Origin of the sequence: Pseudomonas sp. NFPP12 (assembly GCF_900103205.1) — a bacterium.
GTDB classification, from domain to species: domain Bacteria; phylum Pseudomonadota; class Gammaproteobacteria; order Pseudomonadales; family Pseudomonadaceae; genus Aquipseudomonas; species Aquipseudomonas protegens.
In genome coordinates this window covers 563,655-794,340 of sequence record NZ_FMWW01000001.1, presented here as the reverse complement: position 1 = coordinate 794,340, position 230,686 = coordinate 563,655, and the positions used below count along the sequence as shown (strand labels likewise).

Annotated in this window: 186 protein-coding genes and 1 pseudogene (1 of these 187 running past the window's edge); 86 read left to right on the top strand and 101 right to left on the bottom strand. The window is 65.0% G+C overall.

Annotated features, from left to right (window positions below):
- Window positions 1–536, bottom strand: partial view of a phosphogluconate dehydrogenase (NAD(+)-dependent, decarboxylating) gene (gene gnd, locus BLS75_RS03435; protein WP_072450264.1) — the 5' portion only. Its footprint begins 445 nt before the window's first position; 536 of the gene's 981 nt are visible here — the first part of the coding sequence; it begins with the start codon at window positions 534–536; its stop codon lies beyond the left edge, outside the window.
- Window positions 537–945: 409 nt separating this feature from the next.
- Between gnd and BLS75_RS32325 the strand changes: the two genes are divergently transcribed.
- From BLS75_RS32325 to BLS75_RS03415, 5 genes are all read left to right on the top strand, one after another.
- Window positions 946–1,122: a DUF6026 family protein gene (locus BLS75_RS32325; protein ID WP_015635709.1), complete on the top strand. Its 177-nt coding sequence runs from the start codon at window positions 946–948 to the stop codon at window positions 1,120–1,122.
- Window positions 1,123–1,382: 260 nt separating this feature from the next.
- Window positions 1,383–3,125 (top strand): phosphoethanolamine transferase CptA, encoded by a 1,743-nt coding sequence (locus BLS75_RS03430; protein WP_072450263.1) that lies wholly within the window; start codon window positions 1,383–1,385, stop codon window positions 3,123–3,125.
- A gap of 292 nt (window positions 3,126–3,417) precedes the next feature.
- Window positions 3,418–3,642 carry a hypothetical protein gene (locus BLS75_RS03425; RefSeq protein WP_015635710.1) on the top strand — a complete coding sequence of 75 codons (225 nt, stop codon included), beginning with the start codon at window positions 3,418–3,420 and terminating at the stop codon, window positions 3,640–3,642.
- Window positions 3,643–3,961: 319 nt separating this feature from the next.
- Complete coding sequence (locus BLS75_RS03420) at window positions 3,962–4,636, top strand: heavy metal response regulator transcription factor (RefSeq protein WP_011061434.1); 675 nt, start codon at window positions 3,962–3,964, stop codon at window positions 4,634–4,636.
- The gene (locus BLS75_RS03415; protein ID WP_072450262.1) at window positions 4,633–6,054 is read left to right on the top strand and encodes a heavy metal sensor histidine kinase; all 1,422 of its coding nucleotides are present in this window, start codon (window positions 4,633–4,635) and stop codon (window positions 6,052–6,054) included. Before BLS75_RS03420 ends, BLS75_RS03415 begins: the two co-directional genes overlap by 4 nt.
- Here BLS75_RS03415 and chrA read toward each other — a convergent pair.
- From chrA to BLS75_RS03375, 8 genes and pseudogenes are all read right to left on the bottom strand, one after another.
- Complete coding sequence (gene chrA / locus BLS75_RS03410; protein WP_072450261.1) at window positions 6,051–7,238, bottom strand: chromate efflux transporter; 1,188 nt, start codon at window positions 7,236–7,238, stop codon at window positions 6,051–6,053. The genes BLS75_RS03415 and chrA overlap by 4 nt on opposite strands.
- Window positions 7,238–7,729: a GNAT family N-acetyltransferase gene (locus tag BLS75_RS03405; RefSeq protein ID WP_011061437.1), complete on the bottom strand. Its 492-nt coding sequence runs from the start codon at window positions 7,727–7,729 to the stop codon at window positions 7,238–7,240. The genes chrA and BLS75_RS03405 overlap by 1 nt, the downstream gene beginning before the upstream one ends.
- A gap of 158 nt (window positions 7,730–7,887) precedes the next feature.
- Entirely contained in the window at window positions 7,888–9,015 is a 1,128-nt protein-coding gene (zapE, locus tag BLS75_RS03400) for a cell division protein ZapE (RefSeq protein ID WP_072441752.1), read from the bottom strand.
- Window positions 9,016–9,191: 176 nt separating this feature from the next.
- Window positions 9,192–9,521, bottom strand: coding sequence for a nuclear transport factor 2 family protein (locus BLS75_RS03395; protein ID WP_053151784.1), 330 nt, complete (start codon window positions 9,519–9,521; stop codon window positions 9,192–9,194).
- Between the two features lie 52 nt (window positions 9,522–9,573).
- The gene (locus tag BLS75_RS03390) at window positions 9,574–10,290 is read right to left on the bottom strand and encodes a helix-turn-helix transcriptional regulator (protein WP_015635716.1); all 717 of its coding nucleotides are present in this window, start codon (window positions 10,288–10,290) and stop codon (window positions 9,574–9,576) included.
- A 250-nt stretch (window positions 10,291–10,540) separates the two neighbouring features.
- On the bottom strand, window positions 10,541–13,018 hold the full coding sequence (locus BLS75_RS03385) for a TonB-dependent receptor (protein WP_072450260.1): 2,478 nt from the start codon (window positions 13,016–13,018) through the stop codon (window positions 10,541–10,543).
- Between the two features lie 122 nt (window positions 13,019–13,140).
- On the bottom strand, window positions 13,141–14,100 hold the full coding sequence (locus BLS75_RS03380; protein WP_041118335.1) for a FecR family protein: 960 nt from the start codon (window positions 14,098–14,100) through the stop codon (window positions 13,141–13,143).
- Between the two features lie 7 nt (window positions 14,101–14,107).
- Window positions 14,108–14,605 (bottom strand): annotated as a pseudogene (locus tag BLS75_RS03375) (RNA polymerase sigma factor); the annotation flags it as partial.
- A gap of 258 nt (window positions 14,606–14,863) precedes the next feature.
- On the opposite strand from BLS75_RS03375, the gene BLS75_RS03370 reads away from it, so the two are divergent.
- Together BLS75_RS03370 and BLS75_RS03365 are read left to right on the top strand one after the other, a co-directional pair.
- The gene (locus BLS75_RS03370) at window positions 14,864–16,303 is read left to right on the top strand and encodes a nucleobase:cation symporter-2 family protein (protein ID WP_011061444.1); all 1,440 of its coding nucleotides are present in this window, start codon (window positions 14,864–14,866) and stop codon (window positions 16,301–16,303) included.
- Window positions 16,304–16,470: 167 nt separating this feature from the next.
- Window positions 16,471–16,932 carry an LEA/WHy family protein gene (locus tag BLS75_RS03365; protein ID WP_011061445.1) on the top strand — a complete coding sequence of 154 codons (462 nt, stop codon included), beginning with the start codon at window positions 16,471–16,473 and terminating at the stop codon, window positions 16,930–16,932.
- On the opposite strand, the gene glsB is transcribed toward BLS75_RS03365, so the two are convergent.
- From glsB to BLS75_RS03325, 8 genes are all read right to left on the bottom strand, one after another.
- Window positions 16,933–17,841: a glutaminase B gene (gene glsB / locus BLS75_RS03360; protein WP_011061446.1), complete on the bottom strand. Its 909-nt coding sequence runs from the start codon at window positions 17,839–17,841 to the stop codon at window positions 16,933–16,935.
- A gap of 141 nt (window positions 17,842–17,982) precedes the next feature.
- On the bottom strand, window positions 17,983–19,773 hold the full coding sequence (locus tag BLS75_RS03355) for a dipeptide ABC transporter ATP-binding protein (protein ID WP_072450259.1): 1,791 nt from the start codon (window positions 19,771–19,773) through the stop codon (window positions 17,983–17,985).
- Window positions 19,770–20,615 carry an ABC transporter permease gene (locus BLS75_RS03350; RefSeq protein ID WP_072450258.1) on the bottom strand — a complete coding sequence of 282 codons (846 nt, stop codon included), beginning with the start codon at window positions 20,613–20,615 and terminating at the stop codon, window positions 19,770–19,772. Before BLS75_RS03350 ends, BLS75_RS03355 begins: the two co-directional genes overlap by 4 nt.
- Before the next feature lie 23 nt (window positions 20,616–20,638).
- Window positions 20,639–21,700, bottom strand: coding sequence for an ABC transporter permease (locus tag BLS75_RS03345; RefSeq protein WP_072450257.1), 1,062 nt, complete (start codon window positions 21,698–21,700; stop codon window positions 20,639–20,641).
- Entirely contained in the window at window positions 21,693–23,264 is a 1,572-nt protein-coding gene (locus BLS75_RS03340) for an ABC transporter substrate-binding protein (protein WP_072450256.1), read from the bottom strand. The genes BLS75_RS03345 and BLS75_RS03340 overlap by 8 nt, the downstream gene beginning before the upstream one ends.
- Window positions 23,265–23,274: 10 nt before the next feature.
- A complete protein-coding gene (locus BLS75_RS03335) occupies window positions 23,275–24,474 on the bottom strand; it encodes an LLM class flavin-dependent oxidoreductase (RefSeq protein WP_072441744.1) in 1,200 nt (399 codons plus the stop codon).
- Between the two features lie 187 nt (window positions 24,475–24,661).
- Entirely contained in the window at window positions 24,662–25,393 is a 732-nt protein-coding gene (locus tag BLS75_RS03330; RefSeq protein WP_072450255.1) for a class II aldolase/adducin family protein, read from the bottom strand.
- A 15-nt stretch (window positions 25,394–25,408) separates the two neighbouring features.
- A complete protein-coding gene (locus BLS75_RS03325) occupies window positions 25,409–26,464 on the bottom strand; it encodes an ABC transporter substrate-binding protein (RefSeq protein WP_072450254.1) in 1,056 nt (351 codons plus the stop codon).
- Between the two features lie 572 nt (window positions 26,465–27,036).
- Between BLS75_RS03325 and BLS75_RS03320 the strand changes: the two genes are divergently transcribed.
- The 11 genes from BLS75_RS03320 (at window position 27,037) to BLS75_RS03270 (ending at window position 43,778) form a co-directional block, all read left to right on the top strand.
- The gene (locus BLS75_RS03320) at window positions 27,037–28,284 is read left to right on the top strand and encodes an acyl-CoA dehydrogenase family protein (protein ID WP_072450253.1); all 1,248 of its coding nucleotides are present in this window, start codon (window positions 27,037–27,039) and stop codon (window positions 28,282–28,284) included.
- A gap of 171 nt (window positions 28,285–28,455) precedes the next feature.
- Window positions 28,456–30,237, top strand: coding sequence for an ABC transporter ATP-binding protein (locus BLS75_RS03315; RefSeq protein ID WP_072450252.1), 1,782 nt, complete (start codon window positions 28,456–28,458; stop codon window positions 30,235–30,237).
- Entirely contained in the window at window positions 30,230–32,137 is a 1,908-nt protein-coding gene (locus BLS75_RS03310) for an ABC transporter ATP-binding protein (protein WP_072450251.1), read from the top strand. The genes BLS75_RS03315 and BLS75_RS03310 overlap by 8 nt, the downstream gene beginning before the upstream one ends.
- A gap of 271 nt (window positions 32,138–32,408) precedes the next feature.
- Window positions 32,409–33,566, top strand: a complete 1,158-nt coding sequence (locus BLS75_RS03305; RefSeq protein WP_041118346.1) for an LLM class flavin-dependent oxidoreductase — start codon at window positions 32,409–32,411, stop codon at window positions 33,564–33,566.
- Between the two features lie 19 nt (window positions 33,567–33,585).
- On the top strand, window positions 33,586–34,638 hold the full coding sequence (locus tag BLS75_RS03300; RefSeq protein WP_072450250.1) for an ABC transporter substrate-binding protein: 1,053 nt from the start codon (window positions 33,586–33,588) through the stop codon (window positions 34,636–34,638).
- Window positions 34,639–34,675: 37 nt separating this feature from the next.
- The gene (locus BLS75_RS03295; RefSeq protein ID WP_011061460.1) at window positions 34,676–35,734 is read left to right on the top strand and encodes an ABC transporter substrate-binding protein; all 1,059 of its coding nucleotides are present in this window, start codon (window positions 34,676–34,678) and stop codon (window positions 35,732–35,734) included.
- A gap of 397 nt (window positions 35,735–36,131) precedes the next feature.
- Window positions 36,132–38,402, top strand: a complete 2,271-nt coding sequence (locus BLS75_RS03290) for a TonB-dependent receptor (protein WP_072450563.1) — start codon at window positions 36,132–36,134, stop codon at window positions 38,400–38,402.
- Between the two features lie 190 nt (window positions 38,403–38,592).
- On the top strand, window positions 38,593–41,064 hold the full coding sequence (locus tag BLS75_RS03285) for a TonB-dependent receptor plug domain-containing protein (RefSeq protein ID WP_072450249.1): 2,472 nt from the start codon (window positions 38,593–38,595) through the stop codon (window positions 41,062–41,064).
- Window positions 41,065–41,431: 367 nt separating this feature from the next.
- Window positions 41,432–42,199 carry an ABC transporter permease gene (locus BLS75_RS03280; protein ID WP_019094960.1) on the top strand — a complete coding sequence of 256 codons (768 nt, stop codon included), beginning with the start codon at window positions 41,432–41,434 and terminating at the stop codon, window positions 42,197–42,199.
- A 10-nt stretch (window positions 42,200–42,209) separates the two neighbouring features.
- Window positions 42,210–42,971, top strand: a complete 762-nt coding sequence (locus BLS75_RS03275; RefSeq protein ID WP_015635737.1) for an ABC transporter permease — start codon at window positions 42,210–42,212, stop codon at window positions 42,969–42,971.
- Between the two features lie 9 nt (window positions 42,972–42,980).
- The gene (locus BLS75_RS03270; RefSeq protein WP_011061466.1) at window positions 42,981–43,778 is read left to right on the top strand and encodes an ABC transporter ATP-binding protein; all 798 of its coding nucleotides are present in this window, start codon (window positions 42,981–42,983) and stop codon (window positions 43,776–43,778) included.
- A gap of 185 nt (window positions 43,779–43,963) precedes the next feature.
- On the opposite strand, the gene BLS75_RS03265 is transcribed toward BLS75_RS03270, so the two are convergent.
- Genes BLS75_RS03265 through BLS75_RS03245 form a run of 5 tightly spaced genes read right to left on the bottom strand, consistent with a single transcriptional unit; the run spans window position 43,964 to window position 48,409 of the window.
- Window positions 43,964–44,728 carry an ABC transporter permease gene (locus tag BLS75_RS03265; RefSeq protein WP_011061467.1) on the bottom strand — a complete coding sequence of 255 codons (765 nt, stop codon included), beginning with the start codon at window positions 44,726–44,728 and terminating at the stop codon, window positions 43,964–43,966.
- Window positions 44,728–45,927, bottom strand: coding sequence for an ABC transporter substrate-binding protein (locus BLS75_RS03260; protein WP_072450248.1), 1,200 nt, complete (start codon window positions 45,925–45,927; stop codon window positions 44,728–44,730). Before BLS75_RS03260 ends, BLS75_RS03265 begins: the two co-directional genes overlap by 1 nt.
- Window positions 45,893–46,732: an ABC transporter ATP-binding protein gene (locus BLS75_RS03255; protein ID WP_072450247.1), complete on the bottom strand. Its 840-nt coding sequence runs from the start codon at window positions 46,730–46,732 to the stop codon at window positions 45,893–45,895. Before BLS75_RS03255 ends, BLS75_RS03260 begins: the two co-directional genes overlap by 35 nt.
- Complete coding sequence (locus tag BLS75_RS03250) at window positions 46,729–47,799, bottom strand: acyl-CoA dehydrogenase family protein (RefSeq protein WP_072450246.1); 1,071 nt, start codon at window positions 47,797–47,799, stop codon at window positions 46,729–46,731. The genes BLS75_RS03255 and BLS75_RS03250 overlap by 4 nt, the downstream gene beginning before the upstream one ends.
- Before the next feature lie 49 nt (window positions 47,800–47,848).
- Entirely contained in the window at window positions 47,849–48,409 is a 561-nt protein-coding gene (locus BLS75_RS03245; RefSeq protein ID WP_015635738.1) for a carboxymuconolactone decarboxylase family protein, read from the bottom strand.
- Window positions 48,410–48,513: 104 nt separating this feature from the next.
- On the opposite strand from BLS75_RS03245, the gene BLS75_RS03240 reads away from it, so the two are divergent.
- Window positions 48,514–49,425, top strand: a complete 912-nt coding sequence (locus tag BLS75_RS03240; protein ID WP_053151810.1) for an AraC family transcriptional regulator — start codon at window positions 48,514–48,516, stop codon at window positions 49,423–49,425.
- Window positions 49,426–49,443: 18 nt separating this feature from the next.
- On the opposite strand, the gene BLS75_RS03235 is transcribed toward BLS75_RS03240, so the two are convergent.
- From BLS75_RS03235 to BLS75_RS03215, 5 genes are read right to left on the bottom strand one after another with little or no spacing between them, the layout of a single operon-like run.
- Complete coding sequence (locus tag BLS75_RS03235) at window positions 49,444–50,115, bottom strand: methionine ABC transporter permease (protein WP_015635740.1); 672 nt, start codon at window positions 50,113–50,115, stop codon at window positions 49,444–49,446.
- Window positions 50,112–51,089 (bottom strand): methionine ABC transporter ATP-binding protein, encoded by a 978-nt coding sequence (locus BLS75_RS03230; protein WP_072450245.1) that lies wholly within the window; start codon window positions 51,087–51,089, stop codon window positions 50,112–50,114. Before BLS75_RS03230 ends, BLS75_RS03235 begins: the two co-directional genes overlap by 4 nt.
- The gene (locus tag BLS75_RS03225; RefSeq protein WP_072450244.1) at window positions 51,086–51,895 is read right to left on the bottom strand and encodes a MetQ/NlpA family ABC transporter substrate-binding protein; all 810 of its coding nucleotides are present in this window, start codon (window positions 51,893–51,895) and stop codon (window positions 51,086–51,088) included. Before BLS75_RS03225 ends, BLS75_RS03230 begins: the two co-directional genes overlap by 4 nt.
- A 28-nt stretch (window positions 51,896–51,923) precedes the next feature.
- Window positions 51,924–52,961 carry an isopenicillin N synthase family dioxygenase gene (locus BLS75_RS03220; protein ID WP_072450243.1) on the bottom strand — a complete coding sequence of 346 codons (1,038 nt, stop codon included), beginning with the start codon at window positions 52,959–52,961 and terminating at the stop codon, window positions 51,924–51,926.
- A gap of 41 nt (window positions 52,962–53,002) precedes the next feature.
- Window positions 53,003–53,218 carry a TOBE domain-containing protein gene (locus BLS75_RS03215; RefSeq protein ID WP_011061476.1) on the bottom strand — a complete coding sequence of 72 codons (216 nt, stop codon included), beginning with the start codon at window positions 53,216–53,218 and terminating at the stop codon, window positions 53,003–53,005.
- A gap of 222 nt (window positions 53,219–53,440) precedes the next feature.
- Here BLS75_RS03215 and BLS75_RS03210 point away from each other — a divergent pair, with 222 nt between their 5' ends.
- The 6 genes from BLS75_RS03210 (at window position 53,441) to BLS75_RS03185 (ending at window position 62,927) form a co-directional block, all read left to right on the top strand.
- Window positions 53,441–54,262, top strand: coding sequence for an aldo/keto reductase (locus tag BLS75_RS03210; protein ID WP_011061477.1), 822 nt, complete (start codon window positions 53,441–53,443; stop codon window positions 54,260–54,262).
- 202 nt (window positions 54,263–54,464) lie between these two features.
- Complete coding sequence (locus BLS75_RS03205) at window positions 54,465–57,302, top strand: ATP-binding protein (protein ID WP_072450242.1); 2,838 nt, start codon at window positions 54,465–54,467, stop codon at window positions 57,300–57,302.
- Complete coding sequence (locus tag BLS75_RS03200) at window positions 57,289–58,479, top strand: response regulator cyclic di-GMP phosphodiesterase PvrR (protein WP_072450241.1); 1,191 nt, start codon at window positions 57,289–57,291, stop codon at window positions 58,477–58,479. Before BLS75_RS03205 ends, BLS75_RS03200 begins: the two co-directional genes overlap by 14 nt.
- 106 nt (window positions 58,480–58,585) lie before the next feature.
- The gene (locus tag BLS75_RS03195; RefSeq protein ID WP_072450240.1) at window positions 58,586–61,771 is read left to right on the top strand and encodes a hybrid sensor histidine kinase/response regulator; all 3,186 of its coding nucleotides are present in this window, start codon (window positions 58,586–58,588) and stop codon (window positions 61,769–61,771) included.
- 74 nt (window positions 61,772–61,845) lie between these two features.
- Entirely contained in the window at window positions 61,846–62,493 is a 648-nt protein-coding gene (locus BLS75_RS03190; RefSeq protein WP_072450239.1) for a response regulator, read from the top strand.
- 26 nt (window positions 62,494–62,519) lie between these two features.
- Window positions 62,520–62,927, top strand: coding sequence for a TIGR03067 domain-containing protein (locus tag BLS75_RS03185; protein WP_072450238.1), 408 nt, complete (start codon window positions 62,520–62,522; stop codon window positions 62,925–62,927).
- Between the two features lie 24 nt (window positions 62,928–62,951).
- Here BLS75_RS03185 and BLS75_RS03180 read toward each other — a convergent pair whose 3' ends face one another.
- Window positions 62,952–65,228, bottom strand: coding sequence for an ATP-dependent DNA helicase (locus tag BLS75_RS03180; RefSeq protein ID WP_072450237.1), 2,277 nt, complete (start codon window positions 65,226–65,228; stop codon window positions 62,952–62,954).
- Window positions 65,225–66,871, bottom strand: a complete 1,647-nt coding sequence (locus tag BLS75_RS03175; protein WP_072450562.1) for a VRR-NUC domain-containing protein — start codon at window positions 66,869–66,871, stop codon at window positions 65,225–65,227. Before BLS75_RS03175 ends, BLS75_RS03180 begins: the two co-directional genes overlap by 4 nt.
- Window positions 66,872–67,077: 206 nt before the next feature.
- On the opposite strand from BLS75_RS03175, the gene BLS75_RS03170 reads away from it, so the two are divergent.
- The gene (locus BLS75_RS03170; RefSeq protein WP_072450236.1) at window positions 67,078–67,302 is read left to right on the top strand and encodes a YgdI/YgdR family lipoprotein; all 225 of its coding nucleotides are present in this window, start codon (window positions 67,078–67,080) and stop codon (window positions 67,300–67,302) included.
- Between the two features lie 16 nt (window positions 67,303–67,318).
- On the opposite strand, the gene BLS75_RS03165 is transcribed toward BLS75_RS03170, so the two are convergent.
- The 12 genes from BLS75_RS03165 to BLS75_RS03110 form a co-directional block, all read right to left on the bottom strand.
- On the bottom strand, window positions 67,319–67,699 hold the full coding sequence (locus BLS75_RS03165) for a hypothetical protein (protein WP_041118378.1): 381 nt from the start codon (window positions 67,697–67,699) through the stop codon (window positions 67,319–67,321).
- 163 nt (window positions 67,700–67,862) lie between these two features.
- Window positions 67,863–69,716, bottom strand: coding sequence for a polyurethane esterase A (locus BLS75_RS03160; protein WP_072450235.1), 1,854 nt, complete (start codon window positions 69,714–69,716; stop codon window positions 67,863–67,865).
- 113 nt (window positions 69,717–69,829) lie between these two features.
- Window positions 69,830–72,946, bottom strand: coding sequence for an autotransporter serine protease (locus BLS75_RS03155; RefSeq protein WP_072450234.1), 3,117 nt, complete (start codon window positions 72,944–72,946; stop codon window positions 69,830–69,832).
- 65 nt (window positions 72,947–73,011) lie between these two features.
- Complete coding sequence (locus BLS75_RS03150; RefSeq protein ID WP_072450233.1) at window positions 73,012–75,990, bottom strand: autotransporter serine peptidase EprS; 2,979 nt, start codon at window positions 75,988–75,990, stop codon at window positions 73,012–73,014.
- A gap of 205 nt (window positions 75,991–76,195) precedes the next feature.
- A complete protein-coding gene (locus BLS75_RS03145; protein ID WP_011061489.1) occupies window positions 76,196–77,881 on the bottom strand; it encodes a polyurethane esterase B in 1,686 nt (561 codons plus the stop codon).
- Between the two features lie 49 nt (window positions 77,882–77,930).
- Window positions 77,931–79,292 (bottom strand): TolC family outer membrane protein, encoded by a 1,362-nt coding sequence (locus BLS75_RS03140; RefSeq protein WP_053151831.1) that lies wholly within the window; start codon window positions 79,290–79,292, stop codon window positions 77,931–77,933.
- A 2-nt stretch (window positions 79,293–79,294) separates the two neighbouring features.
- The gene (locus tag BLS75_RS03135; RefSeq protein WP_015635758.1) at window positions 79,295–80,629 is read right to left on the bottom strand and encodes an HlyD family type I secretion periplasmic adaptor subunit; all 1,335 of its coding nucleotides are present in this window, start codon (window positions 80,627–80,629) and stop codon (window positions 79,295–79,297) included.
- Entirely contained in the window at window positions 80,626–82,407 is a 1,782-nt protein-coding gene (locus tag BLS75_RS03130) for a type I secretion system permease/ATPase (protein WP_011061492.1), read from the bottom strand. The genes BLS75_RS03135 and BLS75_RS03130 overlap by 4 nt, the downstream gene beginning before the upstream one ends.
- A 209-nt stretch (window positions 82,408–82,616) precedes the next feature.
- Window positions 82,617–83,003 carry an AprI/Inh family metalloprotease inhibitor gene (locus tag BLS75_RS03125; protein WP_011061493.1) on the bottom strand — a complete coding sequence of 129 codons (387 nt, stop codon included), beginning with the start codon at window positions 83,001–83,003 and terminating at the stop codon, window positions 82,617–82,619.
- Window positions 83,004–83,096: 93 nt separating this feature from the next.
- Window positions 83,097–84,545 carry a serralysin family metalloprotease gene (locus tag BLS75_RS03120; RefSeq protein WP_011061494.1) on the bottom strand — a complete coding sequence of 483 codons (1,449 nt, stop codon included), beginning with the start codon at window positions 84,543–84,545 and terminating at the stop codon, window positions 83,097–83,099.
- Between the two features lie 299 nt (window positions 84,546–84,844).
- Entirely contained in the window at window positions 84,845–85,945 is a 1,101-nt protein-coding gene (locus BLS75_RS03115) for a DmpA family aminopeptidase (protein ID WP_072450232.1), read from the bottom strand.
- Between the two features lie 9 nt (window positions 85,946–85,954).
- The gene (locus BLS75_RS03110) at window positions 85,955–87,319 is read right to left on the bottom strand and encodes an APC family permease (protein ID WP_011061496.1); all 1,365 of its coding nucleotides are present in this window, start codon (window positions 87,317–87,319) and stop codon (window positions 85,955–85,957) included.
- A 204-nt stretch (window positions 87,320–87,523) separates the two neighbouring features.
- On the opposite strand from BLS75_RS03110, the gene BLS75_RS03105 reads away from it, so the two are divergent.
- Window positions 87,524–88,327 carry a helix-turn-helix transcriptional regulator gene (locus tag BLS75_RS03105; protein WP_072450231.1) on the top strand — a complete coding sequence of 268 codons (804 nt, stop codon included), beginning with the start codon at window positions 87,524–87,526 and terminating at the stop codon, window positions 88,325–88,327.
- A gap of 206 nt (window positions 88,328–88,533) precedes the next feature.
- On the opposite strand, the gene feaR is transcribed toward BLS75_RS03105, so the two are convergent.
- The 4 genes from feaR to BLS75_RS03085 form a co-directional block, all read right to left on the bottom strand.
- Window positions 88,534–89,472, bottom strand: coding sequence for a transcriptional regulator FeaR (feaR, locus tag BLS75_RS03100; protein WP_019095317.1), 939 nt, complete (start codon window positions 89,470–89,472; stop codon window positions 88,534–88,536).
- A 149-nt stretch (window positions 89,473–89,621) separates the two neighbouring features.
- Window positions 89,622–90,215 carry a DUF3156 family protein gene (locus BLS75_RS03095; protein ID WP_072450230.1) on the bottom strand — a complete coding sequence of 198 codons (594 nt, stop codon included), beginning with the start codon at window positions 90,213–90,215 and terminating at the stop codon, window positions 89,622–89,624.
- Window positions 90,181–91,701, bottom strand: coding sequence for an APC family permease (locus BLS75_RS03090; RefSeq protein WP_072450229.1), 1,521 nt, complete (start codon window positions 91,699–91,701; stop codon window positions 90,181–90,183). Before BLS75_RS03090 ends, BLS75_RS03095 begins: the two co-directional genes overlap by 35 nt.
- Window positions 91,702–91,952: 251 nt before the next feature.
- Window positions 91,953–93,440, bottom strand: coding sequence for an aldehyde dehydrogenase family protein (locus tag BLS75_RS03085; protein WP_011061501.1), 1,488 nt, complete (start codon window positions 93,438–93,440; stop codon window positions 91,953–91,955).
- A gap of 284 nt (window positions 93,441–93,724) precedes the next feature.
- Between BLS75_RS03085 and BLS75_RS03080 the strand changes: the two genes are divergently transcribed.
- The 5 genes from BLS75_RS03080 to BLS75_RS03060 all read left to right on the top strand — a co-directional run bounded on the left by BLS75_RS03080 (window position 93,725) and on the right by BLS75_RS03060 (window position 99,031).
- Entirely contained in the window at window positions 93,725–95,059 is a 1,335-nt protein-coding gene (locus BLS75_RS03080; protein ID WP_072450228.1) for an aspartate aminotransferase family protein, read from the top strand.
- A gap of 175 nt (window positions 95,060–95,234) precedes the next feature.
- The gene (locus BLS75_RS03075) at window positions 95,235–95,909 is read left to right on the top strand and encodes a helix-turn-helix transcriptional regulator (RefSeq protein ID WP_019095321.1); all 675 of its coding nucleotides are present in this window, start codon (window positions 95,235–95,237) and stop codon (window positions 95,907–95,909) included.
- Window positions 95,910–95,996: 87 nt separating this feature from the next.
- Window positions 95,997–96,812 (top strand): molybdenum cofactor biosynthesis F family protein, encoded by an 816-nt coding sequence (locus BLS75_RS03070; protein WP_072450227.1) that lies wholly within the window; start codon window positions 95,997–95,999, stop codon window positions 96,810–96,812.
- Between the two features lie 78 nt (window positions 96,813–96,890).
- On the top strand, window positions 96,891–98,273 hold the full coding sequence (locus tag BLS75_RS03065; protein WP_072450226.1) for an aspartate aminotransferase family protein: 1,383 nt from the start codon (window positions 96,891–96,893) through the stop codon (window positions 98,271–98,273).
- Window positions 98,270–99,031: an SDR family oxidoreductase gene (locus BLS75_RS03060; protein ID WP_019095324.1), complete on the top strand. Its 762-nt coding sequence runs from the start codon at window positions 98,270–98,272 to the stop codon at window positions 99,029–99,031. The genes BLS75_RS03065 and BLS75_RS03060 overlap by 4 nt, the downstream gene beginning before the upstream one ends.
- 164 nt (window positions 99,032–99,195) lie before the next feature.
- Here the strand turns inward: BLS75_RS03060 and BLS75_RS03055 are convergent, their stop codons facing one another.
- Genes BLS75_RS03055 through BLS75_RS03040 form a run of 4 tightly spaced genes read right to left on the bottom strand, consistent with a single transcriptional unit; the run spans window position 99,196 to window position 103,007 of the window.
- Window positions 99,196–100,287 (bottom strand): polyamine ABC transporter substrate-binding protein, encoded by a 1,092-nt coding sequence (locus tag BLS75_RS03055; RefSeq protein WP_011061508.1) that lies wholly within the window; start codon window positions 100,285–100,287, stop codon window positions 99,196–99,198.
- A 47-nt stretch (window positions 100,288–100,334) separates the two neighbouring features.
- Window positions 100,335–100,676 (bottom strand): cupin domain-containing protein, encoded by a 342-nt coding sequence (locus BLS75_RS03050; protein WP_072450225.1) that lies wholly within the window; start codon window positions 100,674–100,676, stop codon window positions 100,335–100,337.
- Between the two features lie 57 nt (window positions 100,677–100,733).
- Entirely contained in the window at window positions 100,734–102,140 is a 1,407-nt protein-coding gene (locus tag BLS75_RS03045; RefSeq protein WP_072450224.1) for an NAD(P)/FAD-dependent oxidoreductase, read from the bottom strand.
- 51 nt (window positions 102,141–102,191) lie between these two features.
- Window positions 102,192–103,007 (bottom strand): helix-turn-helix domain-containing protein, encoded by an 816-nt coding sequence (locus BLS75_RS03040; RefSeq protein WP_011061511.1) that lies wholly within the window; start codon window positions 103,005–103,007, stop codon window positions 102,192–102,194.
- 277 nt (window positions 103,008–103,284) lie between these two features.
- Here BLS75_RS03040 and BLS75_RS03035 point away from each other — a divergent pair, with 277 nt between their 5' ends.
- Window positions 103,285–103,554, top strand: coding sequence for a DUF1652 domain-containing protein (locus BLS75_RS03035; RefSeq protein WP_011061512.1), 270 nt, complete (start codon window positions 103,285–103,287; stop codon window positions 103,552–103,554).
- 45 nt (window positions 103,555–103,599) lie between these two features.
- Here BLS75_RS03035 and BLS75_RS03030 read toward each other — a convergent pair whose 3' ends face one another.
- Entirely contained in the window at window positions 103,600–106,065 is a 2,466-nt protein-coding gene (locus BLS75_RS03030; RefSeq protein WP_072450223.1) for a UvrD-helicase domain-containing protein, read from the bottom strand.
- Window positions 106,066–106,340: 275 nt separating this feature from the next.
- On the opposite strand from BLS75_RS03030, the gene BLS75_RS03025 reads away from it, so the two are divergent.
- Window positions 106,341–107,036: a pirin family protein gene (locus BLS75_RS03025; RefSeq protein WP_011061514.1), complete on the top strand. Its 696-nt coding sequence runs from the start codon at window positions 106,341–106,343 to the stop codon at window positions 107,034–107,036.
- Between the two features lie 60 nt (window positions 107,037–107,096).
- Here BLS75_RS03025 and pgm read toward each other — a convergent pair whose 3' ends face one another.
- Both pgm and BLS75_RS03015 read right to left on the bottom strand, forming a co-directional pair.
- Window positions 107,097–108,743, bottom strand: coding sequence for a phosphoglucomutase (alpha-D-glucose-1,6-bisphosphate-dependent) (pgm, locus tag BLS75_RS03020; protein WP_072450222.1), 1,647 nt, complete (start codon window positions 108,741–108,743; stop codon window positions 107,097–107,099).
- Window positions 108,744–108,954: 211 nt separating this feature from the next.
- Window positions 108,955–109,977, bottom strand: coding sequence for a zinc-dependent alcohol dehydrogenase family protein (locus tag BLS75_RS03015; protein ID WP_011061516.1), 1,023 nt, complete (start codon window positions 109,975–109,977; stop codon window positions 108,955–108,957).
- Window positions 109,978–110,246: 269 nt separating this feature from the next.
- On the opposite strand from BLS75_RS03015, the gene BLS75_RS03010 reads away from it, so the two are divergent.
- Window positions 110,247–111,161, top strand: coding sequence for a LysR family transcriptional regulator (locus BLS75_RS03010; protein WP_011061517.1), 915 nt, complete (start codon window positions 110,247–110,249; stop codon window positions 111,159–111,161).
- A gap of 166 nt (window positions 111,162–111,327) precedes the next feature.
- On the opposite strand, the gene BLS75_RS03005 is transcribed toward BLS75_RS03010, so the two are convergent.
- Window positions 111,328–112,398 (bottom strand): SDR family oxidoreductase, encoded by a 1,071-nt coding sequence (locus tag BLS75_RS03005; RefSeq protein ID WP_072450221.1) that lies wholly within the window; start codon window positions 112,396–112,398, stop codon window positions 111,328–111,330.
- Window positions 112,399–112,472: 74 nt separating this feature from the next.
- On the opposite strand from BLS75_RS03005, the gene BLS75_RS03000 reads away from it, so the two are divergent.
- The 8 genes from BLS75_RS03000 (at window position 112,473) to BLS75_RS02965 (ending at window position 124,712) form a co-directional block, all read left to right on the top strand.
- Entirely contained in the window at window positions 112,473–112,862 is a 390-nt protein-coding gene (locus tag BLS75_RS03000) for a MerR family transcriptional regulator (protein WP_019095332.1), read from the top strand.
- A gap of 282 nt (window positions 112,863–113,144) precedes the next feature.
- The gene (mexE, locus tag BLS75_RS02995; RefSeq protein ID WP_011061523.1) at window positions 113,145–114,392 is read left to right on the top strand and encodes a multidrug efflux RND transporter periplasmic adaptor subunit MexE; all 1,248 of its coding nucleotides are present in this window, start codon (window positions 113,145–113,147) and stop codon (window positions 114,390–114,392) included.
- A gap of 15 nt (window positions 114,393–114,407) precedes the next feature.
- Window positions 114,408–117,587, top strand: coding sequence for an efflux RND transporter permease subunit (locus BLS75_RS02990; protein WP_011061524.1), 3,180 nt, complete (start codon window positions 114,408–114,410; stop codon window positions 117,585–117,587).
- Entirely contained in the window at window positions 117,584–119,005 is a 1,422-nt protein-coding gene (locus tag BLS75_RS02985; RefSeq protein WP_072450220.1) for an efflux transporter outer membrane subunit, read from the top strand. The genes BLS75_RS02990 and BLS75_RS02985 overlap by 4 nt, the downstream gene beginning before the upstream one ends.
- 310 nt (window positions 119,006–119,315) lie before the next feature.
- Window positions 119,316–120,215: a bestrophin family protein gene (locus BLS75_RS02980; RefSeq protein ID WP_072450219.1), complete on the top strand. Its 900-nt coding sequence runs from the start codon at window positions 119,316–119,318 to the stop codon at window positions 120,213–120,215.
- A gap of 74 nt (window positions 120,216–120,289) precedes the next feature.
- Window positions 120,290–121,345, top strand: a complete 1,056-nt coding sequence (locus BLS75_RS02975) for a tetratricopeptide repeat protein (protein WP_011061527.1) — start codon at window positions 120,290–120,292, stop codon at window positions 121,343–121,345.
- Between the two features lie 197 nt (window positions 121,346–121,542).
- Entirely contained in the window at window positions 121,543–123,045 is a 1,503-nt protein-coding gene (locus BLS75_RS02970) for an ATPase domain-containing protein (protein ID WP_011061528.1), read from the top strand.
- A complete protein-coding gene (locus BLS75_RS02965) occupies window positions 123,042–124,712 on the top strand; it encodes an ATP-binding protein (RefSeq protein ID WP_072450218.1) in 1,671 nt (556 codons plus the stop codon). The genes BLS75_RS02970 and BLS75_RS02965 overlap by 4 nt, the downstream gene beginning before the upstream one ends.
- 10 nt (window positions 124,713–124,722) lie before the next feature.
- Here the strand turns inward: BLS75_RS02965 and BLS75_RS02960 are convergent, their stop codons facing one another.
- The 5 genes from BLS75_RS02960 to BLS75_RS02940 all read right to left on the bottom strand — a co-directional run bounded on the left by BLS75_RS02960 (window position 124,723) and on the right by BLS75_RS02940 (window position 131,286).
- Window positions 124,723–125,100 carry a response regulator gene (locus BLS75_RS02960; protein WP_011061530.1) on the bottom strand — a complete coding sequence of 126 codons (378 nt, stop codon included), beginning with the start codon at window positions 125,098–125,100 and terminating at the stop codon, window positions 124,723–124,725.
- Between the two features lie 100 nt (window positions 125,101–125,200).
- On the bottom strand, window positions 125,201–126,382 hold the full coding sequence (locus BLS75_RS02955) for a hybrid sensor histidine kinase/response regulator (RefSeq protein ID WP_011061531.1): 1,182 nt from the start codon (window positions 126,380–126,382) through the stop codon (window positions 125,201–125,203).
- Entirely contained in the window at window positions 126,372–126,980 is a 609-nt protein-coding gene (locus BLS75_RS02950) for a chemotaxis protein CheB (RefSeq protein WP_011061532.1), read from the bottom strand. Before BLS75_RS02950 ends, BLS75_RS02955 begins: the two co-directional genes overlap by 11 nt.
- Window positions 126,977–127,792 carry a CheR family methyltransferase gene (locus BLS75_RS02945; RefSeq protein WP_011061533.1) on the bottom strand — a complete coding sequence of 272 codons (816 nt, stop codon included), beginning with the start codon at window positions 127,790–127,792 and terminating at the stop codon, window positions 126,977–126,979. The genes BLS75_RS02950 and BLS75_RS02945 overlap by 4 nt, the downstream gene beginning before the upstream one ends.
- Window positions 127,792–131,286 (bottom strand): response regulator, encoded by a 3,495-nt coding sequence (locus BLS75_RS02940; RefSeq protein ID WP_072450561.1) that lies wholly within the window; start codon window positions 131,284–131,286, stop codon window positions 127,792–127,794. The genes BLS75_RS02945 and BLS75_RS02940 overlap by 1 nt, the downstream gene beginning before the upstream one ends.
- A 256-nt stretch (window positions 131,287–131,542) precedes the next feature.
- On the opposite strand from BLS75_RS02940, the gene BLS75_RS02935 reads away from it, so the two are divergent.
- The 8 genes from BLS75_RS02935 to BLS75_RS02900 all read left to right on the top strand — a co-directional run bounded on the left by BLS75_RS02935 (window position 131,543) and on the right by BLS75_RS02900 (window position 140,460).
- Window positions 131,543–131,902, top strand: coding sequence for a response regulator (locus BLS75_RS02935; protein ID WP_011061535.1), 360 nt, complete (start codon window positions 131,543–131,545; stop codon window positions 131,900–131,902).
- Window positions 131,903–131,985: 83 nt separating this feature from the next.
- On the top strand, window positions 131,986–133,284 hold the full coding sequence (locus BLS75_RS02930; protein WP_072450217.1) for a glycosyltransferase: 1,299 nt from the start codon (window positions 131,986–131,988) through the stop codon (window positions 133,282–133,284).
- 243 nt (window positions 133,285–133,527) lie between these two features.
- Complete coding sequence (locus BLS75_RS02925) at window positions 133,528–134,433, top strand: AraC family transcriptional regulator (RefSeq protein WP_072450216.1); 906 nt, start codon at window positions 133,528–133,530, stop codon at window positions 134,431–134,433.
- A gap of 283 nt (window positions 134,434–134,716) precedes the next feature.
- The gene (efeU, locus tag BLS75_RS02920; RefSeq protein WP_072450215.1) at window positions 134,717–135,565 is read left to right on the top strand and encodes an iron uptake transporter permease EfeU; all 849 of its coding nucleotides are present in this window, start codon (window positions 134,717–134,719) and stop codon (window positions 135,563–135,565) included.
- 8 nt (window positions 135,566–135,573) lie between these two features.
- The gene (gene efeO, locus BLS75_RS02915; protein WP_072450214.1) at window positions 135,574–136,773 is read left to right on the top strand and encodes an iron uptake system protein EfeO; all 1,200 of its coding nucleotides are present in this window, start codon (window positions 135,574–135,576) and stop codon (window positions 136,771–136,773) included.
- A 15-nt stretch (window positions 136,774–136,788) separates the two neighbouring features.
- On the top strand, window positions 136,789–138,099 hold the full coding sequence (gene efeB / locus BLS75_RS02910; protein WP_011061540.1) for an iron uptake transporter deferrochelatase/peroxidase subunit: 1,311 nt from the start codon (window positions 136,789–136,791) through the stop codon (window positions 138,097–138,099).
- Window positions 138,100–138,134: 35 nt separating this feature from the next.
- Window positions 138,135–138,959 carry an iron uptake system protein EfeO gene (efeO, locus tag BLS75_RS02905; RefSeq protein WP_011061541.1) on the top strand — a complete coding sequence of 275 codons (825 nt, stop codon included), beginning with the start codon at window positions 138,135–138,137 and terminating at the stop codon, window positions 138,957–138,959.
- A gap of 295 nt (window positions 138,960–139,254) precedes the next feature.
- Window positions 139,255–140,460, top strand: coding sequence for an MFS transporter (locus BLS75_RS02900; protein WP_053151872.1), 1,206 nt, complete (start codon window positions 139,255–139,257; stop codon window positions 140,458–140,460).
- A gap of 212 nt (window positions 140,461–140,672) precedes the next feature.
- On the opposite strand, the gene pssA is transcribed toward BLS75_RS02900, so the two are convergent.
- Window positions 140,673–142,016: a CDP-diacylglycerol--serine O-phosphatidyltransferase gene (gene pssA / locus BLS75_RS02895; RefSeq protein ID WP_072450213.1), complete on the bottom strand. Its 1,344-nt coding sequence runs from the start codon at window positions 142,014–142,016 to the stop codon at window positions 140,673–140,675.
- Window positions 142,017–142,291: 275 nt separating this feature from the next.
- Here pssA and BLS75_RS02890 point away from each other — a divergent pair, with 275 nt between their 5' ends.
- Window positions 142,292–142,855, top strand: coding sequence for a TetR/AcrR family transcriptional regulator (locus BLS75_RS02890; RefSeq protein ID WP_072450212.1), 564 nt, complete (start codon window positions 142,292–142,294; stop codon window positions 142,853–142,855).
- Between the two features lie 58 nt (window positions 142,856–142,913).
- Window positions 142,914–143,393: a nuclear transport factor 2 family protein gene (locus BLS75_RS02885; protein ID WP_011061545.1), complete on the top strand. Its 480-nt coding sequence runs from the start codon at window positions 142,914–142,916 to the stop codon at window positions 143,391–143,393.
- A 207-nt stretch (window positions 143,394–143,600) separates the two neighbouring features.
- On the opposite strand, the gene sfnG is transcribed toward BLS75_RS02885, so the two are convergent.
- Entirely contained in the window at window positions 143,601–144,695 is a 1,095-nt protein-coding gene (sfnG, locus tag BLS75_RS02880; protein WP_011061546.1) for a dimethylsulfone monooxygenase SfnG, read from the bottom strand.
- A 334-nt stretch (window positions 144,696–145,029) separates the two neighbouring features.
- Here sfnG and BLS75_RS02875 point away from each other — a divergent pair, with 334 nt between their 5' ends.
- Complete coding sequence (locus BLS75_RS02875) at window positions 145,030–146,265, top strand: acyl-CoA dehydrogenase family protein (protein ID WP_011061547.1); 1,236 nt, start codon at window positions 145,030–145,032, stop codon at window positions 146,263–146,265.
- 288 nt (window positions 146,266–146,553) lie between these two features.
- Window positions 146,554–147,333 (top strand): TSUP family transporter, encoded by a 780-nt coding sequence (locus tag BLS75_RS02870; RefSeq protein ID WP_011061548.1) that lies wholly within the window; start codon window positions 146,554–146,556, stop codon window positions 147,331–147,333.
- Here BLS75_RS02870 and nudC read toward each other — a convergent pair.
- The 5 genes from nudC to BLS75_RS02845 form a co-directional block, all read right to left on the bottom strand.
- Window positions 147,301–148,131, bottom strand: coding sequence for an NAD(+) diphosphatase (gene nudC / locus BLS75_RS02865; RefSeq protein WP_011061549.1), 831 nt, complete (start codon window positions 148,129–148,131; stop codon window positions 147,301–147,303). The two genes, BLS75_RS02870 and nudC, sit on opposite strands and share 33 nt — an antisense overlap.
- 6 nt (window positions 148,132–148,137) lie before the next feature.
- Window positions 148,138–148,950 (bottom strand): crotonase/enoyl-CoA hydratase family protein, encoded by an 813-nt coding sequence (locus BLS75_RS02860; RefSeq protein ID WP_015635797.1) that lies wholly within the window; start codon window positions 148,948–148,950, stop codon window positions 148,138–148,140.
- 198 nt (window positions 148,951–149,148) lie between these two features.
- Window positions 149,149–149,925, bottom strand: coding sequence for a class I SAM-dependent methyltransferase (locus BLS75_RS02855; RefSeq protein WP_072450211.1), 777 nt, complete (start codon window positions 149,923–149,925; stop codon window positions 149,149–149,151).
- A 271-nt stretch (window positions 149,926–150,196) separates the two neighbouring features.
- Window positions 150,197–151,501 (bottom strand): ATP-binding protein, encoded by a 1,305-nt coding sequence (locus tag BLS75_RS02850; protein WP_011061551.1) that lies wholly within the window; start codon window positions 151,499–151,501, stop codon window positions 150,197–150,199.
- Between the two features lie 4 nt (window positions 151,502–151,505).
- On the bottom strand, window positions 151,506–152,207 hold the full coding sequence (locus BLS75_RS02845) for a response regulator (protein ID WP_011061552.1): 702 nt from the start codon (window positions 152,205–152,207) through the stop codon (window positions 151,506–151,508).
- 202 nt (window positions 152,208–152,409) lie between these two features.
- On the opposite strand from BLS75_RS02845, the gene BLS75_RS02840 reads away from it, so the two are divergent.
- Together BLS75_RS02840 and BLS75_RS02835 are read left to right on the top strand one after the other, a co-directional pair.
- The gene (locus BLS75_RS02840; protein ID WP_011061553.1) at window positions 152,410–153,564 is read left to right on the top strand and encodes an efflux RND transporter periplasmic adaptor subunit; all 1,155 of its coding nucleotides are present in this window, start codon (window positions 152,410–152,412) and stop codon (window positions 153,562–153,564) included.
- A gap of 9 nt (window positions 153,565–153,573) precedes the next feature.
- On the top strand, window positions 153,574–156,672 hold the full coding sequence (locus BLS75_RS02835; protein ID WP_015635799.1) for an efflux RND transporter permease subunit: 3,099 nt from the start codon (window positions 153,574–153,576) through the stop codon (window positions 156,670–156,672).
- A 59-nt stretch (window positions 156,673–156,731) separates the two neighbouring features.
- Here BLS75_RS02835 and BLS75_RS02830 read toward each other — a convergent pair whose 3' ends face one another.
- From BLS75_RS02830 to BLS75_RS02800, 8 genes are all read right to left on the bottom strand, one after another.
- On the bottom strand, window positions 156,732–156,992 hold the full coding sequence (locus tag BLS75_RS02830) for a hypothetical protein (protein WP_041118453.1): 261 nt from the start codon (window positions 156,990–156,992) through the stop codon (window positions 156,732–156,734).
- Complete coding sequence (locus tag BLS75_RS02825; protein ID WP_041118455.1) at window positions 156,989–157,168, bottom strand: hypothetical protein; 180 nt, start codon at window positions 157,166–157,168, stop codon at window positions 156,989–156,991. The genes BLS75_RS02830 and BLS75_RS02825 overlap by 4 nt, the downstream gene beginning before the upstream one ends.
- Before the next feature lie 112 nt (window positions 157,169–157,280).
- Window positions 157,281–157,406 carry a hypothetical protein gene (locus tag BLS75_RS32705; protein WP_015635802.1) on the bottom strand — a complete coding sequence of 42 codons (126 nt, stop codon included), beginning with the start codon at window positions 157,404–157,406 and terminating at the stop codon, window positions 157,281–157,283.
- Between the two features lie 196 nt (window positions 157,407–157,602).
- Window positions 157,603–157,782 (bottom strand): hypothetical protein, encoded by a 180-nt coding sequence (locus BLS75_RS02820; protein WP_015635803.1) that lies wholly within the window; start codon window positions 157,780–157,782, stop codon window positions 157,603–157,605.
- Window positions 157,783–157,937: 155 nt separating this feature from the next.
- The gene (locus BLS75_RS02815) at window positions 157,938–159,116 is read right to left on the bottom strand and encodes a lactonase family protein (protein ID WP_072450210.1); all 1,179 of its coding nucleotides are present in this window, start codon (window positions 159,114–159,116) and stop codon (window positions 157,938–157,940) included.
- Complete coding sequence (locus BLS75_RS02810; RefSeq protein WP_072450209.1) at window positions 159,103–159,396, bottom strand: DUF5629 family protein; 294 nt, start codon at window positions 159,394–159,396, stop codon at window positions 159,103–159,105. The genes BLS75_RS02815 and BLS75_RS02810 overlap by 14 nt, the downstream gene beginning before the upstream one ends.
- A 214-nt stretch (window positions 159,397–159,610) precedes the next feature.
- The gene (locus BLS75_RS02805) at window positions 159,611–161,986 is read right to left on the bottom strand and encodes an efflux RND transporter permease subunit (protein ID WP_011061561.1); all 2,376 of its coding nucleotides are present in this window, start codon (window positions 161,984–161,986) and stop codon (window positions 159,611–159,613) included.
- Between the two features lie 32 nt (window positions 161,987–162,018).
- Window positions 162,019–163,068, bottom strand: coding sequence for a WD40/YVTN/BNR-like repeat-containing protein (locus tag BLS75_RS02800; RefSeq protein ID WP_011061562.1), 1,050 nt, complete (start codon window positions 163,066–163,068; stop codon window positions 162,019–162,021).
- 346 nt (window positions 163,069–163,414) lie between these two features.
- Here BLS75_RS02800 and BLS75_RS02795 point away from each other — a divergent pair, with 346 nt between their 5' ends.
- Complete coding sequence (locus BLS75_RS02795) at window positions 163,415–165,076, top strand: SulP family inorganic anion transporter (RefSeq protein WP_072450208.1); 1,662 nt, start codon at window positions 163,415–163,417, stop codon at window positions 165,074–165,076.
- 150 nt (window positions 165,077–165,226) lie between these two features.
- Here BLS75_RS02795 and pepN read toward each other — a convergent pair whose 3' ends face one another.
- From pepN to BLS75_RS02765, 6 genes are read right to left on the bottom strand one after another with little or no spacing between them, the layout of a single operon-like run.
- On the bottom strand, window positions 165,227–167,884 hold the full coding sequence (gene pepN / locus BLS75_RS02790; RefSeq protein ID WP_072450207.1) for an aminopeptidase N: 2,658 nt from the start codon (window positions 167,882–167,884) through the stop codon (window positions 165,227–165,229).
- Window positions 167,885–167,896: 12 nt separating this feature from the next.
- Window positions 167,897–168,727: a DUF2797 domain-containing protein gene (locus BLS75_RS02785; protein ID WP_041118465.1), complete on the bottom strand. Its 831-nt coding sequence runs from the start codon at window positions 168,725–168,727 to the stop codon at window positions 167,897–167,899.
- Window positions 168,724–168,984: a YeaC family protein gene (locus BLS75_RS02780; RefSeq protein ID WP_011061566.1), complete on the bottom strand. Its 261-nt coding sequence runs from the start codon at window positions 168,982–168,984 to the stop codon at window positions 168,724–168,726. Before BLS75_RS02780 ends, BLS75_RS02785 begins: the two co-directional genes overlap by 4 nt.
- Before the next feature lie 15 nt (window positions 168,985–168,999).
- A complete protein-coding gene (locus BLS75_RS02775; RefSeq protein ID WP_072450206.1) occupies window positions 169,000–169,866 on the bottom strand; it encodes a rhomboid family intramembrane serine protease in 867 nt (288 codons plus the stop codon).
- Window positions 169,863–170,837, bottom strand: a complete 975-nt coding sequence (locus BLS75_RS02770) for a metallophosphoesterase (RefSeq protein ID WP_169891843.1) — start codon at window positions 170,835–170,837, stop codon at window positions 169,863–169,865. The genes BLS75_RS02775 and BLS75_RS02770 overlap by 4 nt, the downstream gene beginning before the upstream one ends.
- A complete protein-coding gene (locus tag BLS75_RS02765; RefSeq protein ID WP_007920913.1) occupies window positions 170,834–171,724 on the bottom strand; it encodes an NAD(+) kinase in 891 nt (296 codons plus the stop codon). The genes BLS75_RS02770 and BLS75_RS02765 overlap by 4 nt, the downstream gene beginning before the upstream one ends.
- Window positions 171,725–171,886: 162 nt before the next feature.
- On the opposite strand from BLS75_RS02765, the gene BLS75_RS02760 reads away from it, so the two are divergent.
- Window positions 171,887–172,840: a DUF1853 family protein gene (locus BLS75_RS02760; RefSeq protein ID WP_015635810.1), complete on the top strand. Its 954-nt coding sequence runs from the start codon at window positions 171,887–171,889 to the stop codon at window positions 172,838–172,840.
- Between the two features lie 87 nt (window positions 172,841–172,927).
- On the opposite strand, the gene BLS75_RS02755 is transcribed toward BLS75_RS02760, so the two are convergent.
- Both BLS75_RS02755 and BLS75_RS02750 read right to left on the bottom strand, forming a co-directional pair.
- A complete protein-coding gene (locus BLS75_RS02755) occupies window positions 172,928–174,214 on the bottom strand; it encodes an arsenic transporter (protein WP_072450205.1) in 1,287 nt (428 codons plus the stop codon).
- 113 nt (window positions 174,215–174,327) lie between these two features.
- Window positions 174,328–174,885, bottom strand: coding sequence for an NADPH-dependent FMN reductase (locus BLS75_RS02750; RefSeq protein ID WP_011061571.1), 558 nt, complete (start codon window positions 174,883–174,885; stop codon window positions 174,328–174,330).
- A gap of 228 nt (window positions 174,886–175,113) precedes the next feature.
- Between BLS75_RS02750 and BLS75_RS02745 the strand changes: the two genes are divergently transcribed.
- Both BLS75_RS02745 and BLS75_RS02740 read left to right on the top strand, forming a co-directional pair.
- On the top strand, window positions 175,114–175,350 hold the full coding sequence (locus BLS75_RS02745; protein WP_011061572.1) for a hypothetical protein: 237 nt from the start codon (window positions 175,114–175,116) through the stop codon (window positions 175,348–175,350).
- 93 nt (window positions 175,351–175,443) lie between these two features.
- Window positions 175,444–176,337, top strand: a complete 894-nt coding sequence (locus tag BLS75_RS02740; RefSeq protein WP_072450204.1) for a LysR family transcriptional regulator — start codon at window positions 175,444–175,446, stop codon at window positions 176,335–176,337.
- On the opposite strand, the gene BLS75_RS02735 is transcribed toward BLS75_RS02740, so the two are convergent.
- The 3 genes from BLS75_RS02735 to dnaQ form a co-directional block, all read right to left on the bottom strand.
- Window positions 176,334–176,921: a GNAT family N-acetyltransferase gene (locus BLS75_RS02735; RefSeq protein ID WP_072450203.1), complete on the bottom strand. Its 588-nt coding sequence runs from the start codon at window positions 176,919–176,921 to the stop codon at window positions 176,334–176,336. The two genes, BLS75_RS02740 and BLS75_RS02735, sit on opposite strands and share 4 nt — an antisense overlap.
- Before the next feature lie 14 nt (window positions 176,922–176,935).
- Complete coding sequence (locus BLS75_RS02730; protein WP_072450202.1) at window positions 176,936–179,191, bottom strand: Orn/Lys/Arg family decarboxylase; 2,256 nt, start codon at window positions 179,189–179,191, stop codon at window positions 176,936–176,938.
- Between the two features lie 303 nt (window positions 179,192–179,494).
- Window positions 179,495–180,244, bottom strand: a complete 750-nt coding sequence (gene dnaQ / locus BLS75_RS02725) for a DNA polymerase III subunit epsilon (protein ID WP_015635815.1) — start codon at window positions 180,242–180,244, stop codon at window positions 179,495–179,497.
- Between the two features lie 196 nt (window positions 180,245–180,440).
- Here dnaQ and BLS75_RS02720 point away from each other — a divergent pair, with 196 nt between their 5' ends.
- From BLS75_RS02720 to BLS75_RS32545, 3 genes are all read left to right on the top strand, one after another.
- Window positions 180,441–180,764, top strand: a complete 324-nt coding sequence (locus tag BLS75_RS02720; protein ID WP_072450201.1) for a DUF2388 domain-containing protein — start codon at window positions 180,441–180,443, stop codon at window positions 180,762–180,764.
- Between the two features lie 146 nt (window positions 180,765–180,910).
- Entirely contained in the window at window positions 180,911–181,342 is a 432-nt protein-coding gene (locus tag BLS75_RS32550; RefSeq protein ID WP_239690635.1) for a glycerophosphodiester phosphodiesterase family protein, read from the top strand.
- 21 nt (window positions 181,343–181,363) lie between these two features.
- Window positions 181,364–181,861, top strand: a complete 498-nt coding sequence (locus BLS75_RS32545) for a PI-PLC domain-containing protein (protein WP_239690634.1) — start codon at window positions 181,364–181,366, stop codon at window positions 181,859–181,861.
- Window positions 181,862–181,877: 16 nt separating this feature from the next.
- On the opposite strand, the gene rnhA is transcribed toward BLS75_RS32545, so the two are convergent.
- Complete coding sequence (rnhA, locus tag BLS75_RS02710; protein WP_019092917.1) at window positions 181,878–182,330, bottom strand: ribonuclease HI; 453 nt, start codon at window positions 182,328–182,330, stop codon at window positions 181,878–181,880.
- A 109-nt stretch (window positions 182,331–182,439) separates the two neighbouring features.
- Complete coding sequence (locus BLS75_RS02705; RefSeq protein ID WP_011061580.1) at window positions 182,440–183,198, bottom strand: methyltransferase domain-containing protein; 759 nt, start codon at window positions 183,196–183,198, stop codon at window positions 182,440–182,442.
- Between the two features lie 65 nt (window positions 183,199–183,263).
- Between BLS75_RS02705 and gloB the strand changes: the two genes are divergently transcribed.
- The 9 genes from gloB (at window position 183,264) to BLS75_RS02660 (ending at window position 194,680) form a co-directional block, all read left to right on the top strand.
- Window positions 183,264–184,031 carry a hydroxyacylglutathione hydrolase gene (gene gloB / locus BLS75_RS02700; protein WP_072450200.1) on the top strand — a complete coding sequence of 256 codons (768 nt, stop codon included), beginning with the start codon at window positions 183,264–183,266 and terminating at the stop codon, window positions 184,029–184,031.
- Between the two features lie 99 nt (window positions 184,032–184,130).
- The gene (locus BLS75_RS02695) at window positions 184,131–185,558 is read left to right on the top strand and encodes a transglycosylase SLT domain-containing protein (RefSeq protein WP_011061582.1); all 1,428 of its coding nucleotides are present in this window, start codon (window positions 184,131–184,133) and stop codon (window positions 185,556–185,558) included.
- 171 nt (window positions 185,559–185,729) lie between these two features.
- Complete coding sequence (locus BLS75_RS02690) at window positions 185,730–187,559, top strand: extracellular solute-binding protein (RefSeq protein ID WP_011061583.1); 1,830 nt, start codon at window positions 185,730–185,732, stop codon at window positions 187,557–187,559.
- Window positions 187,556–189,409 (top strand): extracellular solute-binding protein, encoded by a 1,854-nt coding sequence (locus BLS75_RS02685; RefSeq protein ID WP_011061584.1) that lies wholly within the window; start codon window positions 187,556–187,558, stop codon window positions 189,407–189,409. Before BLS75_RS02690 ends, BLS75_RS02685 begins: the two co-directional genes overlap by 4 nt.
- Window positions 189,410–189,411: 2 nt before the next feature.
- Entirely contained in the window at window positions 189,412–190,485 is a 1,074-nt protein-coding gene (locus tag BLS75_RS02680) for a microcin C ABC transporter permease YejB (RefSeq protein ID WP_011061585.1), read from the top strand.
- Window position 190,486: 1 nt separating this feature from the next.
- On the top strand, window positions 190,487–191,506 hold the full coding sequence (locus BLS75_RS02675) for an ABC transporter permease (protein WP_011061586.1): 1,020 nt from the start codon (window positions 190,487–190,489) through the stop codon (window positions 191,504–191,506).
- 1 nt (window position 191,507) lies between these two features.
- Entirely contained in the window at window positions 191,508–193,118 is a 1,611-nt protein-coding gene (locus BLS75_RS02670) for an ABC transporter ATP-binding protein (RefSeq protein ID WP_011061587.1), read from the top strand.
- A gap of 22 nt (window positions 193,119–193,140) precedes the next feature.
- Window positions 193,141–193,935: an enoyl-ACP reductase FabI gene (gene fabI, locus BLS75_RS02665; protein ID WP_015635823.1), complete on the top strand. Its 795-nt coding sequence runs from the start codon at window positions 193,141–193,143 to the stop codon at window positions 193,933–193,935.
- A 70-nt stretch (window positions 193,936–194,005) separates the two neighbouring features.
- Window positions 194,006–194,680: a hypothetical protein gene (locus tag BLS75_RS02660; protein ID WP_239690633.1), complete on the top strand. Its 675-nt coding sequence runs from the start codon at window positions 194,006–194,008 to the stop codon at window positions 194,678–194,680.
- 263 nt (window positions 194,681–194,943) lie between these two features.
- Here BLS75_RS02660 and BLS75_RS02655 read toward each other — a convergent pair whose 3' ends face one another.
- The 3 genes from BLS75_RS02655 to BLS75_RS02645 form a co-directional block, all read right to left on the bottom strand.
- Window positions 194,944–195,912: a sensor domain-containing diguanylate cyclase gene (locus BLS75_RS02655; protein ID WP_072450199.1), complete on the bottom strand. Its 969-nt coding sequence runs from the start codon at window positions 195,910–195,912 to the stop codon at window positions 194,944–194,946.
- A gap of 98 nt (window positions 195,913–196,010) precedes the next feature.
- Window positions 196,011–197,183, bottom strand: coding sequence for an NnrS family protein (locus BLS75_RS02650; protein ID WP_072450198.1), 1,173 nt, complete (start codon window positions 197,181–197,183; stop codon window positions 196,011–196,013).
- Window positions 197,170–197,427: a transmembrane sensor/regulator PpyR gene (locus tag BLS75_RS02645; RefSeq protein WP_065364180.1), complete on the bottom strand. Its 258-nt coding sequence runs from the start codon at window positions 197,425–197,427 to the stop codon at window positions 197,170–197,172. Before BLS75_RS02645 ends, BLS75_RS02650 begins: the two co-directional genes overlap by 14 nt.
- 335 nt (window positions 197,428–197,762) lie before the next feature.
- On the opposite strand from BLS75_RS02645, the gene BLS75_RS02640 reads away from it, so the two are divergent.
- Window positions 197,763–200,207 carry a hypothetical protein gene (locus tag BLS75_RS02640; RefSeq protein WP_072450197.1) on the top strand — a complete coding sequence of 815 codons (2,445 nt, stop codon included), beginning with the start codon at window positions 197,763–197,765 and terminating at the stop codon, window positions 200,205–200,207.
- A 9-nt stretch (window positions 200,208–200,216) separates the two neighbouring features.
- Here BLS75_RS02640 and BLS75_RS02635 read toward each other — a convergent pair whose 3' ends face one another.
- A complete protein-coding gene (locus BLS75_RS02635) occupies window positions 200,217–202,304 on the bottom strand; it encodes an EAL domain-containing protein (protein WP_011061594.1) in 2,088 nt (695 codons plus the stop codon).
- A 325-nt stretch (window positions 202,305–202,629) separates the two neighbouring features.
- On the opposite strand from BLS75_RS02635, the gene BLS75_RS02630 reads away from it, so the two are divergent.
- From BLS75_RS02630 to BLS75_RS02610, 5 genes are all read left to right on the top strand, one after another.
- Window positions 202,630–203,163 carry a sigma-70 family RNA polymerase sigma factor gene (locus BLS75_RS02630; RefSeq protein WP_072441648.1) on the top strand — a complete coding sequence of 178 codons (534 nt, stop codon included), beginning with the start codon at window positions 202,630–202,632 and terminating at the stop codon, window positions 203,161–203,163.
- 3 nt (window positions 203,164–203,166) lie between these two features.
- Window positions 203,167–204,144, top strand: a complete 978-nt coding sequence (locus tag BLS75_RS02625; protein WP_072450196.1) for a FecR domain-containing protein — start codon at window positions 203,167–203,169, stop codon at window positions 204,142–204,144.
- Window positions 204,145–204,242: 98 nt separating this feature from the next.
- Window positions 204,243–206,717 (top strand): TonB-dependent siderophore receptor, encoded by a 2,475-nt coding sequence (locus BLS75_RS02620; protein WP_072450195.1) that lies wholly within the window; start codon window positions 204,243–204,245, stop codon window positions 206,715–206,717.
- An 85-nt stretch (window positions 206,718–206,802) separates the two neighbouring features.
- Complete coding sequence (locus BLS75_RS02615; RefSeq protein ID WP_072450194.1) at window positions 206,803–207,306, top strand: VOC family protein; 504 nt, start codon at window positions 206,803–206,805, stop codon at window positions 207,304–207,306.
- Between the two features lie 25 nt (window positions 207,307–207,331).
- On the top strand, window positions 207,332–208,210 hold the full coding sequence (locus BLS75_RS02610) for an AraC family transcriptional regulator (protein WP_072450193.1): 879 nt from the start codon (window positions 207,332–207,334) through the stop codon (window positions 208,208–208,210).
- A 13-nt stretch (window positions 208,211–208,223) separates the two neighbouring features.
- Here BLS75_RS02610 and BLS75_RS02605 read toward each other — a convergent pair whose 3' ends face one another.
- Both BLS75_RS02605 and BLS75_RS02600 read right to left on the bottom strand, forming a co-directional pair.
- A complete protein-coding gene (locus BLS75_RS02605) occupies window positions 208,224–208,808 on the bottom strand; it encodes a LysE family translocator (RefSeq protein ID WP_072450192.1) in 585 nt (194 codons plus the stop codon).
- Between the two features lie 143 nt (window positions 208,809–208,951).
- A complete protein-coding gene (locus BLS75_RS02600; protein ID WP_072441637.1) occupies window positions 208,952–210,517 on the bottom strand; it encodes a methyl-accepting chemotaxis protein in 1,566 nt (521 codons plus the stop codon).
- 348 nt (window positions 210,518–210,865) lie between these two features.
- On the opposite strand from BLS75_RS02600, the gene BLS75_RS02595 reads away from it, so the two are divergent.
- Complete coding sequence (locus BLS75_RS02595) at window positions 210,866–211,405, top strand: GNAT family N-acetyltransferase (protein ID WP_072450191.1); 540 nt, start codon at window positions 210,866–210,868, stop codon at window positions 211,403–211,405.
- 343 nt (window positions 211,406–211,748) lie between these two features.
- A complete protein-coding gene (gene dapA / locus BLS75_RS02590) occupies window positions 211,749–212,597 on the top strand; it encodes a 4-hydroxy-tetrahydrodipicolinate synthase (RefSeq protein ID WP_072450190.1) in 849 nt (282 codons plus the stop codon).
- Window positions 212,598–212,711: 114 nt separating this feature from the next.
- On the opposite strand, the gene BLS75_RS02585 is transcribed toward dapA, so the two are convergent.
- From BLS75_RS02585 to BLS75_RS02575, 3 genes are all read right to left on the bottom strand, one after another.
- Complete coding sequence (locus BLS75_RS02585) at window positions 212,712–213,368, bottom strand: ribonuclease T2 family protein (protein WP_072450189.1); 657 nt, start codon at window positions 213,366–213,368, stop codon at window positions 212,712–212,714.
- Between the two features lie 171 nt (window positions 213,369–213,539).
- Window positions 213,540–214,175 carry a LysE family translocator gene (locus tag BLS75_RS02580; RefSeq protein WP_072450188.1) on the bottom strand — a complete coding sequence of 212 codons (636 nt, stop codon included), beginning with the start codon at window positions 214,173–214,175 and terminating at the stop codon, window positions 213,540–213,542.
- A 129-nt stretch (window positions 214,176–214,304) separates the two neighbouring features.
- The gene (locus BLS75_RS02575) at window positions 214,305–215,636 is read right to left on the bottom strand and encodes a response regulator c-di-GMP phosphodiesterase, NosR family (protein WP_072450187.1); all 1,332 of its coding nucleotides are present in this window, start codon (window positions 215,634–215,636) and stop codon (window positions 214,305–214,307) included.
- Between the two features lie 201 nt (window positions 215,637–215,837).
- On the opposite strand from BLS75_RS02575, the gene BLS75_RS02570 reads away from it, so the two are divergent.
- Genes BLS75_RS02570 through BLS75_RS02550 form a run of 5 tightly spaced genes read left to right on the top strand, consistent with a single transcriptional unit; the run spans window position 215,838 to window position 223,425 of the window.
- Window positions 215,838–217,763 carry a GGDEF/EAL domain-containing response regulator gene (locus BLS75_RS02570; protein WP_072450186.1) on the top strand — a complete coding sequence of 642 codons (1,926 nt, stop codon included), beginning with the start codon at window positions 215,838–215,840 and terminating at the stop codon, window positions 217,761–217,763.
- Window positions 217,753–218,748: a cytochrome-c peroxidase gene (locus tag BLS75_RS02565; RefSeq protein ID WP_072450185.1), complete on the top strand. Its 996-nt coding sequence runs from the start codon at window positions 217,753–217,755 to the stop codon at window positions 218,746–218,748. The genes BLS75_RS02570 and BLS75_RS02565 overlap by 11 nt, the downstream gene beginning before the upstream one ends.
- Window positions 218,745–220,550 carry a DAHL domain-containing protein gene (locus tag BLS75_RS02560; RefSeq protein WP_072450184.1) on the top strand — a complete coding sequence of 602 codons (1,806 nt, stop codon included), beginning with the start codon at window positions 218,745–218,747 and terminating at the stop codon, window positions 220,548–220,550. Before BLS75_RS02565 ends, BLS75_RS02560 begins: the two co-directional genes overlap by 4 nt.
- A complete protein-coding gene (locus BLS75_RS02555; RefSeq protein WP_072450183.1) occupies window positions 220,550–221,968 on the top strand; it encodes an ATP-binding protein in 1,419 nt (472 codons plus the stop codon). The genes BLS75_RS02560 and BLS75_RS02555 overlap by 1 nt, the downstream gene beginning before the upstream one ends.
- Window positions 221,969–222,012: 44 nt before the next feature.
- Window positions 222,013–223,425: a DUF2252 domain-containing protein gene (locus BLS75_RS02550; RefSeq protein ID WP_072450182.1), complete on the top strand. Its 1,413-nt coding sequence runs from the start codon at window positions 222,013–222,015 to the stop codon at window positions 223,423–223,425.
- 9 nt (window positions 223,426–223,434) lie between these two features.
- Here BLS75_RS02550 and BLS75_RS02545 read toward each other — a convergent pair whose 3' ends face one another.
- The 6 genes from BLS75_RS02545 to fabV form a co-directional block, all read right to left on the bottom strand.
- On the bottom strand, window positions 223,435–226,002 hold the full coding sequence (locus BLS75_RS02545; protein ID WP_072450181.1) for a bifunctional diguanylate cyclase/phosphodiesterase: 2,568 nt from the start codon (window positions 226,000–226,002) through the stop codon (window positions 223,435–223,437).
- Between the two features lie 192 nt (window positions 226,003–226,194).
- Window positions 226,195–227,148: a GDP-mannose pyrophosphatase NudK gene (gene nudK, locus BLS75_RS02540; protein WP_072450180.1), complete on the bottom strand. Its 954-nt coding sequence runs from the start codon at window positions 227,146–227,148 to the stop codon at window positions 226,195–226,197.
- Window positions 227,145–228,134, bottom strand: coding sequence for an SMI1/KNR4 family protein (locus BLS75_RS02535; RefSeq protein WP_072450179.1), 990 nt, complete (start codon window positions 228,132–228,134; stop codon window positions 227,145–227,147). The genes nudK and BLS75_RS02535 overlap by 4 nt, the downstream gene beginning before the upstream one ends.
- A 67-nt stretch (window positions 228,135–228,201) precedes the next feature.
- On the bottom strand, window positions 228,202–228,513 hold the full coding sequence (locus tag BLS75_RS02530) for an AzlD domain-containing protein (protein ID WP_011061615.1): 312 nt from the start codon (window positions 228,511–228,513) through the stop codon (window positions 228,202–228,204).
- Window positions 228,513–229,211, bottom strand: a complete 699-nt coding sequence (locus BLS75_RS02525) for an AzlC family ABC transporter permease (RefSeq protein WP_072450178.1) — start codon at window positions 229,209–229,211, stop codon at window positions 228,513–228,515. Before BLS75_RS02525 ends, BLS75_RS02530 begins: the two co-directional genes overlap by 1 nt.
- A 243-nt stretch (window positions 229,212–229,454) precedes the next feature.
- On the bottom strand, window positions 229,455–230,651 hold the full coding sequence (gene fabV, locus BLS75_RS02520; protein ID WP_011061617.1) for an enoyl-ACP reductase FabV: 1,197 nt from the start codon (window positions 230,649–230,651) through the stop codon (window positions 229,455–229,457).
- Window positions 230,652–230,686 lie beyond the last annotated feature (35 nt).

The window sequence follows — 230,686 nt, the reverse complement described above, 5'->3', positions numbered from 1 at the left end:
GCGTGGATGTAGCCGCGTTCGGCACGGTCGTCATCGGCGACCCGGTCCTTGGTCCGCGGGATGGTGCCCATGCCCGGCGCCAGGGCGGCGAACAGCGGGTCCAGGCGCAGCACTTCGGCGGCGTCGCCGCCGATCATCATGCAGTAGCCACGCTCCAGGCCCCAGACGCCGCCGGAGGTGCCGACGTCGATGTACTTCAGGCCCTTTTGCGCCAGGTCGCGGGCGCGGCGGATGTCGTCTTTATAGTAGGTGTTGCCACCGTCGATGATCACATCGCCCGGCTCCAGCAACTGGCTGAGGGCGTCGATGGTGTCTTCGGTGGGTGCGCCCGCGGGCAGCATGACCCAGACCGCACGGGGCTTTTCCAGGCCCGCCACCAGGGCCGGCAGGTCGGCGACGCCCTTGGCGCCTTCAGCGGCCAGGGTGCTGACGAAGTCGGTGTTGCGGTCAAAGACTACGGTCTCGTGCCCATTGAGCATCAGGCGCCGTGCAATGTTGCCGCCCATGCGGCCCAGTCCAATAATCCCCAGTTGCATGTGCTGATGCTCCTACTGCAAAAATTCTGATCAAAAAAAGTTATAGCCCAGTGGGCCGGGGCAAAATCCCGAGGGGCGCAACTATACAAGGCAAGAAGCCCCAAGACAGCGCAATCTTCAGGCAGATTCCGAGTTTTTTACCCCCGACGGCGCGAATTACCCATCGACCGGCCCCAGCCAATTCCCCTGACGGGCAGCAGAACAATGAAGATTAGTCCCGTGCCAGCGCCTGAAGTTTCCCTGGCCCTGGGTGGATAACGCTGCAAGTCTGCGCGAAGACACAGCGACCGCGAAAAATAAAAAAGTTCCCTTTGCCCGAAAAAGAAATAAAATTGCCGCCGATAGTGCTTTGCGCAAGGGATGCGGCCAGCGAAGCATAGTTGAGACACGCCATTTGCGAGGTGAAGCAATGGGCACAGTACTACCGGCACGACCAGCACAAACCCTGTACGTCACCATTCGTCGTGACGAATTGCGTCAACTCAAAGACGAACGCGATCAACTGCAACGGGAGCTCGCACAATTGCGCCTGCAGTTGCAAAGCCAGGGTCAACCGGCGCCGCTACACCTCTCCTCCGCGAGCTGAGCCTCGCCCCTGAACGCAGGCCCGACCTGCGTTCAGCCCCGCTGCAGGTCCCAGACCTCGTCGCCCCGCCGCCGCCCGTAGCCACACCAGCGCACCACCACAGCCCCCCGTTGCAGACCACAAAATAGCGACGTTCAGCTGACAAAGTTTTCACACTTGCCTATCGATACTCCCGGCCATTGTGGCCGTCTTGTTACAAGACGGCGCTCATTCGCGACGCCCTTGGCGCGCAATGAATCTGGATCCCTGGGGAGCGCTCAATGGCATTGTTCAAACGCAGTAGTGCATCTGCGAAAGGTTTTGACTGGATGGGGCTGCTCTGGCTGTTCCTGTTCTTCTGGTATTTCTCCGGCATCACCCAACTGCTGATCCAGCTGACCGACACCTCCGGTTTCACCGGTTTCCGCCAGGCGTTCTTCATGAGCGCCATCTGGCTGGCACCGATGCTGCTGTTCCCGGCGCGCACCAAAGTCATGGCCGCCGTGATCGGCGTGGTGCTCTGGGCCTGCTCCATGGCCAGCCTGGGCTACTTCTTCGTCTACCAGCAGGAGTTCTCGCAAAGCGTCATCTTCATCATGTTCGAGTCCAACCCCTCGGAAGCCGGTGAATACCTGACCCAGTACTTTGCCTGGTGGATGCTCCTGGCATTCCTCGCCCACAGCGCATTCGCCTTCTTCCTCTGGACCCGCCTGCGCCCGGTCTACCTGCCTCGGGGGCAGGCCCTGGTGGTGGCGGCGGCGATCCTGGTGGCCATCGTCGGCTACCCGCTGGTCAAGCAGATCTCCCGCGCCGATACCCTGGCCGCCGGCCTGGAGAAATTCGAAACCCGCATCGAGCCCGCCGTGCCCTGGCAGATGGTGATTGCCTATCGCCGCTACCGCGAGCAACTGGACGGCATGCAGGGCATGCTCGCCAGCGCCAGCAAGATCGCGCCCCTGACCAACCTCAAGGACAGCATGGCCAACCAGCCGGCGACCCTGGTACTGGTCATCGGCGAATCCACCAACCGCCAGCGCATGAGCCTGTACGGCTACCCGCGCCAGACCACCCCGGAGCTGGACAAGCTCAAGGACCAACTGGCGATCTTCAACAACGTCATCACCCCGCGCCCCTACACCATCGAGGCGCTGCAGCAGGTACTGACCTTCGCCGACGAAGAAAACCCCGACCTGTACCTCAAGAGCCCGTCCCTGGTCAGCGTGATGAAGCAGGCCGGCTACAAGACCTACTGGATCACCAACCAGCAGACCATGACCAAGCGCAACACCATGCTCACCACCTTCTCCGAACAGGCAGACGAGCAGGTGTACCTGAACAACAACCGCAACCAGAACGCCCGCCAGTACGACGGCGACGTGCTCGAACCGTTCTCCAAGGCCCTGGCCGACAGCGCACCGCGCAAGTTCATCGTGGTCCACCTGCTGGGCACCCACATGAGCTACCAGTACCGCTACCCGCCCAGCTTCGACAAGTTCAATGATCGCCAGGGCGTACCGGCCGGCGTGCGCGACGACCAGTTGCCCACCTACAACAGCTACGACAACGCCGTGCTGTACAACGACTTCGTGGTCTCGAACCTGATCAAGAACTACGCCAAGACCGACCCCAACGGTTTCCTGCTGTACCTCTCGGACCATGGCGAGGACGTCTTCGACTCCGCCGGCCATGACACCCTGGGGCGCAACGAAGCCCGGCCGACGGCGCCGATGTACACCATTCCGTTCATGGCCTGGGCCTCGCCGAAATGGCGGGAAACCCATGACTGGAGCTTTGCCTCGGACCTCAGCCGCCCCTACATGAGCTCCCAGCTGATTCACACCTGGGCGGACCTGGCGGGCCTGAGTTTCGATGAGCTGGACCACAGCCGCAGCCTGGTGAGCGACAGCTTCAAGCCACGCCCGCTGCTGATCGGCGACCCCTACTCGCGCCAGAGCAGGCCCTTGGTCGACTTCAGCCTGATGAAACCCAAGGCCCCGATCGAAGCCACGGTGGTACAAAAGTAAGCCCCCTGCCACGCCCGCAGGATCCGGCTTGCCGGCAAACAGCCCCGAGAACCCTGGCCGGTTCCCGGGGCTTTTTTTTGCACCAGGCAGCGTCCGCAGGCGGCGCCTTCAAGGCGGTGCCCTTCCCGGTCAGCGCGGCCGAGCGCCGGCAGAGACACATGATGTCGAAATTGTAATCAGCACTTCAGGCTGACGTTAACCCTCGCTTAATACACTTCGGTGAAACTTTCGCCCATCACTTCTTGTGCAGGGACGTAACAAGTACCGAACATTCTTAAGTAGGAAAAACAGCATGAAACTTTCAACTTTGGTATTAAGCGGCCTGATTCTGGTAGGTTCCAGCGCGGCCTTTGCCGAAGGTGGCTCGGAGAATATGCAGCGCTTCTATGACAACTTCCGCGTTAGCCAGCAGCAACTTCATGGCGACAAGACCGAAAACACCGCAAAAGCCGAAAAGCAGAAATCCGAGCCCAACTATTCCGCCTCGGATGCCAAGCAACAACAGCCTGGTGCCTGACCCCCTGTTCCAGCGATACCCATTCCCGGCAATCTGCTCCTTTGCCAGAAGTGGATGTTTGGCGCCCTTGCGGGCGCCTTTTTCATAGGGGCTGCCCTCCTTCTCTTGCACCCGCATGACAGGCAGATGACAACCCGGTCATCTGCCGCCCGCAGTGCCCCGGCTCAATTAGTATCGCCGCACCATGCCGCTCGCCACTGATCGGACAGCCTGGTTAATCAGTTGAATTAGCTGGGTTATTTTATTGACCCTATAGCTACTACAGACTTTAACCTGCGCTCGCTCGACAGCCCCCGACAGCTTTGAAGAGGATATTGCAATGCGCATTCTGGTGATTGAGGACGAACCCAAGACGGCCGACTACCTGCATCAGGGCCTGAGTGAAAGTGGCTATGTGGTGGACCGGGCGAACAATGGCGTGGACGGCCTGCACCTGATTCAACAACAGCCCTATGAATTGGTAATCCTGGATATCAACCTGCCCGGCAAAGATGGTTGGCAAGTTCTTGAGCAACTGCAGGGAAACTATCCCGCACGGGTCATGATGTTGACTGCCCGCGGGCGCCTGGAAGACAAGGTCAAGGGCCTGGATATGGGCGCCGATGATTATCTGGTCAAACCGTTTCAATTTCCCGAGTTGCTGGCCCGGGTTCGTACCCTGATGCGTCGTAGTGAAGTCATTGTCCAACCGGAAGTTCTGCAAGTTGCCGACCTGCAACTTGACCCGCGCCGTCATCGGGCTTATCGCGGCAGTCGGCGTATCGACCTGACGACCAAGGAGTTCACCCTGCTGCATGTATTGATGCGCCACAGCGGAGAAGTACTGACCCGTACCCAGATCATTTCCCTGGTCTGGGACATGAACTTCGACTGCGACACCAATGTGGTGGAAGTCTCCATCAGCCGCTTGCGGGGCAAGATCGACGACGCCAGTGACGTCAAGCTGATCCATACCTTGCGCGGTGTCGGTTATGTCCTGGAAGCACGCCCATGACAGCGCGCCCCACCGCGGCCAGCAGCCTGTCCATGCGCCTGGGGCTGACCGTCGCCCTGATGGGCGCGGCACTGGTGGTGCTGCTGGCAACCCTGGCCTACCTGGCGTTGAACCATGAGCTGGACAACCTGGCGCGCAAGGGCCTGGACAGCAAGCTGGAGCAGATCCGGCACAGCCTCACCAGCGACCTCAAGAGCAGTGACCTGGCGGCCCGCCCCCATTCCCTGCTGGACCTGGTGATGGGCCACGACAACCTGCAATTGAGCATCCTCGGCAGCGATCCGCTGGCCGAACCCCTGCTGATTGTCGGCGGCATGGCCCAGGAGTCCCTGCCCGAACCCCTGGGCAATATCGGTGGCGATGGCTATGTCGACTGGCGCGACAGCCGCGGCAACCCCTTGCTCAGCGCCCTGCGGCAGATGAGCCTGCGCAACGGCGAGCAGGTCCAGGTGGTACTGACCCTGGACCGCAGCAACGATCAGGCGCTGCTCAGCGCCTACCTGCGCTCCACGGTGATCGCCCTGCCCCTGTTGCTGCTGCTGATCGGTTTCGGCGCCTGGTGGCTGGTGCAACGGGGCCTGCTGCCGCTGCAGCAGTTCAGCCGGGTCGCGGCGCGGGTCACCACCCAGGACCTGACCCACCGCCTGAAGCTGCAGGGCCTGCCCCGGGAGCTGGCGGAGCTGGGCCAGGGCATCAATGTCATGCTGCAACGCCTGGACGGCGGCGTGCAGCGCCTGTCGCAGTTCTCCGACGACCTAGCCCACGAGTTGCGCTCGCCCATCAGCAACCTGATGGGCAAGGCCCAGGTGACCCTGTCCCGGGAACGCCCGCCAGAGGAGTACAAGGCGGTGCTGGAGGCCAGTATCGAAGAGCTGGAGCGGGTCACGCGGATCGTCGCCGACATGCTGTTCCTGGCCCAGGTCAGCCAGCCGGCGTCCCAGGCCCGGTTCGCCCGGGTCTCGCTGGGGGAAGAAGCGCGCCGGGTCATCGACCTGTTCGCCCTGAGCGCCGAAGAGAAGCAGCTGCAACTGCAGCCCAGTGGCGATGCCTGGGTGCTGGGGGACCGGCTGATGATCCAGCGGGCCATTTCCAACCTGCTGTCCAACGCCATTCGCCACAGCCCGCCGCGGGGGCAGATCAGCCTGCGGGTGGAGCAGAGCATGGAGGCCGTGAGCCTGAGCGTGGGCAACCCCGGCCCGGGCATCGCCGCCAGCCACCTGCCCCATCTGTTCGAGCGCTTCTATCGGGTCGACAGCAGCCGCACCCGGGCCGAAGGCGGCACCGGGCTGGGCCTGGCCATCGTCCGTTCGATCATGAACCTGCACCAGGGGCGCACCGAGGTCAGCAGCATCCCGGAACTCCTGACCGAGTTCCGCCTGGTATTCCCAAGGCTCGACCCGGCGCAGCACGACCTCTAGAGCAGCCAGGCACCGGCCCCGGCCCCCAGCAGCACCAGGGCCCAGGGCGGCACCCGGCCGCTGCGCAACAGCAGCAGCGCCAGCAACACCGCCACCAGTTCCGGCGCGCCGGTCACGCTGCTGGTCCACAGGGGTTGGTACAACGCTGCCGCCAGCAGGCCCACCACCGCGGCATTGACCCCGGCCAGGGCCGCCTGGATGCCCTGGCGGTGGCGCAGCCGCTGCCAGAAGGGCACCACGCCGATCACCAGCAACAGCCCTGGCAGAAAGATCGCCAGCAGGCACACCACCGCCCCACTCCAGCCATCGATGGCCGCGCCGAGAAAGGCCGCGACGCTGAACAGCGGGCCGGGCATCGCCTGGGCGCTGGCGTACCCGGCCAGGAACAGCGGGCTGCTGACCCAGCCGGGCTCCACCACCTGCGCCTGCAACAGCGGCAGCACCACATGGCCGCCGCCGAATACCAGAGCGCCGACCCGGTAGAAACCATCGAACAGGCTCAGCAGGCGCCCCGGCCAGAGCAGCACCAGCCCCGGCAACAGCACCAGCAGCAATAGCGCCAGCCCCAGGCAACACGCCCCCAGGCGGCGACTCGCCCCAGAGGGAGGGCTCTGGACCTGCACCTGGAACACCGGCCTGATCAGCCAGCGGCCCAGCAGCGCCGCCAGCAGCATCACCAGCAACTGCCCGCCCAGGCCCGGCCAGCGCAGCACCAGCGCCGCGGCCAGCACTGCAATGACGATCTGCAAGGCGCCCCGGCACAGGCTGCGGGCCATGCCCCACAAGGCCTGGGCCACCACCGCCACCGCCACCAGTTGCAAGCCCTTGAGCGCCCCGGCCGGGACCCCGCCCCCCAACCCCAGGGCCAGCAGTGCCAGGGCCAGGGCCGAAGGCAAGGTAAAGCCGGCCCAGGCACACAGGGCCCCGGGCAGGCCACGGCGAGACAATCCCAGGGCGATGCCGACCTGACTGCTGGCAGGTCCGGGAAGAAACTGGCACAGCGCGACCAGCTCGGCATAGGCCGCCTCCCCCAGCCAGCGCCGGCGCTGGACGAATTCCTGGCGAAAGTAGCCCAGGTGCGCCAGCGGCCCGCCAAACGAACTCAGGCCCAGGCGCAGAAACACCAGGAAGATCCGCCAGGGTGTTTCTACCGGGACCGGCGCGCAGGGGTTGGGGGCGTGCATTACAAGGCTTTGCTCCAGAACAGCATGCGCCCGTGAGCCGGGTCGAGCATGGCATTGGCGAAACCGCAGGCGCGATAGGCGGCCTGGGCCTGGGCATTGCCCTCCAGCACTTCCAGGGTGACCTTGCAGCAGCCCCGTTGCCGGGCGATGTCCTCGACCTTCTGCAGCAGGCGCTTGCTCAGGCCCTGGCCGCGGTAGCTGTCCAGCACCACCACGTCATGGATATTTACCAGGGGCCGGCAGGCAAAGGTGGAGAAGCCTTCGAAGCAGTTCACCAGGCCCACCGGCTGCCCGCCGGCAAAGGCCAGCACGCTGAACGCCTGGGGCCGCTTGGCCAGCTCCGCCGGCAACTGCTGGAGCCGGTCTGCGTCCAGGGGCTGGCCGCCGCCCATGGGGTCCTCGGCATAGTGGTTGAGCAACACGCCTATGGCTTCGGCATGCACCGGGTTGCTGTAACTGGCTTGCAACACCACGACATCGGCAACGTCCATGTTCATCCTCGATCAACGTATTGAAAGTGAGCGCTCAGGGCTCAGGCAGCCTCGATTGTAGGCTGGGGGATTTGACCAAACGAAGATTTTTAACCCGCGCACTACAGAAAAAATCCTAAGCAGTGGCCGGGATCCACGGCAGCCGGAAGGGTTTCCCTTCAGGCCGCGGGCCCACCGGCAAAACGCTGCAACTGCATTTCCTGCAGGCGGCTGAGGGTGCGGCGGAAAGCGAACTCCAGGTAGCCCTCGGTGTACAGCTGTTCCATGGGCACCCGGGCTTCCAGGTACAGCGGCACCTTGCGGTCGTAGCACTCGTCCACCAGGGCGATGAAACGCCGCACCGCGTCGTCATGTACCGACAGCTGCGGCAACTCACGATCCCCGGCCACCACCCGCTCGGCACCATCCTCGGTGCCCCGGGCAATGCGTGCGGGGCGCTGGCAAGCGCTGAGGTTGGGCACATCGCTCAGGAGAATGGCCTGGAAGCGGTCGCACAGGGCCATGAAGTCCATGGCGGAAAACGGCTGTTCGCACAGTTCGACGAAGCTGCACCAGGCCACCGTCCCGCACGCCTTGACCACCTGCAACGGGCGATAGCCGAGCAACAGCGGCTCGCTGCTCGCCGGCTGCCCGGCACTCAAGCGCTCGAACACCGGCCCCAGGGCGCTCGGCTGCCCCTCGGCGCCAAGCCAGTAGCGTTGCTCGGCGGCGCCCGGGTGCAGGCGGTGATCCTGCTCGCCGTCCACCGCCACCACCTGCATGTGCTGGCGGATGGCGCTGATCGCCGGAACGAAGCGCTCGCGGTTGAAGCCATCGGCATACAGCTGCTCCGGGGGCTGGTTGGAGGTGCAGACCAGCACCACGCCCTGGTCGAACATCACCTGGAACAGGCGCCCGAGGATGATCGCGTCACCGATGTCATTGACGAACAGCTCATCGAAACACAGCACCCGCACCTCTTCGGCCAGCTCCCGGGCCAGGGCCTGCAAGGGGTCGGCAATACCGGTCAGCTGGAACGAACGCTGGTGCACCCAGCCCATGAAGTGATGAAAGTGCTGGCGCCGCGCCGGGACCCGCAGGCTCTGGTAGAACTGGTCCATCAGCCAGGTCTTGCCCCGCCCAACCGCCCCCCACAGATAGACCCCGGGCACCGCCGTGCGCCCTTGATGCAGGGCTTCATGGCATTGCTGCAAGGCCTGCACCGCCCGCGCCTGCGCCGCGTCGGCGACAAAGCCCTGCTGCTCCAGGGCGTACTGGTAGGCGCTCATGGGGGAATCGAATGGCATGGGGCTCGGGCCTCCTGGCAAAGAGCCGCAGTATGCCAGCATGAGCCGCTCCAGGCCGACCTGTAGCCGCTGCCGAGCCTGCGAAGCTGGGAAAAGGACCGCAGGGCCTTGCCTGGCGCTCTCCAGCAAAACCTTGGGCATGCTCAGGTTTTTCGCCGCCTGCGCCAGCGGCTACATCAGCGGGAAATATCCAGGCGTTCGATCCGCCCCTGGGCGTCCAGGCGGAAGGTATGGCGCAGGGCCTGGGGGCTGCCGGGGAAGTCACCGCACACCCGGCTGTCGAGCAGCACTTTGCCAGTGCGCTGCTGGACCCCGAGGATTTCCAGGCGGCACGCGCCTTTGCCCATCCAGCGGGCGATCTGCTGGGGCCCCACGCAGTGCTCGCGTTCATCGAAGACCTGGGCGCGGTCGGCGAAGATCGACGCCACCACTGCGCTGTCGCCGCTGTTGATGGCCGTGACATAAGCGGCGATGGCCGGGGCCAGGGAAGGGACTGTGGCCGACATGACAAAAGCTCCTTGCTGTTGAATGAGCGGGCCATGCTAAAGCCCCCGCGTGTCATTTCCTGTCAGCAGTAAAACGGCCCTGCTCATCGCTGTGCATGCGTTTGCGCCAGGCTCGCAGCCAGTCGCTGCGCCGCCCCGGATACCGCTCGCCCTGTTCCTGGGCGGCGGCAATGCGGTCGGTGCGGAAGGTGCGGTAATCCTCGCGCAATTCACACCAGGCCACGATCACCCGGGCCTCGTTGAGAAAGCCCAGGGCCAGGGGCCAGACCCGGCGCTGGCTGGGGTTCTGGTTGACGTCGGCATAGTCGATCAGCAGCTTGGCCTGAAGGCGGATCGCCTGACGGAACACATTGAGCGACACCGGGTTGTCGGGGAAGCCGTAGCCCGCCGGGCCGGGCAACAGGGTCGGATTGCGCAGTGCGTCCTGGGCCGCGGGGGCCAGCACCGCGGCGATCTTGGCCATGGCATCGGCGGCGGCCTTGCTCAGTTCCTCGTCGCCGCGCTGATCGACGTAGCGCAGGCCCAGCACCACGGCCTCGGTTTCGTCGGCGTTGAGCATCAACGGCGGCAGGAACAGCCCGCTGCGCAGCACGTAGCCTATCCCGGCCTCACCGTAGATCGGCGCGCCCAGGGCGGTCAGCTCGGCGATATCGCGGTACAGGGTGCGCTCGGAAACCTCCAGCTCCGAGGCCAGGGTCGCGGCGGTCACCGGACGGCTTTTGCCCCGCAGCATCTGCAGCAGGGTGAGTAAACGACTGGCTCGCGACACGCAGGTGCACTCCGGAAAAAACACCGGCGCAGATTACCAGAGCCTCCTGACAGTTTCTGTCAGGAGGCTGGGGGTTGGCGGGACATTGCCAGGCATGGTTCTGCCAGGGTCCTGTAGCCGCTGGCGCAGGCGGCGAAGGCACTGCGCCGCAGGGTTCGGCTGGGGGGTGCCAAGCAAGGCCCTGCGGGCCTTTGCGCAGCCTCGGTGGGGCTCGGCAGCGGCTACAGGGGCCGCAAGAGCCCCCGGGGCGTCAGTAGGCCATGGTCCAGGTCAGGGTGTAGGTGCGGCCCCGGCCCTGGTAGTCGTAGAGGTAGTCCGGGCCGTAGGTCGGCGAGTAGAACAGCTTGGCGCGCTGGCCCCAGACGGTGCTGTACTGCTTGTCCAGCAGGTTCTGGATGCCGCCGCTGAAGGTGCCGAACTCGGTGTCGTGGCTGCCCAGCAGGTCGAAGGTGGTGTAGCCGTCGATGGTGTTGGGCGCATCCACGCTGTGGGTGGCGTCGATCTGCTTGACCGCGTCGTCCTTGAGGGTGAAGGCGTGGTTGCCCTGCAGGCGCACGCTGCTGCTGTCGTCCTTCCAGCCGACGAAGGCGGTGAGTTTCGACAGCGAGGCATAACGGGCGTCACGCTTGCTCCAGCCGCCGTTCTTGTTCTCCTCCTCGGAGCGCACGGCATGCAGGGTGCCGCCCAGCTCCCAGCCGTTCTGGAAGTGCCGGGTCAGGGCGCTTTCAAAACCGTAGTCGCGGCTTTTCTGGTCCTTGACGTCGATGGTCAGGGTGGCCTGGTCGGTGGTGATCACCTTGTCCGACCAGATGTAGTACAGCGCCGCCTGGGCATCCCAGTCGCTATCGGAGAAGCGCCAGCCGGTCTCCACCTGGCGGCTCTTGATCCCGGCCAGGGGGTTGTCGTCCACGCTCAGGCCCGGCTTGCCGTAGAACTTGGCCGGGTCCGGCAGATCGAAGCCCTCGCCGTAGTTGACCCACAGCTGGTGGCCGTTCTTGAAGTCGTAGATGGTGCCCAGGTTGTAGAGGTTGACCGCATAGTCGTTGCTGCCGCCGGGTACGTTCTTGAACTGGCCCACGTCCACGTCCATCTGCTGGCGCCGGTAGCCGCCGGATACCGTCAGGTTGTCGGTGGCGTGCCAGTCCAGCTGGGCATAGCCGGACAGGCCGTCGACCCGGTAGCTGGGATAGCGCGGCGCCTTGCTCTGGGTCACCAGGTCGAGGCCGCCGCTGCCCGAGGAGATGCCCTGGTCGAAGGTGCTCTGCTGGGCATTGAAACGCTCGCGGTCCAGGTCCACGCCGTAGGTCAGCTTGAACGCCTCGAACTCCTTGGCGAACAGCGCCTTGAGGCTGGTGACTTCGAAATTCTGCTGGGACGCGGCGAAGTACACACCCTTGGAGCCTGCGGGGCTGCCGCTGTTGTAGTAGGGGAACGGGAAGAAGTTGTTGTCTTCCTTGCGGTACGAGGCCTGCAGGTAGAAATCCTGGCCCAGCACGTCGCTGTGGTGGTAGTTGGCGTTGAGCAGCAGGCGCTTGGTACGCGGTTCCAGGTCGGTGGAATAGCCGCCGCGCAGCTCGGCGTCTTCCAGGTTGGACGGCGCCTTGTACTTGAGGTTGGGGAAGTAGATCCCGGTGCTGCCATGGTTGCCGGAGTCGTAGTACTGGGCCAGCAGGTCCAGGCTCTGCTCTTCGTTGAACTGCAGGGCCAGGCTGCCCATCAAGTCCAGGGTACGGTTGTACTGCAGGTCGGTCTGGGTGTTGTCGATGAAGATCTGCTTGCCGGCACCGTCATAGAACGCCTGGTTCTGCTCCCCCGCCACCGCCAGCCGGCCGCTGATGGCTTCGTTGCCGCCACTCACCGACTGGGCGATGCGGGTCGTCAGGTCGTCACTGTTGTTGAAGCCGCTGCTGGCCCCCAGCTGGGTCTCGAAGCGCGCCGGGCCCGGTTCGCCTTTCTTGGTGACGATATTGATGATGCCGCCGGTGGCGCCGCCGCCGTAGATGGCGCTGGCCCCGGACAGCACTTCGACCCGCTCGACGTTGAACGGCGAGATGCTGTCGAACTGACGGGACAGGCCCCGGGAGCTGTTCTGGCTGACCCCGTCGATCATCACCAGCACGTTGCGCCCGCGCATGTTCTGGCCGTAGTTGGTGCGCCCTTCCGGGGCCAGGTCGAGGCCCGGTACCAACTTGCCGATGGCTTCCTTTAGGCTGACCCCGGTGCTCAACTGCTCGCGCAGCTGGCTCTGCTCCACCACCCACACGGTGCCGGGAATCTCGCTGATGGCGGCGCTGGTGCGTGACGCCACGGTGACCTGGGTCGGCTTGAGGTTGAGGCTGGCGGCCGGCACGCCAGCCCGACGCAGGATCACCGTGTGCCCGTCGCTGAACGACCAGCTCATGCCACTGCCGGCCAGCAGGCTTTGCAGGGCCTGGGCCACCGTGACCTCGCCGTTGAGGGCGGTGGATTGCAGGCCCTCGACATCGCTGGTGGTATACAGCAGGCGCAGGTCGGCCTGATCGGCGAAGCGGGTCAGCGCCTGGTCCAGGGGCTGGGCCGGCAGGTTCAACGAGACCCGGCGCTCCTGGGCGCTGCCGGCCTGGCTGACCGTGGCGGCCTCCTGGGCCTGGGCCAGGACCGGGCTCAAGGCCCCGGCGAACAGGGCCTGGGCCAGTAATGTGCGGCGCATGATGTGGTGACCGCGCCCCAGTGTCGACAGCTTGAACATTGCTTTCACGTGTTCCTTCCCAGCCGGTTGAAATGACGTCAATGAGAATGATTGTCTTCTCAGTCTCACTACGACGATTTCCCCCAGGGGAACTTGCAGTGCCCAGGCAAAAAAAATTCGACTCAGTGCAGGACCGCCAGCCATGGCAGATAGGTGACGTGCAGCGGGTAGCGCTGCTGCAGGGCCTTGAGCGAGCCTTGCGGATCATGCAGGTCGAACACGCCGCTGATGGCCAGGGCCGCCAACTGACCGTCGGAAATCAGGATGCGCCCATGCTGGTAGCGCTCCAGTTCACCTATCACCTCACCCAGCGGGCGGCCGTTGAAGATCAGCTTGCCGCGCTGCCAGGCGGTCAGGCTGGCGGCGTCCACGGTCTGCTGGGCCAGCAGCGGCTGGCCGGGCTGGTATTGCAGGCGCTGGTCGGCCTGGAGCAGCACTGGTGCGTGGTCACCGCTGAACTGCACCTGCCCTTCGCGCACCACCACCGTCAGTTGGTGGCCGTCGCGGCGCACGCTGAAGGCACTGGCAGCGCTTTGCAGTTGCTGGGCCTGGGCCTGGACCACGAAAGGCCGCTGCGGGTCGGCCAGCGGTTCGAACAGTGCTTCGCCGCTGCGCAGGATCACCCGGCGCTCATCCGCCGAGTAGGCTACCGACAGCGCACTGGCGCTGTTGAGGGTGACCCGTGAGCCGTCCGCCAGGGTGATGCTCTGTTGCTGGCCGACCCCGGTGTGGTAGTCCGAGGTCAAGGCCGGCCACTGCTGCCAGCCCAGGCCAGCCCCCAGCGCCAGCAGCAGCGAAGCGGCCAGCGCCGGCCAGAAGCGCCGTGGCCGGCGCACCATGACGGGCGGCGCCTGGTGTTGCCGCGCGGTCTCGGTCTGCCCCAGGTCCCCCCACAGTTGCTGGGCCTCGGCGGCCGCTGCGGCATGGGCCGGGCTGCGCTGGCGCCATTGCTGGAAGGCCATGCGCTGGGCCGGCGTGGCGTTGCCGGAGTGCAGCAGCACCAGCCAGTCGATGGCGGCGTCTTCGAGGCTTTCGGGGTGGTCGGTCATGGCATCGGCGGCAGGCAAGAAGGAATCATTCATGGTGGACTTTCAGCCAGTCGCGACAATGGCGCAGGGCCTGGCCGATGTATTTTGCCACCATGCTTTCGGAAACGCCCAGGCGCAATGCGATCTGTGCCTGGGTCAGGCCTTCCAGGCGATTGAGCAGCAAGGCCTGGCGGGCGTTGTCCGAGAGTTGCGCCAGGGCCTCGTCGAGCACCGCCAGGCGCTCCTTGGCCAGCAGCACGGCTTCCGGTGCCGGGGCCGGGTCCACCGCTTCGGTGTGCTCCTGGCCGTCGCTGAGGTTGGCCGCCAGGCGCTGCTCGCGGCGCAGGGTGTCGATGGCCAGGTTGCCGGCCACACGGAAAATGAAACCGCGGTCGTTGTGCACCTCTACCGTCTGCGGATCGACCTTGAGCAACTTGAGGTAGGTCTCCTGGGCCACGTCCGCCGCCCGTTGGCGATCGCTCATGCGCCGGGTGAGAAACTTCAGCAGGTCGTCGTAATGCTCTTGAAAGCTGCGCAGCAGGCTGGGGGTCGGCAGCATCGGGGGGCGGTCCGCAGATCGGGGAGGCGGATTATTCCATAAAGGCAAATGAGAAACAGTATCTTTCGTATCCTTTCCAACTTGGCTTTTTCCGCCTGTTTGCCCTTCTGGCTGCGGCGCCTTTCTGGCATCCTGCGCCTCCTTTTTTCTGACCGGGTGCGCACGTCTTGTCCATGACATGGCGTTGCGGCCCAAGTCCCGTCCACTTTCCGACGTGTGCCCCCGTAGTTTTCACACGTCACTGGCAGGCCTTTTCCCATGACCGCACCCGACCGCTCCCCTCCCCGCTACAAGTCAGACCTGATCTATGGCCTCAACGACCGTCCGCATTTCAGCGCGGCGATCTTCGCCGCCCTGCAGCATGTGCTGGCCAGTTTCGTCGGCATCATCAGCCCGACCCTGATCTTCGGCGGGGTCCTGGGGCTGGAAAGCGAGCTGCCGTACCTGATCAGCATGGCGCTGTTCGTCTCCGGCCTGGGCACCTTCGTCCAGGCCCGGCGCCTGGGGCCCATCGGTTCCGGCCTGCTGTGCGTGCAAGGCACCAGCTTTTCCTTTATCAGCGTGCTGCTCAGTGCCGGCTTCATGGTCAAGGGCCGGGGTGGCGACACCAACGAAATCCTCTCCACCATCTTCGGCATCTGCTTTGTCGCAGCCTTTATCGAGATGTTCCTCAGCCAGTTCATCGGCAAGTTGCGCAAGCTGATCACCCCGGTGGTGACCGGCACCATCATCACCCTGATGGGCCTGTCGCTGATCAAGGTGGCGGTCACCGACATGGCCGGCGGCTACGGTGCCAGTGACCTGGGCGCGGCGAGCAACCTGGGGCTGGCGGCGCTGGTGCTGCTGACCATCGTGGTACTCAACCGCTTCAACCACCCGATGCTGCGCCTGGGCTCCATCGTCATCGGCCTGACCCTGGGTTTCGTGGTGGCCTGGATGCTCGGCCGGGTGGACATGGCGGCCATGCCCGAGGTGCCCCTGGTGAGCGTGCCGGTGCCGTTCAAGTACGGTTTCTCCTTCGACCTGATCGCCTTCATTCCCCTGGCGGTGATCTTCCTGATTTCCCCCCTGGAAGCAGCCGGCGACCTGACCGCCAATTCGATGATTTCCCAGCAGCCGGTGAAAGGCCCGCTGTACATCAAGCGCATCAAGTCCGGGCTGCTGGCGGACGGTTTCAACTCGGCGGTGGCAGCGGTGTTCAACAGCCTGCCGATGGTCACCTTTGCCCAGAACAACGGGGTCATCCAACTGACCGGCGTCGCCAGCCGCTACGTGGCCTACTTCATTGCCGGGCTGCTGGTGCTGCTGGGCCTGTTCCCGGTGATCGGCGCGGTGCTGCAACTGATGCCCAAGCCGGTGCTGGGCGGCGCCACCCTGATCATGTTCGGTACCGTGGCCGTGGCCGGGATCAAGATCCTCGCCGAGGCCGGGCTGCACCGGCGCAACGTGCTGATCGTGGCCATCTCCCTGGGCATGGGCCTGGGCGTGGCGGCGGTGCCGGAAGTGCTGCGCGAGCTGCCCAAGGCGCTGCACAACATCTTCGAGTCGCCGATTACCGTGGGCGCCTTCTGCGCGATCTTCCTGAACATCTTCCTGCCGGAGGAATTCCTTGAGCTGGAAGAAGACGAGTTCGATCCGGAAGCGGCGACCCTCAAGGTCATGCAAGACCCGGACATGAGCGGCAAAGCGAACTCCTGAGGCTCGCAGGCGTCTATGCTGCGAGCGCTGGTGATGGGCCCTCGGCCGTGGAAGGCTGGCCGGGGGTTTGCCAGGCAAGGCCCTGCTGGCCTTGTCGCAGCCTCGCGGGTCGGCAGCGGCTACAAGGTGCCGGCCAGCCATTCATTTCCATTGCCGACAGGTATTCCATGCGTAGATTGATCGCCTTGACCCTGGTACTGCTCAGCCTGAGCGCTTGTGCGCTGTTGCCCAATCGCGATCCACTGGCGATCAATGTGGTGGGCATCGAGCCACTGCCGAGCCAGGATCTGGAAATGCGTTTCGCGGTGAAACTGCGTCTGCAGAACCCCAACGAAAGCCCCATCGACTACAACGGCGTGGCCCTGGACCTGGAAGTCAACGGCCGCCCCCTGGCCTCCGGGGTCAGCGACCAGCAGGGGCATATCGGCCGCTACTCGGAAGACATCCTGGTGATCCCGGTCAGCGTCTCGGCCTTCTCGGTGCTGCGCCAGACCCTGGGCCTGAGCCAGACCCAGAGCCTGGACAACCTGCCCTACGTGCTGCGCGGCAAGCTTGCCGGCGGGCTGTTCGGCACCCAGCGCTTCATCGATCGCGGGCAGCTCAGCCTGAGCAACCCCGGCGCCTGGTAACTAGAACACCGACCAGCCGATACGCTGGCTGAGCAGTTCCAGGGCCGCCATGCCCACCAGCGAGTTGCCGGCGCTGTTGAGCTCCGGCGACCAGACGCAGACCGTGAACTGCCCCGGCACCACCGCCACAATTCCCCCGCCCACCCCGCTCTTGCCCGGCAGGCCGACCCGATAGGCGAAGTTGCCGGCCTCGTCGTACAGGCCGCTGGTGGCCATGATCGAGTTGACCTGCTGGGTCTGGCGCCGGGTGAGAATCTGCTCCCCGCTGTGCTTGCAGAAGCCGTCGTTGGCCAGGAAACAGAAGGCCCGGGCCAGATCCACGCAGCTCATGCGCAAGGCGCAGTGGCTGAAGTAACTGCGCAGCACCGCCTCCACATCATTGTGAAAGTTGCCGAAGGACTGCATCAGGTAGGCCATGGCCGCGTTGCGGGCGCGGTGCTGGTACTCCGACTCGGCCACCCGACCGTCCACCATCACCTGCAGGTTGCCCGACAGGCGCCGGACAAAGTCGCGCATGGACAAGGCCGGCGCGGCAAAGCGCGACTGGTTGATGTCGCAGATCACCAGGGCCCCGGCATTGATGAAGGGGTTGCGCGGCCGGCCACGCTCGAACTCCAGTTGCACCAGGGAATTGAACGGCTGCCCCGAGGGCTCGTGGCCCAGGCGCTCCCAGATCGCCTCGCCGGAATGACCGATGGCCTGCACCAGGCTGAAGACCTTGGAAATGCTCTGCACCGAGAACGGCGTATCGGCGTCACCGGCGCTGAACACCTGGCCGTCGTTGCCATACACGGCAATGCCCAACTGATTGGCCGGCACATCCGCCAGGGCCGGAATGTAATTGGCCACCTGGCCTTGTCCGATCAGGGGGCGGACTTCATCGAGAATCTGGTTCAACAGGTCTTGCATGTTCTGGCTCATTACCGATACGACTGCGGGGCTATGGCAGCTAGACGCACGCCAGGGCCGGCGCAGCACAGTCCACCGGCAAATGCCCCCCCTGTAGGAGCTGGCTTGCCAGCGAAGGCGGTGCAAGGGTTTCTGAAGATGTCACCCAAGCCGTGGCGAATTCTCCAGCAAGGTCCGGGTGTAGATGTGCTCGGGCCGGTCCAGCACGGCGTCCACTGCGCCCTGCTCCACCACCCGTCCCTGCTTGAGCACCAGCACCCGGTCGGCAATGGCCCGTACCACGCCCAGGTCATGGGTGACGAACAGCAGGGTCAGGCCTTCGTCTTGCAACTGGCGCAGGAGCGCGAGGATCGAGGCCTGTACCGAGACGTCCAGGGCCGAGGTGACTTCATCGCAGATCAGCAGTTTGGGTTCGCACACCAGGGCCCGGGCAATCGCCACCCGCTGTCGTTCGCCCCCGGACAGGCTGTGGGGATAGTGGTCCGCCAGGGCCGGCGACAGCGACACCCGTTGCAGCACCGCATGGACCCGCGCCCTGGCCTCGGCCCCCCGGATGCCGAAAAAGTGCTCCAGGGGTGCGCTCAGGGTCTGGTACAGGGTGTGCCGCGGGTTCAGCGCCCGGTAGGGGTTCTGGAAAATGTACTGGATCTGGTGCCGCAGCCCTTTGCTCCGCTGCCGGGCAGACAGGCTCAGAGGCTGGCCGGCATACCGCACCCGGCCTTCGGCGTGCTCGCCAAGCCCGGCCAGGGCCCGGGCCAGGCTGGTCTTGCCGGAGCCGGACTCGCCCACCAGCGCCAGGCACTCCCCCGCCACCACTTGCAGGCTGACGTCGAACAGCACCTGGCGGTCATAGGCCAGGTTCAGGCCCTGGACCTCCAGCAGCGGCCGTCGTTCGCTGCCGGACACAGCCGCCTGCACCGCCACCACGGGCGCCGGCATGGGCAACGCCTGCCGATAAGGGTCGATACAGGCCACCTGGACATCAGCTGCAAGCCCTTGCAGCAACGGCTCGCCCGCTGTGCATTGGGCACGCTGGCGCGGGCACCGGGGCGCGAAGGCACACCCCGCCGGCCGCTGCCCCGGCGCCGGGGCCTGCCCAGGTATCGCCAGCAGGGGCCGGCGCTGGCCGACATCGGGAATCGCCGCCAGCAGGCCCCGGGTATAGGGGTGGGCCGGCTGGCGAAACAGCGCCTCGCGGGAGGCGCTTTCGACGATCCGCCCGGCGTACATCACCAGCACCCGGTCCACCAGGTCCTTGATCACGGCCAAGTCGTGGGACACATAGATCGCCGCCACACCCAGGCTTTTGCACAGGTGGCGCAAGGTGCCGAGGATGTGCGCCTGGGTGGTCACATCCAGGGCCGTGGTGGGCTCATCGAGCACGATCAGCCGGGGCCGCAGGACAAAGGCCAGGGCCAGCATCACCCGCTGCTGCTGGCCGCCGGACAGCTGATGGGGAAAGCGCCGCAGGAACTCGCGATCCGCCGGCAAGCCCACATCCTTGAGGGTGTCGCGGATCCGCTGCTGCCGCCCTTGGCGGTCCAGGTGCGATGGATGCACCGCCAGGGTTTCCTCCAGCAGGTCGGCAATGCGCAGCGCCGGGTTCAGGGCGGTGGCCGGGTCCTGGGCCACATAGCCGATCAGGCCGCCCCGGGCCCGGCGCAGGTCCTGCGCCGAGAGGTCCAGCAACGACTGCCCGGCCACCTCGACCCGCCCTTCGACAATCCGCGCGCCCCGCCGGGCATGGGCCAGCAGGGCCGTGGCCAGGGTGGTCTTGCCCGAGCCCGACTCCCCCACCAGGCCAAGAATTTCCCCCGCGGCCAGGCTGAAGCCGACCCCGGACAACACCTCCACGCCACCCGCCAGTTCCACCCGCAACCCCTCAACCTGCAGCACCCGGGCCTCTCGGGTCACTTCCACCACGGCGTTCATGGGCCTTTCTCCCCGATCCGCGCCTGACTGCGGCCGATGCCCTCGGCGAGGATGTTGGTGCCGTAGGCGAACACCCCGATCAGCAGCGCCGGGGCCAGCACCGCCCAGGGCTGGACCAGCAGCCCGGCCTGGTTCTCGTTGATCATCAGCCCCCAGTCGGCGGCCGGCGGCGCCACCCCATAGCCGAGGAAACCCAGCCCCGACAGCATGCCCACGCCCCAGGTCAGCATGTTGCCGAAGTGCACCAGCAGCGGCGTGAGGATGTTCGGCAGGATTTCCCCAGAGAGGATCCGCCAGCGCGAATAGCCCATCATCTGCGCCGCCTCGACGAACTCCTGCCCCGCCACCGCCACCGCGCTGCCCCGGGCCAGGCGCACCACCCCGGGGGTGAAGGCGATGGCCACGGTGAGCACGATCAACCAAGGCGCGCGCCCTAGCATCGAAACGATCAGCAGCACCAGGATCAGGTCGGGAAAGGCCAGGGAAACATCCGCCAGCCAACTGATCAACGTGTCCAGCCGGCGCCGCGAAAGGCCGGCCAGCAACCCCAGGGCGCTGCCCACCAGCAGGGCGATGGAGGCCGCCGCCAGGGACATCCACAACACCGACAGGCCCCCGCTGAGCAACCGCGAAAGCACGTCGTGGCCAAGAAAGTCATGGCCGAGCCAGGCGCCGGCAGCGGGCGCGCCGTACACCGGGCCCAGCATGTCGGTGCTGCCATGGGGCGCCAGCCAGGGCCCGAACAGCGCCAGCAGGACCACCAGCAAGGTGATGAATGCACCCTTGCGGGTTTGCGGTTCGCCCAGCCACAGGCGCCAGCGGGAAATGCGTAAGTCGTTCATGGATAGGTTCTCATGCCGCAGGTTCAGGGAGCCTTGGGCGCCGAGCGGCGCCACCAGGGCTGGAGGCCTCGTCGGTTGCGGCGGATCAGGCCGGCCCGCCGCGCCGTACGCAACTTGGGGGTCAGCAGCACCGTGGCCAGGTCTGCCAACAGGTTGATCAGCACCACCCCCAGGGTGATCACCAGCACGATGGCCTGGATCATCGGCAGATCGCGCATCTGGATCGCCGAGTTGAGGGCGGTGCCGATCCCCGGATAGCTGAACACCACTTCCGCCAGCAGGGCCCCGCCGATCAGGGTGCGCAGGGTCAGGGCCAGCCCCTGCACCGCCGGCACCAGGGCATTGGCCAGGGTGTGGCACCAGACGATGCGCCACTCAGGGATGCCCCGCAGCCTCGCGGCGATCACGTAGTCCGATTCCAGGGCCTCGATCATTGCCGCGCGCACCATGCGCGTCAGGTAGGGCAAGGCCGACAGGCTCAAGGCCAGCACCGGCAGTACCAGGAATTGCAGCTGGCGCCACAGTGCCAGCTGGGGGTCGAGGATCGACACCGCCGGCAGCAGGTCCATGTGGGGCATGGAAAACAGCAGCACCAGGCCAATGGCCAGGAGAAAACCCGGGGTAGCCTTGAGGAAGATCAGCAACGACAGGCTCCAGCGGTCCAGGCGGCTGTCACGACGCAGGGCCAGGGTCACCCCCAGCAGCAGCGCCGCGGGCACCACCAGCGCGATGACCCCGGCCAGCAACGCCAGGGTGTAGCCCAGGCGCGCGAAGAGGACGTCGGCCACAGGCGCGCTGGAATCCAGGGACTGCCCCAGATCGCCTTCCAGCGTCTGGCCCAGCCAGTGCAGGTACTGCTCGAGCAGTGGCCGGTCCAGCCCCAGTTGCCGTTGCAGGGTGAGGATGCTTTCCAGGGGCGCGTCGGGGCCAAGGATCACCCGCGCCGGGTCCGAGGGCAGCGCCTGGGTGGCGATGAACACCACCAGGCTGATGACCCAGGCCGTGAGCAGGCCGTAGCCCAGGAGGCCGACGAACCAGGACAGCCAGGCCGGGGTACGGGGCGTGTTGCGGCAGGTGTCAGGCATGGTTCAACCACATTTCGTCAAAGCGCCAGGAGGCGAAGGTCGTCTGTTCCGGCACCAGCCCGCCAACCCGCACCGAGGCCGCGTCCAGCACATCGTTGAAGCCCCAGATCAGCAGCCCGCCGCGCTGGTGCTGGATGGCCTGGGCTTCGTGCACCCATTGCCGGCGCAGTTGCAGATCGGGCTGGGCCAGGGCCTGCTGGTACAGCTGGGTGAATCGCGGGTCGTGAAAGTTGCTGCGGTTGTAGATGGCCTGGGGAGCGTCGTTGTGCAGCGCCGAGGCAAGAAAGCCCCGGGCCGGCGTGGCCCCGGGCGACAGCAGCCACTGTTCGCGCTGGGGGCCGTTGAACACCGAAGCGTCAACCTGGGTCACCTTGACCTCGACCCCGGCCCTCTTCGCCTGCTGGGCGAACACCAGCGCCGCGTTCACCCCCGGGCCCGGGGTGGTGGTCAGCTCCACCCGCAGGTCGCTCTGCCCGGCCTGACGCAACAGCGAACGGGCCTGTTCCAGGTCATGGGGCCGCTGGGCAATGCCGTGGTTGTAGGTGGGGTCGTGGGGCGAATACAGGTCATTGGCGACTCGGCCGAAACCATTGAGCCCACGGTCCACCAGCTCCTGGCGGTCGGCCAGCAGGCGGAACGCCTGGCGCACCCGCACATCCTGGAACGGCGCCTTGGCCAGATTGAGGTTGAAGCCGGTGAAAGAAGTACTCGGCGAGGCGTAGAAGCGCAGCCGCGGATCGGCCTTGAGCAGCGCGCTGTGCTCGGCCTGTACGCCGCTGGCCACGTCGATCTGCCCGGCCCGCAGCGCCGCCGCCCGCGACACCTGGTCCTTGAACTCGATGATCTCCAGTTCGTCGGCGTAGGGCTGGCCGGGCTTGTAGTAGTTCTCGAAACGGCTGTACAGCGAGCGCTGGCCGGGAATGAAGCGCTTGAGCCGGTAGGGGCCGGCGCCCACCGGGTTGGTCTGTGGGTGGTAGTCGGTGGGCACTATGGCACCGAAGCTGATCAGGGTTTCGTCCAGGGGAAAGAAGCTCTGGCCCTGTTTGAAGCGGATTTCGATGGTGCGCTGATCGAGCTTGCGCAGGGCCTGGCGATCGATGGCCCCCACCAGCCCGGCAAAGGGCGAAGCCAGTTGCGGGTCGGTCAGGCGCAGGATGGAAAACAGCATGTCGTCGGCGCCGATGCTCTTGCCGTGGTGGAACTCCAGCCCCGGCTTGATGCGGATGGTCCAGACGCTGGCGTCGGCATTGGGCTCGGCGAACTCCGCCAGGGCCAGCCGGGTGCTGACGTCCGGGTTCCATTCCCAGAACTTGCTGTACAGCGCCCAGCCGCGAATGATCCCGCCGCCCACCGGTTTGTGGGCGTCGAGATTGCCGGACTGGTCGCCATCGATGATCCCCACCCGCAGGCGCCCGCCGCGCACCGGGGTGCCGGGCAGCAACGGCGCGGCACCGGGCGCTGCACCGTTGTCACAGCCGCTGAGCAGGCTGCTGCCCAGCAACAGGCCGCCACCGGCGGCCAGGGAATGGCCGAGGAATACCCGGCGGGAAAATGCCTCGCTCATCGCTCGCTCCTCAGGCCTGCTCGGTGGCCTTGGCCGGTTGCCTGGCCGCCAGCGTCGCGCCCAGGCGCGGCACCTCGAAACCGTGATCCAGCTCCAGCAGCGGGAACAGCAGGTCGGCCACCCGGTGGGCCTCGTCGATCAGCGGAAAGCCCGAAAGGATGAAGGCCGAGGTGCCCTGCTCTTCGTATTCGCGAATGCGCTCGGCCACTTGCCGCGCGCTGCCCACCAGGTAGGTGCCGGCGGCGGGCCCGAGAATGTTGAAGCCGAACAGGCTCGGGCCGAGCCAGACATTGGGGTAGATCTCCAGGTCCCGGGCCTTGGGCAGGCGGCCGGTGCGGATCGCCTCGACATTGCGCTGGATCTGCGGGTCGTCGCTGTGGAAGCTGTCCAGGGTTTCCCCCGGCGGCAACTGGCGTTCGATGGAAGCCCGGGCGGTCTGCAGCGAGGTGCGCTGCAGCAGTTTCTCGGCGTGGGCCCAGGCCTCCTCCTCGGTTTCCCGGACGATGATCTGCAGGCGCGTACCGAAGCTCAGCTCACGGCCGATCTTCGCCGCCTCGGCGGCCACCTTGCGGAATTTCTCGCCGAGTTTCGGCGGCGTGTCGGCAAAGCTCAGGTACACATCCAGCAACTGCACCGAATGGGCCACTCCCGGGCCGGAGGTGCCGGCGCCCCACAGCGGGATGCCGGGGCGTTGCCTCGGCGCGTGCCAGCCGCCCAGGGGATGGCCGGCCGCGGCCGGCGAGCGCGGCGCCAGCTTGACGTAGCGGCCGTCGTAGCCGTCGGTGTCCCCGGCATAGAAGCCCTGGAACGCCCGCCAGTACTCCAGGCTGAAGTCATAGCGCTCATCGTGGGGATAGTGCACCCCCAGGGTGGCCAGCCCGGCGTCACTGCCGTTGACCACGTTGAACAGCAGGCGGCCGTTGGAGAACTGATCGAAGGTCAGCGCCCATTTGGCCAGCACCGCCGGCGACAACTCCCCCGGGTGCTGTGCCACCAAAAAGCGCAAGCGCTGGGTGGCATCGATCAGCGCCGCCGAGACCGCCAGGCTTTCATTGGGGCTCGAACCCAGCAGCGAACCGTAGTAGCCCAGGCGATCGCTGGCCACCGCCAGTTGCTTGAGGTGCTGGAAATCGGTGTTCCAGCGCCCTTCCGGCTCCCAGGGATAGGGGCCGTCGGGGGTGGTGAGGTACCAGAGAATCTTGACTGCCATGTAGCTGTTCCTTGAATGATTGAAGCCAGTGCAGCCATCGCTGCCCCGCCCACCGCCGACCCCCACCGCGTAGGAGCCGGCTTGCCGGCGAAGAGGCCCTCAAGCCTTGTATCGCCCTTGCGGGCGCTTTCGCTGGCAAGCCAGCTCCTACAACAGCTCCGATAGCCGCTGCCCGGGGGGCGGCAGGTCAGCTGCGGCGGTCGATGGCGGGCACCAGGCCCAGTTCCGTGGCGCGCTCGTACAGGCCGCTCATCTTCCATTGCTGGGTCAGTACGCCTGGGCCATAAGGGCGGGAGCCACCCAGGGCGTCGGCCAGCAGTTGCAGTTGCGCGCCCTCTTCCAGCAACAGGATGAATTCCGCCGTGGCCCGCAGGCCCTGCTTGCCCCATACCGTGGAGCCGCCGTTGGCTTCGAGAATCGCCAGGTTGAAGGGGTTCTGGGCAATGCTGTCGAGGATGAAGTCCACCTCGGGCTGGCGCCGGTCGATGTACACCGGCAGCTCCCGGGCCAGCTGGTAGCGCTGCACCGGCACATAGTGGAACGGCAGCGTGCGGTGGGTCTGGGCCCAGGCTCCCAGGTACGGCGAATGCACATGGGACACGGTGGTGATGTCGGCATGCTGCTGGAACAGCTTGGTATAGCGTCCCAGGCCGCCCTTGCCCTGGCCCAGGATCACCTTGCCGGCAAAGTCGGTGACCGTGGCCTGCAACGGTTTGCGGTAGTTCCACGGGCCGCCGTAGTTCACCGACACCAGCAGTTCCTGGCCCGGTACCCGTTCGATGAAGCCCACGGTGCCGTTGGCGGTGATGGTCCGGGTTTCGCGGAACACGGTGAACGCCTGTTCGGCCTCCAGCAGCACCTGATCGATGAAGGCCTGCAGTTCCTGGGTAATGGGTTGTTCGTTGATCAATACGGTCATGGCGATTCTCCGGGTTCAGGCGCGGCGCTGGGCCAGCAGTTCATGGGCGGCGTGCAAGGGACGTGGGTCGACCCAGTCGGCAATGGCGAAATCCCGTTCCAGGAAGCCATGGCGATAGAGGAAGTTTTTCTGGATATCGAGAAACTCCAGGCGCTGCGGCGACAGGTCGGGCGCCAGGGTGGTGTGGAAATCGCCGCGGTAGGCCTCATTCACCCCGGCACTGCCGGCCCGGGTTTCCTCTTCCAGGAAGGCGTTCAGGGCCGGCCGGTTGTGGGCCGCCCAGTCGGCGGCGCGCAGGGTCTGGGCGAGAAAGCGCACCACCAGGTCGAAGTGGTTGTCCAAGAGGCTCTGGTGCACGGTGATCGGCCGTGGCGTGCCGTTGTTGATGCGGTAGCGCGGCTCGGCGACCAGGTCCAGGTCGATGCCCACCACCAGCCCCAGGCGCCGCGCGGCATCGGCGGCGGCAGCCCCCTTGACGTAGACCGCGTCCACCTCGCCGCGCACCAGGTAGTCCAGGCCCGACCACAGGCGCTGCAAACCTTCCTGGGGCGTCGCCGCACGCTCCTGGTCCTGCAGCGCCACTTCCACCAGTTGCACGTCGTCGAAACCCAGGCCCGCCAGGCTCAACGCGCCTTTGTAGCCGTGCAGGCTCATGGCCCGGGCGATGCTGCCCGGGCGGTTTTCGCCCCAGGCCGGCAGCGCCAGGCGCTTGCCCTTGAGGTGCTCGGGGCGGCTGATGCCGGAATCCGGGCGCACCAGCAAGGTTTGCCATTCCTCGATCCAGGTCAGGCCGATCAGCCGGCTGGGGGAACCGGCGGCGCGGGCGGCCAGGGCCGGCACGTTGCCGCCCTCGCGAAACAGCCCCGGCAACTGGTGATCGTAGTGGTGATGGCCCAGTTGCCGGGCTTCCTGCAGGGTCGCGACCGGCAGGCCGTCGGCGGCAAACTCCTCGCTGAGCCAGCCCAGCTTGTAGGCGATCCCGGAAGCCGTGGGCACCGGGCAGCGGGTGAACCAAATCTGCTCCAGTTCAGGCTGGGCAGCGGACGTGGGCAATGTGGCGGCAAGCGTCATGAACGAGTTCCTGTGCAATGGCTGTTGCCAGGGCTATTGCAGCGCCCGTGCCAACCGGGCAAGGCCCCGGATTACGGGGCCGGGGCCGCTGCCCGCGAAACCGGCACCTCGCCGACTGCTGCCCGACCAGCAGCATTGCGCGGCGACTGCTGCCGTCGGAGCAACGGGCCGACGAGCATTGCTGCTGGAGCAGCAGCAGACGTTTTAGAAGCCATTGCGCACCCGCCAGCCAGCCTTGTCGCACAAGGCCTGCAACGGATTTTCAGCACACTGAAAAGGCCCTGGCGCAGAACTTGCTCAAGCCTCCTCAAACCCAGCCCTTTTTCGTAGAAGCTGGCTTGCCAGCGAAGGCGTCGCCAAGACCGGCGCAAGGTTCAAGGGCCCTTTCGCCGGCAAGCCGGCTCCTACGGATCAGGCCGATACACACGCCCCTGTAGGAGCTGGCTTGCCAGCGAAGGCGTTGCCAAGACCGGCGCCAGGCTCAAGGGCCCTTTCGCCGGCAAGCCGGCTCCTACGGATCAGGCCGATACACACGCCCCTGGGGGCAGATTTCTTCAGATAGAGGTACCAGCATGAGTAGCGTTCAAGCCCTTCCTGTCACTCCGGTCCGTGTCCTGGGCAGCGAGGCCGAAGCCATCGCCGTGGCCCGGGAAATCGCCACGGAAATCGCCGCCATCGCCGCCGACAGCCAGGCCAACGGCCAGTTGCCGCGGCGCCAGGCGCAGTTGCTGTCCGACAGCGGCCTGACCGCCATCGGTGTGCCCAAGGCCTTCGGTGGCCTGGGGGCCTCGGTGGCCACCATCGTCGAAACGGTGCGCCTGATCTCGGTGGCCGATGGCGGTGTCGGCCAGTTGCTGCAGATCCACAACGTGATGCTGCGGGGCATCTTCAACGGTTACCCGGATGCCGTGCGCGACCGCCTGGTCAGCGACGTGCTGGCCGGCAAGCGCCTGGGCAATGCCCTGGCGGAGATCGGTGGCAAGAACAAGTTCGCCCTCAAGACCCGTATCGAGCGCCGCGCCGACGGCAAACTGATCCTTAACGGCAGCAAGTTCTACTCCACCGGTTCCTACCTGGCCGAATGGATTTCCCTGACCGCCGCCAGCGAAGAAGGCGGCGCCGGGGTGCTGCTCAACCGCAACGCCCCGGGCCTGACCCTGGTGGACGACTGGCATGCCTTCGGCCAGCAGAATTCGGTCAGCGGCACGGTGCTGTTCGACAACATCGAACTGGACGAAGACTTTGTCTCGCCGCGCAAGGGCCCGATGAAACGCACCGGCCTGACCTTCCCGCAGATCCTCCATGCGGCCATCGACACCGGGATCGCCGCCGGAGCCCTGGGGGCCGCGGTGGACTACCTCAAGCAGCACGCCCGGCCCTGGGTGGAAAGCGGCGTCGACCACGCCAGCGAAGAGCCGCACATCATCAAGCAGATCGGTGAATACGCCGTGGCCCTGCGTGCTGCCGAATCCTTGCTGCGCGATGCCGCGCGGGTGTTCGACGAACACGAGCAGGACCCGGACAACAAGGAACTGCAGGACCAGCTGATCCTGTCCGTGGCCACCGCCCGGGCCCATTCCGACAGCGCCTCGCTGAAGATCTCCAGCGACATCTTCTCGCTGTTGGGGGCCAGTTCCTCCCTGAGCAAATGGAACCTCGACCGCTTCTGGCGCAATGCCCGGGTGCACACCACCCACGACCCGATCCGCTGGCGCCTGCACCACGTGGGCAACTACTACCTCAACGGCGTCGACCCGGGCGAATACACCGCGATCCTCAACGCCAAGGAGCAACAGGGCGCGACCCGCCCCGCACCCTGACGCCGCCGTAGGCGCTGGCTTGCCAGCGAAAGCGCCCTCAAGCCCGGCACAAGGCCTGCGGGCCTCTTCGCCGGCAAGCCGGCGCCTACCCACAACCACGGCATCACGCACACCCTAGGTGCTGGCAAGTCTGCCCCTACGGGGGTGGCCGATTTTTTGAACGAGCCCTGCATGATCGAAAAACACCCTCTTTTGCGCGCGCTGGCGATCTACCGGGAAGTGCCGTGGCGCTTCACCCTGGTGGCGCTGCTCTATGTCGCCGTCAACCTCGGACTGTTCTGGCAGCAGTGGCTGATCGGCCATGCGGTCAACGATGTCAGCAGCGGGCAGGCGGTAAAGCACCTGGCCGACGGCAGCCTGGATGCCAGCTTGGGCTGGTACTGGCTGTGGCTGCTGCTGGCGGTGGCCCTGGGCCGCGGCCTGCTGCAGTACGCCGCCACGGTGTTGTCCCTGGTGCTCAGCCAGGAACTGCTGACCCGCCTGCGCGAGCGCATCCTGCAGCAGGTCCAGGGCCTGCACCTGGGCTACCACTGGCAGCACGGCATGGGTGAAATGATCACCCGCACCACCCGCGATGCAGACAAGGTCCGCGATGCCCTGATCAGCTTCTGGCGCCAGGTGGTGGAAACGCCCCTGGTGGTGCTGGCCACGGTCGGCCTGCTGGCCTGGTACAGCCCCTGGCTGGCGGTGGTGCCGCTGCTGCTCACCGCCTGCGGACTGTGGATCTTCGTGCGCCAGACCGAGCACCTGGTGAGCCTCGACCGCGCAGTGGGCGCTGCCTACGACCGGGTCAACCAGGACCTCAGCGAGGGCATCGGCGGGGTGCGGGTGATCAAGTCCTTCGCCCTGGAGCACAGCCGCATCCAGGGTTTTGCCGCCCAGGTCGGGCTGTTCGCCGAGCATGCGCGCCGGGCCCTGGCCTATTCCAGTTCGCGTATCCCCCTGCCCCAGGCCGTGGTCGCCCTCAGCCACGTGTGGATCCTGGTCTACGGCGCTCATCAGGTGGCGGCCGGGCAGCTGGGGATCGGCGAGCTGGTCAGCGCCCTGCTGATCGTCACCACCCTGGTGTTTCGCATCGAAGGCATCGGCCGGGTGATGCAGACCTTTGCCGACGCCCGCTCCAGTGCCGAGCGCATCTGGCAGTTGCTGGACGAGCCGCTGCACATCCGCAGTGGCAACGCCCGACTGCCCCAGGCGCCCCTGGGGTTGCGCCTGGAGGGGGTCAGCGTCAGCGCCCCCGGCGGTGGCCGGAAGATTCTCGATGACTGCACCCTGAGCCTTGAGCCCGGCGAGGTGGTGGCCCTGGTGGGCGCCACCGGCACCGGCAAGAGCCTGTTGGCCAGCCTCCTGCCGCGCCTCACTGAGGCCGGTACCGGCCGGGTGCTGCTGGGCTCGGAACTCAGCGGCTGGCAGGACGTGCGCGACCTGGACCTGCAACAGCTGCGGCGCCGGGTGCATGTGGTGCCCCAGGAAAGCTTCCTGTTTTCCGACACCCTGGCGGCCAACCTGCGCCTCACGGCCCCCGACGCCAGCCACCGGCAGCTGCGCCAGGGCCTGGCCCTGGCAGCCGCCGAAGACGTACTGGAACGCTTGCCCCAAGGGCTGGACAGCCGCCTCGGCGATCGCGGGGTCACCCTCTCCGGTGGCCAGCGCCAGCGCCTGAGCCTGGCCCGGGCGCTGCTGGGGGAGCCGGACATTCTCTGCCTCGACGACGCCACCAGCGCCCTGGACGCCATCAGCGAACGCCAGGTGCTGGACAACATCCGCCAGTTGCGCCGAGACCAGGGCCGGGCCACCACCTTGCTGGTGATCTCCAGCAAGCTCTCGACCATTCTCCTGGCGGACCGGGTGTTGCTGCTGCAGGACGGGCGAATCCGCGCCAGCGGCCGCCACGCCGAGCTGCTCAAGACCAACGCCCACTACCGCGACCTGCTGGGAGTCGACCATGGCTAATCCAATCGCCGGCAAGGCCCTGAGCGATATCGAAATCGAGGAAATGCTTGCCCGCCAGGCCCTGGACCGCAGCATGCTGTCGCGCCTGCTGCCCCTGCTGCGGCCGATCCGCGGCCCGATCCTGACGGTGATCGGCATCGAGTTGCTGCTGGTGTTCACGGTGTTCCTGCGGCCCTGGTTCGTGCGCGAACTGCTGGACCGCGGGCTGGTCCCGGACCAGGGTCACTGGCTGCTGGACGAGTCCCTGGTGCTGTGGCTGGGCCTGGGGCTGGCGGCCAGCTGGCTGGGGCGCTTCGTCCTGGCCGGGCTGTCGCAGTTCGTCGCCGGCAGCGCGGCGATCCGGGTGCTCAACGACCTGCGGGTCAAGGTCTTCGCCCATATCCAGGCCCTGAGCGTCAGCTACTTCGACCAGACCCGCGCCGGGCGCATCATTTCCCGCGCCGACCGCGACGTCGACAGCCTGGAACCACTGCTGATCCAGGGTCCGCCGGAGCTGCTGGGGGCCGTGCTGCGCTGCGCCCTGGCGGCGCTGATGCTGTGGCGCATCGACCCGCGCTTCTTCCTCAGCCTGGCGGCCACGGTGCCGCTGCTGGCGCTGGCGACCTGGGGCTTCAAGCGCATCTCCCAGCGCAACTGGGCCAGGGTCGCGGAGAACCGCAGCCGCTTCACCGCGCACCTGGTGGAAAGCGTCAGCGGCGCGCGCATGCTCCAGCAATGCGGGCAGCAGGAACCCAACCTGCAGCGCTATCGCGGCCTGCTGGATGACTTCAACCAGGCGCTGATCCGCGGCAGCCTGCGCTCCAGCTGGTTCGCCCCATTCACCGCGCTGCTCAGCACCGCCGGCATGGCCGCGCTGCTGCTGGTGGGCGGCTATGGGCTGGCCGATAACCAGATCAGCGTTGGCCAGATGGCGGAAAGCCTGTTCTACGTGTTTCTGTTTCTGGGCCCGTTGCAGGAGCTCTCTGACCTGTTCGAACGCTACGCCACCGGCTCGGCCTCGGCGCAGCGGATCTTTCTGCTGCTGGACACCCGGCCCCAGGTCCTCGACCCGGCCCAGCCCCAGCGCATGCAGCGGGCCCGGGGCGAGGTCGGTTTCGAACAGGTGCGGTTCGCCTACGACCCCAGGAGCAAAAGCGCGGTGATCCAGAACCTGGACCTGCAGATCAAGGCCGGCGAAGTGCTGGCGATTGTCGGCCCCTCGGGCCATGGCAAAAGTACCCTGGTGCAGTTGCTGACCCGTTTCTACGACGTTCAGGGCGGCGCCGTGACGCTCGACGGCGTGGACATCCGGCACCTGGCCCAGCACGACCTGCGCCGGGCCGTGGGCGTGGTGCTGCAGGACAATGTGCTGTTCAGCGGCAGTATCCTCGACAACCTGCGCCTGGCAGCCCCCGGCGCCGATGATGCAACACTGATTGCCGCGGCCCGGGAGCTGGGGGCCGACGAGGTGCTGGAACGCCTGCCTCACCAGTACCACAGCGAGGTCGGCCCCCTGGGGGGGCACCTGAGCCATGGCCAGCGGCAACTGGTGTGCCTGGTACGGGCCTACCTGGCCAACCCGGCGGTGCTGGTACTGGACGAAGCCACCTCGGCGGTGGACATCCACACCGAGCGGCGCATCCAGCGCGCCCTGCGCCGGCTGTGCCAGGGGCGCACGGCGATCATCATCGCCCACCGCCTGGCGACCATCCGCGACGCCGACCGGATCGCGGTGATCCGCCACGGCCAACTGGTGGAACAGGGACCGCATCAGCAGTTGATCCGGCAGAACGGCGCCTATGCGGCGTTGTACCAGGCCTATCTGCGTAGCGCCGACCAACCCGGCGGCGCAAACCCCGCGGCCCCTTTCGCCGGCAAGCCGGCTCCTGCAAAAGCACCGCCGATATCGCGCCAGCTGTAGGCGCTGGCTTGCCAGCGAAGGCGCCCGCAAGGACAGCACAAGGTTCAAGGGCCTGTTCGCCGGCAAGGAGGCGCTGGGTTGTTGCGCGCTCAGCAGCGGTTGCTGCCGGGGTGCTGCTACAGCAGCACCAGGGCCCTGCGCTAGGCCGGCTGAAGCCCCCGAACCCCCGCCATGGTGGGCTGCGACGGCCATGGCATGGCCGTTGCAATTACTCCCTGACAGGCGTCTTCGCACCCGCGCGGCGCAACGGGTTACTGAATCAGGAGCACCCATGAGCACTGAATTTTTCTGGCGCCTGCCGCTGGGCACCGACGGCCCGCAGTTGAGCACCGACAAGCACAATCGCGGCAACCCCCACCCCCGTGCCGGGCATATCGCCCCCGGGCGCCTGGCCAACGGCGAGCCCGACGGTTTCACCTACATCGACTACATCGCCCAGGTGGCCAAGGCCGCCGAGCTGGCGGGCTTCGAAGGCGCCCTGCTGCCTACCGGCCCCGAGCCCTGGGTGGTGGCCGCGGCCCTGGCCCGGGAAACCCGGCGCATCCGCTTTCTGATCGCCTTCCAGGCCACCTGGACCCTGCCGGCCTACGCCGCCCAACAGGCGGCGATCCTGCAGAACCTCAGCCACGGCCGCCTGGACTGGAACATCATCACCGGCGGCAACCCGGTCAGCCAGCGAGCCAATGGCGATTACCTGGACCACGACCGGCGTTACCAGCGCACCGGCGAGTTCCTCGACATCATCCAGGGCCTGTGGCAGAACGAACGCTTCTCCTATGACGGCGATATCTACCAGCTGGAGAACGGCGCCCTGCCCCCGGGCCTGCAGCAGGAACGCAAGCCGGGGGTGTATTTTTCCGGTTTCTCCGATGCGGCCCTGGACGTGGCGGCGCGGCACGCCGACGTCTACCTCAACTGGGCCGAGCCCATCGACCAGCTCAAGCCCCACATCGAGCGAGTTCGCGAGCTGGCGGACAAACAGGGGCGCACGGTGCGCTTCGGCCTGCGGGTCGATCTGTTCGCCCGGGAAACCGAAGAGCAGGCCTGGGCCGACCTGCGCCGCCAGTTCGACAAGCTCGAAGGCAAGGGCAGCCTGATCGCCAAGAACTTCACCAGCGGCTCGGATTCGGTGGGCGCTGCGCGGCAGACCGCCTACCACCAGAACGTCGACCGCTTCGACGACCTGATCCTCGGCCCCAACCTCTGGGCCGGCTTCGCCAAGGCCAAGCCGGGGCCCACCGTGGGCCTGGTGGGCAGCCACCAGAACGTTGCCGAGCGCCTGGCAGAGTACCGCGATGCCGGTTTCTCCACCTTCATCCTGGCGGGCAACCCGCACCTGGAAGAAGCCCTGCGCATCGGCCAGGAAGTCCTGCCCCTGGTGCAGCAACGCCCCGTCGCCCAGGCGACGCCGCTACAGGCCCGCGCCTGAGCCTATAAGGAGCCCGTTCATGTCCCATCCTCTGGATACCCTCTGGTACACCCGCTGCCCGGTCCCCACGGGCCTGGGCATTGCCGTGCAGAAAGGCTGGCTGCAAGACAGCCTCGGCGCCCTCGGCACCCAGGTGCAGTCGCTGCGCGAGTCCAGCGACCAGGCCGTGCGCGAGTCGCACTTCGATCACAGCCTGCGCAACTCGGTGCGCCACGGCGGCAGCATCCCGGCCCTCTGGGCCCGGGCCCAGGGCCGGGAAACCCGGCTGATCGGCCTGTCCTGGGCCGATGAGGTGCAACTGATCCTGACCCGTGCCGACAGCGGCATCCACCGCATCAAGGACCTCAAGGGCCGACGCTTCGGCCTGCCGGACTGGGCCGGCGCACAGATCGACTTCACCCGCGCCCAGGCCCTGCGCGGCCTGGAAAACGCCCTGGGCCTGGACGGCCTGCAAGTGGGCGACCTGCAACTGGTGAACTACCGCTACGGCGGCACCTTCAGCGACCCCCAGGTGCAGACCCTGGCCGACACCCCGGTCAGCGCCCAGCCCAGCAGCGGACGCAACCTGGAACTGCAGGGCCTGCTGCGAGGCGAAGTCGACGCGATCTTCCTCAAGGGCGCCAGCGCCGCCCGCCATGCCCATGAGTTCGGCCTGCGTACCCTGATCGACACCGGCGCCCACCCCGACCCGCTGATCCGCTGCAACAACGGCACACCGCGCACCCTGACGGTGGACAGTCATCTGCTGGAGCAGCACTTGGACGTCGCCACCGGGATTCTCGGCGCGGTGCTGCGGGCCGAAGACTGGGCCCGCCACCACCCGGAAGACACCCGCCGCTACCTGGCCCGGGAAACCAACAGCAGCGAGTACTGGATCAGCGCCGCCTATGGCGAGGATGCCCACCTGCGCCTGCGCACCTGCCTGGAAGAACAGGCCATCGACGCGCTGCAGGATTTCAGCGCCTTCCTGCGGCGCTGGCGCTTCATCCCGCAGCAGGTGGATGTGCGCCAATGGATCGACCGCCGGCCGCTGGATGCGCTGCTGGCTACCCCTACCGCTCTGGCCGGCTGACCGCGCCAGGTTTCATGGATTCGAACTGAAGACCCTTATGAGCAAATCACTCGATACCCTCTGGTACACCCACAGCCCGGTGCCCACCGGGCTCGGCATAGCGGTACAGTCCGGACGCCTGGCAGAGGCCTTCCTGCCGTTCGGCACCAATATCCAGTCCCTGCGCGAATCCAGCGAACGCGAAGTGCGCGAGGCCCACTACGACCACCACCTGCAGAACTCGGTGCGCCACGGCGGCAACATCCCGGCCATCTGGGCCTACTCCAGCGGCGTGCAGACCCGGGTCCTGGGCTTGTCCTGGAGCGACGAGGTGCAGTTGATCCTGACCACCGCCGAAAGCGGCGTGAAGAGCATCCGCGACCTGAAGAACCGGCGCTTCGGCCTGCCCAAGTGGGCCAACGTGCAGATCGACTTCACCCGGGCCCAGGCCCTGCGCGGCCTGGAGAACGCCCTCAGGTTAGAAGGCCTGGAAGTGGCCGACGTGGAACTGGTGGACTACCCCTACGGCGGCACCTACAGCGACGAGCAGAAGCAGCACCTGTACGGTTCCGAAGTGAGCCTTGGGGTGACCCGCTTCAGCCGGCGCAACAACGAACTGATCGGCCTGCTGCGGGGCGATATCGACGCGATCTTCCTCAAGGGCGCCCACGCCGTGCACCTGGCCAACGAGTTCGGCCTGCAGGTGGTGGTGGACACCGGTTCCCACCCCGACCCGCTGATCCGCTCCAACAACGGCACCCCGCGTACCCTGACCGTGGACACCCACCTGCTGCGCGAGCACTTCGACGCCAGCGTGAAGATCGTCGACACCGTATTGCGCACCGAACAATGGGCCTGGGCCAACCCCGAGGAAACCCGGCGCTTCCTGGCCCGGGAACTGAACACCAGCGAGTACTGGGTGGCGGCCGCCTATGGCGAGGATGCCCACCGACGCCTGCGCACCACCCTGGATGCGCGATCCATCGAGGCCTTGCAGGACTTCACCGATTTCCTGCATCGCTGGCAGTTCATTCCCCGGCGTTTCGACGTGCGCGAGTGGATCGACTTCAGTGTCCTGGAGACGGTCATCGGCTCCACCTCCCGCGTGGCGGTATAACCCCACGAACTGACGGTGGAACCCGTAGGAGCTGGCTCGCCAGCGAAGGCGCCAGCCCAGGCGATGCATGTCTCGCGGGCCTCTTCGCCGGCAAGCCGGCTCCTACGGGCTTGGGGGGCCGGTGCTGGCGCAGCAACAGTCCAGCGGGCAATCGGTGCTGCTCCAGCAGCACCAGCCAAGCAACTTCTGCTGAATCCTGCGCAGGATGTTTTAAACCTCTGGCCCGCAACTTTTCACGCCTGCCAAACCCCTCTCTAAAACACTCAAACGAATTTAAATTAATCCTTGTTTTTCAATGACTTGATCAAACTAACGCTTACCCATAAAACCCACTAAGCCTCTTGGCACGTTCTCTGCTCTAGCCCTCTTAGCGAAACTTTAAATGGGGGAGTTCAACATGCATAAGCTTAATCCGATCACCAAGAGTCTATGGCTGGCACTGGCGCTCACCGGGGGCACATTCAGCCAGGACCTGCTGGCCGCTGAAACCACAGGCACCGACACCACCGGGAACAGCAGCGAACCCGCCCTGAAGACCGTCACCGTCACCGCCCAGCACCGGGAGGAAACCCTGCAAGAGGTTCCGGTGGCGGTGTCCGCCGTACAGGGCACCAGCCTGGTGACCGACGGGGTGCGCAACATGGGCGACATCACCACCTTCATCCCCAACGCCTCGGCCAAGAACCCCGACGGCGACGGCCGCCCACGCTGGTACATCCGCGGCCTGGGCACGGGCGACACCGGGGCGGCCACGGTGTTCCCGGTGGGCATCTACGCCGATGATGTCTACCTCAACGCGCCCATCGCCGGCGGCGGGCCGCTGTTCGACCTGGAGCGCATCGAGATCCTGCGCGGGCCCCAGGGCACCCTGTACGGCAAGAACACCACTGCCGGTGCGGTCAACGTGATTTCCAAGAAGCCGACCTTCGACACCGACGGCTACGGCACCCTGGGCATCGGCAGCAAGAGCGAGCGCATCCTCAATGGCGCCATCGGCGGTGCCCTGGTGGATGACAGGCTGGCGGCGCGGCTTTCGCTGTATTCGGAAGAACGCGACGGCTTCCAGAAGAACCTCACCGACGACCATACCTACGGCGACGTCGACAAGAAGGCCGTGCGCCTGCAGTTCCTGGCCAGGCTCAACCCGGACCTGGACGCCCTGCTGAAGATCCACGCCCGGGAATACAAGGGCGACGGCAGCAACGGCTCGCTGCCGGTGGGCCGTTACTACAACGTCGGCTACCAGCGGCCCGACGGACGCAACATCGCCCTCAACGTCAACGAGGATGCCAAGCTCGATCACGACGGTACGTCCCTGACCCTGAACTGGCACCTGGGGGACTACACCCTGACCTCCATCAGCGCCTACGACTACATTCGCGGGCAGTCCACCAGCGACGCCGACTACACCCCCTACGAAGTCAACGGCGCGGCCATCAGCGACAACCGCTACAACCAGTACTCCCAGGAACTGCGCCTGGCCTCGCCGCAGCAGGAAACCCTGCGCTGGCTGGCGGGGGTGCACTACTTCCATGAGGACCTGGACAGCTCGGCCAAGCGCCTCATCACCCCGGGCCCCACGCCCAACGGCACCGGCTCCAACCAGACCGGCGGCGCCACCGACTTTCGCGACCTCAACTACCAGCACACCACCGACAGCTACGCGCTGTTCGGCAACCTGACCTACGACTTCACCGACAACTTCACCGTGACCGGCGGCCTGCGCTGGACCCAGGAAAAGAAAGACATCGACCTGGACCTGACCCAGCTCACCCGGGCCACGGCCAACGGCCCGCTGATCCCCCTGGGCGCCGCCGGCAGCAATGGCAGCCGCGACGAGAGCAAGACCTGGGAAGCCTGGACCTACGATCTGACCCCGGAATACCGGATCAACGACAACGTCCGGGTGTTCTTGCGCTACGCCCACGGTTTCCGCTCCGGGGGCTTCAATACCGGGCTGTCCACCAGCCTGGCGCAGTTGACCACGGTGGACCCGGAGAAACTCGACGCCTACGAGATCGGCCTCAAGTCGGAATGGTTCAACCACCGCCTGACGGCCAACGCCAACGTCTTCTACTACGACTACTCGGACATCCAGGTGAACCTGCTGACGGTCAACAACGGCGTGCTCACCACGGCCCTGACCAATGGCGCCAAGGGCAAGGTCAAGGGCGCGGAACTGGAGCTCGAAGGCCAGCCCACCGACTATCTGCACCTGCGGGCGGCGATCTCGTTCCTGGATACCGAGTACACCGACTTCAAGAACACCAACCCCAACACCGGCGCGGTCACCGGCGACTACAGCGGCAACAGTTTCGTGCGCTCGCCGCGCAACGTGGTGTCCCTGGGGGCCGACTACACCATTCCCCTGGAGATCGGCGGCAAGCTGGTGGCCGGCGGCGACGTGAGTTTCCGCGACAAGGAGTACTTCCTCGCCGACCGCCAGAGCAGCGCCGACAAGACCCTGAGCCAGCCCCACTACACCCTGGCCAACACCCGCCTGACCTGGTTCAGCCCGGATGAAAAGCTCAGCGTCACCGGCTTCGTCAACAACCTCACCGACCGCCGCTACCAGGTCCATGGCCGGCCCAACGGCACCCTGGGGCAATACGTCATCACCTACGGCGACCCGCGCACCGTGGGCCTGAGCGTCACCAGCCGCTTCTGACGCCCGCGGCAGGCCACCCGAACCCTGATTTCCGGGCCGCCGGTATCGCCCACCACCGCACCCACCCTGTAGGGGCCGGCTTGCCGGCGAAGAGGCCCGCAAGCCTTGCGCCGTCCATGACGACGCCTTCGCTGGCAAGCCAGCGCCTACAGGGGCGGTTGGGGTCATTCATTTCACAAGGAATCCAAAGATGTTCCATCGCAATCCGTTGGCCGGCGCCGTGGCGCTGGTCGTCGGCAGCCTTGCCGTGCCCGCGTTCGCTGCCCAGACCTCAAGCAATGCCCCCGGCGCCAGCGCCGATCACCTGGACACGGTGGTGGTGCTGGGCACCCGGCGCAGTGATGTAACGGCCCTGGAAAGCGCCGCACCGGTGGACGTGCTGTCCGCCCAGCAGTTGCAGCAGACCGGGGCCAGCGACCTGTCCGGCGCCCTCACCGCCCTCTCGCCTTCGTTCAGCTACCCGCAGTCGCCCCAGGGCGCCTTCGCCGGTTCCATCGCCCAGGGCGCATCCCTGCGTGGCCTGGCGTCAGACCAGGTGCTGGTGCTGGTCAACGGCAAGCGCCGCCACACCAGCGCCAACGTCACCCGCCAGAGCCTGGTCAACGGCCGCGGCGCCGCCGCGGTGGACCTGAGCCTGATCCCCCTGAGCGCCATCGAGCGAGTGGAGATCCTGCGCGACGGCGCCGCCGCCCAGTACGGCTCCGACGCCATCGCCGGGGTGATCAATATCGTGCTCAAGGAAAAGGACGACGGCGGCAATCTCGGCTACCGTTTCGGCGGCTACGACAAGGGCGACGGCCTGCAGCGCAAGCTCAGCGGCTGGAAGGGCTTGAGCCTGCCCAACGACGGCTTTTTGACCCTGAGCTTCGATGCCGGCAGCCAGGACCCGGCCAGTGACACCAACCCCGACAACCGGATCTTCTACCCCGGCTCCACCAGCACCAACACCCCCCGGGAACAGAACAACCGCTACCGCACCTGGCGCTGGGGCTCGGGCAATGTCTCGGACCAGTACAACTTCGCCGCCAACAGCGAGTTCGGCCTGGGCGAGGGGCTGACCGCCTACGGTTTTGCCACCTACTCCCACAAGAACACCGACGCCGAAGGCTTCTTCGACCCGCCCACCACCTTGCGCAACAACTACGGCAGCGACGCCCTGCAACGCTACCCCGACGGCCGCCTGCCGATCACCCGTTACTCGCTGGAGGACTATGCCCTGACCGGTGGCCTGCGCTACGAGGACGAACGCCTGGGCAAGTTCGACCTGGCGCTGAACCATGGCGACAACAGCCTGAAATCCGCCGACCGCAACGCCATCAACCCCAGTTGGGGCGAGGCCAGCCCGGCGAAGATCTACACCGGCAAGCGCGAGGCCGACCAGACCAACCTGACCCTGGACTGGGTGCGGGACTTCCCCACCGACCTGCTGTTCAAGCCCCTGACCCTGTCGGCGGGCCTGGCCTGGCGCCAGGAGAACTACGAACTGAGCGCCGGCGAAGCGGCGGGCTGGCAGAACGGGCCGCTGTTCAATACCGTGGACCCGATCACCGGGCGGCGCATTCCCGGCTACTACTCGGGCATTACCCAGGTCGACGCCGCATCCCTTGAGCGCAAGGTCTGGGGCGCCTATATCGACGTCGAAGGCCAGGTCACCGAGAAATTCCAGGCCGGGGTGGCGGTGCGCACCGAGCACTACTCGGATTTTGGCGACACCACCAACGGCAAGCTGTCGCTGCGTTACGACTTCACCCCGCAGCTCGCCGCCCGGGCCACCGCCAGCACCGGCTACCGGGCGCCGTCCCTGGTGCAGAGCGGGTTGTCCTCGTTCAGCGTGCAAGTGGTGGAGCAACCGCCGGGCAGCGGCAACTACGTCGAGGTGCAGCAACGCACCCTGCGCGCCGACAGCCCGGAAGCCAAGCTGCTGGGGGGCAAGGCGCTGAAGCCCGAGGAATCCACCAACTACTCCCTGGGCCTGGTCTGGCGGCCGCTGGCCAACGCCTCGGTGACCCTGGATGCGTACCGGATCAACATCGACAACCGCATCACCCTGTCCGACCAGTTGCCGGCCTCGGTGGTCACGCCGATCTTTGCCGGCACCCCTTACGCCAACATCCAGAGCGCGGCGTTCTACACCAACGTCGCCGACACCCGCACCGATGGCGTCGAGCTGACCGGCAACTACCAACTGGACCTGCAGCAATGGGGGCGCCTGAACCTGTCCAGCGGCTACAGCCAGAACAACACCAGGATCACCGCCCTGCGGGACGTGGGCAACATCGCCGGTTCGCAGATCGTCGGCCGCACCACCCAGGGCCTGATCGAGGACGGCACCCCGAAGAACAAGCTGACCCTGAGCGCCAACTGGCTGTACGACAGCTGGGGCCTGACCCTGGCGCAGCGCCGGTACGGGCAATGGAAGAGCCTCAACGCCAGCAACCCGACCCTGGACCAGACCTTCAGCGCGCAATGGGTCACTGACCTGGACATTTCCTATAGCTTCGACAAGGCGCTGAAGCTGTCGGTGGGCGCCATCAACCTGTTCGATACCCACCCGGACAAGGCATCCGGGGCACAGTTGTATGGCGTGCCGAAATACTCCATCACCAGCCCCGAGGGCGCCCAGGGCGCGTTCTACTACACCAGCCTCAGCTACGACTTCTGAGGCCGGACTGCTGCCGGGGTGTTGCCCTGGCAGCAGTGACTGCTGCCCAGGCATCAGTTTCGCTGGCACGCCAGCGCCCACAACCCACCCACACGCCGCTCCTCCCGTAGGAGCCGGCTTGCCGGCGAACAGGCCCGCAAGCCCTGCATCGCCCCGGCCGACGCCTTCGCTGGCAAGCCAGCTCCTACAGCGGTCAGATACATCCCGCAGGCCTGCCCGCCCCGTAGGAGCCGGCTTGCCGGCGAACAGGCCCGCAAGCCCTGCATCGCCCCGGCCGACGCCTTCGCTGGCAAGCCAGCTCCTACGAGCGCGCGATGGCACAGGTCTTGCGATAGGCATCGGGTACTTCGCCGATATAAGAACCGCCATGGCTCATTCCTTGCGCTGCACGCTCACCTCCCTGACCTGGCTGGTCTCGCCCCTGGCCCTGTTGCTGCTCTGGACCCTGGTGGCCCAGGCCGGGATCTTCCCGCGCAACCTGCTGGTACCGCCGGCCCAGGTGCTGCACACCTTCGAAACCCTGCTGGCCAGCGGCGAGTTGCTGGAGCATTTGCACAACAGCCTGTCGCGCCTGGGCCTGGGCTTTGCCCTGGGGGCCCTTGGCGGCCTGGTGTTCGGGGTGCTGATGGCCTTGTCCAAGACCGTCGAGGCGTACTGCGCGCCGCTGTTCCATACCCTGCGGCAGATCCCCAGCATCGCCCTGATCCCGATGTTCGTGCTGCTGTTGGGCATCGATGAAACCTTCAAGATCGTCATCGTCGCCAAGACTGCGTTCTTCCCCGTGGCCCTGGCCGCCAGCGAGGGGGTCAAGGCCATTCCCCGCAGTTACTTCGAGGTGGCCGACGTCTACCGCCTGCGCTGGCCGACCCTGGTGCGCCAGATCGCCCTGCCCGCCGCGGCGCCACCGATCATCACCGGCCTGCGCATCGGCCTGACCCGCTGCTGGGTGGTGCTGGTGGCCACCGAGCTGCTGGCCGCCGACAGCGGCCTGGGGCAGATGATCGAGATGGCCCGGCAGATGCTGCGCATCGATGTGGTGATGGTGGGGATAGTGGTCACCGGCGTGATCGGCTTTGCCCTGGACTTCTCCTTCCGCCGCCTGGAACAGCGCGTGCTGCGCTGGCAAACCCGCTAGGAGCCCTTGCATGACAACTCTACTGGCCAAGTTTCGCGGTCTGTTGCTGCCCCTGCTGCTGATCGGCGGCTGGGAATACCTGTCCCGCCAGGATGCCGCCGGGGCCTACGCCTTCGTGCCGCTATCCACCATCGCCAGCGCCTTGCTGGAGCTGCTGGGCAACGGCGAGTTGCCGGTCAACCTGCTGGCCAGCCTGGGCCGGGCCAGCGGCGGCCTGCTGCTGGGCACCCTGGCCGGGGTCATGCTGGGAGCCCTGATGGCCCTCTCGACCCTGGCCAACCGCCTGATCGGCCCGCTGTTCCATTCGATCCGCCAGGTGCCGATGCTCGGCTGGATTCCGCTGATTGCCATGTGGTTCGGCAACGGTGAGTTTTCCAAGATGCTGATCGTCAGCCTCGCGGCCTTCTACCCCATGGTGCTCAACACCTACCAGGGCTTTTGCCAGGTGGAACGGCGCTACCGCGAGGTCGGCCAGGTGCTGGTGCTAAACCCGGCGCAGCGGCTGCGGCACATCCTCCTGCCGGCGGCGCTGCCGAGCATTGCCACCGGCCTGTTGCAGGCCCTGGCCTTTGCCTGGGTGACGGCGGTGGGCAGCGAGCTGTTCCTGTCCTCCGGGGCCGGCCTGGGCAACCTGATGATGAACGCCGAAGCCGGCTCACGCATGGAAGTGATAGTGCTCTGCGTGCTGTGCATCGGCCTGTGCGGCTACCTGATGACATTGCTGCTGACCCTTCTGAGCCGCCGCCTGCTGCGCTGGCGCCCTACCCGTTAAGGCCTCCCCATGAATGCGATCGCCCAACACGCCCCGCTCCCCACTCATCTCCACGCCCGGACCGGGGCGTTACAGATCCGCGGCCTGAACAAGAGCTACCGGATCCAGGGCCAGGCCCTGCCGGTACTGCAAGGCATCGACCTGGACGTCCAGCCCGGGGAGTTCGTCAGCATTGTCGGTGCCAGCGGCTGCGGCAAATCCACCCTGCTGCGGCTGATCGTCGGCCTGGAGGGTGACTATCAGGGGCAGATGCTGCTGGACGGCAAGCCAGTGACCGGCACCAGCCTGGAGCGGGGCATCGTGTTCCAGGACCATCGGCTGTTTCCCTGGATGACCCTGGCCCAGAACATCGCCCTGGCACTGAAGAACCACCCCTTGTCCGAAGCCGAGAAACAGCGCCGGGTGGCCGAGCACATCGCCCTGGTCAACCTGCAAGGCTTCGAGCAGGCCTACCCCCATCAGCTCTCCGGCGGCATGGCCCAGCGCGGCGCCATTGCCCGGGCGCTGATCAACCAGCCCAAGGTGCTGTTGCTGGACGAACCCCTGGGGGCGCTGGATGCCCTGACCCGGGTGCGCCTGCAGCACGAACTGCAACGTATCTGGGTGCAGCAGCGCTGCACGGTGATCATGGTCACCCATGACATTGAAGAAGCCCTGTACCTGGGGGACCGGGTAATCGTCATGGACGCGCATCCGGGGCGGATCAAGCATGAGATCCGCGTCGACCTGCCCCATCCCCGGGACCGCTCTTCACCCGTGTTGCAAGGCTACAAAGAGCAGTTGCTGGAGGAACTGGTGGGGCATTGATCGTCCAGGCACCCCGGCGCTGCGCCGGCTCCTACGCAGGTAGCGCCGCGATTACGCCGGGGCCGTAGGAGCTGGCTTGCCAGCGAAGGCGCCCGCTGGAGCGGTGCAAGGCTTGAGGGCCCATTCGCCGGCAAGCCGGCTCCTACGGGGCGCCACCGGTGTCGCGCCGGGCCCACCGGCGGGCCTCAGGCGTGGGACCAGCGGCGATGCAGGCCACGGGCCAGGGCGTCGAGGGCAAAACCCAGCACGCCGATCAGCAGCACCATGGCCATCAGTTCCGAATAGGCCAGGCGGTCCCGGGTGTCGAGGATGAAGTAGCCCAGGCCGGCGCTGACCCCGAGCATTTCGCAGGGCACCAGGACGATCCACAAGATGCCGATGGACAGCCGTACCCCGGTCAGCACATGCCCCAGCACCCCGGGCAGGATCACCTTGCGCAGGGTCTCCCAGCGGGTGGCGCTGAGGCTGCGGCTCAGTTGCAGCCAGCGCGGGTCCAGCTGGCGCACGCCGGCCGCGGTGTTGAGCAGGATCGGCCACAGCGCGGCGAACGCCAGGAGGAAGTAGATCGGCTGGTCCCCTACCCCCATCAGCATCACCACCACCGGCATCCAGGACAGCGGCGAGATCATCCGCAGAAACTGGAACGCCGGGGTGGTGGCTGCCTCCAGGTGCCGGTAGCTGCCCACCAGCAGGCCCAGGGGCACGCCGATCAGCAAGGCCAGGAGCAAACCCACCAGGATCCGCTTGAGGCTCACCAGCACATGCTCGTACAGCTCGCCACGCCCCAGCAGTTCCAGCAGGCTGGCGAAGGTCGCCTCGGGGGAGAAACGCGCAGCCAGGCCGTTGCCATCGCCCAGCAGGTGCACCCCCAGCCACCAGCCCAGCAGCAGGCTCGACAGCCCGGCAAGCCCCAGGAGCCAATGGCTCAGGGAAGAAGGTTGCTTGCCCATCAAAGACCGAACTCCTCGCTGCGCTCGAAGCTGTCCGCCAGGCCGAAGGCCTTCAGCCCGCCCACCGAGGCGATGGCGTTGCGCACAAAGCGATCGTCCACCAGGTCCTTGGCGGTGTGTGCCGGGTCAAGGCCGGCCAGAAAGCCCTTGTCGCCCTCGATCAGGGTGTCCTTGAGGCGCTTGACTAACTCTTCGGTGTAGCTGGGGAACGGATACGGCTGGAAGTCGATGCGCTGCTCGTCCCAGTGGCTGTGCTGGATCGCGCCGCTGGCCAGGTAGGCCTCGCGGTCGGCCGCCTCCGGCGCCAGCACCCGGTTGAGCACCTGGGGCGCATGGGGCGTGTAGCGGTTGGCGCCGTCCTTGGACAGCAGTTGCGCGGCCTCGGCGCGGTGGTCGCGGGTCCACAGCTGGGCCTTGACGATGGCGTTGACCACCTTCTGCGACCATTCGGGACGGTTGTCCAGGTCATGCTCGTGCATGAACACCACGCAGCAGGCGTGGTTGCGCCACACATCCCCGGTAAAGCGCTGCACCCGGCCCACCTTGAGTTCCTCGGCCAGGGCATTGAACGGCTCGGCGACGATGTAGCCGGCAATCCGCTTGCTGGCCAGGGCTGGCGGCATGTCCGAAGGCGGCAGCACCACCAGGTTGACCTCGTTGGCCCCCAGGGCACTGCCGGCGGCCTTGCTCACCGGCACCAGGCCGTTGTCGCGAAACAGTTGCTGCACCACCACGTTATGGATCGAATACCAGAACGGAATCGCCACCGACTGCCCCGCCAGTTGCTTGACCTCGGTAATGCCCGGGGCCACGGTCAGGCCGGAACCGCCGACGTGGTTCCAGGCCACCACCTTGGCCGGCACCCGGCTGCCGTAGCGGGCCCAGACGGTCATCGGCGACAGCAGGTGAATCACGTTGACCTGCCCGGAAATGAACGCCTCGATCACCTGGGCCCAACTGCGCAGCAGCACCGGGCGCTCGGCCTTGATGCCCTCGGCCTCGAACAGGCCGTTGTTGTGGGCCACCAGCAGGGGCGTGGCGTCGGTGATCGGCAGGTAGCCGATGCGCACCGGCGCGTCCGGCTCCTGGGCGGCGCGGGCCTGCAGGCTGTTGAGCAGCGGCAAGGCGCCGCCGGCAGTCAGCAGCGCGCTGAGCTTGAGAAAGTCACGACGGGTATGAGTGAAGTCGTCCAGGCACATGGTCAATCTCCGACGGTGCAGACAAAGGGGAAGTGTGGGGGTTGCGGCTCGCCCGCCGAAGGGTCTTGAGAATCTCGATGCGCAGCGCGCCCAGTTCCTCGATCCGCTCGGCGCGCGGCGCCGGCAGCTCGATGTGCCACTGGCCGAGGGTGCGCGCCGGGCTGTTACCCAGTAGCAGCACCCGATCGGACAGCAGCAGGGCTTCGTCGATGTCGTGGGTGATCAGCAGCGCCGCGGTGCGGTGCTGGCCGATCACCTTGAGCAGCAGTTGCTGCATGTCGGCGCGGGTCACCTCGTCCAGCGCGCCGAAGGGTTCATCCAGCAGCAGCACCTGGGGCTGGCGCGCCAGGCAGCGGGCCAGTGCGGTGCGCTGGGCCATGCCGCCGGACAGTTGGGCCGGATAGCGCTGGCGGGCGTGTTCCAGGCCCACTGCGGCAATCGCCTGGTCGATGCGTTCCTTGCGCTGCTGCGGGCTCAGGTGCGGCTGGCGGGCAAAATCCAGGCCGAAGGCGACGTTGTGCTCCAGGTTCAGCCAGGGCAGCAGGCTGGGGTCCTGGAATGCCACCGCGACCCGCGGATGAGGGCCGTCGAGGGGCTCGCCCAACAGGCTGACCTGCCCGGCGTGGGGCTTCTGCAGGCCGGCCAGGACCCGCAGCAGGCTGGACTTGCCGACCCCGCTGGGGCCGAGAATGGACACCACCTCGCCGGCCTGCAGGTGCAGGTCGAAATCCTCCAGCACCGTGTGCCAGCCTTGCTCCGCGGGGTAGCCGAGGCTGATCGCCTGTGCGTTCAACAGGCCGCTCATGCTGCCGCATTCCGCGCCTGGCGTTGCAGTTCGGCGCGCAGTTGCACCAGGCTCGGGGTGACGATGGGCACGAAGGCCGACTCGCGCCAGCGCCGGGCAAAGCCGCTGCCGAACTCGCTGAGGTAGGCCTTGCCGCCGCTGGCCTGCAGCTCCAGTTGCACGGCGTTGGCGGTGGCTTCCGCCAGGGCGATGCGCACCCGGAACAGCGCCCCGGGCTGGCTCAGGAAGCGCCCGTCGAGCAGGCCGCTCTTGAGTTCGCCGACGGTGTGTTCCAGATGCTGGCGTTGCTCCAGCAAGGGTTCGTGGAGGATCGAACGGGCGCCCTCGACATGCTTTTCCACCTCGCTCAGGGCCCGGCGCGCCAGGCCGATGGCCAGGGCGCATTGCAGGCCGAGAAAGGCCGGGCGCACCGCCGGCAGGAACACTCGGGCATCCTCGTGCAGCAGCCAGTCACGGGCCACCGCCACCTGGTTCAGTTCCAGGGCAGCGGTGTTGCTCGATTGCAGGGCCATCAGCTGCAGGTCATCGGAGCGCTGCAACCCGGGCAAGGCATCGGGGATCGCCAGGATGAACGGCGCGCCGCCCTCCTCGCGCTCGATGGCCGCCGCCACCACGAACCCGCTCTTGCGCAGGTTGGTGACCCAGTGCAAACGACCGTTGAGGCTCCAGCCCTGCTCCTGTTCCCGGGCCCGGACCTGCAAGGCCTCGATCCCCGAGAGAAACTTCATGGCATTGGACAGCCCGGTGGCACCGGCCAGCTCGCCGCTGAGCAACGAGGGCAGCAGGCGCTGGCGCAAACCGGCATTGGGGCTGTGCAGCAGGTATTCGATAAAGGCTCGCTGGCCCCAGCAGACAAAGGCCGCCGCCAGGGAATGGCTGGCCACGCTGGCCATGACTTCCAGAGCATCGGTCAGGTCGCCGCCGCTGCCGCCCTGAGCCGGGTCGATACCGACCCGCAGTACCTCGGCGCCCGCCAGCCGGGCGAGGACCTGCTGCGGGTCGCACTGGCCCTGGTCGAGTGCCTGGGCCTGGGCATCCAGCCATTCACTCAATTGCGCATCGAGCATGTGGTTTTCTCCTTGAAAGGGGGCGCCGCGCAACCGCCGGCGCCCTGGCTCATTGACCTTGCACTGACCAGCGATACTTGGCCAGCTCGGGGTTCAGTTCAGTGCCGGCGAACACGTTGGCGAAGTTGCACAGGGTGGCCAGGCTGATGCCCAGGATCACTTCCAGGGCATTGCCTTCGCTGTATCCTGCCGCCTTGAACTGGGCATAGCCGGCGTCGCTGACCTTGCCCCGGGTGGCGATCACTTCCCGGGCAAATGCCGCCAGGGCTTCCAGCCGGGCTTCGGGCAAGGTGCTCTGCTCGCGCAGGGCGCTGACCACCGGGTCCGCAAGTTTGGCCTTGTTCAGGGCCACCGAGGTATGACCTGCGACACAGAAATCGCAGCCATGGGTGGTGGCGGCCACCAATTGCACCACTTCACGCTCCGCCAGGCTCAACTCGGCCTTGCCGTTGAGGGCGGACACCGTGACGTAGGTTTCCAGGGCCGCCGGGGCATTGGCCAGGATGCCCAGCAGATTGGGGATAAAGCCCGAGTTCTTCAGCGCGTTCTCAAGAAAGGGCCGAGCGGCTTCTGGAGCCGTGTGCAAGGTGTGTAGAGTGACGCGGGACATGGAGTGGACTCCTGCTGTGTAGGTGTGCGTCAAGTCTGTTGGTTATAAGAATTCCGATCCATATTCTAAAGTAGCGATTACTTGCTTCTGAGTGTTTCCCTTAGATGATTTCGTCAAGCCCACTGGTTGATTGGTTATTAGAAGGCCTGGAACTCGATGCCAGCCTGTTTCACGTCGGACGCTACTGCGGAGGCTGGCACGCCAGCACCCAGGGCCTGGCCCGGGCCAGCTTCCACCTGATCGTCCAGGGCCATTGCTGGCTGCATATCGACGGCGCGCCCCAGGCCCTGCGCCTGGATGCCGGGGACGCGGTATTCCTGCTGCAGGACCTGGGCTACCGGCTGTCCAGTGCCCAGCAGGCTGAAGCGGCGCAGCAACTGCCGCGCACGCCCATGGCGCCCCTGGAGCCGGGAGCCCAGGACGGTGTGGGGCTGGTCTGCGGCTTTTTCCATTTCAAGCCCGGGCTGTCCTCGCTGATCATCGACAGCCTGCCGGGCTGGCTCATCCTGCGGGCCGGCGACCCGTCCCTGAGCGCCGCCCGGGCGCTGTTCCAGCTGATTCTCGAAGAATGCCAGCGCACCCCGGCGCCCTCCTCGGCGCTGCTGGAACGCCTGAGCCATCTGCTGTTTTTGTATGTGCTGCGCCAACAGGTCAACGCCAACCAAGACCTCGGCGGCCTGGTGGCCCTGGCCCGCCACCCGGGGTTTGCACCGCTGCTGGAGCAGTTGATCCAGCGCCCCGGAGAAGCCTGGCCCCTGGAAAGCATGGCGGCCCTGACCGGGCTTTCGCGCTCGGCGTTCTTCAAGCGGTTCAATGAACTGGCCGGGCAATCCCCGGGGCAGGTACTGCTGGCCCTGCGCATGCGCCACGCCTGCCAGTTGCTCAAGGCCAACCAGACAGTGGAGCAAGTGGGCGCCGCCGTGGGCTATCAGTCGATCGCCGCCTTCACCCGGGCCTTCACCAAGGCCGTGGGCCTGCAGCCCGGGGCCTATCGCAAGCAGCACGAAGGGCGCTGAAACGCGCCCCGAATGTACTCAGCGGCGATGGGCCAGGGCCCGCACCAGGCGGTCGCCGCAGCTCTGTACCCCCTGTACCAGCAGCACCAGGACCAGCACCGTGGCCACCATGATCTGGTTGTTGAACCGCTGATAGCCGTAGCGGATCGCCAGGTCCCCCAGGCCGCCACCGCCGATGACGCCGGCCATGGAGGAAAAACCGATCAGCATCACCAGGGTCAGGGTCAGCCCCGCCAGCAGGGCCGGCAAGGCTTCCGGCAGCAGCGCCTTGAAGATCACATGGCCGATGTGCCCGCCCATGGCCAGGATCGCCTCGACCCGACCGCGGTCCACTTCATCCAGGGCGTTCTCGACGATCCGCGCAAAAAACGGAAAGGCGCCGATGGTGATGGGCACCACCGCGGCAGTGCTGCCCAGGGTGGTGCCCACCACCAGCCGGGTCAGGGGGATCAGCGCAATCAGCAGCACCACGAAGGGCAGCGAGCGCCCCAGATTGACCAGCCCGCCCAATAGCCGGTTGAGCCTTGGCATGGGGTACAGGCCGCCCTTGCGGCTGATGAACAGCAGCACCCCCAGGGGCAGGCCGATCAACAGGGTGAACAGCGAGGCCAGCAGCACCATGTACAGGGTTTCACCCGTGGCGGTCAGCAGCAGCTGCGCCAGTTCCTGCCAATCGAGGCTGCGGTTCACAGGCGTTCACTCCGAATTCCTCGCTGGGCCAGGGCCGTCAGCAGTTGTTGGAATTTGCCGGCGTCGGCGGGGGCGGCGGCGATGCGCAGGCGCCCTACCCGCCGGCCGCCTACAGCTTCGACACCACCGGCCAGGACCTTGAGCTCCAGCGCCTGCTGGCGGCTCAGTTGCTCCAGCAGCGGCGCCGCGCGCTGGTTGTCGAAAAAGGTCAGTTCGGCCTGGGGCTGGCTGCCGTTGAACGGCAGGTTGTAGCCCGGCAACAGCGCCCGGCCCAGGGCCGACTGCGGGTTGCCCAGCAGTTCGGCCACCGCCCCGCTCTCCATCAGCCGGCCGCCCGCCAGGGACGCGGCGTGGCTGCAAATGGCCTTGACCACTTCCAGCTCGTGGGTGATCAGCACAATGGTCAGCCCCAGCTCGCGGTTGATCTGCGCCAGCAATTGCAGGATCGACGCCGTGGTTTCCGGGTCCAGGGCGCTGGTGGCCTCATCCGACAGCAGGTAACGCGGCCCGGCGGCCAGGGCCCGGGCGATGCCCACCCGCTGCTTCTGGCCACCGGACAGTTGCGAAGGATAGGCCTGGGCCTTGTCGCCAAGACCCACCAGTTCCAGCAGTTCCAGAACCCGCGCACGGCGCTGGCTTTTGCCCAGGCCGGCAATTTCCAGAGGCACCGCGACGTTGTCCTCAACCGTGCGCGAATGCAGCAGGTTGAAGCCCTGGAAGATCATGCCGATGCCCTGGCGCTGCCGGCGCAGCTCGCTCGCGGACAAGGCGCCAAGGTCCTGGCCGTCCATCAGGATGCGCCCGCTGCTGGGCCGCTCCAGCAGGTTCAGGCAGCGCAACAGGGTCGACTTGCCGGCGCCGCTGCGCCCGAGAATGCCGTACACCGCACCATCGGGAACCGTCAGCGAAACCCGATCCAGTGCCGCGGGCTGGCCTTCGCCGTAGACCTTGCAAAGCTGCTGGACCTCGATCATGGCTGGCGGTCCGTGACGGGAATCACCGAGCCCGAGTAGGTGCGGGTAATGAACGCCGCTACTTCCGGCGAGTTGAGGTCCTTGGCCAACTGACGGATGCGCGGGTCATCCTGCAGCTTGGGGGTGGTCACCAGGATGTTGGCGTAGGGATTGTGCTCGGCCTTTTCCAGGCCCAGGGCATCCTTGGCCGGCACCAGCCCGGCCTCCAGGGCGTAGTTGCCATTGATCACCGCCAGGTCCACGTCGTCCAGGGCCCGGGGGATCTGCGGCGATTCGATCTCCAGGATCTTCAGCTGTTTCGGGTTGTCGGCGATGTCCCTGGGGGTCGCCTGATCCCGGGCCGGGTCGGTGAAACCGGGCTTGAGGCGGATCAACTGGTAGCTCTGCAACAGGTACAGCGCGCGGCTGAGGTTGGTGACATTGTTGGGCACCGCGACGCTGGCGCCCTGGGGCAACTGCTCGAAGCGCTGGTGACGCTTGGAATAGATCCCCAGGGGCTCGATGTGCACGCTGGCAGCCACGGCGAAGGGCTGGCCCAGGGCCTGTTCCTGAGACTTGAGGTACGGCAGGTGCTGGAAGTAGTTGGCGTCCACATCGCCGTGGGCCAGCAGTTCGTTGGAGTTCACGCCATTGGGAATCTCGATGATCTTGAGCTGCAATTGCGGGTCGAGTTTTTGTACGTAGGCGAGGATCTCGGCATGGGGCACCGGGTCGGCGGCTACCCGCAACGGCTGCGCCGCAGTGGTCGGCAGGGCCGCCCCCAGGCTGGCCAGCAACGCCAGGGTCCAGACGGTGTTCTTCAGCATGGCAGTGTCCTTGAGCAGCGGATGAAGGTCAGGCACTCAGTGCCTTGGGCACCAGGGCATCGGGGTAGAAACGCCGGGCCACGTCCGGATGCGAACGCAGGCGGCCCTTGAGGTAGTTCCAGCCCACTTCGCGAAACAGCGGGTTGTCGGGGTCGCTGGCCGGGCCCCGGGCTTCGCGCAACAAGGCTTCGGGCAAGGGATACAGCGGCACCCGGGCATCGAGTTGGGCACCGAGGAAAAACGCGATGGACAGCCGCTGGCGATCCGCGGGCGGCGACTGCACCCGGTGCACGGTAGCGCGCAGATAGCCGTGGGTGGCCAGTTCCAGCAGCTCGCCGATGTTCACCACCAGGGTGTTGTCCCGGGGCGGCGCGTCGATCCAGCGGCCCTCCTCCACTTCCACCTGCAGGCCGGCCTGCTGGTCCTGCAGCAGAAAGCTGAGGAACCCGGAATCCTTGTGGGCCCCCACGCCCTGGTTGCTCTGCCCCGGCGCGCGGCCAGGGTAGCGGATCAGCTTGATGTGCTCGTTGGGCCGTTCGCCGTACAGCCCATCGAAGGCCTGTTCCGGCAGTGACAATGCCTGGGCAAAGCCGCGCAACAGGCGCAGGGACATCCCGGTCATTGCCTGCTGCCACTCCAGCAGCACGGGCTTGAACGCCGGCAGTTGCGCCGGCCATTGGTTGGGGCCCTGCAAGCGGGTCCAGGGCGGGCTGTGGGGATCCAGGGGCAAGGCCTGGCGCTCGGCCCCCAGGTCAAACTGTTCCCGCAGGTCCGGCTGGCCCCGAGTGATCTCCGAAGCCGCCTGGTTATAGCCGCGAAAGTGCGGCGAGTGGATCATGCCCACGGCCGCCTTGTCGGCCTCGGGCAAGGCAAAGAACGCCCGCGCCTGGTCCTGCACCCGGCGCAGCAGGCCGCTGTCGACTCCGTGCCCGGTCAGGTAAAAGAAACCCACGTCCCGCGCCGCCTGGCGCAAGCCGTCGAGAAAGATCCGACGCTGCTCCGGGTGGCCCTGCAATTGGCTCAGGTCCAGGACCGGCAGCGCGGTGATATCCAGCGAGTGCGGCATGCTTCACTCCCCTGTGAATGGACGATGTCCGCAGGTGCGGCTCAGAGCTTGGCGATGGAGACTTCGGTGGACTTGACGAAGGCGATCACTTCGCTGCCGACCTTGAGTTCCAGGTCGCGCACCGAGCGGGTGGTGATCACCGAAGTGACAATGCCCGAGGCGGTCTGCACGTCGATTTCCGAAACCACCTGGCCTTCGTGGATCTCCTTGATCACGCCCTTGAACTGGTTGCGTACGTTGATCGCTTGAATGGTCATGCTGAAAAGTCCTTTGCTGGCACCGGGCTCAGGAGTTGAGCGGCTGGGGCTAAACATGCGCCTTTGGCAAAAGCCTTAAAAGGAATAAATAATTAGATAGTTATCTCTTTTAGGAATATAAAAGACCCAGCCTCCCGCCCTCGTGCAGCCTTGACCCTGCCCGCCGGCTTTGCTTCCCTGTGCCCTGCACTGATCACTCTCGACAGATACCAGGAGGTAAGCATGCGCACGTTGATGCTGGCAGACACGCAGGTTCCGGTGATTGGCCAGGGCACTTGGCGGATGGGCGAGGACCGCCACCTGCGGGATCAGGAAGTCGCTGCCCTGCGCACCGGCATCGACCTGGGCCTGACCCTGATCGACACCGCGGAGATGTACGGCGAAGGCGGCGCCGAGGAAGTGGTCGGCCAGGCCATTGCCGGGCGCCGCGACCAGGTGTTCCTGGTGAGCAAGGTCTACCCCCACAACGCCAGTCGCAAAGGCCTGCCCCTGGCCTGCGAGCGCAGCCTGAAACGCCTGGGCAGCGACTTCATCGACCTGTACCTGCTGCACTGGCGCGGCCAGTATCCCTTGGCGGAAACCGTCGACGCCCTGGAGCGCCTGCGCGAAGCCGGCAAGATCCGCCGCTGGGGAGTCTCCAACTTCGATGTGGCCGACCTGGACGAACTCGACTCCCCGGCCTGCGCTACCAACCAGGTGCTGTACAACCTGGAGTCCCGGGGTATCGAGTTCGACCTGCTGCCCGCCTGCCAGCAACGGCGGATGCCGCTCATGGCCTATTGCCCGATCGGCCAGGGTGGCGCTTTGCTGGCCGAACCGGTGCTGCTGCAGGTCGCCCAGCGCCATGGGGTCACCGCGGCCCAGGTGGCACTGGCCTGGCTGCTGCGCCAGGACGGCGTGCTGGTGATTCCCAAGGCGGTGCGCCCGGCACACATCCGTCAGAATGCCCAGGCCGGCCAATTGCAATTGCCCGACGAGGACCTGCAGGCCCTGGATCAGGTGTTTGCTCCGCCACGGCGCAAGCAGCGCCTGGAAATGGTCTAGGCACAACACCGACGCAACGAGCATTTTTCAAACCGCGAAGGCTGCACGATAGCCATTGAAAAATTGAACAGGCGAGGAAAGTTGCGAGGTTCGACGGATAAGGAAGTGCCTGAACACTGTAAGTGCCACAAACCTACTGTGTACCGGGCGATTTAAGAATTGTCTGATCCCTGCTTGGCATGCCCCCAATTACAGTTGGCGCATGAGATTAAAAAGCTACCTGCATCAGATCAATCCCCTATTTTCCAGTCCTGAAGCAGCCCGCCGGCTGCTTCGTGTCGTGGCGCTTATTTTTCTGGTCGGCCTGTTCGGCGCGGTCTACAACTTTCTTCGCTCCAGCCTGCACAACGAACTCTCACAACGGCAAAGCTACATGAGTAGTGCCATTGCCGAGGCCCAGGCATTCTTCACCAGCCGCACGGCCCTGTTGGAAAGCCTGAGCCTGGCGGCGGTCCACGACCCTGGGGAACATATCGGCCCGTCAGGAGCCAGCGGCATGTCCAAAGAACAGATGTACCTGCAGCTGGGTGAGCCGCAAGGCAACCAGTGGGGGATCTGGCTGACCCTGCGCATGCGCAACTACCTGCAAAACAAGCAACTGAACCTGCTCTACATTCCCGGCACCCGCGACCTGCAGGTGCAACGCCTGTTCAGCACCCGGCCGCAAAGCGACGACTTGCCCGGCGGGCTGCTGGACAAGCTGGCCACCCTCAAGCCCGAGCAGATCCCTGCCGGCGAAGAACTGTGGCTGATGGACACCTCCACGGCGGGCGCCCGCCTGTACATCTTCATTCGCCTCGACGAACGCTTCGCCCACTCCGGCTGGCTTGGCCTGGAGATGGATGGCAAGAGCGTCTGCGCCGCCCTCAGCGACCAGAGCGCCGGGGACTTCATGATGTTCAATTCCCAGGGCGGGCTGATTTTCAGCAGCGTGCCCAGCGCCCAGCTGAGTGCCGAAGTGCAGCAGATCCAGGGCGGCAGTTTCTTCGGTTTTCTCGGCGGCCGCTGGTGGCCCGACCATCTGGTGATCCGCAAACAGCTGGGGGACACCGACTGGCAACTGGTGTACTCCTTCGACCTGCAGAACCTGCTCAAGAGCCTCTGGCCGCAGTTGCTGGCGGCGCTGCTCATCAGCCTGACCGGCATGGCTCTGATCGGCCTGCTGACCCACTGGGTCGAAGTGCGCCTGATCGCCCCCGCCCTGCACCGGATCCAGGCCCTGGTCGAAAGCGAGGCCTTCAGCCGCGACGTGATCCAGATCGCTCCGGTGGCACTCTGTGTATTGCGCCGCAGCGATGGCCGGGTGGTGCTGGAAAACACCCTGTCCCAGCAATGGCTGGGCAACGGCAGCGAACGCGACCAGCTGTGTTCCGGGTGGATCGAGCAGGCCTTCGACCCGGCCCGCCCCAACAGCTCGGACTACTTTGAAACCGCCGACGGGCGCCATCTGTACCTCAGCTCCGCCCCCACTCGCTACAACGGTGAGGACGTGCTGTTCTGCGCCTTCAGCGATATCAGCGCTCGCAAGCAGATCGAGGCGGCGCTGGAAGAAGCCAAGCGCCTGGCCGATACCGCCAATGAAGCCAAGACCCTGTTCCTGGCCACCATGAGCCACGAGATCCGCACGCCACTGTATGGCGTGCTCGGCACCCTGGAGCTGCTGTCGCGGACCCAGCTGGACAACCAGCAGAAGGATTACCTGCAAGCCATAGAAGGCTCTTCCGGTACGCTGCTGCAGTTGATCTGCGACGTGCTCGACGTGTCCAAGATCGAAGCCGGGCAACTGGCCCTGGAGCTCAGCGAATTCTCCTCCCTGGATCTGGTGCACGAGATCATCCAGGGCTACGCGGCGGCCGCCCAGGCCAAGGGCCTGCAATTCTATGCCTGTGTCGACCCGCAGTTGCCGGAGATCCTGCTCGGCGATGTCACCCGGATCCGCCAGATCCTCAGTAACCTGCTGAACAACGCGGTCAAGTTCACCGATACCGGGCGCATTGTCCTGCGGGTCCGCACCGAAAGCCGCGATGGCGAGCGCAGCAACATCCTCTGGCAGGTTTCCGACACCGGCCGGGGCATTGCCCAGGACGACCAGACACTGATCTTCGAGCCCTTCTACCAGACCGAAGGCAACACCAACGTGATCGCCGGCACCGGCCTGGGCTTGCCGATCTGCCAGCGCCTGACCCAATTGATGAACGGCAATATCCGCATGGTCAGCGAGCTCGGCCTGGGTAGCAGTTTCACCCTGACTCTGCCGCTGGAGGCCTCGGCCGTGCAGGGCGACACCCCGCCGATCAGCCCATTGCTGCCGGAGATGGTCTATGTGGTGTCCCCGGTGCGTGAACTGGCCGAATCGGTGGCGGGCTGGCTGCGCCGCTGGGGTGCCCGGGCCCAGTTCAGCCTGCCGAGCCCGTCCGACCGGGCCCGAGGCAACGTACTGATCGAACTACACCCCGGCAGCGTGGAGCAGCGCCTGGAACCCGACTGGCAGGGCCCCCTGGTGCTCGCCAGCGGCGATGGCCATAACGAACCGCGGATCGACGGCGGCAGTTGGCAGATCAACACCAACAACCTGCGGGCGATCCATCAGGCCGTCAGCCAGGCCCAGGGGGTCTGGGTGGCCCAGAGCGAGGATCACTCCGATCACCGCGAGCTGAAAAAGCTCAGCCTGCATGTCCTGGTGGCCGAAGACAACGTGATCAACCAGTTGATCCTCAAGGACCAACTGGAAGAACTGGGGTGCAGCGTGGAGCTGGCCTCGAACGGTGAAGAGGCCCTCTGCATCTGGAAGGCCGGTCGTTTCAACGTTGTGCTGACCGATGTGAACATGCCGAAACTCAACGGTTATGAACTGGCCCAGGAGCTTCGGCGTCAAGGCTGTTCGATCCCCATCATCGGGGCAACGGCCAATGCAATGCGCGGAGAAGAAGAGCTCTGTCTTGCAGCCGGGATGAACCACTGCCTGGTGAAGCCCTTTGCATTAAGAGCGTTGTTCAACTATCTGGCGCCCTATGAAAGAGCCTCCCATGAAGTCCTGTAGCATTTTGATCGTCGAAGATCAGCCGTTTCAGTACATGTACCTGCAACACTTGTTCAACGAGCTGGGGCCCTACCAGCTGGAGGTGGCAAGCAGCGGCAAAGAAGCACTGGAACGCCTCAAGCAGCGGCACTTCGACCTGGTACTGACAGACCTGCTGATGCCCGGCATGGATGGCGTGCAGTTCATCCAGAGCCTGGCCACCCATCGCGTGCGCCCAGCCCTGGCCATCATGAGTGCGTCATCCCGGCGCATGCTGATGGGCGCCAGCCTGGTGGCCCGCAACCTGGGGCTGAAGGTCATCGGGTTGATTTCCAAACCCGTGAACCTGGCTGCACTGCGTGCACTCACCGCTCAGTTGCCAGGGCTCGCCAATGACAGCAGCCCCCCACAGATCGGGGTCGAATGCAGCCCAGAGACCCTGCGTGAAGCCCTGCGCAACGGGCAGATCCAGGCCTGGTTCCAACCCAAGAAAGCCTTGAACAACGGTCGCATCGTCGCCGCTGAAGCCCTGGTGCGCTGGATCCACCCACAACATGGCATGCTCCTGCCTTGCGACTTCCTGCCGGCACTCACCGAGGCCCGCCTCGAAGAAGAACTGCTGTGGCTGATCCTGGAGCAGGCCCTTGAGGCCCAGGTGCACTGGCGCGAAGACGGCTATGACATCCCGGTGTCCATCAACCTGCCGACCCACCTGCTCAACAGCCCCGACCTGGCCGATCGCCTGTACGACTTCGTGATCCAGCACAACGGTGTGCCGGCCAGGATCTGCTTCGAACTCATGGAATGTTCGACCCCGGAGCACATCAGCAACTTCTACGCCGGAGCCTGCCGCCTGCGCATCAAGGGCTTCGGCCTGTCCCAGGACGACTTCGGCAAGGGCTACAGCTCCTACATGAACCTGGTGTCGACACCCTTCACCGAATTGAAGATCGACCGGGGACTGGTCCAGGGCTGCCACAACAATGAAGAAATAGCCCAGGCCCTGACCTGCATCATCGCCCTGGGCCGGCAACTGGGCCTGACAGTCGTCGCCGAAGGCGTGGAAAGCGCCCACGAACTGGCTCTGTTGCGCAAGATCGACTGCACGCAGGTGCAGGGCTTCCTGATTTCCCATGCGGTCTCCTCGCAACAGTTTCAGCAACTGCTGGCCCAAGACGGGCCGGCCACGGTGTATTAACCGATGAACCCATTGCCTGCCCGCGCAACAGTCACTCATCGCTGACGGTCCTGCCCCAGAGATAGGAATCTCGGCAGGGCCCTTATATGTGTTTGGAAAATCAGTGATGAAAGAAAGCAGCACCTTGCTGCAGAACCTGGCTCGCAGCTTGCCCCGATTGAACATGGGCATACTGTTGGGCCTGGCGCTGCTGCTGTTCGCCACCCTGTACTGGACCCTCGAGCGTCTGTTCGATGAACAGAACAGCAACGTGCGCTTACATTTCGCCCAACTGATGGAGAACATCCAGGAGCAGGAGCGGTTTCTCAAACGCCTGGTCGCGCGCCATTCGATCGACGCCCTGAGCCTCGACGCCCCTCATCACCTGAACCTGCAAGCCTTCCCGCCCACCGCAGGCCAGCAATCCCCCTTCGCAACGCCCTTCAGCCTGAGCTTGTACCCCCAACAGCCGGCGGCCGGCGAGCTGCCCAGGGTGTTCGCCCTGGGGCTACAGCTGTCGAGCTTCTACAGCGCCTTCTGGTCAGGCTCGCACCATGTCGCTCCGCGAACCTTTGTGTTCAACACCTTCGGCCATTTCGACATCAGCCCCCCCGGGGGAAACACCGCGCCCGACACCAAGGTGGCAGACCAGGTGCTGTACCAGCAGATCGTGAAGAGCGCCGGCTTTGCCGACCACCGGATCCATTGGCAACAGTACAGGCCGCCCGCGTCGGAAGCTCTACCGGCCAGGTTCCTGGCGTACATCAACCTGCATGAGCCGGCTCCACCGCTGGATGTCCAGGGAGGCAACGACTGGAGCGTGGTCGCGTCACTGCTGAGCCTGGATGACCTCGATTACCTCGAGCACACCAGTCACTGGTCGATCTACGACGACTTCACCCTCATCGAACCTTCCGGCACCGCCCTCACCGGCGACCCGGCGCCTGCCGACGTGCTGCGTGAAGGCCTCAACTTCGGCCTACAGGGGATGATCGTCAAGGTGACCAGCCAGACTCCGCAGCTGTGGACCGGGCTCTATGCCATCAGCTACAGGAACTACCTCGACTACGCGCTGTGGGCCATGCTGAGCCTGCTGGCCCTCGGGGTAGGCAGCATCGCCTGCGGCTGGGCCACCAGCCGCTGGTACCGCAACAAGGTGGTGGCCCCGGCACAACGGGCGCAGCAATGCCTCAATGAAAGCGAAGACTTCAACCGTGTGGTCATCGACACCGTTCCCTCGGGGCTATGCGTGGTGAGCAGCGCCAACCTCCAGGTAATCCTGCAGAACCGTCAGGCCGAGCAGTGGCAAGGCACGGCGCAACTGCTGTCTCGGCTGGCACAGGACCGCAGCCTGATCGACGGCGGCGAAACCAGCCTCGACATCGACGGGCGCTACCTGCAGGTAGAGTTCGTCTCGACCCGCTACCAACGCCAGGATGTGCTGGTGTGTACCTTCAACGATGTCACCCGGCATGTGGAAGATGCCCGGGCGCTGGAGCGGGCCAAGCGCTCGGCGGACGCCGCCAATGCCGCCAAGACCCTGTTCCTGGCCACCATGAGCCATGAAATCCGCACCCCGCTGTACGGCGTGCTCGGCACCCTGGAACTGCTCGGCCTGACCCGCCTGGACAGCCGCCAGAGCGACTACCTGCAGACCATCCAGCGCTCCTCCAGCACCCTGTTCCAGTTGATCAGCGATGTGCTCGACGTCTCCAGGATCGAGGCCGGGCAAATGAGCATCGATCCGCGGGAGTTCTGCCCGCTGGACATGCTGGAGGACGTCTTGCACGCTCACGCTGCCTCTGCCCAGCGACGCGGCCTGCTGTTCTATGCCTGCATCGATCCCAACCTGCCGGATCTGCTGCTAGGGGACGCCGCGCGAATCAGCCAGATTATCAACAACCTGCTGAGCAATGCGATCAAGTTCACCGAAAGCGGCCGGGTGGTGTTGCGGGTCCGGTTGCTGGAGTTACGCGACCAGCAAGCCCGTATCGAATGGCAGGTCACCGATACCGGGATCGGCATTTCACCCCAGCAGCAACCCCAGCTGTTCGTCCCCTTCTTCCAGGTACGCGACGCCTCCAACGAAGCCGGGGCCGGCCTCGGGCTGGCGATCTGCGAGCGCCTGTGCCAGATGATGGGTGGGCAGATGCAGGTGACCAGCGAGCCGGGGCTGGGCAGTAGTTTCTCTTTGCGCCTGACGCTGCGCTGCCTGCCAGGAGGGCTGCCGCCATTGCTGCCATGGCCCGAAGGTGCGCCAGTGTATGTCCGGGCTCCGGTGCCGGAGTTGCTGAAAAACACCTGTGACTGGCTCGGCCGCCTGGGAGTCCCGGCCAATCCGGCCCCCCCTGGCTGGAGCGACGAGCCTCAGACTGGCGTGCTCATCGACATGCTGCCCAGGGATGGCCTGGCCTCCTGGCCTGGCCCATGCGTCAGTGCCGTCTCTGGGGGCGGTAGTGGCCGCCTGTCGCAGGCCACCTCCTGGCAGGTCGACGCCCACGATATTCGAGCCATCGCCCAGGCCGCGGTGCTGGCCCACCAGGGCCTGCCCCTGTGCCAGGCACAGACACAGCACAGAGCCGGCCGCGTGGGCCAACTGAACCTGCGTATCCTGGTGGCCAAACATAGCCCGATCAACCAGGCAATCATCAAGGAGCAACTGCAGGCCCTGGGCTGCCAGGTGACCCTGTCGGCCAATGGCAAGCAGGCCCTGGAACACTGGCAGCCACAGCACTTCGACATCGTGATCACCGACGTCAATATGCCACTCATGAACGGCTACGAGTTGGCACGGGAGCTGCGTCGCCGCGACCCGCAACTGCCGATCATCGGTGTCACCGCCAATGCATTGCGCGAGGAAGGCATCCGCTGCCTCGCCGCCGGCATGAACACCTGGATAGTCAAACCCATGAACCTGCAGACCCTGCGGGGGCATCTGTCGAAGTTGTGCCCGACCAGCACCGCGATCGCACCACCCAGCATTCCGCCGGCCGCACCGTCCCGGCCTCCCCCCGACACAGCACAAGGCGACTGGATTCAAGTCACCGAGAAAATGCGCCCGCTGTTTCTCAGTACCATGCACGAGGACCTGCGGCGGCTGGCCGAGGCGCTGGACAGCGGCGCCGGCAAGACTGCCGCCGCCCGCCTGCACAGCATCGCCGGTGCCATGGGGGCGGTGCAGGCAGCCCCACTGGCCAAGGCGTGCGCCGAACTGGAGTGCCGATTGCTGGACAGTGCTCTGACTGCGGATTTGCAAGCCCAGGCCAGGCAACTGATGCAACGCTTGTCCAGACTCCTGTTGCCCCTTGAATAATGGCCCGCTGGGTTTAATGTACCGACGTTCCCTAGCTCCTTTACTAAATTGCCTATTACACGGGTGTGTTTGCCATGGAAAAACTGAAAGTAATCATCGCTGACGATCACCCTATCGTGTTGCTCGGTGTACGTGAGCTGATGGAGCGTGATGAGCGCTTCGAGATCGTCGGCGAAACCCTGTCTTCCCAAGGCCTGATCCAGAAGCTGGAAAGCTGCCAGGTGGATGTGGTCATCACCGACTACAACATGCCCGGGGACTCGCCCTACGGTGATGGCCTGAAGCTGGTGGAATACCTCAAGCGCAACTTCCCGCACGTGCAGATCCTGATCCTGACCATGATTTCCAATCAGTTGATCCTCACCCGCCTGCGGGAGCTGGGTGTGGTCGGCGTGATCCAGAAGAGCCAGTTGCACGAGGAAATCCAGGTCGCCCTCAAGGCCATTGCCCAGAAAGCCGTGTATCGCAGCCTGGAGCCGGCCCCCAATTCGGTGCTGGAATCCAATGTCGCCATCGATGAGCGCATCTCCACCCTGTCGCCCAAGGAATTCGAGATTCTGCGCCTGTTCGTTTCCGGCAAGAGTGTCAGCGAGATCGCCCGCAGCCAGAACCGCAGCGCCAAGACCATCAGCGCGCAGAAGATCTCCGCCATGCGTAAACTGGAGGTGCAGAGCGACCAGGACCTACTGACCTACTGCATTGGCCGCAATATATTCAACTGATTTCCAGCCCAAGGAACTGCCTGAAAATGGATTTGATTTCACCCGAAACCGCCGACCTGCTGGAGCTGCAACGCTTGCAAGGGGCCTGGGAACAGATCGCGATGGAAGACAGCGGCGTGCTCAACCCACCGGACGAACACAGCGCCCCCGGCGCCCTGACCTTTATCGAAGGGCAGGATTTTCGCGTGGTGACCCCGGCCGGTGAACTGCTGCTGGCCGGCACCTTTACCCTCGACAGCAGCACCCATCCCAAGTCGATCACCTGGACTGACTCCATGGGCGCAGACGCCGGCCAGGCGCTGCCGGCCAGCTACCAGCTGAGCGACGATGAGTTCGTATTCATCGCCGCCGATGCCGGCCAACCCCGGCCAAGCCATTTCCGCACGGGCCCGGGCCAGACCCTGCGCCGCTTTGTCCGCGCTCGCCAGGCCTGAACCGGCACACCCCTCCTGCCCGGCCTAGCCGCCAGCCGGCGGCGCGTCCAGGGCCCACCAGCTCGGCAGCAGCTGGCGGACCCTGGGTTCGGCAAAGCGATCATCGATCAGCACCAGCACCCCACGGTCGGACTGGCCACGGATCACCCGCCCTGCCGCCTGCACCACTTTCTGCAGGCCCGGGTACAGGTAGGTGTAGTCATAGCCGGAGCCGAACAGCGCCGCCATGCGCTGCTTCATCTGCTCGTTCAGCGGGTTGAGCTGGGGCAGGCCGAGAGTGGCGACAAAGGCCCCGATGAGTTTCGACCCCGGCAGGTCGATGCCCTCGCCGAAAGCACCGCCGAGTACGGCGAAACCGATACCCTGCCCCTCTGGGCGAAACTGCTGGAGAAAGTCCTGCCGCGAAGCCTCGTCCATGCCTCGGGACTGGCACCAGAGCGCAATGTCCGGGTGCTCGCGCGCCAGTAACCCGGCCACCTGTTGCAGGTAGTCGAAGCTGCTGAAGAACGCCAGGTAGTTGCCCGGACGCGCCGCGAACTGCCGGGCCATCAGCTCGACAATCGGCGCCAGGGAGGCCTGCCGGTGGGCATAGCGGGTAGAAATGCGGCTGACAATCTGCACCTCCAACTGCCCGGCGTCGAACGGCGATTCCACATCCAGCCACACGGTGTTGTCCGGCAGCCCCAGCAGGTCAGCGTAGTAACCTCGGGGATTGAGGGTGGCGGAGAACAGCACCGTGCTGCGAGCCGCCGCCAACCGTGGCCCCAGCAGCGCCGCCGGCACCACATTACGCAGGCTCAGGCGCGACAGGCTGCGCTTGGCGCCCAGGGCGCGCTTGCTGATGTCGAAGATGAACTGCTGCTCATCGAACAGCTCCGCCACCCGGGCAAACTGCAGCAGTTCGAAATACAGGCCCTGCAAACCGCTGTCCAGGCCCCGGGGCTGTTCGTTGAAATAGTCCCCCAGGGCCGCTACGCACAGGGCCAGGGCCTTGAGCAGCGCGGCAGGTAGCTGGGCATAGGCCTGATACTCGGCCACCTGCTCCTTGTGCAAAGCATTCCACTCACGATTGAGCCGCTGCAACGGGCTCTTCAAGGCCTGGGGCGCGCTGCTGCGCACGCTCGCCAATTGCTGCTGGTCCAGGCTCGCGCTGTACATGCCACGCCCGCGCTCCACCAGGTTGTGGGCCTCGTCCACCAGCACCGCCACCTGCCACTGGTTGGCCTGGGCCAGGCCGAAGAGCAAGGCGCTGAAGTCGAAGTAGTAGTTGTAGTCGGCCACCACCAGGTCACTCCAGCGAGCCATTTCCTGGCTCAGGTAGTAGGGGCAGACCTGATGCTCCAGGGCCACCTCGCGCAGCGCCTGACGATCCAGCAATGGCACCTGGCTGGCGGCCTGGCGTGCCGCCGGCAGGCGGTCGTAAAAGCCCTTGGCCAGCGGGCAGGACTCACCGTGACAGGCCTTGTCCAGGTGTTCGCAGGCCTTGTCCCGGGCCACCAGCTCCAGCACCCGCAACGCCAGCCCCGGCACCCCGGAGAACAGCACCCGGGCGGCATCCAGGGCCAGTTGCCGGCCCGGGGTCTTGGCGGTGAGAAACAGCAGTGTGTCCAACTGCTGCGCAGCCATGGCCTTGAGCATGGGAAAGATCGTGCCCAGGGTCTTGCCGATGCCGGTGGGGGCCTGGGCCAGCAGGCAGCGCCCGGTGCTCACCGCCTTGTACACCGACTCGGCGAGCGGGCGCTGGCCGCGACGAAACTCGGCGTGGGGAAAGCGCAGGTCCCGGGTGGCCTGGTCCCGGGTCGCGCGATGGTGCATTTGCTGTTGCGCCCAGTGCAGGAACAGCGCGCACTGGCGATTGAAGAATTCTTCCAGCGCCTCGGCGCTGTGCTCTTGCACCAGCGCGGTTTCGCCTTCGCTGAGCACATCGAAATACACCAGCGAGACACGGATACTCGGCAGTTGCAGGCTCTGGCACAGCAGCCAGCCATAGACCTTGGCCTGGGCCCAGTGCAATTGCCGATGGTTGTCGGGCATGCGCTCAAGGTCGCCACGGTAGGTCTTGATCTCCTCCAGCAGGTTCTGCGCCGGGTCGTAGCCGTCCGCCCTGCCCTTGACCAAGAGCTCGGCGTATTGCCCCTCCAGGGCCACTTCACTCTGGTAGCCGGGGTTGCGTCGCGAAGCCACGGTACGGTGCCCGACAATGCCCTCCAGCGCCGTGGGCGATGGGGTGAAGCGCAGGTCCAGATCGCCGGCCTTGGCGCTGAATTCGCACAGGGCGCGCACCGCGATGCGGTAACTCACGCGCTGGGGTCCTGCCACTGCACGTAGCACACCGCCACCGGCATCCGGTGTTCCTGGCAGAAATCCAGCCAGCGCAGCTGGTTGTCCTGCAAGCGATCCCCCGGGCCCTTGACCTCGATCATCCGGTAGCGCTTCTCCTCGGGCCAGAACTGGATCAGATCCGGCATGCCGGCGCGGTTGGCCTTGATGTCCAGCAGCAGGCGCTGGAACCAGTGCTTCAAGTGCTCGGCGGGCAGGCAGTCAAGGGCCTGATCGAGCAACTCTTCGCTCAGCGCGCCCCAGAACACGAAAGGCGACTGCAACCCCCACTTGGCCACGAAGCGCTGGCGGATGCTCTGCCGGTAACGGCCATCGTCGAGTTCTGCCAGGCAGGCCTGGAACAGTTCGCTGCGCCGCTGATGGAAGTCCTCGCTGAACAGGTCCACCGGCCCGCGCTGGAACGGGTGGAAAAACGCACCGGGCAAGGGGGCAAAGATCGCCGGCCAGCACAGCAGGCCAAACAGCGAATTGACCAGGCTGTTCTCCACGTAGTGCACCGGCGCCTGGGGCTGGTGCAGATGGGCCTGGACATGCAGCTCCACCGCCAGGCCGTCGGCGTCACGCGCCAGGCACAGGTCCAGGCGCTGCACCTCGCGGTTGGCCGCCCGGGGCGCCGGCGGCCCGCCCAGCTTGCGCCGCAGCCGCGGCATGATCCGCAGCAGATGCTGGGCCTCGGCGGCGCTCTCGGGCGCGGCAGCGGCCTGCTCGGCCAGCGCCAGGGCGGCCTGGTATTCGGCGCTGCGCTCCAGCACCCGGATCAATCGCGATCGCGCCCCCGGGTAGGCGCACTCCTGGTAGATCTGCCGGGCCAGCGCCCACTGCGCCAGGCGCTCGCACTGCTGGCCGAGCTGAAACAGCAGCTTGGCCCGGCGTTTTTCCAGCCAGGGGTTGAGGGTCTGGAAGCGGGCAATGTGCGCCAGCACCTCGGGCAATTCGGCACCGGCCTCGAATGCTTCCTGGCACTCATGCAGATAGAGGAAGCCGTCCACGTCTTCGCGGCTGCGCAGGCCACGGGCATCGGCACTGATCTCGACCTTCTCGTAGCTGTAGATGCCCAGGTCCGCGAGGACGAACTCCGACCAGTCCTGATACAGGTTGCCAAAGAACATCAGGCGCAGGCGATCGCACAGCGGCATCAGCGTCAGGCTCAGGAGCCGGTCGGGCAGCGCCGGGCACCACTGGGCGAATGCCTGGGGCGCCAGGCCCTGCTGGGTTAGCTCTTGCAGCCACTGGTCTTTCCTGGCCTTGGCCGCAAGCCCGTTGAAGCACTGCAGGATCTCGGCCTTTTGCAGCAGGCCGAACAGCTCTTCCAGGCAGAGCGGCGCCTGCTCATCGACCCAGCCCAGCGCCAGCAACGGCTCCAGGGCCACGGCGCTGTCGCCGATCTCCGGGTAGCTGAGCTTGCTCAGGCGAAAGTGCCGGCCCTTGCGCATCACCATGCGCACCAGCAGGGCCTGGGAAGGCTCGGCCAGTTGCGCGAAATCAAGGATGAAGCGCTGTTCGTCGGCGCTCAGCACATCGGCATAGCGCAGCTGCAGCCAGTTCAATACCTGGCGGAAGTTGTGCAGGTAATAGAGGGGGTTTTCGAGGGGATTGGAAGTCACTGAACGCAAGCGCCACGGCTGATCGGATACTGGTTATGCATACAGATAACAGCCGGCGACCGGGTCTGGCAAACACTATTGGATAAATGGCACAGCGAAGTTTTTTACAATTCCCTGGCGAACTTTCGTCGTCTTCACTACACCAAGGGCCCATGGCTATAGTGTCCGGCGCCAATGCGCGTACGCATCATTGATGAGAGGTCTGTATGAAAGTGAAGAACCTGGGATTGTTTCTGGCCGCTTGCGGCGCCATGGCCTTGGCCGGTTGCGCCTCGCCCACTGTGGTGACCCTGCAGAACGGCACCCAATACCTGACCCGGGACCAGCCCAAGACCAAGACCGCCGACGGCTTCTATGAATTCCAGGACATTTCCGGCAAGACCATCCGGGTCAAGGCGGACGATGTGGCCACCGTCCGCCAGGAAAACTGATCCGCTGCGGTTGAAGTCAGTGCGACCAGGGAAAGGGCCCCTGCCCTGGCTCGCAGAAAATCCCCAGGGGCTTGCCGCGCCTGGACAATTCGTTACGCACCTGCTGGCAACGCTCGCGCTCCCGGGCCTCGGCGTTGTCGATGCTGATGTTGCCGGTGGTATCCGGCCTCTTGTCGTCCCCCAGACGCACCTGGGCCCAGGGTTGTTCGGGTTGCACATGGAAGCGGCTCGGGGCCGGCTCCTCCTTCACTTCAGGCGCCGGCTGGCCGGCCGGCAACTGGTCCGGGGTCACCCCATAGCGCTTCAAAATCGAGCTGTGAGGCAATTCCTCGGCGGATGCCATGACCACCCACAGGGCCAGCACCACACCGCTCGCATACCTCTTGCTGTTACTCACCGTCAAAACTCTCCTGTCATTGCCGTAGCGTGAATGCCTGCCTGTACTAACGAGCTGATACGTTTCAGCTTTACCGCTATTGGAGTCGCAAATCGACTGGCAGGTCACTTTCCCCGGCAATGAACGGTGCGAGGCCCATTGCAGGCCCCGCGCCGCGCCGGCATCAGGCGAGAACGATGCCGGAACCGTTGAGGTGCTCCAGGCTGACCCCCACCAGGGTCACCGAGTCCTGGCCGAAGGTCAGCACCGTGTCGTTACCACTGCTGCTGGCATGAGCCCGATAGTCCTGGTCCGGCAGCACGCCGCTCACCCCCATGAACACCAGCTTGTCGCCACCCTGGTAGCCGAGGATGCGGTCCTGGCCGAAATGCCCGGTGAACAGAAAGGTATTGTTGCCGCCTCCGGCTTCCATCAGGTCGTTGCCGGCACCGCCAACGAACACGTCGTTGCCCTGGCCGCCGATCAGGTGGTCGTTGCCGTCCAGGCCGAACAGCCAGTCGCCGCCGGCATGGGCCTTGAGCACGTTGTCGCCCGCATCGCCCCTGACCGACGAGGCGTACTGGGTAACCTGCCCGCCGGCCTTGAGGCCCTGGTCGGTGACCTGGTGGATCACATCATCCTTGAACAGGCCCCAGAGAAAGCCCGGCTCCTTGCTCTGGATCGCGCCAATGTCGCGGGTCATGCTGATACCGCCATTGGCGTCGCGCAGGTACAGGGTCCCGGCGCCGTCGCTGGCAAAGCTGTAGTTCTTGACCGACTGCTGCAGGTCCAGGGTGTTGCTGCCCTGGCCGCCGAGGATGATGTTGTAGCCGCCGCTGTCGCGGAACGTATCGTTGCCGGCCCGGCCTTCCAGGTAGTCGTTGCCGCTGCCGCCCTGGATCAGGTCGTTGCCGTCGCTGCCGATGATGAAGGTGCTGCCCTTGTGGGTCTCGGCATTGCGGTTGAGGTCCTGGACCCAGGTACTGGCCCGGGCCGGGTCCGAAAGGTTGGCTACCACGATGGTGGAGTCCTTGCTGGTGAAGTCGTAGAACTTCGACTCCAGCACCCGGGTCAGGCCGTCGCCGTAGCCGGTGGGCAGGTGGGAGAGCCAGGTGGGAATGTTGAGGATCGAGAACGGCAGCACATTCCACAGGGTCGAGGCGTAATGGTCGTTGAAGTTGACGATGTTGTTGGTCGCCGAGTCCTGGTGGGCGTCATGCACCCCGAGGGACGACAGGTTGAAGGTTGAGCCGTCCAGGGCGCGGAACACCGGGTCGTTCTCGTAGCCGATGTTCAGCACCTTGTCGCTGGCGCTCTGGGTCGGCGAGGCGTAGGCGATGTAGTTGGAGTCCTTGTAGAACCCCGACCAGCGTTCGCTGCTCAGGTCCGCCAGGCTGTTGACCCCCAGCCCGCCCAGGCTGTGGCCGCTGACCAGGACATCCTTGCCCGACAGGCCATTGGCCTGGGCGAAGGCGGCGACATCTCCCAGCAACCTGCCGAACGCCTCGCCGGCATAGTTCTTCGCATAGTCCTTGGGGCCCAGGGCCGCCAGCAGGTCGTTGATCACATCACCGATGGTGTCACTGATCACCGATTCCCGTGGCCCGCTAGTGCCGCGAAAGGCAATGCCGATGGATTCCAGGTGGCCCTGGGCATCGTACTTGCCGAGGACTTCCACCTGGGCCGTGCCGTAGCCGGCCTTCTCGCCAAAGAAGGTTCCCCGGCCATCGACCTTGCCGTCGTAGCCCAGTTGCTGGGCGCTGATGGTGGACCAGCCGGCCTGGTGCAGGGCATCCAGCGCGGCCTTCTCGGAGTCGGGGTTCCAGGGAATGCCGGGGATTACCCCCTGGGAATTGCCGCTGCCGATCAGCGCCGTGACCAGGGTCGCCGGCAGGCCCAGGCCGAAGCCGTTGTGCTGGTAGCCCTCGGCAAAGCCGTTGTCGATGTTGTGGTAGGAGTACAGGGTGATCGCCAGCGCATCGGAAAACAGCGCCTTGGAGTCACTTGCAGTGAAGTTCTTGTAGTCAAACACACCCATGGTATTGCCTCTTCTGTTGTTGGAATTGTCAGAGCAAACACATGCCGCCCAAGCCCCATGGCGGGACTCGGGCAACTCGGTGAAGGGCCGGGGGACTGCTGGCTACCCGGCCTTCAGAACTGCCAGTCCAGGGTCAAGCCGACCCCGTGACTCTTGTCCCGGGCCCCCAGCAACCCGTTGTAATCCAGGTTGACCCGAGTCCCTCGGCCCACGGCCATGCCGGCCCGGGCGCCAATGACCGCAGCGTCGCGATCCAGGGACAGGCTCTGCACCTTGAAGCCCTGCCCGCCCTCGACGAACCCCAGGTTCATCGTGGCGTCGGTGGGGCTCAGGTGGTGCTGCCAACCCAGGGTAGCCGACAGCTCCAGGCTTCGGGTCGAGCTCAGTTGCAGGCGTTGGCCAGCGCGCAGGCCCAGGGTCGTGAGCCAGGCCTCGCGGTGGTCAGCCGCGCCCCTCAAGGCCGCGTCGCCGCCCTTCTCCTTGAAGCTGTCGCTGGCCACATTGACATAAGCCAGGTTAGCGAAGGGTTCAAGCGCCAGGGGTTGCAGGTCCAGGCTCCAGGCGGCCTCGGTGAACAGCTGGGCGCTCTGGGCGTCACGCTTGGTCTTGAGCCGCTCGGATTCCCCGGCAAACTGCAACTCGCGCTTGACGTCGATGCGGTGCCAGCTGTAGGAACCGCCCACACTCAGGCGCACGGCATCCAGTTGCTGGCCGACATAGGCCCCCAGGTGGTAGCTGTCGACCTTGGCCGAGGAATGGGTACCGTCGCCCATGTTCAGGGAACTGTCGCTGTAGCCACCGAACAGCCCCAGGCGCCGGCCCTCGCCCACTTCACCATCCACCCCGGCCAGCAAGCCGCCGATGGAGGTGTTGTAGCCGGCCTGGGAATGCCCGCCATCGGCCTTGCCCCAGGCGCCCAGGACCTTGAACCAGGCGCCTTCATCAAGGCTCTGGGTGCCGTTGCCGACAGCCCCGGCGTCCTGGCGCAGGCGCTCGCCCATGGTGTCGCGCAGGTGACGGCCCTGGTTGATCAGGACACTGGCCACCGCCGGGTGGATCTCCCCGGACAATTGCTGGAAGGCCTGCTGGGCACTGGCGGCAGTCGGCGCCAGCAGCAGGCTTTCGAACAGCGGGCTGCCGGCCCCCAGTTGCTCGGCGGCAGCCGCCACCGACACCTGGTTGTCGGTCAGGCCGACACTGGCGAACGAGCGTGCACTGCGCTGTACCGCCAACTGCACACCAGTGGCCGAGTAGTCCAGGCTGCCGGCAAGAAACAGGTAGCTGGGCAACACCGTGCCGAAACGGCCCTGGACCCCGCCCGCCGCATCGAGGATGTCGAACTGGCGCCCCAGCACGCTGCCGCTGCCAGTGCTCGAAGGCTCCAGGACCATGGCCAGGTTGGCCCCGGCAATGGTCACCTGGCCGCTGCTGACGATCCGGTCGCTGGCGGTCGGCGACACCTCCACGGCGTAGGTCGAGCCCGGCTGGAAGGTCACGTCGCCGGCCACGTTCAGGGTGCCGATGGAGTTGCCCGGGGCCACCGTGGCCCCGGCGTTGGCCGTCAGCCCGCCGATCCGGCCATTGCCGCCGAGGGTTGCGCCCTGGTTCACCGTCACCGCCGACGTCAGGCTGCCGTTGACCGCCAGGCGGCCCTGGTTGACCAGGGTCGGGCCGGCGTAGCTGTTGTTGCCGCTGAGCACCAGGGTGCCGATGCCCTCCTTGGTCAGGCCGCCATGGCCGCTGATGTCGTTGCTCCAGATGTCGAAGCCGCAGTTGAACTGGGTACAGCGCCGCTGGGTGGGCTTGCCGGCGTCCAGTAGCGCTCCCACCCCCGGCAGGTTGGCTACCCACTGGGACGAGCCATAGGCGCCATCGATCCGCAGTTCCTGGGGGATATCCTGCTCGGTGACCAGCATGCCCGGGCCGCGAATGCCCTTTTGCAGGTCGATCATGCCCCAGCCATACAGCTCGTCGATGCCCGGGGCGCCCATGTCCCGGGCGGTGGTGCGCAGCACCCCGGCGATCTGCGCCGCATCCATGTAGGGAAAGCGCTCCATCAGTACCGCTGCCGCACCGGCGGCATGGGGCGCGGCCATCGAGGTGCCGTTCTTGTTGGCGTAGCCGACCGTCATGTCTTCCAGGCTGGTGCCACCGATCACGGCGCTGTAGATCCGTGTACCCGGGGCCGAGACACAGAAGCTCGCGGTGTAGCCGCAGCGTGAGGAAAAGGTACTGATGGTGTAAGGCTCGGCGCTGCTGGTGTCCGGGTTCTGCTGCAAGGCCGCCACTGTCAGCCACTGCGGGGCGATTTCCGGGACGAAATAGCCCAGCCCGGCGATGGCGTCCGGGTTGTTCAGGTTGTAGTCGTTGCCGGCGGCGAAGATGGTCAGCACGCCACTGCGGGCCGCATTGATGGCACCGTCATAGGCACCGCCTTGCAAGGTGCCGAGCAAGGGCCGGATCTGGCTGAACTGGGCCTGGGCGTCACTCAGGCCGAAGTGCGGGAACGCCGGATCGCGCCCGCCCTTGGCGAATGCGTCGGTGATGCCGATGCCCCAGCTGTTGTTGATGATCCGCGCGCCACTGGCTACCAGGCCGTCCCAACCGGCCTTGTACACCGCCCCATCGTTGCCCAGGATGATGCCGTCCTCGGGGCCGGGGTCGCCGTTCTCGGCACTGATGATCTGGGCGTCGAAGGCCACCCCGTGCATGGCGCCGCCATCGCGGCTGCCGGCGGCGATACCGCCCACGTGAGTGCCGTGGGAACCGAGCTTGCCGTCCGAGCCCACCGAGGGCGTGCCGTCATAACGGAAGGCGTCTCCAGCCTTTACCGGAATGTAGGGATCGGTGTACTGGCGGATGCCGCTGGTCACCAGGGTGATGACCTTGTCGCTGCCGGCGAACTCGGGGTGCTGGGCATACACCGGCTGGTCGAAGATCCCCAGCTTGATGCCCTGGCCGGTGTAGCCGGCGGCATAGGCACTGTCGGCATGTATCGCCCCCAGGCCCCAGTCGGCCTTGAATTCGGCGCTGCGCCAACTGGCGGCGTCGCCGAGCTTGCCGGTTTCCACATAGGGCGCCGCCTGGGCACCAGTGGCCAGGGCCAGGCAACCGGCCAGGGCGCTGGCCAGCGGGCTGTACGCCCAGGGTAGCTGCCGGCAGCGAGGCCATCCGGAGCGGGGATTGCGAAGATGCGGTTGTCCAGGTTGAAACTGCTTCACTACGACCATCCTTAGTTGTATGGGCAATCGACCGGCGCGACGACGCTCTGCGCCGGGGTATGGCGACCGGCGCTTCAAAAGCGCCAGTCGAGGTTCAGCCCCACGTTGTGGAACTGTTCGGCATTGCCCAGCTGGCCCTGGTAATCCAGGCTCAGGTCCAGCTGGGCGGTGACTCCAAGGCGCGCCTGAAGCCCCAGCAGCGCCGCATCCCGGGACGCGCTTGCGCTGTCCACGGCGAAGCCCGGGCCGCCGCTGGCGAATGCCAGGTGCTGGCTGGAAGTGTCATGCCCCAGGCGGTGCTGCCAGGCCAGGCTGCTGGACAGCTCCAGGGGCTGGCCGCGGCTCAGGCTGAGCCGCTTCAGGCCCCGGGCCCCCAGGCTGCCCAGCAGGGCCTCGGCGCTGTCGTCCCCGGCGCGCAGGGCCGCGGCGTCGCCCTTCTCGTGGAAGGCGTCACGCTGCAGGTGCAGGTAGGCCAGGTTGGCGAAGGGCTCCAACGTCAGGGCCGGTAGCTGCAGCCGATACGCCGCCTCGCTGAACAGCTGGCTGCTGCGACCGTCGATCCGGGCCTTCTGCTTGGCGCTGGCTTCGGCGTATTGCAGGTCGCGGCGCACCTGGGCGCTATGCCAGCTGTGGCTGGCCCCCAGGCTCAGGCGCAGGTCGCCCAGGTCGCGCCCGGCATAGGCGCCCAGGTGGTAGCTGTCGATCTGCGCGCTGGAGTGGCTGGCGCCGCCCATGCGCAGCGTGGTGTCGCTGTAGCCGGCGGCCAGGCCGACCCGCGTGTCCGCGTCCAGGTCGCGGTCCAGCCCCAGCAGCACCCCACCGCCCTTGCTCTGGTAGGAACTGTGGCCCGAGTCGCCGTCAGTGCGCGCCTGCCCACCCAGGCCCTTGATCCAGAAACTCGCCTCGCCCTCCCCGGCATTTGGCCCCGGGCGCTGCAAGCGCTGGCCAAAGGCCTCGCGCAGGTCGCGGCCCTGATTGAGCAGGGTCTGCTCCAGGGCCGGGTAGATCTCCCCGGACAACTGTTGCAACGCCCCTTGAGCCGAAGCCGGCGAGGCCGACAGCAGCAGGCTTTCGTAGACCGGGTCGGCCGTGCCCAACTGCTCCACCGCCGTGGCCACCGCGCGCTGGTTGGGGCTGGCGGCCACGCTGGCAAAGGTCGCGGCGCTGCGCACCAAGCCCAGTTGCACGCCGCTGGCGGAGTAATCGACCACCGCGCCGAGAAACAGGTAGTTGGGTTGCACCAGGGCGAACTGGCCATCGATACCGCCTGCGGCCTGCAAGATGTCGAACTGGCGCCCGACCAGCCCCCGGACCTGCCCGGCGCTGAGCAGGTTGGCGTTGTGTTCCAGGCTCAGGCTGAGCTGGGCGCCCTCCAGATGCGCCCGGCCGCCGGCGACGATACGGTCGCTGGCGGTCGGCGACAGCTCCACGGCGTAGGTCGAACCTGGCTGGAAACTCACATCGCCGGCCACATTCAGAGTGCCGATGGAGTTGCCCGGGGCCACGCGCGCGCCGCGGGTCGCGGTCAGCGCCGCGACCTGCCCGCTGCCACCCAGGCTCGCGCCACTGTTGACCGTGACCGCGGATGCCAGGCTGCCATTGACCACCAGCAGCCCGCCATCGACCGTGGTCGGCCCGCGATAGCTGCTGTCACCGCCGAGCAACAGCCAGCCGGCCCCGGACTTGACCAGGCTGCCCTGGTACAGGCGCTGCGCGGTCGCCGCATCCCGGGCCATGCCGACCGCGTAGTCGGTCAGTTCCTGCTGGCTGGCCTGGGCCCCCGGGCCCTGCTCCCAGCCACGATCCTTGAGGGTCTGTTGCCAGGCCTGGTGCTCGGCGGCATCCTCCACCTGGCGCTGGGCCAGGGCCTGGTCGGAGATGCCGTTGCTCCACACATCGCCCTGCCCGGCCTCCAGGTTGACCTTGAACTCCCCCAGCAACTGCCCGGGCCCGTGCAATGCCCGGCCCAGGTCCGGCACGCCCCAGCCCACCAGGCTGCCAGGGGCCTGGGTCAGCGAGCCATCGAGCTGGCGGGCGGTGGTCAGCAGCACCTGCAGGGCCTGCTGGTTGTCCAGATAGGGGTAGCGCTCCATCACCAGGGCCAGGGCCCCGGTGGCATGGGGCGCGGCCATCGAAGTGCCATTGTAGGTGGCGTAGCCGCCCCCGGGCACAGTGCTGGTGATGGCCGCGCCGGGCGTGGCCAGGCACCAGTACTTGGCGATCCCGCACTGGTTGTATTTCTGCTGGTTGTTCTTGTCCAGGCCCGAGACCGCCAGCCAGTGCCCTTCCAGCTCCGGCTGAAAATACGGCAGTGCCGATCGCACGCTGGCATTGGCATAGCCGCTGTTGCCGGCGCTGAAGACGTTGATCACCCCCTGGCGCGAGACCTGCGCCGCCGCGTCGAGCCAGGTGTCCTGGCCGAAGTGCTGGGCATAGGCGGCGTGCAGGCCCTGGAGGGTCTGGTAGCTGACGTCCTTGGGCTGGCTGCCCCAGCTGTTGTTGATGACCCGCACCCCGGCGTCGGCCAGGGCACCGTACACCGCCTGGAAATAGCGCGGGTCGGGGCCCGGGCCGAAGAGCATGCTGTCGTTGCCGTTGGTGTTGCCGACGTAGACCTGGGCATTGAAGGCCACCCCGTGCATGCCGTTGCCGTCGCGGGCGGCGCCCATGGTGCCGGTGACGTGAGTGCCGTGGGTGTCGTTGTTGGCGTTGAGCACCCCGGACACCTGGAACCCGCTACCGTCCTGGTAGTTGCCGCTGGCGATCACCGGGTGAAAGCGCAGGGACGAGGCTTCGGCATGGGCCACATCGAAGCCCGAATCCAGGGCACCGATCTTGACCCCGCTACCGGTAAGGCCGGCGGCGTAGGCCTGGTTCGCCTGCATCCGGTCCAGGCCCCAGTCCTGCAGGTATTCGGCGGAGCGCCAGCTGGCGGCATCACCGGGGCGACCGGTTTCCTGGTAGGCCGCCTGGGCCCCACCCGGCAGGTTCGCGGCAAACGCCAGGAACACCCCGGCCGCCAGCACATTGAGCTGATGAACATTCACATCCATGTTGATGACTTCTCTTGTTGTTCTGGGATCGACTTTCCGTAACCGATCAGCAACCACGGCTTACTTCATGGGACTGGCTCCTTGAGGGTTCGCGCCCCACGCCCAGGGGCACCTGTGCGGCCATGGCGTTTTGCGGGCAAAGCTGTCGCCGCCGCAGCCCTTTTCAGGGGGCTGCGGGGTCTCTAGCACTGGATATCGGTGAGGGTCAGGCGAAGACCAGGCCCGAGCCCGAAAGGCTGTCCATGCCGACCCCCACCAGGGTCACCGAGAACTCGCCGACACTGAGCAGGGTGTCGTTGCCGTTCTGCGACAAATGCTGGCTGTAGTCGTAATGGGCATCGACTCCGGGCACGCCCATGAACACCAGCTTGTCGGTGTTCTGGTAGCCGTGGATCAGGTCGAAGCCGAAGTTACCGCTGAACAGGAAGGTATTGCCCCCGCCACCGCTGGAGTGCATGACGTCGTTGCCGGTGCCGCCGACGAAGGTCACGTTGGCCTTGTCGCTGCTCAGCAGGTCATCGCCGCCATGGCCGAACAGCCAGTCGCCATCGACGCTGGCTACCAGCGCATTGCCGTAGGCATCGCCGTTGAGGGAATGGTTGTAGGCGGTCCACTGGTTGCCGTTCTGCAAGCCGTCGGCGGTGACGCTGTGGCTCACGTCCTTGCCGAACAGTTGCCACCAGCTTCCGGTCTCGTGGCTGACCAGGGCGCCGACGTCTCGGGTCATGCTGATGCCGCCGTAGGCATCACGGATATACAGGGTGCCGTCGCCGTCATTGGCGATGGAAAAGTTCTTCAGCGGCTGCTGCAGTTCCAGCACGTTATGGCCCTGCCCGCCATGGATGATGTTGTAACCGCCGTCATCGCGGAAGCGATCATCGCCGGCCCCGCCATCCAGGTAGTCGTTGCCCTTGCCGCCGTGCAGCAGGTCGTTGCTCTGGGTGCCGATGATGAAGGTGCTACCGGTGTGTTTTTCCGCGTACAGGTTGAGGTCCTTGACCCAGACCTGATCGCGCTTGCCCTCGGACAGATTGGAAATAACCACGGTGGAGTCGCGGCTGGTCAGGTCATAGAAATCCGAGTTGATCAGGCGGTTGAGGCCGCCGGCATAGTCCACCGCGCTGTGGGCCGACCAGGACTGCGGATTGAGGATGCTCTGGGGAATCAACTTGCCGAGGAACGATGAATAGTGATCGGTGAAGCTGACGATGTTGTTGGTCGCCGACTCCTGGGGCTTGTCGTGGGTGCCCAGGGACGAGGCGTTGAAATGAGTGCCGTCCAGGGCGCGGAACACCGGGTCGTTTTCATAACCGATGTTCAGCACCTGCGAGCTGTTGGCGCTCTGGGTCGGCGAGGCGAAGGCCACGTAGCTGGCGTCCTGGTAGAAGCCGCCCCAGTGATCGCTGCTCATGGCCGCCAGGCTGTTGACCCCAAGGCCGCCCAGGCTGTGGCCGGTGACCAGCACATCGCTGCCGCTCAAGCCCTGGGCCGCGGCGAAGGCCGCGACCTTGCCCAACAGGTTGTCGAAGGCCAGGCGGCTGTAGTTGTCGGCAAAGCCGGAAACGAAGGCCGCCTGCAGGTCGTTGATACCGTCCTTGAGGCTGTCGGTGCCGCGAAAGCTGATGCCGATGGACAGCAACTGCCCGCTGGCGTCGTATTTGCCCAGCACCTCGACCTGGGCGTCGCTGACAATCGCCTGCTCGCCGGAAATCGTGCCCTGGGCGCTGACGTTGCCCTGGTAGCCCAGCTGGCTGGCGCTGATGGGGCGCCAGGCGGTGCCCGGCAGCGCCTCGCCGGTGGGTGTGGAGGCGTACAGCGCCAGAGTAATGGCTTCGCTGTAGAGGGCCTTGCCGTCACCGCCAAGGGCGGTCTTGTAATCGAAGATACTCATGCTCATTCCTCTTTTTTATTGTCCCTGAGCCTGCGGTCGGCAAGGCCTCCTAAGGCTGCGCGCGCTGGCCGAAAGCCTCGTCGACCCTGGCCAGATCCTCTTCCCGCAGAGTGCCTGCGTAGTAGTGCAGCTTGGTCCAGGCCATCAAGTAGTCATAGCGCGCCTGGGCCAGGTCGCGGCGGGTGGTGTAGAGCTGCTGTTCGGCGTTCAGTGCATCGAGGTTGACCCGTTCGCCCCCCAGGATGCTCTGCTTGGTCGAGACCACCAGGGCCTCGGCCGAAGTCAGGGCTTTCTGGTAGGCCCGCAACTTGCTCACCCCCGATAGACAGGCACTGAATTGGCGGCGGAGTTCAATCAGGGTTTCCCGGGTCTTGCCGTCCAGTTCGTACTCGGCCTGTTCCATGGAGCGGCTGGCCTGGCGGGTCGAGGCCGAGACCCCGCCCCCGGCATACAGCGGCACGCTGACTTCGATACCGATGGTGTTGGTGTCATAGCGCTGGTTGTAGGTGTTGCCGCTTTCCGATTCGTTCTGGCGCATGGTGGCGTAGGCGCTGAGCTTGGGCAGGTGCCCGGCGCGGTTGCGTTCCACCTCGTAGCGCGCGACCTCGACCCGCTGGCGCTGGGAAGCCAGCACCGGGTTATTGCTCAGGGCCATCTCGTGCCAGGTATCGTAGTTGGCCGGGGTCAGGGAGAAGGACTGGAAGTCTTCCTGCAAGGGGTCCAGATCCCGCACATCGAGGTTCGGCTCGCCGGTCAGGGCCGCCAGCTCGCGCAAGGCCGCGTCCTGCTCGTCCCGGGCTTCGATCTCTTCGGCGGTGGCCAATTCGTAGCGCGACTCGGCTTCGAGGATGTCGGTGCGGGTGCCCTCGCCCTGCTGGAACATGTGCCGGTTCTGCTGGAACTGCTGCTCGAAGGCCTTTTTCTTGGCCAGGGCGATGTCGATCTGGTCCTGGGCGAACAGCGCCTTGGTGTAGTAGCTCAGCACCCGCACCAGCAACTCCTGGCTCTTGCCGCGAAAGTTCTCGTCGGCAAACAGCGCCTGGGCCACGCCCTTGCGGTAATTGGCGTAGGCCTCGTAGTCGATCAGCGGCTGCTGCAGGGTCAGGGACGAACCGTAGCTGTCGTAGTTGCGTTTTTCGGTAATGGTGCCGCGCACCGTATCCAGGTAGCTGACCTTGGAGTTGTTATGGCCCTTGTTGTAGCTGTAGCCGACCTTGGGCAGCAGCCCGGCACGGCCGATGGCGCGGTTTTCAAGGCCGGCGTCGCGTTCCTTGATGGCGCCGAGGAACACCGGGTCGTTGCGCAGGGCCTGTTCGTAGATCTGGAACGGGCCCACCGCCTGGGCCGTCTGGCAGGCCAACAGCGCCAGAGCCGCCGCGAGAATGGAAAGCTTACTCATACGACGCGACATCCTTATTCTTCGGTCAGTGCAGAACCTGCCCGGTCGAGCAGTGGCTTGAACAGGTAGTTGAGCAGGGAACGCTCGCCAGTGCGCACGAACATTTCCGCCGGCATGCCGGGCTTGATCACCAGGCCGTTGAGCTTCTCCATGGCCTGGTCGCTGACACTGCTGCGCAGCACGTAGTAGGGCATGCCGGTTTTCTCGTCGAGCATCTGGTCGGCGGAAATCAGGCTGACTTCGCCCGGCACTCGTGGCGTGCGGCTCTGGTTGAAGGCGGTGAACAGGATGTCCACCGGCAAGTGGGTGCCGACCTTGTCCACCAGGTTCACCGGCAGCCGCCCTTCCACCTCCAGGTGAGTGCCCTGGGGCACGATTTCCAGCAGGGTCTCGCCCTGGCGCACCACCGCGCCCTCGGTGTGCACCCCGAGGTTGACCGCGATGCCGTCGGCGGTGGCGATGATCTCGCTGTGCTGCAGGTCGAAACCGGCAGAGGTCAGTTGCTGCTCCAGGGTCTGGGTCTTGAGCTGGGCTTCGGCCAACTGGCTGCGCACCTCTTTCTGGTACTCCTCGCTGTGCTGTTGCAGCTTGAGCCGGGATTCGAGGATGCCCTGCTCCACTCGCCCGCTTTCCCCGGTGTTCTGCGCCAGTTCCTGCTGCACCTGGGACAGTTGGCGCTGATATTCCAGCAGGCGGTTGCGCGGGATGTAGCCGTTGTCCGCCAAAGGTTGCAGGTTGCTCAGTTGCTGGCGCAGGGATTCGGCCTGGCTACCGAGGTCGGTGCGGGCCCGGCGCATGCCGGCCAGTTGCGCGGTGGCGCCTTCGATATTGGCACGGATGCCCGCCTGCTCCCGGGAGAATGCCTCGCGCCGGCTGCTGAACAACTGGCGCTGGCCCTCCAGCACCAGGGCCAGGCGCGGATCGTCGCTGTCGCTCAGGGGCGCGGGGAAATCCACCTGCTTGAGGTTGTCGCGCTCGCTGCGCCAGCGCGCCAGGCTGGCCATGGCCATGCGGTACTGGGCTTGCAGCGATTGCACGTCCGCCGCCACCTGGGTCTGGTCCAGGCGAAACAGCGGCTGGCCCTGCTTCACGCTTTCGCCCTCGCGCACCAGGATCCGGCTGACCACCCCGCTGCTCATGGACTGCACCGCCTTGCGCTTGCCGGACACCACCACCGTGCCTTGCACCGGAATGCCCTGGTCCAGGGGCGCCAGTGCCGCCCAGACGAAGAAACTGCCCGCCCCCACCAGGGCCAGGATCCAGCCCATGCGGGCGAAAAAGCCCGCGTCACGCTCGACCCGTTCCGGCGCGTAACCCTCTTCGATCATCATGTTGCTGTCCTTGCTCATGCGCCTGAATTCCGTGTCGGAGCCTGGTATTGCCGGCTCATGCTGAGGCCGCCGGGTGCCGCTGCAACGGGCTTGGGCGCCTCCTGGGCCTGGGCTTGCTGGCCGCCGGCCAGGGCCTTGAGCACTTCCTGGCTCGGGCCGAAGGCCTGCAAGCGGCCTTCGTTGAGTACCAGCAGTTTGTCGGCCAGGGCCAGCACCGAGGAACGGTGGGTCACCAGCACCACGCTGGTGCCCCGGGCCTTGAGCTGGGCAATGGCCGCCGCCAGGGCACTTTCGCCTACGGTATCGAGGTTGGAATTGGGTTCGTCCAGCACCACCAGGCTCGGGCTGCCATACAGCGCCCGGGCCAGGGCCACCCGCTGCTTCTGGCCACCGGACAGGCCGCTGCCGTCATCGCCGAGCACGGTGTCGTAGCCCTGGGGCAGGCGCAGGATCAGCTCATGCACCCCGGCCATCTGCGCAGCCTGGACCACCTGCTCCGGGTCGGCCTGGCGAAAGCGTGCGATGTTCTCGGCGATGCTGCCGGTAAACAGCTCGATATCCTGGGGCAGATAGCCGATGTAGGGCCCCAGTTCGTCGCGGTTCCAGCGATGGATATCGGCCCCGTCCAGGCGCACGGTGCCGCCCAGGGTCGGCCATACGCCCACCAGTACCCGGGCCAGGGTCGACTTGCCGGAACCGGAGGCCCCCAGCACGCCAAGCACTTCGCCGGCATTGATGCTGAAGTTCACCTGTTGCAGGGTCGCCATCCGCCGTCCGGGCGGGCCGGCGCTGACCTGCTCGAAGCTCACCTGGCCCTTGGGCGCCGGCAAGGACATCGCCGTATCGCTGGGCGGGAACTCGCGCAGCAGTGCATCCAGGCGGCCGTAGGCCAGCTTGGCCGAACTCCATTGTTTCCACACCGCGATCAACTGGTCGATGGGGCTCAGCACCCGGCCCATGAGGATCGAACCGGCAATCATCATCCCGGCGGTCATGTCGCCCTTGATCACCAGCAAGGCACCCAGGCCCAGCACCAGGGATTGCAGGCACAGACGCAAGGTCTTGCTCAGGGAGCTGATCACCGAGCCGGTATCGCTGGCCTGGTTCTGCAGGCCGAGGAAGCGCGAGTGCACGGCGAACCAGCGTTTGCGCAAGGCGCCAAGCATGCCCATGGCCTGGATGGTTTCGGCGTTGTGCAGGTGGCTGGTGGCCAGCTGGGTGGAACGCTGCGAAAAACCGCTGGCCTCGGCCAGGTCCTTCTTGGTCATGGCTTCGTTGAGGTACGCCAGGGCAATCAGCAACAACGCGCCTACAGTGGCGAACACTCCGAGCCAGACGTTGAAGGCGTAGATCACCAGCAGGTAGATGGGGAACCAGGGTGCATCGAAGAAGGCGAACAGTGCCGGCCCGGTGAGGAACTGGCGAATATGGGTCAAATCCCCCAGGGACTGCCCCGCATGGCCTTCGCCCCGGGACAGGTTGCGCTCGAACGCAGCCTGGTAGACCCGCAGGTTGAAGCGGCGCTCCAACTGGCTGCCGATGCGGATCACGATAAAGCTGCGCAGCACTTCCAGAAGACCGATAAAGACGAAGAAGCCCACCACCATCAACGACAGCATCACCAGGGTGGTTTCATTCTGCGACGACAGTACCCGGTCGTAGACCTGCAACATATAGATGGAAGGCACCAGCATCAGCACGTTAATCAACGCAGTGAAACAACCGACACTGATGAGGATGCCCTTATATTCGCCCAGTGCCTTGAACAGTGGTGCAGGATGATTGTTCTTCACCATTTCTAACATTTTCCCTGAGCTGTTAATCCGCGCCCGCTAGCGTGGAACCAATGTAGCCTACAACTAACAACCCGCACTACTTAGTTGCTGAATCCTGCGGACACGAATAATTCGGACAGCTGTATCCAACAGCAGCCCGAACATGTTCCTGCCGGCCAAGAGAGTGGCGATATAATGGCCGTCGTTTATTAGACGAACACACTCATCGCTTAATTAGCGGCGCGTTGTAACACAATCAGACCGTCGGCTTTCAGGCGGGCTTCGTAGAGGCCCTCTTTCTGGCGACTGAAGAAAATGATTTTCGAGCCTTCGCGGCCGGTAATGGCAATGCCATCGGGCTCCGGGAACCAGCCCACCGCGGCTTCCCCGAGCCATTTCGACAGGCAGTCGGCGCCGTCGCCCAGGGCGGCGTTGTGCAACAGGTCCAGGGTGCAACCTTCAGCGGGTGCGGCTGCCTGTTGCAGCTGCCAATGTCCAACCAGTTCCGAGGGGTCCGCCAAGCGCAGGCTGCTTGCCATGGTGATTGCTCCATAAAAGATCATCAGTGTCGCCAGCAGCCATCGGGCCGCCCGGCAACAGGAAATATGCAGGGTCATAGGGTGCTCCGTTCGCCCGGTAGACTCGCTCAGGCCAGGGCCCAAAGCAAGAACGCAGAGCCGCTCGACTGCGCGGCCCTGTGCTCATTTCACTCAGGCGACGATGTCGCTGACCGCTGCCTGGCCCACGGTGCTGACCAGGAAGTCCGCCACGCCATGCCCGGAGAAGTCCACGGACAAGGTGCTCACGCCCCCGGAGGTGGTGAGGATCGCGTCACCCGCCGCGCCGGTGAAGGCGTTGACGAAGTGCAGGCCGGCGCCCTTGGTGATCCCGGTCAGATCGATCTTGTCCAGGCCGCTGACAAAATCCATGATCTGGTCGGCCGCACCCGGCTTGGAGTCGGTGCTGGCGGCGAACACGAAGGTGTCCGAGCCCGAGCCGCCCCACAGCTGATCTGCACCGCCGGCGCCGTAGATGATGTCGTTGCCGGCACCACCCTTGAGCACGTTGGCGGCGTTGTTGCCGATCAACAGGTCGTTGCCCGAACCGCCGATGGCGTTCTCCACGGTCACGCCCTGAGCGATGGAAACGTTACCCACCATGCCGCCAACGTCGGAGAACGAGGCTTCATTGAGGTTGATCTTCTGGTTCTGGGTGAAACCGGAGAAGTCCAGGGTATCGTTGCCGCCACCGTCCCACACCGAGAACACCAGCTTGTCGGAAGACGAGCTGGCGCTGTAGAAATCACGCCCGGTGTTGGAGTTGAAGCCGTAGGTGGTATCGCCGGCACGGGTGCTGTAGTTGGCACCGTAGAGTTTCTGGATAGCCGCGATATCGTCCATCAGCGGGCCGGACGAATAGGCTTCGACCCCGCCCTTACTGAAGTTCTGGCTGGTATTGCTTTCACTCCAGTAGCTCATGACGCTGTAGCCACGGGTGTCCTGGCCGTAGCTGGCGTCCTTGTAGCTGGGGTTGCCTTCGCCGGCGTTGTAGTCGCCAGGGTGAGCCAGGCCCAGGGTGTGACCGATCTCATGGGTCAGGGTCTGACGGCCATAGTTGTTCAGGTCGGGGTTCTTGTTCTGGGTGTAGCTGCTGTTGATCAGGTACCACGAGGTGCCGTCGTAGCCGGCGCCGGTACCTGGCAGGTAGGCAAATGCCGCCGCGCCATCCTGGCCACCGCTGTAGTTGCCGAAGGTCATGTGGGCGTCGCCACCCGAGGCTTTCTCGGTAAACACGACGTTGGCCACGTCTGCCCAGGACTGCATGGCCAGGACTGCCTGGGCCTTCTGCTGGGCGCTGAACTGGCTGAACCCGGAGATGCCATGCTTGTACATGGTGCTCGAGGAAGCCGAGGTCAGGAAGGTATAGGTCAGATCGATCTTGCCGTTACCGTTCAGGTCCTTGTAGGCAGCGCCGTCACGCAGCAGTTGCGTGGCGGCCTGGTCGACCGAGAACGAAGGTTTGCCATTGACCGTGAGATTGCCGCCACGATCGTATTGGTGGCTGAAGCTATTGATCTGGTTATACGCCGAACTTGCTGCGGCCAAAGGCACCAGTTGTTGTTCGGCAGATGCAATAGCGTTCTCTGTTACTTTCGACATAAACACACTTCCTTGTAATCAATGGAACAGTTTTTGTCAGATAGCGACAATCCCTGGCGAGATCGTCCTATCACTCGCCCTAAGCAGGCGCAAGAAAACTGACACAATTTGAAATCAGGCGTCCACTACTTTTTTGACGTCAAATCTCACTGTTCCAGCGAACTCCAGCAAACAATGACTGTACAGTCGAAAGATTCTTTTCCAACTGATTAACGGCAGTCATTGTCCGACAATCTACAATTTAATTATTAAATATCCATATAAACAGTTATGTCGACCGCGTCGCACTTCTTAGTCCGTTAACTTCTGTTCCAACCAGTTAGTTCCAATGTTTCCAGCAACACTTGCGCAGTCAGGGCCGGCACTTGCACGCCGTCGGCGCTGGTCATGGGCACCCCCGCCAGCAGGGCGTTGATGATGGCTTCCTCCACCGCTTCGGCGGCTGCGCTGAACAAGGGCGAGATGTGATCGTTGTTGAGCATCGCCAGCGGCGTGCTGAAACCCAGGCCCTTGCGCCCGTAGTCCGCCGTCGGCAAGTCCCGGTTTCCCGTGGCAAAGGCCAGGAAGATATCGCCGCTGGAATCCTCGGTGCCTCCGCCGGTGCGGGCGATGCCGATGGATGCGCGCTGGGCCAGGCGCTGGCACTGGTGCGGCAACAGCGGCGCATCGGTGGCCAGTATCACCACGATCGAGCCCATGCCCGGGGTCCCGCGCTCGGCAAACGGCGAAGGGATGTGCCCCAGCCGGCGCCCCACTGGATAGCCATCGACCCGCAGTTCCTCGCGCTTGCCGTGGTTGGCCTGGACCAGGGCGCCGACGGTGTAGCCGCCCTGCTCGGCCGTCAGCCGCCGCGACGCCGTACCGATGCCGCCCTTGAACTCATGGCAGATCATCCCGGTGCCGCCGCCGACCGCGCCCTCGGCCACCGGCCCGGACTCGGCGCAGGCCATCGCTTCGCGCACCTGCTGCACACCCACATGCTGGCCCCAGATGTCATTCAACAGGCCGTCGTAGGTTTCCATTACCACTGGCATGCACCAGTACACCGCCGGGTCTTGCAACGCCTCGCGCTCCAGGGCGATCAAGGCATCGCGCACCACGCCCACACTGTGGGTGTTGGTGATCGCCAGCGGCGTGGTCAGGGTGCCGGCCTCGCGAATCCACTCCAGGCCCGTGGCATCGCCATTGCCGTTGAGCACATGGCAACCGGCAAAGCACGGCTGCTGGCGGGCGTGCCCGGCCCGGGGCTGGACCAGGGTAACCCCAGTGCGCACCTGCTTGCCGTCCACGCTGGCATTCAAGGTGCTGTGGCCGACCCGCACCCCGGGAACATCGGTGATCGCATTGAACGGGCCTGGCGTCCCCAGGCCCAGGCGGATGCCCAATTGACGTGCTCGCATAACCACTCCTTACAGTTTCTGAAACGCCGGGCTGTACCGGCCGTTGGTGCCATAGAGGATCACCGACAGCGCCAGCAGCCCGATGATGACCATGATGTCCCGCAGGGACGCTTCGAGGAACAGATTGACCAGCAGGTAACCCGCGCCGAGCACCGCCAGCAAGGCCGGCAGCGGCCACAGCGGCATGCGGTAGGGATGCTCGCGGTCGCGCAGCAGTACCCGGCTCATCAGCGCGCTGAGGGCGACGATCAGGTACACCAGCATGATCAGCAGCACGCTGAAGGACGTCAGGTCCGCCAGGTTCGAGCTGAAGCTCAGCACCGCCGAGGGAATGGCCAGGAACAGGGTCGCCAGCCAGGGTGAATCCCAGCGCGGGTGAATGCGGGTGAACAGGCGATTGATAGTGGGCGTCCACAGCGCATCGCGGCCACTGCTGAACACCACCCGACCGATCTGGATGACGATGGCGACAATGGCATTGAACACCGAAAGGAAAATCCCGCCGCTGACCACCCGGGCCAGGGTCTCGTTGCCATGGCTGGTGAGCAGGTAACCGATGGGGTCGGGGCTGGCGAGCATCGCGCTCAAGGACGGCGCGCCGATCAGCAGCGCGGTGAGCGGCACCAGTTCGATGATCACCACCAGCACCAGGGACCACAGCACCGCCTTGTGCACCCCGCGGCCCTTGCATTTCATGTCTTCGGCCAGCAGCACCGCCGGGCCGTAGCCGTTGTAGGAAAACAGGCCGATGCCCACCGCGCCGATCACCAGTGCCCAGGGCGCCAGTTGCAAGGCGCCGTGATCGACGATCTGCGGTTGCAGCAGAATGCTCACCGGCTGCGAGGCATTGCCGAAGCCGAGCCAGACGATCACCAGCAAGGCCGCCACTTCCAGCAGCAGGCACGTGCCGGTGATCCAGGCATTGAGCTTGATATTGAGGATGCCCAGCAGGTAACTGCAGACCACGATAACCAGGGCCACGGTCTGGGAATCGAAGTTCGTGCCCAGGGCGTTGTTCAGGTAGGTGGCGGCACCAGTGGCCAGCACCGGCGGAATGAACAGCAGCATCACCAGCACCGTGAGGAAGGTGGCATAACCGGCCATGCCGCCGAACACTCGCTTGGCGTATACATACTCACCGCCGGCGCTGTTGTGGGCGCGGCCCAGCTCGGCGTAGCAAAAGGCGAACATCAGGGCCAGCAACCCGGCCATGACGAAGGCCAGGAACACCCCGCTACCGGCCTGATGGATGGCGAAGGGGGCGATCACGAACACTGAACTGGCGGGGGTCACACCGGACACGGTGATGGCCACCACATCGAACACACTCAAGGTAGGTTTCAGCGCACCGTCGGGCGCAGAGGGAGAGCTCATATCGTTATCCTCGTGTTTATTGTTGGTCTGAGGCAGAAACGAAATTCATCGGGCGGGTGCGTTCTGGGGCGCACTTGCTGGGAGCTACTCTAGGCAGATGCAGACCATCACCCAATTCCCCTATTGGAGTACTCCCCTTGACGACGGCGGTTAAATCGACGAAACCGGGCCACGACATTTCAGCGGATCAACGGAGCAAAAGCTTTGAGTGACCTGTTCAGGGAAGTGGGCCTGCATGCCGGCTTGGGCCGCACCCTCACATTGATCGGCAATCCACGCTTCTGGAAACAGCTGATCCTGCTGCTGCACCAGGCTACGCCGTTTGACAACGCCCTGGCGATCTTCTACCCGCTGGACGGCCCGCCCCGGGCCCTGGAGGAATATGACGCCGAACCCAGCAGCAAGCCGGCGTCCATGCTCACCTACCTCAACGGCCTGTACCTGCTGGACCCCTTCTTCCAGGCCTGTCGCGAAGGCTACCCCAGCGGCCTGTACCGCCTGGAAGAAGTGGCCCCGGACCATTTCCGCCAGAGCGAATACTTTCTCAGCTACTTCCACGACAACGTCCTGGAAGACGAAGTGCAGTTGATTCTGCAACTGCCCGAGGCCGGCACCCTGTCGCTTTCCCTGGGCAGCCAGCGCGTCTTCAGCCACGACGAGATCGGCCTGCTCACCACCTTTTCAGCCTGGGTACTGCCGCTGATGGAGCAGCACTGGCAACACAGCCAGGCCCGCCCCCAAGGCCCCGCGCCCCAGGAAATGGCCAGCCAGATCCGCGACGCCTTGAGCCATTTCGGCAGCGCCGTACTTTCGGAGCGGGAGCTGGAGATAGCCCGCCTGATCCTCCGGGGGTTTTCTTCAAAGGCCATGGCGGAACGGCTGAAGATCTCGCCGGACACCATCAAGGTCCACCGCCGCCACCTCTACGCCAAGCTGGATATCTCCAGCCAGCCGGAGCTGTTCTCGCTGTTTATCCAATCCCTGGGGCACGACCTGGAAAATCCGTGATTGCCGGTCTGCCAACGGCTATCTGCTATCTGCTATCTGCTATCGGTAGGAGCTGGCTTGCCAGCGAAGGCGCCCTCAAGTTCGACGCATGCCTTACGGCCTTCTTCGCCGGCAAGCCGGCTCCTACAGGCGAAGGCGCATTCAAGAGTGACGCATGCCTTGCGGTGCGGCCGCCGGCAACGACGGCGGCCGCAAGGGCCATGCCGTCAGGCGTTCAGGGACCGGGCGCGGAAATCCCGGGGCGATTGTTCGAAATGCTTCTTGAAGGTGCGGCTGAAATGCGCCGAATCGGTGAAGCCCCATTTGAAGGCAATGTCGGTGATGGATTCGTTGCGCAGGTGCGGATTGCTCAGGTCCGCGGCGCTGCGCTTGAGCCGCGAGCGCTGGATGAAGCGGCAAACGCTGTCCCCCTGCTCCTCGAACAGCCGGTACAGCTGGCGCACCGAGATATTCAGCTGGCCGGCCAGTGATACCGGAGTCAGGCCCGGCTCATTGAGGGACTGGCTGATCAATTGCCGCGCCTGATCACGCAGGCATCCGCCATGCAGGCCCTCGTCAAAGCCATCCAGGCTGTTGACGGTCTGGCGCAAGGTCGGACCGAGCAGGGCAATCAGGGCTTCCTGCAAGGCCTGCCCTTCCTGCTGGGCCGCACAACCCTGCAATTCGCCGGCGCAGATCTGCTCCACCAGCAAACGCATCAGGCGCCCGCTGGCGCAATTTTGCGACAGCTTGCCGAACTTGCGCTGCTGGGCCGGCAGGTGGCGATAGACCTCCTCCCGGCACAGATGGAACGAAGCATGCTCGATCAGGCCATGGGGCACGATCTCGCAGGCTCCGGCGGAGTCCAGCAGCGCCATGTCCCCCGGGGCCAGTTCGACACTTTCGCCGCCCTGGCTCAAGCGCGCATGGCCGCTGCGCTGGATGATGAGGAAGCAATGGCGATCGTCCTCATGATCGACCTTGGTGCTCTGGCGGGAGATCAGCCCGGCGTTGGTGCGGATCTGCGCCACCTCCAGCCCGGCGTAATCCTGCATGCCCACTTCACCAATGAACAAGGCGGGATTGCGCGCCGGACGGGCATCGAATCGACCGCAGACGCCCTGCAGGGCGCCCACCCAGGAACTGAAACTATGCGAAGCAAGCACTGTGCACCTCCAGAAGCCGGTTCCAACCGCCTTTGTTGTTATGGCGATATCATTAACATGTTATCTATTTGCCAGGCAAGGCGCCTGACAGCATGGATAGTCTGTTATGGCTTAAGCAGGCTGTATGCCAGCGCTTACGGTTATGTCCCTCAGAAATCTCGCAGTAGCTTGTACAACTCAGTGAAGCTGCCCAGTAGCGCCGCCCGCTGTTCAGCGCTCAAGCGGATATAGCGGCGGAACCCGGGCAGGCGGTTGACCACTTCGCTGGCGCCGAAATGCTCCAGGTGCACCTGCCAGCCCTGGGCATCGCGCCGCAATTCCAGGTGTTTGAAATCCAGGGGCAACAGGTGCTCCAGCAAGCGCTGGTCACTGCACAGGCGCTGTAGCAGCGGCGCCCATTCAGCGTCCTCCCCCGTGAGCAGCCGAGCCGCGACCCCCTGACGGCGGATCGCGCCAGTGTGACGCAGACGGATCCGCGCCTGCCGGGCCGTGTCGCAGGGCACCGGCAGGCGCCACTCACAGGCCACGATGTGCATCAGGAACTGCGCCTGGGCGCGCTCTTGCACCTCGAACCTCAAACCGTTTTGCGGGCAATGAAAACCGCCCTGCACCTGGCTCTGTGGAGTGAAATCGAGCCCCGCCAGATCCCGACGCAACTGCCCCAGGGTCAGCCCCGGGCGATAGCCCGATGGCGCGCGGTTCCACAGTTCAAAGAGGTTTTGCCGCCAGCTTGAAAGATTCATCAGGCACGCTCTCCTGTGGGTTATGGGCGGTATCCGGGTCCAGGCCCAGCGCCTGTTCCAGCACCTCCTCCACCGGCACCGGGCGAAACGGATTGACCTTCTGCACCAGCAGGGTCCAGACCAGCGCATAGATCGCGGTCAGGCCCAGCATGCTGCCGAAAGGCACATAGATGTCCCGCGGATTCATGCCCGGCGGCGTGATGAACCACATCCCCAGCAGGATGCCCACCGAAGACAGGATCTGCGGCAGCGGAAACCACGGCGACTTGTAGGCCCGGGGCAGGTCCGGCCGGCGAATGCGCAGCATCACCACTGACAAGGTGACCAGCAGATAGGCAGTGCTCCAGGCACAGACCGCCGCCAGCACCAGGTGCATGATGCTGTCGGTGCTGCCCCCCAGCCACCAGGCATGCAGGCAGGGAATCAGCACGGCTACGGCAATGCACAGCAACGGCGTCTTGAAGCGCGGGTGCAGGTAAGTGAAGACCTTCGGCAACGCTCCATCCAGAGCCATGCCGTAAAGGATTCGCGGCAAGCCGGCCATCAGCGTGTTGATGGTGGCGGCGCCGGCGAACAGCAGGCCGATGCCCAGCCAGATACGGCCGAAGGGCCCCATGATCTGCTCGGCAAAATGCGGAATGGCCATGGGCGTATCCAGCAGGTGCACGCTGCCATCCTCGCTCAGGGCGATGTTTTCCACCTGGCGCTTCATCGCCGCGCCATAGATGAACATGCACACCGCTACCCCCACCAGTCCCAGGGCCATGGCCCGGGGAATGGTCCGGGCGGCCTTGCGCACATCCGGCGTCAGGGGCGTGACGAATTCACAGCCGACGAACATGAACATGGCCATGCCCACCAGGGACAGGATGGTCGGCAGGTCGGTACCCACCATCGAGGCGCCGAACCAGCCATCGAGCTGCACCGCCGGGGCCTTGAGCACCCCGAGCACGCCAAAGATGATCAGGGTGGTCCACATGCCGAAGGTCAGGATCACCTCGGCACGGCTGAAGGCGGTGATGCCCACGGCGTTCAGCGCACCGAAGAACAGCACCAGCCCCACCCCCACCAGCCAGGCACTGCCGCTCTGCTCCAGCAGGGTGTTGAGGGACTCGAAGTTAACCAGGGCCATGACTCCACTGAGAATGGTCTCCGCGGTGCCGGCGAACACGTGCACGATCAGGTAGGCGGACAAGGTCCCGGTGATGGCGAAAAAACGCCCCAGGCCACAGGCCAGGTAGTCATAGACCGAACCGTTGGTGGGCAGCAGGCAGGCCGCTTCGGCGAAGGTGGTCGATTGCGCCAGCATCATCACCAGGGCGATCACCATCGCCATGGCAAAGGCGCCACCGCCGATACCAAAGCCCGTGGTGGCCGTGAGGATCACCGGGCTGGCCATGATCAAGCCCACGGCACTGGCCAGGGCCGTGGGAAAGCCGACTACACCTTGATCCAGGTGGCGACTGAGTCTGTCGTTGAGCGACATGGTGGTAAACCTCGAAAGCATGGGTTGATGATTGTTGTTCTAGGCATTTCAAGGGCACGCCTGATGGCGGAGTGCTTGGCTGTCTGACGCAGCTGTCTTCATGTTCACACCCTGTAGGAACTGGCTCGCCACGAAGGCGTCGGCAAGATCACCGCCCAATCCAGGGGCCTCTTCGTCGGCCAGCCGGCTCCTACAGTAAACCGGTTGGCCCTGCCCCCGCAGGGGCCGGCTGGCCGGCGAAGGCGTTCGGCTCAATAAGCGATGCAAACCGACTTGTTCTCGGTGTAGGCCTCGATGGCCGCATGGCCCATCTCGCGACCGATGCCCGACTGCTTGTAGCCACCGAAGGGCATCGACGGGTCCAGCATGTTGTGTGTGTTGACCCAGACAGTGCCGGCCTTGATCTGCGGAATCAGCTGCATGACCCGCCCCAGGTCGTTGGACCAGATGCTCGCCCCCAGCCCGTACTGGTTGTCATTGGCCAGGCCCACCACTTCGTCCAGGGTGTCGAACGGCGTGGCCACCACCACCGGACCGAAGATCTCCTCGCGCACCAGTTGCTGGTCGGCGTGCACATCGGCCACCACCGTCGGGCGCACATAGAAGCCCCGCTCGCCATGGGCGACACCGCCACAGAGCAGCCGGGCGCCCTCTTCGACTCCGCGTTGGACCATCTGCAGCACGCGCTTCTGCTGCTTGGCGGAAATCAGCGGATTGATCTGTGCCTGCTCGTCCAGCCCCGGCCCGATGCTCAGGGACCCGGCAATGGCCACCAGGCGCTCCAGCACCTCGTTATAGATGCGGCGCTGGATATACAGCCGCGAACCCGCCGTGCACACCTGCCCCTGGTTGAAGAAGATCGCCCCGGCGGCGCCGGCGGCGGCGGTCTGCGGGTCGCAGTCGTCAAGCACGATCACCGGCGATTTGCCGCCCAGCTCCAGGGAAAAACGGGTCATGTTGTCCACCGCGGCATGGCCGATCAGCTTGCCCACCTGGGTCGAGCCGGTGAACGCCAGCTTGTCGATTCCCGAATGCGCGGCCAGGGCCGCGCCGGCCTGGGCGCCACTGCCGGTGACCACGTTGACCACCCCGGGGGCGATCCCCGCTTCCAGGCACAACTGGCCCAGGCGCAACGCGGTCAGCGGGGTTTCGTCCGCCGGCTTGAGCACCACGGTGCAGCCACAGGCCAGGGCCGGAACGATTTTCCAGATGGCCATCAGCAGCGGGAAGTTCCACGGCACTATGGCCCCCACCACGCCCACCGGCTCCGGCACGGTGTAGGCCCGGTACTGCGCCCCGGGCACTGCGGCGATGGAGACATCCAGGCTCTTGCCCTCAATCTTGGTGGCCCAGCCGGCCATGTAGCGGGTGAACTCCGCGGCCGCTCCCACCTCCAGGGCCCGGGCCAGGTGGATCGACTGGCCGTTGTTGAGGGTTTCCAGTTGCGCCAGTTCCTCGCCATTGGCCTCCAGCAGGTCCGCCAGCTTCAGCAGCAGGCGCTCGCGGTCGGCGGGGCGTTGCGCCTTCCAGCTCCCCTCGAAGGCCCGACGCGCGGCGTTCACCGCCAGGTCGATATCGGCCTGGGCAGCTGCCGCGACCTCGGCCAATTGTTCGCCACTGGCGGGGTTGTACACCGCCATCCGCGCACCGCTGAGGGCCGGCTGGCTGTGACCGTCGATCAGCAGGCCATGCTGACTGTCTATGAATGCAGCGACACGTGGGTCGATGGCAACGCTCATCTTGAATCCTCGCAGGTAGACCTAGTTCGAGATGGACTTTGAGCGCAAAGGCGCACGCCGTCTTGACCCTGGCTGCCGCGAAACTTGGCCCTGGCTGCCAGCCCCGCCAAGGCCTTCGCTGGCAAGCCAGCCCCTGCAGGTGCGCGCCATTGGCTGGCGAACAGGCCCGCAAACCCGCCACTGGCAGCCTGGGTCAAGTGCCCTGGCACACAGAGGCAAGCCAGGGGCGTATAAATGACGCACTAATATCTCCACGCTGTCCGTGCGTTATCAGGAGACTCAACGTGAGCGAACCAAGCCGTTTCTGGCACCCCATGCTGCACCCCAACGAAATGAAGCAACGCGAGCCGATCCGCATCGTCCGTGGCGACGGCTGCTATGTGTATGACGACAAGGGCCACCAGCTGGTGGATGGCGTTGCCGGGTTGTGGAACGTCAACGTCGGCCACAACCGCAAGGAAGTGAAGGCGGCGATCACCGCGCAACTTGATGAACTGGAATACTTCCAGCTGTTCGACGGGGTCAGCCATCCCCGGGCCGAAGAACTGTCGCGGGTGGTGATGAACCTGCTGGAACCCGAGGACATGCGCCGGGTGGCCTTCAGCTCCGGCGGCTCGGACGCCATCGAAAGCGCTTTGAAGCTGGCCCGCCAGTACTGGAAGCTCGAAGGCCAGGCCGACCGCACCAAGTTCATTTCCCTGCGCCAGGGTTACCACGGCACCCACTTCGGCGGCGCCTCGGTCAACGGCAACACGGTGTTCCGCCGCAACTACGAGCCGCTGCTGCCGGGCTGCTACCACATCGATACCCCCTGGCTGTACCGCAACCCCTACAGCCAGGACCCGGAAGAGCTGGGCAAGATCTGCGCCGACCTGCTGGAGCGGGAAATCCAGTTCCAGAGCCCGGACACCGTCGCCGCCTTCATCGCCGAGCCGATCCAGGGCGCTGGCGGCGTGATAGTGCCACCGGCCAACTACTGGCCGCTGATCCGCGAAGTCTGCGACAAGTACGGCGTATTGCTGATCGCCGACGAAGTGGTCACCGGCTTCGGTCGCAGCGGCTCGATGTTCGGCAGCCGCCTGTGGGGCGTCAAGCCCGACATCATGTGCCTGGCCAAGGGCATCACCTCGGGCTACATCCCCCTGGGCGCCACGGTGGTCAACCGGCGCATCGAAGAAGCCTTCGAGAAGAACGCCAGCTTCACCGGGGCCATCATGCATGGCTACACCTACTCCGGGCACCCGGTAGCCTGCGCCGCCGCTCTGGCGTGCCTGGACATCGTGGTCAAGGAGGACCTGCCGGCCAACGCCGCGAAAATGGGCGACTACATGCTCGACAAGCTGCAGCCCTTCGTCGAGCGCTTCGACACCGTCGGCGAAGTGCGCGGCAAGGGCCTGATGCTGGCCCTGGACCTGGTGGCGGACAAGACCACCCGCGAACCCATCGACCCCATGAGCGGCTACGCCAACCAGGTGGCACAGATCGCCCGGGACAACGGGGTCATGGTGCGCCCGGTGGGCACCAAGATCATTCTCTCGCCGCCCCTGGTAATCCAGCAGGCACAGGCCGATGCCATAGTCGACGCCCTGGCCGAAGGCTTGAGCAAGGCCCGCCGCTAACCCCGGCCGCAGGCTGCGATCGAGGCAATCACGATCGCAGCCTGCGGCGCTGGAGGCTTGCCAGGCACGCCCAGCAGGGTTTCCCTGTGCCAGTCCGGGTTCCGGACAGGATCAATCCACGTCCTTGCGCCCCTTTCACCGAGCCACTGCCCCAGGTGCAGCCAGGAGCCATCCGATGAACGCACCCGCGTCCCTGCCCGGCCCCCATGAACTGGGCCACCGCTGCATCGCCGCTTTCACCCGGGTAGTACCCGCCAGCCTCTGCGCCTTCTACCGCATCGATGCCCAACTGCAGGCCCGGGATTTTTCGCTGTACCGCATGCCGGAGCAGATGCACCAGGCCTACCTGCAGCACTTTCGCCACTACGACCCCCTGCAACCTCGTCACTGCGCCGCGGCGGGGCGCCCGGTGCTGTCTCTGCACATGGGCATGGCCCACCAGGGCCATCACGAGAGCGAGGTTTATCAGGGGTTCCTGCAGCGCCATGGGGTACTGGATGTGGTGGAAATCCTGGCCCGCGATGGCGAACGGCCGGTCGCCGGCCTGTCGCTGCTGCGCGACGTCGGGCTGGGGCACTTCAGCGTGGAGGAACTGGGCACCCTGCATGCCTTGCAGGGCCTGCTGGAGATTGCCGCCCTGGCGCCCTGGTCCCAGGTCGATGAGCGCCTGTCGGGCCTGACACCCCGGGAGCGGGAAATCGCCTGGTTGCTGCGCGACGGCGCAGACAACAAGACCATCGCCCGGCGCCTGGACCTGGGCCTGCCCACGGTCAAGACCCACTTGATCAACCTGTTCCGCAAGGTCGGCGCCAGTAACCGTACGGAGCTGGTCAGGGCGCTGTTCCTGTAAAGCCCGGGCACTTCAACCATAAGGTTGATGGGCAACCCGGGGCTGGCGGCCGAACATGCAGCTCTCCTTGCTGACAAGAGCCTTGCCATGAACCCGCAACCTGAATGGATCACCGTCGGAGCCCTCGCCGATGGCTTTGCCGAAGACAATCACATCCTCCCGGCGGTCGACGACCTGGCCGGTCGCCACCTGACCCTGCACTTCGACAACCGCTGGCAGATCGAACACCATTTCGCCGCCCACACCCTGCGCTGGAACAACGTCGGGGAAGCGGCCGGCGCCGAGTTGCCCTATCGCGCAACCTGCCTGCGCCCCGGCATCTACCTGGTGGACTTCCTCAAGCACGAACAGGGGCAGATCCACTCGGTGAGCCTGGTCCTGGACCTTGAGCAGCAATGCTTCAGCGCCGTCATCGGGCAGATGCCCAGCCAGGCCGAATCCAGCGTCGACCTGTTCAGCCGGGCCCTGGCCGGTGGCGAGCTGACCTCGGTCAAGGCCCAGTTTCTCCACGGCGCCATCAACACGCCGGTCACCACCAGCACGCCACGCCATGAACCCACCGATGAACTGGTGGGCCTGCGCAACCGGTACATCTACAGCGCCAGCGAGGCCTACGAGCACATCTACCTGAATGCCAACTTCTACAGCTGGCAATGCCTGCGGGGCGTCGAACAGGGGCTGGCGGATACCGACCGCTGCCACTACTACAAGATCGCCGAGCAGCTGTACCTGTTCGTCTGGCGAGAAAAGATCGTCCCGACCCTGGGCCTGGTGCTGATCGACCTCAAGGCCGGTCGCAGCGACGGCAAGATCTTCGGCTACCAGGGTGCCGACTTCAGCAGCGCCGCCAACTTTCCGGTGGGAGCCCTGGCAGAGGTGCTCAACCGTACCCGGCACCGCTGATACCCGCCCCCTGGCTCCAGGCTGCCGGCCCAGGCCAGCACCTGGGCCAGCCAGCCCTCTTCCTCACAGGACACTGCCATGACTCTGGGCCTCGATCTGCAACGCGTCGCCAGTTGCTACCAGACCGAACTGCAACTGTTTGCCGAGAAACACCCGCGCTCCGGCGCTTTCTACCAGGAAAACCTCCAGCATTGGCTGTACGGCGCGCCCTTGCACTGGATGCAGCAATGGCCCGGCTCCTACCCGATCATGGTGGCCGACGCCCAGGGCGCGACCCTCACCGATTGCGACGGTCATCACTACGTGGACTTTGCCCTGGGTGACACCGGAGCGATGTTCGGTCACGCCCAACCGGCGGTCGCCGCTGCCATCGCCGAACAGGCACTGCATGGTTCGACCCTGATGCTGCCCACGGCCGACAGCCTGTGGGTCGGCAAGGAACTGACCCGGCGCTTTGGCCTGCCCTACTGGCAGGTCACCACCTCGGCCACCGACGCCAACCGTTTTGTCCTGCGCCTGTGCCGGATGATCACCGGGCGGCAGAAGGTCCTGGTGTTCAACTGCAACTACCACGGCAGCGTCGACGAGTCCCAGGTGGAGTTCGACGCCCAGGGCCAGATGATCCCGCGGGACGGCGTGCACGCCAACGGCCTGCAGCACCAGGCCACCACGCGGCTGGTGGAGTTCAACGACCTGCCGGCCCTGGAAGCGGCCCTGGCCCATGGCGACGTGGCCGCGGTACTCACCGAACCCTTCATGACCAACGTCGGCATGGTGCCGCCAGCCCCGGGCTTTCATGATGGCCTGCGGGAGCTGACCCGGCGCTACGAGGTTCCGCTGATCATCGACGAGACCCATACCCTGTCCTGCGGCCCCGGCGGCTATTGCGGCGAGCACGGGTTGCAGCCGGACTTCTTCGTTCTCGGCAAATCCATCGCCGGTGGCATTCCCACGGCGGTCTGGGGCGCCAGCCAGGCCATGGCCGAACGGATCTGGCAGGTGCTGCCGCATTTCCAGCCGGGCCAGGCGATCAACCATTTCGGCTTCGGCGGCACTCTGGCCGGCAACGCCCTGCAGATGGCGGCCATGCGCGCCACCTTCAGCGAAGTGATGAACGAGGCCAGCTACGCCCATATGTTCCATCTCGCCGAGCGCCTGCGGGCCGGGGTCGAAGCCATCATCCACAAGCACCGCCTGCCCTGGCACGTAACCCGCATCGGCGCCCGGGTCGAATACCTGTTCATGCAGCAGCCTCCGCGCAACGGCGGCGAGGCCCATCATGCCCGCCATGGGCTGATCGAAGCCTATCTGCACCTGTACCTGCTCAATCGCGGGGTGTTGCTGACGCCGTTCCACAACATGGCGCTGCTGTGCCCGACCGCCAGCGAGGCGCAGGTCGACCTGCACAACCGCCTGCTGGACCAGTGCCTGGCCCAGGTTCTGCCAGGAGCCGCCTCATGAGCCAGGATCTGCGTGGGCGTATCGCCCTGGTCACCGGTTCCGGCCAGGGCATCGGCCGGGCCATCGCCCAACTGTTCGCCGCCCAGGGGGCCAGGGTCATGCTGGCGACCCGCAGCGCGGCATCGGGCGATGAAACCCTGCGGCTGATTCGCCAAGCCGGCGGCACCGCCGAACTGCTGCCTGTGGACCTGGGCACCCGCAATGCCGCCGAACAGGCAGTGGCGGCAACCCTGGAGGCCTTCGGCGGCCTCGACCTGCTGCTGCACAATGCCGCGATCTTTCCGATGCAGAAGCTGGCCGAACTGGAGGATGAAACCCTGGACAGCACCCTGGCGGTGAACCTGAAAAGCTGCTTCTGGCTGACTCGGGCCGCCTTGCCGGCGTTGCGTCGGTCCCAGCAGCCGAGGATCGTCATCACCTCCTCGGTCACCGGCCCGCGCACGGCGATTCCCGGGCTCGCCCACTACGCGGCGTCCAAGGCCGGGGTCAATGGTTTTATCCGCGCTGCCGCGCTGGAGCTGGCGGAATATGCAATCACGGTCAACGGCGTGGAGCCCGGGCTGATTGCCACCCAGGCCATGGACAATCTCGGCGACGCTTCGACCCTGGCTTCGAGCATTCCCCTGAAGCGCCTGGGCAGTGCCGAGGATATTGCCTGGGCCATGCTGTTCCTGGCGTCACGGCAAGCGGGCTATATCACCGGCCAGACCCTGGTGGTGGATGGCGGCGCCCTGCTCCCGGAAAACACCCAGCTATAGAAACTGCCGCCCCCCCACACCGGCACCTAAGAGGCGGACCGGCTGGCGCCCTCCATGGAGAACGATGGGCGTAGGAGCTGGCCTGCCAGCGAAGGCGGCCCCGAGCGCAACACAAGGCTTGAGGCCCTCTTCGCCGGCAAGCCGGCTCCTACGAAGGGGTCAGGTCAGCTGCCGCTGCGGATCTTGTTCCACAGGCGGGTGCGGATGCGGTCGATGTCCAGCGGCATGGCCTCCAGGGCAAACAGCTTGTCCATCATTTCCGGGCTCGGATAGACCTTGGTGTCGTTCTTGATGGCCGGGTCGATCAGGCTGTCGGCCTGCAGGTTGCCGTTGGCGTAGTGCACGTAGTTGCTCACGCCGGCCATCACTTCGGGGCGCAGCAGGTAGTTCATGAAGGCATAGCCGGCCTGTTCATCCGGGGCATCCACTGGCATGGCCACCATGTCGAACCAGATCGGCGAGCCTTCCTTGGGAATCGAGTAGCCGATCTCCACCCCGTTCTTCGCCTCCCTGGCACGGCTTTCCGCTTGCAGGATGTCGCCGGAGAATCCCACCGCCACGCAGATATTGCCGTTGGCCAGGTCGCTGGTGTACTTCGACGAGTGGAAGTAGCTGACATAAGGCCGGACCTTCATCAGCAACGCCTCGGCCTGCTTGTAGTCAGCCGGGTTCTTGCTGTGGTGCGCCAGCCCGAGGTAATTGAGAGCGGTAGGGATCAGTTCCGGGCCATTGTCGAGGATCGCCACCCCGCACTTCTGCAGCTTCTGCATGTACTCGGGCTTGAAGATCAGGTCCCAGGAATCCAGTGGGGCATCGTTGCCCAGCACTTCCTTGATCTTGGCCACGTTGTAGCCGATGCCGGTGCTGCCCCAGAGGTAGGGGAAGCCGTGCTGGTTGCCCGGGTCGTTGACCTCCAGGGCCTTGAGCAGCACCGGGTTGAGGTTCTTCCAGTTGGGCAGCTGGCTCTTGTCGAGCTTCTTCAGTGCCCCGCCCTGAATCTGCCGGGCCATGAAGTGGTTGGAAGGAAACACCACGTCATACCCGGATTTTCCGGTCATCAACTTGCCGTCCAGGGTCTCGTTGCTGTCATAGACGTCGTAGGTGAAACCAATCCCGGTTTCCTTCTGGAAGGCCTTGGTGGTGTCCGGGGCGATGTAGTCCGACCAGTTGTAGATCTTCACCGTATCGGCCTGGGCCAGGGACGTGGCCAGGAACAACGGGCTGAGCAATAGCAACGCGCAAGTCTTGCGGATCATGAGTCGATACCTGTGGCTGGTTTTGTTGTTGGCAGGCAATCAAGGGATCAGAAAATCAAGACGTAGGTCTTGCGCACCGTTTCCTGGATATCCCAGATCCCGGTGCTGTTGGCCGGCAACATCAGTGCATCGCCGGCTTCTATGTGCAGGGTTTCGCCATTGTCCGGGGTGAAGGTGCAACGGCCCTGGATGAAGTGGCAGAACTCCTGGGCGACGATCTGCCGCCGCCAGCGCCCCGGGGTGCATTCCCAGATGCCGGTCTCGACCCCGTCGCTGCGTTCGACGGCGGTCACCGAGGTCACGGCCACCGGAGTGCCCAGGGGCACCGCCACTGGTGCGGATTCGGCCAGGGTGGCGGTGGCGGTTTGCTTGAATTGGGTGATGCTCATGGTTCTACCTTTCGACGGAAAATCCGAACGGACAGCGTTCGGTACATAGAGGCCGGCTCAGTGCATGAAACCTTCCATGAAGCCGGCGATCCGGCTGGCCATCCTGCGCCGCCATGGAGCCGAGGCCGGGTTGGCCAGGGTCTGGTCCTCGTGGACGAAGCTGCGAATGATCGCGTTGTAGCCCAGCCAGCGGCACGGCTCCGGCTCCCAGGCCCGCAGGGTCTCCAGGCCGCACTCGGGCATGACCCAGGGCTGGTGTACCAGAGGGCTGTCGCGTTCCAGGATCAGGTCCGCCAGGGTCCGGCCGCCGAGGTTGCTGGCGCCCACGCCCTCGCCGCCATAGCCGCCGGACAGGGCGATGCCCTTGCGCCGGTCGCAGAGCATGTGCGGCTTGAAGTGCCGGGACATGCCCAGGTTGCCGCCCCAGGAATGGCTGATGCGCACGTTCTTGAGTTGCGGGAACAGCTCGCCGAACAGGTAGCGGCGCAGTTCCACTTCGTCACGGGTCAGGTCGAAGTCATGGCGCAGCTTGCTGGCGAACTGATAGCCGCCCCGGGCACCGAACACCAGCCGGTTGTCCATGGAGCGCTGGCCATAAGTCACCTGTCGGCTGCTTTCGCTGAAGGCCTGGCCCTGGCTCAGGCCGATCTCTTCCCAGACGGACTCCGCCAGCGGCTCGGTGGCCACCAGCAGGCTTTGCACCGGCAACTGGTAGCGGCCCAGGGGCGGCAAGGTGACCGAATAGCCTTCCACTGCCGGCACTATCCAACGGCTGCGCACCGAAGCCTGGGCCGTCTGCAGGCTGCCGGACTGCCAATGGGTCACCGGGCTGTTTTCATAGAGGGTCACCCCCAGGCGCTCAACCGCCCGGGCCAGGCCGCGCACCAGCTTGGCAGGCTGGATGGTGGCGCAATGCGGGGCATAGATACCGCCATAGGGCTTGGCCAGGCGGATCTGCTGGGCCAGTTGCTCGGGGTTGAGCCAGCGGTAGTCGTCCTGGTTCAGGCCCTGGGCATAGAGCTTGTCCAGATAGTGGCGCAGGCTGGTTTCCTGCTCCGGGTAGCGGGCGGCGCAATACAGCACCCCGCCCTTGCGGTAATCGCAGTCGATGCCCTCACGTTCGATGACATTGGCCACTTCATCGGGGATGCCGTGCAACAGGTCGAAGGAGGCCCGGCGCTGCTGCGGCGCCAGAGCGGCCAGCAGCCGGTCTTCTCCCAGCAGGTTGCCCATCAGCCAGCCGCCATTGCGGCCCGAGGCACCAAAACCGGCGGTTTGCGCTTCGATCACCGCAATATTCAACTGCGGCGCCTGGCGCTTGAGGTAATAGGCGGTCCACAGCCCGGTATAGCCGGCGCCGATGATCGCCACGTCCAGGTCCAGGTCTTGCGCAAGCTGCGGCCGCGGCAATAGCGGCTCGTCGAGCTGGTCCATCCACAAACTGATACTGCGCCACGCTGGCATGCAAGCACTCCGCAACCCGAATTTCGAATGCGGCGATCCTAGTGCCTGGCCTCAGGGGCTGTCTTGCGCGCGTGCACGCAAAGAAATTTGCTTGGCGTAGGCCTTGGGCGACTGGCCGGTGTGCTGGCGAAAACAGCTGTAGAAGGCCGACAGCGAGTTGAACCCTGCGGCAAACGCCAGCTCGTCGATGCGCAGCGGCGGCGTGGCCTGGTCCAGCGCTGCCAGCAGATGCTGCAGGCGCGCCTGGTTGACGTAGCGGTAGAAGCTCTGCCCCAGCACCTGGTTGAGCAGGTAGGAAATCTGGTTGCGGCTGTAACCGCATTCCCGGGACACCCTCTGCAGGTCCAGCTCGGGGTCCAGGTACGGCTGCTGGCGCTGGAAATACTGCTGCAGGTCCTCGGCCATGAAACTCAACTGGCGCGGCGACAGCCCCAGCCGGCTGGCCGCCGGGCGCAGTCTGGCGGAGGACTTGCTCGGTGCCGGCTCCCGGACCAGTGAGGCGTACTCGTTGACCCGCCAGATCAGCCCGTCGCGCACGGTGATCGCTTCACTGGAGCGAAATGACACCAGGCCCTGGCCGCCGCGCAGGGTCACCTGGTACTGGATAAACGCGGTGTTGCCATCCAGGCGGATGCGATCGCTGTGCTCCAGGGCCTCGTCGGGAGCCCGGGGCATGCTGGCCCGCACGTATTCGCGCAGTTCCTCCAGGCCCAGGGTACGGTTCTGGAAAAAGTCGTTGTACTGGATGTCCGGGTGGTACAGCGCCATTACTCCATCCAGGTCCCGGTGCTTCCAGCACAGGTGGTAGCGCATCACGGTTTCACCGGTGGCCTGGGTGTGCAGCGGCCCGTCATCGGGGGCAGACATAGGTTTCTCGAACAGGAAAAGGCGCAGCTTGCCGAACTTCGCCAAGAGCTTCAACGACCGGCCGCCGGCCAGATACGGCAGCCGCCGGGGGGGGCCTGGGAGACGACATGACTTGCATCAATAATCCGTGAGTGAACCGCCGGACGGTGGGCAAAAAAACTGCGAACCGTCACAAGCCAATGCTATTTTTAAAACCTCAACCGATCGGGTCATTGACGATCCGGTCGTTCCTACCGCGAGCACAAGGAAGCGCTCAATGAATCAAGGTGGGCCACCGATGAACAGAGTCTGGGCCAGTAAAGTCACCTTTCCCAACGCCTGCCAGCTGATGCGCTGGCATTTTCATCCCATGGGTTTCGAAGCCAGCATGGATGCGCCCGGCAGCATGATCGCCCGGCTCTTCGATCGCGCCAGCGGCGAAACCATGATCGCCATCGCCGGCATTCCCTGTGCCACGGTGATGAGCGCTGCGGATGTCGAACGAATAATCGAGGCGGTGGAAGATGAGCTGGAGGCCTTTTCCCCGTCCCTGGCACTCAAGGCCTGAAGCCCCGCTGCCTCACCCGAAGCCCGCCTCGCCAGCGGGCTTTTTTCATGTCGCCTGGCGCAAGTCCTGGAAGTACGGCTTGTCCCGCGGTACCCGGTCCGAAGCCTTGGGCGCATTGCCCGAGGGGCCTTCCTGGCGGTCCACATACCAGTAGCAATGCTTGGCGGCCCGGGTGATGCCCACATAGGCCAGCCGCAGGATCTCGTCTTTCTGTGCGCTGTCGTAGGGCTCGGCATCGCCGTCCTTGCCCAAACCGGCCATGCGATAGACCTGGTTCTTGTACGGCGAACTGCTCAGGTGCTGGCAGTCGCCCAGCAGGAATACCGCATCCGCCTGCAGTCCCTTGGCGCTGTGATAGGTCAGCTGTTTCAGGCGTCGCGACCCTGGAGGCAGACTAGAATCAACATTAACTATTTGTGAAATAACATTTTCAATCAATAACTTATCGCTACTTTTTCGAAATAACATCAAGATCGAATCACCCTGCTCATAGTGCCCGGCCAGACACTGGGCCAGGCCCTGGTCATCGCGATCGAGCACCTGCACCGGCCACAGCTCTGTAGCTTCGCCGCTGGCCTTGGCCTTCTTTCCGGCAATGGCCGGCGCCGCGCGGACAATATGCTCCGCGGCATCGATCACATGCTGATGGCTGCGGTAGTTCTCGCTGAGCATGACCCGGGTGGTGCCCGGGGACGGGAACTCCTTGTTGAACTCGATGAAGTACTTGGGCGAGCTGCCCCGCCAGCCGTAGATCGACTGCCAGTCGTCACCGACACAGAGCAGCGAGGAATGCTGGGCGGCGCGCCCGATGTGCAAGGCGGCGCCTCGGCTGCGGATCGCCGCAAGGCTGGCCCTGATCCAGGAAACGATCTGCGGCGAAACATCCTGGAACTCGTCGATCATCAGGTGTGACATCGGGCGCAGGCAGGCATCGCTGAGCAGCTTGAAGTTCTCCGGCGAGCGCTCGCTGAACAGGGCGAACATGCGGTTGTAGCTCATGATGGGCGGCGACTGATCCAGCAGATGGTCCTCCAGCGCTCGCCAGAACAGGCTCAGGGCCTCGAAGAAAAACCGGTCCGGATCGTCCTGGGCAAAACTCATGCCCGCGACGGCATCGCCCACTTCCAAGCCCAGGTTCTCGATAAAGCCTGCGGCGGCGACAAAGCAATCGAGCAGCGGCGCCGACGCCAGCTCGCCCTTGACCTTGTAATCGAAACCCGGACCGCCATTGACCTGGGCCGAAAAGGCGCCGGCAGAACGCTTTGAAGCTTCGTAACTATCAAGCCAAATCAATGGTTTACGGCAAAAAGCTTGAAACAGGGTGCGTTTTACAGCCCACTCCGCCCGCACCGTCAGCTTGGCCCCGGGCCGGGTCAGCTGCGGGCTCTCGCGCGGGTCGAAACCCAGCACCACCCAGGCGTCCAGCTCCGCACAATAGCCATGGCTGTGAAAGGTCGCACCGTTGATTTCGAACCGCTGGCGCTGCGGCTCGATGCCCTTGATCGGCCAGGCGCCCGCGCGAAACCACAGGTCTTCCACGGTGTCGCAGAGCTCTTCATCGCGCTTGGCCGCCAGTTCGGTCACCGCCATGCGCTTTTGCACGTCCGGGTGATCGCGCTCCAGTTCCTTGAGCTGCAGGGCGTGGCGCACCAACGGCTGCAACGCCAGGCGAAAGCGCGGGTCATCGCGGTACAGTGCCTGGTAGCAGGCATTCAGGTGCCGACGCTGGGCGTCATTGATGCGCAGATCGAATGGGTTGCTGTCCACCTCGTCTTCGCCGCCCTGGAGCCGATCGCTGAGGTTCTCGAAGGCCTGCAGGCGCTCGAAGCCCGGCAGGCTGCGGACCATGGGCAGAATCCGCGAGTGGAAGGTCCGCACCAGCTCCCGGGCTTCCCTGGCGCCCAGTTGCCGCCCCCACAGGGCAAAGACTTGCGTGAGCTTGGTGATGAAGTCCTTGCGCGACTCCCGGGTGAAGGTCACCACGGTCATGGCGTCCAGTTCGAAGCCCAGATAGTGATGCAACAGCAGCAGGCGCAGCACCAGCGAGGTTGACTTGCCGGCGCCAGCCCCGGCGATCACCGCGGTGGCGGGTGTGTCGCTGAAAATCATCTTCCACTGCGCGGCGCTGGGTTGCGCCGCGGCGGGCAGCAGGCGGGCGACATCGGCCTTGAAGCGCTTTTTCAGCTCGGGGCTCAACGGCAGGCGCCAGTCATCGAACAGCCGGTCATCCACCCCGGGCGGGCGGTGCTCGGTGTTGCGGCTGTCGCGGATCAACAGCACCTGGCGACCTTCCTCCAGCCCCTCGAGCCGGCCTTCCTGGTAGCCGTATTCCACGCCGGCAGTGTGGCCACTGCGAAAGCCATCGGCCTGACCATGCAGCCAGGAAGCCCGATGCTGGGCCCGCAGGCGGTTCAGGCCATGGCCGAAGAAGCGCGCCGCGAGGCGTTTCAACAAGGGCATCTGGGCCAGGGGCAAAAGCTCGGGGGGCAGATCGGGGGTGTGTTGCGACACGCGGACTCCAGGGTGTGAGGCTGAGCGGTAATCTTCGGCGGATTGTTCCACGGTATCCAGCCAATTGCTTGCAGGTCATTAACTTAAGCGATGAACCGAAGGTTTAACACCAGCTTTGCGACAAAATAATCATCTAATTTTACGATTGGATTACGGCATTTTTTGCGCTTTTTATCGATCTATAGCTGATGGAAGATGCTCGCCATCAACCAACGGTTATCGTTTTCTGGCCCGGGTACAACGTGCCATGACGAGCCCTTAATGAGGAGAAGATCATGCTTGAACTCAGACCTTTCAGCTCCCTGGGCGGCGCGCACCATGGCTGGCTGGATGCCCACCACCATTTTTCCTTCGCCGAGTACCATGACCCCAAGCGCATGCACTGGGGCAACCTGCGGGTCTGGAACGATGATGTGATCGCCCCTGGCACCGGCTTCCCCCAGCACCCGCACCGGGACATGGAAATCATCACCTACGTTCGCGAAGGGGCCATCAGCCACCAGGACAACCTGGGCAACAAGGGCCGCACCGAAGCCGGTGATGTGCAGGTGATGAGCGCCGGCACCGGGATCGCCCACAGCGAGTACAACCTGGAAGCCACGCCAACCAAGATCTTCCAGATCTGGATCATCCCCAACCAGGCAGGCTCCGCGCCTTCCTGGGGTGCCAAGCCTTTTCCCAAGGGCCAGCGTGAAGGTTTCGTGACCCTGGCCAGTGGCAAGGCTGGCGATGAGGAAAGCCTGCGGATTCGCGCCGATGCGCGGCTGGTGGCGGCCAACCTGAAGGCCGGGGAAACGGCCGAGTATCACCTGGACGACGGGCGCCGGGCTTACCTGGTTCCGGCGACCGGCGCGATTGAAGTCAACGGCTTGCGCGCCGAAGCTCGAGACGGCGTCGCGGTTGAGAATGAGCCGGTGCTGCGGGTGACGGCGTTGCAGGACAGCGAGATCGTGCTGGTGGATCTGGCGTGAAATACAGCGGCCAATAAAAAGGGGCGACCGTGATGGTCGCCCCTTTTTATTGCCTGACGCTCAGTTGCCGCTGATGGCGGTGTCCACCAGGGTCTGGGCTTCCTGCACCAGCTGCTTGAGGTGGTCGCCGCCGATGAAGCTTTCAGCGTAGATCTTGTAGATGTCTTCAGTACCCGACGGGCGTGCGGCGAACCAGCCATTCTCCGTCATGACTTTCAGGCCGCCAATGGCCTGGTCGTTGCCCGGTGCATGGCTGAGGATCTGCTGGATCGGCTCGCCGGCCAGCTGGGTCGAAGTCACCTGCTGTGGCGACAGCTTGCTGAGCAGGGCCTTCTGCTGCGGGTTGGCCTTGGCATCGACGCGGACCGAGAACGGCTCACCCAGCTCGTCGCACAGGGCGCGGTAGGCCTGGCTCGGATCGCGACCGGTACGCGCGGTCATTTCCGCCGCCAGCAAGGACGGGATCAGGCCATCCTTGTCGGTGCTCCAGACGCCACCGTCGCGGCGCAGGAAAGAGGCGCCGGCACTTTCTTCGCCGCCAAAGCCCAGTGAGCCGTCGAACAGGCCATCGGCAAACCACTTGAAGCCCACCGGCACTTCATACAGACGGCGGCCCAGGCGTGCAGCGACCCGGTCGATCAGGCCGCTGCTGACCACGGTCTTGCCCACCGCGGCATCAGCGCGCCATTGCGGGCGATTCTGGAACAGGTAATCGATGGACACCGCCAGGTAGTTGTTCGGCGCCAGAAGGCCGCCGCTCGGGGTGACGATGCCGTGGCGATCGTGATCGGGGTCGCAGGCGAAGGCCACGTCGAAGCGTTCCTTGAGGCCGATCAGGCCCTGCATGGCGTAGCTGGAGGACGGGTCCATGCGGATCTGCCCGTCCCAATCCACCGACATGAAGCGGAAAGTGGCGTCCACTTGCTTGTTCACCACCTCCAGGTCCAGGCGGTAGTGCTCGGCGATCGCCGACCAGTAGCGCACCCCTGCTCCGCCCAGCGGATCCACGCCCAGGCGCAGCTTGGCGTTGCGGATGGCGTCCAGGTCGATGACGTTGATCAGGTCAGCGACGTAGGTGTTGAGGTAATCGTGGCGATGAGTGGTGTCGGCCTTCAGCGCCTGTTCGTAACTGATGCGCTTGACCCCGGCCAGCTTGGCTGCCAGCAGTTCATTGGCCTTGGCTTCGATCCACTTGGTGATGTGGGTGTCGGCCGGGCCGCCGTTGGTGGGGTTGTACTTGTAGCCGCCGCTTTGTGGCGGGTTATGGGACGGGGTGATGACGATGCCGTCCGCCAGGCCCGATGTACGCCCACGGTTGTAGCAGAGGATGGCGTGGGACACCGCTGGGGTCGGGGTGTACTCGTCGCCGGCAGCAATCATCACGGTCACGCCATTGGCCGCCAGCACTTCCAGGGCGCTGGCCCCGGCCGGGGTCGACAGGGCATGGGTGTCGATGCCGACAAACAGCGGGCCGTCAATGCCCTGGGATTCGCGGTACAGGCAAATGGCCTGACTGATGGCCAGCACATGCCATTCGTTGAAACTCAGATCGAACGAGCTGCCACGGTGCCCGGAGGTGCCAAAGGCCACACGCTGGGTAGACACCGATGCATCAGGCTGACCGGTGTAATAAGCCGTAACCAGTCGCGGGATGTCGACCAACAATTCAGCCGGTGCCGGTTTGCCCGCAAAAGGACTGAGAGTCATGCAAAACCTCTGGAAAAGGATGGTTCGGAAATGGGCCGCAGTTTACTGGCAGTTTGACCGCGGCGCGATGGAATCTATCCCGGCGCCCCAGCGCTTTTATGCAGCAGCCGCTTGCCGGTAAAAAGGATTCCCAGGGAGAAAACTAAAAAGCCGGCGCAAGGGCCGGCAAATCGAGGCAATAAAAAACGCCAGGCTTTGCCTGGCGTTGGGATCAGACCGGTTCGACCTGAAGCGCGACCCGTTCACGGCATGGGCATTCATCCATGTAGCGGTGCGCCTCGACAAACTCGTTGAACGCGAATACCCGAGTCTTCAGGGGGAGCAGCACCCGGTCCGCGGTGAGCTGGTTGATGTCGCGCAACGCACGCTGCAGCGCGACCTGATCCTGGACAATTCCCAACTCCGGCTTGCCAGTGAAGTTGCCGATGCAATGGACGAAGAACTGGATGTTCTTCTGGAACGCCGCGCAGGCCGGGAACGGCGTCTGGTTGCCGCCTTGCAGGCCATAGAGCACCAGGCTGCCACGGGGCGCCAGGACATCGCCGAGCATGGACATCTGCGGGCCGCCCAAGCCGTCGAACACCACGTCGACGCCGCGGTTGTCGGTGAGCTTGTTGATCTGCATCAGCAGGTCCTGTTCCTCGGTGACAATCACCTTCTCGGCACCCAGGGACAGCAGGTATTCACGCTCTTCAGCGGTCTTGGTGGCGGCAATCACCCGCACACCCAAGGCCTTGCCCAACTGGACAAAGGACGGCCCGGCGCAATGGCTGGCGTCGGTGACCAGGGCAAACTGCCCCGGCTTGACCCGCGCCAGGTCGGCGTAGGCGAAATAGGCGATCAGCAGCGGCGTGTAATGAACAGCAGCCTCGATCGGGCTGAGAACATCGGGATAACGGGTCAGGGCCGAACGCGGCAGGACGATCAGCTCGCCATACACAGGGTAATCGTTGGGGCTTTCGGCGGGAAAACTCGCCACCTTGTCACCTACCGCCAGGTCGTCGACGCCCTCGCCCACGGCCGTGACCACACCGGCCATTTCGTGCCCGAGGCCCGAGGGCAGGCGCGCATGGGACGACGCCAGGTTCTGCCGCCAGAGCACGTCATACCAGCTGATACCGATGGCTTCGACTCGTACCTGCACTTCGCCTGGCGCAGGCAACGAGGCCGCATGCTCTTCGCATTTGAGCACCTCGGCCGGTCCAAACTTGTGAAAACGAATCGTGCGGGACATCGCAAACCTCGTCAAATTAACCTCTAATGCCGCGAACTTTATCCGGGCTTTGCAAGCAAGACTATCAGTGCCTATTAATAGTCGACATGCCTGGCATTGATTTCGTGCCCTTGAAAATCGGGGCGTACAGCGTGCTCGAACCTTGCCCGGCTACAAACAAACAACATTTAGCCGATGCAGAGTACCAGCCTTTCCCCGTAAGATTCACGCCGGCCATTGTTCCGATATGGTCGCTCCCGTCAAGCTCGCTGACTCTGCCAGGACTCCAGATGAATCGTAATGACCTGCGTCGTGTCGACCTGAATCTGTTGATCGTATTCGAAACACTGATGCACGAACGCAGTGTGACCCGCGCCGCCGAGAAGCTGTTCCTCGGCCAGCCGGCCATCAGTGCAGCCCTGTCGCGCCTGCGCAACCTGTTCGACGATCCGCTGTTCGTGCGTACCGGGCGCAGCATGGAGCCCTCGGCCCGGGCAGTGGAAATCTTCGCCCTGCTCTCGCCGGCCCTGGATTCGATCTCCACCGCCGTCAGCCGCGCCGCCGAATTCGACCCGGCCACCAGCACCGCCGTGTTCCGTATCGGTCTTTCCGACGACGTGGAATTCGCCCTGCTGCCGATGCTGCTCAAACGCCTGCGCGCCGAAGCCCCGGGCATCGTGCTGGTGGTGCGCCGCGCCAACTACCTGCTGATGCCCGCGCTTCTGGCCTCCGGCGAAATCTCCATCGGCGTCAGCTACACCGCCGACCTGCCGGCCAACGCCAAGCGCAAGGTCCTGCGCCGCAGCCTGCCCAAACTGCTGCGGGCCGACACCGTGCCCGGCCCCCTGACCCTGGACGACTTCTGCGCCCGCCCCCACGCCCTGGTGTCGTTCGCCGGGGACCTGAGCGGGTTCATCGATGAGGAGCTGGAGAAGCTCGGACGCAAGCGCCACGTCGTGCTCGCCGTACCGCAATTCAACGGCCTGAGCACCCTGCTGGCCGGCACCGACATCCTTGCCACCGTGCCCGACTACACCGCCGACGCCCTCACCGCCGCCGGCGGCGTACGCGCCGAAGACCCGCCGCTGCCAGTACGCAGCTTCGAACTGCACATGGCCTGGCGCGGTTCACAGGACAACGACCCGGGCGAGCGCTGGTTGCGTTCAAGAATTCAGATGTTCTTTGGCGATCCAGACAGTCTTTGATCAAGTGCCACTGGCATCCATAGATTCTTCTGAAAAGAGTCCTTTAGCGACTAATTCGGTCTGAGGCTTTCCCTCAGGTTCCGCTGGCTTGCGAAGTATTCGGGGGCATAAGTGGGGGCAAACCCTGGCTGCTTGAAAGGGATGCCCCCAAGGAAGAAGTCAGCGGCTAGCCCTTGGCTATGAAACATGAGTTGACGAACGTTGCCGTGTGCCGCAAGGCCTGACGGATATCCGGCTTGGCCAGCCCATGCCTGTTGGCAAATTGCTCGACGGCCGCGGTATCAAATCGAGTGGTCTGGATAAAGTCCAAGGCTTCGGGTTTTGTATTCATGAACCGCGCCACGAGAGGAATGCTCAGCAGCCACTTCAGCAATCGGAGCGAGATGTGATGCCTGGGAGGCTTTAAGCCCAAAGGTTGCGCCACCTGGACCAGGAGTTCTCGCAAATTGGGAGTTTGCGCATCCAGCGCCAGCAGTTCCTCACCCGCCATGGCGGGATCAAAAGCACAAGCCGCCACCAGCTCAACCAGGTAATCCACGGTAACCAGTGGCAGCCAGTGCTGGGCGGTACCGGGCACTGCCGTCAGTTTTCCCAGCACAAGGTTGCGGATCAGCTCCACCAGTGGCTGGCCGTCAAGGATATGCCCCGTGCGGCTGTGGCCACAAACCGTCGCGGGGTGGACAACGGTGATCTCCCCGCCCTTGGCGGACATGAGCTCCAAGGTCGCAAAATGCGCCTCCAGCTTGCTCGCCTCGTAACCACCGACATGGCGGTAGACGGCAGGCCAGTTCGTCCGCCGCGGATAACGAGGATCGATGCCGATGCGTTGCAGATGCTCATGGTTTTTCAGCATGTAGCCGCCGATCATCACTAACCGGCTGTTTTGCTCAGCCGCCAACAGCGCCACCCGTTTTGCCCCTTCGACATTCACCGCACGAGACTGCTCCAATGACAGCCCCCAGGCGAAGTGTGCGCCCAGGTGGAATACGACTCTGGCGTGCCTTAGCACTTCCCGGTCAGCAGGACTCAGCCCTAGGTTATCCCGCTCCAGATCGCCGGCCACGGCAAATACCCGGCTTGCGTCTCCTCCCAAATTGACGACTTGCTCCCGCAATTCAGCCAGTCGCTCTGGGCGACGCATCAACACCCCGACGGTGTGGCCTTTTGCGCTCAGGCATGCCAGCAAATGCTGACCGATGAAGCCGGTCCCCCCGGTGACAAAGCACTCCACGCTCATTTCCCTGTTCCTTGTTCAAGGTAAGGAACCAAACGTAAACTATCGACCCAACTCTATGGTCAAGCGGTGTTTTCATGAAAATTGGCGAAATCGAGGCCCGTAGCGGCGCCAGCCGCCATACGCTGCGTTACTACGAGCAAATCGGCCTGATCTCACCGCAGCGGCGAACTAACAACTACCGCGTTTACACGGCACAAACGCTGCAGGACCTGGACTTTATCCAGCGCGCGCAAAGCATGGGCTTTTCCCTGGGGGAGATAGGCGAGATTCTGGAGGCGCAGCGCAACCAGATGATCGATTGTGCGGACGGCGCCAAGCTCATTGAAAGGAAGATGGCAGAGATCGAACAGAAAATCGCCAACCTCCAAAGCATTTATCGGTACCTGGATCAAGAGCGTGCAAACCTCGAAGCCAGTGCCGCCAGGCAACTTGAGCTTCAGCAACTCAACAGCTCTTCCATCTGATTGGAAATGCGCTACGAACTGAGCTGGCAGACCATGGACCTCGACGCACGGGGCTACGATGGCCAGCCAGCCGGCTCCTGCGACAACAGCCAATGTTGCGTCAGCCGCAATAACTAATTGCACGCCAGGGAATTGATAGCAGCCTAACGAAAGGTGCATGCTAGAGGGCTTGCTTGGCGCTTATATCATTCCGAATGATAGTTACCTTCGCTTCATTCGATTCGTGAGATACAACCCTGCCGAGCATCATCCGCCCATCTCAAATACAGTGGCGGATGCACCATGGACCAGTCAGTCAAACTCCTACGTTTTCCACTCGCCGTTCTCGCCGTACTGGTGATGAGCGCGTGCGGCAAAGCCCCTGAGACCGCCTCCGCCCCGCCCGCTGCCAAAGTCAGCGTGGCCAAGGTGCTGGAACAGCCGGTCAACGAATGGGATGAATTCACCGGGCGCCTGGAAGCCCCGGAAACCGTGGAGATCCGACCTCGGGTCTCGGGCCAGATCGATCAGGTGGCCTTCACCGAAGGCGCCCTGGTGAAGAAAGGCGACCTGCTGTTCCAGATCGACCCACGGCCTTTCCAGGCTGAAGTACGCCGCCTCGAAGCCCAGCTGCAACAGGCTCGGGCCACCGCGACCCGCAGTGCCAACGAAGCCCAGCGCGGCCAGCGCCTGCTGACCAGCAACGCGATTTCCGCCGAGCTGGCCGACACCCGCACCAGCGCCGCCCAGGAAGCCCGGGCCGGGGTCGATGCGATCCAGGCCCAGTTGGACGTGGCCAAGCTCAACCTGAGTTTCACCCGGGTGGTGGCGCCCATCAGTGGCCGGGTCAGCCGCGCGCAGATCACCGCCGGCAACCTGGTGACCGCCGATGTCACCCCGCTCACCAGCCTGGTCTCCACCGACAAGGTCTACGCCTACTTCGACGCCGACGAGCGCGTGTACCTCAAGTACACCCAACTCGCCCGCCAGGGCCAGCGCGGCCAGACCACCCCGGTGTACCTGGGCCTGTCCAATGAAGAAGGCCACCCGCACCTGGGGCAGATGAACTTCGTCGACAACCAGGTCAACCCCAAGACCGGCACCATCCGTGGCCGCGCGGTGTTCGACAACAGCGACGGCAGCTACACCCCGGGCCTCTATGCTCGCCTGAAACTGGTGGGCAGTGGCACCTACTCGGCGATGCTGATCAACGACGAAGCCGTGGGCACCGACCTGGGCAAGAAGTTCGTGCTGGTGATGGACGCCGACAACAAACCGGCCTACCGCGCCGTGGAACTGGGGCCGAAGATCGAAGGCCTGCGCATCGTGCGCAACGGCCTGAGCAAGGACGACACTATCATCGTCAAGGGCTTGCAGCGGGCACGTCCCGGCGCACCGGTCACGCCTGAAGTGATCCCCATGGCCAGCAAGGAAACCCTCGCCGCCCTGGCCCAACAACGCCAAGCACTGGAAGCCAGCAACCTGCCGCAGGTCACCCCTGCCAAGGCGGCTCCGGCTGTGAAACTCGCCGCTGCGACACCGCGCGGTTAAGGGACGACTCTCAAGATGAATTTTTCCCAGTTCTTCATTTCAAGGCCGATCTTCGCCGCGGTGCTGTCGCTGCTGATCCTGATCGCCGGCGCCATCTCGCTGTTCCAGTTGCCCATCAGCGAATACCCGGAAGTGGTGCCGCCCACCGTGGTGGTGCGCGCCAACTTCCCGGGGGCCAACCCGAAAGTCATCGGTGAAACCGTGGCCGCGCCCCTGGAACAGGCGATCACCGGGGTCGAGAACATGCTCTACATGTCCTCGCAATCCACCGCTGACGGCAAGATCACCCTGACCATCACCTTCGCCCTGGGCACCGACCTGGACAACGCCCAGGTGCAGGTACAGAACCGCGTGACCCGTACCCAGCCCAAGCTGCCCGAAGAAGTAACGCGCATCGGCATCACCGTGGACAAGGCCTCTCCGGACCTGACCATGGTGGTCCACCTGACCTCGCCGGACAAACGCTACGACATGCTCTACCTGTCCAACTACGCCCTGCTCAACATCAAGGATGAGCTGGCGCGCCTGGGCGGCGTGGGGGACGTGCAGCTGTTCGGCATGGGCGACTACTCGCTGCGGGTCTGGCTGGATCCGAACAAGACCGCTTCGCGCAACCTGACCGCCACCGACGTGGTCACCGCCATCCGTGAACAGAACCGCCAGGTCGCCGCCGGTGCCCTGGGCGCGCCGCCTGCGCCCACCGCCACCAGCTTCCAGCTATCGGTCAACACCCAGGGCCGCCTGGTGACCGAGGAAGAGTTCGAGAACATCATCATCCGCTCCGGTGAGGACGGTGAAATCACCCGCCTGAAGGACATCGCCCGCATCGAGCTGGGGTCGAGCCAGTACGCTTTGCGTTCCCTGCTCAACAACCAGCCGGCGGTGGCGATCCCGATCTTCCAGCGCCCGGGCTCCAACGCCATCGAGATCTCCAATGAAGTGCGGGCCAAGATGGCCGAACTCAAGCAGAGCTTCCCGCAGGGCATGGACTTCAGCATCGTCTACGACCCGACCATCTTCGTCCGCGGCTCCATCGAGGCCGTGGTGCACACCCTGTTCGAAGCCCTGATCCTGGTTGTGCTGGTGGTGATTCTGTTCCTGCAGACCTGGCGTGCCTCGATCATCCCGCTGGTGGCCGTACCGGTGTCGCTGATCGGTACCTTCGCGGTCATGCACCTGTTCGGCTTCTCGCTCAACGCCCTGTCGCTGTTCGGCCTGGTGCTGGCCATCGGCATCGTGGTGGACGACGCCATCGTGGTGGTGGAGAACGTCGAACGTAACATCGGCCTGGGCCTGAACCCGGTGGAGGCCACCAAGCGCGCCATGCGTGAAGTGACCGGCCCGATCATCGCCACCGCCCTGGTGCTGTGCGCGGTGTTCGTACCGGCAGCCTTCATCAGTGGCCTGACCGGGCAGTTCTACAAGCAGTTCGCCCTGACCATCGCCATCTCCACGGTGATCTCGGCCTTCAACTCCCTGACCCTGTCGCCGGCCCTGGCCGCGGTATTGCTCAAGGAACACCACGCGCCCAAGGACCGTTTCTCGAAGATCCTCGACAAGCTGCTGGGGGGCTGGCTGTTCAAACCCTTCAACCGCTTCTTCGATCGCGCCAGCCATGGTTACGTCGGCACCGTGCGCCGGGTCATCCGCGGCAGCGGCATCGCCCTGTTCCTCTATGCAGGCCTGATGGTGCTGACCTGGTTCGGCTTCGCCCACACCCCGACCGGTTTCGTCCCGGCCCAGGACAAGCAGTACCTGGTGGCCTTCGCCCAACTGCCGGACGCCGCCAGCCTGGACCGCACCGAAGACGTGATCAAGCGCATGTCCGACATCGCCCTGAAGCAGCCCGGCGTGGAAAGCGCGGTAGCCTTCCCCGGCCTTTCGATCAACGGTTTCACCAACAGCCCGAACAACGGCATCGTCTTCGTCACCTTGAAGCCTTTCGATGAGCGCAAGGACCCGAGCATGTCCGCCGGTGCCATCGCCGGCGCCCTGAACGGCAAGTACGCGGATATCCAGGACGCCTACATGGCGATCTTCCCACCGCCGCCGGTACAGGGGCTGGGAACCATCGGCGGCTTCCGCCTGCAGGTGGAGGACCGCAGCGGCCTGGGCTACGACGAGCTGTACAAGGAAGTGCAGAATGTCATCACCAAGAGCCGCAGCGTGCCGGAACTGGCCGGGCTGTTCACCAGCTACCAGGTCAACGTGCCCCAGGTGGATGCTGCCATCGACCGGGAAAAGGCCAAGACCCACGGCGTGGCGATCTCCGACATCTTCGACACCCTGCAGATCTACCTGGGTTCGTTGTATGCCAACGACTTCAACCGCTTTGGCCGCACCTACCAGGTCAACGTCCAGGCCGAGCAGCAGTTCCGTCTCGAGCCCGAGCAGATCGGCCAGCTGAAAGTGCGCAACAACAAGGGCGAGATGATCCCCCTGGCCACCTTCATCAAGGTCAGCGACACCGCAGGTCCCGACCGCGTGATGCACTACAACGGTTTCGTCACCGCGGAAATCAACGGCGCAGCGGCCCCGGGCTACAGCTCCGGGCAAGCGGAAGCGGCGATCGAGAAACTGCTCAAGGAAGAACTGCCCAACGGCATGACCTACGAATGGACCGAGCTGACCTACCAGCAGATCCTGGCCGGTAACACCGCGCTGTTCGTCTTCCCGCTCTGCGTGCTGCTGGCCTTCCTGGTGCTGGCCGCTCAGTACGAAAGCTGGAGCCTGCCACTGGCGGTGATCCTGATCGTGCCCATGACCCTGCTGTCGGCCATTACCGGGGTGATCGTCTCCGGGGGCGACAACAACATCTTCACCCAGATCGGCCTGATCGTTCTGGTGGGCCTGGCCTGCAAGAACGCGATCCTGATCGTCGAGTTCGCCAAGGACAAGCAAGAGGAAGGCCTCGACCCGCTGGCCGCGGTGCTGGAAGCCTGCCGCCTGCGTCTGCGGCCGATCCTGATGACCTCCTTCGCCTTCATCATGGGCGTGGTGCCCCTGGTGATCTCCAGCGGCGCCGGTGCGGAAATGCGTCATGCCATGGGTGTCGCGGTGTTCTCCGGGATGCTCGGGGTGACCTTCTTCGGCCTGCTGCTGACTCCGGTGTTCTATGTACTGATCCGCAACTACGTGGAGCGCAGCGAGGCGCGCAAAGCCGCCCGTGCTCTGCAACTGGAGGCGCAACAATGAGTTCCAAAGTCTTCCTGCCGAGCCTGCTGGTGCTGGCCCTGAGTGCCTGCGCCGTCGGTCCGGACTACCAGAGCCCAACCACCGAGGCGGCGCACATCAGCGCCGCCACCGATGGCGCTGCGGGCCAGAAGAACTTCGACCGCGCACGCTTCGAAGGCATCTGGTGGCAGCAGTTCGATGACCCGACTCTCAACCAGCTGGTGAGCAAATCGTTGCAGGGCAACCGTGAACTGCGGGTGGCCTTCGCCCGCCTGCGGGCCGCCCGGGCGATTCGCGATGACGCCAGCAATGACGCCATGCCCACCATAACCAGCCGCGCCAGCAGCGACCTGGCCAAGGGGCAGATCCCCGGCCAGACCACCAAGCGAGTGAACAGCGAGCGCTACGACCTGGGCCTGGACATGGCCTGGGAGCTGGACCTGTTCGGCCGCATCCAGCGCAACCTGGAAGCCACCGACGCCGACCAGCAGGCCGCCGAGGCCGACCTCTACCAACTGCAGGTGACCATGATCGCCGAGCTGGTGGACGCCTACGGCCAATTGCGCGGCGCACAGCTACGGGAAAAGATCGCCCTGGCCAACCTGGACAACCAGCAGGAGTCGCGCAAGATCACCGAAAGCCTGCGCGACGCCGGGGTCGGCGACCAGCTCGATGTGGTCCGCGCCGACGCCCGCCTGGCTTCGGTGGAGGCCAGCGTGCCGCAGTTGCAGGCCGAGCAGACCCGCCAGCGCAACCGCATCGCCACCCTGCTGGGTGAACGCCCGGACAAGCTCAGCGTCGACCTGTCGCCGGCGCAGTTGCCGGCCATTGCCAAGGCCCTGCCGATTGGCGACCCGGGGGAACTGCTGCAACGCCGGCCGGACATTCTCAGCGCCGAACGCAAGCTGGCAGCGGCCACCGCGCGCATCGGCGTGGCCAAGGCCGACCTGTTCCCACGGGTCAGCCTCAGCGGCTTCCTCGGCTTCACTGCCGGGCGCGGTTCGCAGATCGGCTCCTCGGCGGCCAATGCCTGGGCCCTGGGCCCGAGCATCACCTGGGCGGCCTTCGACCTGGGCAGTGTGCGAGCCCGCCTGCGCGGCGCCGACGCCAATGCCGACGGTGCCCTGGCCAGCTACGAGCAGCAGGTGCTGCTGGCCCTGGAGGAATCGGAAAACGCCTTCAGCGACTACGGCAGGCGCCAGCAACGGCTGATCTCCCTGATTCGCCAGAGCGAATCCAGCCGCGCCGCAGCGGACCTGGCCGAGATTCGCTACCGCGAAGGCACCGTGGACTTCCTGGTGCTGCTCGATGCCCAGCGTGAACGCCTGGCCGCCGAGGACTCCCAGGCCCAGGCCGAAGTCGACCTGTACCGCGGCATCGTCGCCATCTACAAGGCCCTGGGTGGTGGCTGGCAACCGGAGACGGTAGCCAGCAAGTAAGGATTTGCAACGAGCTCCTTTGGTTGGCCGCAACCAACCAATGTTTGGCCCCGTGGATCATTCGGTCGCGGGGCTTTTTTTTTGCCCGGCTCAAGGGCCTCTTCGCCGGCAAGCCGGCTCCTACAAGAGCCCGCGCAACGCATGGCCCCGGTAGGAGCTGGCTTGCCAGCGAAGGCGCCCGCCAGAACACCGCCCACCCCAAGCCCATTGATAGAGGCCGTCGATCACGCGGTTGGCCATTGCGATTGGACAGCCCCACAGCGCGCTCCTACTCTTCACTCGCCGCGTAATCGCCCTGGCCTCAGCCCCCATGATTGTCCGCCCCAAGCCGAACCTGATCGGCATCCTCTTCGCCCTCAAGGGCTCGATTGCCAAGCGCATTGCCTTGCGCTGCGTACTGGTCACACTGCTGGCCTCGGTGATCGTGCTGGTGGAAACCCTGCAACCGAGCTATTTCTCCAAGGTCAACGCCACACCCTTCACCCTGCTGGGGCTGTCGCTGTCGATCTTCATGAGCTTTCGCAACAACGCCTGCTACGACCGCTGGTGGGAAGGCCGCAAGCAATTGGGGCAGTTGATCATCGAGGTGCGTTCGCTGATCCGTGAAAGCCTGATCATCGACGGCCACCCCGAGCGCGAGGGCATGCTGCGCGACCTGTGCGGCTTTGCCCACAGCCTGATCGCCCGCCTGCGCCATGAAGACGAGGCCGCCGCCCTGCGCCCCTGGGCCCAGGCCAGCCTCGACCCCGGCCACCCGAACCTCACCGACGCGCAGTTGCAACGCATCGGCCAGCGCTGCTCGCAGTGGGCCCAGCAGGGGCTCATCAGCGAATGGCGCTACACCCAGCTGGAAACCCGGCTGGTCAGCCTGAGCCTGGTGCAGGCCGCCTGCGAGCGGATCCAGAACACCCCGCTGCCCTTCCCCTACACCCTGCTGCTGCACCGCACCATCTACCTGTTCTGCATCCTCCTGCCGTTCGCCATGGCCGAGCCCCTGGGCTGGCTGACGCCGATCTTCACCGCCATTGTCAGCTACACCTTCCTGGGCCTGGACGAGATCGGCAACGACCTCGAAGACCCTTTCGGCTATGACGACAACGACCTGCCGTGCAGCGCTCTATTGCGCGGCCTGGAGCGCGAAGTCCTGGCGGCGCTGGGGCAAACCGAGCTGCCGCCGCTGCTGGAGCCGCAGGAGTACGTGCTGACCTGAACCCGGGTTTGACTCAAGCCGGTTCCTGACCGAAGCTTGCGCCTTCCAAAAGTTGCCAGCTTCCGGATTCCTGCATGTCCCAGCCCCGCCGCTACCTGCTGATCAGCCTGCTTACCGTCGTCGTCCTGGCCCTGGCCTGGAGCTTTCTGCGCAGCAGCCCGCCGCAGGTTCCCGAGGCCATCAAGCATGGCTACAGCGCGGCACTGGAAAAAGCCCGCAACGGCCAGCCTGGCGCGGCGCGCGTGCTCTACCAGCAGTTGGGCCGGCCCGACCTCGACGACCAGCAGCGCATTCGCCTGCTGGCAGTGCTGGCCAACTACCCCAGCCCCCAGGCACTGAAACTGGCGGACGCCGACCTCTATCACCCTTCCGCCGAGGTGCGCAAAGCAGCGATCAAGAGCGTGCTCGGCCTGGTGCCCAGCGGCCAGCGCAGCCTGCTGCTGGGGCCGTTGCTGGACGATCACGAACAGAGCGTGCGCTTCGCCGCGGTGGACGCCCTGCTGGGCCTGAGCCCCGACGACCAGGGCCTGTACTTCGGCCCGTTGCAGCAGGTGATCGACGAATACACCCAAGTGCTCAAGACCCGCGGCGACAACGTCGAGGCCCAGTACCAGCTGGCTCGCCTGTACCTGCACAATGCCGACCTGATCAAGGCCCAGCAGACCCTGGAACAGGCCCTGCGCCTGGCCCCGGACAACCTGCAGGCAGTGGTGCTGCAGATCGAAGTCCTGGACAAGCAGGGCCAAAGCGATGCCGCCCGCCAATTGCTGGCCAAGCAGTTGCAGGCACAGCAGGATTCGGCCTACCTGCAACATGCCCTGGGGCTCTGGCTGCTGCACCATGGCCAGGGTGAGTTCGCCCTGCTCGGCTTGTCCCGGGCGGTGGAACTGGAGCCTAACAACGCCGCCTACCGCTACGACCTGGCCACCACCCTGCACAGCGAACAAGAGCTGGAAGCGGCGCAGAAGCAACTGGAGGAAATCGTCCAGCGCCAGCCCTACAACCGCAAGGCGCGGGTGCTGCTGATCAGCTACTGGAAGGAAAGCGGCCAGTTGCAGAACGTCCAGGTCCTGCTGGCCCAGCTGGAACAGCAGAACCCCGACGACCCGGCCCTGCAGCAGGGCCTGTAGCCGCCCCCGGGCCTTGCCTGGCAATCCCCAGCCGAACCTTTGGCGCCCTTGCCCCCCGCGCCTGCTGTGCTCAGCAGCGGCTCCACGGCGACAAAAGGTTGAACCGTGCCAGCGGCAGGCGGTCAAGTGATTTATCAGCGATATCAAGGTGCTCGACGCCGTCGCCGATCACTTGGACCTATTTGCGAGGGCATTGTTTGTCGACCTCATCTGCGTTGCTCAGCGAAAAAGCCGCCACCGGCATCGAAGGCCTGGACGATATCCTCTCCGGCGGATTGTCACGTAGCCATGTGTTCCTGCTGGAAGGCGAACCCGGTACCGGCAAGACCACCGTGGCCTTGCATTTTCTGCGGGCCGGCGCCGCCGCCGGCGAGCGCTGCCTGTACATCACCCTCTCGGAAACCGAGCGCGAGTTGCGCCAGGGCGCGCAATCCCACGGCTGGCAACTGGACGAGAACATCCACATCTTCGAGCTGATCCCGCCGGAAAGCCTGCTCAACGCCGAGCACCAGCAAAGCCTGCTGTACTCCTCGGACCTGGAGCTGGGGGAAGCCACGCGGCAGATCTTCGAAGTGGTGGAGCGGGTCAAGCCGACCCGGGTGGTGCTCGACAGCCTTTCGGAAATCCGCCTGCTGGCGCAAAGTTCCCTGCGCTACCGTCGGCAGATCCTGGCGATCAAGCACTACTTCGTGCGCTATGACGCCACCGTCCTGCTGCTGGACGACCTGACCACCGAATCCCTGGACAAGACCGTGCACAGCGTGGCCCACGGGGTGATCCGCCTGGAAGAACTGACCCCCAGCTACGGCGCCGAACGCCGGCGCATCCGGGTGGTGAAATACCGGGGCCAGAAGTACCGCGGCGGCTTCCATGACTTCACCATCATGGGCGACGGGGTCCAGGTGTTTCCGCGCCTGGTGGCCGCCGAGCACCGCGGTCAATACCAGCGCCTGACCCTGACCAGCGGCATCACCGAGATGGACGCGCTGCTGGGGGGCGGCATCGAGACCGGCTCCAGCACCCTGATCCTCGGCCCCGCCGGCACCGGCAAATCGCTGATCTCGATGATCTTCGCCGCAGCCGCCGTAGCCAGGGGAGAGAAAGCCGCGCTGTTCATCTTCGACGAGGAACTGGGGCTGCTGTTCGAGCGCATGCGCAACATGGGCATCGACCTCAAGGCGCTGCAGGCCAGCGGCAACCTGATCATCGAACAGGTGGACGCCGCCGAGCTCTCGCCGGGGGAGCTGTCCCACCGGGTGCGACGCTGCGTCGACCAGGAGCGGATCAAGACCGTGGTGATCGACAGCATCAACGGCTACCAGGCAGCGATGCCCGAGGAAAATGCCCTGGTGCTGCACATGCACGAATTGCTGCTGTACCTCAACCGCCAGGGCGCCGCCACCTTCATGACCGTGGCTCAGCATGGCCTGGTGGGCGACATGCAGGCCCCGGTGGACATCACCTACCTGGCCGACACCGTGGTCCTGCTGCGTTACTTCGAGGCCCTGGGCAAGGTGCGCCGGGCCATTTCCATCATCAAGAAACGCACCGGCAGCCACGAGTCGACCATTCGCGAATACCGCATCAGCGCTCGTGGCCTGACCATCGGCGAGCCCCTGGAAGCCTTCCAGGGCGTGCTGCGGGGCGTGCCCACCTACCTGGGCGAGAGCAAACCGCTGCTCAGGGATGAGGGCCAATGAGCCCCGACCTGGACTTTTCCGAACGGGCTCTGGTGCTCACGCCACACGGGCGTGACAGCCAACTGGCGCAGATGATGCTCAAGGAGGCCGGCTTCAACAGCCTGATCACCCCGCACCTGCCCGCCCTGTGCGAGCAGCTGGAGCACGGCGCCGGGCTGGTGATCATCGCCGCCGAAGCCTTGCGCGGGGTCGACCTGGAGCCCCTGCTGCGCCACCTGGAACAGCAACCGGCGTGGTCGGACCTGCCCATCGTGCTGCTGACCCAGCACGGCGGCCCCGAGCAGAACCCGGCATCGCGCTTCAGCGAGCCCCTGGGCAACGTCAGCTTTCTGGAACGGCCCTTCCACCCGGCGACCCTGATCAGCCTGGTCAGCGCCGCCCTGCGGGGCAGGCGCCGGCAGTACGACGCCCGCGACCGGCTGATCGACCTGAGCCAGAGCGAACTGCGCCTGCAACGCACCCTGGAGACCCTGGAACAGCAGGTGGAAGAACGCACCGCACAACTGCGACACAACGAAGAAGCCCTGCGCCAGTCACAGAAAATGGAGGCCGTGGGGCAACTCACCGGCGGCATCGCCCACGACTTCAACAACATGCTCACCGGCATCATCGGCAGCCTGGAGCTGTTGCGCCGGCGCCTGGCCCGGGGCCGCACCGAGGACCTGGACAGCCTGATCGACCTGGGGGTGACCTCGGCCAACCGCGCCGCCGGCCTGACCCACCGCCTGCTGGCCTTCTCCCGGCGCCAGTCGCTGGATTCCAAGCCGGTGGAGATGAACGCCCTGGTGACCTCCATGGGCGAGCTGCTGCAACGCAGCCTCAGCGAAAGCATCGAGCTGGACATGCGCCTGGACCCGCAGCTATGGGTGGCCGAAGCCGACCCCAACCAACTGGAAAGCGCCCTGCTCAACCTGGTGCTCAACGCCCGGGACGCCATGCCCAACGGCGGCCGGCTGCTGGTGGAAACCCTCAACCAGCGCCTGGCCCCGGACTTCGCCCAGGCCCACGACAACCTCAAGCCGGGGGACTACGTACTGCTGCGAGTCAGCGACAACGGCTGCGGCATGCCCGAGGCGATCATCAACCGCGTGTTCGATCCGTTCTTCACCACCAAGCCCATCGGCCAGGGCACAGGGCTGGGGCTGTCGATGATCTACGGCTTCAGCAAGCAGTCCCGCGGCCATGTGACCCTCAACAGCACCCTGGGCCGGGGTACCGAGGTCAGCCTGTACCTGCCGCGTTTTGTCGGCGACCTGGAGCAGGCCGAACACCCTCTGGTGCAACAACCGCCCAATGCGCAGAACGGTGAAACCGTGCTGATCGTCGAGGATGACCCGGCGGTGCGGGTGCTGGTCTGTGCGGTGCTCAGCGAACTGGGCTACGCCTTTGTCGAAGCCGGCGATGCCCGCAGCGCCATGCCGATCCTCGACTCGGCGCAGCGCATCGATCTGCTGATCAGCGATGTCGGGCTGCCGGGCATGAATGGCCGGCAACTGGCGGAAATCGGGCGGCAGATCCGCCCGGAGCTCAAAGTCCTGTTCATCACCGGCTACGCCGAGCACGCGGCGGCCCGTGGCGGCTTTCTCGAACCCGGCATGCAACTGATCACCAAGCCGTTCACCTTCGACCTGCTGACCGCCAAGGTGCGGGAAATGATCCGCGACTGATAGCCGGGCTTCAAGCCAGCAATTGCTGGATCTGTTCCTGCAGGCTGTTGAGGTCGAAGGGCTTGGCCAGGATCGGCGCCTTGCGGGTGATGGGGCTGCCGCATTCGAGGATTTCGTTGGGGTAGCCGCTGATGAAAATCACCTTCAGATCCGGACGCAGCTTCACGGCGGGCTCGGCGATCATCACCCCGGTGATCCCGCCCGGCAGGCGGTAATCGGTGATCATCACGTCCAGGTGCGGCTTGCTGGCGAGAATCTCGAACGCCTGCTCGCCATTCTCGGCCTGCAGCACCCGGTATCCCAGGCCCGACAGGTAGTCGGCCAGAAGCATCAGGATCACTGGTTCATCTTCGACGATCAGTACGACGTCTTGTGCATCTTCACTCATGGAAAACCTTTGCTCGGTCAATTGCTGCTGTTACGACCATTGGGTCACGCAGAGGTTGCGTGCGCGTTACGCTTTTAATGATTCACCGGCCAACGGGCCTCTACAGCGGCAGGCTGACGCGAAACAGCGCGCCCTCGCCGATCCGGCTCTCGACACTGATGGCGCCGCCGTGGGCGGTGACGATCTGCTCGGAAATGAACAGCCCCAGGCCCAGCCCCGCCGCCACGTGGTTGGCGCTGACCCGTTCGAACTGCTGAAAAATACGCTTCTGGTTGTCTTCGCTGATACCGATGCCGTGGTCACGCACCTCGACCCGAGCCTCGCCGTCCTGGGCATAGACCCGCACTTCGATCGGGCTCTTGGCGCCGTAGCGCAGGGCGTTGGTCAGCAGGTTGGAAACCACCTGTTCGATGCGGAACTCGTCCCAGTTGCCCTCCAGGGGCTGCTCGGCCTGCAGGCTCAGGGACGACTGCGCCGCTTCCACCTGAGGCGCGAAGTTTTCCACCAGCCCGCGCACCAACTGCGCCAGATCGAACCGCGAGGGGCGGATCGACAGCTTGCCGGTACGGATGCGCGAGATGTCCAGCATGTCCTCGATCAGGCGGATCAGGCTTTTGATCTGGCGCTCGTCGCGGTCGACCATGGCGTGCATCTTGTCCAGGCTGAAGGCCGCGGCGTTCTCCCGGGCCAGGTGCATCTTGCGCAGCTGGGTCTCGAGAATCAGGCCATTGAGCGGCGTGCGCACTTCGTGGGCGACGATGGACATGAAGTCATCGCGCATGCGCACTGCCTGCTCCAGCTCGTTCTGGGTGGCCTGGAGCTTCTGGAGCAGCGCTTCCTGCTCGCGCCGGCTCTGCTCCAGGGCCTCGACCTGCTGCTTCATGGCCTTGCTCTGGCGGTACAGGTCGACGAATACGTTGACCTTGCTCTTCACCGCGTGGATGTCCAGGGGCTTGTGCAGAAAGTCCACCGCCCCGCTCTCGTAGCCCTTGAAGGCGTAGTTGAGCTCGCGCCCGGCGGCGCTGACGAAGACGATGGGAATGTTCTTGGTCTTCTCGGTGCCGCGCATCAGCTCGGCCAGCTCGAAGCCGTTCATGCCGGGCATCTGCACATCGAGGATAGCCATGGCGAACTCATGCTGGAGCAGCAGCGACAAGGCTTCGTCAGCCGACAGCGCCTTGTACACCGTACGGTCCTCGCGCTTGATCAGCGCCTCCAGGGCCAGCAGGTTCTCCGGCAGATCGTCGACGATCAGCAGCTTGGCTTGAATATTACTTAACATGGGTTCCTTCCAGCTCGGCAAGCAGACGGCTGATGCCGCGCAAAGGGAGAATGTAGTCCGGTTGATGCAGGGCCAGGGCGGCGTCCGGCATGGTCGAGACATGGGCCTCATTGGGATCCTGGACGATGGTCAGGCCACCCTGGCGCTTGACCTCGGCCAGGCCGCGGGCGCCATCCTGGTTGGCCCCGGTCAGGAGCACCGCGGCCAGGTTCCGGCCATAGGCATCGGCGGCGGACTCGAACAGGTAGTCGATGGCCGGGCGTGAGTGGTGCAGGCGTTCTTCCTGGCTCAGGGACAGGCTGCGGTCCTGCTCCACCGACAAGTGATAGCCGGGCGCGGCGAAGTACAGGGTGCCAGGCACGATCTGCTCCTTGTCGTCGGCTTCCTTCACCGCCAGCGCCAGACGCCGGTCGAAGACTTCGGCCAGCTGGCTGCGGCGCTCGTCGGGCAGGTGCAGGACCACGATCACCGGCAGGCGGAAACCCTGGGCGAAACCGCTGAACAGCTTCAGCAAGGCTTCGACCCCACCCGCAGAGGCCCCTACCACGATCGCCTCGATCTGCGGCCAGAAACCCTGGCTGACAATCTCCTGGCTCATGTCTTGCGATAGATCCGTTCTTGTTTGACCAAGGGCTCGAAGTGCTTGCCATAGGCGGAGAAGTCCAGGGTTTCCTTGCTGCCCAGCACCAGGAAACCACGATGGCAGAGGGACTCGTGAAACAGTCCGAAGGCACGATCCTGCAACTTTTTATTGAAATAAATCAATACGTTACGACAAGAAATTAATTGAGTTTCAGAGAATACACTGTCGGTCGCCAGGCTGTGATCGGCGAAGGTCACGTTCTCACGCAGGCTCTTGTCGAAGATCGCGTAGTCGTAGGCCGCGGTGTAGTAGTCGGCAAAGGAGCGCTGGCCGCCGGCCTGCTGGTAGTTGTGGGTGTAGGCCCGCACGTTCTCCAGGGAAAAGATGCCTTGCTTGGCCTTCTCCAGGGAGCTGGGGTTGATGTCGGTGGCATAGATGATGGTGCGCTCCAGCAGCCCCTCTTCGCGCAGCAGGATGGCCATGGAGTAGACCTCCTCCCCGGTGCTGCAGCCGGCGATCCAGATCTTGATCGAAGGATAGGTCTTGAGCAGCGGCACCACCTCCTGGCGGATCGCCAGAAAGTGCGACGGGTCGCGAAACATCTCGCTCACCGGAATGGTCAGGAACTGCAGCAACTGCATGAACGCGGTGGGGTCGTGCAGCACCCGCTCCTGCAACGCAGAAATGGTCTTGCATTCGAACTGGCGCAATGCGTGGTTGACCCGGCGCTTGATCGAGGCACCTGAGTAGTCGCGGAAGTCGTAGCTGTACTTGAGGTAAATAGCTTCGATCAGCAAACGCAGTTCGATCTCGGTATTACGCTCCACTAAATTCTTTCCATCTTGGGTAGCCACACACGGATAAGGGAAAACAGCCGGTCCAGGTCAATGGGCTTGGCCAGGTAATCGTTGGAGCCGGCCTGCAGGCAGCGCTCCTGGTCATCCTTCATGGCCTTGGCGGTGACCGCGATGATCGGCAGCTTGCGCCAGCGCGGGTCCTTGCGGATCTGCACCGTGGCTTCGAAACCGTCCATCTCCGGCATCATCACGTCCATCAGCACCAGGTCGATATCCTCGACCTCATTGAGCCTGGCAATGGCTTCATGGCCGTTACGGCCGATCACCACTACCGCGCCCTTGTGTTCCAGGGCGCTGGTCAGGGCAAAGATGTTGCGCACGTCATCATCCACCAGGAGGATCTTGCGGCCCTCGAAGACCTTGTCGCGGCTGCGAGCGGTCTTGAGCATCTTCTGCCGTTCATGGGACAGCTGGGATTCGACTTTGTGCAGAAAAAGCGTCACTTCATCCAGCAGGCGCTCCGGCGAGCGCGCCCCCTTGATGATGATCGAGCGCGAATACTTGCGCAGCTCGGCCTCTTCATCCCGGGTCAGGTTGCGCCCGGTGTAGACGATCACCGGCGGGAAGGAGCAGATATCCTCGGTGGACATGCGCTTGAGCAGGTCGTTACCGAGCATGTCCGGCAGCTTGAGGTCGATGACCATGCAGTCGTAGACGTTCTCGCGCAGCAGGTCCAGAGCCTCCTGGGCCAGGCCCACGGCGGTGATCTCGATGTCATCGTCGCCGATCAACCGGGCAATGCTGTCGCGTTGCAGGTCGTCGTCCTCCACCAGCAGCACGCGCTTGACCTTCTGCGTCAGCTTGGCTTCCAGGCGGGCGAAGACATCCTTGAGCTCCTCGCGGGTGGTGGGTTTCACCGCATAGCCCACGGCGCCCATGTGCATGGCCGCTTCCACCCGGTCTTCCACCGAAATCACGTGCACCGGGATGTGCCGGGTCTGGGCGTTCTCCTTGAGGCGCTGCAACACGGTCAGGCCGGAGTGGTCCGGCAGGCGCATGTCCAGCAGGATGGCGTCCGGGATGAACTGGGCAGCCAGGCTGTAGCCTTCGTCGGCGCCGTGGGCCACCAGGCAGTGGTAACCCAGCTCGTGGGCCAGGTCGAAGAGGATGTGGGCAAAGTTCGCCTCGTCTTCCACCACCAGGATGCAACGACTGCTGAACGGCGCCTTGTCGCGGTCATCGGCGAAGCGCGGAATGTCCGCCCCCGGGGCCTCGGCCACCGGCTGCGGCAGGCTGGCAGGCTGAGGCGCGGCCACGGGCGCGACTGGGGCCGGCGGCGCCACCAGCGGCTCGGCGGCCTCCTGGTACTGCTCTGGCAGCACCAGGGTGAAGATACTGCCGCGGCCGGGTTCGCTGCTGACGCTGATGGAGCCGCCGAGCAGGGTCGCCAGATCCCGGGAGATCGACAGCCCCAGGCCGGTGCCGCCATAACGCCGGTTGGTGGTGCCGTCGGCCTGGCGGAAGGCCTCGAAGATGCTTTGCTGCTGATCCTGGGCAATGCCGATCCCCGAATCCTGCACCGCAAAGGCGATACCGGCCCCCGGCTGAGCGGACACCGTGAGGCTCACCTGGCCCTTCTCGGTGAACTTGACCGCATTGGACAGCAGGTTCTTGAGAATCTGCTCGACCCGCTGGCGGTCGGTGAACAGCATCTGCGGCGCTCCCGGTTGCAGCTCCACCTTGAATTCCAGGCCCTTGTCCTGGGTCAGCGGCTGGAACAGGCTGCGCAACCCGTCCACCAGGCGCGGCACGCTGGCGTTCTCCGGGCGCACTTCGAGCTTGCCGGCCTCGACCTTGGAGATGTCGAGGATGTCGTTGATCAGGTTCAGCAGGTCATTGCCCGCGGAATAGATCGACTCGGCGAACTTGACCTGCTCGGGGCTGAGGTTTTCCTGGGGGTTTTCCGCCAGCAGCTTGGCCAGGATCAGCGAGCTGTTGAGCGGCGTGCGCAGCTCGTGGGACATGTTGGCAAGGAACTCGGACTTGTACTTGCTGGAGCGCTGCAACTCTTCGGCGCGCTCCTCGAGCTGGGTCTGGGCCTCGTTGAGCTCGTTGTTCTTGCGGTCCATGGCGTCACGCTGATCGGCCAGGATCTGCGCCTGCTCCGCCAGTTGCTCGTTGGTCTGCTCCAGCTCCACCTGCTGGGTTTCCAGGTGCACCTGGGATTCCTTGAGGATCCGCGACTGCTCTTCCAGCTCCTCGTTGGCGGTCTTGAGCTCTTCTTGCTGCACTTGCAGCTCTTCATTGAGCTGCTGGGTCTCGGCCAGCACTTCCTGCAGGCGCTGGCGATAACGCGCGGCCTCGATGGAGGTGCCGATATTGCCGGCGATCAGTTCCAGCAGCTCGACGTCGCGCTCGCTCAAGGCCCGCAGGAAGCCCAGCTCGATCACCCCGTTGACCCGATCGTCGTCACGGGTCGGCACCACCAGCACGCTGCGCGGCGAACCATCGCCCAGGCCGGAGCTGACCTTGAAGTAATCGGCGGGCACCTCGTCCAGACGGATCAGGCGCTTGTGCTGCGCGGCCTGCCCCACCAGCCCTTCGTCACTGTACAGCGACTGTTCCTGGGTTTCCTGTTCCCGGGAGAAGCCATAGGACGCCACGCGCCTGAGGCCACCGTGCTCCTCACGCACATAGAGCGCCGCCACCGGTGTGCCCAGGTACTGAGCGCAGAATTGCAGGATGTTGCGCCCCAGCAAATTAAGGCTCAGCTGGCCGAGCATCTGCTCGGCCAGTTCGGTCTGGCCGTTGCGCAGCCAGGCCTGCTGTTCCAGGCGCCGGGCGCTCTTTTCCTGGGCTTCGAGGTTGTCGCTGTAGCTCTTGGACAGTGCCAGCAGGTCACGACGGCCGATGTAGGCCAGCAGCGCGCTGATGCCTACCACGAACAGCAGGTACAGCACCACGCTGAAAACGGTGGTGCGGGTAACGCTCTCGTTACGCTCCAGGCGCAACTGCTGCTCCATGGCCACCGCGTCGTCGTATTCCTTGCGGATCTCGTCAGTCAGGCGCTTGCCACGCCCGGCCTGCACCGCGCCGCGGTAATCACCACTCTGGCGACGCAGGTCGATCATGCCCTGGGCAAAGTTGTTCCACTCCATCTGCAGGGCTTCCAGGCGCTTGAGCCGGTCCACCTGCTGCGGGTTGTCCGCCACCAGTTCCTGCAAGCTGCGCAGTTCGCTGACGATACGCGGCTTGGCCACTTCGTAGGGGTCCAGAAAGTGCTCGTCGCCAGTGATCAGGAAGCCGCGCATGCCGGTTTCCAGGTCGATGGTCAGGCGCGCCGACTCGTTGAGGTTGTTGATCACTCGATCAGTGTGCTGCACCCACTGGATGACCGAGAGCAGGTAGGTGATCAGGGACACGAAAAAAACCGCGCTGAGTACACCGACACCCAGCGGCAGGCTGATGTTGCGGGTCAGCAGCTTGCGGAAACTCTGTTCATCAACCGAGGACGGACGAATCATTTGATGGGCCTTGGCGCTGGTGAAAAAAAACGAAGTTTGCCCCACATTCAGCCAGGACAGCTATTTTTTATAACCAAGGTAGCGCTCGCTTGCGATTTGTCCTGCCGTGGGACAAAGGAAGCGGTTATTCTTGCCGACGCTTGTACAAGGGGAATTTTTTGTACAGCTTCGGGAACTTGTGGCAAGCCGGCACTTACTGATGCACAGGGCTGCCTGCCGCACTGCCCCGCCGAATTCATTTCTTGAGAGTGTCCCTATGCCCGCCAGCGCCTCCACCATCCTAGTCGTCGAAGACGATGCCATCGTGCGCATGCTGATTGTCGATGTCCTTGAAGAACTGGAGTTCAGCGTGCTGGAGGCCGACGGCAGCGAAGCGGCCCTGAGCCTGCTGGAGGACGCCGGGCAACATATCGACCTGCTGATGACCGATGTCGGCCTGCCCGGGATGAACGGCCGCGAGCTGGCGGAGCGTGCCCGCACCCTGCGGCCGCAGTTGCCGGTGCTGTTCGCCAGTGGTTACGCCGAGTCCATCGAGGTGCCGGCCGGCATGTCGGTCATCGGCAAGCCGTTCTCCATCGACCAACTGCGCGACAAGGTGCGCAGCATTCTCGGCTGAGGGCAGGCAGCCTGCTCGGGCGCTGGCGCGCTGTGGTTTAATGGCGGCCTTTTTTGCCCCCCGCCTGCCAGGAATGCCCGCTCATGAGTCCCACCGCCGCAACCAAAGTCCTGATCATTGGTTACGTCTGGCCCGAACCCCGCTCCTCCGCCGCCGGCGGGCACATGATGCAGATACTCCAGAGCTTCCTCGAACAGGGCTGGGAGCTGACCTTCAGCAGCCCGGCCAACGAGGGCGAACACAAGGAAGACCTGACGGCCCTGGGCATTCGTGAATGCCCGATCGAACTCAACAACGCCAGCTTTGACCGTTTCGTCGCCGAGCTGGCACCGGACATCGTGCTGTTCGACCAGTTCATGATGGAGGAACAGTTCGGCTGGCGGGTGGAGCAGCATTGCCCGAATGCCCTGCGGGTGCTGGAGACCTCCGACCTGCAATGCCTGCGTCATGCCCGGCACCAGCGCCTCAAGGATGTTCTCAAGGAGGGCACCGAGGAAGACGACTTCAGCCCGCTGTTCGCCCAGGCGCCGGAGCAGGAATTCCAGCACATGGCCGTCACCGACCTGGCCAAGCGCGAGATCGCCGCCATCTATCGCTGCGACCTGAGCCTGATGATCTCCGAGGTGGAACTCGAGCTGCTGGTGCAGCAGTTCCACTTGCCGCCGGCCCTGCTGCACTGGTGCCCGCTGATGCTCGAGCAACTGCCGCAGGGCTTTGCTCCCTTCGAGCAGCGGGCGCACTTGCTGAGCATCGGCAACTTTCGCCATGCGCCGAACTGGGACGCCGTGCTGTGGATGAAGAACCGCGTATGGCCGCTGATCCGCCAGCAATTGCCCGGCGCGCAATTGCACCTGTACGGCGCCTACACCCCGCCCAAGGCCGCGGCGCTGCACAACCCGGCCCAGGGCTTTCACATCATGAACTGGGCCGAGGATGCGCTGCAGGTGATGAGTGCAGCGCGGATCTGCCTGGCGCCCCTGCGTTTCGGCGCAGGGATCAAGGGCAAGCTGCTCGATGCCATGCTTTGCGGCACGCCCAGCGTCACCACCCCGGTGGGCAGCGAATCCATGTCCCAGGACGGCCTGCCATGGCCGGGGGCGGTGGCTGAATCCGCCAGTGGCCTGGCGGCGGCCGCGGTGCGCCTCTATCAGGACCGGCAGTTGTGGGAGCGGGCCCAGGCGGATGGCCGGCAGTTGCTCGAAGCGCGCTACCGCCAGCAAGTCCACGGCCCGGCGCTGATCCAGCGCCTGCAACACTGCCGCCAGCACCTGGAGCAACTGCGCCGGGACAACTTCACTGGCGCCATGCTGCGTCACCACCATCACAAGAGCACCCAGTACATGGCGCAGTGGATCGAAGCGAAAAACCGCCCGGCCTCCTGACCTTTCTTCGCTGACGCACTACCGGCGGTGCGCTTGCCAGCGAACAGGCCCTGGGATTTGCGCCGAACGTGAGGCCGCCTTCGCTGGCAAGCCAGCTCCTGCAGTTGGCGTGATATCGGCGGTGTTCTTGTAGGAGCCGGCTTGCCGGCGAACAGGGCGCCAACCCTGAGCACGCCTTCTCTGGTGCGCGAGCGGGCCACGAGGCATTATCAGCCGGGCCTACAACAAGAACAGGCCCGCGCCATGAGCCGACCCGGCAAGATCACCGACCCCTCCTATGAGTTGATGGACGACCACAACGGCCTGTCCATCATCTATCGCCAGCACGGCTTCCCCTGCCCTCTGGTGCGCTGGCATTTCCACAAGGAATACGAGCTGCACCTGATCGTCGCCAGCTCCGGCAAGGTGTTCATCGGCGACTACATCGGCAACTTCTACCCGCAGACGCTGTTTCTCACTGGCCCCAACCTGCCCCACAACTGGATCAGCCAGGTGGCCGAGGACGAAGTGGTGGCCAAGCGCGACATGCTGGTGAACTTCACCGATGAGCTGTTCGACAGTGGCAGCCAGGTGTTCGCCGAGTTGAAGAACCTCAGCCCGCTGCTGGATCGGGCGCAGTACGGCATCGAGTTCCGCTGCCCGCAAACCATCGCCCAGGCCCTGCCACTGATGCAGCGCATCGCCGACTCCAGCGGCATCACCCGCCTTGGCCACTTCCTCATCCTCATGGAGCTGCTGGCGGCCTGCGACGACTACCAGTTGCTGTCCGGCGCCACCAGCGTGCAACTGGCGGACGAACACAGCGTCGACCGCACCAACCGCGCAGTGGACTACATCTTTGCCCACTACGCCCGGGAGTTGCCCCTGGAGGAAGTGGCCGACTACCTGGGCATGAAGCCCAGCTATTTTTCCCGGGTGTTCAAGCAGGCCACCGGGCGCTGCTTCGTCGAGTTCGTCAACCGGCTGCGCATCAGCAAGTCCTGTGAACTGCTGGCCGACGGCGACAAACCGGTGACCGACGTGTGCTTCGAGTCGGGCTTCAACAACATTTCCAACTTCAACCGGCGCTTCCAGCAGCTCAAGGGCATGACCCCCTCCCACTACCGTCGCCTGGCGGTGCAACGCCTGACCGAACAGAACCTCGGCTGAGGACCCACGCTCGGCGCAGGGCTCAAGGGCTTCTTCGCCGGCAAGCCGGCTCCTACAAAAGCCCCCCACCAATATCACGCCAGCTGTAGGAGCTGGCTTGCCAGCGCAAGCGCCCCCACGCCCGGCGCCAGGAACAATCGCCCCCCAGAGCCAACAAACCGGTCCAGGCTTGGTAAACGAGACCCGTTCAGCTTCCGTTCAGCAGTTGTCAATAATCTTCATTTAGCAATGAGTATCATTATGTTACAAATTACCCCCTAGCCTATTTGCCCACCGGTGCTGAATGCTCGTTCCATTTCTGATCATGTTGCGCGAAGGGATTGAAGCCGCGCTTATCGTTGGCATCATCGCCAGCTACCTGAAACAGACTGGCCGTGGCCAGTGGATGCCCGCCGTGTGGATCGGGGTCTTCCTCGCCGCGGCCCTGGCCCTGCTGGTGGGCGGCGGCCTGGAACTGATGAGCGCCGAATTCCCGCAGAAGCAGCAGGAACTCTTCGAAGGCATCGTCGGCCTGGTGGCCGTGGGCATCCTCAGTTCCATGGTGTTCTGGATGCGCAAGGTGGCGCGTTCGATCAAACATTCCCTGCATGCCTCCCTGGACCACGCCCTGGCCGGCTCCAAGCACCAGGTCACGGCACTGATCGCCATGGTGTTCTTCGCCGTGGCCCGCGAAGGCCTGGAAACCGTGTTCTTCCTGCTGGCGGTGTTCCAGCAGAGCGAAGGCCCGGGCGCGCCCATAGGCGCCCTGCTGGGCCTGATCTCAGCAATCATCGTCGGCTTCCTGATCTACACCGGCAGCATGCGCCTGAACCTTGGCGCCTTCTTTCGCTGGACCGGGCTGTTCATCCTGGTGGTGGCCGCCGGCATCCTCGCCAATTCGGTGCAGGCCCTGCATGAAGCCGGGGTCTGGAACCACCTGCAGACCGTACTCTTCGACTTCAGCGCCAGCCTGCCCATGGATGGCCCGGTGGGTTCGGTACTGGCCGGCATGTTCGGCTACCAGGACGCCCCCACCATCAGCACCCTCGGCGCCTATGTGCTGTACCTGGCCGTGACCCTGGTGCTGTTCTTCCTGCCCGGCGGCGCCCCAGCCAAGGCGCCCGGCTCAACGTCTTCCGCTTCCAGTCAGTAAGGCTCCCCATGACCCAGCAAGCCTCTCCCCAGGCCTCGCCTCCCCGCGCTCTGCGCTGGGCGGTTGCCGGTTCGGTGATCGTCATGATCGCCGCCGGCGGGCTGTTCTACTACGCCTCGCAACTGGCCGCCAGCAAGCGCCAGGCCCACCAGGGCGAGATCACCGTGACCATCCACCCCAAGAGTTGTGAACCCAACGCGCTGACAGTCCCGGCCGGGCGCGCCAGCTTCCGCATCGTCAACCGTTCGGATCGCGCCGTGGAATGGGAAATTCTCGACGGCGTGCTGGTGGTGGAGGAACGGGAAAACATCGCCCCGGGCCTGAGCCAGGTGATCAACGCCAACCTGCAGCCAGGGGACTACGCCATCACCTGCGGGCTTTTGAGCAACCCCCGCGGCACCCTGCACGTGACCCCGACCGCCGAGTCCGACGCCCAGGCCAAGGCGCGGCCGTCGATGGTGGCCTTTATCGGCCCGCTGTCGGAGTTCCGGGTCTACCTCAGCACCCAGGGCAGTGCCCTGGTCAAGGCAGTGAACGCCTTGCAGCAGGCCATAGACGCCGGCGACCTGAAACAGGCCCAGGCGCTGTACCTGCCGGCCCGCGCAGCCTATCAGCGCCTGGCCCCGGCGGCCCAGCGCCTGGCCGAGCTGGACAACACCATCAACGCCCGTGCCGATTATTTCGAACAGCGCGAACAGGATCCGGGCTTCAGCGGTTTCCACCGCCTGGAATACGGCCTGTTCCAGAAAAATGACCTGGCAGGCCTGGTTCCCGTAGCTCAGCGCCTGTCCAGCGACGTGGTCAGCCTCAAGGAACAGTTGCTGGCCCAGACCCTGCCACCGGAGCAATTGGTGAGCATCGTCGCGCGCAACATGCGCAGCCTGGCCGACCTGCGGGCCAGCAGCGGTGAAGAAGAACGCTACAGCCACAGCGACCTCAACGGCTTTGCCGCCAACCTGGAAACCACGCGCAAGGTCATCGACCTGCTGCGGCCGCTGCTGGCCAAGTCCGCGGCCCAATTGCTGCCCCAGGTGGACAGCGCCGCCGATGCCCTGGCCACTCGCCTGGCCAGCCTGCGCGACGGCTTCGGCTATGTGGCCTACGACCAGGTCGACGCCCGGCAGCGCAAAGAGATCGCCGACAAAGCCAAGGCCCTGGCCGACGCCCTCGACGCTATTGATCCCGCACTTGGCCTTTCCGGCCTGTAACAAGACGAGTTTTCAATGAACGATTCAGATCAGCCCAATCCGTCTTTTTCCGCCCAGCGTCGGCGCGTGCTGCTGGGCATGGGCGCCGCCGGCGTGGCCCTGGCCGGCAGCAGCCTGAGTTGCCCGGCCATGGCCGCCGCGCCCGCCCAGGTCACCGAAGCCCCCAGCAGCGACAAGACCCAGGACCGCCACGACTTCCATGGCCAGCATCAGAGCGGCATCGTCACCCCGCGCCCGGCCGCGGGCATGCTGGTGTCCTTCGATGTGCTGGCCAGCGACCGCGACGACCTGGAGCGGCTGTTTCGCACCCTCGACCAACGCATTGCCTTTCTCATGCGCGGTGGCCCGGTGGCCCAGGTGGACCCGAAGCTGCCGCCCCTGGATTCCGGCATCCTCGGCCCGGTGGTGACCCCGGACAACCTGACCATCACCGTCTCGGTGGGCGAATCGCTGTTCGACGAGCGCTTCGGCCTGGAGGCGGCCAAACCCAAGCGCCTGATCCGCATGGTGGGCTTCCCCAACGATGCCCTGGAGCCCGCCTGCTGCCACGGCGACCTGAGCCTGCAGTTCTGCTCCAACACCGCCGACACCAACATCCACGCCCTGCGCGACATCGTGAAGAACCTGCCCGACCTGCTGCTGGTGCGCTGGAAACAGGAAGGCAGCGTACCGCCCCAGGCCCCGGCCAAGCCCGGCGAGCCGGCGCAGAGTGCGCGCAATTTCCTGGGCTTTCGCGATGGCTCGGCCAACCCCGACTCCAACGACCCGAAGGCCATGCAGCAGATCGTCTGGGTCCAGCCCGGCAGTGACGAACCGGCCTGGGCGGCCCATGGCAGCTACCAGGCAGTGCGGATCATCCGCAACTTCGTCGAACGCTGGGACCGCACCCCGCTGCAGGAGCAGGAAAGCATCATCGGCCGGATCAAGACCAGTGGCGCGCCCATGGACGGCCAGAAGGAAAGCCAGGTGCCCGACTACGCCCGGGACCCCCATGGCAAGGTCACCAAGCTCGACGCCCACATCCGCCTGGCCAACCCGCGCACTGCCCAGAGCCAGCAGAACCTGATCCTGCGCCGGCCGTTCAACTACTCCAATGGGGTCAACAAGAACGGCCAGCTGGACATGGGCCTGCTGTTCATCTGCTACCAGGCCGACCTGGAGAAAGGCTTCATCGCCGTACAGACCCGTCTGAACGGCGAACCCCTGGAGGAGTACCTCAAGCCCACTGGCGGCGGTTACTTCTTCACCTTGCCGGGGGTCACCGGCGAAGAGGATTTCATCGGGCGTTCGCTGCTCGATGCCACCCGGCCTAAAAGCACTGCCTGACCCCCATGACACAACAACCCCCACGGAAAAGTCCCATGAAAAAGTCGCCTCTCGCTGTGTTGCTGACCCTTGGCTTGCTTCACGCGCCGCTTTCGGCGTTCGCCGCAACTGCGCCCCTGGAGCTGGTGGGGCCGATCTCCGACTACAAGATCTACGTCACCGAGCAGCTCGACGAACTGGCCAGCCACACCCAGCAGTTCACCGATGCGGTGAAAAAGGGCGACCTGGCCGCCGCCAAGAAGCTCTACGCGCCGACCCGGGTCTACTACGAGTCGATCGAACCGATCGCCGAGCTCTTCAGTGACCTGGATGCGTCCATCGACTCCCGGGTCGACGACCACGAGAAAGGCGTCAAGGCCGAAGACTTCACCGGCTTCCACCGCCTGGAATACTCGCTGTTCTCGGAAAACAGCACCGAAGGCCTGGGCGAGCTGGCCGACGGCCTGAACAAGGACGTCAAGGACCTGCAGACCCGCGTCGCCGGCCTGACCTTCCCGCCGGAAAAAGTCGTGGGTGGCGCCGCCGCGCTGCTGGAAGAAGTGGCCGCAACCAAGATCTCCGGTGAAGAAGACCGCTACAGCCATACCGACCTCTACGACTTCCAGGGCAACATCGACGGGGCGAAGAAAATCGTCGACCTGTTCCGTCCGCAGATCGAGAAGCAGGACAAGGCCTTTGTCGCCAAGGTGGACAAGAACTTCGCCACGGTGAACAAGATCCTGGCCAAGTACAAAACCCCTGACGGCGGCTTCATGACCTACGACAAGGTCAAGGAAAACGACCGCAAGGCCCTGGTAGGCCCGGTCAATACCCTGGCCGAAGACCTCTCCACCCTGCGCGGCAAACTGGGCCTGAACTGAGCCCGGAACCCAACACGCCATCCTCCCTGTAGGAGCTGGCTTGCCAGCGAAAGCGGGCCCAGGGCACAGCACCCGCCTCAAGGCCCTCTTCGCCGGCAAGCCGGCTCCTACACAGGCAGAACAGCACCCCGCTACCCCCGTAGGAGCTGGCTTGCCAGCGAAAGCGGCCCAGGGCACAACCCCCGCCTCAAGGCCCTCTTCGCCGGCAACATCATCACGAATGCAGATAAGCCTGGGCTGTGACACGTTATCCCGTTAACGTTCACGGCCCATCGACTTTCATGGAAGACCCTTCATGCCTCGCTCCACAGCCGCCAGCGCGCCGCTGACCGTCAGACCCTTCTCGCTGGTTCCACTGATGGCCGCCTATATGGCCTGCACCATGTCGATGATGGCCTTCGTCTCGCTGATCGGCCCGATCTCCCGGGCCCTGCACCTGGAAACCTGGCACGCCGGCGCGGCCGTCACTGTTTCCGGGGTGATCTGGATGCTCCTGGCACGCCCCTGGGGCCAGGCCAGCGACCGCTTCGGCCGGCGCCGGGTGCTGCTGCTGGGCACCGCCGGCTTCACCCTCGCCTACTGGGCCTTGTGCCTGTTCATCGACCTGTCGCTGCAGTCGCTGCCCAGCGTCGCCATGGCCTTTCTCGGCCTGATGCTCGGCCGCGGCCTGATCGGCGCCTTCTACGCGGCGATCCCGGTGGGCGGCTTCGCCCTGATCGCCGATAACGTCGAGCCTCAGCACCGCGCCCGTGCCATGGCCACCCTGGGCGCCGCCAACGCCGTGGGCCTGGTGGTGGGCCCGGCGGTGGCCGCGCTGCTGGCGCGCTACAGCCTGAGCCTGCCGTTCTACGCCATGGCGGTGCTGCCGTTGCTGGCATTCCTGGTGCTGCGCTACCAACTGCCGCGCCAGGAACTGCACCTGGCCCAGGCCCCGACCCGGGTACGCCTGGGCGACCCGCGACTGCGCCGGCCCATGGTGGTGGCCTTTGTCGCCATGCTCTGTGTGTCGGTGGCCCAGATCACCGTCAGCTTCTATGCCCTGGACCGGCTGCACATGAGCCCCGCCGATGCCGCCCAGACGGCCGGGGTGGCCCTGGCCATGGTCGGCGTGGCGCTGATCTGCGCGCAGTTGGTGGTGCGCAAGCTGGAATGGCCGCCGCTGCGGATGATCCGCTACGGCGCCCTGCTGTCCGCGCTGGGTTATGCCGGCAGCATGCTGGTGGACAGCGCCTGGGGCTTGTGGCTGGCGTTCTTTGTATCGGCGGCAGGCATGGGTGGGGTGTTTCCGTCGTTCTCGGCCCTGGCGGCGAATGCCGTAGAGGCCTCGGAACAGGGCGCGACTGCCGGCAGCATCGGCGCCGCCCAGGGCCTGGGCGTGGTCATCGGGCCCATGGCCGGCAGCCTGATCTACGCCATCGAACCGCGCCTGCCCTACCTGCTGGCGGCGGTGCTGCTGGTACTGATCGCGATCTGGCCCGCCCCGCAGCCCAAAGACCTGTAGCCGCTGCTGCAGGCTGCGAACGGCTGCAAATCAGACGCCGCTCTTGAGGTTGCTGAAGGCCCTGCGGACCTTTGCGCAGCCTCGCAGGCTCGGCAGCGGCTACAGGTACTGCGCTGCTTTTGTAGCCGCTGCTGCAGGCTGCGAACGGCTGCGAAGCAGACGCCGCTCTTGAGATTGCTGAAGGTCCTGTGGACCTCGGCAGCGGCTACGGGTTAAAGCATGCGGTAGAGCAAGCGCTCGATGCGCACGCGGCTGACCCGGCGCAGGAACTTGCTCACGGCCTCGGGATAGTCCACCAGGCTGTCCAGGTACTGAAAGTGCTCGATGCGGCGGGTGTGGCGATAGATCTCGGCCTGTTCGGCGTTGCGCGCCTGCAGCAGCTCGCCCTTGGGGTCGTCCAGCAACAGGGCGTTTTCCAGGTCCAGGCGGAAGGCCCGCGGGTTGAGGTTGTTGCCGGTGAGCAAGGTATAGCGCTCATCGACCCACATGCCCTTGAGGTGGTAGGTGTTGTCGCCGTCACGCCACAGGTGCAGGTTCAACTGGCCGTTGTCGATCACTTTCTGATGCCGCTTGGCAAAACGCCGCAGGCTGATCTCATACAGATAAGGCAGCGCCGCGATCACCTTGAACGGCTCGCTGGGGGGGATATAGAAGTCGTTGGCGGTCTTGTCGCCGACGATGATGTCGATCTTCACCCCGCGCTCCAGGGCCCGGTTGATCTCCCGGGTCACCGGCAGCGGCAGGTTGAAATACGGGGTGCAGATGGTCAGCTGGCGCTGGGCGCCGGCAATCAGCTCGCAGATCACCCGGTTCAACGGATTGCCCTTGCCCACCCCGAGCAACGGGCTGACCGACAGCCCGCTCTTGTCCAGGCCACCGGCAGTGGTGTCGTAGGTGGCGTGCTTGAGGCGGCTGCGCAGATCGCCGATGTCGTTGCGCAGGCTGCGGGTGGTGGGCAGGTTCGGCAGATCCAGGCGGTGCACTGCCCGTGACTCCACCAGGCCGTGCTGCACCAGGTGGTGCATGGAGTCGGCCAGCGCCTGGTTGTGCAGCAGGTGGTAACGGTCGAAGCGGTACTTGTCGAACTTGTGCAGGTACACGTTGTTCAGGCTGGCGCCGCTGTAAAGCACGCAGTCGTCGATGACGAAACCCTTGAGGTGCAGCACCCCGAACAGCTCGCGGGTCTGTACCGGCACGCCGTAGATCGGCACCTCGCTGGCGTGAGTGCGGGTCATCTGCTGGTACCAGGCCGAGTTGCCCGGCTGCTTGCCGGCACCGATCAGGCCGCGCTGGGCCCGCAACCAGTCCACCACGACCACCACTTCCAGCTCGGGGCGGGCGGCCTTGGCGGCGTGCAGGGCATCGAGGATTTCCTGGCCGGCTTCATCCTGTTGCAGGTACAGCGCGACGATATAGATGCGCCGGCGTGCCTGGGCAATCTGCTCCAGCAGCGTGCGGCGAAACTGCGCAGCGCCGGTCAACGTGGTGAAAGCCTCGGCGGCCAGTGGGAAGCTGCGCAGCTTGGGCAGCAGGGAACGTTTGAAAAGCGACGGCATTAGGGCTCGCAGTGGCTCAAATCCAAAGAGCGCAAGAGCTTACACCATGGACCGGCCGGAGTCCCCTGCCTGGCATGTATAACGCCCTCCCTCAGCAAAGCACCCGCCCGCTGTGCGCAGGAGCCGGCTTGCCGGCGAATGGCCCCCCAAGCCCTGCACAAGGCGCAATGACACCTTCGCTGGCAAGCCAGCGCCTACAAAGGGTAATGGCCAGCTTCGAAGAAAAACAAAAAATGTAATTGACCAAGGAGAACGATCGTTCTACTGTTCGCCACATGAACGAAAACATGCACTCTGAAACCCGAGGCATCATCCTCGATGTCACCGAGAAACTGATCTACCAGAACGGCATTGCCGCCACCGGCATGGATCTTCTGGTGAAGACCGCCGGCGTCTCGCGCAAGAGCGTCTACCGCTATTTCACCAACAAGGACGAGTTGGTGGTGGCCGCCCTGGAGCGTCGCGATCAGCGCTGGATGCACTGGTTCTGCAGCGCGGTGAACCAGGCCGCGACCCCGGCCCTGCGCCTGCTGGCGCTGTTCGACGTGCTCAAGGACTGGTTCGCAACCCCCGGTTTTCGCGGCTGCGCCTTTATCAACACCAGTGGCGAAACCGGCGACCCGCAAGACCCGGTGCGCCAAGTAGCAAAACGGCACAAGCAGAACCTGCTCGACTACGTGACCGAGCTTTGCCAGGAACATGGCGTGCAACATCCTGAGGAACTGGCAGCGCAACTGCTGATCCTGATCGATGGCGCCATTACCGTTGCCCTTGTGATGGGCAATCACAGTGCTGCTGATAATGCGCAATGCATGGCGCGAAAGTTATTGGACCTCTGATTGTTTTAAACAAGAGCAGCTTCTTTGTTTGAACAGCAACTTTCATTGGAGACAGATCATGTCGTCTAACGCTCAAGTGCGCCCGCCCCTTCCGCCTTTCACTCGCGAGTCGGCGATTGAAAAGATCCGCCTGGCCGAAGATGGCTGGAACTCCCGGGACCCGGAGCGGGTATCCCTGGCCTATACCCTGGATACCCAATGGCGCAACCGCGCCGAGTTCGCCCACAACCGCGAAGAGGCCAAGGCGTTCCTGACCCGCAAATGGGCCAAGGAACTGGATTACCGCCTGATCAAGGAACTGTGGGCCTTTACTGACAACCGTATTGCCGTGCGCTACGCCTACGAATGGCACGACGACTCGGGCAACTGGTTCCGTTCCTACGGCAACGAAAACTGGGAGTTTGACGAACAGGGTTTGATGGCCCGGCGCTTTGCCTGCATCAACGACATGCCGATCAAGGCCCAGGAGCGCAAGTTCCACTGGCCCCTGGGCCGCCGGCCCGACGATCACCCGGGCCTGAGCGAACTGGGCCTGTAATCACCACCGCCTCTGCCCTTGTAGGAGCTGGCTTGCCAGCGAAAGCGCCCTCCAAGCCCGGCACAAGGCTGCGAGACCCGTTCGCCGGCAAGCCGGCTCCTACGAAAAAACACACCACCTCTGCCCCTGTAGGAGCTGGCTTGCCAGCGAAAGCGCCCTCAAGCCCGGTACAAGGCTGCGAGGCCCATTCGCCGGCAAGGGGCGGCTTCAGGCGGCAGCTTCCTGTTCCTTGGACCGCGCCCGAGCCTCCAGCTCGCGTACCAGGGGCAGCACGCGCTGGCCGAAATACTCCACCTCTTCCTGGAAATGCAGGAACCCGGCCAGTACCAGGTCCACCCCCACCGCCTTCAACTCCACGATGCGCTGGGCAATCTGCTGTGGCGTGCCGATCAGGTTGGTCTTGAACCCGTCGTTGTACTGCACCAAGTCCTCGAAACTCGACTTGGCCCAGTTGCCCTCGCCTTCGGGGGACGCCTTGCCGGCCTGCCGGGCGGCGTCACCGAAGGCATTCACCGCCTCCGGGTCGGCCTGATCGATGATTTGCTGCAACACCGCCCGCGCCTCCTCCTCGGTGTCCCGGGCGATCACGAAGGCGTTCACTCCGATCTTCACCGAGTGCTGGTTGGCCGCGGCCTTGGCGCGGATGTCATCGACCTGGGCCTTGATCCCCTCGACACTGTTGCCATTGGTGAAGTACCAGTCCGAAACCCGGGCCGCCATGTCCCGGGCAGCCCGCGAGCTGCCGCCCTGGAAGATCTCCGGCTGGCCCAGGGGCTTGGGCTTGAGGCTGTAGTGGTCGAAGCGATAGAAATCGCCCCTGAAGGTGAAGGCATCCTGGCTCCAGACCCCGCGCAGGCAGCGAATGAATTCCTCGGACCGGCGATAGCGCTCGTCGTGCTCCAGCCAATGCTCGCCAATGGCCTGGAACTCACCTTTGAACCAACCGCTGACGATGTTCACCGCAATACGGCCATTGGTCAGTTGGTCGATGGTCGCCAGTTGCTTGGCCGCCAGGGCCGGCTGCCAGGGCCCGGGCAGGATCGCCGCAATCACCTTGAGCTTGTCGGTGGCCGCCAGCAGTGCGTGGCTGAAAGCCACCGACTCGTGCTGGTACTCGGCGCCATAGCCAGCGGTGAAGCGGATCTGGGTCAGGGCGTATTCGAAGCCGGCCTGCTCGGCGATCTGCGCCAGCTTGCGGTTGTAGTCGATGCCCCAATGGGTGCGTTGCTCGATCTTGCTGACCACCAGCCCACCGCTGACGTTGGGCACCCAGTAGGCAAATTTCACGGCTTGCTGACTCATGGTTCGGTCCTCGGGACTTGGGAAAGTACCCCGGAGCAGAGCAGCAAGCGTGCCAGGGCCTGAAAGCCCTCGGCGCGTAGGCCGCCAGACGCCGTGTGGAGCCTCAAGCACGCCCTCTCCCGGGCAATGGCTGAGGCTCGCTGCCTGCGGCGGCGCGGGACCGGCCAACCCTGGAAACGGGCTGTTTTGTTGATGAACTGTTGGCGGAGCAACAGTTGCAGGCGCTCTGCCGGAGCCCTTGCCCCGGCAAACCGGCGTTTGCGGCTTCGGCATGGTGTGTGCAATCGGCCTGGCCCCTGCAGCGCTTTTTTCTGCCGAACCCAGGAGCTACACCATGACTGAACACCAGGTAATCAATCCGCTGTCCGTGGGGGTCGACTACGAGACCCTGGCCGCAGGCTTTCGCCCGATCTTCCAGCGCATCGCCAGTGGCGCGGTGGAACGGGAACAGCAACGCAAATTGCCCTACGAGCCCATCCAGTGGCTCAAGGAATCCGGATTCGGCGCGGTACGGGTGCCGCTGGAATATGGCGGTGGCGGCGCTTCCCTGCCCCAGCTGTTCCAGCTGCTGATCGAGCTGGCCGAGGCCGACGCCAACGTGCCCCAGGCCCTGCGCGGGCACTTTGCCTTTGTCGAGGATCGGCTCAATGCCACGCCCGGGCCGGGCCGGGACCTGTGGTTCAAGCGCTTTGTCGAAGGCGATATCGTCGGCTGCGCCTGGACCGAAATCGGTGCCGTGGACATCGGCCAGGTCATCACCAAAGTCTCTCCAGATGGCGAAAAATGGCGCCTCAACGGCGAAAAGTTCTACAGCACCGGAAGCATTTTCTCCGACTGGATCGATGTCTATGCCCAGCGCACGGACACCGGCGGCGACGTGATTGCCGCGGTGCGCACCCGCCAGCCGGGCATCGAGCAGAGCGACGATTGGGACGGCTTCGGCCAGCGCACCACCGGCAGCGGCACCTCGCGCTTCCAGGACGCTGAAGTGGACGCCGAGAACATCATCGACTTCGCAACCCGCTTCAAATACCAGACTGCTTTCTACCAGCTGGTGCTGCTGGCGACCCTGGCCGGCATCGGCCGCGCGGCGCTACGTGATGTGGCCCACGAAGTGCGGGTGCGCAAGCGCATCTATAGCCACGGCAACGCGCCCCAGGCCAGCGCCGATGCCCAGGTGCAGCAGGTGGTGGGCGAGATCGCGGCCCTGGTGTATGCCGCCGAAGCCGCCGCCCTGCGTGCTGCAGCCCCTGCGCAACAGGCCTACCTGGCGCGCTTTGCCGGGGATCCGGCCCAGGAGCGCGCGGCCAATGTGGCGGCGGAAATCGAATCGGCCACGGCCCAGGTGGTGGTCACCGAACTGGTCCAGCGCGCCACCAGCGAGCTGTTCAATGCCCTGGGGGCTTCGGACATTCGCCAGGGCAAGGCCCTGGACCGGCACTGGCGCAATGCGCGCACCGTGTCTTCGCACAACCCGGTGATCTACAAGGCGCGGATCGTCGGCGACTGGAAGATCAACGGCAGCGAGCCACCCTTTGTCTGGCAGATTGGCAACGGCCCCCAGCGCTGACCTCAGGCACCGCCCCCCGTAGGAGCTGGCCTGCCAGCGAAGGCGTTATCCAAGTGGGCGCTCGGCTCAGCGGCCTCTTCGCCGGCAAGCAGGCTCCTGCAGCGAAATCTCGGCGCACCGCCCCGTAGGAGCTGGCTTGCCAGCGAAGGCGTTATCCAGGCGGGCGCTCGGTTCAGGGAGAGGCATCCGACCAAGGTCGAGGCGGTCGCGCGGCGGGCTGGGTTGCAGGTAATATGGCGGACTTTCGCGCAGCCCCCTTTGCGCTTCTCGCCGAAATAAGCCGACCCCATGCCCTTTGAACTCAGCGTAGACCTGACCACCCTCGCCATTCTCGCCCTCGTGGCCTTCATCGCCGGTTTCATCGACGCCATTGCCGGCGGCGGCGGCCTGCTCACCACCCCGGCCCTGCTCACCGCCGGCCTGCCGCCGCACCTGGTGCTGGGCACCAACAAACTCAGCTCGACCTTCGGCTCGGCCACCGCCAGCTTCACCTTCTATCGGCGCAAGCTGTTCCACCCCAGGCAGTGGACCCACGCCATTGTCGGCACCCTGGTGGGCGCCCTGACCGGGGCCATCGTCGCTCACTACCTGCCGGCGGAATGGCTGAACAAGATGCTGCCGGTGATCGTCTTCGCCTGCGGCCTGTACCTGCTGTTCGGCGGCACGCCCAAGGCGCCACTGGACAGCGACGCACCGATCAAGAAGAAGTGGCAATCGAGCCAGGGCTTCAGCCTGGGCTTCTATGACGGCGTAGCCGGCCCCGGCACCGGGGCGTTCTGGACCGTGAGCAGCCTGCTGCTCTACCCCATCGACCTGGTCAAGGCCAGCGGCGTGGCCCGCAGCATGAACTTCGTCAGCAACATCGCGGCGCTGTCGGTGTTCGTGTTTTCCGGGCAGGTGGACTGGATCATCGGCCTGTGCATGGGCCTGTCGGTGATGGTCGGGGCCTTCTTCGGCGCACGCACCGCCATCAGCGGTGGTGCCAAGTTCATTCGCCCGGTGTTCATCACCGTGGTCCTCGGGCTGACCGTGCGCCTAGCCTGGCAGCACTGGTTCAGCGTGGCCTAGGCGGCGCGCCACATAGAGATCGATCAGGTAGCGGGCAATCGAGCGCGAGGCCGGCAATGGCGGTAGCGCATGGACGCTGAACCACTGGGCGTCCTCGATCTCGTCTTCCTGGGGAATGATCTCGCCGCCGGCGTATTCGGCGTGAAAGCCCAGCATCATCGAATGGGGGAACGGCCAGCATTGGCTGCCCACGTACTGAATGTTCCTGACTTCGATGCTCACCTCTTCGCGCACCTCGCGAATCAGGCAGTCCTCCGCCGACTCGCCCGGCTCGGCAAAGCCTGCCAGGGTGCTGTAGACCCCGGTGACGAAGCGCGGCGAACGAGCCAGGAGGATTTCGTCACCGCGGGTGATCAGTACGATCATGCTCGGTGAAATGCGCGGGTAGCTGCGCAGGTCGCAAGGCTGGCAATACATCGCCCGCTCCCCCGGCACCTGGGCCATGGGCCGCCCGCAACTGCCGCAGTACCGGTGCTCCCGGGCCCAGGTGCCGATCTGCGCGGCATAGCCCAGGACCTTATAAAGGGTATGATCGCCCTCCAGCATGAAGGCCCGCAGGCCTTTCCAGCCGCAGCCCGGCACTTCGGCGCGGGCGCTCAGTTCCAGCAGGTACACCGGCTCGCCATCGAGATGGCCGATGCCGTGTTCCGCCAGCAGCGGCAGGTCCTGGCCCTTGAGCCAGTGCCGCGGGAACAGCGCGCCGTTGTCGTCATAGAGAAAGCCGTCCGGGCCGCGGGCCACGGCCCAGCCGCCGGGAAGGTCGGTGTCGAGTACTGCGGTGGTCCAGCGTTCAATCATCGTCAATCAATCCAGAAATTCGGGTTTCTGTTTGCTCATATGGGCGGCGATGGCCACGCGCAAGTCGTTGGACTGCAACATGGCAGCGTTCCAGGTGGCGACATATTCCAGGCCGTCATCAATACGGTGGTCACGCATGTAGCTGAGCATTTCCTTGGTGCCGCTGACCGCGATCGGCGACTTGGCGGCGATCTCCCGGGCAATTCCCATGACCCCGTCCAGCAGGCTTGCGGCATCGCTGTAGGTCCGGTTGACCAGGCCAATGCTGCGTGCTTCCTCGGCACCGAAGGTGCGCCCAGTGTAGGCCAGCTCGCGCAGGATGCCGTCGCCGATGATACGTGGCAAACGTTGCAGTGTGCCGACATCCGCAGCCATGCCGATATCGATTTCCTTGATCGAGAATTGCGCATCGTCCGCGGCGTAACGCATGTCGCAGGCGCTGATCAGGTCGATGGCGCCCCCCAGGCAATAGCCCTGGATCGCCGCCAGCACCGGCTTGCGGCAGTTGTCCACGGCGTTGAACGAGGCTTGCAGCTGGAAGATCTTGCGCCGCAGCAGGCGCGCGTTGCGGCCCACATCCTTGCCCAGTTCGTTGGCCACCCCGGCCAGCATCATCAGGTCGATGCCCGAAGAGAAATGCTTGCCGGCACCGCTGAGCACCACCACGCGCACTGCGTCGGTGTCGTCGATCCAGCGGAAGATCTCGACGATCTCGCTCCAGAACGCAGCGTTCATGGCGTTGATCTTTTCCGGGCGGTTGATCTGCACATGGGCGATGTTGTCAGCGAGTTCGACGCGAAAGGCTTGGTATTCGGACATGGCAGTGATCCTTTACTGGGCAGAAAATGAGGGCCGAACTATAGCAAGTGGCGGCGGCGGGCCGTAAGGCAGCGCATCGGCCAAAAGCGGGACTGGCCACCGCCCCTGCGGGAGCCGGCTTGCCGGCGAAGAGGCCCCTGAATAACGCCTTCGCTGGCAAGCCAGCGCCTACATGGGGGCGATGTGGGGGTGATGAGCTCAGCCTTGCCTGATGCAATAGAAGGCGGCGGTCGTGTAAGGCACGGTGACCTGGGGCTTGCCCCGCAGCTGCGGCTCGCTGTCGATCAGGGCGGCGATCTGCCGGTCCACGGCCTCGCGTTCGGCCTGGGGCAAGGCGGCGATGAAGCTGGTGGAGCGCACACGGTTGAAGATCACGTCCTCCGGCGTGCCGCTGTGGCCCTGGGTGAAATGCTGTTCCTGCAGGGGCCCGAAACCCGGGTGGGGAAAGGCCTGGCGCCAGGCACCGGTGTAATAGCGCGGGGTATCGGCCTGCAAGGCATTGACGATGGCGTCCAGGCGCGCCACCCAGGGCACCCGGGCATCCCGCAGGTTCCACACCAGGGCCAGCTTGCCGCCGGGCTTGAGCACGCGATGGATTTCCTCCAGTGCCGCGCGGTGGGCAAACCAGTGAAAGGCCTGGGCACAGACCAGCACATCCACCGAGGCATCCTTGAGCGGCAGCGCCTCGGCGCTGCCCTCCAGTACCTGGGCCTCGGGCTGGGCCGCCGCCAGCCTGGCGCGCATTTGCTCGACCGGCTCCACCGCGATCACCTGGGCCCCGGTAGCCAGCAAGCGGCCGGTGAACTTCCCGGTGCCAGCGCCCAGGTCCACCACCACTCTGCCCGGCCCGAGGCCCAGCGTCTTCCGCAGCCAGGGCTCAAGGGCTGGCGGATAGTCCGGCCGGCCCCGCACATAGGTATCGGCGGCCTGTTGGTAGCCGTCGGCCGCAGCATGATGAATCGCCTGATCGTTCATGGATGAACCTCCTCATTGCGGGTGAGTACGAACAGGATAAACCGTGCCCGACAACAGACAGCATGAAACTCCTGTCAGTTGCACCCCCGCCGCAGGAGCAGGCTACAGGAGCTGGCTTGCCAGCGAAGGCGTTATCCGCAGGGGCGCTCGGCTCAGGGGCCTCTTCGCCGCCAAGCCGGCTCCTCCAACGAATCCGCACCGCCTGGTAGGCGGCCTTGAGACAAGCGCCGGGCTCTGCGGCCCTTTCGCCGGCAAGCCGGCTCCTACGGATTCAGGCCCTGGGCGGGGGCGGCAGGCTCAGGCGAAAACGCGCGCCGCCCAGGGGCGAGGCTTCCACGGTCAGGGTGCCGTCCTGGGCTTCCAGGGCCCGGCGGCTGATGGCCAGACCCAGGCCGAAGCCGCCGGTGGCGCGGTCGCGGCTGCGGTCCAGGCGGTAGAACGGCTCGAACACCCGCTCGCGCTCGTCGTCGGGAATGCCGATGCCGTCATCGTCGACCCAGATCTCGCAGCCGTCGTCGCTGACCAGCACCCCCACCTGGATGCGCTTCTCGCAATAACGGGTGGCATTGCGCAGCAGGTTCTGCAAGGCCCGGGCGGTCAGCCGTGGGTCCAGGGTGAAACGTTCCAGGGCACCGTGCAGCAGGACGTCGATGACGATATCCGACTCCAGCTCATCGTCGACACTGCCCAGGATGCTGTCGATGAACTCGTCCAGGGACACCTCGATCTGCTCCGGCAGGCACGCCGGGTTCTGCAGGCGGCTGTAGGACAGCAGCTCCAGTACCAGTTCATCCAGTTCGCGAATGTGCGCCACCAACCCTTGCAGGCGCTCGCGGCTGGCCGCCGGCAAATCGTCGGAGAGCGCCAGGGCCAGGCCGAAATCCAGCCGGGTCAGGGGCGTGCGCAGTTCGTGGGACACCGCGTTGAGCAGGTCACGCTGCTGGTTCAGGAGTTTTTCGATATCCCCGGCCATGGTGTCGAAGACATTGGCCAGGCTGCCGATGTTGGAACTGGCGGGCAGCTGGGTGCGCTCGCCCAGATGGCCCTTGCCGAAGCGTTCGGCGGTGCGCTTGAGGCGCTCCAGGTCACGCCAGTGCGGGCGCACCCAGAGCAGCAGGCAGGCCAGCAGCACGGCGACGATCAGGACATTGATGCTCCAGTACAGCAGGTTGACGTCCAGCGGGTCCGGCGGCACCACCAGCTTCACCGCCAGTTGTTCATCCAGCGGCGACACCGCCAGGGTGCGCCAGCCCCAATCGCCCAGGCGCACCACTTTCTCGCCGCGTTGCAGGCGCTCACGCTCGTAATCGCTGAAATCCGGGTCGTCGATGCGCACCAGGGCTACCTGCAGCGGGTGGAACTCCTCGTCCATTTCCTTGACCAGGGTCGGCCACTGCTGCGCCGGCAAGGCGCGGAACTGCTTGACGATCAGGCTCTGCAGGCCCCGGGACTGGTCCAGGTTGTAGTCCAGGAAACGCTCGTGGAAAACCTTGATCACCAGGTCCGGGATCAGGTAGATCGCGGCGCTGAAGGCAATGATGGTGATCAGGTACAGACGGACCAGGATGCGCAGCATGGAATCAGCATTCCCACTCGGAACGGCTGAACAGGTAACCCTTGCCCCACACGGTCTTGATCTTGCGCGCCTCGCCGGCGTGATCATCGAATTTGCGCCGCAGCTTGGAGATCGCCACGTCCACCGAACGATCGGTGCCGTTGAACTCGATGCCCCGCAGGCGCTGCAGGATCTGGTCGCGGCTCAGCACTTCACCGGCGTGCCGGGCCAGCACCACCAGCAGGTTGTACTCGCCGCTGGACAGCTCCACCAACTGCTCGCGCCAGGTCACGGTGCGCTCCGACAGGTCGATGCACAGGTTGCCCATGAGGATCTGGTCGCTGGCGCTCTGCGGCTCGCTGAGGCTGCTGCGGCGCAACAGGGTACGGACCCGGGCCAGTAGCACTCGCGGTTCGCAAGGTTTTGTCACATAGTCGTCGGCGCCCATTTCCAGACCCAGCACCTGATCATGGCTATCATCCCGCGCGGTCAGCATCAGGATCGGCAGGGTCGCCGAGTCGGCGCGCAACAGGCGGCAGACCTGCAGGCCATCCAGGCCCGGCAGCATCAGGTCGAGGATCACCAGGTCCGGGGGGCTGGCCTTGGCCCGCTCCCGCACCTGGTCACCACGGCTGATCACGCTGACCTGATAGCCATTGCGTTCCAGGTAGCTGGCGATCAGTTCGGACAGCGCGGTGTCGTCTTCGACAAGAAGAATATTGGGCATGGAGAGCGATCTTTATTGAAGAAATACAGAATACCGGCGTTCTTTATAAGGCACCGGGCAAAACCAGCAAGGCGCCAAGGATATACAACCCTGGCCGCACCGGTGCGCAGGCTTCACACTTTTTCACACAGCACCTACACAGCTTCACAGCGGGCCTTGACCCATGCCCTTAGCATGCCGAGGTCATTATTGGGGTATCAGCATGTCGAATAAACTCTTTGCGCCATTCTGCCTGGTCGTTCTGGCAGCGGCGCTGAGCGCGTGTGGCAAGACCGAAGGCGAGCAGACACCGCCACCGGCCAAGGTACGAATCGAAACCGTACAGAGCCAGGCCCTGTCCATCACCAGCGAACTGAGCGGGCGCATCGCCGCGCCACGGATCGCCGAAGTCCGCGCCCGGGTGGCCGGGGTGGTGCTGCAACGGACCTTCCGCGAAGGCTCCGACGTCAAGCAGGGCGAGGTCTTGTTCCGCATCGACCCGGCCCCGTTCAAGGCTGACCTGGACAGCGCCCAGGCCAGCTTGCGCAAGGCCGAGGCCACCGCCTTTCAGGCGCAGTTGCAGGAGCAGCGCTATTCCAAGCTCGTCGCCGACCAGGCCATCAGCGGCCAGGAATACGACAATGCCCGGGCTGCGGCACGCCAGGCCAGCGCCGACGTCGCCGCCAACCAGGCCGCCGTGCAGCGGGCCAAGCTCAACCTCGGCTATGCCACCGTCACCGCGCCGATTTCCGGCCGGGTCGGCCGCGCCCTGGTCACCGAAGGCGCCCTGGTGGGCCAGAACGAGACCACGCCGCTGGCGCTGATCCAGCAACTGGACCCGATCCACGCCGACCTGACCCAGTCCACCCGTGAACTCAACGACCTGCGCCGGGCCTTCCGCGCCGGCCAGTTGCAGCAGGTGGGCAAGGACCAGGCCAAGGCGACCCTGATCCAGGACGACGGCAGCCTCTACCCGCTGCCGGGCAAGCTGTTGTTCGCCGATATCAGCGTTGACCCGAGTACCGGGCAGATCATCCTGCGCAGCGAGTTCCCCAACCCGGACCTCGACCTGCTGCCCGGCAGTTTCGTGCGCGTGCGCCTGGAACAGGCAGTCAACCAGCAAGGCATCAGCGTGCCGCAGCGAGCCATCCAGCGCGACAGCGCCGGCATCGCCCAGGTGCTGCTGGTGGATGCGCAAAACAACGTGGTGCAGCACCCGGTGCAACTGGGTGGAGTGCAGAACGATCGCTGGATCGTCACCGAGGGCCTCAAGCCCGGTGACCGGGTGATTGTCGAAGGCCTGCAACACGCCCGCCCCGGCGAGCCGGTGGAAATCGACGCCAGCCCCCTTGCGCACGTCCAGAACCCTGGCCAGTAGGTAGTACACATGCCGCAATTCTTTATTGACCGCCCGGTATTCGCCTGGGTGGTCGCCTTCTTCATCCTGTTGGCCGGCGCCCTGGCGATCCCCCAACTGCCGGTGGCGCAATACCCCACCGTGGCCCCGCCGCAGATCGAGATCTACGCCGCCTACCCGGGCGCCTCGGCACAGACCCTGGACGAATCGGTGGTCAGCCTGATCGAGCAGGAGCTCAACGGTGCCGACCACCTGCTGTACTTCTCGTCCCAGAGCAGCCTCGGCAGCGCCACCATCACCGCCACCTTCCAGCCGGGTACCAACCCGGAACTGGCCCAGGTGGACGTGCAGAACCGTCTCAAGGCGGTGGAGCCGCGCCTGCCCCAGGCGGTGACCCAGCAGGGCCTGCAAGTGGAGAAAGTTTCCGCCGGCTTCCTCTTGCTGATCACCCTGACCTCCAGTGACGGCCGCCTGAACGATGTCGCCCTCAGCGACTACCTGGCGCGCAACGTGATGAACGAGATCCGCCGCCTCGATGGCGTCGGCAAGGCCCAGTTGTACGGTGCCGAGCGGGCCATGCGGATCTGGCTCGACCCGCAGAAACTGATCGGTTTCAACCTGACCCCGGCCGACGTCAACGCCGCGGTGGCGGCGCAGAACGCCCAGGTTCCGGCCGGCAGCATCGGCGACCTGCCCAACCCCGCCAGCCAGGAAATCACCGCGACCATCCTGGTCAAGGGCCAGCTTTCCAGCCCTGAAGAGTTTGCCGATATCGTCCTGCGGGCCAACCCCGACGGCTCCACGGTACGCATCGGCGATGTGGCCCGGGTGGAAGTCGGCAGCCAGGAATACCAGTACGGCACCCGCCTGAACGGCAAGCCGTCCACCGCGGTGGGCGTGCAGTTGTCCCCCGGGGCCAACGCGTTGAATACCGCGACCCTGATCCGCGCCAAGATGGACGAGCTGTCGCGCTATTTCCCGGCCGGCGTGGAATACAAGATCCCCTACGACACCTCGCCCTTCGTCAAGGTCTCGATCACCAAGGTGCTCTACACCCTGGCCGAAGCCATGGTGCTGGTGTTCCTGGTGATGTTCCTGTTCCTGCAGAACATCCGCTACACCCTGATCCCCACCCTGGTGGTGCCCGTGGCCCTGATGGGCACCTTCGCCACCATGCTGGCCCTGGGGTTCTCGATCAACGTGCTGACCATGTTCGGCATGGTGCTGGCCATCGGCATCCTGGTGGACGATGCCATCGTGGTGGTGGAGAACGTCGAGCGGATCATGGCCTCCGAAGGCCTGTCGCCCAAGGAAGCCACGCGCAAGGCGATGCAGCAGATCACCGGGGCCATCATCGGCATCACCCTGGTGCTGGTGGCGGTGTTCATCCCCATGGCCTTCATGCCCGGCTCGGTGGGGGTGATCTACCAGCAGTTCTCGCTGTCCATGGCCACCTCGATCCTGTTCTCGGCGTTCCTCGCCCTGACCCTGACCCCGGCCCTGTGCGCCACCCTGCTCAAGCCCATCGCGGCGGGCGAACACCATGAACGCACGGGGTTCTTCGGCTGGTTCAACCGGCGCTTCGAACGCCTGAGCGACAGCTATCAGGGCGGCGTGACCTATGCCCTCAAGCGTACCGGCCGCTACCTGCTGATCTACCTGGCGCTGCTGGCGATCATGGCGCTGCTGTTCAGCCGCCTGCCCTCCTCCTTCCTGCCCGTGGAGGACCAGGGCTACACCATCACCGACATCCAGCTGCCACCTGGTGCCAGCCAGAACCGCACGATCAAGGTGGTGGAGCAGATCGAAGCGCACAACGCCAGCGAACCGGGAGTCGGCGACAGCACCATCATTCTCGGCTTCAGCTTCTCGGGTAACGGGCAGAACGCCGCGCTGGCCTTCACCACGCTCAAGGACTGGTCGCAACGGGGCAGCGAGGATTCGGCGATGTCCATCGCCGACCGCGCCAACGCCGCCCTTGGCGCGATCAAGGATGCCGTGGTGTACGCCGTGCTGCCGCCGCCGATCGATGGCCTGGGCACCTCCAGCGGCTTCGAGTTCCGCCTGCAGGACCGTGGCGGCGTCGGCCACGCGGCCCTGATGCAGGCCCGGGACGAGCTGCTCAAGGCCACGGAAAAGAGCCCGATCCTGGCCAACGTCCGGGAAAGTGCCCTGGCCGAAGCGCCGCAGGTGCAACTGGAGGTCGACCGCAAGCAGGCCAACGCCCTGGGCGTGTCCTTTGCCGATATCGGCAGCCTGCTGTCCACCGCCCTGGGGTCGTCCTACGTCAACGACTTCCCCAACCAGGGGCGGATGCAGCGGGTGGTGATCCAGGCCGAAGGCGACCAGCGCAGCCAGGTCGAAGACTTGCTGCGCCTGAACGTGCGCAACAGCGCCGGCAAGATGGTGCCGCTGTCGGCCTTCGTCCGCGCCAGCTGGAGCCTGGGCCCGGCGCAACTGACCCGCTACAACGGCTACCCGGCCATTGCCGTCTCCGGCGAGCCGGCCCCTGGCCACAGTACCGGTGAAGCCATGCAGGAAATCGAACGGCTGGTGGCGCAGTTGCCCACCGGGCTGGGCCTGGAATGGACCGGCCTGTCACTCCAGGAACGGCTCTCCGGCAGCCAGGCGCCGATGCTGCTGGGCCTGTCGCTGCTGATCGTGTTCCTGTGCCTGGCGGCGCTCTACGAGAGCTGGTCGATTCCCACTTCGGTGCTGCTGGTGGTGCCCCTGGGGGTACTGGGCGCAGTGCTGGCGGTGAGCCTGCGCGGCATGCCCAACGACGTGTTCTTCAAGGTCGGCCTGATCACCATCATCGGCCTGTCGGCGAAGAACGCGATCCTGATCATCGAGTTCGCCAAGAGCCTGTACGACGAAGGCCATGATCTGATCGATGCCACGGTGCAGGCTGCACGCCTGCGCCTGCGCCCCATCGTCATGACCTCGCTGGCGTTCATCCTCGGCGTGGTGCCCCTGGCCATCGCCACCGGCGCCAGCTCCGCCAGCCAGCAGGCGATCGGTACCGGGGTGATCGGCGGCATGATCACCGCAACCCTGGCAGTGATCTTCGTGCCGGTGTTCTTCGTGGTGGTGATGAAACTGGTGAAACGCGGTTCGTCCAAGGACTGACATCGCTGCATGGGGTCCCGGTTCCGGGGCCCCTTCTTCTCTTGCCCCCTCTTCTCGTCTCAGGCCGCCATGGCCGGGCATACCCGTGCCTGTGGGCAATCCAGGGCGAAAGGCCCGGGAAAGGCCGCAGCGGATTTGCCCGGTGGATTGCCCGCCAGCAACGCCGGAGCCTTGGCCGCCTGGCTGTGATGGGCGATCTGGTGATTGCATTCGATGGCCCGCGCCAATGCTCCGGCCGAACCCTGGCCCAGCCCCAGCAGGCTGGTGCCATTGGTGAAGAACGCGAGGAAGGCGGTGATCATCAGACGGCGCCCTTTCATGGCCGTCTCCCCGCTTCGGCATGGAGTACCGGGCCCTGGCCGCTTGCCGCGCCGGAATCAATCAACGCAGCGCTCGGCAGGCCCGCAGCCAGGCTGGCCCAGAGCATCAGAAGCAGATAAAGCCCCAGCGCCAGGTAGGCGCCGTGCTTGGCGGAACTGAGGATCGAACGGGCCATGGTGATCTCCTGAGGCGTTTTCGTGCCCAGAGGATCTATCAATCAAACGCCAGTAAAAAGACGTTTATATCCATAGCCATCATCAATTTTCTTGATGCTTTAAACTCGCGTCTCAGTCCTGCAACAGGCTGGTCAGACGCTCGCGGGAAGTCTCCGGCTCGCCTTCGACAGGCTGGGCAGAGGACAGGATGGGGGTGGAGTAGAGCAACAGCAGAACCACGGTCAGACGCATCACCATGCTATCGATCCTTGCTCGGGAAAGAGTCAATAATTCAGCGTCAAATTTAAACACATGGCTATATGACACTACCAAGCAAAATTTGCCTGGCGGGAAGAATAAGTCGCAAACAGGTGATGCAGGAGCGACATCACTGCTTCAGTGACTTCGCTCCTGCATACCTTGGGTTTGCTGCTTGCGGGGTGATCCGGAGCGCTCATTGCTGGGCTTTGTGATCCAGGGCGGCGTAGAAGTTGGCGCTTTGTTGCAGGTACTTCTGGGTGTAGGTGTTGGTGCTGGATTTCTTCTGGCTGATTTCCACGCTGGCGCTGGCAGGCAGTGCCACGGTGGCGGAAATGGCGGAGGCTGCGATCACGGAGAAGAGATTGAAGTTCATGGCGGTAACCCTCGTATTCAGTTGGCTTGCTTGCCCGTGTGGGCCGTGAAGCAAACTTACTCCCGAGGGTTGGCGGGAAAAAATTCTTTGCGGCAGTAGCCATTATCAGCGTCGTTAATAGAAGGAGTCAGGCCCCGGATGCCGGGGCCTGCGGTCTATTGACGCACCAGGAATTTGATATCGCTTGGGGAATCGAACGGCAGTTTCTGCACGGTCTTGCCCAGGAAACCGGTCTTGGCGTCGCGCTCGATCACCACGATCTCGTTGCTTTTCTGGTTGCCGATCAGCACATAGCGGTTGCTCGGGTCGAGGCTGAACTCCCGTGGGTGATCACCTTCCACCGAACGCCGCTGGATTTCCTTGAGCTGGCCATTGGCCGGGTCGATGGCAAATACCAGCAACTGGTTGGCGGTGCCCCGGTTGCTGACATACAGGTACTGGCCGTCCTTGGAAGCATGCAAGGCCGCGGCGGCCTTTTTCTCCTTGGAGCCGTTGGCCGCCAGGTCGAGCATCTGACGCTGAGTCAGCTTGCCGTCCTGGTAGTCGAATACCGCCAGTTGAGCGCTCATTTCCATGGTCAGGTAGGCATGCTTGCCATCGGCGCTGAACAGCAGGTGCCGCGGGCCGCTGCCCGGCGGCAGCTGGACGAAGGCCGGATCGGCCGGGCTCAGCGGGTGTTCCGCATTGGCCTTGGGGTCATAGCGATAGACGAAGATCTTGTCCGCACCCAGGTCGTTGGCGAACAGGAACTTGCCGTCCGGGGACGGCACCGACGAATGCACGTGGGCCGATTGCTGGCGCTCGGGGTCGACCCGGCTGGCCGGATGACTGGTGAGCTGCACCACCGGCGACAAATGACCGTCATCGCTGACCGGCACCACCGCCAGGCTGCCGCCCGGATCCACATCCACCGAATAGTTGCTGACGAACAGGTAGTTGCCGTCGGCACTCAGGCTGGAATGGGTGGGCTCGTTACCCTGGCTCTGCACCTGGTTGATCAGGCTCAGTTGATGGGTTTTCGGCGCCAGGCTGTAGCTGCTGACACGACCGATGGGGTCGGCCTGCCCCGGGCTGTTCTCATTCACCGCGAAGACGAACTTGAGGTTCTTGGACAAGGTCAGCCAGGACGGGTTGGAGCTCTTCACCACCTGCAGCGGCTTGGGGTCGATCTGCCCGGTGCGCTCATTGAATTGCAGGCGGTACAGACCCTGGCTCTGGCCCTGGGTATAGGACCCCACCAGCAGCTCATGGGTTTCGGTGGCCGGCGCGGCGTGGACCGCCATGGCACCGACACTGCCGGCCATCAGCAGGGGCCAGAAATTACGCATCTTCATGTTCACCTTCCTCTTCGTCGCGGGCACTGAACGCGCTCATGCACACCAGGCGGTGCTCACCGGAGTCGCCTGCCAGGGTCCAGCTCTGCAAGTCCTGGTCGAAGGTCGCGGCCTGGACCTGGGCCAGGGTAAAGCCCCAGCGCTTGGCCGCGCGGCCGTCCATGCACTCGATCAGCAGGCGCTGCTCGTCGAGGGTGAAATCGAAAGCGTGCAGGCCGTCGATTTCCAGCATGTCGCAGGCTTCAAGGGCGCAGAGCAAGGTGTCGGTAGCAGCGGTCATAGCGATCAGTCATCAGATGGAAAGGCGCAATGATAGCTGATTGGCGTTGCCGGGTTGGGCCAGCATTGCGCCGCGCAAGCGACTGCCCCGGATACATCCTCCGACAGGCGCTGCCGGGGCGGCCCGGTTCTTCAGCACCACCCGCTTTTCCCTCGGAACACCGGGCATGAAAAAGCCGCACCCGAGGGTGCGGCTGAGTACTCATGCAACGGGATCAGTGGGCGAACAGCGAGTTGCCCTTCTGCCCCGCCAGCTTCTCCGGCTTGATCAGGAACCGCGCCAGGGCCGGCAGCAGCCACAGGGCACCGAACATGTTCCACAGCAGCATGAAGGTCAGCATCAGGCCCATGTCGGCCTGGAACTTGATGGCCGAGAAGATCCAGGTGCACACGCCGATGGCCAGGCACAGGCCGGTGAACAGCACGGCCTTGCCGGTGGAGCGCAGGGTCTGGTAGTAGGCCTCCTGCAGCGGCAGGCCGGCCCGCAGGAAGCTCTCCAGGCGGCTGTAGATATAGATGCCGTAGTCCACGCCGATGCCCACCCCCAGCGCCACCACCGGAAGGGTCGCCACCTTGACCCCGATGCCCATGAAGGCCATCAGCGCGTTGCCCAGCACCGACGTCAGCACCAGTGGCAGGACGATGCACAGGGTCGCCGCCCAGGAGCGGAAGGTGATCATGCACATGCCGGCCACGCAGATGTAGACCAGGATCAGGATGGTCAGCTCGGACTCCTTGATCACCTCGTTGGTCGCGGCCTCGATCCCGGCGTTACCGGCGGCGAGGATGAACTCCAGGCCGTCCTTGTTGTGCTGCGTGGCGAACTCCTGCACCGCATGCACCGCGCGATCCAGGGTCGCGGCCTTGTGGTCGTTGAGGAACACCAGCACCGGCGCCAGGGAGCAGTTGTTGTTGTACAGGCCGTCGGCCCGGGCAATGGAGTTGTTCAGCACGTCAGGGTTGCGCGACAGGGTTTCCCACTTCAGGTTGCCCTCGTTCATGCCCTTGATCATCTGCTTGGACACGGTCACCAGGGAAATCGCCGACTGAACGCCCTCGGTGTTCTGCATCTTCCACATCAACTCGTCGATCGGCGCCATGGCCTCATAGCGCGAGCAGCCTTCGGCCGCGGTCTTGACCATCACCACCAGCACGTCGGAGCTGGTGGAGTAATTGCTGATGATGAAGTTGTTGTCCTTGTTGTAGCGCGAATCGGGACGCAGCTCCGGGGCGCCCTGGTCGAGGTCGCCGATCTTCAGGTTCTGGCTGTACCAGAGGCCGCCGGCAAAGGCCACCAGGGCCAGGGCGATGGAAATCGGCGCGACTTTGGGGCTGGCAAAGTTAGACAGCAGGCGCCAGAACGGATGCTCGCGGGAAGCGTCCTTCTTGCTGCGTTCGATGGCGCGCTTACTGATGCCGACGTAGGAAATCGCCACCGGCAGCAGGATCAGGTTGGTGAACACGATCACCGCCACACCGATGGAGGCACCGATAGCCAGCTCGCGGATCACCCCGATATCGATGATCAGCAAGGTGATGAAGCCCACGGCGTCGGCGAGGATCGCGATCATCCCCGGCAGGAACAGCTGGCGGAAGGTGCGCCGCGCCGCGGTCAGGGCATTGTCGGCATCACTGGACTGCAAGGCGATGCCGTTGATCTTCTGCACCCCGTGGGAAATGCCGATGGCGAAGATCAGGAACGGCACCAGCATTGAATACGGGTCCAGGCCAAAACCGAAGGCGTGCATCAGGCCCAGTTGCCAGACCACCGCCACCAGGGTGGTGATCAATACCGCGATGGTGCTGCGGATGCACCAGGTGAACCAGTACAGCAGCACCAGGGTGATGATGAAGGCCACGCCGAAGAACATCACCACCATGATCAGGCCGTCGATCAGGTCGCCGACCTTCTTGGCGAAGCCGACGATGTGGATCTTCACATTGGGGTTCTGCGCCTCGAACTTGTCGCGGATCTTCTCTTCCAACTGGTGGGAGAATTTCTGATAGTCCAGGGCCAGCAGCTTGCCCTGGTCCTGCGGGTCCGGGTAGGACTCCAGCAGCGGGATATCGACGATGCTGGACTTGAAGTCGTTGGCCACCAGACGCCCGACCTGGCCGGACTTGAGCACGTTGTTGCGCAGCTGTTCGAGGCTGTCGGCCGAACCGTTGTAGCTCTGGGGAATCACCTCGCCGCCGGCGAAGCCCTCTTCGGTCACTTCGGTCCAGCGCACGCTGGGGCTCCACAGCGACTTGAGCCCGGAGCGATCGACGCCGGAGATGTAGAACACCTCGTCGTTGATCTGCCGCAGGGTTTCCATGTAGTCCTTGGTGAAGATGTCGCCGTCGCGGGCCTCCACCGAGATGCGCACGGTGTTGCCCAGGTTCGCCAGGTCGTTGCGGTGCTCCATCATCCGCTCGATGAACGGGTGCTTGAGCGGGATCATCTTCTCGAAGCTGGTGGACGGCCGGATCAGGGTCGCCTGCCAGAACAGGAAAGCGCTGACCAGCAAGCAGATGAAGATCACTGCCGGGCGGTTATTGAAAATCAGGCGCTCAAGAAAGTTCGCCTTGTCCTGGTGATGACTGCTCATGGAATTCCCCACCTTCTTATTATGTGCCCGGCTTATTGGCCGAGTTCAGCGCCCGTTGCTGCAGAAACCCGTACACCGCCCTGCCCGGCCAGGATCAGGTCGCCGTTGCCGGCAGCGGTGACCGCCGACAGCGAGATGCGGTCCGCACGGTTGAATACGCTGAAGGTCTGGCCGTGGTCGGTGCTGCGGATCACGCTGCCGCCGTTGCCGACGATCACCAGCGAGCCATCGTCCAGCAAGGTCGCCCCCGACAGGCCGAACTCCAGGGCGCCACGGGCGGCGTTCAACTCCACCTGTTCCCAGGTGCTGCCGAAATCCGTGGAGCGGTAGAGATTGCCGCGCAGGCCATAGACCAGCAGAGTGGCCGGCTGGCCGGTGCCGATCACGCCGAACAAGGAGCCTTCATAGGGGCCTTCGAGGCGCTCCCAGGTCTGCCCGTCATCGGCGGAGCGGAACATGCTGCCCTGCTCACCGACAATGAACAGCCCCGAATCCTTGACCTGGGCAATGGCGTTGAGGTGGAACTGGTCCTCGTTGTCGAGGCGGTCGCTGACGTCCTCCCAATGCTGGCCGCCATCGCTGGTTTCCAGCAGGGCCCCGTAGGCGCCCACGGCGTAGCCGGTCTGGGTGTCCTTGAACCATACATCGAGCAAGGGTGCCTCGCGCTTGAGGTCCTGGAACTGCCGGGTCCAGGTGGCACCGCCGTCGCTGCTGGCCAGGACCTGGGCATCGTGGCCCACCGCCCAGCCGCGCTTATCATCGACGAAGTAAACCGCCGTCAGCAGTTGCCGGGTCGGCACCTTGGCCTGGACCCAGGTCTGGCCCTGGTCGTCGGAATAGAGAATGTGCCCGCGATCGCCCACCGCCACCAGGCGCTTGCCGGCGTGGACCACATCGAGCATCAGGCTTTTCGCCGCCTTGGGCGATTCGATGGAATAGACAGAATCCGCTGCAGTGGCAGCGGCCAGGACTGGCGTCGACAGCGTCACGACGCCCAACAGCGAGAGCGCTGTAGCCAACAGTGCGAACGTGCGCAGCGCCGGCGGGCGGCCAACAACCACACCCATGACAGGCTCACTCATAGACCATTCCCCCATTATTATTGTCAGGTCATTCAACCTCTCAGGGCGCCTTGAGGGGGCTGCGCAGGCCTGGGCGATCATGACGATCGTCCTGGAAACTGCAATCTAGAGCCCCTTCGGCTGCGGGCTATCCTATCGGGCTTTGGAAAGGTCTGACAATCGACGCCACGTTATCTTTTGTTAACCATCAGCCCCTGCCAAAACCCTGCATGATCGGCCATTCGCAAGACTGATGGATGTGTCTAGGCCGCGTCTGCGCGACAGTGGGACAAAGCCTGATCCAGGACAGGGGCCGACACTCCCCGGCCGGGGCTATGATGAGCCGGACAGACTTCAGGACAGAGCCATGATTGCCATACGCGAGGCGTGGAAAGCCGGATTGCTGGGACGTGCGCACTGGGGCCGCAACCTGGTGTCCGGGGTGATTGTCGCAGTGGTGGCGCTGCCCCTGGCCATGGCCTTCGCCATCGCCTCCGGGGTCAAGCCCGAACAGGGCATCTACACCGCCATCGTCGGCGGCCTGCTGGTGTCGCTGTTCGGCGGCAGCCGGGTGCAGATCGCCGGGCCCACCGGGGCCTTTATCGTGATCCTCGCCGGGGTCACCGCCCAATACGGGGTCGGCGGCCTGCAACTGGCGACCCTGATGGCCGGGTTGATCCTGTTCCTGCTGGGCATCAGCCGCCTGGGCGCCCTGATCAAGTTCATCCCGGACCCGGTGATCCTGGGTTTCACCGCCGGTATCGGGGTAATCATCTGGGTCAGCCAGTGGAAGGATTTCTTCGGCCTGCCCGCGGTCAGCGGCGAGCACTTTCATCAGAAACTCTGGCACCTGCTGCAAGCCCTGCCCCAACTGCACCTGACCACCACCCTGCTGGCCCTGCTGAGCCTGGCGCTGCTGCTATGGGTGCCGCGCATCCCCCAGCTCAAGCGTTTGCCGGCCCCCCTGCTGGCCATGACCCTGGCCACGGCCTTGCAGTCGCTGTTCCAGTTCCAGGGCGTGGCCACCATTGGCAGTGCCTTCGGTGGCATTCCCCAGGGCTTGCCGGCGTTGCAGTTTCCAGAGGTCAGCCTGCCGCAGGTCCTGGACCTGATCGGCCCGGCCTTCGCCATCGCCATGCTCGGGGCCATCGAATCGCTGCTGTCGGCGGTGGTGGCCGATGGCATGGCTGGCACCCGCCATGACTCCAACCAGGAACTGATGGGCCAGGGCATCGCCAACCTGGTCACCCCGCTGTTCGGCGGTTTCGCCGCCACCGGCGCCATTGCCCGTACCGCCACCAATATCCGCAACGGCGGCAGCAGCCCGCTGGCCGGTATCGTCCATGCCCTGGTGCTGCTGCTGATCATCCTGTTCCTGGCGCCGCTGGCAGCGAACATTCCGCTGTGCGCCCTGGCGGCGATCCTGTTCGTGGTGGCCTACAACATGAGCGAGCTGCACCACTTCAAGCGCATGCTACAACGGGCCCCCCGGGCCGATGTGGCGATCCTGCTGTGCACCTTTGTGCTGACCGTGTTCAGCGACCTGGTGATCGCGGTGAACATCGGCGTGGTCCTGGCCATGCTGCATTTTCTGCGGCGCATGGCCTCCTCGGTGGAAGTGCAACAGGTGGTGGAACAGGATCTGCAGCAGGAACTGCACCGCAGTGGCCAGCAGCACCTGCCACCGGGCGTGCTGATCTACACCATCGAAGGGCCGTTGTTCTTTGGCGCCGCGGAGACCTTCGAACGGGCCCTGGCCCAGACCCACAGCGACCCGCAGGTGCTGATCATCCGCCTCAAGCATGTGCCGTTCATGGACATTACCGGGCTGCAGACCCTGGAAGAAGTGATAGGCCAGCTGCATAAGCGCGCGATTGTGGTGAAGCTGTGCGAAGCCAACCTCAAGGTGCACGGCAAGCTGGAGCGGGTCGGCATCCTGCACGCCATCGGCGCGCAGAACTATCACCGCGACTTGAGCGAAGCGCTACAGAGCCAAATCCCCCCTGCCTCGCCACCACCGCTCTCGTAGGAGCTGGCTTGCCAGCGAAGGGATGCCGAGGGCGGTACAAGGCTTGAGGGCCTCTTCGCCGGCAAGCCGGCTCCTACGGGGGATATGCGGTGGTTTGGGTCCGTAGGAGCTGGCTTGCCAGCGAAGGCGATGCCGGGGGCGATACAAGCCTCAGGCGAGGCTTTTGCTCACCACCTCGAACACATCGCTGGACAGCTCGCCGGAGGTGCGGATGCGCTCCAGTTCGCCTTTCATCAGTGCCTGGCGGGCACTGTCGTATTTGCGCCAGCGGGTCAGCGGCGCCAGTTGCCGCGAGGCAATCTGCGGGTTGAAGCCGTTGAGCTGGATCACCAGGTCCGCCAGGAAGCGATAGCCCGAACCATCGGCGGCGTGGAAGTTGATCAGGTTCTGCCCGGCAAACGCCCCCACCAGCGCCCGCACCTTGTTCGGGTTCTTGATGTTGAACGCCGGGTGCTGCATCAGTGCCTTGACCCGCTCCAGGCCACCAGGCAACGGGCTGCCGGCCTGCACGCTGAACCATTGGTCCATGACCAGGGCGTTGTCCTTGAAGTTCTCGGCGAATACTTCTAGGGCCTTGGCCTTCTCGGCCTCGAACGGCGAGTTGACCAGGACCGCCAGGGCGGTCAGGCGCTCGGTCATGTTGTCGGCGCTGTCGAACTGTTCGATGGCCGCAGCCAGTACCTCGGGCTTGTGGGTCAGCATCAGGTACGACAGGGCGATGTTCTGCAGCGCGCGACGGGCAAAATGCTCGGACTCGGCCACATAGGCGGTGGCCTTGGACACCTGCCGATTGGCCTGATAGCGCTTCCACAGGGCATCGAACAGACTGTCAGCCAGTTGCTGACGGGCAAACTCGCGAGCCGCGTGGATCGCCTCGACATCCGCCACTTCGCTGATCTCGGTGAGGTAGGCCTCGCCCGGCAGGGACAGCATTTCGGCGACCATGGCCTGATCCAGGCTGTCATCGGCGAGCACAGTGCCCAGGGCAGCCACCAGACGTTCGTCCATCACCAGCGCCCGGCCCTGTTGGTGCTGGGCGATCAGTTCCTGCAACACCTGCACCGATAATTGCTGGCCGGCGTCCCAGCGGTTGAAACCGTCGCTGTCGTGCTGCATGAGGAACATCAGCTGGTCACGGTTGTAGGGGAAGCTCAGCTTCACCGGAGCCGAGAACCCCCGCAGCAGCGAGGGCAGCGGATGTTCGGCGATGTCGACGAAGGTAAAGGTCTGCTCGGCCTCGGTCACCGACAACACGCGGGACGAGCCCTGGGCGGCGGCTTCACCAGCCAGGCGCAAGGCCATGTCGGCACCGGTGCTATCGAGCAGGCCCAGGGCCACCGGAATCACGAACGGCAGTTTCTCGACCTTGTCCGGGGTTTGCGGGCAGCTCTGGCGGAAGGTCAGGCTGTAGGTTTTCGCCGCTGCGTCGTAGGACTCGCTGACCGCCAGCCGCGGCGTACCGGCCTGGCTGTACCAGCGCTTGAACTGGGTCAGATCGACGCCGTTGGCGTCTTCCATGGCCTTGACGAAGTCGTCGCAGGTCACGGCCTGGCCGTCATGGCGCTCAAAGTACAGGTCGCTGCCCTTGCGGAAGCCTTCGGCGCCGAGCAAGGTGTGGATCATGCCGACAACTTCCGAACCCTTTTCGTACACGGTCAGGGTGTAGAAGTTGGAGATCTCGATAAAGCTTTCCGGACGCACGGCGTGGGCCATGGGGCCGGCGTCTTCGGCGAACTGGTGGGTCCGCAGGTACGCCACGTCCTGGATGCGCTTGACCGTGGCCGAGTTCATGTCCGCGGAGAAACCGGCGTCGCGGAACACTGTGAAGCCTTCCTTGAGCGACAGCTGGAACCAGTCGCGGCAGGTCACCCGGTTGCCCGACCAGTTATGGAAGTATTCGTGGGCAACGATGGCCTCGACCCGCTGGTGCGCGGCGTCGGTAGCGGTTTCGGCACGGGCCAGCACGGCGCTGGAGTTGAAGATGTTCAGGCCCTTGTTTTCCATGGCGCCCATGTTGAAGTCGTTGACCGCGACGATCATGAAGATGTCCAGGTCGTACTCGCGGCCATAGGTCTCTTCGTCCCAGCGCATGGACTTCTTGAGGCTGTTCATCGCGTGCTGGCACTTGTCGATGTTTTCCGGCTCGACATAGATGCGCAGCGCCACGTCGCGACCGCTCTGGGTGCGGAAGCTGTCTTCCACGCACCACAGGTCTCCGGCCACCAGGGCGAACAGGTAGGCCGGTTTCATGAACGGGTCTTCCCAGGTCGCCCAGTGCCGGCCGTCTTCTCCCGGGCCGCTGGCGATCGGGTTGCCGTTGGACAGCAGCACCGGGTAGCTGTGCTGCTCGGCGACCACGGTGGTGGTGAACTTGCTCATCACGTCCGGGCGGTCGAGGTAATAGGTGATCTTGCGAAAGCCCTCGGCCTCGCACTGGGTGCAGAACATGCCGCTGGACTTGTACAGGCCTTCCAGGGCGGTGTTGCTTTCCGGGTGGATCTTCACGCTGGTGTCCAGGGTGAAACTGGCGCTGGTCGGGTGCAGGGTCAGGTGGCTGTCGTCCAGCTGGTAGTCGCTGGCACTCAGGGCCTGATCGGACAGGCTCACCGACAGCAGTTCCAGTTGCTGGCCGTCCAGCACCAGGGGCGGCAGGCCGGCGCCCCGGGCCGGGTTGCGACGCATCACCAGCTGCGCATGGACCAGGCTGTGGTCCTCGAACAACTCGAAGGTCAGGTGGGTCTCGTCGATCAGGTACTCGGGGGCCTGATAGTCCTTCAGGTAGATCATCTTCGGTTGGTCGGTGCGCATGGCGAATTCCTTCTACTGATGCACGGCGAGCTGGTACGCCGTGTATTTGCGAATGTTGATCACGCCGGTGTCGAAGATCAGGTACTGGCCCTTGATCCCCAGCAACGTGCCTTCGGCGATCGGATTCTTGTCCAGGTTGAAGCTGACGATCTTGGTCGGGTACTCCACGACCGGATAGCGGATTTCCAGAGGCTCGATATCGGTCACCGGCTGGATCGCCTGCAGGCCGAAACGCTCCTGCAGGGCCAACAGGCCCTCGGCGCAGGCGGCGAACAGCTGCTCGCGCACTGCCACCAGGTCCACCGCCTGGGCATCACCCTTGAGCAAGGCGCGCCAGTTGGTCTTGTCGGCCACCTGGGAACGGAACAGGTCTTCGACGAAGCCCGATTGCTGGCGGGTCGCCACGCGCATGATCGGCAGCGCCTGGCTGGCCCCCTGGTCGAGCCAGCGGGTCGGCAGTTGGGTGGCGCGGGTGATGCCGACCTTGATCCCCGACGAGTTGGCCAGGTAGACCACGTGGTCGGTCATGCAGAACTGCTCGCCCCATGACGGATCGCGGCAAGTACCGGCGTCGTAGTGGCAGCGTTCCGGGCTCATGATGCAGATATCGCACTGGGCCAGCTTGGTCATGCACGGGTAGCAGTAGCCCTGGCTGAAGCTGGTCTTGGTCTTGCGCCCGCAATGGCTGCAGTGGATCGCACCCAGGTATTCCAGGCGCAGCGTGGTGCCGATCAAGGGGTTGACCGGTACCTCGCTGTCGCCCAGGCGAAAAGCGTATTCAACGTTCGACCCGTCAAGGCGCGCCGACATTTTACTGATGGAACCGCGGCCAATCTCGATCAATGGATGGCATCCGACTTGAACAGGATGTTCGGCACCGGCGCCGACTTCGAGGCGCATTCCTGCGGGCCCATGTAGCCGGTACGTTGATCCTCGGGCAGATTCTGCATTTCCCAGGCGATCATCGCCTGCAGGGACAGTTCACGCTGTTCGGCGGTGAGCTTGCGGCCATCGGACCATTTGCCGATCTCTACCGCCAGTTTCAGGCTCTGGTAGATCTCGGGGGTGATGTTTTCGATCATTTCAACAAAGGACGACATACAAGACTCCAGCGTTTAAAGGGCCCGTCGGCGGCTGTACAAGCCGCCCAACAGGCCGGTGAGGCATCCGATAAGCAACCCGCCAACGTGGGCGGCGTTGGCGATTTCACCGAAACCGATCATCGAGACCAGCCCGGACAGGCACAGCAGCAGCCACACCAGCATCATCACCAGCACGCCCCGGGGCAGGCGGTAGATGGGGTTGGGGGCCAGCAATTGATAGATCCAGCAATGCCCGAGCAGGCCGTAGAGCACCCCGGACAGGCCGCCGAACAGGGTCGGCCCGCTGAAGTAGTACTGCGCGTAATTCGACACCAGGCTGAACAGCAGGGTCAGGCCCAGCAGGTTGATGCCGCCCTGGCGCATTTCGATGCGCCGCCCCAGCTCCCAGTACCACATGCCGTTCATGGCGATATGCAGGAAGCCGAAGTGGATCAGCATCGGCGTCACCAGGCGCCACCACTGCCCCGCTGCCAGGCTGTCGGCCAGGGAGCTGAACTGGATGTAGTCGCCAACCACGCGGAACTCGAGGAAGGTGAACCAGCTCAGGGTCTGCAGGTTGTCGCCGAGCAAGGTGATACCGCATACCGCCAGGCTCAAGAGCAGGATCAGCGCGGTGACCGGGCTGCTGCGCAGTTGCTGGACGAAGCCGGGGCGCGCCGGGGCACCGGCCTGGGGAATGTCCAGCTGCTGCTCGGGGTCGCCCTGGGGAAAGCGCTGGTACAGGCCACGCACGTCCTCGCTGATGGATTCCGGCACCCAGAGCACCTGCTCCCCCGCCTCCTCGCTGACCCGGTGAGGCACCTGCATGCGTTGCAGCAGCTTGACGAAGCCGCTCAGGTCCGTCGCCAGGGGCAGGCGCAATACCGCTACCGCACTCATCGCACTACCTCGGGCCGTTCAACGTCGACCCAGACAAATTTATTCGGATCCAGGCGGGTTTCCTGGTCCAGCCGATACGCGGCGAGCTTGCCGTAGAGCACCGCGCTGTAGTCCAGGCACGCCAGGTTGGGACGGATCGGCGCCGGCTTGCCGCTGCGCCAGTAGTGCCCGACGAACAGCATCGGTTCCTCGGCGCCATAACGCAGCAGGCTGTTCTTCTCGGCCGGGGACAACGGCGTGCGGGCCACAGGCTCGGGCAAGGCGTCGGGCTGGAACACGATGTCGCCGTAGGTCTGCGGGTCGTCTTCCCAGAACTTGGTACGGAAGAAGGCGCGGGTCAGGCCGTCGCCGCTGGTCATGGTCAGGCCATGGGGCAGGCGCATGTCGGTGCCCCGCAGCAGGCGGTCGAAGGCGGTACAGGCAAAGCTGTCGGGAACGGCCGCGGACTGCAGGAACTCGCGGTCGATGCAGCCGTTGGGGTACTGCTGGCGCAGCGGCGCGATCAGGCCGGCATCCCAGCAGGCGTGCACCACGCGAAAGCGCCCGGCATCGACGAACAGCGGCAACTCATAGAACCACTGCAGGAAATCGTGCCAGTCACCCGGGTGCTGTTCGAACTGGGTCAGGGTCTCGTGGATCAGCCGGGCATGGCGCGGGGTGTGCTCGCGCACGAACTGCTTGCCGCTGCCTTCGGCCGCCGGAGTGCTCCAGCCCAGGGCATTGAACTCGTGGTTGCCCATGATGCACAGGGCCTGACCGGCCTCGACCATGTCGTGGACGATGTGCAGGGACTCACGGATACGCGGGCCGCGGTCGATGATATCGCCGAGGAACACTGCCATGCGCGACGGGTGCCGCCAGACGCCGGCCTGCTTGTGATAACCGAGCCGATCCAGCAAGTGCTCCAGGGTCAGGGCGCAACCGTGCACGTCACCGATCAGGTCGTAGCTACGCGCGGGATCGAGCATCAGTCGCCTCCACCGCCCAGCCGGCTGCCCCAGCCGAGTTTGGTCCGGCAGACCTCGTAGTAGTTGTGGTCCAGCGGGTGGATCAGGCGCAGTTTCTGCGCCTTCTTGCTGACCGTGATGGTGTCGCCCGGGGCACAGGTGAAATGGTTCTGCCCGTCACAGGAAACTTGCGGATAGATCTGCATATCTTTGGACACGACGATTTTCAGCTCGCTGTTGCCATCGACCACGATCGGTCTTCCCGACAAGGTATGGGGGTACATCGGCACAATCACAATGGCATCCAGCTTGGGATGCATGATCGGCCCGCCGGCGGACAGGGCGTAGGCCGTGGAACCGGTGGGCGTGGCGACGATCAGGCCGTCGGCCTTCTGGCTGCAGACGAACTGGCCGTCGATGTAGATCTCGAACTCGATCATCCGCGTCGACTTGCCCGGGTGCAGCACCACATCGTTCAGCGCATCGCCCTGGCCGATGGCCTCGGCATGGCGGCGCACCTCGGCCTGCAGCAGGAAGCGGTTCTCTACCAGGTAGTGGCCGTCCAGCACCTCGGCGACCTTGACTTCCAGCTCGTCGGGGCGGATGTCGGTGAGAAAGCCCAGGCTGCCGCGGTTGATCCCCAGCACCGGGATGTTGTGCCGCGCCAGGGCCCGGGCGGCGCCCAGCAGGCTGCCGTCGCCACCGACCACGATGACCATGTCGCAGACCTCGCCCAGCAACTTGCGCGAGGAAGTCTGCAGGCCGTGGCCGGGCAGCACTTCGGCGATGGTGTCCTCAAGGATCACGTGCAGGTGCCGCGCCAGCAGAAACTTTTTCAGTCGGCGAACTGTGTCCAGCACCTGGGAACTGCCCAGGCGACCGATAATGCCGATATTGCGAAATTGCTCCATGGGGCTCCTGCGGGGTTCGGGTACGGGCGAAACGGAGGATTATGGGCGAAACCCGGCGTTAGACAAAATCCTTTCAGCCACACGGGCTTAGCCAGCCCTGCCGCAACTGCGAGTGGCACGCATTTATCGCGATCGGCCCGGGTTTGCGTCTATGCTCGCAAGATGCTCCTGTTCCCTGATCTGCTCGGCCTTCCCCGCCAGTTGCGTCAACCTGAAGTCCGCGACCTCGCCTGGGTCATCCTCGCGCCGCCGATGCTCAGCCACACGCCCTGGCCACAGCGCCACCCGCTCGCCGGCAGCGACTGGGTCCAGGCGCCGCAACTGCTGGCCCACTGGCTGCGCTGCCAGGACCTGGACAGCCGCGCACTGCGCCAGTGGCTGGCCGAAGGCCCGACCCGGCGCCTGGGCCTGTATTACGAACGCCTCTGGCAATTTGCCGTCCGCCACGCCCCCGGGGTCGAGCTGCTGGCGGCCAACCTGCCAATCCGCCGCGGCGGCCACACCCTGGGCGAACTGGACATGCTGCTGCGCGACCGTGACGGCGTGCACCACCTGGAACTGGCGATCAAGCTGTACCTGGGCCCCCAGGCCGGCAATGGCCAGGACAGCGCCCAATGGCTGGGCCCCGGCTGCCATGACCGCCTGGACCGCAAGCTGGCGCACCTGGATGGGCACCAACTGCCGATTTCCGCCCGGGACGAAAGCCGCGAAGCCCTGGCGGCACTGGATATCCACCAGTTCAGCGCGCACCTGTGGCTGGGGGGCTACCTGCTGTACCCCTGGCCGGGTCGCGCCGAACCGCCCCAGGGCGCCCACCCGCAACACCTGTGCGGGCGCTGGCTGCATCAGCGCGACTGGCCGGCATTTTTCGCCCAGAGCGCCCCGGGGCGCTGGCAGCCCCTGCCCCGCCACGCCTGGCTGGCGCCGGCCCACTACCCGGCCGAGCAGGCCTGGACCGCCACGCAACTGCAGCAATGGCTGGCGGAACTTGCCCCCCAGGCCCCGGCGCAGTTGCTGGTACGCCTGGAGCAAACCCCTGAAGGCGGCTGGGAAGAAGCCGAACGCCTGTTCCTGGTGGCCGATCTCTGGCCCCACGTCCCCCCGCAGCCCTCCTGACAATCTGCCGCAGGAGCGGGCTTGCCGGCGAAGACGCCCCTAAGGGCACCACAGGACTCAAGGGCCTGTTCGCCGACAAGCCGGCGCCTACATCAGCGACAGGCGCAGCGCCAGGGCCGCCAGGGTCGCCAGCAACACCGGCAGCGTCAGCACGATGCCGACCCGGAAGTAGTACCCCCAGCCAATGTGAATACCCTTGCGCTCCAGTACATGCAGCCAGAGCAGGGTCGCCAGGCTGCCGATGGGGGTGATCTTCGGCCCCAGGTCGCTGCCGATGACGTTGGCGTAGATCATCGCGTCCTTGACCACCCCCGTGGCCTGGCTGGCATCGATGGACAAGGCGCCGATCAGCACTGTCGGCAGATTGTTCATCAGTGATGACAAGCCCGCCGTGAGCAACCCGGTGCCCAGGGCCGCGCCCCAGATCCCGCCGCCGGCAAAGACATCCAGCCAGCCGGCCAGGTACGCCGTGAGCCCGGCATTGCGCAGGCCGTACACCACCAGGTACATGCCCAGGGAAAAAATCACGATCTGCCAGGGCGCTTCCCTGAGCACCTTGCGCGTGGAGATCCGGTGCCCGCGGGCGGCAATCGCCAGCAGCAGCGCCGCGCACACCGCGGAAATAGCGCTGATGGGAATGCCCAGCGGCTCCAGGGCAAAACAGCCCAGCAGCAGGATCAGCAGCACCCACCAGCCGGCCATGAAGGTCGCCCGGTCATGGATGGCGCTGGCGGGCTCGGCCAGTTGCCGGGGGTCGTAATCCAGCGGGATATCGCGGCGGAAGAACCACAGCAGCACCACCAGGGTGGCGGCTACGCTCACCAGGTTGACCGGCAGCATCACCAGCGCATAACGGTTGAAGCCAATCTTGAAGAAGTCCGCGGAGACGATGTTCACCAGGTTCGAAACCACCAGTGGCAGGCTCGCGGTGTCGGCAATGAACCCCGCGCCCATGACAAAGGCCAGGGTCGTGGCCGGTGAAAAGCGCAAGGCCAGGAGCATGGAAATGACGATGGGGGTCAGGATCAGCGCGGCGCCGTCATTGGCGAACAGTGCCGAGACCAGCGCCCCCAGCAATACCATGAAGGCAAACAGCCGCCTGCCCCGCCCTCGCCCCCAGCGCGCCACATGCAGCGCGGCCCAGGCAAAGAACCCGGCCTCGTCCAGCAGCAGGCTGATGATGATCAGCGCGACAAAGGTACCGGTGGCATTCCAGATGATCTGCCAGACCACCGGGATATCCGCCCATTGCACCATCCCGAACAACAGCGCCAGGGTTGCGCCGAACACGGCGCTCCAGCCAACGCCCAGGCCCTTGGGCTGCCAGATCACCAAGGTAATGGTCAGCAGGAAAATCGATACGGCAATCAACATGAGAGTGGGTCTTGAGTATGCAGGAGCCGGCTTGCCGGCGAAGGCGCCCCACGGGACTCAAGGGCCTCTTCGCCGGCAAGCCGGCTCCTGCGACAGCAGGGAATGGTGGGGAATCAGGCCTTGCGTTGCTGCTCTACCCACTGCCCGTAGGCGTTGATGAAGCCCTGCAGGAACGGCCGGGTTGCTTCGGACAGTTTGCCGGCCTCGTCGAATGCCGAGCCGGCGCCACCCAGGTAGGCCTCGGGCTGCTGCATGCAGGGCACATTGAGGAACACCAGGGACTGGCGCAGGTGGTGGTTGGCGCCAAAACCGCCAATGGCCCCCGGAGAAACGCTGATCACCGCCCCCGGCTTGCCGCTCCAGGCACTTTTACCGTAGGGCCGCGAGCCGACGTCGATGGCATTTTTCAGCGCCGCCGGTACCGAGCGGTTGTATTCCGGGGTAACGAACAGCACCGCGTCGGCACCGCTGATCTGTTCGCGAAAACGGGTGTAGGCCGCCGGTGGCGTGGCATCGATGTCTTCGTTGTAGAGCGGCAGGTCACCGATCTCGACGATGTCCAGCTGGAGACTGGCAGGCGCCAGCTCGGCCAGGGCCAGGGCGACCTTGCGGTTCAGGGACTGCTTTCTCAGGCTGCCGACCAGTACTGCGACCTTGTAGACATTGCTCATGGGAGTTTCCAACCGTTGGCGTAAAGAAGGTGTTAGTTATAGATGACCCGAGGTGATGTCTGCTACCCCACCCCGATAATTCCCAAGCCATGGCCTGTTGCCAGAGAGCCCGTGATAAAGGGGCTGGCACCGGTAGCGGATTATTTTTTCCCCGGGGTAAAACTTCCCCTGGGGACACCGGGTCTACACCACCGAATTTGCGTGTTTTATCTCCAGAGGCTCTAAAGAATGGCAGCAGTACTTGTCGGACAATTCCATGCAAGAGATGCCGAGGGGCGGGTGTACTCAGTGCACGAATTCCAGGAATCCATGCCCCCGGAGGACGGCGCGGCCGGATCGGAGCCCGTGACCACCTACCGCCTGGCCATCGGCGACCGGGTCAAGAAACTCGATGACAACCAGTTCCTGCTGGTGCAGTCGGATGTAACCATCGTGCGCGAACCCGAGACCTATGTAGCTCAGTGATTCTGCGCGAGCATCATCGCCAGCTGTTGTGTCGCCACACTTGGGTTAGGATTCGTTGCTTGACCCCTCGACGGCTGGAGATGGATTTCAAGCATGCGTTTACGTCATATCGAAGTGATTCAGGCGCTCCTGCAAACCGCTCACCTGGGCACTGCCGCCGAACTGCTGCAACTTTCGGTGGCCGAGGTCGAGGCCCTGCTGCGCGACGCCGAGAGCCAATTGGGCTTCATGCTGTTCGCCAGTGTTCGCGGCCGTTTGCAGGCCACCCGTGAAGCCCGGGAGCTGCAGGGAGCCATCACCCGGGTGTATGACGCTTTCGAGCCCGTGCAGCGCCTGGCCGACAGCCTGAGGTTCCACCAGGCGCCACCGCTGCGCCTCGTCGGCACCCCGCCGCTGGTTCAGCAACTGCTACCCCATTGCATCGCCGCCCTGCGCCGGCGCTTCGCCGACACCCCTTGCAGCCTGCTCGGCCAGAGCACCCGGGACATGGTCCACAGCCTGCTGCTGCGTGACTGCGATCTGGGCCTGAGCCTGCACGACCCGCAGCACCCGGACATCCACAGCCAGGCCCTGGCCCAGGGCAAGCTGTTTCTCCTGGCGCCCCACGGCTGGCTGCAACCCAAGCAGAAATACGTCGCCCTGCAGGATCTGGCCGGCCAGGCCATGGTCGGCCTGGAGGGCCAGGACCCGCTGAGCGTGATGCTTGCCAGCAAATTGCAGAACCTGCGCCCCAGCCCGGTGATCCAGACCCGGGTGCAGACCTATCAGATGATGCGCAGCCTGGTGGAAGCTGGCGAAGGTCTGGCCATCGTCGACCCCTTCACCGCCGTCGGCGCCCGCAGCGCCGGGCTCGATGTGTGCCCGCTGTCGCCCCCCATCAGCGTCACGCTGTACGCCTTGCGGCGCCACGGCAGCGACAGCTCGCCGCTGACCACTGCCCTGCTGGAGCTGCTCACGGAACAGGCCGAGGCCCTGCTGGCAGGTTAAAGCGCCGGCCCCTCCAGCTCATTGGCGAACAGCCGGTACCAGAAGATCGCCACCTCGGCGGTCTGCGGGTCGATACCGCGGTAACGCAGGTGGTCCACGCCCCCTACCACATAGCCGCATTGCTCGTAGAGACGGCAGGCCCCCAGGTTGTTGTTCTGGGTTTCCAGCATCATCCCCGGCAGTTTTTTCCTGCGGCTCCAGAACTGCGCCACATCCAGCAGCGCCCTGGCTACCCCGTGGCGCCGCGCCGGCGCATGCACCGCCAGCTCATCGATATGGGCGTAACCGTTCCAGTTGGTGCTGACCACCACATGGCCCACCGGCTGGTCGTCCAGATAGGCCATGAAGATCTCGCTGTCCGCGGCATTGCGGTAGCTGCTGAACTCCTCCGGGTCGATGCCATAGCATTTGCGATAGGGCACGATCCGTCGCAGGGCCCAGTTCGCCACCGGCACTTCGCGTTCGGCCACGGCATAGGCGCTGACCTCAAAGCTGAAGTCGCTGCCCCAGATATAAGCGGCAAAGCCCTCATCGGCGACTCGCACCGCCAGGCCCGGATAACGGGGATTCACAACAGGTTGCATGGCCGGGAAGCTCCTCATGCCTTGATGCAATCGACGGTGTACTGGCGCCCGTCGCCCAGATCGTCATGCTGCAGCCCGTGCACATCGGCGACAAACCCCGGGAAGCTGCTGTCAAAGGCCCGGGCAAAGGCCAGGTAATCGATGATCGATCGGGTGGAATCGGTGAAACGCTCGCCCGGCATGATCAGCGGAATGCCCGGCGGATAGGGCACCAGCATCACCGCAGCGATACGCCCCTGCAACTGATCGATGGAAACCGCCTCGACCTCGCCCCGCACCAGATGGTCATAGGCATCGGCAGGCTTCATGGCCACCTCCGGCAGCACCGTGTACATGCGCTTGAGGTGCTTGGCCGTGGCGTTGCTGCGGTAGCAGGCGTGCAACTGGTCGCACAGGTCCTGCAGGCCCATGCCCTGGTAGCGCTGCGGGTCCTGCCCGGCCACGCTGGGCAGGCAGCTGGCCAGGCTGACATTGGCGTCGTAGTTGCGTTTGAACTCCAGCAGTTCGGTGAGCAGCGTGCTCCACTTGCCCTTGGTGATGCCCATGGAGAACAGCACCAGGAACGAATAGAGCCCGGTCTTTTCCACCACCAGCCCGCGCTCCCAGAGAAACTTGCTGACCACCGCCGCCGGGATCCCGTGCTCGCTCAGGGCGCCGCCCGCGGTCAGGCCGGGCATGACCAGGGTCACCTTGATCGGGTCCAGCAGCACATAGTCATCGGTGACCCCGGCAAAACCGTGCCACTCGCCCTCAGGTTCCAGCAGCCAGTCCCCGGTGCGCACCTGGTCGATGCCCTCGACCCGCTCCGGTTGCCACACCGAGAACCACCAGTCATCGGCGGCGATGTTCTGCCGCAGGTTGGCCAGGGCCCGGCGAAAGCTCAGGGCCTCGTCGAACATTTCCTGCAGCAGCGAGCGCCCTGCCGGCCCTTCCATCATCGCCGAAGCCACGTCCAGCGAGGCGATGATGCTGTACTGCGGCGAGGTGGAGATATGCATCATGAAGGCTTCGTTGAAGCGGTCGCGGTCCAGTTGCCGGGCGCCGCCATCCTGCACGTGAATCATCGAGGCCTGGCTGAAGGCCGCCAGCAGCTTGTGGGTAGAGTGGGTGGTGAACACCAGCGGGCTGTCGGCGCTGCGGGACGTGCCCATGCCGTAGCGCCCGGCAAAGAACTCATGAAAGGCCGCATAGGCGTACCAGGCTTCGTCGAAGTGCAGCACCTCGACACTGTTGCCCAGGCTCTGCTTGATCAGCTCGGCGTTGTAGCACAGGCCGTCATAGGTGGAGTTGGTGACCACCGCCAGCTTGACCCTGGGCGGCCGGCCGCGGGTCAGCGGGCTGGCATCGATCTTGGCCTGGATCGACTCGGCGCTGAACTCGCTCAGGGGAATCGGCCCGATGATCCCCAGTTCGTTGCGCTCCGGGCACAGGTACAGGGGAATGGCCCCGGTCATGATGATCGAGTGCAGCACCGACTTGTGGCAGTTGCGGTCCACCAGCACCAGGTCATCGCGACCGACCATGGAATGCCAGACGATCTTGTTGGCGGTGGAGGTGCCATTGATCACGAAAAAGGTGTGATCGGCGCCAAAGTTGCGCGCGGCACGGGCCTCGGCTTCCGCCAGCGGGCCGGTGTGATCCAGCAGCGACCCCAGCTCCGGGACCGACACCGACAGGTCCGAACGCAAGGTGTTCTCGCCAAAGAACTGGTGAAACGCCTGCCCCACCGGGCTCTTGCGATAGGCCACGCCACCGCCGTGCCCCGGGGTGTGCCAGGAATAGTTGGAGTCGGCGGTGTGCTGTACCAGGGCCTTGAAGAACGGTGGCAGCAAGCCATCCAGGTAGCCCCGCGCGGCCCGGGCCACTTGCCGGGCCAGGAACGGCACCGTGTCCTCGAACAGGTAGAGAATGCCCCGCAGCTGGTTGAGTTCGCTCATGGCGTCGGCGGGGGCGTTTTCCAGGGTCACCTGCTCGCCCAGGGCAAAGATCGGCAGCAGCGGCGCACGTACCCGCGCCAGGCGGATCAGTTCCACCATGTTCTGCAACAGGTGCTTGTTTTCCCCGGCCCCTTCGGCGGCGATCAACATGCAGGCCAGGCCGTGATGGGTCGAAGCCACCAGCCGCCCTTCGGCATAGTCCACCGCGGAAAAGATGCTGAACCCGTCCTTTTCCAGTTCCCGGGCGATCCCCCTGACCCGGTCCCCCGCGACCGTATCGGCCTTGATGTCGCGATGCACGATCAGGATCGGAAACTGCAGGTCTTTATACATGGGGCTCAGTGTCCTGAAACGGCGGGCAGGCCCCGCCAATCAACTCAGGGTAGAAGCTGCGCACGCTTCGTGTCACCCCAGGCATGGGCTGGGTGTAACAAAACGTCGCTCTGGAACAATTGCCGGTCCATTCCCAGCCACGCCCCAACCACGCCTGTAGCCGCTGCTGAGCCTGCGAAGCTGCGATAAGGACCGAAGGGCCTTGCCTGGCGATCTCCCTCCAGGCAAGGCCCTTCGTTCCTCAATATCGCGGCGCCTGCTACGGCGCCGTTCGCCGCCTGCGGCAGCGGCCACCGCAAAGGCTTACTGCTGGGTTTCGAGCAACTGGGTCCAGAGCGCGGGGGCACCGGCGGACTTGGCGATGATTTCCAGGCGCACCTGGTGCTCGGCCAGTTCGGCCTCGCTGGCCTGGATGATCCGCCCGCGCGGGCGATCGGCCGGCAAGCGGCGGATTTCCGAAGCCTGGCCGGCCCCCTCGCCAGAGCCGTTGCCGTCCGAGGCATTGCCGGCCAGGGACAGGCTGGTCTGGCCACCGGTCATGGTCAGGTAGACGTCGGCCAGGATCTCCGAGTCGAGCAAGGCGCCGTGCAGTTCACGGCCGGAGTTGTCGACGCCGTAGCGTTTGCACAGGGCGTCGAGGCTGTTGCGCTGCCCCGGGTGCCGCTCGCGGGCCATCATCAGGGTGTCGAGGATGGTGCAGTGCTGGGTGATGTCGGCCCGTTCGTGCTGGCCCATCAAGGCGAATTCGTTGTTGATGAAGCCAACGTCGAACGCCGCGTTGTGGATGATCAACTGCGCGCCCTGGATGAAGTCGAAGAACTCGTCGGCGACTTCGGCGAAACGCGGCTTGCCCACCAGGAATTCGTTGGTGATGCCGTGGACGCCGATGGCGCCCTCATCGCTCTCGCGATCCGGTTGCAGGTAAACGTGGAAGTGCCGGCCGGTCAGGCGCCGACCGATCAACTCGACGCAACCGATTTCAATGATCCGGTGGCCGTCGGTCACCGGCATGCCGGTGGTTTCGGTATCGAGTACAACAGATCTGTTGGCCATCAGGGGTCAGTTCTCAACGGTGGAAGTGTTTCAAAGCGCGGGATTTTAGCACGCTCTGGCGGCAGGACACCCATGGCGGATTCATCAGCCCGCAGCCTGTGCAGTTTTTAACAATCCTTAGCAAAGCTGCTGCAGTTCGCTGCAACGCAAAGCGCTAGGGTGCCCGACGATATTTTCCGCCGGACCCAGCCCTGCCATGACCCCCAGCAAAACCCGACTGGCCTGCGTGCTCTGCGCCTGCCTGTTCGCCGACCTCGTCCAGGCCAGCGCCCTGGTGATCAGCACCGACATCAGCATGAGCCTGACCCTGAGCTCAACCGAGGGCAGCTCCAAAGCCAGCAGCTCATTCAAGGACGACAAACTTGTGCTCGCCGCCCAGAGCGATGCCGCGGCCTTCGTGGCCAGCGCCGGCGAGATCCGTGGCGCCCGGTTGGAAGCCGCCCTGATGCACATTCGCCAGGTGCTCGGCGCCCCGCCCATTAGCGACCTGCAACTGGCCAGCGCCATGCTTGCGCTCTGAGCCCCTAGGCGCATCCGCAGCTAATTCATCGCGCGCCGCAGCCGTTTCTTTATGCGAACAAGGCTATTGCGTTACCGTGCGGCCTCACCCAGGCGCGCGGGTGCTGATACCCGGCGTTGCACTCACTCCACAGGAACCGCCCTCCCATGCTCAAGACTCGACAGATGCTCCCACTGCTGCTGGCCTTGGCCTGCATCAGTGGCTGCTCTTCCCTTGCGCACACCGACAGCGGCAGCCAACAACGGCCGCTGATCGTTGCCCATCGCGGCGGCGCCGCGGACTTTCCCGAGAACACCCTGCTGGCCATCGACAACGCCCTGCGCAATAACGTCGACATGCTCTGGCTGACGGTGCAGCTAAGCCGCGATGGCGTACCGGTGCTGTACCGACCGGCCGACCTGAGCGCCAATACCCAGGCCACAGGCGCAGTCAACCAGCACACCCTGGCGCAGTTGCAGGCACTCAATGCCGGGTGGAATTTCAAGCAGACAGCAGCCGACGGCCAGGTGACCTTTCCCTATCGCGCCCAGCCGGTGAGCCTGCCGTCGTTGCGTCAGGCGCTGATGGCGATCCCCTAGTCGGTGCCGGTGATTCTCGACATGAAGGCCCTGCCGGCTGCCCCCCAAGCCCAGGCCGTCGCCCGCTTGCTGGAACAGCTGCACGCCTGGAACCGGGTGCTGATCTACTCCACCGATGCCGGCTACCAGCAGGCTTTCGCGCCCTATCCCCAGGCCCGGCTGTTCGAATCCAGGGACAGTACCCGGGACCGGCTGGCCAGCGTCGCCCTCGCCCACCACTGCAACGCACCACCTGCACCCGGCAGTTGGGTGGCTTTCGAGTACCGGCGCCCGGTGCAACTGGTCGAGACCTTTACCCTGGGCGAGGCGCGCTCCCAGGTCGATGCCCGGCTGTGGACACCCGCTGCGGTGGATTGCTTTCAGTCACGGGGCAAGGTGCGGATGCTGGCGATCAGCATCAATACAGCCGAGGACTATCAGGCGGCCGCTTGCCTGAAGATGGATGCGGTGCTGGTGGATTCGCCCCGTGCGATGGGGGAAATGAAGCAGCGGCTCGAACGGCCGCTGCCTTGTCGCTGATTGGCCGCTCAGGGCATCAGGACTGCTTGTAGCCGCGGACCTCGTCGACACCGCGGTTGGCCAACTGGTCGGCCCGCTCGTTGCCGTGATGGCCGGTGTGGCCGCGCACCCATTTCCAGGTGACGTTGTGGCGGTTGACCTGTTCGTCGAGCTGCTGCCACAGGTCGGCATTCTTCACCGGCTCCTTGGCGGCGGTCTTCCAGCCGCGCTTCTTCCAGTTGGCCATCCACTCGTTGATGCCCTTCATCACATACTGCGAGTCGGTGACCAGTTGCACATCGCACTGGCGCTTGAGCTCTTCCAGGCCGCGGATCGCCGCCATCAGCTCCATGCGGTTATTGGTGGTGTTGGCTTCGCCGCCCCAGAGCTCCTTTTCGACGCCCTTGCACACCAGCAGCGCGCCCCAGCCACCGGGGCCGGGATTGCCCTTGCAGGCACCGTCGGTAAAGATTTCTACGCTATCGCTCATCCACGCCTTCCATCAGAAAATTGCCATTGGCCCGCCGACCGCGATCGACCGGGCCCAGGGCCGGGCTACGCCGGCCGGGAGTGTATAAAAAGAGGGTTTCAACAGTTCATCAAGGCTCGGCGTTGCGGCGGTTGACCTTGGCCATGGGCAACGGTACCAGCTTGCCCATCGGCTCGCGCCGCACCTGGCGCACCGGGCGCAGGCCCACGGCGATCTTGCGCGCCACCAACAGGTAGAAGCCGCCGCCGGACAGTTGCCAGTGCCCGGCCCTGCGCTCCCAGCCGGCCAGCCGCGCCTGCCATGCCGTTGAAGCAAGCGGCGGACGATAGCACCCGAAGCGGCGTTTCTCCAGCGCGAAGCCCAGCAGGTTGAGCCAGTCGCCGACCCGCGACGGGGAGATGCAGCGGGCCAGGCGCAACGCATCATGGGCGAACACATGGCGCAGGCCCCAGGTGCTCCAGGGGTTGATGCCGACAATCAGCAGATGCCCCCCAGGGCGCACGCTGCTGGCCGCCTCGCGCAGCAGGCCATGGGGCGACAGGCAGAAATCCAGGCCGTGCTGCAGCACCACCACATCGGCGGCGTGCTCGCTCAGGGGCCAGGCCTGCTCCTCGCAAACGATCTCCACCCCGGGCAAGGGCGCGCCGAGACGCACGTTGCGTTGCACCTGGGGCGCCGCCGGCGGAGTTTGCGCCGAGGGCCCGTAGTGCACCAGGTAGCCGCCGAAGAAACGCCCCAGTTCCTCTTCGAGCATGCGCCGCTCTTCATCCAGCAGAAATTGCCCCAGGGGGCCGGACAGCCACTCCCGTGCCGCACTGATCAGGGCCAGCCAGTCGGGATCTGCCTGAGCGAAGGCTTTATCGGTCATTGCATTCTCCAACGCGCCAAGAAGCTCTAAGATGCGCCATTGTTTTCCGCTTGGCGAATCCGAAGATGATACAGATCAGTGCCCTGCCCGCCTTCACCGATAACTACATCTGGTTGTTACAAGATCATCGCAGCCAGCGCTGCGCAGTCGTCGATCCGGGGGATGCAGCGCCGGTACTGGCCTGGCTGGAACAGCACCCGGGCTGGGTGCTCAGCGACATACTGATCACCCACCATCACCACGATCACGTCGGCGGCGTCGAACGCCTCAAGCAGCACAGCGCGGCCACGGTCTATGGCCCGGCCCGGGAAAAGATCCCGGCCCGCGACATCGGCCTCGAAGACAACCAGCGGGTCAGCATCCTCGGCTGGGAGTTCGAGGTGTTCGCCGTGCCCGGCCACACCCTGGGGCATATCGCCTTCTACCACCATGGCCTGCTGTTCTGTGGCGATACCCTGTTCGCGGCCGGTTGTGGCCGACTGTTCGAGGGCACCCCGGAGCAGATGCACCACTCCCTCGGCCGCCTCGCCGCGCTGCCGGACGACACCCTGATCTACTGCACCCACGAATACACCCTGAGCAACCTGCGCTTCGCCCAGGCGGTGGAACCGGCCAACCCGGACATCGCCGAACGCCTGGCGAAGGTCACGCAGATGCGTGAGCAAGGGCGCATGACCCTGCCCTCGACCCTGGCCCTGGAGAAATTGACCAACCCGTTCCTGCGTACCGGTGAAACATCCGTTAAACAAAAAGCGGACGAACGGAATGGCCAGGATAACCAGTCGCAGAGTGCGGTCTTTGCGGCCCTGAGGGCTTGGAAAGATAAGTTCTAAGCAGGCTATCGATTGGTACAAAAATTCTGAATGGTTGACCGCACCCCGGGTGCTTTCTAGAATCGCCCGACATTTTTGCCCGGAACTTACTTCCAGCCAATGTCGTCATCTATTCGTTATTCCATCAGTTCAGACGCATTGACGCGCTTGGCCCAGGCCATCGCGGTAGCTGTGTCAGCGACTCTTGCGGGCTGCCAAAGCACCGGCCATGCCCCGCAGAGCGACGCGACACACACACAGAATTTCAACGCCCGCATCAAGCAGAAACCCATCTGGCTGAGCAACCAGCCCAGCCCGCAAGTACCCCAGGACGTCTGGGAACGCATGCGCCAGGGGTTCCAATTGCAAGAAGGCCTGGGCGTCAACCCGCGTATTGAACAGCAGCGCCTGTGGTTCGCCAGCAACCCTTCCTTCCTGGAAAATGCCGGCGAGCGCGGCAGCCTTTATATCCACTACATCGTCGAGCGTCTCGAAGAGCGCAACATGCCGCTGGAACTGGCCCTGCTGCCGGTCATCGAAAGCGCCTACAACCCCCTGGCCTATTCCCGGGCCGATGCGGTGGGGCTGTGGCAGTTCGTCCCGGCCACCGGGCGCTACTTCAACCTGCGCCAGACCCGCTTCTACGATGGCCGCCGCGACATCACCGCGTCCACCACCGCGGCCATGGACTACCTGAGCCGCCTGCACGACATGTTCAACGGCGACTGGCTGCTGGCACTGGCCGCCTACAACGCCGGTGAAGGCACGGTGAGCCGGGCCATCGAGCGCAATGAAAAGCTCGGCCTGCCCACCGACTACTGGAACCTGCCGCTGCCGGCCGAGACCCAGGCCTATGTGCCCAAGCTGCTGGCCCTGTCCCAGGTGGTGCTGGCCCCGCAGGCCTACGGCGTGAACCTCAACCCGATCGCCAACGAACCCTACTTCCAGGTGGTGGAGATCAACCAGCGCATGGACCTGTCCAAGGTCGCGGCGGTGGCCAACATCGACGAGGACGAGCTGTTCCAGCTCAACCCGGCGTTCAAGCAGCGCACCACCATCGACGGCCCCCAGCACCTGCTGGTGCCGACTTCCAAGGCACAGTTGCTGACCACCAGCCTGTCCACCATGAAACCCGAAGAACTGATCAGCAAGCGCTCCCTCAAACCGGTCTTCGACCGCGACGAAGGGCGTGATTCGCTGCGGGCCAAGCGCATCTACCGGGTCAAGAATGGCGACAACCTGACCCTCATTGCCAAGGCCAACAAGGTCGACGTCCAGGACCTGCAGCGCTGGAACAAGCTCAGCGGCAAGAACCTCAAGGTCGGCCAGACGCTGGTGATGCAGGACACCCGCAAGGTGGCCAGCAAGAAAACCAGCCTGGCCAGCAACAAGAAGAAGTCGACTCAGTACAAGGTCAAGCAGGGCGACTCGCTGTACATGGTGGCCAAGCGCTTCAATGTCGAGATGCAGCACCTCAAGCGCTGGAACCCCCGCGCGGCCCAGGCCCTCAAGCCCGGCCAGATGCTGACGGTGTACCTGCCGCACTGAAATCTCCCCTGTAGGAGCCGGCTTGCCGGCGAACAGCCTTCGCCGGCAAGCCGGCTCCTACAGGAAATTTCAATTGCACGAAGCGCGCGCCAGCGAGCTTTTTCCTGCTGATACAAGCTGTTACTGTACGGAGCACAAAGCCCAAGCCGCCTGGATCGGATCTCTGTCTCGATGCGTCCCCTGCTCCTGCTCTTCATCAGCCTGGCCTTGAGCTTTCCCGCAAGCGCGACGATCACCGAAAGTCACGGTTACGCGCAGTTTGGCACGCTCAAATACCCGGCAAAGTTCACCCATTTCGATTGGGTCAACCCCGCTGCGCCCAAAGGCGGCACCTTGCGGGTCATGGCCTTTGGCACCTTCGACACCCTCAACCCCTACACCTTCAAGGGCACCAGCCCGGTCGCCACGCCGAATTTCCTGCAATACGGGGTCAACGAGCTCAACGAACCCTTGATGGTGGGCACCGGCCTGTATGCGCCTTCCGGTGATGAGCCGACTTCCAGCTACGGCCTGATCGCCCGCTCGGTGGAATACGCCGAGGACCGCAGTTGGGTGGTGTTCAACCTGCGCCCCGAAGCACGCTTTCACGATGGCAAGCCGATCACCGCCTACGATGTGGCGTTCTCCTATCGCCTGTTGCTCAAGGAAGGCCACCCGCAATACCGCACCAACCTGCAAGAAGTGCAGCGGGTGGATATCCTCGGCCCGCAGCGCATCCGCTTCGTGTTCAAGCGTGCCGGCAACCCCTTGCTGATCCTGCGCCTGGGCGAACTGCCGGTGCTGCCCCAGCATTACTGGAAGGATCGCGACTTCAAGGCCACCACCTTCACCCCGCCCCTGGGCAGCGGCCCGTACCGCATCACCCAGGTACAGCCCGGGCGCCAGTTGGTGTTCGAACGGGTCAAGGACTACTGGGGCAAGGACCTGCCAGTCAACCGCGGCTTCAACAACTTCGACCGGGTCGAAGTGGAGTTCTACCGCGACAGCGACGTGGCCTTCGAAGCCTTCAAGGCCGGCGAGTTCGACATCTATATCGAGCACCAGGCCAAGAACTGGGCCAACGGCTACAACTTCCCGGCGGTCAACCGCGGTGAGGTGATCAAGGCCCAGGTGGCGCACCAGATCCCGACCCAGACCCAGGGCCTGTTCATGAACACCCGCCGCGCCACTTTCGCCGACGTGCGGGTGCGCGAGGCGCTGGGCATGATGTTCGACTTCGAGTGGACCAACCGCACCCTGTTCAGCGGCGCCTACCAGCGCGCCCTGAGCTACTACCCCAACAGCGAGTTCTCCGCCACCGGGGTACCGCAGGGCCATGAATGGCTGCTGCTCTCGCCCTACCGCGAGCAATTGCCCGCCAGCCTGTTCAGCCAGGCCTTCAGCCTGCCGCGCACCGACGGCCGCGGCATCCCGCGGGACACCCTGCGCAAGGCCCTGGGGCTGCTCGGCGAGGCGGGCTGGAAGCTCAATGGCCAGCGCCTGCAGAACAGTGCCGGGCAGCCGCTGCGCTTCGAACTGATGCTGGTCAACCCCAACCTGGAACGGATTCTCCAGCCCTACGTGGAGAACCTCGCGAGCATCGGCATCGACGCCCGCCTGCGCACCGTGGACCGGGCGCAATACAAGCAGCGCCTGGACCAGTTCGACTACGACATGATCCTCATGACCCTCAACCAGACCCTGAGCCCGGGCCTTGAGCAATGGCAGTACTTCCACTCCAGCCAGGTCTCGGTCAAGGGCAGCAAGAACTACGCAGGCATCAACAACCCGGTGGTCGATCACCTGCTGGAACAGCTGCTGGCCGCCCAGACCCGCGACGACCAACTGGCCGCGGGCCGGGCCCTGGACCGGGTGCTGCTGTGGCAGCACTACATGATTCCCAACTGGTACCTCAACTATCACCGCCTGGCCTACCGTAACCGGTTCGCCTTCGTCACCACGCCGCCCTATACCCTGGGCCTCGGCGCCTGGTGGCTGAAGTCCATGGAGAACGCCCAATGATGCCCCTGCGTGCCCTGCTCCTGCGCACCAGCGGCCTGTTGTTCAGCGCCATCGCCTGCTATGCCCAGGCTGCGCCGCAACACGCCGTGACCCTGTACAACGAAGCGCCGAAATACCCGGCGAACTTCCAGCACTTCGACTTCGTCAATCCCGACGCGCCCAAGGGCGGCACCTTCCGCATGGCCGGCTTCGGCAGCTTCGACAGCCTCAACCCGTTCATCAGCAAGGGCGTGCCGGAGCTGAACATCGGCCTGGTCTACGACACCCTGATGGCCCAGAGCCTGGATGAGCCGTTCACCGAGTACGGCCTGGTGGCCAGCAAGATCGAGAAAGCCCCGGACAACAGCTGGGTGCGCTTCTATCTGCGCCCCGAGGCGCGCTTCAACGACGGCCAGCCGATCCACGCCGAAGACGTGGTGTTCAGCTTCCAGACCCTGATGAGCGCCGGCTCGCCGCTGTACCGCGGCTACTACGCCGATGTCGACCAGGTGATCGCCGAAGACCCGCAGCGGGTGCTGTTCAAGTTCAAGCACACCAACAACCGCGAGCTGCCGCTGATCCTCGGCCAGCTGACGATCCTGCCCAAGCACTGGTGGCAAAGCCGCGACTTTGCCAAGAGCAACCTGGAGATTCCCTTGGGCAGCGGCCCTTACAAGGTCACCGAGGTCAAGGCCGGGCGCTCGATCCGCTACGAGCGGGTCAAGGACTATTGGGCCAAGGACCTGCCGGTCAACCGCGGCTTCTACAATTTCGACGTGATCACCAGCGACTACTACCGCGACAACACTGTGGCCCTGGAAGCGCTCAAGGCCGGCCAGTTCGACTACTGGCTGGAAATGAGCGCGAAGAACTGGGCCAACGCCTACAACATTCCGGCCGTGGCCCAGGGCCGCCTGATCAAGGAGCAGATCGCCAACGGCAACCCCACCGGCATGCAGGGTTTTGTCTTCAACACCCGCCGGCCGATGTTCCAGGACGTGCGAGTGCGTCACGCGCTGAGCCTGCTGCTGGACTTCGAGTGGAGCAACAAGCAGCTGTTCAACGGTGCCTACACCCGCACCCGCAGCTACTTCGAGAACTCGGAAATGGCCGCCACCGGCCTGCCGGGGCCCGAGGAACTGGCCATCCTCGAACCGCTGCGGGGCAAGATCCCCCCGCAGGTGTTCGACCAGGCCTTCTCCCCTTCGGTGTGCGACGGCAGCGGGATGATCCGCGCCCAGCAGCGCCAGGCCTACCAGCTGTTGCAGGAAGCCGGCTGGCGCATCGTCGACGACAAGATGGTCGACGCCCAGGGCAAGCCGGTGGTGATCGAGTTCCTGCTGGCCCAGACCGAGTTCGAGCGCGTGCTGCTGCCGTTCAAGCGCAACCTGGCCGACCTGGGCATCGACCTGGTGATCCGCCGGGTCGACGTGTCCCAGTACATCACCCGGGTGCGCTCGCGAGACTTCGACATGATCGTCGGCAGCTTCCCCCAGTCCAACTCCCCGGGTAACGAGCAACGCGAGTTCTGGATGTCCTCCAGCGCCGACAAGCCCGGCAGCCGCAACTACATCGGCCTCAAGGACCCGGCCATCGACAGCCTGGTGGAAAACCTGATCAACGCCGATTCCCGCGCCAGCCTGGTGGCCCACGCCAAGGCCCTGGACCGGGTCCTGCAATGGGGCTACTACGTGATTCCCAACTGGCACATCAAGACCTGGCGCGTGGCCTACTGGGACCATATCGGCCACCCCAAGGTCGCGCCCAAGTACGACATCGGCGTCAACACCTGGTGGATCAAGCCCGGCGCCAAGCCGGCCGTTGAACCGACCCCGGACAACCAGGCGGCCCCGGCCGAAGCGGTGTACTGACCATGCTGGCCTATATCTTTCGCCGCCTGCTGCTGATCATCCCCACGCTGCTGGGCATCCTGCTGATCAACTTCGTGATCATCCAGGCCGCACCCGGCGGCCCGGTGGAGCAGATGATCGCCAAGCTCGAAGGCTTCGACGGCGCCACCAGCCGCATCGCCGGCGGCGGCGCCGAAGTCTCGGTGGCCGGTTCCAGCTACCGCGGCGCCCAGGGCCTGGACCCGGCGCTGATCAAGGAAATCGAGCACATGTACGGCTTCGACAAGTCGGCGCCGGAACGCTTGTGGATCATGATCAAGAACTACGCCACCCTGGATTTCGGCAACAGCTTCTTCCGTGACGCCAAGGTGGTGGACCTGATCAAGGAAAAGATGCCGGTGTCCATCTCCCTCGGGTTGTGGAGCACCCTGATCATGTACCTGGTGTCGATCCCCCTGGGGATCGCCAAGGCCACCCGCCACGGCAGCCACTTCGATGTCTGGACCAGCTCGGCGATCATCGTCGGCTACGCGATCCCGGCCTTCCTGTTCGCCATCCTGCTGATCGTGGTATTCGCAGGCGGCAGCTATTTCAACTGGTTCCCCCTGCGCGGCCTGACCTCCAACGACTTCGACCAATTGAGCTGGGGCGGCAAGATCCTCGACTACTTCTGGCACCTGGCGCTGCCGGTCACCGCCCTGGTGATCGGCCACTTCGCCACCATGACCCTGCTGACCAAGAACAGCTTCCTCGACGAGATCAACAAGCAGTACGTGGTCACCGCCAAGGCCAAGGGCCTGACCCAGCGCCGGGTGCTCTACGGCCATGTATTCCGCAACGCCATGCTGCTGGTGATCGCCGGCTTCCCCTCGGCCTTCATCGGCATCTTCTTCACCGGCTCCCTGCTGGTGGAAGTGATCTTCTCCCTCGACGGCCTGGGCCTGATGAGCTTCGAGGCAGCGATCAACCGCGACTACCCGGTGGTGTTCGGCACCCTGTTCATCTTCACCCTGCTGGGGCTGGTGGTGAAACTGATCGGCGACCTGACCTACACCCTGGTCGACCCTCGCATCGACTTCGACAGCCGGGAGCATTGAGATGAACCTGTCCCCCCTCAATCGCCGGCGCTTCGAGCGCTTCAAGGCCAACAAGCGCGGCTGGTGGTCGCTGTGGCTGTTCCTGGTGCTGTTCGTCCTCAGCCTGGGCGCCGAGCTGATCGCCAACGACAAGCCGCTGGTGGTGCACTACGAAGGCGGCTGGTACTTCCCGGCCCTCAAGCGCTACCCGGAAACCACCTTCGGCGGCGAATTCCCCCTGGAAGCCAACTACAAGAGCCCCTACATCCGCGAACTGCTGGCGCAGAAGGATGCCTGGGTACTCTGGGCACCGATCCCCTTCAGCTACCAGAGCATCAACTACGACCTGCGGGTACCGGCCCCGGCGCCGCCCTCGGCGGACAACCTGCTGGGCACCGACGACCAGGGCCGCGACGTGCTGGCCCGGGTCATCTACGGGTTCCGGGTGTCGGTGCTGTTCGCCCTGACCCTGACCATTCTCAGCTCCATCATCGGCGTCATCGCCGGCGCCCTGCAGGGCTTCTACGGCGGCTGGGTGGACCTGGTGGGCCAGCGCTTCCTGGAGATCTGGTCCGGCCTGCCGGTGCTCTACCTGCTGATCATCCTCGCCAGCTTCGTGCAACCCAACTTCTGGTGGCTGCTGGGGATCATGCTGCTGTTCTCCTGGATGAGCCTGGTGGACGTGGTGCGGGCCGAGTTCCTGCGCGGGCGCAACCTGGAGTACGTGCGGGCCGCCCGGGCCCTGGGCATGCAGAACGGCGCCATCATGTTCCGCCACATCCTGCCCAACGCCATGGTCTCCACCATGACCTTCATGCCCTTTATCCTCACCGGCGCCATCGGCACCCTCACCGCCCTGGACTTCCTCGGTTTCGGCCTGCCGCCGGGGGCGCCATCCCTCGGCGAGCTGGTGGCCCAGGGCAAGTCCAACCTGCAGGCGCCCTGGCTGGGCATGAGCGCCTTCGCCGTGCTGGCGATCATGCTCAGCCTGCTGGTGTTCATCGGCGAATCCGCCCGCGATGCCTTCGACCCGAGGAAATGACATGACCCAGGACAACCTGATCGAAGTCCGCGACCTGGCGGTGGAGTTCGTCACCGGCGAGCACCGCCAGCGGGTGGTGCAAGGCGTCAGCTTCGACATCAAGCGCGGCGAGACCCTGGCCCTGGTGGGCGAAAGCGGCTCGGGCAAATCGGTCACCGCCCACTCCATCCTGCGGCTGCTGCCCTACCCTCTGGCGCACCACCCCAGCGGCACCATCCAGTATGCCGGGCACGACCTGCTGACCCTCAAAGAGAAGACCATCCGCCATATCCGCGGCAACCGCATCGCGATGATCTTCCAGGAGCCCATGACCTCGCTGAACCCGCTGCACAGCATCGAGAAGCAGATCAACGAAGTGCTGGGCATCCACAAGGGCCTGACCGGCAAGGTCGCCACCCGGCGCACCCTGGAACTGCTGGAGCTGGTGGGCATCCCCGAACCGCACAAGCGTCTCAAGGCCCTGCCCCACGAGCTGTCTGGCGGCCAGCGGCAACGGGTAATGATCGCCATGGCCCTGGCCAATGAGCCGGAACTGCTGATCGCCGACGAGCCCACCACAGCCCTGGATGTCACCGTGCAGCTGAAGATCCTCGAGCTGCTCAAGGAACTGCAGGCGCGCCTGGGCATGGCGCTGCTGCTGATCAGCCACGACCTGAACCTGGTGCGGCGCATTGCCCACCGGGTCTGTGTCATGCAGAAGGGCTGCATCGTCGAACAGGCATCCTGCGAAGATCTGTTCCGCGCGCCGCAGCATCCCTACACCCGGGAACTGCTGGCCGCAGAACCCAGCGGCCTGCCGGCGGCCAACGAGATTGGCCCGCCACTGCTGGAGGTTAACAACCTCAAGGTCTGGTTCCCGATCAAGAAAGGCCTGCTGCGCAGCACCGTGGATCACGTCAAGGCAGTGGACGGCATCCACTTCAGCCTGCCCCAGGGCCAGACCCTGGGCATCGTTGGTGAAAGCGGCTCGGGCAAGTCGACCCTGGGCCTGGCGATCCTGCGCCTGATTGCCAGCCAGGGCGGCATTCGCTTCGAGGGCCAGCAACTGGACAGCCTGACCCAGCAACAGGTTCGGCCGCTGCGGCGGGAAATGCAGGTGGTGTTCCAGGACCCTTTCGGCAGCCTCAGCCCGCGCATGAGCGTGAGCCAGATCGTCGGCGAGGGCCTGCGCATCCACAAGATAGGCAGTGAGCAGGAGCAGGAACAGGCCATCATCGAAGCCCTCAAGGAGGTCGGCCTGGACCCGGACACGCGGCACCGCTACCCCCATGAGTTCTCCGGCGGGCAACGCCAGCGCATCGCCATTGCCCGGGCCCTGGTGCTCAAGCCGCGGCTGATCCTGCTGGACGAACCGACTTCGGCCCTGGACCGCACGGTGCAGCGCCAGGTGGTGGAACTGCTGCGCACACTGCAAAGCAAGTACAACCTGACCTACTTGTTCATCAGCCACGACCTGGCGGTGGTCAAGGCCCTGAGCCACCAGTTGATGGTGATCAAGCACGGCCAGGTGGTGGAACAGGGGGACGCCGGGGGCATCTTCGACGCCCCGCAACACCCTTACACACGGCAATTGCTGGAAGCCGCCTTCCTGGCTCCGGCAAGCGCCGAATAACCTGAAACAGGAGTAGCAACATATGGGTTTTCTCGCTGGGAAGCGTGTCCTGATCGTCGGTGTCGCCAGCAAGCTGTCGATCGCCTCCGGCATCGCTGCCGCCATGCATCGTGAAGGCGCCGAGCTGGCCTTCACTTATCAGAACGAAAAACTCAAGGGCCGGGTCGAGGAGTTCGCCGCAGGCTGGGGCTCCAGCGCCGAGCTGTGCTTCCCTTGCGATGTGGCCAGTGACGAGCAGATCGCCCAGGTCTTCACCGCGCTGGGTAAAAAATGGGACGGCCTGGACTGCATCGTCCACTCCGTGGGCTTCGCACCTGGGGACCAGCTCGAAGGCGACTTCACCGATGCCACCACCCGCGAGGGCTTTCGCATTGCCCACGACATCAGCGCCTACAGCTTCGTGGCCCTGGCCAAGGCCGGTCGGGAAATGATGAAGGGCCGCAACGGCAGCCTGCTGACCCTGTCCTACCTGGGCGCCGAACGCACCATGCCCAACTACAACGTGATGGGCATGGCCAAGGCCTCCCTGGAAGCCGGCGTGCGCTACCTGGCCGGCTCCCTGGGCCCGGAGGGCACCCGGGTCAACGCCGTTTCCGCCGGCCCGATCCGCACCCTGGCCGCCTCGGGGATCAAGAACTTCCGCAAGATGCTGGCGGCCAACGAGGCGCAAACCCCGCTGCGGCGCAACGTCACCATCGAAGAAGTCGGCAACGCCGGCGCCTTCCTCTGCTCGGACCTGGCCTCGGGCATCAGCGGCGAGATCATGTACGTGGACGGCGGTTTCAACACCACCGCCATGGGCAACCTCGACGAGTGATCTGCGGCGGTGGCGAGGGGGCTTGCGCCCTCGCCACCCTGCCCCTTCCTGCTCATTGGAAAGGCCAAACATGAAGCTGTGCTATCTGTTGCTCGTACTTTTTCTAGCCGGCTGCGACAACACCCAAGATACCGCCTCGAATAAAACCCGGAGCAGCGTTGCACGCCTGCACATCCCCTTGGGAACACCGGTTGCCGAGTTCCTGGAAAAGAGCCCGGTGAGCTTTACCGCCGACTGCCTGGATGCGGTCAACCTATGTTGGTATGAGGCGGATCGTCAGGGAGCACTCCTTGACCTGAGCCTGGCCCAGCCCGAGGGCACGCTTGAACTGGATCAGGTGGCCGGGCTGCTGATTGCCGTTGATGGCAATACCTCAAACACCATCCAGGAATTGAACATCGACCTTCGTGGGCTGCCGGACAACAGCACTCACAAGGCCAACAAGGCGCTTGTCTATAACCTTCTCAGGACGTTGAAGAACGCTGGATGGCAAAAATACTACTTCCCTTCCGACCCCCGAATAGCCGCTGGCGAGTTGCACAAGCTGGACTGGAAGGAAAGCCTCCTGGGTACCCAGCCACTCAGCCACCCGCTGTTCGATGCCAACCATGAGATGAGCCTTGAGCAGTGGCTGGGCAACAACATGTTCTATGACTGGTATCTCTATCACGGCAACTACATTGCGCATGTCCGAGCCCTGCGCTACGACTCGAAAAGCGCCCCCTGCAAAGCGCTGTCTACTTGATAAGCCTGAACCTGATGTCCCTGGACATGTTCTGGACCCGCGACTTTGCAGAGGCACAAAGAGCCCAATGGAGAACCCTGTTCCCTGCGCATTTGAAAGAACGGCTGCAACGTCGCTCAGAAGTTGAAAGCCGAGCCAGGGCGGCCGGGGTCGACATCGAGGAAAGCTATAGCCCACCGCTGATGGAGCACGGCCAATAGCGCCCTGCCACTGACGCCCTTCCCTGCCCCGCGTCACCGGGCAGGGCTTGGCGGCAGCAACCCTCAGCGAGCCCGCTTGCCCGCCTGCTTGTGCAGGTACATGGCCTTGTCGGCGTCCGCCAGCAACGCCTCGATGTCGGGATGGCGTTCGGTGTCGTATTCGATCTGGCCGACGCTGAAGCGGATGTCATAACCCCGCTTCAAGGTGGCATTGCGCTCGTCGAGAATCTCCCGCAGGCGCGCCATGATCGCCGAAGTCTCGACATGGTCGGCAGCGGTCAGCAGGGCCACGAACTCATCGCCCCCCAGGCGGCCGATCACGTCGCTCTCGCGAAAGGCGATGCGCAGCACGTCGGCGAAGGTCTTCAGGGCACCGTCGCCTTCGGCATGGCCGTAGGTGTCATTGATCTGCTTGAAGTCGTTGAGGTCGAAGAACAGCAGGGTCGCCGGTTTTTCCAGGCGCTTGCACACCCCCAGGGCATGCCGGGCCAGGGCCTCGAAGCCGCGGCGATTGGACAGCAGGGTCAGCTCGTCCATGCTGGCCATCTGCACCGCCGCCAGTTCCTGCTCGGCCATGCGCGCCAGGTCCCGTAGCAGTGCCCGATCCTCGTCGTCCAGGTCGCGGGGCTTGATGTCGATCAGGCACAGAGTGCCGAGCTTGCTCCCATTGGTGACCGTCAGCGGGCAACCGGCATAGAAGCGGATGCCCGGCGCGCCCACCACCAGCGGGTTGTCGTGGAAGCGTTCGTCCAGGCCGGCGTCGGGCACGGTGAGGATCTGGTCACCGAGGATCGCGTGGCCACAGAAGGAAATATCCCGCGAGGTTTCGCTGACGTCGAGCCCCACGCAGGACTTGAACCATTGCCGGTCGGCATCCACCAGGCTGACCAGGGCAATGGGCACGTTGAACAGACGCTTGGCCAGCCGGGTCAGGCGGTCGAAACGCTCCTCAGGTGAGGTATCGAGCACATTCAGCTCCCGCAGGGTCTGGATTCTCAAGGCCTCATTGTTGGGTTTGCTGGGATACAACATCGCTGACTCCATTCGCGGCTAAGATCCCAAGCGTAGTCCAGAATAACGACGGTTTATCATCTAAAGCGGCGCGGCAGGAGCCAGTGAGCAGGTGGCCCTCACAACCGGGGGGCCAACAGAATCCTCCCGTAGCCAGCCACGAACACGGCAAACGCCAGGCCCGCCAGCAGCGCTGAAAGGCCCAGCCCCAGGCTGCTGAACGGCACCAGCAGGACCCGGCACAAGGCCGCCAGGAACAGCAGCGCAAAGCCACCGGCCATGGCTCGCGAAGCCTGCAGTGGCCGGCCACTGTGGCCGAGGCTGACCCGCGCCACCATGCCCAGCACCAGCCCGCCCAGGCCACCCACCGCCAGGGCATGGGTCACCAGGCTCTGGGGTATCGACCAGCCCAGGTGCCAGAGGGCCATGCCCAGGGTTGCCAGGGCCAGCCACCCGTAGGCCAGGTACAGCGACCAGAGCAACGGCACCCGCCACAACCCCGGCCTGTGCCAGCGCCACAAGCGCCAGCCTTGCAGCCCCGCCAGCAGGGCGAACAGCGGCGCCAGCCACCCGCGGGGAGCGTCACCGCCGCCCAGGGCCATGGACAACGCGGCCAGCAGGCTGCCCACCAGCAACACCCGGGTCGGCCAGGGCGATGTCGGCGCCTGGGGGGGCAGTTGCAGCCCGCGCTGGATGAAGAAGGGAATCACCCGGCCGCCGATCACCGTCATCAGGGTCGCCACCAGCCACAAGGCGCCCAGTTCGCCGCGCCGCTGCCAGCTGTCCTGGTGTTCCAACAGGCCCCACAGGGTCAGCCCCTGAAACAGCGCCAGCAGCCCCAGGACCAGGACCATGGGGTAGTTCTCGCGCTTGCCGGCGCACCACAGCTCGCGCCCGATCACCGCCGCCAGCAACGGCATGAACGCCAGTTGCACCACAACGAACAGCGGGCCCGGCAGCGGCAGCCACCAGGCCAGGCGCCCCGCCAGCCACAGCAGCCACAGCAACAGCAACGGCGTACGGCTCAGGCCCGGGCGGCCGGTCCAGTTGGCCACCGCCGTCAGCAGGAAGCCGGCAACGATCGCCACGGCAAAGCCGAAGAGCATTTCGTGACGGTGCCAGGCCAGCATCCCGGCCACCGGTTGCAGGCCCGCCAGCGCACCATGCAGCCACAGGCCCCAACCCATCAGGGCAAGGCAGGCGAAGCCGGCGCCGGCGAGGAAGAACGGGCGGAATCCCAGGCTCCAGAAGGGCTGGCCGGTCCAGCGGTGCCAGGCTTCAGGCAAAGACACAGGCAGCCCTCCCCTGGCACTGGGCCATGCGCCGCTGGGCCAGCAGGCGCATGACATAACCGATCTTCAACAGGGTCGGCCCGATAATCACCAGGCTGTGCATCAGCACCAGGGTGGCGATAGGCAAATGCCCGGAATGAACATAGGCGGCGTACACCCCCAGGCCCAGCAACAGGCTGCCCGACCCCAGCAGAGCATTGGACAGGTGCAGTACATGCAGCGGCGAATCGAAGTAACGGCTCATTTCTACAACTCCTCGAACACACAATGGCATGACTGCCCCCTTCACGTTTCATGCCAGCGCACAGAGCCCGTAAAACCGGGCCCTGCCACCTCAAGAGTCTTTATGACCAGATAAAGAAGAAGTCATAAAGACCGCCAACGAAGTCAATATGACTGCATTTTTCCCCGCTGCCCTTTTTCGCCGGCAAGGGCAGATTGCCCCCCTTGAGCCAATCCCCCCTCTGCAGGAGCGAGCTTGCTCGCGATGCATCGGAAAACGCCGCGCACTTCCTGTAGACCCGCGTTATCGTTGACGCCCATCGCGAGCTCGCTCGCTCCCATACAAGGATGTCGCCGATGCCCGAAGCTTCCTCCCCCGCATCCGAGAAGAGCCTGTCACGCCTGTTGCTGGAGTTGCTCTGGCAGTTGGCCGCCCTGCTCATCCCGATCTTCTTCGTCACCCTGCTGCCGCCCCCGGCGGCCCTGGGGGTGTTGCTCGGCTGCGCAGCGGCGATGACCCTGGCGGCGCGCCTGGGCTGGCCTAAAACCGCCCGCGGCCTGGCGCGGCTGATGATCAGCGCCGCGTTCGGCCTGGGCTTCAGCCTGGGCCGGGCCCTGCCGGCCTACTGGGATATCGCCGCCGCCTTCACCAGCATCTTTGCCGGGCTGGCAGCGGTCAGCCACCTGGAACGCCGCCTGGGGCTGGTGCAGCCGAGCCCCACACCGATCAGCGCCTGGGGCGGCAACGAACCACAACAGACCCCGGAGGGCCAGCCGATCCGGGTGTTCAACCACGGCGAGATCGCCATGGGCGGGCCCACCTATTGCGACTACCTGTTCCCCGATGGGGTGCTGCTGCAAGGGCTGGGGTCCTCGGCGCGGTTTTCCAGTGACGGGCGCTACTTCGCCGCGCCGCTGCCTTCCAGGCAACACTGGGGGCTGGCCATCCTCGACCGTGAACAGCGCCGCCTGTACCGCTGCAACCGGGAACACTTCTGGGAGCTGGATGCCTTCAGCGCCGACACCCTCAGCGGCCGCCACAGCCCGCTGGTGGACAACGGCCAGCACCAGGCCAGCCTGAACAGCCTGCTGCAGGAGGCCGAATGCGTCGATCTGGTGGCGGTAGCCGATCTCTGGCTGGAGCCGGGCCAGTGGCTGGAGGCCCTGGCTCGCCAGGATTTCGAAGAAAGCGCACCCCACGGCAGCCACCGGCTGCACGCCAGCCTGGCGCTGCCGGCCAGCCTCAGGGCCCTGGAGCAACCCCTGGAACCCCTGCGCATGCCGCCCTATCGCATAAGCATCGACGGCCAGCCCAGCGGCTTGCTGCTGCGTGCGGACGCACCCCGCATCTGGCGCGACGACGGCCAGGCCCTGGCCTGCATCGCCCACGAGCAAGCGCAGCCTGAGGCCGCGTGCTGCTGGCTGTGGCAGGCCGACAAGGGCTGGCGGCCATTGCCCGCGCCCTGGGTCGCCAGCCATGCAGAACCATCCTTCTACCCTGGCCCGCTGCTCAGCCTGGATCGCCACTGGCTGGGCTACAGCGCATACCTGGACCTGGCCGAGGCGGACCACGGGCGCTACGGCTATCGCTTGCACAGTACCCACAGCGACAGCGAAACCGGCGTCGGCCACGACCGGCAAGGCTGCCTGCAAGTGGCGCCGCTGCCGCTGACCCGCACCCAGTTGCTGCAGCCCCTGGACGGCAGCGGGGCCCGGGGCGAAAGCCGGATCCAGTCCCAGCCCCTGCTGGGCGAACAGCGCGCGCTGTTCAGCTGGCTGACGGACAACCCCCGGGGCCTGGGTGCCTACCGATGCCAGATCGGCACCTGGCAACTGCCCGGGTGCTGGTTGCTGGACCATCGGGTTTCCGATTGCCAGCGCTACCTGGCCCTGCTGCCCTGGAGCGAGACCCTGGAGCTGGCCCCCCAGGTGGTGGTGGCGGACCTGCAACAGCAGCGCCTGATCTACAGCCCGGCACTGCTGGCGGCGCGCCTGCTGGACTTTCGCCAGGGCCGCCTGAGCCTGGCCGTGCTGGTCGGGCGCCTCGACCCGGACCACGCCAGCAGCCCGCTGCAACGCTTCAACCGGCCGGCGCCCGCACCTGAACACGCCGCGGCATTCTGCACCGAAGGCCCGGCCTCGCAGCCCTGCTATGAGCGCCAGGACTGGCTGGTGATCGATGACCAATTGCAGCCCGTGGCGCCCTGGCGCCTGGTGGATCGGCCTCAGGCCGCGGTCGCCGAGGGTGACTTTATCCAGCCTGCCCCCGATGGCCGCGACGCCGCGTGGCTGTTTGGCAGCGAAACCGAGTACGCCGACAGCTGGCTGCGGGAAACCAGCCCGCGGCTCGGCGGCCACCTGCTCACCGCCTCCGGCTGTGCAGTAGGCGATCTGGCCCCGTCGCTGATCTGGTCCACCGACGCCCGCTACCTGGCCTTGACCCGGCTCCGGCTCGGCGCCGGCGACCCGCAGCAGGGCTACCGCGCCTGGCAGTTGCTGCTGCTCGATGTGCAGGAACGCAGCCTGCGCATCGCCCCCGACTGGCTGCGCCACCGCCCGCTGTTCCAGCACTTCGATGCCCGGGGCCTGGCGCTGCAGCTGTTCGAGCGGGATTGGCAGGCGGCGGACGATCCCGATCCGGGCCGCAGCCTGGAGTGGGCACTGGAAGACCTGTTGCGCCTGCCTGCCGAACCCTTGCGCGAACACCAGGGGCTGTGGCTGAGCGCCGCCGACTGGCCCCAGGCCCGGGCGTGGCAGGCGCTGCGCCGCCCGGCGCACCCGGCCTTCCGCGCCGGGGCTTGAGCCCCGGGGTCAATCGGCCTTCAGTGCCTGGGCGTCCCGCGCGCGCTGGCTGACGAAACCGGGGATCTGCTCCCCGGGCAGGGATTTGCTGTAGTACCAGCCCTGGATGGTCAGCTCGGCACTCGATTGCAGGAAATCCAGCTGCTCGCGGGTCTCCACCCCTTCCACCACCACTTTGAGCTTGAGGGTTTCGCAAAAACGCAGCAGGCCGTTCAACACCTGGGCGCCCTTGGGTTCACGCTGGGCGAGGACAAAGCTGCGGTCGATCTTGATCCCGTCCACCGGGAACTGGTGCAGGTAGCTCAGGGCGGAAAAGCCGGTGCCGAAGTCATCGATATAGACCCGGGCGCCCAGCGCATGGAGCTTGCCGATCCATTGCTGGGTCAGCAGCGCATCGCCCACCAGGGCATCCTCGGTAATCTCCACCGACACCTGGCCCTGGGCCCGGGCCAGAATCTCCAGCAGGCGCTGGCCATGCTCCCGGGAGGCCAGGGTGGCGCTGGAGATGTTGATGGTGATGGGCAGCTCGAAGCCGACCTTGCGCCACGCCAGGTGCTGGCGCACCGCCTGGGACGCCACCCAGAAATCCACCTCGGGCATCAGCTTGGCCTGGCCCAGCCACTGCAGCAGTTCCCAGGGCGACTGCACCTTGCCCTCGCGGTCACGGGCGCGGATCAGCGCTTCGCAACCGCTGCACAAGCCGCTGTCCTTGATCACCTGGGGCTGATACTCCAGGTGGAAGTCGTAGTCGCTCAACTGCTGGATACGGGCTAGCTGCAATGACTGCTGGGCGGCCTGCTGGTAGGACGCCACCATCGGGTCCAGCTCGAACAGCCGGCCCCGCTCCTCCAGGCCATGGAAGGTGGTGTCGAAGGTTTTCAGGTAGACCTGGGCACTTTGCTCGCCCTGGCGCTGGATACTGCGCACATAGGGCATGTAGATCAGGATGCCGACCCCCAGCAGCAGCCCTTGCAGCAGCACCGCGCCCCAGTCGCCCTGGGTGCTGAGGTAGGCATTGAGCAGCACCGGCGAGGTAAAGGGCAGGCTCACCAGCGCCGGGCTCACCCACCCCAGTTGCACCACCAGCAGCGCCAGGCAGGCATTGACCATCGGCACCAGCATGAACGGTACCAGCAGGCGCGGGTTGAGGATGATCGGCACACCGAACAGCAGCAGTTCGTTGACGTTGAACAGCGACAGCGCCAGGCTCGCCAAGGCCAGCAGACGCATGGAGCGGTTGCGCGAGAAACCGAGGATCGCCAGCACCAGCGCCAGGGAACCTCCAGAGCCGCCAATGAAGGCAAAGCAGCCCAGCAGGCCGCTGTTCAAGGCATAGCGCAATGGCCGGCCAGCGGCCTGATCCGCGGCGTTGAGCGTCACGGCCTGGTCCATCACATCCATCAGCGGCTGCATGGCATGGGCGCCATGAATGCCGAAGAACCACAGCAGCGAATTGGTCGAGGTCAGGAAGATCGCGTTGAGGTAGGGGTTGTCCAGGTCGTCGATATCGATCGGCCGCTCGACGTAGGCAAAATCATGGAACTGCAGCAGCAGTTGCAACACGCAGACTAGCACCAAAGAGGTCACCATCCCCGGCAGCACCATGTTGATGGTGCCCTTGAGGTTGTGCCCCACCAGCCCCTCGTCCACCAGCCGGGTCCAGCGCTGGCGGTGCAGCCGGGCCATCAGCGGCACGTTGACCAGGGGCGAGGCGATGGCGATGAACAGCACGAAGGTCGCCGCAGCCCGCGGGTAGTCGCGCAGCAGGTAGATGGCGATCACCACATGGGACAGGCAGAGGAAGGCCACCGGCAGTTGGGGCAGGCGGTATTTTATCGCCAGCATGTAGCCGATGGACGCCGCCACCAGCAGGGGAATGATCGAACTGATGCGGTTGTGCAGGCCGGTCAGCAGCTCCACCAATGCTGGCGGCGCACCCAACGCCTGGGCGCACTGGCCGAGGATCAGCAGCAGCGCCGAGACCAGCAGGCATGGCAGCAGCCACAACAGGCCTTCGCGGATCGAGCGTAATGACTCGGCACCCGCCAGGAGTGCCAGACGATGGGTGAAAAACAGCTTGAACCCCACGTTTCGCATAAGCCCCGCCCCTTTGCCGCTGCGCGTCCGATACCCCCCGGACGTTGCCGCCCGCCCCCATGGATACGCAATGCAGCGCCAGGCCATGACAAGCGAATACCAGCGAAGATACCACTGAAGAAACCCCATTCAGCAAGCACTGAATGGTCCCGATCCCAGTCTTTTATCGTCCTGTTCGCGCCAGGCTTGACTGCCTGCGCGACCACCCGCTCAAGCACGGTCGATTGCGCCAGGGCGCGGCGATATCGTTTGCAGGGGCCGATGGCTTTTGCTTTAATCGCGATCAATTCCCATTTACAACCAGAACGCCAGCGGACACGCCTCCTTGCCCTCCACGCCTCTCGCCAGCCCGGACTCGGTCCACAGCCTCTACGACGCCCATCACCGCTGGCTCTACGAGTTGTTGCGCCGGCGCCTGAATCACGCCTGGGACGCCGCCGACCTGGCCCACGACATCTTTGTCCGGGTGCTCAAGCGCCCGCCGGTGCTGCGTGACGAGGTCCACCAGCGTTCCTACCTGGCCACCGTGGCCCGGGGCTTGTGCATCGACCACTGGCGGCGCCGGCAACTGGAGCAGGCCTGGCTGCAGGCGCTGGCTGCACGCCCGCAGGCGGTGCAACCCTCGGCGGAGCAGCAGGCAATCATTGTCGAGACCCTGTACGAAGTGGACGCCATGCTCAGCCGCCTGCCGGCCAAGGTGCGCACGGCCTTCATCCTCGCTCAACTGCACGGCCGGCCCTACCAGGCCATCGCCGATGAGCTGGGGGTATCGGAGCGCATGGTGAAGAAGTACCTGGCCCAGGCCCTGCTGCATTGCGCACTGCTGGAGGCTGAACTCGACGGCCTGCTGGTGGACTGAACCATGGACCCTCGACCCGGCGGCCGGCTCAGCCACGCCTGCCTGCAACAGGCCGCGCACTGGTACGTGCAACTGCAGGACCAGGGCAGCAGCGACGAACAGCGCAGCCAGTGGCAGGACTGGTTCGAGCAGAGCGCGGAACACCGCCAGGCCTGGAGCTATGTCGAGCGGGTCAGCCAGCGCCTGCTGCCATTGCAGGAGGCCAACACCCGCCCATCCGCCAGCCGCGCCCTGAGCGCCGCCCGACGTCCGGCCCTGGCACGGCGCCAGGTGCTCGGTGCACTGCTGCTGGCTGGCCTGGGCTGGGGCACCTGGCGCAACAGCCCGTTGCCCCAGGCCCTGAGCCGCTGGCGTGCCGACTACGCCACCGGCACCGGGGAAGTCCGCGACACGCTGCTCAGCGACGGTACGCGCCTGTGGCTCAATGCCCTGAGCGCGGTGGATGTGCGCTACAGCACCGAGCAGCGGCTGCTGGCGTTGCACCTGGGGGAGATCCTCATCGACACCGCCAAGGACCCGCGCCGGCCATTCCTGGTGCAGACCGAACACGGCCGCCTGCGCGCCCTGGGCACGCGCTTCAGCGTGCGCTGCGGCGCCAGCGACAGCCTGCTCAACGTCTACGCCGGCGCGGTGGAGGTACGCAGCGCCAGTGGCTTGCAGGTGCAGGTGGTGAATGCCGGCCAGCAGCTGCGCTTCGATGGCCGCACCCTGGGGCCGCTGCAGGCCGCCAGTGCCGCCCGCGAAGCCTGGAGCCACGGCCTGCTGCTGGCCGACAACCTGCCCCTGGAGCAACTGCTGGAGGAACTGGGGCGCTATCGCAACGGCCACCTGGGTTGCGACCCGGCCATCGCCCAACTGCCGGTGATGGGCTCTTTCCCCTTGCACGACTCCGACCAGGCCCTGGCCCTGCTGGAAGCGGCGTTGCCGGTGCGGGTCAAGCGCCTGGCGTCCTGGTGGGTGACCCTGGAGCCACGTACCTGAAGCCGGAAAAATTTTTTCACCTGGCAGGTTCCCTTTTTCCGACGCCCTTCGGTTAACCCGGTAACAGTCCTCACATTGCCGACCCACAAGGGAACCCCATGCCATCACCCCGTCGTTCGCGCCTGCCCTTTCATACCCTGCCCCTGTGCACCGCACTGCTGTGCGGCGCCGCGCCCTGGGCCCACGCTGCTGCCGATGCGGGCCAGAACCAGCCCCAGGCTGAACGGCGCAGCTACAGCATCGGCCCCGGGCCGCTGGTCACGGTGCTCAACCGCTTCGCCGAGCAGAGCGCGGTGTTCATTGCCGGGCACAACGACCTGGCCGCCGGCAAGCAGAGCCCCGGCCTGAACGGCCGCTACAGCGTCGCAGAGGCCCTGCAACTGCTGCTGGCGAACTCCGGGCTGCAAGCCCAGACGGTCAGCGGCGGCTATGTGCTCAAGGCACTTCCCGCCACCAGCGGCCCGCTGCAACTGGGCACCACGCAGATTTCCGCCCAGGGCCTGGGCAGCGTCACCGAAGGCAGCCAGAGCTACACCACCGGGGCCAGCGCCTCGGCCACCGGCCTCAACCTGTCGCTGCGCGAAACCCCGCAAACGGTGACGGTGATCACCCGCCAACAGATGGACGACCAGGGCGCCACCAGCATCGCCGACACCCTGCGCCGGGCCCCCGGGGTCAGCGTGCAGAACTACGACAGCGAGCGCTGGGAGTTCTCCAGCCGCGGCTTGCCCATCACCAATTTCCAGTACGACGGGGTCAACGCCACCTACGACGGGGTCTACGACTACGGCACCACCAGCACCGACATGGCGACCTTCGACCGGGTGGAAATCATCAAGGGCGCCACCGGCCTGATGACCGGCTCCGGTGACCCGTCGGCCACCGTCAACCTGATCCGCAAGCGGCCGACCAAGGCGTTCAAGGCCTCGGTCACCGGCACCGTCGGTTCCTGGGACAACTACCGCAGCGAAGGGGACATTTCCGGCCCGCTGACCGAAACCGGCAACCTGCGCGGGCGCTTTGTCGGGGTCTACCAGGACCGCAGCTCCTACCTCGACCACTACCAGAACACCAAGGACATCGCCTACGGCGTGCTGGAGGCCGACCTGACCCCCGACACTCTGCTGACCCTCGGCCTGGACCAGCAGAACACCCGCTCCCGGGGCGCCACCTGGACCGGCTTCCCGATGTACTTCAGCAACGGCTCGCGGACCCACTTCTCCCGCTCGTTCAACCCGGCCACCGACTGGAGCCGCCGCGACTTCAAGAACCAGACCCTGTTCACCTCCCTGGAGCAGCAACTGGCCAATGACTGGACCTTGAAGGTCAGCTACGACCACCTGCGCCGCCAGCACGACACCCTGCTGGGCTCGGCCAGCGGCGGCAACCCGGACCAGGCCAGCGGCGACGGCATGTTCATGTACATGGGCAAGTTCAAGGGCGACCAGCGCCAGGACAACCTCGACATCAACCTGCACGGCCCCTTCAGCCTGTTCGGCCGCGAGCACGAGCTGATCGCCGGCTTCATGCTGATGAACGCCAGACAGGACATCCCGGTCCACGGTTCGGTGTACCCGCCAGTGGGCGGCAGCATCTACGACTGGCGCGGCGAGTTCGCCAAGCCGGACATCCCGAAGATCGGCGACAACGACATCCTCCAGCGCCAGACCGGCGCCTACCTGGCCACCCGCCTCAAGCCCACCGACGACCTGGCGGTGATCCTCGGCACCCGGGTCAGCGACTTCAAGGGCATCGACAACACCCGCTACCTCGACCCCAACAGCCCCGACGCACGCCAGCGCTACCAGCAGACCGGCGTGGTCACCCCCTATGCCGGGCTGGTCTACGACCTCAACGACAGCTACTCGCTGTACACCAGCTACACCAGCATCTACCAGCCGCAGATGAGCAAGGACGTCGACGGCAAGATCCTCGACCCGGTGCAGGGCGACAGCTACGAAGCCGGGATCAAGGCCGAGTACCTGGATGGCCGGGTCAACGCCAGCTTCGCGGTGTTCCACACCGAGCAGGACAACGTCGCGCAACTGGTGGACGGCTGGGGCATCGACGCCATCTACCGTCCGACCAAAGGCGCGACCACCAAGGGTTTCGAGGTGGAGGTGGCTGGCGAGCTTAGCGAAGGCTGGAACCTGTCGGCCGGCTACAGCTACAACCACACCCGCGACGCCAATCACGACTACGTCTACGGCTCGGTGCTGCAGAGCACCGAACCGCAGCAGGTGGCGCGGCTGTTCAGCACCTATCGCCTGCCCGGTGCCTGGGACCGCCTGACGGTGGGCGGCGGGGTCAACTGGCAGAGCCAGTTCTTCGGCAAGGTGCTCCAGCCCGACCCGAGCGATACGGTCAATGGCGGGCATGATTCGCGCATCACCCAGGACGGCTACTTCCTGGTGGATGCCATGGCCCGCTACCAGTTCAGCCAGCACCTGAGCTCGACCCTGAACGTGAAGAACCTCTTCGACAAGAAGTACTACACCGGTATCGGCAACTTCAGCACCGGCTTCTACGGCGAGCCGCGCAGCCTGCAACTGGCCACCCGCTGGGACTTCTAGACCCGCGCCGATCCACGGTAGCCCGCTCCGGCTGCGGGTTGACTACGCTTGTGCGAGCGTGCTCAACCCGCAGAGGAGCGCCCCCATGCAACGCATCCAGACCATCACCCCGTGCCTGTGGTTCGACCATCAGGCCCACGAGGCCGCACAGTTCTACTGCTCGATCTTCGAGCACTCGCGCATCACCCACGTCAGCCACTACGGCAAGGCCGGCTTCGAGTTCCATGGCCGCGCCGAAGGCTCGGTGATGAACGTGGCGTTCGAGCTTGACGGCCAGGGCTTCAGTGCCCTCAACGGCGGCCCGGCGTTTACCTTCAACGAAGCGGTGTCGCTGCAAGTGCACTGCCGCACCCAGGCCGAACTCGACCACTACTGGAATGCCCTGGGGTTTGGCGGCCCGAAACTGGCCCAGCAATGCGGCTGGCTCAAGGACCGCTTCGGTCTGTCCTGGCAGATCGTGCCGCAGACGCTCGCGCAGATGATGTGCGACCCCGACCCGGCCCGTTCCGAGCGGGTGATGCAGGCCCTGCTGGGGATGAAAAAACTCGATATCGCGGCACTGCAACGCGCCTTCGACGCGCGAAGCTAATACACTCGTGGCCGGTCCTTGAGCGATGGATATGGCCTTGACGAAAACCGCCCCGCCCTCTGCAGACGCCCCCCTCTTCTGGCGCGATGCGGCCCTGCCCTTCATCGAGGCCCGCTCCATCGCCGACGGGCGCAAGGTCTGCTATTGCGCTCATGCCCATGAGCAGTTCTCCATCGGCTGCATCACCGCAGGTGTCAGTACCTACGTCAGCGAGCAGACGCAAAGGCAGGTGGGCGCCGGCACCGTGGTGCTGATGAACCCCGGCGTGGTCCACGCCTGCAACCCCGTCGACGACCAGCCCTGGTCGTACCGCATGCTGTACGTCGACACGCCCTGGCTGACCCGCCTGCAACATGAACTGGGCGTGAGCCCCGAGTTGCAGTTCCAGCCCTTCGAGGAAACCAGCAGCGACGACCCGCAACTCTTCGCCGACCTCGAGCAGCTGTACCACGCCCTCGTGGACCCACAGGCCGAGACGCTGCACAAGCACAGCTGCGTGGTGGCGTTCTTCAGCGAGCTGCAACAGCGCCTGAACCCGGCCAAGGCCCCGCCCCGGGAGAACAACCACAAGCTTGAGCGGGCCGCGCAGTTCATCCGCCAGCACTGTACCGAGCCCCTGGACCTGGAACAGATCTGCCAGGCTGCGCAGCTTTCGGCCTCCTACCTGATCCGCGCCTTCAAGCAGCAGTACGGCATGGCGCCCCATGCCTACCTGGTCAACCGGCGGGTGCAGTTCGCCCAGGCCCGCCTGCGCCAGGGCGTGCCGATCGCCGAGGTGGCGCAGGCCGCGGGCTTCGCCGATCAGGCGCACTTGCAGCGCGCGTTCAAGCAGCATCTGGGGGCCACCCCGGGCCAGTACCAGGGGCCGCGACGGGCCAGGCGCGGCGAACCCCAGGCCCACTGACGCCCAGCTGCGCTCAAAGCAGCAGGCAGGCCGCGCTGACTGCCAGCAAGGCGGCCATGGCCCCGTTGAACAGGCGCATGCCCGCCGGGTTGCCCAGGTAATGGCGCAAAAAACTGCCGGCATAGGCCCAACAGGCCACCGACAGGTAGCAGATGACCAGGTACACCGCCGCGAACAGCCACACCAGCCGCGCCTCGCCATCGGCGGCGAAGGCCCCCATGCCGGCCACGCAAGCCAGCCAGGCCTTGGGGTTGAGCCACTGCATCAGGGCGCCATACCAGGCCGACGGCGCCCGAGGCTGGCCCTCGGTATCCAGCCGGCCATCGTCCCGGGCCAGCTTCCAGGCCATGTACAGCAGGAAGGCCACGCCGGACAGGCGGATGCCCTGGGTCAGGGCCGGCCACTGGCGCAGCAGTTCGTGCAGCCCCAGGCCGACCAGCACCAGCAACAGGACAAACCCCAGGGTGGCCCCGGCCACATGGCGCAGGCTGGCCCGGAAGCCGAACCGCGCACCGCTGCCCAGGGCGACGATGTTCACCGGCCCCGGGGTAATGGAGGCCGCCAGGGCAAAGGCCGCCATGGAAAACACTACGCTCATCACTTGCCTCTTTGTCTCTGTGGGTTGGAGCCGCACAGACTACGAGGCCGGGGTGAGGCGGTATTGAACAAAACTACCCTGCCGGTGGCGGGCTGTCGTGACACCGGGCGGGCCGCGGCGAACTTGTGGATCGCGCCCGGCAATCAACTATTGAATCGGGTCACCAGTGCATTGAGTTCATGGGCGGTGGATTCAAGGTCGCCACCAATGCTGCAGGAGTGCACGGCAATATCGGCATTCTGGTCCGAGACCCGGGCGATATTGCTGATCTGCTCGGAGATTTCCTCGGCCACATGGGCCTGCTGCTCCGACGCCGCGGCCATCTGCTGGCTCATCTGGTGAATGCGCTCCACCGCCGAGTTGATGCCGTCCAGCGCCTGCTGGGTGCTGACTACCTGGGCCACCCCGGAGCGCGCCTCCACGCTGCCCTGGCGGGCCACTTCCACAGCCTGGCCCGCCACCTGCTGCAGGCTCTGGATGATGCGCTGGATGCTCTGGGTCGATTCCCGGGTCTTCGACGCCAGGGCCCGCACCTCATCGGCGACCACGGCGAACCCCCGTCCCTGTTCGCCGGCCCGCGCCGCCTCGATGGCTGCGTTCAAGGCCAGCAGGTTGGTCTGCTCAGCGATCGAATGGATCATGTTCGCCGCCACCTGGATCGACTGGGTTTCCTGCGCCAGGCCTTCCACCGACTGGCTGACCGCATCCACCGTATCCGCCAGTTTCTCGATCACCACCCGGGAACGGCGCGCCTCCTGGGAGCCCACCTGGGTCAGCTCGTTGACCTGGTCGGCCGCGGCGGCGGTGTCATGGATGTGCACCGAAACCTCGGCGATCGACGAAGCCATCTGGTTCATCGCCGTGGCCGCCATGTCGGCTTCGTCGCGCTGCTTGCCCAGGGCCGACTCGGCCTGGCGCGACAGGTTCTGGCTGGTGGAAGCCAGTGACGCCGCCTGGTTGGCGTAATCCCCCAGGCGGCTGAGGGCGGTACGGATCTTCGCCGCCTCGCTGATCAGGATCATCTGCAGGCGTGCCACCGGGCCTCGCTCATCGGTATAGGTGCGGGCAATCAGCTCGCTGTCGAAACTGCCCAGGGACACCGCGCTGATGCGCCCCAGCAACTGCCCGGTGCGGTAGGCGCCGTGGGCCTGCACGGCAAAGAGCCCGAGCAGCGCCACTCCCAGCCCGGCCCAGGGCCCGGCCAGCCAGCCGGCCATGGCGCTGGCCAGTACCGCCAGCAGCGGCGGCAGCACAAACACCCCGGCGCCCAGCAGCCGATGGCGCCAGGGCGTGGCCAGGCGGGTGCTGCGCAGGTGCGAGTACAGGGCGGCGGCGCGCTCCACCTGCTGGCGCTCGGGCTTGACCCGCACCGATTCGTAGCCGGCAATCACGCCCTGGCTGAATATCGGTGTGACATAGGCGTTGACCCAGTAATGATCACCGTTCTGGCAACGGTTCTTGACGATGCCCATCCAGCTCTTGCCGTCCTTGAGGTAGGACCACATATGGCCGAACACCGCTTCGGGCATGTCCGGATGGCGCACGATGTTGTGCGGGCTGCCAATCAGCTGTTCGCGGCTGAAACCGCTGACCGCAACGAACTCGTCATTGCAGTAAGTGATCTTGCCATGGGTATCGGTGGCGGAAATAAGCCGTTGTTCGGCAGGAAACACTCGCTCACGCTGAGTCACCGGGAGATTGTTTTTCATTTGAAAAACCTCGCAGGAAGTCTAGTAATTGCTCGTCATGATCAAACAGCAACTGGCGCATCCTGCGATTACCCGAAGACTTCTTCTGCGTACCTGCAGAACTTTCCCGAGCCTGATGAGCAATCCACTACAACAACTGCCCAGCGCCCGACCGAATCGAGTTTAGATAGCACTTTTAATCGCGCTATTGCCTCCAGGGAAATAACTTCCCTGGCAACGGAACTAGATTCAACATTCTTGACCTGGATCAATACTTAGCCTGGCAAGCAATGCCCCGACCGCCCCTGGTTGAGAACCGATGGCCCATCACCTACCTTCTCCAGGCCCCTAAGCCATAGAGCCGCGCCAATGCCTGCCTCCTGCCAAGAAACCGCCCGCCTGCTACTGCGCGCCCCGACCCTGGACGACCTGCCCCAGGCCTGTGCCATCCATGGCGACCCGCAGACCAACCGCTTCAACCCCAACGGCCCGATCAACGCTGCCACCTGCGCCGACAAGCTGCATGGCTGGATCGAACACTGGCAGCAGCACGGTTTCGGCTACTGGGCCATCGCCCTGCGCAGCGACCCGCAGCGGCTGATCGGCTTCGGCGGGATCATGCAGGGCTTCTTCGGCCACGAGCCGGGGCTGAACCTGTACTTTCGCTTGCGCCCCGAGGCCTGGGGCCAGGGCTATGCCGCGGAAATGGCCCGGGCCGCCCTGCACCTGGCGTTCAGCGAACTGCATGCACCGCGGGTCACTGGCCTGGTGCGCCCCGACAACCTGCCCTCGCGGCGCGCCCTGGAGCGCCTGGGGCTGAGCCTGGACGGCGAACTGGATGATTTTCCCGGCCAGGCGCCGAGCCTGCTGTACCGCATCAGCACGCCGGACAACCCAGGCCCGGGCTAAGCCTCAGGGCAGGCACCCTGGAAGCCTGCGCGGCGGATTCAACGGATTCGAGGATTGACAAAGCGATCGCCGGCTTTTAAAACTGGGCGCCTGATTCTTGAGCCTGCAGCGACCATGTCCCCAGCCACGCCCTTCATCCTTCGCACCATTGGCCTGTCGGCCAAGGTCGAGGCGCGCGTGGCCTGCAGCTCTAAATCGAAGAAACAGTCGCTCATGTGACCGGGGCGCTGTGTCCCGTCAGATGAGCTGACAGGACCTCAAGCGCTACGGACACCCTCCCCCTGCTTACCGCCCTTCTACTCTTCTGACGACGACCCGACGGTCAACCATCAGGAGAACACGCATGTCATCGTTTCAAGGTATCTGGGTCCCTATCGTCACCCCTTTCATCGACGGTGCCGTCGATTTCGCCGCCCTGGGGCGCTTGACCACTCACCTGCTGGAAAGCGGCGTAGCCGGGCTGGTGGTTTGCGGCACCACCGGCGAGGCCGCGGCCCTGGACAAGGACGAGCAGTTGGCGGTGCTCGATGCGGTGCTGGAGCGAGCCCCCGCCGGGAAGGTGATCATGGGGCTGGCGGGCAATAACCTGAAGTCGCTGCTGAGCCTGCAGGAACAGATTCTCGAGCGTGCGGTGGCCGCCTTGCTGGTGCCCGCGCCCTACTACATCCGGCCGTCGCAAGCAGCCCTGGAGAGCTTCTTCGCCACCGTGGCCGATGCCTCCAGCGCGCCGCTGATTGTCTACGACATTCCCTACCGCACCGGGGTGAGCCTGGACACCGCCACTTTGCTGAACATCGTGGCCCATCCACGGATCGCGGCGGTCAAGGACTGTGGCGGCAACCTGGAAAAGACCCTGGCGCTACTGGCCTGCGGGCAGATCGAAGTGCTGTGCGGCGAGGACCTGCAATTGTTCAACGCCTTGTGCCTGGGCGCCCATGGGGCCATTGCGGCCTCGGCGCATATTCACCCGCAACGGTTCGTCGCCTTGCTGCAACAGATCCGGGCCCAGCAACTGGACGCGGCCCGGAGCACCTTCATGCAACTGGTGCCGCTGATCAAGGCGCTGTTCGCCGAACCCAACCCGGCGCCGGTCAAGGCACTGCTGGCCCACCAGGGGTTGATCGGAACGCAGTTGCGAGCACCGATGCACGATTGCAGCGCCGCCCTGCAAACCCTGCTCCGCACCCTGTAGGAGCGGGCTTGCCGGCGAAGAAGCCGCCACGGCTTGCACCCGCCCCAGGTAGGCTTTCGCTGGCAAGCCAGCTCCTACAGCGATGCGACATGGGTGGGGTTCTTGCAGGTGCCTTCAGCGGATGGGCGGAATGCGGATCTGCCCGGCGCGGCACTGGTTCTTCACGCCTTTGCCACAGGCGCCGAACTCCAGGTCCTTGGTCAGGCAAACACGAACCTCGGACAGCTCGGGGCCGCTGCACAAAATGGCGATGCCGTTCTCGGCGACCCCCGGGTTGCTCTGGCGAAACTGCTGGGCAATCTGGCTGGCCTCGAAATAGCGCACCGTGGTCGAAGGCTGCAGCGCCTCGGGAATCTGTACCCTGGCCAGGGCCTTGTCCGCGGCATCCAGGTACCCCATGGCCCCCAGGCCGCTGCAGGTGCCGTGCTTGCTCCATTCATGGTTCATCAGCTTGGCGGTGGGAAACAGGGTCAGGCCCTTGGCCCGCTCCTGGGCATTGAGCTGGGTCAGGGGTGGGCAGGACTCGGGCCAGCCACCCTTGGCGTATTGCGGCCACAGACCGTGCAGGACAAAACCGTAGCCCTTGCCGGTGCACTGCTCGTTTTCCGGGTGCATCAGGCAGAAGGTCGGCGACCAGGACAGGGTCAGCAGGTAGTAGTCGAAGGTACCCGCCACCGAATCGCGCTGCTGCTTGGGCTGACGTGCGTCGCTGATGCCCACCATCCCCAGGGTCAGCACCAGGGCTGCCATCAGGGTAAAAAACTTTCTCATCGTGACCTTCTCCTTGGGAAAGCGCTTCGTCCTGGCCCCGCCATCGGGGTGGAACGGATTGAAAACAACCTGATCTTTCTGGCAGGCCGGCGTTGCCGGAACATGACAGCAATTGCCCGGTGTCCCGCAGAAGCCGGTCAGGCAGCGGCCCGGAGAATACCCGGCAATGCCCTAGGCGGCAGCGCCCTCACTGCGCCGATACAGGCCGACACCCAGCGCCAGCACCGCCAGCAGGCCGGCACAACTGCGGTTGATCCAGCCCATGACCCGAGCGGAAAAGCGCGCCATGGCCCGCCGGCCACCCACGGCATAGAGGCTCATCATCAGGCAGTCCACCAGGGCGCTGACCACGGCCAGGACCAGGTACTGCTCGGCCACCGGCTGCTCCGGGCGCACGAACTGCGGCACGAAGGCGGAGAAAAACAGCAGGCCCTTGGGGTTTGACAGCCCCACCAGCAACGCCCGGCGAAACGCCGACCAGCCGCTGGCCGAGGCCCCGCCCACCGTACAGGCCAGGGCACGGGTCGGCGCCCGCCACAAGCCCCAGGCCAGATACAGCAGATAGGCCGCGCCGCAGCTCTTGACCACCACGAACAGCTCTTGCGAGGCCTGCAGCAACGCCCCCAGGCCGCAGCCCACCGCGCCGATCAGCAGCAGGTCGGACAACGCCGCGCCGGCGATGCCCCAGCCAGCCACCCGCATGCCATGCACCGCGCCATTGTTCAAGGCCAGCAACATCGAGGGGCCGGGGGTAATCATCACCGCGCTGACGGTGACGATGTACAGCAGCAGGGTTGGTATATCCATGGGTTCGCTCCAGGGTCATCCGCCGCGATCCGAAATCGCCCGGAGCACCTCATGGCGCCCACTACGCGGGGGGCAAAATATGACGGATCACTGCGGCACCGGGCAAGCACGACGGACCGCACACACCACTCAGGCGTCAGGAACGCTGACGAAGATGCTGTAGCGGGCCCCTTCCATGGCTTCGAAGGCGATCAGTTTCTGCACCAGCGGTTCGCTGAGCACCTTGCCGGCATTGAGCAGCAACATGCCGTTGTCGGCATTCAGGTTGCGCCGCAGGACCATCCCGGCCTGCAGCTCCCGGGTTCCCAGGACCTTGACCGTCGGATCATCGACGGTGACATCGCTCTGGTAGGCGGCACAGACCTGGACAAAGTCTTCCACCAGATTCGGGTCGTACAGGCGGCCCGCGTACTTGCGAATGAACAGTAGGGCTTCATCGCTGTTCATGTGCCGCTCCAGAATCAGCCCGCACTGCAACTCGATGAAATCCACCGCCAGCTTCAACAGCCGGGAGCCCCAGGGAATCGCCTCGCCCTTGAGGCGCTGGGGAAAGCCGCTGCCGTCCCAGCGCTCCTGGTGATGAAGGATCAGCCGCGCGGCATCCTGCATCGGTTCCAGTGCCATCAGCACCGATTCGCTCTGCTCGGGGTAGGCGCGGTAGCGCGCCTGATCGGTATGGCGCAACAAGTCCGCCGGCGCCAGCAGCATGGCATCGCTCCAGCTCAACTTGCCGATGTTGTACAGGGCCGCCGCCATGGTCAGGTCGCGGCTGCTGGCCTCGTCCAGGCCGTGCCTTTTGCAGCAGGCACGCACCAGTTCGATGATCTTGCGGTTGGTTTGCTTGTCCGCGGGCAGCCGCAGGTTGGCCAGCAGCGAAAACACCTCGGTGGCGGTCACATAGCTGTGCTTGAGCTCTTCGTAGGCCAGGTCGAGCATGTCGGCAGTCTGCTGCAGCTCCGCGGTCCGCGAGGCCACATGCCGTTCCAGGCTGGCGTTGCTGGCCTTGAGTTGCTGGTTCTGCTCCAGGACCAACTGCTGCAAACGCTTGAGCTCACGCTCGGCGAACTGGTGCTCCAGGGTCTGGCGCAGAATCAGCAGCAGCTCTTCGTCATTCCAGGGCTTGCTCAGGTACTGGTGGATCTGCCCGTCGTTGACGGCCTTGATGATGGTGTTCAGATCGGCATAACCGGTGAGCAGGATTCGCCGCACCGCCGGGTACTTCTCCCGCACCCGGGCCAGCAGGGTCGCGCCGTCCATGCCGGGCATGCGCGCGTCGCTCATCACCAGGTCGACGGGGCCTTCGGCGAGGATCTCCAGCGCTCTGGCGCCGCTGTTGGCCAGCAGCACTTCATAGGGCTCGGGACGCAGCAGGCGCTTGAGGCTGTTGAGAATCGACTCCTCGTCGTCCACCAGCAACACACGTGGACGCCTACCCGGCTCAACCGGCTGCGGATCTTCCATGGGGCTCTCCCTGTGCGGCATAGGCTGCCCCGCTCCGTGCTCACGGACGGCTCGGCAGCGGCGGTTTTTCCCAGACAATCCTAGATGAGTTTTTTATTTTCACGCCATTGCCCCCCGCGAAATAAATTCGTCAGCCGCGGCGCTGCGCAATGACTATGCTGACAACGTTGCAAGGCGGGCTCAGGGTACTAGGGAAGGTCTATGGACGCTGGCAGTGACGCACAGACAAAGGCACAAGACGCCTCGGACCAGCCCCCAGAGCGGGCCAACCGACGGATCCTGATTGTCGATGACAGCCCGGCAATCCATGAGGATTTCCACAAGATCCTGGCGCCGCGCCAAGCCCCGGACCTGAGCCTGGCCGAGCAACAGTTGTTCGGCCACGCCACGACGCCAGCGCAGCTAGCGCCCTTCTGCCTCGACTCGGCGTTCCAGGGCCAAGAGGCCCTGGCCCGGGTCGAAGCGTCCCTGGCCCTGGGCCTGCCCTATGCCATGGCGTTCATCGACATGCGCATGCCCCCCGGCTGGGATGGCCTGGAAACCATCGAGCGCTTGTGGAACGCCGACCCGGACCTGCAGATCGCCCTGTGCACCGCCTATTCCGACTATTCCTGGGAAGCCATGGCGCAACGCCTGGCATTCGGCGACCAGTTGCTGATCCTGAAAAAACCCTTCGACAGCCTGGAAATCCGCCAGATGGCCAGCGCGCTGACCTGGAAGTGGCAGATGGCACAGGACGCCCGGCAGAAACTCGACGACCTGCAACAGACCATCGAAAGACGGGTGGCCGAACTGCTCAAGGTCTCCCACCTGCTGCACTACGACGTGCTCACCGGCCTGCCCTCCAGCACCTTGCTGGGGGACCGCCTGGGCCAGGCCATGGCACGGGCCCGCCGTTATGAGCAGCGGCTGGCGGTGATGTTCTTCGGCCTGGACCGGTTCAAGCGGATCAACCATGCCCTGGGATACCCGGCCGGGGACGAGTTGCTCAAGAGAATCGCCCGGCGCCTGGAACAAGGCATGCGCGAGTCGGACTCGCTGTTTCGCTACGGCTCCGACGAGTTCGTGGTGGTGCTCCATGACCAGCAGCATCCGGCACAGATACGCGCGCTTGCGCAAAAGCTGCTGGCCACCGTGAGCCAGTTCGATGACATCGCCGGGCACGACCTGCAGGTGACGGCCAGCCTGGGCATCAGCCTGTACCCCGAAGATGGCCAGGATGCCCTGGCGCTGATCAAGAAAGCCGAGATGGCCATGCACACCAGCAAGGAGCAGGCACCGGGCAGCTACTGTTTCTTCACCGATGACATGACGCACCGGGCCCGGGAGCAGCAATACCTGGAATCGGGGATTCTCCAGGCCCTGGAACGCGGGGAGTTCCACCTGCATTACCAGCCGAAAATCCACCTGGCCTCGGGCAATGTGGTAGGCGCTGAAGCGCTGATTCGCTGGCAACACCCGCAACAGGGCTGGATCAGCCCCGAGCAGTTCATTCCAGTGGCCGAAGACAGCGGCTTGATCACCCGCATCAGCCAATGGGTCCTGAGGGAAGCCACTCGCCAGTGCCGGGCCTGGCAGAACGCCGGCCTGCCCCCTGTACCGTTGTCCATCAACCTGTCGGCGGCTGACTTCAGACAGCCGCAACTGCTCCAGCAACTGCGCGACGCGCTCAGCGACAACGCCCTGGACCCGGCCTGGCTGGAACTGGAAATCACCGAAGGCGTACTGCTGCAGAACGTCGAGGTCACGCTGGCTACCCTGCTGGCGATCAAGGCCCTGGGCGTGCGCCTGGCCGTCGATGATTTCGGTACCGGCTATTCGAGCCTGAGCTACCTGCGCAAGTTTCCCGTGGATGTGCTCAAGATCGACCAATCCTTCATCCACGGCCTGAGCCACGAACACAAGGACGCCGTACTGGTCAGCGCCATCATCAACCTGGGGCGCAGCCTGAACCTGAAGGTCATCGCCGAAGGGGTGGAGACGCACCAGCAACTGACCTTTCTCCAGCAGCAAGGCTGCGAGGAAGCCCAGGGCTACTACTTCAGCAAGGCCCTGCCCGCCGAAGACTTCGCTCGCCTGCTGGGCAAGCACAGGCCGCAGTTCCAGGTTACGGACCATGACCACTGAACAACCGCGCCATCCGCCGCGCCGCCGCGCACGGGTACTGCTCCTGCTGCTCTGGACAGGGCTGGGCGCCACCAGCCCGAGCGCTTTCACCGCGCCCCTGGACGAACCGCTCAAGCCGTTGCCCGCACCGCCGGCACTCGACCCCCAGCGGGTCGAGCTCGGGCGCCAGCTGTTCAACGAACCGCGCCTGTCCCAGGACCACAGCCTGTCCTGTGCCAGCTGCCACCGGCTGGACCAGGGCGGGGCCGACTCCCAGGCAAAATCGCCGGGTTTCAAGGGGCAGCTCACCCGGGTCAACACCCCCAGCGTATTCAATGCCGCGCTGAATTTCCGGCAGTTCTGGGACGGGCGCGTCGAATCCCTGGAAGCGCAGATCGACAACGTCGTGCAAAGCCCCAGCGAGATGGGCAACACCTGGCCGGCGCTGATCCGCACCTTGAGCGATGACAGCGCCTACCAGAAGTCCTTCGGTGCCCTGTACCCGGACGGTATCACCGCAGCCAACGTGCAAAATGCCCTGGCCACCTATGAAAAGACCTTGCTCAGCGCCAACTCGCGGTTCGACCAGTACCTGCAAGGCAATACCGACATCCTCAGCCTGGAAGAAAAATACGGTTACCAGCGCTTCAAGGATTACGGCTGCATCGCCTGCCACCAGGGGGTCAATATCGGCGGCAACATGTTTCAGAAGTTCGGCGTGATGGGCGACTACTTCGCTGCCCGCGGCAACCCCACCGACGCCGACCTGGGGCGCTTCCTGATCACCGGCGACGAACAGGACCGCAACGTGTTCAAGGTGCCCAGCCTGCGCAATGTCGCAGTGACTGCGCCCTACTTCCACGATGGTTCGGCGCCGACCCTGGAGCAGGCAGTGGAAGTCATGTTCAAGTATCAGCTGGGGCGCCCGCCCAATACCCAGGACATCAGCCTGATCGTCAAGTTTCTCAAGACCCTGACCGGCGAATGGCAGGGCAAGCCCTTATGAAGCTGTCCCGACGCCTGCCGATCATGCTGCTGTCGCTACTGACCCTGAGCCTGGTGCTGGGGCTGGCCTTTCTCTACTTCAAGACGGTGGTCGGCCAGCCCTCGAACTACGTACTGGCGCGGGACCTGATCAGCCATATCAAGCAGTTGAATGCCCAATGGGAAACCGAGGTGCTCAAGGCTCGGATCGCCATCACCCACGACTACGATCCACTGGTCATGCCGGTGCAAGAGATCAACCAGCTGTGGAACCGCTTCGATCAGCTTTCACAACAGAACCACAATGACCCGGCCGCCTGGACGGCCGGCCACCAGGCGTTCATCGAGGCCTTCCAGGAAAAGGCCGGCCTGGTGGAGCGTTTCAAGACCCACAACGCGGTGCTGCGCAACTCCCTGGCGTTCCTGCCCACTGCCGAAGACGATATCCAGCGCCGCCTGGCCGGCCTTGACGACCAGGCGCGGCTGTCAGAGCAGACCATTGCCATCGATACCTATGACCTGCTGCTCAGCAGCCTGGAGTTCGCCCAGGTTTCCAGCGACGACCGGGCCGCAGACATCCTGGTGGGGCTGAACAAACTGGCGGTCAACAAGGAGCGCCTGCCCGAACCCATGCATGAGCCGGTGGAGATCCTCAGCAACCACGTCTCGGTGATTCTGCGGGAGCAGCCGGTGGTCAACGAACTGCTGGAGCGCATCACCTCGATCCCCATCGCCCAGCGCCTGGACGAAATCACCCATCTGCTCAACGCCGATCAGTCGCAGTCCGACCTGCAGGACCAGAAGGCCCACCAGTACCTGCTGCTCTTTGCCGCCTTGCTGGTGATACTGATTCTCTACCTGGCCGTCAGGCTGGTACGCAGCTACGCGGTCATCCGCCGGGTGAACACGGCCCTGCAGAGCGCCAACGAGCACCTGGAACACCGGGTCGAGGAACGCACCCGGGAGCTCAAGGAAGCCCAGAGCGAACTCATGGACAGCGCCCGCCAGGCTGGCATGGCGGAAATTGCGACCAACGTCCTGCACAACGTGGGCAACGTACTCAACAGCGTGAATATCTGCAGCGAAGTGCTCAGCCGCACCCTGCGCTCCAGCAAGGCACAAGGGCTGGGCAAGGCCATGCAGTTGATCAACCAGCACCAGGATGACCTGGGGCGTTTTTTCACCGAAGACGACAAAGGCAAGCTGCTCCCCGGCTACCTCAATCAATTGGTCGAAGCCATAGCCACCGAGCAGCAGGGCATGGGCGAAGAACTGGCTCAGTTGGCCCGCAGCGTCGACCACATCAAGGAAATCGTCGCCACCCAGCAATCCTATGCCGGAGCCTCACGGCTGATAGAACCCCTGCGGGTCGCCGAGCTGATCGAAGACGCCCTGCGCATGAACTCCGGCGCCCTGGCCCGGCATCAGGTCACGGTGGTCAAGGACTATGGTCCGCTGCCCCCGGTGATGGGCGACAAGCACCGCATGCTGCTGATCCTGATCAACCTGATCAGCAACGCCAAGTACGCCATGTCCAACCTCGATGATCACTCGCGGACCCTGACCCTGAGCGCCAGAGTGCTGGACGGCCAGACCCTGAGCATCAGCGTCAAGGATGAAGGCGAAGGCATCCCCGCGGAGAACCTGACGCGAATTTTTTCCCACGGCTTCACCACCCGCAAGGACGGCCATGGCTTCGGCTTGCATAGCTGCGCCCTGGCGGCCATGGAGATGGGTGGACAATTGAATGTGCACAGTGATGGCCCCGGCCTGGGTGCCACCTTCACTCTGGACATCCCGCTGATCAGCGCAGAGGACCCATGATGGACCAGTTGAACAATCGCCGGATCCTGCTGATCGACGATACCCCGTCGATCCACGAGGACTTTCGCAAGATCCTCACCCCGCCCGAGGCAGACGACAACGGCCTGGATGACCTGGAGGCACAGCTGTTCGGCGCCACGGCCAAGCCCCGGCAACAGCCTTTCGAACTGGATTCGGCCTACGGCGGCGAGGAAGGCCTGGCCATGGTCTGCCAGGCCCAGGAGCGGCAGCGTCCCTATGCCCTGGCGTTTGTCGACATGCGCATGCCCCAGGGCTGGGACGGCGCGCAGACCATCGAACGCCTCTGGCAACAGGACCCGCGGCTACAGGTGGTGGTGTGCACCGCCTACTCCGACTATTCCTGGGAAGAGCTGCTGGAGCGCCTGCAGGGTCATCATCGCCTGCTGATCCTGAAGAAGCCCTTTGACAACATCGAAGTCCAGCAGATGGCCAACACCCTGACCAGCAAGTGGGAAATGACCGCCCGCGCGCTTTTGCAAATGCATCACCTGGAGCACCTGGTGCAGCAGCGCACCGAAGACCTGAGGCAGGCCGGGGCAGCGCTGCAACTGGAGATCGACGAACGCAAGCAGTTGGAAAACCAGCTGGTGCAATCGGAAAAACTGGCCTCCCTCGGACAACTGGCCGCCGGGGTCGCCCACGAAATCAACAACCCCATCGGTTTCGTGTCCTCCAACCTCGGCAGCCTGGCAGGCTACCTGCAGCAGCTCGACCAGATGCTCAGCGCCTATCGCCAGGCCGAAGAAGCCATCGCCGCGCCGGAACTGCGCAAGCACCTGCAGAGCCTGCGCGGGAGCATCGACCTGGACTTCCTCCAGCAGGACATTCCGGTACTGATCAGGGAGTCCAAGGAAGGCATCGGCCGGGTGGCGCAGATCGTCAAGGACCTGAAGAACTTCTCCCGGGTCGACAGCGACCAGCAATGGCAGCTGGCGAGCCTGCAACAGGGCATCGACTCGACCCTGAACATCGTTGCCAACGAACTCAAGTACAAGGCCGACCTGGTCACCGACTACCAGCCGTTGCCGGATATCGAATGCCTGCCCTCCCAACTCAATCAAGTGGTGATGAACCTGGTGGTCAACGCGGCGCAGGCCATAGGCCCCGAGCGCGGCACCATTACCCTGCGCAACGGCGTGGACGGCGAGCGGGTCTGGCTGGAGGTCAGCGACAGCGGCTGCGGCATCGACCAGGAGCACCTGGCCAAGATCTTCGACCCCTTCTTCACCACCAAGCCGGTGGGCCAGGGGACCGGCCTGGGCCTGTCGCTGTCCTACGGCATCGTCAAGAAGCACGGCGGGCAGATCAGCGTGCAGAGCCAGCCCGGCGTCGGCAGCACCTTTCGCGTGGAACTGCCGATCCGGCAGGCGCGTCAGGAGTTGCCCGCACAACCCTAGCCAAACCTCCCCCCTACCGCTAAGGCCTGGTACAGGAGCTGTCCATGAACCGCCCCGACGATTCGATCAAGCTCGGCAAGCAAGCCCGCAAGGACTGCCCCCGCAGCTCCCATTCCGATCCCGGGCAGATCAAGCGCGACCCCTTGCCGTTGATCGAGGCCTCCAGCCAGGGCCGGGTCCAGTCCCTGGTGGCACTGCGCTACGGGCGCATGCTGGTGTCGCCCTTCACCTTCTACCGTGGCAACGCCCTGCTCCAGGCCCACGACCTGGCCAGCACCCCGGACATGGGCCTGCGCTCGACCATCTGTGGCGACTGCCACCTGATGAACTTCGGCGGCTTTGCCACCCCCGAGCGCAACCTGCTGTTCAGCGTCAACGACTTCGACGAGGTCCATCCCGGCCCCTGGGAGTGGGACCTCAAGCGCCTGGTGGCGAGCTTCCTGATTGCCGCCCGGCACCTGCGCCACGGCCCGGGGGTCGAAGAGGCACTGTGCCGCGAACTGGTGGGCGCCTATCAGCGCAGCATGGCCACCTGCGCCGGGCAAAGCGCCCTGGAGATCTGGTACGACGCCCTGACCTACGAAGACCTGCTGCACCAGGCGCGCTCCAACAGCGACACCCTGGAGCATGTGCAACGGGCCATCGACAAGGCCGCCCGGCGCACCCATGCCGAGCTCCTGCCCAAGATCAGCGAGCGCGACGCCCGGGGCCGCCTGCTGATTCGCGACGACCTGCCGGAAATCTTCCACCTGCACAACACCACCAGCCTGCTGGACCCCGACGATGACTGGATGCGCCTGGAAGACTGGCGGCCGCTGTACGACACCTTCATGCGCGACTATCGCGGCACCCTGCAGGCCGACCGCCGCGACCTGCTGGCACGGTTCCAGCCCTGCGACCTGGCCTTCAAGGTGGTGGGGGTTGGCAGCGTCGGCACCCGCTGCCTGGTGGCGCTGCTCACCGACGCCCAGCAGCGGCCCCTGTTCCTGCAATTCAAGGAAGCCCGGCGCTCGGTGCTCGCCGACTATGTGCGCGAACGCTCAAAGCCAAGGCACAACGGCCAGCGGGTGGTGGAAGGCCAGCGCCTGATGCAGTCCGCCAGCGATCTGTTCCTGGGCTGGACCACCGGCCCCAACGGCCGTCATTTCTATGTGCGCCAACTGCGCGACATGAAGGTCTCGGCGGAACTTGAGACCTTCGACGAGGACACCTTCGCCGCCTATGCCAGGATCTGCGGCCGGGCCCTGGCCCGAGCCCACGCCAAGGCTTCGGGCCAGGCCGCGCGGATCAGCGGGTACATCGGTAAGAGCGAAACCCTGGCCGAAGCCCTGTGGCACTACGCCCAGGCCTATGCCACGCAGAACGAACGGGATTTCGAGCGTTTCCAGCAGGCCTGCCGCAAAGGCCGCCTGCAAGCGCGCTCGGAGGCCGACTTCGCCGCCGACCACCTGCCCTGAAACACAGGCTCAGGTGATCGGGCGCGAGGCCCGGGCGGCTTCGCCATAGAGTTCCAGCAGAGCCTCCTGGTCCAGCGGCGGGCTCAGGTGCGGGCCCTGCACCTCATCGCACTGAATGTCGCGCAAGACCCCGAACTGCGCCGCGGTCTGCACCCCCTCGGCGACCACCCGCAAGGACAATGCATGCCCCAGGTCGACAATCGCCTCGACAATGGAGCGCCCGGCATCGTTGTGGTTGAGCCGGGCGATGAAGCTGCTGTCGATCTTCAGGCCATCCAGGGGGAAGGTCTGCAGGTACTGCAGCGCCGAGTAGCCGGTGCCGAAATCGTCGATCAGCAACTGCACCCCCAGCGCCTTGAGCCCCTGCATGATGGTGAGCACGTGGCGGCTGTCGTCCAGCAGCACCTTGTCGGTCATTTCCAGCTCCAGGCGTGACGGCTCCAGGCCGCTCTGCTTGAGCACCGCCGCGATCCGCGCCACCAACTGGCCGCGCAGGAATTCCGCCGGTGACAGCTTGACCACCAGCAGTCGGCCTTCCGGCCAGGCTCGCGCCGCACGACAGGCTGCGTGCAGTACCCAGTTGCTCAGCGGCAGGATCAACCCGGTGTCCTCGGCAATCGGCACGAACACGTCCGGCCCCAGCAAGCCATGCTGGGGGTGCTGCCAGCGCACCAGGGCCTCGGCGCCCATCAATTGGCCATCGAACACGCGGTAGCGCGGTTGGAAATGCAGGAGCAGCTGGTCCTGCTCGATGGCATGGCGCAGGTCACGCTCCAGGCGCCGCCGTTCGATGATCCGCACATTCATGTAGGGCGCATAGAAACGCCAGGTGCTGCGCCCCGCCGCTTTCGCCTCGTACAGGGCGATGTCGGCAAAGCGCAGCAGCTCTTCGGCCTGGGAGGCGTCGCCCGGGGCCCGGGCAATGCCGATGCTGGCGCTGATGAAGACCTCGTGCCCGGCGATATAGAACGGTTCCTCGAGCCGCTCGATCAGGCGCCGGCACAAGCCTTCGATCTCGTGGCCGGCCACCTGGCCGGTGACCACCAGGACAAACTCGTCGCCGCCGACCCGGGCCACCAGGTCCTCGCTGCGCAGGCACTGGGCCAGGCGCTGGGACACCTCGTGCAGCACCTGGTCGCCAGCGGCGTGCCCCAGCAGGTCGTTCACCGGTTTGAACCGGTCCAGGTCGACGCTGAGCATCAGCAGGGGTTCCTGCAGGGTCGGCGGGGCCTGCAGCCGGCCTTCGAGAAACTCCTGCATGCGGGTGCGGTTGGCAAGGCCGGTCAAGGCATCGTGCTGGGACAGGTACTCGACCCGCCTTCGAGCCGCGACCTCCTCGGTGATATCACTGGCGGTGCCGCGAAAGCCCCCGGCGGCCATGGCCCGCACCGACAGGCGACAGACTCGCGACTGCCCCTGGCCATCCCGGTACAGGCACTGCTGGATCGCCTGGGAACGCCGCTCCGGGGCCGCCAGCCACTGGCCCAGCGAACCCTGTTCGCAGCTCAGCAGCTCGGTCATCGGCCGCCCCAGGGTCGACTCACGGGTCAACCCGGTGACCGCCTCGAAACGTTCGGACAGGTAGGTAAAGCACAGCTGCCCGTCGACTTCCCAGATCCAGTCGGACGCAGCTTCAGCCACATCGCGAAAACGCTCCTCGCTCGCGGCCAGGGCCCAGCGGTTGGCGCGCAGCGCCTGGACCTGCCGGTCCATGACCTGCGCTGCAGCATCGGCGCGGCGCAACAGGAACACCGCCATCAAGCCCACCAGCAGGCCGGCCAGGAGCAACAGCGGCATCACCAGCACCAGCAACTGGTGCCCGGGGCGCGCCGGCCGCCATTGCAGGGTTCCGGCGCCGTCGGGCAAGTCCAGGGTCGGCAAGCTCTGGTCCGTGGCGGCACGGGCCACCTGCAGATGCTCGATGTCCAGGCCTTGGCCCAGGGCCAGTAACCGCGGCGGGTCGAAACGGGCGACGAAGATCAGCACCGACTGCGGCCCGGCATCAGGGCGCACTTGCGGGTCGTTGCCCGGGCCTATGACAGCGGCGAGCACCAGCGCCGGGGTGCCGGCAATCGACTGGTAACGGTCCACCACCTTGCCGCCGGCCTCCCGCGCTGCGCTGACCAGGGGCGGCAACGCCTCGCCCAGCCAGTCGCGGGCATCCATCTCGCTGAGGTCGCCGGCCACCAGGGAGTACACGGTGTGGCCGGCCGGGTTGATCACGAACACCCCGTCAAAGCCCAGGTCGCGGTACAGCGTGGGGCCGAAATTCTGCCGGGTGAAGGCCCAGTCCAGGTCGACCTTAAGGTGCAGGTGCTGGTAGGCATCGCCCCAGAGGGCGTAGTCCTTGAGGGTGGTGCGGGCATTGCCGGCAAAGGATTGCAGGGCCTTGTCGATGTCCAGGCGGTTGTGCTGCTCGGCCTCGAGGTTCTGGTCGAGGGCGATGTATACCAGCAACACACCGGTGAAGAGAAACAGCGCCAGCAGCAGCCCCGAGCAACCCAGCAAGGTGGCGCGGGTCAGCGCCTGATTGGAGGTGCTGCGCCCTTGAGACGGATCAAAACCGAAGTTTTCCATAGTGCTCCAGGCGCCATAACGACAAACCGACCGGTGCGACCCTGCCTCACGCGGCCTTCGACGAAGCTCCCGCTTGCCTATTGACGATAGACAGTTTTTCCCCGCAGGGCCTGAAGAAAAGCCCCTGGCGGGGCCTGTGCGGATATTCCCCCGGCGCCGATTGCCGGCGCCGGGGCATCCTGGAGCGGCGCGTCAGCCAGTGCCGCCGGGCACCACCGGCAGTTGCTCCACCCGGTAATAGAGGGCCAGGCCCAGGCGCTGGCCGACCTCGACCATGGCATCGCAGCCCGCCGACGGCCCGCCGATGCGCAGCACCGCATCGCAGCGTTCCAGCAGGCGCTCGGCGTAGGCATGAAAGCGCTGGTTGTAGATCTCGTCGCCCACCGCCCGGGAACCCGCCAGCCGGGTCATGGGCAACGCCACCCATTCCCCCAGTACCGGAAAGTGCCCCGCCGCCAGGACCTGCGCCGCGCAGTGCTCCATGGCCTCGACATTGCGCGCCAGCAGCGCCGGGTCATCGTCGGTACCAGAGCGATAAGGGCCGGCCACCAGCACCATCAGGCTGCGGGGCTTGAGCACATGCAGTTGCAGGTATTGCAGGAGCATGATGGTCTTGCCGTCGGCGATCTCCCCGCTCTTGATCATGCCCAGGGCCTGGTCGATATCCAGTTCCAGGACCTCGATGTCCTCGCCTTCGTGCTCCAGCCCGCCGCCTGCGTCGATCCGGTCTTCGGCCTGGTAATGGCCAATGAAGAAATGCACCCGCTCGGTCACCGAACCCGGGCTCATGAAGGCATCGAAGACCTTCTGCACCTCGCCGACCCGGTAGCCGGTTTCCTCCTGGGCTTCCTGGCGGATGCGCACCTCGGGGCTGGCGTTGTCCAGGAGCCCGGCAGCGGTCTCGATCAGGTAGCCGCTGTGGCCGTTGACGAAGGCCGGCATGCGGAACTGCCGGGTCAGCAGCACCGTGCGCCGTTGCAGGTTGTACAGCAGGATGGTTGCGCCATTGCCCCGGTCGTAGACCTCGCGGTCCTGGGCCTGCCAGCTGCCGTCGCGGCGGCGCAGCTCGAAGCTGTACTTCTTCAGCACGTACCAGTTGTCGGAGAGGGTCTGTTCGGCGGTGATGCGGATGGTTTCCTCGCTCATGGCTGCTCCTGGGCGTGAAGGGGTGCGGGGCGAAACCCGGCCAGTTGTTCCAGCAATTGCGCCTGGTAGGCCGGGGCCAGGGCGAACCCGCCCGCCGCCTGCCGCAGCTGGCCGCCTGCCAAGCGGTTACGGAACCAGTCGCGGATGAAGTCCGGGGCGTAGCCGCCGGTGCCGAAGCCCCTGGCGAAGGCAATCATGTCCTGATAGACCAGCAGGTACGCCTCTTTGTCGGGGACCGGGTAGCGATTCTGGTACAGCCAGAACTGCAGGTCATAGAGCAGTTGCGACAGTGGATCGGCATGCAGGGCGAAGTAGCGCTTCTCATGGACGATGCGCAAGGCGATCTGGCGGATCAGCGGCCCCAGGTCGGGGACTGCGCTGAAATGGCCGAGCAGTTCCTCCAGCAGGGGCGAGAACGGCGCGTGGGCGACCTTGTCCAGATCATCCAGGTAATCCTGTTCCGAGGTGTCGTAGACCTCGGGCGACACCAGCCCGCGGACAAAGGCCTCGAAATCCGCTGCCAGCACTGTCACCGCGTAGTCGGCCTCCTGGTCCACATGCACCACCCGCGGCTCGCCCTCGGGCCCGCACTCGCTGTAGTCCAGGGCAACCATGTCATGGCCGGCGGAGGGGCAGTCGCAGATGTACACCCCCAGGTCCGGGTAGCCCCACTCCTCGATCATGAAACGGCTGCCCAGGCCACCGCCCAGGGAATAGTCGCCATCGCAGCCGATGCTTAGAAAGCTGTCGATCGCGCAGTGGTCCTCGGCCCAGGAGGTGCCCTGCTCGGTGGGGAAACAGCTGAGGTGCGGGCGCCCGCCGTTGTAGCGGTTCATGAAGGCCACGTAGGACAGCGGCAGGCGATAGCCCAGTTGCGCCTGCAACTGGGCTATGACGGCAGGGCTGGCGGGGGGCTGGTTGATCTTGCTGCTGGTGGCCCGGTCCCAGAACGCGTCCAGGTCGATATCGTGGGGAAACTCGCTCATCCGATGCATCCGTTGCGGTTGAAGGTCGGCCGGTGCCGAAAGCTGCACAGGCTACCGCAAACGGCCCTCAGAACCACCAGCGCAGGAGGAAAAAGAACCCCATGCTCAACAGCATGCTGAGCAGGGTGTTGCGGGTGTAGATCACCAGCGCAATGGCCACCAGGGAGCTGAGCAGGTAGGGGTTGCTCCAGTGCAGGTTCAGCTCGTGGTCGGGCATGAACACGATGGGGCCGCAGATCGCCGTGAGCATGCCCGGCACCGCAAAGCCGAGGAACTGCCGGGCATTGCTGCTCAAGCGCAACGGCAGGCGCGGTTCGAGAAACACGTAGCGATTGAGAAAGACCAACAGGCCCATGCCGAAGATGACTGCCCAGACCATCATGCTTGCCCCCGATAGAGTTTGTTGCAGACAAAACCTGCGGTCATGCCCGCCAGCCCCGACAGCACCAGCGCCGATCCCCAGTGCCAGTAGCTGAACAGCACCGAGCAGAACAGCGACACCGCGACGCAGACCACGGTGGGCACATTGCGCACCAGTGGCGTGATCAGGGCGATGAAGGTGGCGGCGATGGAGAAGTCCAGGCCCAGGTGCTCAAGGCCGGGAATGTTCTTGCCCAGCACGATGCCCAGCAGGGTGAAGAGGTTCCAGGCCACGTAGAAGGTCAGACCCACGCCCAGGGCGTACCAGCGGTCGAACTGCTGCTTGTCGTGGGCGCTGGTCAAGGCGAACAGCTCGTCGGTGAGCAGAAAGCCCAGGCCCACCCGCCAGCGGCCGGGCAAGGGCGAAATCACCGAGCGCATGCTCATGCCGTAGAGCAAATGCTGGGACGTGAGCAGCAAGGTGGTCAGCAGGATCGAGAAGATCCCCGCCCCGCCCTTGAGCATGCCGATGGCCACCAGTTGCGCGGCACCGGCGAAAACGATGCTCGACAGGCCCTGGCCCTGCAGCGGCGTGAGATTGGCCTCGATGGCCATGGAACCGGCCAGCAGCCCCCAGGGCGCGGTGGCCAGGGACAGCGGCATGATGGCGATGGCGCCACGGATGAACGCGGCACGGGGTAGGAGAACGCTGGACATAAAACCCTGCACACAAGTAACGGACGCTGACTGTGCCATCTGCCGGCGCCCCTGGCTTGAACGATCTTGCGCAATTGCCCCGCCCCGCCCTCGTAGGAGCTGGCTTGCCAGCGAAGGCGTCTCCAAGACCAGCACAAGACCTGCGGGCCTCTTCGCCAGCAAGCTGGCTCCTACGGGAAATAGGGGGATGCAAACGACAGCGCCCCTCACGAGGGAGGGGCGCTGGCTGATGCTACGAGCGGATTACAGCTGGATCAGGTTGCTGATCTTCACGTCCGGATCGACGTCGGCTTCGTAGTCGACACCTTCGATCTCGAAACCGAACAGGCGCAGGAACTCTTGCTTGTAACCGACGAAATCGGTCATCTCGTAGAGGTTCTCGCTGGTCACCTGGTCCCACAGCTGCTTGACCCGGTCCTGGACCGCCGGTTGCAGTTCCTTGTAGTCGGCACGCAGGCGGCCTTCCTGGTCGATCACCGGCTCGCTGTTGTACAGGCTGTCCTTGTACAGGCCGTAGACCTGTTCGATGCAACCTTCGTGGCTGCCCTGCTCCTTCATCACCTTGAACAGCAGCGACAGGTACAGCGGCATGATCGGGATCGCCGAGCTGGCCTGGGTCACCACGGCCTTGAGCACCGACACCCGGGCGTCGCCGCCCAGGCCGGCCAGTTGCTGGCGCATGCCGATGACTTTCTGGTCCAGGTCCTTCTTGGCTTCGCCAATGGAACCGTTCCAGTAGATGTCGTGGGTCAGCTTCTCGCCCAGGTAGGTGAAGGCGGTGGTCTTGGCGCCTTCGGCCAGGACACCGGCTTCGTGCAGCGCGTCGATCCACATCTGCCAGTCTTCGCCGCCCATCACCGCCACGGTGCCGTCGATCTCTTCCTGGGTCGCCGGCTGCAGGGTGGTTTCCTTGACGATTTCCTTGTCGGTGTCGACACCGCGCAGGGTCACGGACTTGCCCAGTGGCTTGAGGGTCGAGCTCAGCACTTCACCGGTCTTGGGGTGGGTGCGGCGCGGTGCGGCCAGGCTGTAGACCACCAGGTCGATCTTGCCCAGGTCGCGCTTGATGGTCTCGATGGTCTCGGCCTTGACCGCATCGGAGAAGGCATCGCCGTTGATGCTCTTGGCGTACAAGCCCTTTTCTTCGGCGAACTTGTGGAACGCCGCGGTGTTGTACCAGCCGGCGGTGCCCAGCTTGCCGTCAACGCTGCCGCGCTCGAAGAACACCCCGAGGGTGTTGGCGCCACAGCCGAACGCTGCGGTGATCCGCGCTGCCAGGCCGTAGCCGGTGGAAGCGCCGAGTACCAGTACGTTCTTCGGCCCTGCGTCGATGGCGCCCTGCTGGGTGACGTAATCGATCTGTTGCTTGACGTTGGCTTCACAGCCGACCGGGTGGGTCGTCACACAGATAAAGCCGCGAACGCGGGGTTTGATGACCATACATACTCTCCCAATTTCAAAGTGCCAGGCGCCGA

Excerpts from the sequence above, each read along its gene's own strand:
- BLS75_RS02900 (WP_053151872.1), top strand. The coding sequence starts at position 139,255 with ATGCCTCGCTCCACAGCCGCCAGCGCGCCGCTGACCGTCAGACCCTTC.
- BLS75_RS02545 (WP_072450181.1), bottom strand. The coding sequence starts at position 226,002 with ATGGAAAACTTCGGTTTTGATCCGTCTCAAGGGCGCAGCACCTCCAAT.
- BLS75_RS03275 (WP_015635737.1), top strand. The coding sequence starts at position 42,210 with ATGACAACTCTACTGGCCAAGTTTCGCGGTCTGTTGCTGCCCCTGCTG.
- BLS75_RS03355 (WP_072450259.1), bottom strand. The coding sequence starts at position 19,773 with ATGAACGCCGTGGTGGAAGTGACCCGAGAGGCCCGGGTGCTGCAGGTT.
- BLS75_RS02855 (WP_072450211.1), bottom strand. The coding sequence starts at position 149,925 with ATGAACGATCAGGCGATTCATCATGCTGCGGCCGACGGCTACCAACAG.
- BLS75_RS03380 (WP_041118335.1), bottom strand. The coding sequence starts at position 14,100 with ATGAATGATTCCTTCTTGCCTGCCGCCGATGCCATGACCGACCACCCC.
- BLS75_RS02745 (WP_011061572.1), top strand. The coding sequence starts at position 175,114 with ATGGCAGCAGTACTTGTCGGACAATTCCATGCAAGAGATGCCGAGGGG.
- BLS75_RS03365 (WP_011061445.1), top strand. The coding sequence starts at position 16,471 with ATGCGTAGATTGATCGCCTTGACCCTGGTACTGCTCAGCCTGAGCGCT.
- BLS75_RS02815 (WP_072450210.1), bottom strand. The coding sequence starts at position 159,116 with ATGAAGATGCGTAATTTCTGGCCCCTGCTGATGGCCGGCAGTGTCGGT.
- BLS75_RS02705 (WP_011061580.1), bottom strand. The coding sequence starts at position 183,198 with ATGACCGATAAAGCCTTCGCTCAGGCAGATCCCGACTGGCTGGCCCTG.
- BLS75_RS03060 (WP_019095324.1), top strand. The coding sequence starts at position 98,270 with ATGAGCCAGGATCTGCGTGGGCGTATCGCCCTGGTCACCGGTTCCGGC.
- BLS75_RS03065 (WP_072450226.1), top strand. The coding sequence starts at position 96,891 with ATGACTCTGGGCCTCGATCTGCAACGCGTCGCCAGTTGCTACCAGACC.
- BLS75_RS03340 (WP_072450256.1), bottom strand. The coding sequence starts at position 23,264 with ATGAGCGAGGCATTTTCCCGCCGGGTATTCCTCGGCCATTCCCTGGCC.
- BLS75_RS03285 (WP_072450249.1), top strand. The coding sequence starts at position 38,593 with ATGTTCCATCGCAATCCGTTGGCCGGCGCCGTGGCGCTGGTCGTCGGC.
- BLS75_RS02955 (WP_011061531.1), bottom strand. The coding sequence starts at position 126,382 with ATGTTAAGTAATATTCAAGCCAAGCTGCTGATCGTCGACGATCTGCCG.
- BLS75_RS32705 (WP_015635802.1), bottom strand. The coding sequence starts at position 157,406 with ATGGTGATGCGTCTGACCGTGGTTCTGCTGTTGCTCTACTCCACCCCC.
- BLS75_RS03295 (WP_011061460.1), top strand. The coding sequence starts at position 34,676 with ATGAGCAAATCACTCGATACCCTCTGGTACACCCACAGCCCGGTGCCC.
- BLS75_RS02935 (WP_011061535.1), top strand. The coding sequence starts at position 131,543 with ATGCCCGCCAGCGCCTCCACCATCCTAGTCGTCGAAGACGATGCCATC.
- BLS75_RS03370 (WP_011061444.1), top strand. The coding sequence starts at position 14,864 with ATGACCGCACCCGACCGCTCCCCTCCCCGCTACAAGTCAGACCTGATC.
- BLS75_RS02615 (WP_072450194.1), top strand. The coding sequence starts at position 206,803 with ATGCAACGCATCCAGACCATCACCCCGTGCCTGTGGTTCGACCATCAG.
- BLS75_RS03125 (WP_011061493.1), bottom strand. The coding sequence starts at position 83,003 with ATGACCCTGCATATTTCCTGTTGCCGGGCGGCCCGATGGCTGCTGGCG.
- BLS75_RS02750 (WP_011061571.1), bottom strand. The coding sequence starts at position 174,885 with ATGAGCAATGTCTACAAGGTCGCAGTACTGGTCGGCAGCCTGAGAAAG.
- mexE (WP_011061523.1), top strand. The coding sequence starts at position 113,145 with ATGGACCAGTCAGTCAAACTCCTACGTTTTCCACTCGCCGTTCTCGCC.
- pssA (WP_072450213.1), bottom strand. The coding sequence starts at position 142,016 with ATGCCGTCGCTTTTCAAACGTTCCCTGCTGCCCAAGCTGCGCAGCTTC.
- BLS75_RS03255 (WP_072450247.1), bottom strand. The coding sequence starts at position 46,732 with ATGAGCGGCCTGTTGAACGCACAGGCGATCAGCCTCGGCTACCCCGCG.
- BLS75_RS03190 (WP_072450239.1), top strand. The coding sequence starts at position 61,846 with ATGGAAAAACTGAAAGTAATCATCGCTGACGATCACCCTATCGTGTTG.
- BLS75_RS02640 (WP_072450197.1), top strand. The coding sequence starts at position 197,763 with ATGCCCGAAGCTTCCTCCCCCGCATCCGAGAAGAGCCTGTCACGCCTG.
- BLS75_RS02740 (WP_072450204.1), top strand. The coding sequence starts at position 175,444 with ATGCGTTTACGTCATATCGAAGTGATTCAGGCGCTCCTGCAAACCGCT.
- BLS75_RS03225 (WP_072450244.1), bottom strand. The coding sequence starts at position 51,895 with ATGCTGAAGAACACCGTCTGGACCCTGGCGTTGCTGGCCAGCCTGGGG.
- BLS75_RS02960 (WP_011061530.1), bottom strand. The coding sequence starts at position 125,100 with ATGAGTGAAGATGCACAAGACGTCGTACTGATCGTCGAAGATGAACCA.
- BLS75_RS02825 (WP_041118455.1), bottom strand. The coding sequence starts at position 157,168 with ATGGCCCGTTCGATCCTCAGTTCCGCCAAGCACGGCGCCTACCTGGCG.
- BLS75_RS03115 (WP_072450232.1), bottom strand. The coding sequence starts at position 85,945 with ATGCGAGCACGTCAATTGGGCATCCGCCTGGGCCTGGGGACGCCAGGC.
- BLS75_RS03150 (WP_072450233.1), bottom strand. The coding sequence starts at position 75,990 with ATGGATGTGAATGTTCATCAGCTCAATGTGCTGGCGGCCGGGGTGTTC.
- BLS75_RS02950 (WP_011061532.1), bottom strand. The coding sequence starts at position 126,980 with ATGAGCCAGGAGATTGTCAGCCAGGGTTTCTGGCCGCAGATCGAGGCG.
- BLS75_RS03270 (WP_011061466.1), top strand. The coding sequence starts at position 42,981 with ATGAATGCGATCGCCCAACACGCCCCGCTCCCCACTCATCTCCACGCC.
- BLS75_RS02530 (WP_011061615.1), bottom strand. The coding sequence starts at position 228,513 with ATGGTCTGGGCAGTCATCTTCGGCATGGGCCTGTTGGTCTTTCTCAAT.
- BLS75_RS03405 (WP_011061437.1), bottom strand. The coding sequence starts at position 7,729 with ATGGACGTTGCCGATGTCGTGGTGTTGCAAGCCAGTTACAGCAACCCG.
- BLS75_RS02655 (WP_072450199.1), bottom strand. The coding sequence starts at position 195,912 with ATGTTGTATCCCAGCAAACCCAACAATGAGGCCTTGAGAATCCAGACC.
- BLS75_RS03305 (WP_041118346.1), top strand. The coding sequence starts at position 32,409 with ATGAGCACTGAATTTTTCTGGCGCCTGCCGCTGGGCACCGACGGCCCG.
- BLS75_RS02605 (WP_072450192.1), bottom strand. The coding sequence starts at position 208,808 with ATGAGCGTAGTGTTTTCCATGGCGGCCTTTGCCCTGGCGGCCTCCATT.
- BLS75_RS02685 (WP_011061584.1), top strand. The coding sequence starts at position 187,556 with ATGATGCCCCTGCGTGCCCTGCTCCTGCGCACCAGCGGCCTGTTGTTC.
- BLS75_RS02965 (WP_072450218.1), top strand. The coding sequence starts at position 123,042 with ATGAGCCCCGACCTGGACTTTTCCGAACGGGCTCTGGTGCTCACGCCA.
- BLS75_RS02840 (WP_011061553.1), top strand. The coding sequence starts at position 152,410 with ATGTCGAATAAACTCTTTGCGCCATTCTGCCTGGTCGTTCTGGCAGCG.
- dnaQ (WP_015635815.1), bottom strand. The coding sequence starts at position 180,244 with ATGGCCAACAGATCTGTTGTACTCGATACCGAAACCACCGGCATGCCG.
- nudC (WP_011061549.1), bottom strand. The coding sequence starts at position 148,131 with ATGATTGAACGCTGGACCACCGCAGTACTCGACACCGACCTTCCCGGC.
- efeU (WP_072450215.1), top strand. The coding sequence starts at position 134,717 with ATGCTCGTTCCATTTCTGATCATGTTGCGCGAAGGGATTGAAGCCGCG.
- BLS75_RS02930 (WP_072450217.1), top strand. The coding sequence starts at position 131,986 with ATGAGTCCCACCGCCGCAACCAAAGTCCTGATCATTGGTTACGTCTGG.
- BLS75_RS02575 (WP_072450187.1), bottom strand. The coding sequence starts at position 215,636 with ATGGAAGATCCGCAGCCGGTTGAGCCGGGTAGGCGTCCACGTGTGTTG.
- BLS75_RS02680 (WP_011061585.1), top strand. The coding sequence starts at position 189,412 with ATGCTGGCCTATATCTTTCGCCGCCTGCTGCTGATCATCCCCACGCTG.
- efeO (WP_072450214.1), top strand. The coding sequence starts at position 135,574 with ATGACCCAGCAAGCCTCTCCCCAGGCCTCGCCTCCCCGCGCTCTGCGC.
- BLS75_RS03195 (WP_072450240.1), top strand. The coding sequence starts at position 58,586 with ATGAAAGAAAGCAGCACCTTGCTGCAGAACCTGGCTCGCAGCTTGCCC.
- BLS75_RS03015 (WP_011061516.1), bottom strand. The coding sequence starts at position 109,977 with ATGTCCCGCACGATTCGTTTTCACAAGTTTGGACCGGCCGAGGTGCTC.
- sfnG (WP_011061546.1), bottom strand. The coding sequence starts at position 144,695 with ATGAGTCAGCAAGCCGTGAAATTTGCCTACTGGGTGCCCAACGTCAGC.
- glsB (WP_011061446.1), bottom strand. The coding sequence starts at position 17,841 with ATGCAAGACCTGTTGAACCAGATTCTCGATGAAGTCCGCCCCCTGATC.
- BLS75_RS02535 (WP_072450179.1), bottom strand. The coding sequence starts at position 228,134 with ATGAGCGAGTTTCCCCACGATATCGACCTGGACGCGTTCTGGGACCGG.
- BLS75_RS03290 (WP_072450563.1), top strand. The coding sequence starts at position 36,132 with ATGCATAAGCTTAATCCGATCACCAAGAGTCTATGGCTGGCACTGGCG.
- BLS75_RS02975 (WP_011061527.1), top strand. The coding sequence starts at position 120,290 with ATGTCCCAGCCCCGCCGCTACCTGCTGATCAGCCTGCTTACCGTCGTC.
- BLS75_RS03145 (WP_011061489.1), bottom strand. The coding sequence starts at position 77,881 with ATGAGTATCTTCGATTACAAGACCGCCCTTGGCGGTGACGGCAAGGCC.
- dapA (WP_072450190.1), top strand. The coding sequence starts at position 211,749 with ATGTCATCGTTTCAAGGTATCTGGGTCCCTATCGTCACCCCTTTCATC.
- BLS75_RS02800 (WP_011061562.1), bottom strand. The coding sequence starts at position 163,068 with ATGAGTGAGCCTGTCATGGGTGTGGTTGTTGGCCGCCCGCCGGCGCTG.
- BLS75_RS03310 (WP_072450251.1), top strand. The coding sequence starts at position 30,230 with ATGGCTAATCCAATCGCCGGCAAGGCCCTGAGCGATATCGAAATCGAG.
- BLS75_RS03085 (WP_011061501.1), bottom strand. The coding sequence starts at position 93,440 with ATGAGCGTTGCCATCGACCCACGTGTCGCTGCATTCATAGACAGTCAG.
- BLS75_RS03330 (WP_072450255.1), bottom strand. The coding sequence starts at position 25,393 with ATGACCGTATTGATCAACGAACAACCCATTACCCAGGAACTGCAGGCC.
- BLS75_RS02720 (WP_072450201.1), top strand. The coding sequence starts at position 180,441 with ATGACCCCCAGCAAAACCCGACTGGCCTGCGTGCTCTGCGCCTGCCTG.
- BLS75_RS03010 (WP_011061517.1), top strand. The coding sequence starts at position 110,247 with ATGAATCGTAATGACCTGCGTCGTGTCGACCTGAATCTGTTGATCGTA.
- fabI (WP_015635823.1), top strand. The coding sequence starts at position 193,141 with ATGGGTTTTCTCGCTGGGAAGCGTGTCCTGATCGTCGGTGTCGCCAGC.
- nudK (WP_072450180.1), bottom strand. The coding sequence starts at position 227,148 with ATGAGCGAGGAAACCATCCGCATCACCGCCGAACAGACCCTCTCCGAC.
- BLS75_RS02660 (WP_239690633.1), top strand. The coding sequence starts at position 194,006 with ATGAAGCTGTGCTATCTGTTGCTCGTACTTTTTCTAGCCGGCTGCGAC.
- BLS75_RS03110 (WP_011061496.1), bottom strand. The coding sequence starts at position 87,319 with ATGAGCTCTCCCTCTGCGCCCGACGGTGCGCTGAAACCTACCTTGAGT.
- BLS75_RS02805 (WP_011061561.1), bottom strand. The coding sequence starts at position 161,986 with ATGAGCAGTCATCACCAGGACAAGGCGAACTTTCTTGAGCGCCTGATT.
- BLS75_RS03230 (WP_072450245.1), bottom strand. The coding sequence starts at position 51,089 with ATGATCGAGGTCCAGCAGCTTTGCAAGGTCTACGGCGAAGGCCAGCCC.
- BLS75_RS03250 (WP_072450246.1), bottom strand. The coding sequence starts at position 47,799 with ATGCTCGATGCGCAATTGAGTGAATGGCTGGATGCCCAGGCCCAGGCA.
- efeB (WP_011061540.1), top strand. The coding sequence starts at position 136,789 with ATGAACGATTCAGATCAGCCCAATCCGTCTTTTTCCGCCCAGCGTCGG.
- pgm (WP_072450222.1), bottom strand. The coding sequence starts at position 108,743 with ATGACTCTCAGTCCTTTTGCGGGCAAACCGGCACCGGCTGAATTGTTG.
- BLS75_RS02610 (WP_072450193.1), top strand. The coding sequence starts at position 207,332 with ATGGATATGGCCTTGACGAAAACCGCCCCGCCCTCTGCAGACGCCCCC.
- BLS75_RS03170 (WP_072450236.1), top strand. The coding sequence starts at position 67,078 with ATGAAAGTGAAGAACCTGGGATTGTTTCTGGCCGCTTGCGGCGCCATG.
- BLS75_RS02775 (WP_072450206.1), bottom strand. The coding sequence starts at position 169,866 with ATGAGTGCGGTAGCGGTATTGCGCCTGCCCCTGGCGACGGACCTGAGC.
- BLS75_RS02595 (WP_072450191.1), top strand. The coding sequence starts at position 210,866 with ATGCCTGCCTCCTGCCAAGAAACCGCCCGCCTGCTACTGCGCGCCCCG.
- BLS75_RS02760 (WP_015635810.1), top strand. The coding sequence starts at position 171,887 with ATGCTCCTGTTCCCTGATCTGCTCGGCCTTCCCCGCCAGTTGCGTCAA.
- BLS75_RS02690 (WP_011061583.1), top strand. The coding sequence starts at position 185,730 with ATGCGTCCCCTGCTCCTGCTCTTCATCAGCCTGGCCTTGAGCTTTCCC.
- BLS75_RS03035 (WP_011061512.1), top strand. The coding sequence starts at position 103,285 with ATGAACAGAGTCTGGGCCAGTAAAGTCACCTTTCCCAACGCCTGCCAG.
- efeO (WP_011061541.1), top strand. The coding sequence starts at position 138,135 with ATGAAAAAGTCGCCTCTCGCTGTGTTGCTGACCCTTGGCTTGCTTCAC.
- BLS75_RS02570 (WP_072450186.1), top strand. The coding sequence starts at position 215,838 with ATGGACGCTGGCAGTGACGCACAGACAAAGGCACAAGACGCCTCGGAC.
- BLS75_RS02555 (WP_072450183.1), top strand. The coding sequence starts at position 220,550 with ATGGACCAGTTGAACAATCGCCGGATCCTGCTGATCGACGATACCCCG.
- BLS75_RS03395 (WP_053151784.1), bottom strand. The coding sequence starts at position 9,521 with ATGTCGGCCACAGTCCCTTCCCTGGCCCCGGCCATCGCCGCTTATGTC.
- BLS75_RS02985 (WP_072450220.1), top strand. The coding sequence starts at position 117,584 with ATGAGTTCCAAAGTCTTCCTGCCGAGCCTGCTGGTGCTGGCCCTGAGT.
- BLS75_RS03185 (WP_072450238.1), top strand. The coding sequence starts at position 62,520 with ATGGATTTGATTTCACCCGAAACCGCCGACCTGCTGGAGCTGCAACGC.
- BLS75_RS03045 (WP_072450224.1), bottom strand. The coding sequence starts at position 102,140 with ATGCCAGCGTGGCGCAGTATCAGTTTGTGGATGGACCAGCTCGACGAG.
- BLS75_RS02830 (WP_041118453.1), bottom strand. The coding sequence starts at position 156,992 with ATGAAAGGGCGCCGTCTGATGATCACCGCCTTCCTCGCGTTCTTCACC.
- BLS75_RS03075 (WP_019095321.1), top strand. The coding sequence starts at position 95,235 with ATGAACGCACCCGCGTCCCTGCCCGGCCCCCATGAACTGGGCCACCGC.
- BLS75_RS03280 (WP_019094960.1), top strand. The coding sequence starts at position 41,432 with ATGGCTCATTCCTTGCGCTGCACGCTCACCTCCCTGACCTGGCTGGTC.
- BLS75_RS02835 (WP_015635799.1), top strand. The coding sequence starts at position 153,574 with ATGCCGCAATTCTTTATTGACCGCCCGGTATTCGCCTGGGTGGTCGCC.
- BLS75_RS03155 (WP_072450234.1), bottom strand. The coding sequence starts at position 72,946 with ATGGTCGTAGTGAAGCAGTTTCAACCTGGACAACCGCATCTTCGCAAT.
- BLS75_RS03325 (WP_072450254.1), bottom strand. The coding sequence starts at position 26,464 with ATGACGCTTGCCGCCACATTGCCCACGTCCGCTGCCCAGCCTGAACTG.
- BLS75_RS03420 (WP_011061434.1), top strand. The coding sequence starts at position 3,962 with ATGCGCATTCTGGTGATTGAGGACGAACCCAAGACGGCCGACTACCTG.
- BLS75_RS03260 (WP_072450248.1), bottom strand. The coding sequence starts at position 45,927 with ATGTGCCTGGACGACTTCACTCATACCCGTCGTGACTTTCTCAAGCTC.
- fabV (WP_011061617.1), bottom strand. The coding sequence starts at position 230,651 with ATGGTCATCAAACCCCGCGTTCGCGGCTTTATCTGTGTGACGACCCAC.
- BLS75_RS02735 (WP_072450203.1), bottom strand. The coding sequence starts at position 176,921 with ATGCAACCTGTTGTGAATCCCCGTTATCCGGGCCTGGCGGTGCGAGTC.
- BLS75_RS03315 (WP_072450252.1), top strand. The coding sequence starts at position 28,456 with ATGATCGAAAAACACCCTCTTTTGCGCGCGCTGGCGATCTACCGGGAA.
- BLS75_RS02810 (WP_072450209.1), bottom strand. The coding sequence starts at position 159,396 with ATGACCGCTGCTACCGACACCTTGCTCTGCGCCCTTGAAGCCTGCGAC.
- BLS75_RS03040 (WP_011061511.1), bottom strand. The coding sequence starts at position 103,007 with ATGTCTGCCCCCGATGACGGGCCGCTGCACACCCAGGCCACCGGTGAA.
- BLS75_RS03430 (WP_072450263.1), top strand. The coding sequence starts at position 1,383 with ATGGCATTGTTCAAACGCAGTAGTGCATCTGCGAAAGGTTTTGACTGG.
- BLS75_RS02980 (WP_072450219.1), top strand. The coding sequence starts at position 119,316 with ATGATTGTCCGCCCCAAGCCGAACCTGATCGGCATCCTCTTCGCCCTC.
- BLS75_RS02925 (WP_072450216.1), top strand. The coding sequence starts at position 133,528 with ATGAGCCGACCCGGCAAGATCACCGACCCCTCCTATGAGTTGATGGAC.
- BLS75_RS02875 (WP_011061547.1), top strand. The coding sequence starts at position 145,030 with ATGACTGAACACCAGGTAATCAATCCGCTGTCCGTGGGGGTCGACTAC.
- BLS75_RS03025 (WP_011061514.1), top strand. The coding sequence starts at position 106,341 with ATGCTTGAACTCAGACCTTTCAGCTCCCTGGGCGGCGCGCACCATGGC.
- BLS75_RS02585 (WP_072450189.1), bottom strand. The coding sequence starts at position 213,368 with ATGAGAAAGTTTTTTACCCTGATGGCAGCCCTGGTGCTGACCCTGGGG.
- BLS75_RS03210 (WP_011061477.1), top strand. The coding sequence starts at position 53,441 with ATGCGCACGTTGATGCTGGCAGACACGCAGGTTCCGGTGATTGGCCAG.
- BLS75_RS02860 (WP_015635797.1), bottom strand. The coding sequence starts at position 148,950 with ATGTCCGAATACCAAGCCTTTCGCGTCGAACTCGCTGACAACATCGCC.
- BLS75_RS02645 (WP_065364180.1), bottom strand. The coding sequence starts at position 197,427 with ATGAGCCGTTACTTCGATTCGCCGCTGCATGTACTGCACCTGTCCAAT.
- BLS75_RS02890 (WP_072450212.1), top strand. The coding sequence starts at position 142,292 with ATGAACGAAAACATGCACTCTGAAACCCGAGGCATCATCCTCGATGTC.
- BLS75_RS03385 (WP_072450260.1), bottom strand. The coding sequence starts at position 13,018 with ATGTTCAAGCTGTCGACACTGGGGCGCGGTCACCACATCATGCGCCGC.
- BLS75_RS03130 (WP_011061492.1), bottom strand. The coding sequence starts at position 82,407 with ATGGTGAAGAACAATCATCCTGCACCACTGTTCAAGGCACTGGGCGAA.
- BLS75_RS02560 (WP_072450184.1), top strand. The coding sequence starts at position 218,745 with ATGAAGCTGTCCCGACGCCTGCCGATCATGCTGCTGTCGCTACTGACC.
- BLS75_RS02765 (WP_007920913.1), bottom strand. The coding sequence starts at position 171,724 with ATGGAGCAATTTCGCAATATCGGCATTATCGGTCGCCTGGGCAGTTCC.
- BLS75_RS03220 (WP_072450243.1), bottom strand. The coding sequence starts at position 52,961 with ATGCCGCACTCGCTGGATATCACCGCGCTGCCGGTCCTGGACCTGAGC.
- BLS75_RS02550 (WP_072450182.1), top strand. The coding sequence starts at position 222,013 with ATGAACCGCCCCGACGATTCGATCAAGCTCGGCAAGCAAGCCCGCAAG.
- BLS75_RS02670 (WP_011061587.1), top strand. The coding sequence starts at position 191,508 with ATGACCCAGGACAACCTGATCGAAGTCCGCGACCTGGCGGTGGAGTTC.
- BLS75_RS02940 (WP_072450561.1), bottom strand. The coding sequence starts at position 131,286 with ATGATTCGTCCGTCCTCGGTTGATGAACAGAGTTTCCGCAAGCTGCTG.
- BLS75_RS02885 (WP_011061545.1), top strand. The coding sequence starts at position 142,914 with ATGTCGTCTAACGCTCAAGTGCGCCCGCCCCTTCCGCCTTTCACTCGC.
- BLS75_RS02600 (WP_072441637.1), bottom strand. The coding sequence starts at position 210,517 with ATGAAAAACAATCTCCCGGTGACTCAGCGTGAGCGAGTGTTTCCTGCC.
- BLS75_RS03345 (WP_072450257.1), bottom strand. The coding sequence starts at position 21,700 with ATGCCTGACACCTGCCGCAACACGCCCCGTACCCCGGCCTGGCTGTCC.
- BLS75_RS02675 (WP_011061586.1), top strand. The coding sequence starts at position 190,487 with ATGAACCTGTCCCCCCTCAATCGCCGGCGCTTCGAGCGCTTCAAGGCC.
- BLS75_RS02525 (WP_072450178.1), bottom strand. The coding sequence starts at position 229,211 with ATGTCCAGCGTTCTCCTACCCCGTGCCGCGTTCATCCGTGGCGCCATC.
- BLS75_RS02870 (WP_011061548.1), top strand. The coding sequence starts at position 146,554 with ATGCCCTTTGAACTCAGCGTAGACCTGACCACCCTCGCCATTCTCGCC.
- rnhA (WP_019092917.1), bottom strand. The coding sequence starts at position 182,330 with ATGAGCGATAGCGTAGAAATCTTTACCGACGGTGCCTGCAAGGGCAAT.
- BLS75_RS03160 (WP_072450235.1), bottom strand. The coding sequence starts at position 69,716 with ATGGGTGTGTTTGACTACAAGAACTTCACTGCAAGTGACTCCAAGGCG.
- BLS75_RS03135 (WP_015635758.1), bottom strand. The coding sequence starts at position 80,629 with ATGAGCAAGGACAGCAACATGATGATCGAAGAGGGTTACGCGCCGGAA.
- BLS75_RS03415 (WP_072450262.1), top strand. The coding sequence starts at position 4,633 with ATGACAGCGCGCCCCACCGCGGCCAGCAGCCTGTCCATGCGCCTGGGG.
- BLS75_RS03245 (WP_015635738.1), bottom strand. The coding sequence starts at position 48,409 with ATGTCCCGCGTCACTCTACACACCTTGCACACGGCTCCAGAAGCCGCT.
- BLS75_RS02565 (WP_072450185.1), top strand. The coding sequence starts at position 217,753 with ATGACCACTGAACAACCGCGCCATCCGCCGCGCCGCCGCGCACGGGTA.
- BLS75_RS02755 (WP_072450205.1), bottom strand. The coding sequence starts at position 174,214 with ATGTTGATTGCCGTATCGATTTTCCTGCTGACCATTACCTTGGTGATC.
- BLS75_RS03335 (WP_072441744.1), bottom strand. The coding sequence starts at position 24,474 with ATGGCAGTCAAGATTCTCTGGTACCTCACCACCCCCGACGGCCCCTAT.
- BLS75_RS03095 (WP_072450230.1), bottom strand. The coding sequence starts at position 90,215 with ATGAATCTTTCAAGCTGGCGGCAAAACCTCTTTGAACTGTGGAACCGC.
- BLS75_RS03090 (WP_072450229.1), bottom strand. The coding sequence starts at position 91,701 with ATGTCGCTCAACGACAGACTCAGTCGCCACCTGGATCAAGGTGTAGTC.
- BLS75_RS03055 (WP_011061508.1), bottom strand. The coding sequence starts at position 100,287 with ATGATCCGCAAGACTTGCGCGTTGCTATTGCTCAGCCCGTTGTTCCTG.
- BLS75_RS02780 (WP_011061566.1), bottom strand. The coding sequence starts at position 168,984 with ATGTCGTCCTTTGTTGAAATGATCGAAAACATCACCCCCGAGATCTAC.
- BLS75_RS03215 (WP_011061476.1), bottom strand. The coding sequence starts at position 53,218 with ATGACCATTCAAGCGATCAACGTACGCAACCAGTTCAAGGGCGTGATC.
- zapE (WP_072441752.1), bottom strand. The coding sequence starts at position 9,015 with ATGCCATTCGATTCCCCCATGAGCGCCTACCAGTACGCCCTGGAGCAG.
- BLS75_RS02620 (WP_072450195.1), top strand. The coding sequence starts at position 204,243 with ATGCCATCACCCCGTCGTTCGCGCCTGCCCTTTCATACCCTGCCCCTG.
- BLS75_RS02730 (WP_072450202.1), bottom strand. The coding sequence starts at position 179,191 with ATGTATAAAGACCTGCAGTTTCCGATCCTGATCGTGCATCGCGACATC.
- BLS75_RS02625 (WP_072450196.1), top strand. The coding sequence starts at position 203,167 with ATGGACCCTCGACCCGGCGGCCGGCTCAGCCACGCCTGCCTGCAACAG.
- BLS75_RS02795 (WP_072450208.1), top strand. The coding sequence starts at position 163,415 with ATGATTGCCATACGCGAGGCGTGGAAAGCCGGATTGCTGGGACGTGCG.
- gloB (WP_072450200.1), top strand. The coding sequence starts at position 183,264 with ATGATACAGATCAGTGCCCTGCCCGCCTTCACCGATAACTACATCTGG.
- BLS75_RS03425 (WP_015635710.1), top strand. The coding sequence starts at position 3,418 with ATGAAACTTTCAACTTTGGTATTAAGCGGCCTGATTCTGGTAGGTTCC.
- BLS75_RS03000 (WP_019095332.1), top strand. The coding sequence starts at position 112,473 with ATGAAAATTGGCGAAATCGAGGCCCGTAGCGGCGCCAGCCGCCATACG.
- BLS75_RS03350 (WP_072450258.1), bottom strand. The coding sequence starts at position 20,615 with ATGAACGACTTACGCATTTCCCGCTGGCGCCTGTGGCTGGGCGAACCG.
- BLS75_RS02990 (WP_011061524.1), top strand. The coding sequence starts at position 114,408 with ATGAATTTTTCCCAGTTCTTCATTTCAAGGCCGATCTTCGCCGCGGTG.
- BLS75_RS02820 (WP_015635803.1), bottom strand. The coding sequence starts at position 157,782 with ATGAACTTCAATCTCTTCTCCGTGATCGCAGCCTCCGCCATTTCCGCC.
- BLS75_RS03140 (WP_053151831.1), bottom strand. The coding sequence starts at position 79,292 with ATGTCGCGTCGTATGAGTAAGCTTTCCATTCTCGCGGCGGCTCTGGCG.
- BLS75_RS32325 (WP_015635709.1), top strand. The coding sequence starts at position 946 with ATGGGCACAGTACTACCGGCACGACCAGCACAAACCCTGTACGTCACC.
- BLS75_RS03265 (WP_011061467.1), bottom strand. The coding sequence starts at position 44,728 with ATGGGCAAGCAACCTTCTTCCCTGAGCCATTGGCTCCTGGGGCTTGCC.
- BLS75_RS02580 (WP_072450188.1), bottom strand. The coding sequence starts at position 214,175 with ATGGATATACCAACCCTGCTGCTGTACATCGTCACCGTCAGCGCGGTG.
- BLS75_RS03320 (WP_072450253.1), top strand. The coding sequence starts at position 27,037 with ATGAGTAGCGTTCAAGCCCTTCCTGTCACTCCGGTCCGTGTCCTGGGC.
- BLS75_RS03200 (WP_072450241.1), top strand. The coding sequence starts at position 57,289 with ATGAAGTCCTGTAGCATTTTGATCGTCGAAGATCAGCCGTTTCAGTAC.
- BLS75_RS03300 (WP_072450250.1), top strand. The coding sequence starts at position 33,586 with ATGTCCCATCCTCTGGATACCCTCTGGTACACCCGCTGCCCGGTCCCC.
- BLS75_RS03120 (WP_011061494.1), bottom strand. The coding sequence starts at position 84,545 with ATGTCGAAAGTAACAGAGAACGCTATTGCATCTGCCGAACAACAACTG.
- BLS75_RS32545 (WP_239690634.1), top strand. The coding sequence starts at position 181,364 with ATGAAGGCCCTGCCGGCTGCCCCCCAAGCCCAGGCCGTCGCCCGCTTG.
- pepN (WP_072450207.1), bottom strand. The coding sequence starts at position 167,884 with ATGCGCACCGACCAACCGAAGATGATCTACCTGAAGGACTATCAGGCC.
- BLS75_RS32550 (WP_239690635.1), top strand. The coding sequence starts at position 180,911 with ATGCTCAAGACTCGACAGATGCTCCCACTGCTGCTGGCCTTGGCCTGC.
- BLS75_RS03240 (WP_053151810.1), top strand. The coding sequence starts at position 48,514 with ATGATTTCGTCAAGCCCACTGGTTGATTGGTTATTAGAAGGCCTGGAA.
- BLS75_RS02850 (WP_011061551.1), bottom strand. The coding sequence starts at position 151,501 with ATGCTGCGCATCCTGGTCCGTCTGTACCTGATCACCATCATTGCCTTC.
- BLS75_RS02845 (WP_011061552.1), bottom strand. The coding sequence starts at position 152,207 with ATGCCCAATATTCTTCTTGTCGAAGACGACACCGCGCTGTCCGAACTG.
- BLS75_RS03205 (WP_072450242.1), top strand. The coding sequence starts at position 54,465 with ATGAGATTAAAAAGCTACCTGCATCAGATCAATCCCCTATTTTCCAGT.
- BLS75_RS03070 (WP_072450227.1), top strand. The coding sequence starts at position 95,997 with ATGAACCCGCAACCTGAATGGATCACCGTCGGAGCCCTCGCCGATGGC.
- BLS75_RS03005 (WP_072450221.1), bottom strand. The coding sequence starts at position 112,398 with ATGAGCGTGGAGTGCTTTGTCACCGGGGGGACCGGCTTCATCGGTCAG.
- BLS75_RS02695 (WP_011061582.1), top strand. The coding sequence starts at position 184,131 with ATGTCGTCATCTATTCGTTATTCCATCAGTTCAGACGCATTGACGCGC.
- chrA (WP_072450261.1), bottom strand. The coding sequence starts at position 7,238 with ATGCACGCCCCCAACCCCTGCGCGCCGGTCCCGGTAGAAACACCCTGG.
- BLS75_RS03050 (WP_072450225.1), bottom strand. The coding sequence starts at position 100,676 with ATGAGCATCACCCAATTCAAGCAAACCGCCACCGCCACCCTGGCCGAA.
- BLS75_RS02635 (WP_011061594.1), bottom strand. The coding sequence starts at position 202,304 with ATGCGAAACGTGGGGTTCAAGCTGTTTTTCACCCATCGTCTGGCACTC.